This is a genomic window from Sorangium sp. So ce327 (genome assembly GCF_051530205.1).
Taxonomy (GTDB): Bacteria; Myxococcota_A; Polyangia; order Polyangiales; family Polyangiaceae; genus Sorangium; species Sorangium cellulosum_B.
In genome coordinates this window covers 2,132,161-2,362,846 of record NZ_CP150330.1, presented here as the reverse complement: position 1 = coordinate 2,362,846, position 230,686 = coordinate 2,132,161, and the positions used below count along the sequence as shown (strand labels likewise).

General features: G+C 70.4%; 169 protein-coding genes and 5 pseudogenes (2 of these 174 running past the window's edge). 87 read left to right on the top strand and 87 right to left on the bottom strand.

Annotation, left to right across the window (positions count from 1 at the left end):
* On the top strand, window positions 1-147 hold the 3' end of the coding sequence (locus WME95_RS08895; protein WP_437907989.1) for a spondin domain-containing protein. It extends 1,266 nt beyond the left edge of the window; only the last 147 of its 1,413 coding nucleotides appear in the window; its start codon lies beyond the left edge, outside the window; its stop codon occupies window positions 145-147.
* A gap of 115 nt (window positions 148-262) precedes the next feature.
* Here the strand turns inward: WME95_RS08895 and WME95_RS08890 are convergent, their stop codons facing one another.
* The 4 genes from WME95_RS08890 to WME95_RS08875 all read right to left on the bottom strand — a co-directional run bounded on the left by WME95_RS08890 (window position 263) and on the right by WME95_RS08875 (window position 6,151).
* A complete protein-coding gene (locus WME95_RS08890; protein ID WP_437907988.1) occupies window positions 263-985 on the bottom strand; it encodes a tetratricopeptide repeat protein in 723 nt (240 codons plus the stop codon).
* Between the two features lie 14 nt (window positions 986-999).
* Window positions 1,000-3,258, bottom strand: a complete 2,259-nt coding sequence (locus tag WME95_RS08885; RefSeq protein ID WP_437907987.1) for a 5'-nucleotidase C-terminal domain-containing protein — start codon at window positions 3,256-3,258, stop codon at window positions 1,000-1,002.
* Window positions 3,259-3,580: 322 nt separating this feature from the next.
* Window positions 3,581-4,615 carry a DUF2278 family protein gene (locus tag WME95_RS08880; RefSeq protein ID WP_437907986.1) on the bottom strand — a complete coding sequence of 345 codons (1,035 nt, stop codon included), beginning with the start codon at window positions 4,613-4,615 and terminating at the stop codon, window positions 3,581-3,583.
* A 597-nt stretch (window positions 4,616-5,212) separates the two neighbouring features.
* On the bottom strand, window positions 5,213-6,151 hold the full coding sequence (locus WME95_RS08875; RefSeq protein WP_437907985.1) for a LysR family transcriptional regulator: 939 nt from the start codon (window positions 6,149-6,151) through the stop codon (window positions 5,213-5,215).
* Window positions 6,152-6,324: 173 nt separating this feature from the next.
* Here WME95_RS08875 and WME95_RS08870 point away from each other — a divergent pair, with 173 nt between their 5' ends.
* The 5 genes from WME95_RS08870 to WME95_RS08850 all read left to right on the top strand — a co-directional run bounded on the left by WME95_RS08870 (window position 6,325) and on the right by WME95_RS08850 (window position 14,927).
* Window positions 6,325-7,236, top strand: a complete 912-nt coding sequence (locus tag WME95_RS08870) for an NmrA family NAD(P)-binding protein (protein ID WP_437907984.1) — start codon at window positions 6,325-6,327, stop codon at window positions 7,234-7,236.
* 139 nt (window positions 7,237-7,375) lie between these two features.
* Window positions 7,376-7,996, top strand: coding sequence for a CHAT domain-containing protein (locus WME95_RS08865; protein WP_437907983.1), 621 nt, complete (start codon window positions 7,376-7,378; stop codon window positions 7,994-7,996).
* Window positions 7,997-8,113: 117 nt separating this feature from the next.
* Window positions 8,114-11,305 carry a pentapeptide repeat-containing protein gene (locus WME95_RS08860; protein WP_437907981.1) on the top strand — a complete coding sequence of 1,064 codons (3,192 nt, stop codon included), beginning with the start codon at window positions 8,114-8,116 and terminating at the stop codon, window positions 11,303-11,305.
* 494 nt (window positions 11,306-11,799) lie between these two features.
* Window positions 11,800-13,200 carry a hypothetical protein gene (locus tag WME95_RS08855; protein ID WP_437907980.1) on the top strand — a complete coding sequence of 467 codons (1,401 nt, stop codon included), beginning with the start codon at window positions 11,800-11,802 and terminating at the stop codon, window positions 13,198-13,200.
* On the top strand, window positions 13,197-14,927 hold the full coding sequence (locus WME95_RS08850) for a prolipoprotein diacylglyceryl transferase (protein WP_437907979.1): 1,731 nt from the start codon (window positions 13,197-13,199) through the stop codon (window positions 14,925-14,927). The genes WME95_RS08855 and WME95_RS08850 overlap by 4 nt, the downstream gene beginning before the upstream one ends.
* 62 nt (window positions 14,928-14,989) lie before the next feature.
* Here WME95_RS08850 and WME95_RS08845 read toward each other — a convergent pair whose 3' ends face one another.
* From WME95_RS08845 to WME95_RS08820, 6 genes are all read right to left on the bottom strand, one after another.
* The gene (locus tag WME95_RS08845) at window positions 14,990-15,574 is read right to left on the bottom strand and encodes an O-methyltransferase (RefSeq protein WP_437907978.1); all 585 of its coding nucleotides are present in this window, start codon (window positions 15,572-15,574) and stop codon (window positions 14,990-14,992) included.
* A 286-nt stretch (window positions 15,575-15,860) separates the two neighbouring features.
* Entirely contained in the window at window positions 15,861-19,763 is a 3,903-nt protein-coding gene (locus WME95_RS08840) for a protein kinase domain-containing protein (RefSeq protein WP_437907977.1), read from the bottom strand.
* Between the two features lie 63 nt (window positions 19,764-19,826).
* Window positions 19,827-20,525 carry an acireductone synthase gene (gene mtnC, locus WME95_RS08835; protein WP_437907976.1) on the bottom strand — a complete coding sequence of 233 codons (699 nt, stop codon included), beginning with the start codon at window positions 20,523-20,525 and terminating at the stop codon, window positions 19,827-19,829.
* 2 nt (window positions 20,526-20,527) lie between these two features.
* Window positions 20,528-21,070, bottom strand: coding sequence for a 1,2-dihydroxy-3-keto-5-methylthiopentene dioxygenase (locus WME95_RS08830; RefSeq protein WP_437550902.1), 543 nt, complete (start codon window positions 21,068-21,070; stop codon window positions 20,528-20,530).
* Window positions 21,067-21,705: a methylthioribulose 1-phosphate dehydratase gene (locus WME95_RS08825; RefSeq protein WP_437550900.1), complete on the bottom strand. Its 639-nt coding sequence runs from the start codon at window positions 21,703-21,705 to the stop codon at window positions 21,067-21,069. The genes WME95_RS08830 and WME95_RS08825 overlap by 4 nt, the downstream gene beginning before the upstream one ends.
* Window positions 21,706-21,807: 102 nt before the next feature.
* The gene (locus WME95_RS08820; RefSeq protein WP_437907975.1) at window positions 21,808-22,884 is read right to left on the bottom strand and encodes a glycosyltransferase family 2 protein; all 1,077 of its coding nucleotides are present in this window, start codon (window positions 22,882-22,884) and stop codon (window positions 21,808-21,810) included.
* 404 nt (window positions 22,885-23,288) lie between these two features.
* Here WME95_RS08820 and WME95_RS08815 point away from each other — a divergent pair, with 404 nt between their 5' ends.
* Window positions 23,289-24,917 (top strand): N-acyl-D-amino-acid deacylase family protein, encoded by a 1,629-nt coding sequence (locus WME95_RS08815; RefSeq protein WP_437907974.1) that lies wholly within the window; start codon window positions 23,289-23,291, stop codon window positions 24,915-24,917.
* 302 nt (window positions 24,918-25,219) lie between these two features.
* On the opposite strand, the gene WME95_RS08810 is transcribed toward WME95_RS08815, so the two are convergent.
* From WME95_RS08810 to WME95_RS08780, 7 genes are all read right to left on the bottom strand, one after another.
* Window positions 25,220-27,019 (bottom strand): CotH kinase family protein, encoded by a 1,800-nt coding sequence (locus tag WME95_RS08810; protein ID WP_437907973.1) that lies wholly within the window; start codon window positions 27,017-27,019, stop codon window positions 25,220-25,222.
* A 155-nt stretch (window positions 27,020-27,174) separates the two neighbouring features.
* A complete protein-coding gene (locus WME95_RS08805) occupies window positions 27,175-27,612 on the bottom strand; it encodes a hypothetical protein (RefSeq protein WP_437907972.1) in 438 nt (145 codons plus the stop codon).
* A gap of 867 nt (window positions 27,613-28,479) precedes the next feature.
* Window positions 28,480-28,932: a hypothetical protein gene (locus WME95_RS08800; protein WP_437907971.1), complete on the bottom strand. Its 453-nt coding sequence runs from the start codon at window positions 28,930-28,932 to the stop codon at window positions 28,480-28,482.
* A gap of 209 nt (window positions 28,933-29,141) precedes the next feature.
* Window positions 29,142-29,561: an outer membrane protein assembly factor BamB family protein gene (locus WME95_RS08795; RefSeq protein WP_437550867.1), complete on the bottom strand. Its 420-nt coding sequence runs from the start codon at window positions 29,559-29,561 to the stop codon at window positions 29,142-29,144.
* A 271-nt stretch (window positions 29,562-29,832) separates the two neighbouring features.
* Window positions 29,833-30,609 (bottom strand): hypothetical protein, encoded by a 777-nt coding sequence (locus WME95_RS08790; protein ID WP_437907970.1) that lies wholly within the window; start codon window positions 30,607-30,609, stop codon window positions 29,833-29,835.
* A gap of 201 nt (window positions 30,610-30,810) precedes the next feature.
* A complete protein-coding gene (locus WME95_RS08785) occupies window positions 30,811-32,073 on the bottom strand; it encodes an RCC1 domain-containing protein (protein ID WP_437907969.1) in 1,263 nt (420 codons plus the stop codon).
* 273 nt (window positions 32,074-32,346) lie between these two features.
* Entirely contained in the window at window positions 32,347-33,477 is a 1,131-nt protein-coding gene (locus WME95_RS08780; RefSeq protein ID WP_437907967.1) for a hypothetical protein, read from the bottom strand.
* 360 nt (window positions 33,478-33,837) lie between these two features.
* Here WME95_RS08780 and WME95_RS08775 point away from each other — a divergent pair, with 360 nt between their 5' ends.
* The 6 genes from WME95_RS08775 to WME95_RS08750 all read left to right on the top strand — a co-directional run bounded on the left by WME95_RS08775 (window position 33,838) and on the right by WME95_RS08750 (window position 39,818).
* The gene (locus tag WME95_RS08775) at window positions 33,838-34,071 is read left to right on the top strand and encodes a hypothetical protein (RefSeq protein ID WP_437907965.1); all 234 of its coding nucleotides are present in this window, start codon (window positions 33,838-33,840) and stop codon (window positions 34,069-34,071) included.
* A gap of 17 nt (window positions 34,072-34,088) precedes the next feature.
* Window positions 34,089-34,526, top strand: a complete 438-nt coding sequence (locus tag WME95_RS08770) for a cupin domain-containing protein (protein ID WP_437550859.1) — start codon at window positions 34,089-34,091, stop codon at window positions 34,524-34,526.
* Between the two features lie 255 nt (window positions 34,527-34,781).
* Complete coding sequence (locus WME95_RS08765) at window positions 34,782-35,921, top strand: glucose 1-dehydrogenase (protein WP_437907964.1); 1,140 nt, start codon at window positions 34,782-34,784, stop codon at window positions 35,919-35,921.
* A 47-nt stretch (window positions 35,922-35,968) separates the two neighbouring features.
* Window positions 35,969-37,744: an IlvD/Edd family dehydratase gene (locus WME95_RS08760; RefSeq protein ID WP_437907963.1), complete on the top strand. Its 1,776-nt coding sequence runs from the start codon at window positions 35,969-35,971 to the stop codon at window positions 37,742-37,744.
* A gap of 26 nt (window positions 37,745-37,770) precedes the next feature.
* Window positions 37,771-38,766, top strand: coding sequence for a C-terminal binding protein (locus tag WME95_RS08755; protein WP_437907962.1), 996 nt, complete (start codon window positions 37,771-37,773; stop codon window positions 38,764-38,766).
* Between the two features lie 191 nt (window positions 38,767-38,957).
* Window positions 38,958-39,818 (top strand): hypothetical protein, encoded by an 861-nt coding sequence (locus tag WME95_RS08750; RefSeq protein ID WP_437907961.1) that lies wholly within the window; start codon window positions 38,958-38,960, stop codon window positions 39,816-39,818.
* A gap of 37 nt (window positions 39,819-39,855) precedes the next feature.
* Here the strand turns inward: WME95_RS08750 and WME95_RS08745 are convergent, their stop codons facing one another.
* The 5 genes from WME95_RS08745 to WME95_RS08725 form a co-directional block, all read right to left on the bottom strand.
* A complete protein-coding gene (locus WME95_RS08745) occupies window positions 39,856-41,910 on the bottom strand; it encodes an amylo-alpha-1,6-glucosidase (protein WP_437907960.1) in 2,055 nt (684 codons plus the stop codon).
* Between the two features lie 23 nt (window positions 41,911-41,933).
* Window positions 41,934-42,275 carry an SCP2 sterol-binding domain-containing protein gene (locus tag WME95_RS08740; RefSeq protein ID WP_437550848.1) on the bottom strand — a complete coding sequence of 114 codons (342 nt, stop codon included), beginning with the start codon at window positions 42,273-42,275 and terminating at the stop codon, window positions 41,934-41,936.
* Window positions 42,276-42,372: 97 nt separating this feature from the next.
* Entirely contained in the window at window positions 42,373-42,966 is a 594-nt protein-coding gene (locus WME95_RS08735; protein WP_437550846.1) for an HdeD family acid-resistance protein, read from the bottom strand.
* 180 nt (window positions 42,967-43,146) lie between these two features.
* Complete coding sequence (locus WME95_RS08730; RefSeq protein ID WP_437550844.1) at window positions 43,147-43,884, bottom strand: hypothetical protein; 738 nt, start codon at window positions 43,882-43,884, stop codon at window positions 43,147-43,149.
* A gap of 300 nt (window positions 43,885-44,184) precedes the next feature.
* Window positions 44,185-45,690, bottom strand: a complete 1,506-nt coding sequence (locus WME95_RS08725; protein ID WP_437907959.1) for a trypsin-like peptidase domain-containing protein — start codon at window positions 45,688-45,690, stop codon at window positions 44,185-44,187.
* A 368-nt stretch (window positions 45,691-46,058) separates the two neighbouring features.
* Between WME95_RS08725 and WME95_RS08720 the strand changes: the two genes are divergently transcribed.
* From WME95_RS08720 to WME95_RS08705, 4 genes are all read left to right on the top strand, one after another.
* Window positions 46,059-46,640 (top strand): NADPH-dependent FMN reductase, encoded by a 582-nt coding sequence (locus tag WME95_RS08720; protein ID WP_437907958.1) that lies wholly within the window; start codon window positions 46,059-46,061, stop codon window positions 46,638-46,640.
* 250 nt (window positions 46,641-46,890) lie between these two features.
* Window positions 46,891-47,475, top strand: a complete 585-nt coding sequence (locus WME95_RS08715; protein WP_437907957.1) for a hypothetical protein — start codon at window positions 46,891-46,893, stop codon at window positions 47,473-47,475.
* Between the two features lie 654 nt (window positions 47,476-48,129).
* A complete protein-coding gene (locus tag WME95_RS08710; RefSeq protein WP_437907956.1) occupies window positions 48,130-48,348 on the top strand; it encodes a hypothetical protein in 219 nt (72 codons plus the stop codon).
* Between the two features lie 135 nt (window positions 48,349-48,483).
* A complete protein-coding gene (locus WME95_RS08705) occupies window positions 48,484-49,566 on the top strand; it encodes a poly(ethylene terephthalate) hydrolase family protein (RefSeq protein WP_437907955.1) in 1,083 nt (360 codons plus the stop codon).
* A gap of 158 nt (window positions 49,567-49,724) precedes the next feature.
* Here WME95_RS08705 and WME95_RS08700 read toward each other — a convergent pair.
* Window positions 49,725-50,700: pseudogene (locus tag WME95_RS08700) on the bottom strand (transposase).
* Between the two features lie 366 nt (window positions 50,701-51,066).
* On the opposite strand from WME95_RS08700, the gene WME95_RS08695 reads away from it, so the two are divergent.
* The 8 genes and pseudogenes from WME95_RS08695 (at window position 51,067) to WME95_RS08660 (ending at window position 59,455) form a co-directional block, all read left to right on the top strand.
* The gene (locus tag WME95_RS08695; RefSeq protein WP_437907954.1) at window positions 51,067-52,269 is read left to right on the top strand and encodes an IS110 family transposase; all 1,203 of its coding nucleotides are present in this window, start codon (window positions 51,067-51,069) and stop codon (window positions 52,267-52,269) included.
* Window positions 52,270-52,733: 464 nt separating this feature from the next.
* Window positions 52,734-53,282 (top strand): IS701 family transposase, encoded by a 549-nt coding sequence (locus tag WME95_RS08690; RefSeq protein WP_437907953.1) that lies wholly within the window; start codon window positions 52,734-52,736, stop codon window positions 53,280-53,282.
* A 139-nt stretch (window positions 53,283-53,421) separates the two neighbouring features.
* On the top strand, window positions 53,422-54,003 hold the full coding sequence (locus tag WME95_RS08685) for a hypothetical protein (protein WP_437907951.1): 582 nt from the start codon (window positions 53,422-53,424) through the stop codon (window positions 54,001-54,003).
* A gap of 173 nt (window positions 54,004-54,176) precedes the next feature.
* Window positions 54,177-55,616: an IS481 family transposase gene (locus WME95_RS08680; RefSeq protein WP_437907950.1), complete on the top strand. Its 1,440-nt coding sequence runs from the start codon at window positions 54,177-54,179 to the stop codon at window positions 55,614-55,616.
* Window positions 55,617-55,618: 2 nt separating this feature from the next.
* Window positions 55,619-56,455, top strand: a complete 837-nt coding sequence (locus WME95_RS08675; protein ID WP_437907949.1) for an ExeA family protein — start codon at window positions 55,619-55,621, stop codon at window positions 56,453-56,455.
* 14 nt (window positions 56,456-56,469) lie between these two features.
* The gene (locus WME95_RS08670; RefSeq protein WP_437277946.1) at window positions 56,470-56,751 is read left to right on the top strand and encodes a hypothetical protein; all 282 of its coding nucleotides are present in this window, start codon (window positions 56,470-56,472) and stop codon (window positions 56,749-56,751) included.
* A gap of 187 nt (window positions 56,752-56,938) precedes the next feature.
* Window positions 56,939-57,820: pseudogene (locus WME95_RS08665) on the top strand (IS701 family transposase); the annotation flags it as partial.
* Between the two features lie 213 nt (window positions 57,821-58,033).
* Entirely contained in the window at window positions 58,034-59,455 is a 1,422-nt protein-coding gene (locus WME95_RS08660) for an IS701 family transposase (protein ID WP_437907947.1), read from the top strand.
* A 160-nt stretch (window positions 59,456-59,615) separates the two neighbouring features.
* Here WME95_RS08660 and WME95_RS08655 read toward each other — a convergent pair whose 3' ends face one another.
* Both WME95_RS08655 and WME95_RS08650 read right to left on the bottom strand, forming a co-directional pair.
* Window positions 59,616-61,157, bottom strand: a complete 1,542-nt coding sequence (locus tag WME95_RS08655) for a hypothetical protein (RefSeq protein WP_437907946.1) — start codon at window positions 61,155-61,157, stop codon at window positions 59,616-59,618.
* Window positions 61,154-61,729, bottom strand: a complete 576-nt coding sequence (locus tag WME95_RS08650; protein ID WP_437907945.1) for a fused MFS/spermidine synthase — start codon at window positions 61,727-61,729, stop codon at window positions 61,154-61,156. Before WME95_RS08650 ends, WME95_RS08655 begins: the two co-directional genes overlap by 4 nt.
* A gap of 821 nt (window positions 61,730-62,550) precedes the next feature.
* On the opposite strand from WME95_RS08650, the gene WME95_RS08645 reads away from it, so the two are divergent.
* A complete protein-coding gene (locus tag WME95_RS08645) occupies window positions 62,551-63,201 on the top strand; it encodes a glutathione S-transferase family protein (protein ID WP_437907944.1) in 651 nt (216 codons plus the stop codon).
* Window positions 63,202-63,607: 406 nt separating this feature from the next.
* Here WME95_RS08645 and WME95_RS08640 read toward each other — a convergent pair whose 3' ends face one another.
* A complete protein-coding gene (locus tag WME95_RS08640) occupies window positions 63,608-64,003 on the bottom strand; it encodes a hypothetical protein (RefSeq protein WP_437907943.1) in 396 nt (131 codons plus the stop codon).
* Between the two features lie 958 nt (window positions 64,004-64,961).
* On the opposite strand from WME95_RS08640, the gene WME95_RS08635 reads away from it, so the two are divergent.
* Window positions 64,962-66,764: a carbohydrate binding domain-containing protein gene (locus tag WME95_RS08635; RefSeq protein ID WP_437907942.1), complete on the top strand. Its 1,803-nt coding sequence runs from the start codon at window positions 64,962-64,964 to the stop codon at window positions 66,762-66,764.
* 32 nt (window positions 66,765-66,796) lie between these two features.
* Here WME95_RS08635 and WME95_RS08630 read toward each other — a convergent pair whose 3' ends face one another.
* The gene (locus tag WME95_RS08630) at window positions 66,797-67,891 is read right to left on the bottom strand and encodes a protein kinase domain-containing protein (RefSeq protein WP_437907941.1); all 1,095 of its coding nucleotides are present in this window, start codon (window positions 67,889-67,891) and stop codon (window positions 66,797-66,799) included.
* A 153-nt stretch (window positions 67,892-68,044) separates the two neighbouring features.
* Between WME95_RS08630 and WME95_RS08625 the strand changes: the two genes are divergently transcribed.
* Window positions 68,045-68,251, top strand: coding sequence for a hypothetical protein (locus WME95_RS08625; protein ID WP_437907940.1), 207 nt, complete (start codon window positions 68,045-68,047; stop codon window positions 68,249-68,251).
* 27 nt (window positions 68,252-68,278) lie between these two features.
* Window positions 68,279-68,596, top strand: coding sequence for a hypothetical protein (locus WME95_RS08620; RefSeq protein ID WP_437907939.1), 318 nt, complete (start codon window positions 68,279-68,281; stop codon window positions 68,594-68,596).
* 123 nt (window positions 68,597-68,719) lie between these two features.
* On the opposite strand, the gene WME95_RS08615 is transcribed toward WME95_RS08620, so the two are convergent.
* The 4 genes from WME95_RS08615 to WME95_RS08600 all read right to left on the bottom strand — a co-directional run bounded on the left by WME95_RS08615 (window position 68,720) and on the right by WME95_RS08600 (window position 73,726).
* Window positions 68,720-70,420: a cellulase family glycosylhydrolase gene (locus WME95_RS08615; protein ID WP_437907938.1), complete on the bottom strand. Its 1,701-nt coding sequence runs from the start codon at window positions 70,418-70,420 to the stop codon at window positions 68,720-68,722.
* A 464-nt stretch (window positions 70,421-70,884) separates the two neighbouring features.
* The gene (locus tag WME95_RS08610; RefSeq protein ID WP_437907937.1) at window positions 70,885-71,415 is read right to left on the bottom strand and encodes a hypothetical protein; all 531 of its coding nucleotides are present in this window, start codon (window positions 71,413-71,415) and stop codon (window positions 70,885-70,887) included.
* Between the two features lie 8 nt (window positions 71,416-71,423).
* Window positions 71,424-71,990, bottom strand: a complete 567-nt coding sequence (locus WME95_RS08605) for a hypothetical protein (protein ID WP_437907936.1) — start codon at window positions 71,988-71,990, stop codon at window positions 71,424-71,426.
* Between the two features lie 752 nt (window positions 71,991-72,742).
* Complete coding sequence (locus tag WME95_RS08600; RefSeq protein WP_437910966.1) at window positions 72,743-73,726, bottom strand: protein kinase domain-containing protein; 984 nt, start codon at window positions 73,724-73,726, stop codon at window positions 72,743-72,745.
* 53 nt (window positions 73,727-73,779) lie between these two features.
* Here WME95_RS08600 and WME95_RS08595 point away from each other — a divergent pair, with 53 nt between their 5' ends.
* The gene (locus tag WME95_RS08595; RefSeq protein ID WP_437907935.1) at window positions 73,780-74,076 is read left to right on the top strand and encodes an amidohydrolase family protein; all 297 of its coding nucleotides are present in this window, start codon (window positions 73,780-73,782) and stop codon (window positions 74,074-74,076) included.
* A gap of 166 nt (window positions 74,077-74,242) precedes the next feature.
* Here the strand turns inward: WME95_RS08595 and WME95_RS08590 are convergent, their stop codons facing one another.
* The 5 genes from WME95_RS08590 to WME95_RS08570 all read right to left on the bottom strand — a co-directional run bounded on the left by WME95_RS08590 (window position 74,243) and on the right by WME95_RS08570 (window position 85,424).
* The gene (locus WME95_RS08590) at window positions 74,243-75,787 is read right to left on the bottom strand and encodes an AAA family ATPase (RefSeq protein WP_437907934.1); all 1,545 of its coding nucleotides are present in this window, start codon (window positions 75,785-75,787) and stop codon (window positions 74,243-74,245) included.
* A gap of 70 nt (window positions 75,788-75,857) precedes the next feature.
* Window positions 75,858-79,469, bottom strand: a complete 3,612-nt coding sequence (locus WME95_RS08585) for a hypothetical protein (protein ID WP_437907933.1) — start codon at window positions 79,467-79,469, stop codon at window positions 75,858-75,860.
* Window positions 79,466-81,094 (bottom strand): VPA1262 family N-terminal domain-containing protein, encoded by a 1,629-nt coding sequence (locus WME95_RS08580; RefSeq protein ID WP_437907932.1) that lies wholly within the window; start codon window positions 81,092-81,094, stop codon window positions 79,466-79,468. Before WME95_RS08580 ends, WME95_RS08585 begins: the two co-directional genes overlap by 4 nt.
* Window positions 81,095-81,435: 341 nt before the next feature.
* Window positions 81,436-82,947, bottom strand: a complete 1,512-nt coding sequence (locus tag WME95_RS08575) for a serine/threonine-protein kinase (protein WP_437907931.1) — start codon at window positions 82,945-82,947, stop codon at window positions 81,436-81,438.
* Window positions 82,944-85,424 carry a FecR domain-containing protein gene (locus WME95_RS08570; protein WP_437907930.1) on the bottom strand — a complete coding sequence of 827 codons (2,481 nt, stop codon included), beginning with the start codon at window positions 85,422-85,424 and terminating at the stop codon, window positions 82,944-82,946. The genes WME95_RS08575 and WME95_RS08570 overlap by 4 nt, the downstream gene beginning before the upstream one ends.
* Before the next feature lie 68 nt (window positions 85,425-85,492).
* Between WME95_RS08570 and WME95_RS08565 the strand changes: the two genes are divergently transcribed.
* From WME95_RS08565 to WME95_RS08545, 5 genes are all read left to right on the top strand, one after another.
* The gene (locus tag WME95_RS08565; protein ID WP_437907929.1) at window positions 85,493-87,298 is read left to right on the top strand and encodes an OmpA family protein; all 1,806 of its coding nucleotides are present in this window, start codon (window positions 85,493-85,495) and stop codon (window positions 87,296-87,298) included.
* A 24-nt stretch (window positions 87,299-87,322) separates the two neighbouring features.
* Window positions 87,323-89,110: an adenylate/guanylate cyclase domain-containing protein gene (locus tag WME95_RS08560; protein ID WP_437907928.1), complete on the top strand. Its 1,788-nt coding sequence runs from the start codon at window positions 87,323-87,325 to the stop codon at window positions 89,108-89,110.
* Window positions 89,111-89,870: 760 nt separating this feature from the next.
* The gene (locus tag WME95_RS08555) at window positions 89,871-91,595 is read left to right on the top strand and encodes a DUF1592 domain-containing protein (RefSeq protein ID WP_437907927.1); all 1,725 of its coding nucleotides are present in this window, start codon (window positions 89,871-89,873) and stop codon (window positions 91,593-91,595) included.
* Between the two features lie 26 nt (window positions 91,596-91,621).
* Window positions 91,622-92,986 (top strand): DUF1552 domain-containing protein, encoded by a 1,365-nt coding sequence (locus WME95_RS08550; RefSeq protein WP_437910965.1) that lies wholly within the window; start codon window positions 91,622-91,624, stop codon window positions 92,984-92,986.
* A 52-nt stretch (window positions 92,987-93,038) separates the two neighbouring features.
* Entirely contained in the window at window positions 93,039-94,829 is a 1,791-nt protein-coding gene (locus WME95_RS08545; RefSeq protein WP_437907926.1) for a glycoside hydrolase family 44 protein, read from the top strand.
* A 139-nt stretch (window positions 94,830-94,968) separates the two neighbouring features.
* On the opposite strand, the gene WME95_RS08540 is transcribed toward WME95_RS08545, so the two are convergent.
* Window positions 94,969-95,517: a hypothetical protein gene (locus WME95_RS08540; protein ID WP_437907925.1), complete on the bottom strand. Its 549-nt coding sequence runs from the start codon at window positions 95,515-95,517 to the stop codon at window positions 94,969-94,971.
* Window positions 95,518-96,208: 691 nt separating this feature from the next.
* Here WME95_RS08540 and WME95_RS08535 point away from each other — a divergent pair.
* Window positions 96,209-97,753 (top strand): S10 family serine carboxypeptidase-like protein, encoded by a 1,545-nt coding sequence (locus tag WME95_RS08535; protein WP_437907923.1) that lies wholly within the window; start codon window positions 96,209-96,211, stop codon window positions 97,751-97,753.
* 139 nt (window positions 97,754-97,892) lie between these two features.
* Here WME95_RS08535 and WME95_RS08530 read toward each other — a convergent pair whose 3' ends face one another.
* Window positions 97,893-99,434 carry an amidase gene (locus tag WME95_RS08530; protein WP_437907922.1) on the bottom strand — a complete coding sequence of 514 codons (1,542 nt, stop codon included), beginning with the start codon at window positions 99,432-99,434 and terminating at the stop codon, window positions 97,893-97,895.
* 551 nt (window positions 99,435-99,985) lie between these two features.
* Between WME95_RS08530 and WME95_RS08525 the strand changes: the two genes are divergently transcribed.
* Window positions 99,986-101,284, top strand: a complete 1,299-nt coding sequence (locus WME95_RS08525; RefSeq protein ID WP_437907921.1) for a cation:proton antiporter — start codon at window positions 99,986-99,988, stop codon at window positions 101,282-101,284.
* 63 nt (window positions 101,285-101,347) lie between these two features.
* On the opposite strand, the gene WME95_RS08520 is transcribed toward WME95_RS08525, so the two are convergent.
* Entirely contained in the window at window positions 101,348-102,625 is a 1,278-nt protein-coding gene (locus WME95_RS08520) for a serine hydrolase domain-containing protein (protein WP_437907919.1), read from the bottom strand.
* Between the two features lie 692 nt (window positions 102,626-103,317).
* Here WME95_RS08520 and WME95_RS08515 point away from each other — a divergent pair.
* The 5 genes from WME95_RS08515 to WME95_RS08495 all read left to right on the top strand — a co-directional run bounded on the left by WME95_RS08515 (window position 103,318) and on the right by WME95_RS08495 (window position 113,986).
* Window positions 103,318-109,251, top strand: coding sequence for a PAS domain-containing protein (locus tag WME95_RS08515; protein ID WP_437907918.1), 5,934 nt, complete (start codon window positions 103,318-103,320; stop codon window positions 109,249-109,251).
* A gap of 173 nt (window positions 109,252-109,424) precedes the next feature.
* Window positions 109,425-110,672 carry a hypothetical protein gene (locus WME95_RS08510; RefSeq protein WP_437907917.1) on the top strand — a complete coding sequence of 416 codons (1,248 nt, stop codon included), beginning with the start codon at window positions 109,425-109,427 and terminating at the stop codon, window positions 110,670-110,672.
* 326 nt (window positions 110,673-110,998) lie between these two features.
* Window positions 110,999-111,589, top strand: coding sequence for a GTP-binding protein (locus WME95_RS08505; protein ID WP_437907916.1), 591 nt, complete (start codon window positions 110,999-111,001; stop codon window positions 111,587-111,589).
* Window positions 111,590-111,659: 70 nt separating this feature from the next.
* Window positions 111,660-111,884 (top strand): DUF2188 domain-containing protein, encoded by a 225-nt coding sequence (locus tag WME95_RS08500; RefSeq protein ID WP_437716428.1) that lies wholly within the window; start codon window positions 111,660-111,662, stop codon window positions 111,882-111,884.
* A gap of 299 nt (window positions 111,885-112,183) precedes the next feature.
* Window positions 112,184-113,986 carry a hypothetical protein gene (locus WME95_RS08495; RefSeq protein ID WP_437907914.1) on the top strand — a complete coding sequence of 601 codons (1,803 nt, stop codon included), beginning with the start codon at window positions 112,184-112,186 and terminating at the stop codon, window positions 113,984-113,986.
* Between the two features lie 241 nt (window positions 113,987-114,227).
* On the opposite strand, the gene WME95_RS08490 is transcribed toward WME95_RS08495, so the two are convergent.
* From WME95_RS08490 to WME95_RS08455, 8 genes are all read right to left on the bottom strand, one after another.
* Window positions 114,228-115,232: a rhamnogalacturonan acetylesterase gene (locus WME95_RS08490; protein WP_437907913.1), complete on the bottom strand. Its 1,005-nt coding sequence runs from the start codon at window positions 115,230-115,232 to the stop codon at window positions 114,228-114,230.
* Between the two features lie 258 nt (window positions 115,233-115,490).
* Window positions 115,491-116,651, bottom strand: a complete 1,161-nt coding sequence (locus tag WME95_RS08485; protein ID WP_437907912.1) for a hypothetical protein — start codon at window positions 116,649-116,651, stop codon at window positions 115,491-115,493.
* The gene (locus tag WME95_RS08480; RefSeq protein ID WP_437907911.1) at window positions 116,648-117,742 is read right to left on the bottom strand and encodes a tetratricopeptide repeat protein; all 1,095 of its coding nucleotides are present in this window, start codon (window positions 117,740-117,742) and stop codon (window positions 116,648-116,650) included. The genes WME95_RS08485 and WME95_RS08480 overlap by 4 nt, the downstream gene beginning before the upstream one ends.
* Window positions 117,739-118,365, bottom strand: coding sequence for an RNA polymerase sigma factor (locus tag WME95_RS08475; protein WP_437907910.1), 627 nt, complete (start codon window positions 118,363-118,365; stop codon window positions 117,739-117,741). Before WME95_RS08475 ends, WME95_RS08480 begins: the two co-directional genes overlap by 4 nt.
* An 87-nt stretch (window positions 118,366-118,452) precedes the next feature.
* Window positions 118,453-119,700 (bottom strand): arabinan endo-1,5-alpha-L-arabinosidase, encoded by a 1,248-nt coding sequence (locus WME95_RS08470; RefSeq protein WP_437907909.1) that lies wholly within the window; start codon window positions 119,698-119,700, stop codon window positions 118,453-118,455.
* Window positions 119,701-119,937: 237 nt separating this feature from the next.
* On the bottom strand, window positions 119,938-120,852 hold the full coding sequence (locus tag WME95_RS08465) for a hypothetical protein (RefSeq protein WP_437907908.1): 915 nt from the start codon (window positions 120,850-120,852) through the stop codon (window positions 119,938-119,940).
* 70 nt (window positions 120,853-120,922) lie between these two features.
* Window positions 120,923-121,195 (bottom strand): MFS transporter, encoded by a 273-nt coding sequence (locus tag WME95_RS08460; RefSeq protein ID WP_437907907.1) that lies wholly within the window; start codon window positions 121,193-121,195, stop codon window positions 120,923-120,925.
* 87 nt (window positions 121,196-121,282) lie between these two features.
* Entirely contained in the window at window positions 121,283-121,504 is a 222-nt protein-coding gene (locus WME95_RS08455; RefSeq protein WP_437907905.1) for a hypothetical protein, read from the bottom strand.
* Between the two features lie 382 nt (window positions 121,505-121,886).
* Between WME95_RS08455 and WME95_RS08450 the strand changes: the two genes are divergently transcribed.
* From WME95_RS08450 to WME95_RS08440, 3 genes and pseudogenes are all read left to right on the top strand, one after another.
* A complete protein-coding gene (locus WME95_RS08450) occupies window positions 121,887-123,440 on the top strand; it encodes an Lcl domain-containing protein (RefSeq protein ID WP_437907904.1) in 1,554 nt (517 codons plus the stop codon).
* Window positions 123,441-124,048: 608 nt separating this feature from the next.
* On the top strand, window positions 124,049-126,097 hold the full coding sequence (locus tag WME95_RS08445; RefSeq protein ID WP_437907903.1) for a rhamnogalacturonan lyase: 2,049 nt from the start codon (window positions 124,049-124,051) through the stop codon (window positions 126,095-126,097).
* Between the two features lie 13 nt (window positions 126,098-126,110).
* Window positions 126,111-126,554, top strand: a pseudogene (locus WME95_RS08440) (PP2C family protein-serine/threonine phosphatase); the annotation flags it as partial.
* A 202-nt stretch (window positions 126,555-126,756) separates the two neighbouring features.
* On the opposite strand, the gene WME95_RS08435 reads toward WME95_RS08440, so the two are convergent.
* Both WME95_RS08435 and WME95_RS08430 read right to left on the bottom strand, forming a co-directional pair.
* Window positions 126,757-128,247 (bottom strand): MDR family MFS transporter, encoded by a 1,491-nt coding sequence (locus tag WME95_RS08435; protein ID WP_437907902.1) that lies wholly within the window; start codon window positions 128,245-128,247, stop codon window positions 126,757-126,759.
* 286 nt (window positions 128,248-128,533) lie between these two features.
* A complete protein-coding gene (locus tag WME95_RS08430) occupies window positions 128,534-129,292 on the bottom strand; it encodes a hypothetical protein (RefSeq protein WP_437907901.1) in 759 nt (252 codons plus the stop codon).
* Between the two features lie 703 nt (window positions 129,293-129,995).
* Here WME95_RS08430 and WME95_RS08425 point away from each other — a divergent pair.
* The 6 genes from WME95_RS08425 (at window position 129,996) to WME95_RS08400 (ending at window position 135,692) form a co-directional block, all read left to right on the top strand.
* Window positions 129,996-130,760, top strand: coding sequence for a TRP-like protein (locus tag WME95_RS08425; protein WP_437907900.1), 765 nt, complete (start codon window positions 129,996-129,998; stop codon window positions 130,758-130,760).
* Window positions 130,760-131,635 carry a DUF4388 domain-containing protein gene (locus WME95_RS08420; RefSeq protein ID WP_437907899.1) on the top strand — a complete coding sequence of 292 codons (876 nt, stop codon included), beginning with the start codon at window positions 130,760-130,762 and terminating at the stop codon, window positions 131,633-131,635. Before WME95_RS08425 ends, WME95_RS08420 begins: the two co-directional genes overlap by 1 nt.
* Window positions 131,632-132,435 (top strand): ParA family protein, encoded by an 804-nt coding sequence (locus WME95_RS08415; protein WP_437550767.1) that lies wholly within the window; start codon window positions 131,632-131,634, stop codon window positions 132,433-132,435. Before WME95_RS08420 ends, WME95_RS08415 begins: the two co-directional genes overlap by 4 nt.
* Window positions 132,407-132,976 (top strand): hypothetical protein, encoded by a 570-nt coding sequence (locus tag WME95_RS08410; protein WP_437907898.1) that lies wholly within the window; start codon window positions 132,407-132,409, stop codon window positions 132,974-132,976. The genes WME95_RS08415 and WME95_RS08410 overlap by 29 nt, the downstream gene beginning before the upstream one ends.
* A gap of 52 nt (window positions 132,977-133,028) precedes the next feature.
* Window positions 133,029-133,403 (top strand): hypothetical protein, encoded by a 375-nt coding sequence (locus tag WME95_RS08405; RefSeq protein ID WP_437907897.1) that lies wholly within the window; start codon window positions 133,029-133,031, stop codon window positions 133,401-133,403.
* Window positions 133,404-133,874: 471 nt separating this feature from the next.
* Window positions 133,875-135,692 (top strand): serine hydrolase domain-containing protein, encoded by a 1,818-nt coding sequence (locus tag WME95_RS08400; RefSeq protein WP_437907895.1) that lies wholly within the window; start codon window positions 133,875-133,877, stop codon window positions 135,690-135,692.
* Window positions 135,693-135,813: 121 nt separating this feature from the next.
* Here WME95_RS08400 and WME95_RS08395 read toward each other — a convergent pair whose 3' ends face one another.
* Complete coding sequence (locus WME95_RS08395) at window positions 135,814-136,338, bottom strand: helix-turn-helix domain-containing protein (RefSeq protein ID WP_437907893.1); 525 nt, start codon at window positions 136,336-136,338, stop codon at window positions 135,814-135,816.
* Between the two features lie 68 nt (window positions 136,339-136,406).
* Here WME95_RS08395 and WME95_RS08390 point away from each other — a divergent pair.
* Window positions 136,407-136,682 (top strand): annotated as a pseudogene (locus WME95_RS08390) (transposase); the annotation flags it as partial.
* A gap of 238 nt (window positions 136,683-136,920) precedes the next feature.
* Here the strand turns inward: WME95_RS08390 and WME95_RS08385 are convergent.
* The 3 genes from WME95_RS08385 to WME95_RS08375 form a co-directional block, all read right to left on the bottom strand.
* The gene (locus tag WME95_RS08385) at window positions 136,921-140,094 is read right to left on the bottom strand and encodes an SIR2 family NAD-dependent protein deacylase (protein ID WP_437907892.1); all 3,174 of its coding nucleotides are present in this window, start codon (window positions 140,092-140,094) and stop codon (window positions 136,921-136,923) included.
* 415 nt (window positions 140,095-140,509) lie between these two features.
* Window positions 140,510-140,779: a hypothetical protein gene (locus WME95_RS08380; RefSeq protein WP_437907891.1), complete on the bottom strand. Its 270-nt coding sequence runs from the start codon at window positions 140,777-140,779 to the stop codon at window positions 140,510-140,512.
* Complete coding sequence (locus WME95_RS08375) at window positions 140,761-141,966, bottom strand: phosphatidylglycerol lysyltransferase domain-containing protein (protein WP_437907890.1); 1,206 nt, start codon at window positions 141,964-141,966, stop codon at window positions 140,761-140,763. The genes WME95_RS08380 and WME95_RS08375 overlap by 19 nt, the downstream gene beginning before the upstream one ends.
* A gap of 253 nt (window positions 141,967-142,219) precedes the next feature.
* On the opposite strand from WME95_RS08375, the gene WME95_RS08370 reads away from it, so the two are divergent.
* The 3 genes from WME95_RS08370 to WME95_RS08360 all read left to right on the top strand — a co-directional run bounded on the left by WME95_RS08370 (window position 142,220) and on the right by WME95_RS08360 (window position 145,011).
* On the top strand, window positions 142,220-142,783 hold the full coding sequence (locus WME95_RS08370; protein WP_437907889.1) for a Smr/MutS family protein: 564 nt from the start codon (window positions 142,220-142,222) through the stop codon (window positions 142,781-142,783).
* A 55-nt stretch (window positions 142,784-142,838) separates the two neighbouring features.
* Window positions 142,839-144,254 (top strand): sigma 54-interacting transcriptional regulator, encoded by a 1,416-nt coding sequence (locus WME95_RS08365; protein WP_437907888.1) that lies wholly within the window; start codon window positions 142,839-142,841, stop codon window positions 144,252-144,254.
* A 118-nt stretch (window positions 144,255-144,372) separates the two neighbouring features.
* The gene (locus tag WME95_RS08360) at window positions 144,373-145,011 is read left to right on the top strand and encodes a hypothetical protein (protein WP_437550755.1); all 639 of its coding nucleotides are present in this window, start codon (window positions 144,373-144,375) and stop codon (window positions 145,009-145,011) included.
* 88 nt (window positions 145,012-145,099) lie between these two features.
* Here WME95_RS08360 and WME95_RS08355 read toward each other — a convergent pair whose 3' ends face one another.
* A complete protein-coding gene (locus tag WME95_RS08355; protein WP_437907887.1) occupies window positions 145,100-146,485 on the bottom strand; it encodes an MATE family efflux transporter in 1,386 nt (461 codons plus the stop codon).
* A gap of 399 nt (window positions 146,486-146,884) precedes the next feature.
* Here WME95_RS08355 and WME95_RS08350 point away from each other — a divergent pair, with 399 nt between their 5' ends.
* Window positions 146,885-148,360: a carboxypeptidase regulatory-like domain-containing protein gene (locus WME95_RS08350; RefSeq protein ID WP_437907886.1), complete on the top strand. Its 1,476-nt coding sequence runs from the start codon at window positions 146,885-146,887 to the stop codon at window positions 148,358-148,360.
* 463 nt (window positions 148,361-148,823) lie between these two features.
* On the opposite strand, the gene WME95_RS08345 is transcribed toward WME95_RS08350, so the two are convergent.
* Window positions 148,824-149,204, bottom strand: a complete 381-nt coding sequence (locus WME95_RS08345) for a hypothetical protein (RefSeq protein ID WP_437907885.1) — start codon at window positions 149,202-149,204, stop codon at window positions 148,824-148,826.
* Between the two features lie 31 nt (window positions 149,205-149,235).
* On the opposite strand from WME95_RS08345, the gene WME95_RS08340 reads away from it, so the two are divergent.
* On the top strand, window positions 149,236-150,090 hold the full coding sequence (locus WME95_RS08340; RefSeq protein WP_437907884.1) for a glycoside hydrolase family 5 protein: 855 nt from the start codon (window positions 149,236-149,238) through the stop codon (window positions 150,088-150,090).
* 59 nt (window positions 150,091-150,149) lie between these two features.
* Here the strand turns inward: WME95_RS08340 and WME95_RS08335 are convergent, their stop codons facing one another.
* The 9 genes from WME95_RS08335 to WME95_RS08295 form a co-directional block, all read right to left on the bottom strand.
* Window positions 150,150-150,335, bottom strand: coding sequence for a hypothetical protein (locus tag WME95_RS08335; RefSeq protein WP_437907883.1), 186 nt, complete (start codon window positions 150,333-150,335; stop codon window positions 150,150-150,152).
* Window positions 150,336-150,510: 175 nt separating this feature from the next.
* Window positions 150,511-152,184: an AMP-binding protein gene (locus tag WME95_RS08330; RefSeq protein WP_437907882.1), complete on the bottom strand. Its 1,674-nt coding sequence runs from the start codon at window positions 152,182-152,184 to the stop codon at window positions 150,511-150,513.
* Window positions 152,185-152,189: 5 nt separating this feature from the next.
* Window positions 152,190-153,134 (bottom strand): SAM-dependent methyltransferase, encoded by a 945-nt coding sequence (locus tag WME95_RS08325; protein ID WP_437550744.1) that lies wholly within the window; start codon window positions 153,132-153,134, stop codon window positions 152,190-152,192.
* Complete coding sequence (locus WME95_RS08320; protein ID WP_437907881.1) at window positions 153,131-153,457, bottom strand: acyl carrier protein; 327 nt, start codon at window positions 153,455-153,457, stop codon at window positions 153,131-153,133. Before WME95_RS08320 ends, WME95_RS08325 begins: the two co-directional genes overlap by 4 nt.
* A gap of 251 nt (window positions 153,458-153,708) precedes the next feature.
* Window positions 153,709-154,728: a hypothetical protein gene (locus WME95_RS08315; protein ID WP_437907880.1), complete on the bottom strand. Its 1,020-nt coding sequence runs from the start codon at window positions 154,726-154,728 to the stop codon at window positions 153,709-153,711.
* 50 nt (window positions 154,729-154,778) lie between these two features.
* A complete protein-coding gene (locus WME95_RS08310) occupies window positions 154,779-155,855 on the bottom strand; it encodes a polysaccharide deacetylase family protein (protein WP_437907879.1) in 1,077 nt (358 codons plus the stop codon).
* Window positions 155,848-156,696, bottom strand: coding sequence for a methyltransferase domain-containing protein (locus WME95_RS08305; protein WP_437907878.1), 849 nt, complete (start codon window positions 156,694-156,696; stop codon window positions 155,848-155,850). Before WME95_RS08305 ends, WME95_RS08310 begins: the two co-directional genes overlap by 8 nt.
* Before the next feature lie 11 nt (window positions 156,697-156,707).
* Entirely contained in the window at window positions 156,708-157,511 is an 804-nt protein-coding gene (locus WME95_RS08300; protein ID WP_437907877.1) for a class I SAM-dependent methyltransferase, read from the bottom strand.
* Between the two features lie 289 nt (window positions 157,512-157,800).
* Window positions 157,801-158,790 (bottom strand): transaldolase, encoded by a 990-nt coding sequence (locus WME95_RS08295; RefSeq protein WP_437907876.1) that lies wholly within the window; start codon window positions 158,788-158,790, stop codon window positions 157,801-157,803.
* A 113-nt stretch (window positions 158,791-158,903) separates the two neighbouring features.
* On the opposite strand from WME95_RS08295, the gene WME95_RS08290 reads away from it, so the two are divergent.
* The gene (locus tag WME95_RS08290; RefSeq protein ID WP_437907875.1) at window positions 158,904-160,853 is read left to right on the top strand and encodes a MutS family DNA mismatch repair protein; all 1,950 of its coding nucleotides are present in this window, start codon (window positions 158,904-158,906) and stop codon (window positions 160,851-160,853) included.
* Window positions 160,854-160,927: 74 nt separating this feature from the next.
* Entirely contained in the window at window positions 160,928-161,908 is a 981-nt protein-coding gene (blaOXA, locus tag WME95_RS08285; protein WP_437907874.1) for a class D beta-lactamase, read from the top strand.
* A 42-nt stretch (window positions 161,909-161,950) separates the two neighbouring features.
* Here blaOXA and WME95_RS08280 read toward each other — a convergent pair whose 3' ends face one another.
* The gene (locus tag WME95_RS08280) at window positions 161,951-162,898 is read right to left on the bottom strand and encodes an alpha/beta fold hydrolase (protein ID WP_437907873.1); all 948 of its coding nucleotides are present in this window, start codon (window positions 162,896-162,898) and stop codon (window positions 161,951-161,953) included.
* A 156-nt stretch (window positions 162,899-163,054) separates the two neighbouring features.
* Here WME95_RS08280 and WME95_RS08275 point away from each other — a divergent pair, with 156 nt between their 5' ends.
* A complete protein-coding gene (locus tag WME95_RS08275) occupies window positions 163,055-163,546 on the top strand; it encodes an LEA type 2 family protein (RefSeq protein ID WP_437550726.1) in 492 nt (163 codons plus the stop codon).
* Between the two features lie 53 nt (window positions 163,547-163,599).
* Here WME95_RS08275 and WME95_RS08270 read toward each other — a convergent pair whose 3' ends face one another.
* Window positions 163,600-164,280, bottom strand: a complete 681-nt coding sequence (locus WME95_RS08270; protein ID WP_437907872.1) for a nucleotidyl transferase AbiEii/AbiGii toxin family protein — start codon at window positions 164,278-164,280, stop codon at window positions 163,600-163,602.
* Window positions 164,273-164,470, bottom strand: coding sequence for a hypothetical protein (locus WME95_RS08265; protein ID WP_437907871.1), 198 nt, complete (start codon window positions 164,468-164,470; stop codon window positions 164,273-164,275). Before WME95_RS08265 ends, WME95_RS08270 begins: the two co-directional genes overlap by 8 nt.
* Window positions 164,471-164,742: 272 nt before the next feature.
* On the opposite strand from WME95_RS08265, the gene WME95_RS08260 reads away from it, so the two are divergent.
* The 7 genes from WME95_RS08260 to WME95_RS08230 all read left to right on the top strand — a co-directional run bounded on the left by WME95_RS08260 (window position 164,743) and on the right by WME95_RS08230 (window position 170,309).
* Entirely contained in the window at window positions 164,743-165,033 is a 291-nt protein-coding gene (locus WME95_RS08260) for a hypothetical protein (RefSeq protein ID WP_437550722.1), read from the top strand.
* A gap of 16 nt (window positions 165,034-165,049) precedes the next feature.
* Window positions 165,050-165,931 carry a galactose mutarotase gene (locus WME95_RS08255; RefSeq protein WP_437907870.1) on the top strand — a complete coding sequence of 294 codons (882 nt, stop codon included), beginning with the start codon at window positions 165,050-165,052 and terminating at the stop codon, window positions 165,929-165,931.
* Between the two features lie 149 nt (window positions 165,932-166,080).
* Entirely contained in the window at window positions 166,081-167,247 is a 1,167-nt protein-coding gene (locus WME95_RS08250) for a polysaccharide lyase (protein WP_437907868.1), read from the top strand.
* 157 nt (window positions 167,248-167,404) lie between these two features.
* Window positions 167,405-167,770: a DUF2089 domain-containing protein gene (locus tag WME95_RS08245; protein WP_437550717.1), complete on the top strand. Its 366-nt coding sequence runs from the start codon at window positions 167,405-167,407 to the stop codon at window positions 167,768-167,770.
* A complete protein-coding gene (locus WME95_RS08240; protein ID WP_437907867.1) occupies window positions 167,767-168,420 on the top strand; it encodes a YIP1 family protein in 654 nt (217 codons plus the stop codon). Before WME95_RS08245 ends, WME95_RS08240 begins: the two co-directional genes overlap by 4 nt.
* Before the next feature lie 127 nt (window positions 168,421-168,547).
* The gene (locus tag WME95_RS08235) at window positions 168,548-169,648 is read left to right on the top strand and encodes an alpha/beta hydrolase (RefSeq protein ID WP_437907866.1); all 1,101 of its coding nucleotides are present in this window, start codon (window positions 168,548-168,550) and stop codon (window positions 169,646-169,648) included.
* 133 nt (window positions 169,649-169,781) lie between these two features.
* Window positions 169,782-170,309: a hypothetical protein gene (locus tag WME95_RS08230; RefSeq protein WP_437907865.1), complete on the top strand. Its 528-nt coding sequence runs from the start codon at window positions 169,782-169,784 to the stop codon at window positions 170,307-170,309.
* A 71-nt stretch (window positions 170,310-170,380) separates the two neighbouring features.
* Here WME95_RS08230 and WME95_RS08225 read toward each other — a convergent pair whose 3' ends face one another.
* The 7 genes from WME95_RS08225 to WME95_RS08195 all read right to left on the bottom strand — a co-directional run bounded on the left by WME95_RS08225 (window position 170,381) and on the right by WME95_RS08195 (window position 182,965).
* Complete coding sequence (locus tag WME95_RS08225; protein ID WP_437907864.1) at window positions 170,381-171,391, bottom strand: P1 family peptidase; 1,011 nt, start codon at window positions 171,389-171,391, stop codon at window positions 170,381-170,383.
* Window positions 171,392-171,524: 133 nt separating this feature from the next.
* Window positions 171,525-174,086, bottom strand: a complete 2,562-nt coding sequence (locus tag WME95_RS08220; protein ID WP_437907863.1) for a M1 family metallopeptidase — start codon at window positions 174,084-174,086, stop codon at window positions 171,525-171,527.
* A gap of 155 nt (window positions 174,087-174,241) precedes the next feature.
* On the bottom strand, window positions 174,242-175,927 hold the full coding sequence (locus tag WME95_RS08215; protein ID WP_437907862.1) for a mechanosensitive ion channel family protein: 1,686 nt from the start codon (window positions 175,925-175,927) through the stop codon (window positions 174,242-174,244).
* Between the two features lie 14 nt (window positions 175,928-175,941).
* Window positions 175,942-177,342, bottom strand: a complete 1,401-nt coding sequence (locus WME95_RS08210) for a family 2B encapsulin nanocompartment shell protein (protein ID WP_437907861.1) — start codon at window positions 177,340-177,342, stop codon at window positions 175,942-175,944.
* A gap of 96 nt (window positions 177,343-177,438) precedes the next feature.
* A complete protein-coding gene (locus WME95_RS08205; RefSeq protein ID WP_437907859.1) occupies window positions 177,439-178,845 on the bottom strand; it encodes a family 2B encapsulin nanocompartment shell protein in 1,407 nt (468 codons plus the stop codon).
* A gap of 21 nt (window positions 178,846-178,866) precedes the next feature.
* A complete protein-coding gene (locus tag WME95_RS08200; protein WP_437907857.1) occupies window positions 178,867-181,182 on the bottom strand; it encodes a family 2 encapsulin nanocompartment cargo protein terpene cyclase in 2,316 nt (771 codons plus the stop codon).
* A gap of 532 nt (window positions 181,183-181,714) precedes the next feature.
* Window positions 181,715-182,965 (bottom strand): MFS transporter, encoded by a 1,251-nt coding sequence (locus WME95_RS08195; protein WP_437907856.1) that lies wholly within the window; start codon window positions 182,963-182,965, stop codon window positions 181,715-181,717.
* A 292-nt stretch (window positions 182,966-183,257) separates the two neighbouring features.
* On the opposite strand from WME95_RS08195, the gene nrfH reads away from it, so the two are divergent.
* From nrfH to WME95_RS08180, 3 genes are all read left to right on the top strand, one after another.
* Window positions 183,258-183,776, top strand: coding sequence for a cytochrome c nitrite reductase small subunit (gene nrfH / locus WME95_RS08190; RefSeq protein ID WP_437907855.1), 519 nt, complete (start codon window positions 183,258-183,260; stop codon window positions 183,774-183,776).
* Between the two features lie 30 nt (window positions 183,777-183,806).
* The gene (locus tag WME95_RS08185) at window positions 183,807-185,234 is read left to right on the top strand and encodes an ammonia-forming cytochrome c nitrite reductase subunit c552 (RefSeq protein WP_437907854.1); all 1,428 of its coding nucleotides are present in this window, start codon (window positions 183,807-183,809) and stop codon (window positions 185,232-185,234) included.
* Between the two features lie 412 nt (window positions 185,235-185,646).
* Complete coding sequence (locus tag WME95_RS08180) at window positions 185,647-186,972, top strand: M28 family metallopeptidase (protein WP_437907853.1); 1,326 nt, start codon at window positions 185,647-185,649, stop codon at window positions 186,970-186,972.
* Window positions 186,973-187,064: 92 nt separating this feature from the next.
* Here the strand turns inward: WME95_RS08180 and WME95_RS08175 are convergent, their stop codons facing one another.
* The 3 genes from WME95_RS08175 to WME95_RS08165 form a co-directional block, all read right to left on the bottom strand.
* Window positions 187,065-189,215, bottom strand: a complete 2,151-nt coding sequence (locus tag WME95_RS08175; RefSeq protein ID WP_437907852.1) for a substrate-binding domain-containing protein — start codon at window positions 189,213-189,215, stop codon at window positions 187,065-187,067.
* A gap of 349 nt (window positions 189,216-189,564) precedes the next feature.
* The gene (locus WME95_RS08170) at window positions 189,565-190,113 is read right to left on the bottom strand and encodes a hypothetical protein (RefSeq protein WP_437907851.1); all 549 of its coding nucleotides are present in this window, start codon (window positions 190,111-190,113) and stop codon (window positions 189,565-189,567) included.
* A gap of 97 nt (window positions 190,114-190,210) precedes the next feature.
* Window positions 190,211-190,912 carry a hypothetical protein gene (locus WME95_RS08165; RefSeq protein ID WP_437907850.1) on the bottom strand — a complete coding sequence of 234 codons (702 nt, stop codon included), beginning with the start codon at window positions 190,910-190,912 and terminating at the stop codon, window positions 190,211-190,213.
* A 98-nt stretch (window positions 190,913-191,010) separates the two neighbouring features.
* On the opposite strand from WME95_RS08165, the gene WME95_RS08160 reads away from it, so the two are divergent.
* Entirely contained in the window at window positions 191,011-196,005 is a 4,995-nt protein-coding gene (locus WME95_RS08160; protein ID WP_437907849.1) for a sigma 54-interacting transcriptional regulator, read from the top strand.
* Window positions 196,006-196,008: 3 nt separating this feature from the next.
* Here WME95_RS08160 and WME95_RS08155 read toward each other — a convergent pair whose 3' ends face one another.
* From WME95_RS08155 to WME95_RS08135, 5 genes and pseudogenes are all read right to left on the bottom strand, one after another.
* The gene (locus WME95_RS08155) at window positions 196,009-196,407 is read right to left on the bottom strand and encodes a hypothetical protein (protein ID WP_437907848.1); all 399 of its coding nucleotides are present in this window, start codon (window positions 196,405-196,407) and stop codon (window positions 196,009-196,011) included.
* A gap of 393 nt (window positions 196,408-196,800) precedes the next feature.
* The gene (locus WME95_RS08150) at window positions 196,801-197,004 is read right to left on the bottom strand and encodes a hypothetical protein (RefSeq protein ID WP_437907847.1); all 204 of its coding nucleotides are present in this window, start codon (window positions 197,002-197,004) and stop codon (window positions 196,801-196,803) included.
* 193 nt (window positions 197,005-197,197) lie between these two features.
* Window positions 197,198-198,172: pseudogene (locus WME95_RS08145) on the bottom strand (AAA family ATPase); the annotation flags it as partial.
* A 199-nt stretch (window positions 198,173-198,371) separates the two neighbouring features.
* Window positions 198,372-200,066, bottom strand: a complete 1,695-nt coding sequence (locus tag WME95_RS08140; protein ID WP_437907846.1) for a hypothetical protein — start codon at window positions 200,064-200,066, stop codon at window positions 198,372-198,374.
* Window positions 200,067-200,123: 57 nt separating this feature from the next.
* Complete coding sequence (locus WME95_RS08135) at window positions 200,124-201,602, bottom strand: hypothetical protein (RefSeq protein WP_437907845.1); 1,479 nt, start codon at window positions 201,600-201,602, stop codon at window positions 200,124-200,126.
* Between the two features lie 150 nt (window positions 201,603-201,752).
* Here WME95_RS08135 and WME95_RS08130 point away from each other — a divergent pair, with 150 nt between their 5' ends.
* The 8 genes from WME95_RS08130 to WME95_RS08095 all read left to right on the top strand — a co-directional run bounded on the left by WME95_RS08130 (window position 201,753) and on the right by WME95_RS08095 (window position 214,842).
* On the top strand, window positions 201,753-202,349 hold the full coding sequence (locus tag WME95_RS08130) for a hypothetical protein (RefSeq protein WP_437907844.1): 597 nt from the start codon (window positions 201,753-201,755) through the stop codon (window positions 202,347-202,349).
* Between the two features lie 315 nt (window positions 202,350-202,664).
* A complete protein-coding gene (locus WME95_RS08125; protein WP_437907843.1) occupies window positions 202,665-203,732 on the top strand; it encodes a hypothetical protein in 1,068 nt (355 codons plus the stop codon).
* 260 nt (window positions 203,733-203,992) lie between these two features.
* Entirely contained in the window at window positions 203,993-205,063 is a 1,071-nt protein-coding gene (locus WME95_RS08120; RefSeq protein WP_437907842.1) for a hypothetical protein, read from the top strand.
* Between the two features lie 314 nt (window positions 205,064-205,377).
* Window positions 205,378-207,546, top strand: a complete 2,169-nt coding sequence (locus WME95_RS08115; protein ID WP_437907841.1) for a substrate-binding domain-containing protein — start codon at window positions 205,378-205,380, stop codon at window positions 207,544-207,546.
* Between the two features lie 142 nt (window positions 207,547-207,688).
* Window positions 207,689-210,856, top strand: coding sequence for an efflux RND transporter permease subunit (locus WME95_RS08110; RefSeq protein WP_437907840.1), 3,168 nt, complete (start codon window positions 207,689-207,691; stop codon window positions 210,854-210,856).
* Complete coding sequence (locus tag WME95_RS08105; RefSeq protein ID WP_437907839.1) at window positions 210,853-212,160, top strand: efflux RND transporter periplasmic adaptor subunit; 1,308 nt, start codon at window positions 210,853-210,855, stop codon at window positions 212,158-212,160. The genes WME95_RS08110 and WME95_RS08105 overlap by 4 nt, the downstream gene beginning before the upstream one ends.
* A 589-nt stretch (window positions 212,161-212,749) precedes the next feature.
* Window positions 212,750-214,168 (top strand): serine hydrolase domain-containing protein, encoded by a 1,419-nt coding sequence (locus WME95_RS08100; protein ID WP_437907838.1) that lies wholly within the window; start codon window positions 212,750-212,752, stop codon window positions 214,166-214,168.
* A 164-nt stretch (window positions 214,169-214,332) separates the two neighbouring features.
* On the top strand, window positions 214,333-214,842 hold the full coding sequence (locus WME95_RS08095) for a hypothetical protein (RefSeq protein WP_437907837.1): 510 nt from the start codon (window positions 214,333-214,335) through the stop codon (window positions 214,840-214,842).
* A 108-nt stretch (window positions 214,843-214,950) separates the two neighbouring features.
* Here the strand turns inward: WME95_RS08095 and WME95_RS08090 are convergent, their stop codons facing one another.
* Together WME95_RS08090 and WME95_RS08085 are read right to left on the bottom strand one after the other, a co-directional pair.
* The gene (locus tag WME95_RS08090; protein WP_437907836.1) at window positions 214,951-216,990 is read right to left on the bottom strand and encodes a membrane dipeptidase; all 2,040 of its coding nucleotides are present in this window, start codon (window positions 216,988-216,990) and stop codon (window positions 214,951-214,953) included.
* 134 nt (window positions 216,991-217,124) lie between these two features.
* Window positions 217,125-218,483 carry an ATP-binding protein gene (locus WME95_RS08085; RefSeq protein WP_437907835.1) on the bottom strand — a complete coding sequence of 453 codons (1,359 nt, stop codon included), beginning with the start codon at window positions 218,481-218,483 and terminating at the stop codon, window positions 217,125-217,127.
* A gap of 24 nt (window positions 218,484-218,507) precedes the next feature.
* Here WME95_RS08085 and WME95_RS08080 point away from each other — a divergent pair, with 24 nt between their 5' ends.
* Window positions 218,508-219,053, top strand: a complete 546-nt coding sequence (locus WME95_RS08080) for a response regulator (RefSeq protein WP_437907834.1) — start codon at window positions 218,508-218,510, stop codon at window positions 219,051-219,053.
* A 371-nt stretch (window positions 219,054-219,424) separates the two neighbouring features.
* On the opposite strand, the gene WME95_RS08075 is transcribed toward WME95_RS08080, so the two are convergent.
* Window positions 219,425-220,606 (bottom strand): MFS transporter, encoded by a 1,182-nt coding sequence (locus WME95_RS08075; protein ID WP_437907833.1) that lies wholly within the window; start codon window positions 220,604-220,606, stop codon window positions 219,425-219,427.
* Window positions 220,607-221,090: 484 nt separating this feature from the next.
* Here WME95_RS08075 and WME95_RS08070 point away from each other — a divergent pair, with 484 nt between their 5' ends.
* From WME95_RS08070 to WME95_RS08060, 3 genes are all read left to right on the top strand, one after another.
* Window positions 221,091-221,474 (top strand): hypothetical protein, encoded by a 384-nt coding sequence (locus WME95_RS08070; protein WP_437907832.1) that lies wholly within the window; start codon window positions 221,091-221,093, stop codon window positions 221,472-221,474.
* A 117-nt stretch (window positions 221,475-221,591) separates the two neighbouring features.
* Complete coding sequence (otsB, locus tag WME95_RS08065; RefSeq protein ID WP_437907831.1) at window positions 221,592-222,398, top strand: trehalose-phosphatase; 807 nt, start codon at window positions 221,592-221,594, stop codon at window positions 222,396-222,398.
* 263 nt (window positions 222,399-222,661) lie between these two features.
* Entirely contained in the window at window positions 222,662-223,495 is an 834-nt protein-coding gene (locus tag WME95_RS08060; RefSeq protein WP_437907830.1) for a hypothetical protein, read from the top strand.
* Window positions 223,496-223,541: 46 nt separating this feature from the next.
* Here the strand turns inward: WME95_RS08060 and WME95_RS08055 are convergent, their stop codons facing one another.
* Window positions 223,542-224,285: an SDR family oxidoreductase gene (locus WME95_RS08055; protein WP_437907829.1), complete on the bottom strand. Its 744-nt coding sequence runs from the start codon at window positions 224,283-224,285 to the stop codon at window positions 223,542-223,544.
* Window positions 224,286-224,358: 73 nt separating this feature from the next.
* Between WME95_RS08055 and WME95_RS08050 the strand changes: the two genes are divergently transcribed.
* The 4 genes from WME95_RS08050 to WME95_RS08035 all read left to right on the top strand — a co-directional run bounded on the left by WME95_RS08050 (window position 224,359) and on the right by WME95_RS08035 (window position 229,412).
* Complete coding sequence (locus WME95_RS08050; protein ID WP_437907828.1) at window positions 224,359-225,318, top strand: cupin domain-containing protein; 960 nt, start codon at window positions 224,359-224,361, stop codon at window positions 225,316-225,318.
* A 204-nt stretch (window positions 225,319-225,522) separates the two neighbouring features.
* Window positions 225,523-226,992: a serine/threonine-protein kinase gene (locus WME95_RS08045; RefSeq protein WP_437907827.1), complete on the top strand. Its 1,470-nt coding sequence runs from the start codon at window positions 225,523-225,525 to the stop codon at window positions 226,990-226,992.
* Between the two features lie 58 nt (window positions 226,993-227,050).
* Window positions 227,051-228,070 carry a hypothetical protein gene (locus tag WME95_RS08040; RefSeq protein WP_437907826.1) on the top strand — a complete coding sequence of 340 codons (1,020 nt, stop codon included), beginning with the start codon at window positions 227,051-227,053 and terminating at the stop codon, window positions 228,068-228,070.
* A gap of 10 nt (window positions 228,071-228,080) precedes the next feature.
* A complete protein-coding gene (locus WME95_RS08035; RefSeq protein WP_437907825.1) occupies window positions 228,081-229,412 on the top strand; it encodes a hypothetical protein in 1,332 nt (443 codons plus the stop codon).
* A 94-nt stretch (window positions 229,413-229,506) separates the two neighbouring features.
* Here WME95_RS08035 and WME95_RS08030 read toward each other — a convergent pair whose 3' ends face one another.
* Window positions 229,507-230,686, bottom strand: the 3' portion of a protein-coding gene (locus WME95_RS08030; protein WP_437907824.1) for a PAS domain S-box protein. The gene runs 29 nt beyond the window's last position; only the last 1,180 of its 1,209 coding nucleotides appear in the window; its start codon lies beyond the right edge, outside the window — the gene reads right to left on this strand; its stop codon occupies window positions 229,507-229,509.

Genomic DNA, 230,686 nt, shown 5'->3' with positions numbered 1-230,686 from the left:
GGCGTGGGCCCCGACCAGGCGCCGCGCCAGGCCGGGCCGCAGATGGGCGCCGACGATCCCAGGGACCAGGTGCGCAACGTCGATGACGGCTATCTGTATCCTGCGTCGAACCAGATGCTGAAGGTGACCATCACCCCGGCGCGGTAGCGGGGGCGCGAGCGGCAGCGCTGGCCGCTGGACCACGGCCCGGGGGTGCCGGGCGGCCGCGCAGCGCGTCTCCGCCCGGCACTGCCATGGTGGCGCCTCCTCGAGGACCTGCCGCCTACGGAGGAGCCTGCCGGTGCTGGATGGCGTGCTCGGCCTCCATCGTGTACCGGCGGCTCTCGGCCTCGTCGGGCTCGAGCCCCAGCTCACCATAACGATAGGCCATCGCCAGCGCCTGGAGCGCCGCAGGGTGCTCCCGCTCGCCAGCGCTCTCGTAGAGCTCCACGGCTCTTCTGTCATTCCTCGGCACGCCGGCGCCCGCGCGGTACGCATTGGCGAGCAGGAACATCGCGTCTGGCGACCCTCCGCGCGCCGCGATCTCGAACCAGCGCACAGCCTCCGTGGGGTCGGCCGTCACGCCATCTCCGTTCTGGCTCATCACGCCGAGGAAATACGCGGCGCTCGGGTGCTGCGAGGGCGCGGCGCGCAGCAGCACGGCGCGGGCGCGCGCCGCGTCCCTGGGGACCGATGGAAGCCCCTTCAGGTAGATCCTTCCGAGCGAGACCTGCGCCTCGACGTCCCCCTGCTCGGCCGCCCGCGCGAGTGAATCCATCCCGGCGAGGACCTCCCCGGGATCCGCGAGCGTGAGCAGGCGAAAGCCGAGCGCCCGCGCCTCCATGCCGCTCGGGGGCGGCGCCCCAGCGCGCGACGGCGGCGAGGGCGCCGCGGCGACCGTGAAGCGGTCCGCCTCGGGACGATCGCCCTCGCGCAGCCCTCCAAGGGACAGGGCGGCGGCGCCGCCCAGCACGAGGGCGCCGCCGGCCAGCACAATGAGCCGCACGGCAGGCCTGACGCTCACCGGCTCAGGTCGATGGAGTAAACCGAGAGCATCTTGCCGCTGCCGTCATCCTGCGCGACGAGCGAGAGGTTGGTCAGCCCGGCGGCCTCCGCCTTCGGGAGCGCGTTCTGCGCCGAGGTGAAGGTCACAGGGCCCGCCGTCGTGACCCGGGCGAAGCGCCAGCTGCGGGCAGAGCCGTTCTGGGCACGCGTGAGGTTCTCGACCTTCTTGATGTACAGGATGAGCACGTCGCGGTTCGTGTCCGGCGCGGCGTAGATCGTCTTCGAGCCGTCGAGGCCAGGGAAGCTGCCGCCGCCGCTCGCGCGGTAGTTGTTCGTGGCCACGATGAACTCCGCGGCCAGATCCATGGGCTCGCCGTTCCACTGGAGGTCCTTGATCCGGCCGCTGGCCTTCATCCCCGTGGGCGGGAGCGGCTGCGTCACGTCGATCTCGTACGTGATCCTGCTGTCCGTGAAGATGTCGAAGTTGTATCCGGGCATCGCGCTGTTGATGAGCGGCTGCGGCTCCGTCTTGCTCGGATCGATCTGATTGAAGCGCGTCGCGGCCCTCTCCAGCCAGTCGAGGATGTCCGCGCCGGTGACCTTCACCGCCTGGACCGTGTTCGCGTACAGGTAGAGATCGGCCGCGTTGTTGATCGCGATGCTCCCCGCCGGCACGTCGGTGTAGTCGTTGCCGCCCTGAAAGCCGGACTTGAACGGCGCGCTCACCGAGAGCACGGGCAGCGACGCGTACTGCGGCAGGTTCTCCTCGATGTAGCGGGCGACGTAGTCCGCCTGGGCCTGGTTCACGATCTGGATCGCGCTGCCGTCCCCCACGTCGGCGAACATCGACGACATCGCGAAATCGCTCGTGCCGATGGGCGTCTTGACGTAGGCGACCGTCGCCTGGTGCTCGGCGTCGAGGAGCGGCGCGAAGGAAGCGTCGGCCGCGACGAGGACCTTCGTCTTGTCCGGCTGCGCGTCGCAGAGCGTCGCGAACGCGCAGGACGCCCCCGTGCGCCAGCGCTCCATCGCATCACACGCCTCGGGGAGCCCGCCCTTGCAGGTCGTGGCGATCGGCCGGGCCTCGACGACCGTCTTCGCCTCGTCGACCGTCCAGCCCTCTCCGTCGTGGGTGAGCCCCAGCTTGATGACACCGAGGTGCTGGCCCCAGAAATTCGCCATGACCGCGGGGAGGCCGGCGACCGTGCCCGCGTCCTTGTCGACCTCCGGCAGGCTGAACTGCGCCACGGCGCTGCTCGGGTTGGGGAAGATCTGGTGCGAGTGGCCCATGAGCATCGCGTCGATGCCGGGCACCTGGGCGAGGTGCCACGCCTGGTTCTCTAGGGTGGGCGTATACGGCGAGTCGTCGAGGCCGCCGTGGATGATGGCGACGACAAGCTCGGCCCCCCGGGCGCGGAGCTCGTCCACCAGCGGGGCCGCGACCTCCTTCACCCCCTTCGTGAAGACCTTGCCGTCGAGCCATTTCTTGTCCCAGCTCAGGATCGTCGGCGGCGTGACGTCGATGAAGCCGACCTTGACCGTGCTCTCGATGGCGCCGCCGCCCGGCGCCGTCGCGGTGATGGTCTTCTCGACGAGGACGGCCTTCGGAAAGAGCGTCTCGCTCGTCTTCAGGCTGAAGACGTTGGAGTTCACAAGCGGGAACCGAGGGCCCTCGCAGCCCGCCGACGCAGCGAGATCGAGCCCGTCGACGTCGAACGGGGTGTGGGTCACCTGCGACAGAAAGGCGAGGCCGAAGTTGAACTCGTGATTGCCGATCCCGCCGACGTCGAACCCCACGTGGTTCATCGCCTTGTACATGGCCAGCGTCTCACCGCACGCGATCGGCGCGACGAGCGCCTGATAGTCGGCGAGGACGGTGCCCTGGATCGTGTCGCCGTTATCGATCAGGAGCGTGTTCGCGAACTCGTCTCGCGCCTGGTTGATCAGGGTCGCGGTGCGCTCGAGGCCGATCGACGGCTCAGCGACCAGCTTGAAGTAATCGAAGCCGAGGATGTTGGTATGGAGATCGGTGGTCTCGAGCAGCGCGAGGTCGGCCGTGGCGCCGCTCGGCGTCGCGGGCGCCCCTCCCTCGCCGCCTCCTCCCTGGTCGCCTCCGCCCTCGCCGCCTCCCCCCTGGTCGCCTCCCCCCTGGTCGCCTCCTCCCTCGCCGCCTGAGCCTGCGGAGCTGGAGGAGCTTGAGGTGCTCGAGGAGGAGCTGGAGGTCGATGCGCCTGTGCCGCTCTGGTCATCGCCGCACGCGGTCAGCGCGGTCATGGCCAGAATCAGCGAGGAAATCGACGCTACCCGTCCGACTCGACCTGTCATCGTGAACACCTTTCCGAGCGCCGCTTCGGCCGACGCCTCTCCGCGCGCAACCACCCATATCGAGTCGAGGCGGCCGAGTTTTCGCACCGATGCGCGCTCGGATCAAGGGCTACGATGAGCTGCTCGGCATGTCAACCGCACCGGAGAGGCGATGCGGCGGAAGAACGCTTGAACGGCGCGCCGTCGACCTTCCGCGCGCCGTTGCGTCAATCCGATGTACGGCTGGTAACGGTCTCGTTAACGCTCGCCGCGCGCGAAGGACGGCGTGGCATCAAAACACGATCGTCCAACCCGGATTGCTCACTTGCTGCTTCGTGTAGGACACGCCGTCGACCTTCAGCCCTTCCGCGTTGAGCAGCGTGATGAGCCCGCCCTTGTTGGAGAGGACCATCGGAGCCTGGACGACGATCGTCGTCAGCCCACCGGGCTGAAGCTCTCCGGTGAGCGCCATCTTCGATTTGGCCTTGTCGGCCAGCGACCAGCCAGCGAGGTTGATCTTCTGGTTCGACGTATTCACCAGTGTAACGGTCTCCCGTTCGGGCGTACGCGTGTCGTTCACGAGGGCGGCGACGATCCGCACGATCCCGTCGGGCTGCTCCACCGTGGGGAGCCCGCCGCCTCCACCGGCCACGTCCGACGGCGGTCCGGAGACCGGGATGTCGAGCGTGTGCCCTGTCTGGTCGTCGGTGTGCCACGCCTGCGTCTGAAACTTCAGGAAGATCGCGACCCACTGGTCCCCACGCGGGAAGTGGAGGAGGAGGCCGCCGTCCTGCCAGACACCATCATCCTTCTTGAAGCGGGCGTCGTTGCCCTGGTTCATGTGGATATCGTGGATGCCGTTGCCGGGCAGGAAGCCGAAGATCTTGTCCTTCTTCCCGTTCTCGGGGCCCCAGCGCTCCCCGAAGGCGTACAGAATCGCCGTCTCGTCCGCCATCGCCCGCTGCACGTAGTGATCGAGCTTCTCGTTGAGGTCGTTGTCAGGGCCTGGGGCGGAGAATGGCAGCGGGACGAACTCCGTCCGATCCACGAGGTTCCCCCGGATGAGGTCGAGCCCGCCCCCGCCCGGCTTGCTCTCCAGCGGATGGAAGCCCGGCTTCAGCTCGTGGATATCTTGAAGCAGCGGGTGCGCAAAATGTGACTTGACGACATATTCGACCTGGGAGCCGTCCTGCGACTGCACATTCACCGCGATGCGATAGTCTATCGTGTCGTCCACGACGTGGATCTGATAGTGCGGGTTCGCTCCCGACGCGAAACGCCTATCGATCACTGTCCCCTTCAGTACGCCATAGCTCTTCAGCGGCATGTCGCCTCCCGCATCCATCGGCTGAGCACGGCCGGTGCCCGCCTGTGAGATTGCATCAAACCCCTATTTCACTCTTTCGAATGGTGATGGACCATCCGGCACGAATCGGACGCTGTCGCCATCAGGCTCCTTGTCCAGGGTCAGGAGCTGGACCTTCGAACAGCTTGGATGTCACCTTTCCCTCTTGGCGGGGTCTCGGCGGACGCCGACGGTGCGATTCTCGTGGCCTGGGCCTGCCCCCGCGATGCAAGACCCCACGCGCAACACGTGCCCTCCCCTTGGCGCCGGTGACCGGCGGGTGTTGGATGGAACGCGCGATAGCGCGCTCTTCACCATTGCAGCCGCCTTCCTTTTCGAAGTCAAGACCGAGCTGACCGTGGACTCGCAAATTTCGCCGCCCTGTCACGCAGCGGTTTGTTTGCGGAAAGCCAGCGGAAAGCCACGGAGCTGGCGCTGGAACCCCATCCTCTCTTGAGCGGCCAATGCCGAACGCCCTTTACAGGCACATCAAATTCATCATGGATTCGCTCGCGCTGCGCAAGGAGCGCTTCGAGCGGTGTGCGACCATCGGGTGGATTTTGGCCGCGACGGATCTCGCTACTCGCGGCGGCTGCGCCCACCGCGCGCCGGGTCGGTCGCCGGCAGCTCCCCGAGGAGGTGGTCGATGCAGGTCCGGACGGCGGCCGTCAGGGCGCGATGCGCGCGATAGAGGAGGCTGACGCCGCCGGCCTCGGCCTCGTAGCCCTTGAGGACGCGGACGAGGCGCTTCGCGGCCACGTCCTCTGCGCAGAACACCTCCGGAAGCATCGCGATGCCCACGCCCGCGAGCGTCGCGCGGTAGGCGGCGGAGGACTCGCTCACATAGAAGCGGGGCTCGAAGGCAATGCGTCGCCTCCGGCGCCCCTGCCCGAGCGTCCACGTGGCCATTCCGTCCGTCGCGTGCACCGCGATGCAATCGTGACGCGCGAGGTCCTCGACCCGGTGAGGAACGCCGCGCGCCTCGAGGTAACGCGGGCTCGCATACAGCAGCTTCCGCGTCGCCCGCCAGAGCTCTCGCGCCACGAAGTCGGTTGTGTCGTCCACGTGGCCCGGGACGATCGCGATGTCGAAGCCCCCGGCGAGGAGGTCGACTCGCCGCGAATCGATCTCGAGGTCGACCGACACGCGCGGCTGCTTCGCGAGATAGGTGCAGACGACGCTCGACACCGCGGCGCCGAGGGCGATCGGCGCCACGATCCGCACGCGTCCGCGCGGCTCGCTCTGGAGCTCGCGGACGTGATGCGTGCCTCTCGTGAGGTCGTCGATCGCCCGCTCGGCGTGGCTGAAGTAGGCGCGCCCGGCCTCGGTCAGGTCCAGCCGCCGGGTGGTCCGCTCGAGGAGCCGGACACCGAGCGCGGACTCGAGCCGCGCGATGCGCCGGCTCACCGTGGAGACCGGCACGCCGCGCTCGCGGGCCGCGGCCGAGAAGCTGCGCGTCCGGACGACGCGCACGAGGAGCGCGGCGTCGTTCAGGTCCAGATCGATTCGTGCGTCCACGGCAACAGTCCCTTCCCTCCAGGCACACTAATGCGCTCCGGCAGCCGGCGCTAGGCTCGGTGACGTGAAGAAGCCCATCGTCACCGGGCCACGCGGGGCACGGAGCGCCGCGCCCGCGTGATCCCTGGGATGACCGCGCAGGGTCGCTGCGCCAAACGCAGCAGGAGGTTGTCATGATCATCGTCACTGGAGCCAACGGTCAGCTCGGCCGAGCCATCATGGAGCGGCTCCTTCAGCGCGTGCCCGCCGCTCGGCTCGGCGTCAGCGTCCGCGACCCGGAGCAGGCCAGCGCGCTCGCCGAGCGCGGCGTCCGCGTGCGCCGGGGGGCCTTCGACGACGCCGCGAGCCTGCGCCACGCATTCGAGGGCGCCTCGCATGTCCTGATCGTCTCCATCAACAGCACAGGTGAGGCCGCGGTGCGCCAGCATGAAGCCGCGCTCGAAGCGGCGCGCGCGGCGGGCGCCCGGCGCGTCCTCTACACGAGCCACATGGGCTCGAACCCGGCGTCCCGCTTCGAGCCCATGCGCGACCACGCGGCCACCGAGGCCTCGCTGCAAAGGTCGGGGGGCGCGTTCACCTCGCTTCGCAACGGGTTCTATGCGGCGTCCGCGCTCATGCTCCTCGAGCGGGCGCTCAAGACGGGCGAGCTCGTCGCGCCAGAGGACGGCCCGGTCTCGTGGACAGAGCACGGCGACCTGGCCGACGCGGCGGCGATCGCGCTGACCGACGAGGCGCGCCTCGACGGGCTGACACCGCCGCTCACCGCCGCCGCGGCCCTGGACCTCGAGGGCGTCGCGGCGATCGCCTCGGAGCTCATCGGGCGCTCGATCACGCGGGTGACCGTCAGCGATCGAGCGTTCAGGGAAGACATGGTGTCTCACGGCGTCCCCGAACACCGGGCGGACCTGCTCCTCGGCATGTTCGCGGCGAGCCGAGAGCGCGAGTTCGCCGCGGTGGATCCGACCCTGGAGCGCCTGCTCGGCCGAGCGCCGATGTCCATGCGTCGCTACCTGACGGCGCGCCTGTCACCGCCCCGCTCGGCCCTGCCGGCGGGGCACCAGGTCGGGCCGGCGAGCCAAGCGTGACACGCTGACGGCTCCGGCCCGCAGCTGCAGCCCGCCGGAGTCCACCATGCTCCGGGGGACCGCGAGCTCCCCCCCGGCATCACCGAGCCCCCGAGCTGGCCGGTAGCACCCGGGCCGGCTTTGAGAATATGCTCTCTTCATGAGCCGCGCCGCCACCATCCTCTTTCTCAGCGCCAACCCGTCAGGGACAACGCGCCTCGCGCTCGATCATGAAGTCCGGGAGATCGAGCAGCGCCTCCGTGCGTCCGAGCTCCGGGGGGCGTTTCGCCTCGAGCAAGCATGGGCGACGCGGGCGAGCGATCTGCAGGAATGCCTCCTTCGCCATCGACCAACCATCGTTCACTTCAGCGGTCATGGGAACTCTTCCGGTGAGCTGCTCCTGGAGGATGAAGCGGGACGCGCGGTTCCCGTCCAGGCCAGCGCCATCGCCACGTTGTTTCGCGTGCTGCGCCGCGATATCCGCTGCGTGCTGCTCAACGCATGCTTCTCCGAGACGCAGGCGAGGGCGATCGCAGAGCACATCGAATGCGTGATCGGCATGACGATCGCCGTGGACGATCGCTCGGCCATCGCCTTTGCGGGCGCGTTCTACCAGGCGCTCGGCTACGGGGAGGACGTCAAGAGCGCCTTCGAGCTCGGATGCAATCAAATCGGCCTGACGGGGCTCGCGCAGAGCGACGTGCCCCGGCTGGTTGTGCGCGATGGGGTAAGGTCCGAGGATGTGCGGCTGGCTGCCCCACATGACCCCGGCCGTCCGTAGCGCCCGTCGCCCCCTCCGGACCCTCCGCGCGGCGGAGGGGCCATGCCTCCAGCTTGTTGAACCGCCTTGCAAGGATACGATAGAGTGGACGTGTAGCGGGCAGGGGCACCAGCAGCATTGGCCACCATCCTCTTCCTCGGCGTCGAAGCGAAGGACGAGCCAGGCCTCCGCCTGGAGGAGGAGATCCGTGAGATCAGCCGCCGCCTGAGGTCAGGTGGGCACGGGCATCGGATCCAGCTCGCGCAGGAGTGGGCCGTCCGCGCGACCGACCTCCAGGACTGCCTGCTTCGCCACCGTCCCGCCCTGGTCCATTTCAGCGGCCGCACGGACAGTGCAGGACGCCTCGTGGTCGAGGACGGGCAAGGCCACGGCGCTCCTCTGGACAACGACGCTATCGCGAACCTCTTCTCCATCCTGAGGCGCCATGTTCGTTGCGTCGTCCTCGCCGCCGGCGCCTCTGCCGACGTGGCTTACCTGATCGCGCGCCACATCGACTGCGTCGTCGGGATGAGCGCGGCGCTCGCCCGCGAAGCGACGATCGCCTTCTCGGGGGCGTTCTACCAGGCCATCGGGTTTGGTGAGAGCGTTCAGACGGCGTTCGAGCTCGGCTGCAACGAGATCGATCTGAGGGCGCTGGCTCACGCTGACGTGCCCCGCCTGATCCTCCGGGAGGGCGTGAAGCCCGAGGAGCTCCGCCTGCTCGATCCTCAGGCCGACGCCGCGCTGAGCCCGCCGCCCGCGCCGGAGCCGGCGACCGCGCTCCACCCTCTGCCGACTCCACCGCTCTTGCGGGAGCGGTTCTTCGGCAGGACCGACGAGCTCGATCGCCTTGGGAACCTCCTCGCGAAGCTCCCCGCGGGCGCTCCGACCACGGCCGCGGCGCGCGCGCCGCTCCTGGGAATTCGCGGGATCGGCGGCTCCGGCAAGACGGCGCTCGCGATGCGGTTCGTCGAGCTGCATGCCATCGCTTTCCCTGGCGGTGTCTTCTGGGGCGACGTGGGGACCAACCGCGACGCGGGGGAGCGCGCGACGGACATGGCGCCCCGCGAGGTCCTGCGCATGACGCTGGGCAAGTGGCGCGCTGAGCTCTGCGCCCGCTCGACCGAGGAAAGCGCCCTCGAGCCGCTGCTCGGGGCGCTGCGCGGGCAGATCGCGGCCAGATCCGCGACGCTCGGCCGCTGCTTGCTCGTGCTCGACAACCTCGACACCGAAGAGGTGCTGAGCCTCATCCTGGATGCCTTCCCGGCGGTGCCGATCCTCTTCACGACCCGTTCGCTCGACATTGCCGCACGCGAGGGCGCGACGTTCCTCGATCTGAGGGGGCTCGCGCGGAGCGCGAGCAAGGAACAGCTCGCCTTCACGCTCGGAGCCAACGATCCGAGGCTCGCCGGCATCGACCCGACCCTCGACTACATCGAGGATCACGCGCTCGCGATCAAGCTCCTCGCCGAGTCGATGAGGGCGCGCCCTTCGCTCACCGGGGACGAGGCGCTCCGCGTGTTGCGTTCCACGCCTCGCTCGAAGAGCAAGCGCGCGGCGACGCTCCGCCTCTCGCACATCCCGACGTCCTTGAAAGATTGCTTCCGACTCTCGATCGACCGGCTGCCACGGGGCCCGCTCCGCCCCTTCCTCATCGCCGCCGCCTCCCAGTCGCCCATCTCGTTTTCGCTGGATGCTGCCCGGTACACCTCGGGGGCGCCGAGCGCGGAGCGCGCTCTGGAGCTGGCCGAGGCGCTCTGCGCGCGCGGGCTCCTGGAGCGGGTCGACGGCGATTCGTCGCAGGACGAGACGCCGGGCCCGCGGTACCGGATGCACCGGCTGCTCCGGGACTATCTGCGCGAGGTGCACGGCCGGGAGGGGTTCGGGTGGATCCCGCCCACCTGGGAGATCGCATCGCTCGCGCCGCTGCTGATGCGCACCTCACTGTCGCTTTCAGCCGGACTCGCCAACTACGATTTTCGACAGGAACAGTATTTCCTCCTCCTCGTGCGTAACAATCGCTACCGGCGCGCGATGCTCCGACGAGAGTGGGATGGGCTCGCCGCCGGGATCTTCCGGCGGATCGCCGCTCGCTCGCAGGAGAGCGTCCGAGGCAGGCTGTCTCGGCTCTCCGATCTGCTCGACGGAGCCGACCTGCCCGGCTTGCGGCTCGAGCGGCTGATGCTCGACGAAGCCTCCCTGAACGGTGCGAGGCTCGAGGGCGCCGACCTCTCGGGCAGGGAGCTCCGGCGCTGGCCATCGGCCCGTGAGGTAGGCGCGACGCTGGGCGCGATGGTCCTGGAGATCCTCGGCGCCGCCCTCCTCATCTGGCTATCGGGGGCGACGGTGACCTACGTGCGTGGCTCCAGGGGCGGCTTCGTCGCCGGCGACCTGGTCACCATCGTCCTCGCTCTCGAGGCCGCCGTCGCGCTGGTGTTCCCGGCGAGGCGGCTCGCGAGCCTCGCCGTTCAGGGAGGCCTCCGCCTCGACGTCTGCACGGTCGACCAGCGCCGCAAGGCCGAGCGCCGCGGCACGTTCTACGCGCACGCCGCCCTGCTCCTCCTGCCTCTCGCCGGCCCGGTCGTGGCCTCCGCAGCGTTCTCCGCCTTCAAGTACGGGTGGGCCGCGAAAGCTCTGGCCATGCGCGGACTCGCGGTCGTGTCACTCGGGCTCTGCGGGTTCGCCATCGCGGGCCTGGCCTCGTTCTTCTCGACGGTCATGGCCCACATGCAAGTGAAAAGCGAATTGGTCGGCGGACTCTACAGGCGGGTCTTGCATGGCCTCTTTGTCGCGATGCTCGTGGCCATGCCGACATGCACGATGCTGACACCGGGCAGAGATTCCCAGGCTATCGGCAATGCCTGGTTGAGCGCGCTCATCGTGCTCCTCGTGGGCACACCCGCGTTCCTCTACCATGCATCGCGAGATCCTGAGATCCCACCGCGGCTCCACTCCGTGCGGACCACCTATCTGCGCCGCGGCGACCTGCGCGGCGCCAACCTGCGGCGCGCGGCGCTCTGCTGGGTGCGGCTCAACGACGCGGACCTGACGGGCGCAGACCTGACCGGCGCGGATCTGTTCCACGCAGACCTGACCGGCGCGGCGTTGACCTCTGCGAACCTCACCGGCGCGCGGCTGGAGGGGGCCCGCCTCACGAACGCCGACCTGCGCGGCGCGCGCCTGACGGGGGCGGACCTCAGTCAGGCGGACCTGGAAGGCGCATTGCTTGACGGTGCCATTCACGGCGTCACCACCCGCTGGCCCGTGGGCTACACGCCGCCGGCCGCATCCAGACCACCAGATACCTCGGTGGCGGGGTACTTTGGCTGAAGGTGGGGTCTTTTGAACCGCCAAGGGGGGCTTAGCGTTCGGTCCAGGCTTGCTCACCCCTCCGATGCCACCGACAGCCCGTAAGGCAGCTGCGCGCTCGACCACGGGACGCAGATCAGGGGTACGGCGATGCGAGCAGCATGACGCCCCGGTGGTCGGCGAGCAGCGCCTGGAAGGCGACCTGCCCCAGGTTGTCGTTGACCGCTGCGGCCACCGGCAAGGTGAGTGAACCGGCGAGCCGAGCGCGGCCGGTCGCAGCGGCGGGTCGAGCGCGGAGAGCCCCTCTTCTTGCGGGACGGACGCGATGGCGGGAACGCCGAGCACCGGCTCGCACACAAGGCTCCATCGGTCACCGCTGGATCACGGCGATCTTCGCGGGGAGATCTTTTGGTACTGTGGTCACAGGCGCCTCGCCTGCCTGATGCGCGCTCGCTCGATCGAGCAGGGCGCACCGTGTCGGGCGTCGCGCGCCTGACGGGGTTCGAGGGAGGGGCATGCGAACCAAGGCCTTCATCGAGAGAGCGAACTTCCGTGCTGTCGCGCTGCTGGCGCTCCCGGCGCTCGGCGCGTGCGGCGCGGAGACACCGCCGTACGACGACCTGCCGCTGCGCGACGCGCTGAGCGCCGCGCCGGAGGTCCTCGCCGCCTTGCCGGAAGAGGTCCTGCACGACGTGGCGGTGCGGCTGGAGGAGGCGCACGGCGAGCAGGGGGACGAGACGGCGATCGACGGCGCGGAGATCGCGAGCGTCCCCGCGCTGGTCCGCAACGCGGACGCGGCGCGGGGCGAGGTGGGAAAGGACGCGATCGTCCTCGGCGCGCTCGAGCCGTCCGAGGATGGGTTCGTGCTCCGCTCGGTCACGCCCGTCGCGGGGAGGCACGGCCCCGAGGCGCCGCTCGATCGATCCGCGCCGGCCCTCGCGGGCCCGCCGGCGTCGCCGGAGACCGCTCCGCTGGAGGACGCGGCGCTCGGCGGCCGGGCGGGCGAGATCCTGGCGGAGCTCGCGCGGCGCGCGGACGCGCAGGCCCTCGTCCGCGTCACCGGCCTGCCCGCGGGCGTCGTCGCCCAGGATCACACGGTGTACGTCAACGCCGCGTGGCTCGTCGCGCTGAGCGCCCTCTCGCCCAAGGACGCGCCCGCGCTCCCCACCCCCTCGGACGGCGCCGCGAGGCCCGCGTGGCCCCGGAGCGAGCCGCGATCCGTGCGCTTCAACCCCTATCACCTCCCCTCGTCCGTCGCGGAGTGCGCCGCCGAGGTGCGGGACGTGTGCACCTGCGCCGTGGCCGGGCAGTGCGAGCACGACCGCACCGACCCGACGTTCGCGGACGCGCAGGCAGAGTGCTCCTGGGTCAACGCCGGGGCGCTGAACGCCGAGGCGCTCTGCGTCCTCGCGCTGCTGAGCGTCGACGGGGTCAAGGAGTGCGTCCTGTCCGCGGGCAGCGGCGCGTGCGCCGCGCTGCCGATCGCGGGGCGCGACGGCGCGCTGGCGTTCGCCGGGGACGAGGGCTGCATGGCCCTGCTCGACCGCTGCCTCCAGTACGGCAGCCCGACGGTCCCGGCCGTCACCCCGAGCGCGCCCAGCGGCACGTCGGGCGGGGACGACTGCGGCAGCTGCGGCGGCGGCTGCGACAGCTGCAACGAGGACGTCGCGGGTTGCAACCAGAACTGCAGCGATTGCAACCAGAACTGCAGCGATTGCAACCAGAACTGCCGCGACTGCAACCAGAACTGCAAGGACGGCGATCCCTCCACCGGCAGCAACTCGAGCTGCAAGCTGAGCGCCGGCCGGCGCGATCCCGGAGGAGGCCGCCCGGGCGCGCCCGTGCCCCTCGGCGCCGCGTTCTGGTTGCTCCTGCCCGCGGGTTACATGCTGCTGCACATTCGGAGGCGGCCGTGAACCGGGCGGTGATGCTCTGGCTGGAGCGCCACGGCCTGCCGCCGTGGCTCGCGCCGACCTACACCGTGATGGTCGCCCTCGCGGGGCTCCTCGGGGCGGCGGCGTTCTTCTGGCTCGTGCGCAGGGATCGGGGCGACGTGGCCGTGGAGGGCCGGGCGCTCCTCTCGGGCTACGTCGCGGCGCTCCTGGGCGGCTACGTCTTTGAGGCGCTGCGCGCCGCGCCCGAGGCGCTCGCGAGGGGCTCGTGGGGTCCGATGCTCCACGCCGGCCGCGCCGCCTACGGGGGCCTCATCGCGGGCGTCGCCGTGGCCGGCCTGGTCCTCTACCGCCGCGGCGCGGCCGTGCTCCCGTTCCTCGACCGGCTCGTGCCCGGGCTCGGGCTCACCTACGCCTGCGTGCGCACCGGGTGCTTCCTCGCTGGGTGCGACTATGGCCGCGTCACCGGGGGCGCGCTGGGCGTCCGGTTCCCTGCCGGCAGCCCCGCGGCGGCGGACCACGCGGCGGCCGGCTGGGTGCCCCTCGGCGCGCCCAGCCTGCCCGTGCACCCCACGCAGCTCTACGAGGCGGCGCTCGGGGCAATGGCGAGCGCGCTCGCCGCCCTCTGGCTCGTCCGGGGGCACCGGGACGGGCGCACGTTCGGGACATGGCTCGCGCTCTACGCGGCGGGCCGGTTCTTCATCGAGCTCCTCCGCGGGGACGCCGGGCGCGGCGTGTACGGGGGGCTCAGCACCGGCCAGCTCGTCTCGCTGGCGCTCCTGCTGGGGCTCGCGGCGGCCGTCGCGCTCGCGCGCCGCGCTCGCAGCGCGCGGCGCGCCGCCGCCGTGGCGCCCGCGCTGGTGGCGCTCGCCTCCCTGAGCCTCGCCGCGGGCGAGGCCGCGGCCCAGCCATACGCGCCGCCGCCCGCGGGCGGGTATCCCGCGCCCTACCCCTACCCGCCGCCCTCGGGCGGGTATCCCGCGCCCTACCCCTACCCGCCGCCCTCGGGCGGGTACCCCGCGCCCTACCCCTACCCGCCGCCCGCGGGCGGGTACCCCGCGCCCTACCCCTACCCGCCGCCCGCGGGCGGGTACCCCGCGCCCTACCCCTACCCGCCGCCCGCGGGCGGGTATCCCACGCCCTACCCCTACCCGCCGCCCGCGGCGGGCGGATACCCCGCGGCCCTCCCTCCCTCGCCGGCGGCTGCCGCGCAGCCGCAGAGGGGCGCCCCGGATACGTCGCCGGAGCGCGCCGCGGAGCAGCCCGCGACGGGTCATCAGGCCGAGGCCAACGCGCGGCGGATGGCGCTCTCGCTCGGGATCTCCGGCTACTTCGTGCCGGGGCGCTTCGCGGTGAAGGACGGGATGTCCGTGGATCTCGACGTCCTCGCCCGCCTCCGTCTGAGCGAGGCGCGCCGCTTCGAGGTCGGCGTCGAGCTCCGGACCGTCTCGACCACCGACGTCAACCAGCTCGCGGTCGGCGTGCCGCTCCGGCTCGTGATGGGGGTCGGATCGCACGTCGAGATGTCGGTCGGGATCACGCCGGGCTACCACCGCATCTTCTTCGACTCTCCCTACTTCGAGAGCGTGGGCGCCTTCGGCGCTCGCTTCGGGTGGGGGATCCAGTTCCCGATCACCTCGCACCTGTTCCTCGGCTTCTCGCCGCTGAGCTTCCTCGTGCTCGCCTCGGACGACGTGGACGCGCTCGTGGCGTACGAGCCCGGGCTCTGGGCCGGCGCAGGATTGCTGTGACAGCCGTCGCTGGACCTGCCGGCAGCTCCTCGACCATGGGGGCGCGGCCGTTCTCTCGTTCTCTAGCCGCGACCGATCCTGGTCGCGATGATGAGCCCTGACGACCAGCAGAGCTTGGTCAGCACGAGATCCTGGCGTCGCTCGAGAGCGGCGATCAGCTCTGCCACCTTGGGAGCGTGGTCATCAGGCCAGTTGGGCTGAGGGAGCATGTCGTCGATGACGTAGAGCCCGCCGGGCTTGATCAGGCTCAGCGCCTCGTCGAGGGCGTAGTACTTGCCCGGCCATGTATCGGCAAAAACGAGCTCGAATTGCTGCCCCCGGACCGACCGCAAGAAGGCTTCGCCATCCATGTTCTTGAGCGTGAGGCGGGGGTCGCCTCCGAGGTGCTGCCGCGCCACGTCCTGGACCTTCTCGTCGTGCTCCACGGAGACGAGCGTGGAGCTGGCATTCATGCCATCGAGGATCCAGCACGTAGAAATGCCCGTGCCGGTCCCGAGCTCGAGGAAAGCGCCCGACTTGGCGGCGGCGAGCGTACGCAGCATCGAGCCCGTCTGCCTGTCACTCGCCATGGCAAACCCGATCTCCGCGGTGGTCCGCTCGATCTCCTCGAGCGCCGCAGGCGGTCTCAAATTCTCCAGCTCCTTCATGACCCGATCCCTCTTCACGCGGCCAGTCGCGCGTCACTCTACAGCACCTCGATCTGGCGGCCCCCCTGGAAAGAGCCAGCGGTGGAGGGCGTGCTGCGCGGGGGGGCGGCGGGGCAGGCCCCCACAAACCCCGAGCGCCGGCCCGCAGCGCAGCCGGTCGCCCCCCGATCTCGCCTCCCGCACAGCGGGCAATAGCCCCCCAAAAGGCGCGAGTTTGTGGGACAGCCCCGCCGCCCCCCCGCGCAGCACGCCCTCCACCGCTGGCTCCGCTGCAGCCGTCCGAGCCTTACTCCCCGAGCAACACCCGCGCGAGCGTCAGAGTCCGTGCGTTCGCGGACACGTTCTCGAGAAAGCTCCTCCGGAACGCAGGCTCCTCGATCCTGGCCGCGCGAGCGAGCAGCGCCCCACGCTCCTCTCGGACGACCGCGCGCGCCGCCTCCGCGTCGCCCTTCGCGTGCAGCGCCTCGGCGTACAGCGCAGGGATCACCTCCTGCCGCAGCAGGAAGACCGTGCCAGCCTGCCGCTGGAGCGCGAGCGCCTCGCCGGCCATCGCGCAGGCCTCCTCCGTCCGCCCTTGCCGCAGCCGGATCTCGGCGAACAACGAGAGATGCACGGCCCCGGCGAAGGGCGCCATCACCGCCGGATCCCCCGCCGCGCAGAGCTCCTCCTCCGCCTGGGCGAGATCGCCGAGGAGCAGCCGCCCCTCGGCGAGGAGCTGCCGCGGGATCACGCTCCGGCTGCGATGGCCGCGCGCGAGCATGTGCTGGAGCAGGCTGCTGGACATCTCCACCGCCTCGGTGAGCCTGCGCCGCTGGAGGAGCGAGACGATCCGGCACGTCACCGAGGTCGTGAACACGTAGTCGAGCAGGCCCTCGGTCGCGAGCACGCGATCGAGGCACTCCTCTGCGGCGGCCATGTCGCCGAGCCTCGTGTAATCGATCGCCACCAGCATCCACGCCCAGGCGACGAACAGCCCGCTGCCGAGGGACTCGGCGCGCCGCGCGGCGGCGAGGTTCGCCTGGAGCGCTCCCCACAGGTCCCGCGCCGCATGGCAGCGCCAGAAGCCGCGGGTGAGCTCGATCCAGAGGGCCGCATGGAGATCGCCCTCGACGGCCGGCGCGATGACGTGCTCGAGCCGGCGCACGATCCGCTCCGCCAGCGCCGTCCTCCCGTCCCAGAGCAGGCTGAAGACGATCCGGGTCGCGAGCTCCGGGCTCAGGACGTCGACGGGGAGCTCCTCGGCCAGGAGGCGCGGGATCAGCACCTCCACGGCCCGCCGGTCGTCGCAGAGCGCGACGCAGTACATCGCGCCGCTCAGGGCGCGCCAGGAAGCGAGGCTCCCGGGCGCGGCGAGCTCGAGCGCCTGGAGCGCGCTCGCGTGGGCGCGCGCGGCGTCGTCGGTCCAGATGAGGGCGTTCATCCGGAGCAGGTGGAGCTCGGCCAGCCGCTCGCCCTCGGCCCCGCAAGCGATCCCCTTCTCCACCCGCGCGAGCGCCGCCTGCACGTCCGCCCCGTGGAGCGCCAGGGTGGCGGCGCGCAGGTAGAACCCCCCCGCGCGCGGCCCATCCCCGCCCCGCGCGAAGTGCTCGGCCAGCACCATCGGATCCTGCTCGCCGGCCGAGAGCAGCCACTCCCCGGCGAGCCTGTGCCCGACCGCCCGGTCGCGCTCGGTGAGCATCGCGTAAGCCCCCTCCCGCAGGAGCGCGTGACGGAACGCGATCTCCTCCTGCCCCGCGAGGCGCGAGCTCGGGCGGCGCTCGAGGATCTCGCGATCGAAGAGCTCCGCCCAGGCGTCCGCGTCGCTCGCCCCCGACGCCGGGGTGCGCGCGCCGACGAGCGCGCTCACGCCGCCGATCCACGACACATCCCCGAAGACGCTCGCCGCCCGGAGCAGCCGCCGCACCTCGGGATCGAGCGCCGCGAGGCGCACCTCGACCATGCCCAGCACCGTCTCCGGCAACGCACCGCCGCGCCCCTCGGCCACGGCCCGGACGAGCTCCTCCAGGTAGAAGGCGTTTCCCGCCGCCCGATCGACGATCGCCGCCACCGTCTCCGGCGCGACCGACGCGCCCAGCGCGCCGCGCACGAGCTGCTCGGCGGCCCGCGCGGACAGCTCGCGCAGCCGGATCTGCGTGAGCCCTCGCTCGATCCAGAGCCGGGGAAAGAGCTCGTGGACCTCGGGCCTGGCGAACGCGAGCACCCCATAGGGGCGCTCGCCGAGGGCCCGCAGCGCGTGATCGAAGATTTTCACCGAAGGCGCATCTCCCCAGTGCAGATCCTCGAGGACGACGAGCATGGGCCGCGCGCTCGTCACGGCGCGCGCGTAGTCCAGGTAGGCCTCCTGGATCCGGTCGGCCATGTGCGCCGGGTCCTGCCGCGCGGCCCGCAGCAGCGGCCCGCCGTCGGCGAGAGGAACGCCGAGCAGCTCGCCGAGGAAGCAGGCCACGCGCTGCTGCTGCTCCCCCGCGAACAGCTGGCCCACGGCCCGGGCGAGCTTCTCCCGCTGCGCCTCGGGGGCCTCGCCGGCCGCGATCCCGAGCGCGCCCCGGAGCGACCCGGCGAGCATCGCGAACGCGGAGCCCGCGCCGATGGAGTCCCCGCTGCCGACGCCCAGCACGAGCTCGGGATGGCGCGGCCGCAGCGCCTGGACCAGCTCGTGACGCAGGCGCGATTTGCCCACCCCCGCGGCCGCGGTCACGAGCGCCACCGCGGCGCGCGGCTCGGTGAAGCTCTCCTCGACGAGATCGAGCAGGCTGCGCAGCTCCCGAGCGCGACCGACATAGGGGCTCGGCTTGCCCAGCAGCCTGCGCGCGCCGTCGGCGACCTCGCGCTCCGCCTCCACCCAGGAGAGCCCGTCCTGCTCCGCGACCTCGAAGCGCGCGTCGAGCAGGGCCCGCGTCACGGCGTCGACAGCGACGCGGAGGCGGCCCGGGCGGCCCCGGGCGGCCGCGTCGTCGAGCAGCAGGGCCGCCCTGTCCAGGACCTCGCCGAGCAGCGACCGTCCCGTCGACTCGCCGCGCCCCGTCACCAGCACGACGCTGGCTCCGGGGACCGACGCGCCGATCCGCAGCGCGCAGCGGGCCGCGAGCGCCGCCTGGTCGGTGGCGCTGCCCGCGCCCGCCCCCGCCGCCAGGATCGCCACGACCGCCCCGCTGGCCAGCTCCTGCACGACCGCGCCGAGGGGCGAGGTCTCGCGCCGGACGGCGGCGACCGCGCTCCGCTGCGCTCGACCGGCGGGCACGATCTCCGTCGACGCCGGCGCGCTGACGTCCGCCGGCCCGACGGCCACGACCGAGCAGAGCCACACCTCCGAGGCGGTCACGAGCTCGACGGCGGCCAGGCTGGAGCGAGCGCCGCCCGCCGTCGAGGCGCCGAGCGCGTCGAGGCAGCGCACGACGGCCGCGCCGTCGGCCGGGCGCCCCTCCGGGCGCTTGGCCAGCATCTGCGCGAGGAGCTCGTCGAGCGCCTGCGGCACCTCGGGCCGCAGCGCGCTCGCCCGCGGCGGCTCCTCCTGGAGGAGCTTGGTCAGGATGGTCATGAAGTGCCGCCCGTGAAACGCCGGACGACCCGTCAGGCACTCGAAGAGCACGCACCCGAGCGAGAAGACGTCCGCGCGCGCGTCGAGCTGCGCGCGCTCCCCGCTGGCCTGCTCGGGGGCCATGTAGCCGATGGTGCCCACGAGGGCCCCTGTCCGCGTCAGCCGCGCCGAGGCGCCCGAGAGCTGGGCAATGCCGAAGTCGAGCACCTTCACCCGGTCGGCGGCCCCGCCCGGGAGGAACAGGTTGCTCGGCTTGATGTCGCGGTGGACGATCCCGCGCGCGTGCGCCGCGCCGAGCGCGTCCGCCACCGCGCGCACGAGCGCGACGCTCTCCTCCACGTCCAGCGGTCGCCGCGACAGCCGGGCCGAGAGGCTCTCGCCGGAGAGCCACTCCATCGCCAGATAAGGCTCCCCGGTGGGCGCCACCCCGTGCGTCACGTAACGCACGACGTGCGGGTGATCGAGCGTGGCGAGCGCCCGCGCCTCGTGACCGAAGCGCGCCGCCGCCTGCGCGTCGAGATCGCCGAGCAGCTTCACGGCGACGACATCGCCGCTCGCGCGGTCCACGGTCCGGTAGACAGCGCCCATCCCGCCCGTTCCCGCGAGCTCGACCACCTCGAACCGGCCGGCGAGCAGTCTGCCGTGAAGCATGCGCGCCAAGGATGTCAGCGCGGTCACTCGCGCGCCAAGCGGAACGAGCCGCCGCCTGGCGAGCTACGGCGCGATGTCGTCGAAGCGCTCCGCGACGGCGTGGCGGCTCTCCGCGTCCCGCGCCGTCCCCGGCCGGAGCAGCTGCGCCGTGCGCATGCCGGCGGCCGCCGCCGCGTCGAGCTCGGCCACGATGTCGGACAGGAACAGCACCTCTCCCGGCTGCAGCCCGAGCGCCTCCGCGATCCGCTGGTAAGCGCCCGCCTCTCGCTTCGGCCCGGTCGTCGTATCGAAGAACGCCGTGAACAGGCCGGTGAGATCGCCGGCCGTCGTGTGCCGGAAGAGGAGCTGCTGCGCCTCGACGGACCCGGAGCTGAACACGGCGAGCGTCACCCCGAGGTCTCGCCATCTCCGCAGCGCCGGCTCCACGTCTGCGTAGATGTGGCTCCGGAGCCCCCCCGACTCGTAGGCGCTGCGCCAGATCTTGCCCTGGAGCGCCTTCAGCGTCGTCTCCTTGCGATCCTGGTCGATCCACGCGAGCAGCGCCGCCGCGAGCTCGCCGTCGCTCACCGCCCGCTCGCCCTCGCCCCGCTCGCGCGCGACCGCGCGCCGGGCGGCCTCGACCTCCGGGCTCCCGGCGTGCGCCGCGACGTACGCGGCCAGATCCCGGCGCGCCACGGAGAACAGCGTGTCGTGCACGAAGCGCACGTCGGTCGTCGTCCCCTCGATGTCGACGAGCACCGCGCGGGCAGGGAGCGGCGCCATGCTCACGCCTCGAGCCGCGGGAAGCGCGACGCGATGTCCGACCCGGTGTGCTCGGCGACCCATCCCCTCGGGTCGGAGAACCACCGGATGCAGGTGAACGAGGGCTCAGGCCCCATGTCGAACCAGTGCCGCGTCCCGGCCGGTACGCTGATGAGATCGCCCTTCTCGACGAGGAACGAGAGCACGCGCTCGCCGTGATGAATGCAGAACAGCCCTCGCCCCTCGACGAAGAAGCGCGCCTCGTCCTCGGTGTGAATGTGCTCGTCCAGGAACTTCCGCCTGAGCTCGGCGTGGTTGGGGGTGCCCGGCGACACCGACACGACATCCGCCGTCACGAACCCGCACGCCTCGGAGAGCTGCTTCACCGGCCCCGCGTACGCCTCGAGCACCCGCTCCTGCGCCGTGCCCGGCGGCAGCGGGCGCTCGGCGGACCAGCGCTCGAAGCGGATCTGCGCCTCTGCGGCGACGCGGGTGATGTCCTCGAGCGTCGTGTATTCGTCGGCCCTCGTCGGGTCGCTCTCCCGGTAAACCCGCAATCGGCTCATGATAGCCCTCCTTCCAGCAGCGCGCAGTCCAGCATGAACTCGATCGCCTCGATGTGGCGGATGGTGCTCGGGATGTCCGAGCCCCATGTGTACAGGCCGTGACCTGCGATGAGGTAGCCATACACGGGCGGATGCGCCGACATGAACGCATCGACGTCCTCCGCCAGCTTCCGGATGTCCTGCGTGTTGACGAAGACCGGGAGCAGCACCGTGGCGGAGTGCGTCGTCATCCCGGAGAGCGCCTTCGCCACCTCGTAGCCCGAGAGGGTCACGTACCCCTCCTGCGCGCACCGGCGCGACAGCACCGTCGCCGCCCGCGAGTGGGTGTGCGCGACGGCGCCGATCTCGCTGGAGTGCCGGTAAAGCTGGCAGTGCAGCGCCGTCTCGGCCGACGGGCGGGCCGGCGAGGGCCCGGTCAGGCGGCCGTCCGCATTGACGACGACGATGTCCGACACGCCGAGCGCGCCCTTGGGCCGCCCGGACGCCGTGATCGCGAGGGTGTCGTCGCCGAGCCGGGCGGAGAAATTGCCGCTCGTGGCCGGCGTCCAGCCGCGCTCATGGCAAAAGCGGGACAGCTCGATGAGCTCGGCCGCGACCGAGGAGAACGATGCAAACGACGTCCCGCGTACGCTCACGGCGCAAACATACCAAAGCGAACGCGGGCGATCAACGCGCCGCGCCGCCGCTCGCGCCGCGTCCGGGCCGCTGAACCCGGGGATCACCCGCGCTGCTCGCGCTCACGGCGCCGGAAGGCGCTCGGCCTCGCGCCGGCCGGCGCCGTCCCGCGCGCCGCGGAGCAGGCCGGCCCAGAACCCGAGCCCGTGCGCGGCGTGCACCGCGGGGAAGATGGCGCAGAGCAGGGGGAAATCGCGCGGCGAGGCGCGCCGCGCGAGCCGGAGCGACTCCGCGATCACGAGCGCGGCATAGGCGAGCGAGGCGAGCGCCAGCGCCGGGCGGACCGCCGGCGCGAGCGCCGACGCGAGCGCGAGCAGCGCTCCGGCCGTCACCATGAAGAACGGCAGCGCCGGCCGGAGCGACAGGAACCTGCGGCGGCACAGCAGCGTGCGCGCGCGCCCCTTGCCATACGCGAAATACTGCCGGAAGAGCGCGGCGAACGAGGAGCGCGGGTAGTAATAGGCGACGATCTCCCGGGACAGGTAGACCGCGCCGCCAGCCTCGATGATGCGCTGGTTCAGCTCGGCGTCCTCGTTGGTGATGGCGGCCGGGTCGTAGAGGCCGGCGATCTCGAACGCCTCGCGCCGGAAAGCCCCGTTGAACACCGACTCGACGAACCCCTCGCGCGACGGGTCCCGGTACGCCGAGCCGCCCACGCCGAGGGGGCTCGAGAGCGCGACGCAGAGCGCCCGCTGAAAGCCGTTCCGGTGGCGCGGCCGCGCCGCGCCGCCCGCGTTGAGGGCGCCGGTCCTCCGGAGCGCCGCGACCGACGCAGCCACGTAGTCGCCGGCGTAGTCGGCGTGGGCGTCCATCCGGACGATCACCTCACCTCGCGCCCGGCGAATGCCGATGTTCATCGCGGCGGCCTGGATCCGGTCGGGGTTGTGGAGGAGCGTCACCCGTGGATCCTCCGCCGCGACGCGGCCGGCGAGCTCCCGTGTCCTGTCGGTCGAGCCGCCGTCGACGACGAAGATCTCGAGGAGCTCTGGAGGATAACGCTGCTCGAGGGCGCAGCGGAGGACGTCCTCGATGTAGCGCTCCTCGTTGTAACAGGGAATGACGATGCTGCACCGCGGCCGCTCGGCGAGCGGGCGCAGAGAGAGACGCCCGCGTCGAGGCGCGCTCGCTGTTCGATCCATGGACTCCCCCGGTCCCTCGCGGGTCGAGTCGACCCGCCGCAGGACTGCGACAGCCGCGGATACAATCGCGGGGCCAGGCGATCTCGCGGGGTCGAGCGGAGCGAACTGCACTGCGAGGCGCGGCCTGGGCCCGGTCGGGGCAGATCGCTGGGCTCGGGCTGCACACCGGCGGGCTCATGCGGAGGGCGCGCGGCGCGAGCGTGAACGGGCGAGCGCCCGGGCTCATGCTGTCGGGGCAGCGGCTCGAAGGGCGCGGCCGCCGGGGCGCGAGCGCGACGGAGCCCGGATCGGCGGGCGCGCGGCCCGCGCGGAGCTCATGCTCCGCTCCACGGCGATGCCCCGGTCCGGTGGGCTTCCCACGGTTCGGCGTGGTCCGCGAACGAGCTTCTCGAGGAGGTATGCAGATGGACTTCGATCTCGTCATCTCGCGGGGAACGATCCTCGATGGCAGCGGCCAGCCTCGCTACGTGGCGGACCTCGGGATCCAGAAGGGCAAGGTCGCCGCGATCGCCGGGCCAGGCGCGCTCGCGGGAGGGCGGACGCTCGACGCCAGCGGGCTCGCCGTCGCGCCCGGCTTCATCGACATCCACTCGCACGTCGACTGGCTGCTCGCGCTGCCCGACCACGAGGACGTCCTCGCGCCGATGGTCGCCCAGGGCATCACGACCGTTGTCGCGGGCAATTGCGGTCATTCCCCTGCCCCGGTCACCGAGGCGTCGATTCCGCTGGTGGAGCACTCCGCGGAGATCCTGAAGGACGGAGCGCTCGCCTACCGGTGGCGCTCGATGGGCGAGCTGCTGGCGGCCCTCGAGGCCGGCGGGCTGCTCGTCAATGCGGCGCTCCTGGTCGGCCACGGCACGCTCCGCCAGGCGGTCATGGGCAACAGCGCCGCTCCCCCGAGCCAGGAGCAGATGGACGCGCTCTGCGCGCTCGCGCGCGCGTCGCTCCGCGAGGGCGCGTTCGGGCTCTCGGCCGGGCTGGCCTACACGCCCGGGGTCTTCGCGGGAAGGCACGAGCTCCTGACGCTGCTCCGGGCGGTGGCCGACGAAGGGGGCGTGTTCACGGTCCACGGCCGGGCCTACACGTGGATATCGCCGTTCTACAGGCCGCTGCTCCTCGGCCCGCCGCACAACCTCCGCTCCGTCCGCGAGCTGCTCGGCCTGGCCGAGGAGAGCGGCGCGAAGATCCAGCTCTCGCACCAGATCTTCATCGGCCGGCGGACGTGGCCCACGGTGCCCTGGGTGCTCCGCGCGATCGAGCGGGCCGTGGACAGAGGGGTCGACGCAGCCTTCGACGCGTTCCCCTACACGGTCGGCAACACCACGGTGAACGCCCTCTTCCCCGCCTGGGTGCTCGACGACTTCCGCGCCCGCATCGGCGACCCGGCCGTCCTCCGCCGGCTCCGGCGGGAGTTCGCGATGTTCCGGCGGCTCCTCGGGCTCTCGTATGCCGACATCCGGCTGCTCTGGGGCGGAGCGCCGGAGCTCGCGGCGCTGGAGGGGCTCGATTTCGAGGCGATCGCGGGGCGCCTCGGCGGGAGCGAGTTCGACGCCTACGTGCATGTCGCCCGCGTGAGCGACGGCAAGGCGCGCGTCCTCCTGAACACGTACTCGGGCGTCGATGCGCACGACGAGCCGCTCCGGGCCGTGCTCTCGCACCCGCTCTGCGCGTTCGAGACCGACGCGATCCTCACCCGGCGCGGCCAGCACAACCCGGCGTCATTTGGCACGTTCCCGCGGGTGCTCGGCCACTACAGCCGCGACGCCGGCCTGTTCCGGCTCGAGGAGGCCGTGCGCCGGATGACCTCGCTGCCCGCCGAGCGGATCGGGCTCCGCGACGTGGGGCGCATCTTGCCCGGGCACTGGGCGGATCTCGTCGTGTTCGATCCGGCCACGGTGGCGGACAACACGACGCCGCGGCGGGCCGACGCGCCGCCGACGGGGATCCGCGCCGTCCTGATCACCGGCGAGGTGGTGGCGCAGGACGGCGCGCTGACGAGCAAGACCCGGCAGGGGCGCCTCCTGCGCAGGTAGGCGGGGCGGCCATAGCCTTCGCTGACGCTCAGGGACGTTCGGTTCCGACCGCTTCAACAGGATCGCGCCGGAGCGCGAGATGAGCGATGGATCCATCGTTCCGCATGTCAGAAATCCCGCCAGAGAAGCCGGGCGATGACGAGCGGCCACCGCCTCGTCCACCGGGCCCCTCGCGCTCCCGCGACGCGAGACCACCACCCCCGCGGCCACAGCGCGAACAGGCTCCCGCCGAGCATCACGACCCCGAGGCCGAGCGCGACGACCAGCGCCGTCCTGCCGGGCGGAGCAGAATCGGCGTCACGTCAGAATAGACCGCCTCCGAGGACGGTCGCCTCGAAGGAGCCCGTGACCGGCGCTCCCGACTCCGTCGAGGCCTCGTCGAAGTGGATCTTGCCGTCGCCGAAAAAGCCCGTGAGCGCCGGCTCCGACTGCGTGAAATCAAGCGCGAACGCCAGGACCGATTGCCAGTCGTACGGGCCCTCTTTTCCGGCGGCGAAGACCTCCGGGTCCACGACAAACACGAGGGCGCGCACCGTCCCGTCGGGGAAGCTCCCGACGACCGTCACCTGGGCGCGGCCGCTCGTGATGGACTCGACCCCTGGCTCGGAGCCTTCATAGCCCGCCGCGGAGCCGACGGTCCGGGCCGATTGCGGGTCATCCGCAGGGAACGCGGCGTCGAACGTCCCCGTCCCCGCGGCGAAGGGATCCGGCTCGGTGAGCGACCCCCACGTCGTCGAGAACGTGCCCTTCACGGTCCCGACCGTCGTCAGGCACGCGATGGCGGGCTGCGGGAACGTCCACGCGGGGGGCGTCGGCGCGATCTCGGCGGTGATCGTGGCGCGGCGCCCGCTCACGAAGCTCCGTATCGCGTCGGTCGCCCCCCTCACGGCCGCCGCGTCCGCGCGCACGTACGGCGCCAGGAGCTCCTCCATCCGGTCGATCTCGAGGAGCAGCGCGTCCTCATTCCAGGCCGTCTCGAGGAGGTCCATCATCGCCTCGGCATAGGCAGCGCGGAGCTCCGGGGTCTGGTAGAGCCGGTTCGCGATGGCGCCCTTTGCCGAGACCGACTGCGGCCGCCCTGGCGGGCCGAGCGGGTCCTCCGCGTCGAATGACATGTCGGGGCCCCACGGCAAGAAGGACATCTTCCCGGACGCCGGGTCGAAATACACGAAGTGGTTGTTCGTGTTGCCCGCGTAGCCGTCCCACGCGCCGAGCAGCGACTCGGTGGCCCAGTACCGCCGGAAGGTCTCGATATCCAGGACCGCGCCGAGCGTCGCGTCGAGCTCGGCGTCGCTGGCCAGGAGCGCGGCGGAGACCGCGTCGAGCTCGCTCAGGTCGGGGTCGTCCTCGTTGGTCTTCTTTTCGTACGTGGCGGTCCATCCGTCGCGGAAGTCGCTGACCTGGCCCTCGTAGAGGTCGCCGCTCGCGTCCGTGAAATGGCGCTCGAGAAGGCGCTTCCCGACCGGCTCCACGTGCGCGTAGATGCCGAGGTCCTGCCCGTTGACGGTCACGTGGGCGAAGTTGCAGCGCGAGGCGGGCAGGCCGGCGTCGCGGAAGACCTTGAACGCGAGGCACGTCTTGATCAGCGAGGGATCCTGACGGGCGTTGTTGAGGGTCATCCCTTCGAGGCCGGCGTACTCGCGCCCGTCCACGTATTCGTCGAAGCTCACCTTGAGCGACGGCTTCGACAGGCTGGCGGAACCGAGGAAGCCCTTCTTGCGGACGGACGACATCTCGAGCGTGGTGCCGTCGACGGTGACGGTCGCGGGGAACTGGGTGTAAGGGCTCCTCTTGGGGCCCTCCATGCAGCCCTCGCCAAACACCTCCGAGACGTCGCGGGACTGGCGGCGGAGCGTCTCCCAGTCCTCGGGCGCCAGGGTGATTCCCACCTCGATGACGTGGTCGGGATCGAACATGGCGTCGCTCGGGTCGGGATCGGGTGTGTCGGGGCCGCCGCCGTCGCCGGACGGGCCGCCGCCGCCGGAGGGGCCGCCGCCGTCGCCGGGGGGGCCACCGCCGGAGGAGGCGTCGGGGGTTTCGCCGGGCGTCTGCGGCGGGTCGGAGCCGCACGCGGACGCGCCGAGGGCCAGCGCCAACGCCATCACCGAGAGCATGCTGCGTGCACGAACGAGCGTGTTTGTGTGTTTCCGTACCATGAGACGAGTGTCTAGCACGTCCGGCCGCCTCCGCGGGGCCGCCTGACACGCTATCTTGCGCCAGCCCAACGGGGCGCCCTCCGCCGCGGCATCGCCCGCGGTCACCTGCTTCGCATAAGACGCACGAAACGTCTCCACAAATTGCCACCGCGGCCATCAGGTGGTGGTGAGTCGTGTGGCGATCCGTGCCGTTCCTGGGAGCGGCGCCGGACCGCGGCCTCGACGACATCCGGGAGCCTGTAATGATGCGCTTCGATGTAGTGGAGCACCATGTTCGGCAGGACGAAGCGTACGGCTTGGTCTTCGACGAAGAACTCGCCCTTGTCATGGTTCTCGCCGCAGATCTCACAGGTATGCAACCCCCGGTAGTCATCGGGGAGTTGATTGACGTTCCACAAGAACCGAAGCGTGGCGACGATGGTGGGGTCGGTGTCCCCCGGGTGCGTGACCGCGCCGCCGAGCCAGCCCACCGAGCGGTACTGGTACCCGTCGTTGCCGTGCGTGTTGTAAGTCCACTCTGAAAGATCAGGGATGTGCATCGGGTTCACTCTTCAGGGATGACCTTCACAGGACGCCGGGTACATGACGGCAAGTTCGGAGTGACAGCTGCTGGGCGAGGTGGTCCCCCAAGCCCTGGCTCGACGCTCGACCTCCGCTGACTGATCGGTCCCAATTTGGCAAAACACTGCGCAGCAGGTCTGTGAGCGGACTGGAGCACGGTGGGCGGAGCCGCGTGAGCAGCTCTCCCGCGTACTGCTGCGCGAGGTACCCATTGGCAGGCGGCGCAACGAATGCTCGGAGCAGGACGTACGAGCGGTCATCGGGAGGAAGGTCGGCGACCAGCCGCTCGAGATGCCGGAGCTCCTGCGGGTTCATTCTCGGCCAGCGATCAGGTGCGCGATACAACCGAGCAAGCAACCCGGCCCTCTTGTCCGCTGCGCTCGTAGGCTCCTGGTAGGTTCGTTCGTGGTCGCGCCGGCCCACAGTTTACCCCTCCCGCATCCTTCGAAAGCCTCAATGGGAAGGAGGCGGTCGCGCTCCTCTGCTCGCCCAGTCTTCTTTCATCTGGTTAACTATCCGTCGATTGGTCAACCGAAGCCGCCGGACCAGGTCTGTCTAGCCCGTCGCCTTTTGTGACCTCCCCCCACGGAGAATCTCACGAATCGGCTCTGCGCCGCAAGGCCCAAATGCTGTCCAGCGCCATAGCGTAGATCCATCGAACACCGGCGGTGCTGGCGGCGGGCCGAGCAGCCGACCCATCGCCTCGTGAATGACCCGGGCCGCCACCTCATCTCCGAGGGAGACGGCGCGGCTCAGGGCATCGCCGGTCCCACCGTAGGCGAGAGGTCAGCCATGTCGCTTGCGGCTCCGAGCGGCATACGGGCCTTATGGCCCTCCGCCGGCCGTCAGTAGATGACGGAAATGTAGTTGATGTAGTGGCTCCACGCGGCCGGGACGAGCGGGCCGGCGGTGAGCAGCGCGGCAGCGAGCGCCACGGCGTCGAGGCGCACGAGCTCGGCGCGCGCCTCGGCCATCAGCTCGTCCCGCTCGCCGTGGACGACCTCGACCGCGCCGAGCTGCACCGCGCTGCGGTAGGTCGCGGGACGGGCCGCAGCGCCGGAGACGACGAGCACCCGTCCGGCGGGGGAGTCGTCGTCGGGCGGGAGGCGCATGCCCGGGAGCGGCTCATCGAACGTGATGCAGCCGCTCTCGTCGAGGGTGCCCGCCAGGGCGCCGGCGAGCGGCGGGAAGCGATCCCGCGCGCGCCGGCGGCGTCGCTGGACGAAGCACGCGAAGAGCAGGCCCGCGGCGCCGACAGCGAACCAGCTGATCGGAGGGCCGGAGATGGGGAGGACCATACGAGGCGGGGAGGAAGAAACAATGAATTTCTTTCTCTTGCCGTCTCTCGCTCCCCGCCTCCCCGTCTCCCTGTGAAATTCCTGCTTTTTCTCGTGGTTTCAACCCGTTTGTCGCCCTAGTGCCGCCGCGGCTCGGCGCGGCGGTGCAGGCGCGCGTGCACGCGTACCAGATCGACTGGGAGGCGCGGGCGGCGTAGCGCCGGGGGGCGTCAGTCCTTGTCGTCCGGCTGCGCCACATTGTCCGGCACGCCCAGGGCGACCGGGCCCATCCCCTTGCTCTTGAACTGGTTGTGCCAGAGGCTCTTGCCGGTGAGCGAGAAACACTCCACCTCGCCCTGCTTGGCGACGAAGAGCCGGTCTCCCTCCAGGAGGAGCGTGGCGCGGCCCTGCGTGGCGGCCTTCACCTCCCAGAGCAGCTCGCCCGTCGGGTAATGCAGACAGGCGACGCTGCTGAAGCTCGCCGCGTAGATCGCCGCAGGCGTGATCAGGAGCGCTGTGGAAGAGAAACCGACCCCGGCCTGCTTGTACTCCCAGAGCACGCGCCCGGTGGCCGGGTCGACGCCGAAGATCTGATCCTGGAACGCCGCCACCAGCACCGGCGCCGCCGCGATTGTTCGGTATTCGCTCATACGTCCCCTCGCTTCCTGATTGCGTCCAGCGAGCTATCAGCGGGGGGGCGGCGCGGCAAGCTGCGAGCACGTGCGGGGTCGCGAGCCGCGCGCACGGCGAAGATGGGAGCTCGCATGGGCTCCTGGCGGAAAGGTGATGCGGGGAGTGAGCTCATCTCAAGCGGCTCCTCGCTAGCGCCGTTGCCCGTGGGGGACACGTGGCACGTGCGCGTCCCGAGCCGCATCGGCGATGCCGTGAGCCTTCCGGACGCCGAGCCGCAGACCCCCCGCGTCAGACCCCCGTCGCCAGCACGGTGACGGGGGTGGTCGGGAAGACGCGCTTGCGAGCGCCATCGAAGCGCACGCGGACGACGTTGCCCGGCGAGAGCTTCCGGAGAGACTCCTCGCCGGCGAGGAGGGTCTCCTGGTCGACGAAGGCCGGACTGCCGTCGTCGGGGACGACCTCGAAGACGACCACGACGAGGAAGCCATTTTGCTTCACGAACTCCCGCACCACCGAGCAACGGAGGACGCGCCCGCGGCCGAGGGAACCGAACGATGCGACCAGGGTGGAGGCGAGGTGCCGCAGGAACCGCGCGAGCTGTAGAATCGCGAAGAGGCCCCCCGCCGCGACGAGCGCCAGGTACGCCGGCGACTCGACGGCCTGTGTTGCGGCCCAGGCGGCGATCCCGGCGCCCCCGAAGACGAAGACCGCGTGGAGGAAGAAGCCGAAGCCGTTGATCGGCAAGTGACGGACGAGCGTCCAGTAGGCCGAGAGCAACACGCTCTCCACGGCCCGCTCGGCTTCGTCTCTGGACACGGACGCTGCCCGCACATAGTGGGCAATGGCCTCGTCGCGCTTGCCGTCGACGAGCAGCTGCTTGACGCGCTCGATGTCGTCCTTCGAGACGCTCTGCGCCCTGATTTGCGCGAGGGCGCCGCCGGTGGCGGGCCGCTCGACGAAGAGACTCGTGTTGCAGAAGATGCAGATGACGTTGCGCAGCCCCGGCTCGACGGAGAGCGGCGCGCCGCAGTTGGGGCAAGAGGTCATCGAGAGCAGCAGGCTCATGGGCGGGGAAGCCTACCTCAGACCTCGCCTGGGCTCGAGCGTGGCGCGAACCATCGTGACCCTCAACACGGCGCGGCTCGGGGTGCCGGCGAGCGATGACGGCCGCGACCAGGTACGCCGGGCGCTGCTCCGAGGCGAGGCGCGCGCTCGTGCTCCACTGCGACGACGGTGTCCGGACGACCCCGTACGAGAGCGCCGAGGCTACAGCCCGAACACGTAGACATCTCTGTTGTTCGTGGGCCAGCAGGCGATCTCGCCGCTCGCGAGGGCGGCGCAGGCTTCCTTGTAGCCGGCAGTGACGTGAACGGCCTCCGGGATGTCGATCGCCTCCAGCGTCATCCTCGCGGAGAACCGCCAGCAGACGACCCTGCCGCCCTGCCGGAGCGCGCAGTACCGGGAGTACCCGGCGCTCACCTGGATCGCATCGTCGAGCCCGGGCACCTCGACCGGCTCGGCGTGCGAGGAGGAGCCATCGCTGCCCCAGCAGACGACCTTGCCCGTCGCGAGGCGGGCGCAGTCGTTGGACCAGCCGGCCGCGATCTCGACGGCGCCCTCGACGCCCTCGACGCGCACGGCCGTGTCCGTCGTCTCACCGGTGGTGAGCCGTCCCCAGCACACCACATCTCCGGTGCCCCGCAGCGCGCAAGTGTGCGTGTGGCTCGCCCCAACCTGCACCGCGTCGTCGACACCGGTGACCGTGACCGGGACCGGCGCCTCCATTCGCCCGGCGCCCTCGACGCCGAGCAACGGCGAGAAGGGGTCGCCCCAGCAGAGGACGTTGCCGGAGCCGAGGACGCCGCAGGCAACCTCGTAACCCACGGAGAGCTGGACGACCCCCTCGAGCTCTGGAAGCACGACGGGCACCTCGCTGATCTCCTCTTCGGGAATGCTGCGCAGCAAGAGCGGCCCGTTGATGTCCGAACCCTGGCAGGAGACGCGCCCGTCAGCGTGGAGGAAGCACATGTGCATGGGATGGTTAGACGCAGCGACGACGTCGCCGAGGCCCGGACGCTCGACCGGGCCGGCCAGGCGCTCCTGCCGGAAAACGCCGCGCCACCAGCAGAAGACCTTTCCGGAGGCGGTGATGGCGCAGTTCGGAGCGCCCTCCGCGATGCGCACGGCGCACTCTGCGGCAGCGCAGGAGGGAGCCGGCGCCGGGCCGGTCGATGTGCTTGTCGAGCCGGTCGAGGGAGCATCCTCGCCACCGGCGCCGGCGCCGCCGGTCCCCGTGACGGCAGCACCGCCGCCGCTCCCCGCGACGGCAGCACCGCCGCCGCTCCCCGTGACGGCAGCACCGCCGCCGCTCCCCGTGACGGCAGCACCGCCGCCGGTCCCCGTGACGGCAGCACCGCCGCCGCTGCCCCCTGAGGTGCCGTGCGGGGCGATCTCGACGTAGCCGCAGGCGGCAAGGGCGGCGGGGAGAGCAACGACATAAAGGAAAGGAGCGACAAGGGAGCGGGGCATGAGGTCCTCCGTTCGGCGGGCGCTTTCGCCGTACGGAGGAACTATGGGAGCGGGCGGCGGGGGCGCTCCTTAAACAGATCTTAAAGCGATGCCGGTCAGCCAGCTCGGGCGACGCGGTGGCGGCGCAGGACGGCGCGCTGACGAGCAAGACCCGGCAGGGACGCCTCCTGCGCAGGTAGACGGCGCGGCGGTGCCCTTCGCTCACCAGGCGCGTCGAGCGAACGCCCGCGCCGTTGCGCAGCCCCGCGCGCGACGGCGCGCCACGCCCCGTCGTCAGGGGCACGTCGCCGAGTCGTCGTTGTTGCTCACATACGCTTCTGGAACGCCGGTCCGCTCACGGAGCTCCTCCGCTTCACAGGTGGGGAGCTTCGGGTTCGTCGTGATCTCGAGACCGTAGTGGATCCGCTCGAGCGAAGAGAGTCCATCGATGCTGGTGAGCTCCGGGTTGTTTGAAATGGTGAGGTTTTGCTCGATCGCCCGGAGCGCAGAGAGTCCATCGATGGAAGTGAGCACGGCGTTGCTCGCGATGGTGAGATCTTGGTAGACAGTCTCGAGCGCCGAGAGCCCCCCGAGGCTCTCGAGCTTCGCGTTGCCGACGACGAGCAGGTTGGCGAGCTGACTCACGCCGTCGAGGCCCTGCAAGTTCCTGAGAGCCGGGTTGGACTTGAGCGCCACTGCGCCCGTGCCGGTCAGGTTGCGCAGCCCGGCGAGGCTCGCCAGGACCGGGTTGTTCTCGATCTGGATGCCATGGCGCACCGTCGTCAGACTCTCGAGTCCGCCCAGGTCAGCGAGGCGGAGGTTCGAATGGATGTTCAATGAGCCATCCACGACCTTCAGGCCATGAAGCCCCGTCATGCTCGCGAGCGTATCGTTGTTCACGATCGTCAACCCCGCCGCGACGGACTCGAGCCGCTCGAGCCCCTCGAGCGTGGGCAGGTTACGCGTGTACCGGATGGTGATCGTGCCCGTGACGTGCCGCAGACAGCCAAGGCGGTGCAGCCGGTTCACCCCTTCGCTGAGCGTCAGGTCTCCCTGGACCTCCGAGATGAGCGGCAAATCGTCGATATCGACCTGGTGCTTCACGTCGAGCGAGCTCGAGATGGGCCGCGCCGTGGCGCAGTCCAGCTCCGCGGGTGCCCCCGCGCTCCCGCCGGTTCCCTCCGGAACCCCGCCGCTCGTGCTGCTCGCGCCCATGCTGCCCGAGCTCGCGGACGCGCCGCCATCGCTCGACCCAGCCGATCCGAAGAGGCCACCCGTGCCGGAGCCGTTGCCCGTGGCTCCGCCCGCGCCACTTCCTCCAACACCTCCTCCTGACGCCGTGTCCCCGGCCTCCCCGGAGCCGTCGACCTCGGAGGAGCTTCCCCCTTCCCTGTCGCCCGCGGCGCCCGGATCGTCAAGGAGCACCCTACCGCAAGCCAATGGGCCTCCTGCTGCGACGAGCCCTGCCGCCGCAATCGGCGCCCAGCACCAAACCCGCCTGCTTCGCACCGGCATGACCGAACCTCCGCCACCCAGTATATGCTCAGGCGATGCCCTGGGGTGAGGGGTGGCGCCCGGCGAAGCCGCGCGGATCGAGCCCACACCGTCACGCGCGCCGAAGGTTGCGCCACCATTGATGTAAATGTGCCATGAGCCCGAAGCGCCGGAGCACCGGACCCCCGCGGTGCATTCATGGCTCGGGCGCGCGACGAGCCCGTCATGAATCGACGGCATCGTTCTCCGGTGCCTGGCGGCGCAGGTGAAGCTCTTTCACATGCGCGGCGCGTGCTCACGCGCCGATCGTTCCCCGACACGCGGCTCCTCGGCGACGGCACGCCGCGTGCTCGCGACGAGGTGATGCGCTGGGCAGCGTTCCTCAACGCCGGTAGGCACAGGGCCTTCAAGCCGATCTTCACGCCGCGTCGGTTCCTCGCTGCCCTCAAGCTTCTCCGCTTCAGCGAACGCATGCGCGCCGACCCGGCCGCGCAGAAGGCGCTCGCGCTCGACGCGTCTCCCTGACCGACCACGAGGATCCCATGCTCCAGAATCTCCGTTGCGCCTCTCGCACTTCGCGGTTCGTGAAGAGCGCCGCCACCTTGGCGATCGTCGCGGTGAGCCTGCTCGCCCGCCCCGCTGTCGCCGCGCCCGAGCCGGTCGTCACGACGCTCCTGACGAAGGAGCTCGCGAACATCCCCGGAAAGGAGGTGATGATGCTCCTCGTCGACTACCCCCCCGGCGGCGCCGATCCGGTGCACCGTCACGACGCCCACGGCTTCATCTATGTCCTCGAGGGCTCGATCGTGATGGGCGTGAAAGGCGGCAAGGAGGTGACGCTCACCCCTGGCCAGACCTTCTACGAGGGGCCCAACGACATCCACACCGTCGGCCGGAACGCGAGCACCAAGAAGCCCGCGAAGTTCCTGGTCGTGCTCGTGAAGAACCGGGGCGTGGCCCCGTTGCTGCCCGTCCACTGATGCATCTCGTGGAGAGCCGGCAGCAAGCGGCCAGTCGAGTCAGGTCCAATCCGGTCAAACGCGATCCCACGGGATAGCTCACCGCCCCCGCGCCCGCCGGGACGCGGCCGCCCCCTTCAGAGCCGTGGGTCACCGGCGAGTGCTCGCCACGGGCTTGCCGCATCCGGACGAACGACCCATGGGACCCGGCGCCGGCGTGCCCTGCCTGGCACGCACGACGACGAGCGAGCAGGTGCTCGCAGGAAGAGGGGACGCGTGAAGTCGGTCGCTGCCTTGATGGCCGAGAGGGTGGTGTGTCTCGTCGAGGAGGAAGACCGACCGGAGGCTCGGCGGCTGGCGAACGGGCACGCGCTGCTCCGCACCCTCGCGGTCGGGCTGTGCGGGACCGACCGAGAGATTGCCTCGTTCACGTACGGGTCCGCCCCGGCAGGGACGGACCGGCTCGTGCTGGGACACGAGGCGCTCGCCGAGGTCATGCAGACGGGTGAGGGCATGGTTCGCCTTCGTCCCGGAGATCTCGTGGTGCCGACCGTGCGTCGGCCCTGTGCCAGAATCGAGTGCCCGGCCTGCCGCGTCGGGCACCAGGACTTCTGCGCGACGGGCGAGTTCATCGAGCGCGGTATCTCCGGGGCGGGCGGCTTCATGACCGAGCTCTTCGTCGAGGAGGAGCGCTACCTCGTCCCCGTCCCTCCGGGGGTCGGCGAGCTCGGCGTCCTCGTCGAGCCGCTGAGCGTCGTGGCCAAAGCGTTCGCCCAGCTCGACGCCGCCCTGACGCGCCTGCCCTGGGAGAACGACGCACCGCGGGGCCTGGTCCTCGGCGCCGGACCGATCGGCGTGCTCACGGCGATGGGGCTGGTCGCGAACGGTTATCGGGCGGTCGTGTATTCGAGGGAGCCGACGGACGGCGCTCAGGCGCTCTTCGTGCGCAGCATCGGCGCCGACTACGTATCGAGCGAGTCCACCGACGTCGCGGGGCTGGTGAGGCGCCACGGGCGGTTCGACGTGATCATCGAAGCGGTCGGCGTGCCGGCGTTCGCGTTCAAGACCCTCCCCGCGCTGGCGGCGAACGGCGCGTTCATCCTCACCGGCATCCCTGCGCCGGGGCCCGCGATCGACTTCGACGCATCCGGTCTGATGCGCGATCTCGTCCTCCAGAACCAGCTGATGTTCGGGACCGTGAACGCCGGCCGCAAGTCCTACGAGGCAGCCGTCCGGATGCTCGAGCAGTTCCTGATCCTGTTTCCCGACGCCGCGCGCCGGGTGATCGCGCGGCGGATCCCGCTCGACGAGGCGCCGGCCTTGCTGCGCGCAGGGGGTGGTGGAGCGAAGACCGTGATCCACATCGCAGAGGCCGCAATGGCGACGCGCGATGAAGGGCTTCGCGCTGCTGGGTAGGCCGTGGCGCCCCCTCGTCCAGGAACCGGGAACCGGGAAGGAGAGCGATGAACCAGAAGCGAAAGCTGAGGAGCCAGGCGTGGTGGGACGACGCGACCAATCCGGAGATGACGGCGCTGTACCTCGAGCGCTACCTGAACTTCGGGCTGACCCGTGAAGAGCTCCAGTCCGGCCGCCCCGTCATCGGGATCGCCCAGACGGGGAGCGACCTCGTGCCATGCAATCGCCATCATCTGAGCCTCGCCGTCCGGGTCAAGGAGGGCGTGCGTGACGCCGGCGGGATCCCGCTGGAATTCCCTGCGCACCCCCTCCAGGAGACAGGCAAGAGGCCCACCGCAGCCCTCGACCGGAACCTCGCGTACCTCGGGTTGGTCGAGGTGCTCCACGGATACCCGCTCGACGGCGTCGTCCTCACGACGGGCTGCGACAAGACAACGCCGTCCTGCCTGATGGCGGCGGCGACTGTCGACCTGCCCGCGATCGTGCTCTCGGGCGGGCCGATGTTGAACGGATATTACCGCGGAAGGCTCGCCGGCTCGGGGCTCGTGATCTGGGAGGCGCGCCGGCTCCTCGCGGCCGGCAGCATCGATTACGCGGAGTTCATGGACATGGTCGCCGCGGCGGCGCCCAGCGTCGGACACTGCAACACGATGGGAACGGCCCTGTCGATGAACGTCCTCGCCGAGGCCGTCGGGATGTCGCTGCCCGGATGCGCGGCGATCCCGGCGCCCTACCGGGAGCGGGCGCAGATGGCCTACGCGACCGGGCGCCGGATCGTGGAGATGGTGCACGAGGACCTGACGCCGAGCGCGATCATGACCAAGGCCGCGTTCGAGAACGCGATCGCCGTCGCTTCGGCGATCGGCGCGTCGACCAACTGCCCCATCCACATGAACGCCATCGCGCGCCACGTCGGGGTCGACTTGACGAACGACGATTGGCAGAGGGTCGGGCAAGACGTCCACTTGCTCGTCGACTGCCAGCCCGCCGGGCGCTTCCTGGGAGAGGACTTCTATCGCGCGGGGGGAGCGCCCGCCGTCATGAACGAGCTGCTCCGCGCAGGCCGCCTCCACGGGGATGCGCTCACGGTGTCGGGACGAACCCTGGGTGAGAACGTGGCGAGCGCCGCCGTCGCCGACCGCGACGTGATCCGGTCGTACGAAGATCCTCTGCTCCGCGCCGCCGGCCTGCTCGTCATGAGCGGGAACCTCTTCGACTCGGCCGTCATGAAGAGCAGCGTCATCGGAGAGATCTTCCGCGACCGCTACCTGTCGGACCCCGCGAATCCCGATGTCTTCGTGGCGCGGGCCATCGTCTTCGAGGGGCCGGAGGACTACCACGCTCGCATCAACGATCCGTCGCTCGGGATCGACGAGCGCTGCATCCTCGTCATGCGCAACGCGGGGCCCATCGCCTATCCGGGCTCCGCGGAGGTCGTGAACATGGATCCGCCCGACGCGCTGGTTCGAGAGGGGATATCCCTGCCGACGCTCGGCGATGGCCGCCAGAGCGGCACCTCGGACAGCCCCTCGATCCTGAACGCGTCGCCCGAGTCCGCGGTGGGCGGCGGCCTCGCGCTGATCCGGACGGGGGATCGCATCCAGGTCGATCTGCGCCGGCGTCGCGTGGACGTGTTGCTCTCCGACGACGAGATCGAGCAGCGCCGCAGGTCCCTGAAGCTGCCGGAGCTCGAGAACCAGACGCCATGGCAGGAGATCTACCGGAACGCGGTCGGTCCCCTGTCCACGGGCGCGTGCTTCGAGCCGGCCGTTCGGTACCAGCACCTCGTTCAGCTTCGCGGGCTGCCTCGCCACTCACACTGAACGGCACGGGAACGGAGGTAGGGACCATGAGCATGGAACGGACGGGGAAGGTCGTCGTGCTGGACTACGATTTCGGCGACGTCGACATCGAGCGCTCTCTCGTGGAGCCGGCCGGCTTCGAGCTGGTCGCCGCGCAGTGCAAGACCGAAGAGGACGTCGTGGCCGTCGCGCGCGACGCCGTCGGCGTGCTCACGCAGTACGCCGAGGTCAAGGGGCGAGCCATCTCGGGGCTCCGGCGCTGCCAGGTGATCGCTCGGTACGGCACCGGGGTCGACACCGTCGACGTCGCGGCGGCGACCGGCCGTGGCATCCGCGTCACCAACGCGCCGAACGACTGGTGCGCCGACGAGGTCGCCGACCACGCCGTGGCGCTCTTGCTCACGCTCGCCCGCAAGCTGCCCGCATACGATCGCGCCACGCGCGGCGGATCCTGGTCCTGGCAGGATGGCCGGCCGATCCACCGGATGCGGGGCGCGACCCTGGGGCTCCTGTCGTTCGGCGCGATCGCCCGAAACGTCGCCGCGAGGATGGCGAGCTTCGGTGTGCGCGTCACGGCGCACGACCCCTTTCTCGACGCGGACGAGATCCGCGCCGCCGGCGCTGCCCCCGTGTCCTTCGACGAGCTCCTGGAGCGCTCCGACTACCTCGTCATCCAGGCGCCGCTGACCCAGGGGACCCATGGTCTCTTCGGGGAACGCGAGCTCCGGCGCATGAAGCCGACAGCGATCCTCGTCAACACCGCCCGTGGCCCGATCATCGACGACGGCGCTCTGTACCGGGCGCTCGAGGAGGGATGGATCGCGGGGGCCGGGCTCGACGACCTCGCCGAGGAGCCGGCGAAGCGCCGGGACTGGAGGCCGACGAGCCCGCTCTTCTCGCTCGAGAACGTCGTCATCTCGCCTCACGCGGCCTACTATTCGGAAGAGTCGATCGAGTTCGTCCGACGATTCGCGGCGAGCGAGGTCGTTCGGGTCCTGTCCGGACAGGAGCCGATGTCGCCCGTGAACCTCATGGCCGCTTGATCGCAACGTCCTGGTCTTCGTCGGATGCTCTGAGCGGGACATGCGAGCGGATCGCCGATGTGCCCGCGATGCAAGACTGGCGTGGGGCGCGCCTCATGAGGGCGACGAGCGAGGCCCGAGCGTTCGGCGCATCACGAGAGGCCGCGTTTCCGCTGCTGCAAGGCAACTCGCAAGGGTGTACGGTGGAACCCATGAGCCTACACTGGGGAAACCTCGCCCTCGCCGCCATCCTCGCCTCTTGTTCCGCGACGCCTCCGGCACCCGCACCGCCGCCCCCGAGCGCTGCCGCGACCGAGGTCCCACCGCCGGCACCCACCGCCTCGGCGTCCGCTTCTGCGGCTGCGGCTGCGAAGCCGCCGCCCGACACCCGCGTTCGCGATGCGTGCGCGAAGCTTTGCGAACGTGTAAATACCTCCTGCGCGGAAGGGCGCGGAGAGGCATGCCTCGCGCAGTGTGCGAGCTACGAGGTCAAGTCGGCGGGTTGCGAGGCGGTGACCGCGGCAGCTTTCACCTGCCAGCTGAATGCCCCGGAAGGCTTCTGCCACAGCGTCGTCGCGCCGAGGTGCGCCGACGCGTTCGCCGGCATGATGCGCTGCCACCGCGGCGAAGCTCCGGTGCAGGAGAGCGCCCCGAAGGCGCAGGAGCTCCCGGCCGGCTGGGAGCGCGTCTCCGACACGACGTGGGGATTGGCATTTCCCCTGCCCAAGGGAGCGGCGCTCGATAGCGCGGCGAAGTCTCGCACGTGGCGAGCAACCGCTGAGGGTGCGTCGTACGAGGTGATCGAGTTGCCGATGCCAGCCGGGAAGCTCGACGACAGGGCCTTCATCAAGCTCGTGATCGCCCACGTCGGCGCTGCCTGCCAGCGACAGATGAAGTTGGGGGGCCGCGTTGACGACGCAACGCACACGTTCATTCGATTCGAAACCGGGTGCACTGGCAAAGAGCGGCTGTACGGCAAGATCTACGTCGACCAGAAGCACGCGATCTCGATGCTGGTGCGGGGCGAGCAGAACAGCGAACGGCGCGAGGTGTTCCTCGAAAGCGTGCAATGAGTCATCGCCCGATCGCCCCCGCCGTCGCCATGGCGATTCACGCCGCCCGGAGCCCCGACTCCGGGCGCGCTCGACCGAAGGCGTCGCACCTGCCCCAGCGCCCGGGGATGTCGAGCAGCCGGACCTCCCCGAGCTCGGCAGGGACCGCCGGGTCGACGAACAGGCGATTGCCCATCGGCTCCAGCCCGAGCACCACGCGCAGAAAGAGCAAGGGAGCCGCGGTGGCCCAGGCCTGGGGGCTGCACGCGGTCGGATACTCGACAGGGAAGCTGGTGAGCTCTCGTGGATACCCGGCGAACGCCTCCGGCAAGCGGTAGTGGAAGAAGGGCGCCGCGGCCAGGTTGCCCGTCGCGACGCGCCCGGCCTCCACGCTGAAGCCGTAACGCCGGAGCCCGAGCGCGATCAGCGAGTTCTCGTGCGGCCAGACCGTGCCCACGTGATACCCGATGGGGTTGTACCCGCCCTCGTCGTCGGCCATGGTGCGCACCCCCCAGCCGCTGAACAGATGCGGTCCGAGGAGGTGCTCCACCACGCGTTCCGCCTTGGATGTCTCGACGATACCGCTCCAGAGCAGATGGCCGATGTTCGAGGTCAACGAGTCGACCCGGCGCTTCTGGCCATCCAGCGCGAGCGCGAAGAACCCGCGATCCTCGAGCCAGAAGTCCTGATTGAACCGACGCTTCAGCTCGGCCGCGTCTCGCTCCAGGCGCGCCGCCAGCTCGGGGTCCCGCCAGAACTCGCGCGCGAGCCGGGCGCCGCGCACCTTCGCGTCGTAGACGTAGCCCTGGATCTCGCAGCACGCGAGGGGCCGCCGCGCGAGCGATCCGTCATGAAAGACGATGGAGTCCCACGAGTCTTTCCAGCACTGGTTCTCCAGGCCGGTCTCTGGGTTGCGCGTGTCGTACTCGACATACCCGTCCCCGTCGCGGTCGCCCCACTCATCGATCCATCGAAGCGCGGCGCGCGCTGTGTGCTCCATCGACAGCACGAGCTCCGCGTCGCCGGTCCAGCGCTCGTACTCGTCCAGCAGGATCAGGAAGAGCGGCGTCGCGTCGGCAGAGCCGAAGTAGGGGGAGTGCGGCCGCTCCTCGAAGGCGGTCAGCTCGCCCCAGCGCACCTCGTGGAGGATCTTTCCCGGCTCCTCGTCGCGGAAGTCGTCCCGGCGGCTGCCCTGGCGGCGCGCGAGATAGCGGAGCGTGGAGCGCGAGAGCTCGGGGACGAACGGCAAGGCTTGCAGGCTCGTGATGATGCTGTCGCGGCCGAAGGCGGCCATGAACCACGGTAGACCGGCGGCCGGAATGGCGGCGTCCGGCATCAGCTTGGAGAAGAAGCGCAGCGCAGCCAGGTCGACGAGGCTCCGCTCGTACGTCCGCGCGAGCGTCTCGTTCGAGGTGAGGAGCCGCGGCGCGTGGTCGATCCAGCTCTCGAGGCTGATGCCGATGTTCGGGCGCGCGTGGCTCTCGCCGTGGGCGTACTTCACCCGGGTGTGCCGCTCCTCGAGGCCGTCGATCGCCGCCACGACGTCGAGGCACGTGCTCCAGCGGCCGTGCGGCGCGATGCTCGCCCGGAACGTCAAGCCGCTCGGATCGATCTGCGCGGGCTGCGAGGCGGAGATCCACGTCTCGCGCACGAAGCGCTCGCGTCGATAGCCGAGGACGAGCCGATTGTCCTCGATGCGGTGATAGCGCTCCCCTTTCTTCGGGAGCATGTCCTTGACCTCGAACAGGTCGGCGAAATCGGCGCCGGCCTGGATGCGGACCTCGAGCTCGACGGGGAGCTTGCCGTGGTTCATGAGCAGGAGATCCTCGTGGAAGCCGTCGCCCGCGAACCGGCTCCGGACGATCGAGAGCGTAGATTCGACGTACATCGCGGCGGGCCTCGGGACGAGGAAGAACTGGGCCTGGAAGTACTGCACGTCGTCGGTGGACAGCGCGGCCGGGACGACGCCGTCGATCGTCAGGATCCACTCGGAGAGAAAGCGCGTATCGAGGTGAAAGAGGCCGAGCGGCCGGCTGACGGAGTGCTCGATGTTGCCGCGCAGATCGCTGACGACGAACGTGCCGCCGTCCAGAATGCTCACTTGCCGTTCCATGGGCCCCCTCCGAGTACGGTGGCTCAGCGCGTCGCTTCCGGAGCCTGTTGATCTCCCGGGGAGAAGACGCTCTGAAACATCTGGGCGACGCCCAGGTCTCCTCGCACGCCGACGCGGCCCTGCATGATCGCCGTGATCAGGTTCTGTTCACCGCGAAAGATCCGCATGAAATCGTCGAGCGAGCACGAGAGCTGGCAGTCCTCGCTCGCGCCTTCGGGCGCGATTCCGAAGGACCCGTCGGCGATCTCCACGACGACGCGCTCGTCGTCGCTGAGCTGCACGGCGCACACCTTCCGTGTTCCTCGCAGTCGGGCGTCGTAGCGTCCTGCCGCGAGATCCTGGATGAGCTTTCTTGCTTGCGACATGAAGTGTGTCCGGTTTGCCAACCTGGCCTTCGCGCTCGCCGCGCTCTCGACCCCGAGCAAGGCGTGTGCCCTTCTGCACGGCGCGGAGATCGCCTCTTCACGGTCGCGTGTGGAGCACGCGAGCGCCGCCCAGCGCGATCAGGACCATCGACATACCGCCGGTCAGGAGGCTGATTCCGACGAGCAAGCCGAGCACCCTCACGGCCGTTGTGACGCCGCCCGTGAGGATCAGCATCCCGAGCCCAAACGCCAGGATGCCGTCGAACACGAGCCATCCCGAGCCCCGCAGCCCGCGGTGCTGATAGGCGCGGATGAGCTTGAGCGCGCCCTCGGAGACGAAGTACGCCGCGGCGATCACCATCAGCGCGACCTTGCCGGTCATCGGGGCGACCACAAGGAGGAGCCCGAACGCCACCTGCACAAGGGCGCTCACGAGCTCCCAGCCGGAGCCGGCCCAGCCGCGGCTCTGGATGGCGTGACAGCCCTCGGCCACGCCGGCGAGCACGATCAACCAGCCGAGGGCGATGGCGGTGACCCGGGAGGCGACGAAGGGCATGACGAACGCGAGCACCCCGAGCACCATCGAGGCCACGCCGAGCGCGAGGAACCAACCGCGGTTCTCCCGCACGGTGTGAAAGTCGACCTGCGCAAAGCGAAGCGACCTCGGGGACTCTCCGAGCGGAGCAACCATGGGAGACCTCTCTACTTCGTGGAGCACGCGTGTCCCGTCGATCACCCGCCGCGCGAGGGCGAGGTGGCCGGGACCGCGTCGGCTTCGAGCATCGTCCGTGCCAGTACGCCGGCGGGAACATTGTGCCTGGCGCTCGCCGGAGGCGTCACGGCCGAGGACGGCCCAAAGCACACCGCCTGATCAGCGGGCGGCGGCCTTCGCGGCCCTGGTGCTCGGACTGGCCGCCTGCCGGACCGCGCGCCGCTGGAGCTTCGAGCCCTGCTTTGCGCGATTGGCGCTCTTGCGCGTCGACTTGCGCGACGGGCGGTCCTTCGCCGAGTCTTCGAGCGTCGCCGTGGCCTTCCGTGTCCTCCGCATCGTGTTGCGCCGCGCCGTCGAGCCGCCGCCCGCCTTCCGGTCGGTCGCGCTCCGCCCCGGAGCGGCCGTGTCGACGGGAACGTCACGCCGCGACTTCTCGGGCCGCTCCAGCGCGCGCTCGAGGTTCTCCTTGCCGCGCCCCACGCGCCGCCCGATGAAGCTGCCCTCGGGCGATGGATGACCGGGCCGCGCCGGAGCCGCCGCGCTGCGCTTCGCCGCTCGCGCCGTGGGCTTCGGGCTGCGCGCCGCCGCGCGTGATGCGGCGCGCGGCGCGCGCTCGAGGGCGCTCTGCACGGCCCGCACGATCCCCGGGACGGCTCTGTCGATCGTCTCGCGCGGCTCGTGACCTCGCATCTGGTAGACGACGCTCGGGTGCCCGCTCAGGACGACCTTCACGTCACACGCGACGTCGACGCCGCCGCGCGGCCCGTTCACGTCCGTGAAGCGCACCGTGAGCCGCTCGATGTCGGGCGCGAACCGCCCGAGCTTCGCCCCGAGGGTCTGGCGCACGTGCGCCCTCGTCGCCTCGTCGACGCCGACGCCGAAGGTCCGCACCGCCAACGGCGTCCGCTCCGTCGGTGTGCGCCCGGCGCGCGCCCGGACCGGTCGTGGCACGGTGGAAGGGAACTGCGGACGTCGCCCGGTGGATGGTCGCCCCATGCGCGCAACATCGAGACCGGCCCCCCGTCGTCAAGCGCCGCGGCCACCGGCGAGGACGTGTTCCTCTTCCCTCCTCCGCACCTCGGCCGGCTGCCCATCCTCGCCGCCCGGTCACCCGCGCGTCCGCCGCTGGCGCCGGAGTCCCTCGGCCAGGAGCTCGCGCTCGCAGAGCTCGAACGCCGCGACCCTTGGCCGAGGCGGTCAGTTGGCGGGCGGGATGAAGAGGCCCGGGCAGGGCTCGTCGCCGAAGACCCTGGAGCCGAGCCGGTACATCGTGATCTTCGGGTTCGGCGCCCAGTTCCAGCTGCCCCCGGCGTGGGAGTAATCGTTCGACTGGTTGAACGGCTGCCAGCTCGACGCGTGGAACGCGATGTTGAACCGGTCGGTGGAGGACGAGGCATTGACCGAGAGGAACGGCAAGCGCACGTCGAGGTAATGCGTCGCGCCCGCGCAGCCGCCCCCGGGCACCTCGTGGAAGCTCATCTCGAGCTCGCTCGAACAACCCCAGCACGTCGCCTCGAGCGAGCCGGGCGGCTCCTGGCTGAAGTAGTACCGCACGGTCGAGCCCGCGAGGTACACGCTCTCGCTCCCCGTGTTGCGCACCTGGATCCCGGGCGTCACCCAGCTCGGCTGCGGCGCGTGGGAGTCGTACAGCACCTCGAGCTGGCAGTCCGCCGGGCACGACGTGGTGCTCTCGCCGCTGCTGCAGATGCCGTCGCCGCAGGAGCAGTCGCTCGCGCACGACGCCGGGCTCTCCAGCGGGCCGCAGGCGCCGTCCCCGCACGAGCACAGGTCGGAGACCGTGCGCTCGCACATGGCCTGGATGGCCCGGAAGGCATAGGTCACGTCCTCGCCGCGGCACGCGTCGTCGGCGCAGGTGAACGGACGCACGCAGTCGCCGTCCTGCACGAAGTCGCGCTCGCCGCGCACCAGGATGCCCACGAGCTCCTTCGTGTTCAGGTCGAACACCCCGGACCCGGAGTTGCCCACGAACGTGTCCAGGTTGCCGACGAAGAAGTCGAGGCTCGGCGCGTTGCTCCGGATCGCGGCCCCGTCGGCCAGCTTGAGCGGCAACCCGCGGGGGAAGCCGTGCACGACGAGCGGCGTGCCGATGGCCAGGGGATCGCTCGACACGCGCACCGCGGCGGGCGTCCGCCCCACGACCGGCCGATCGAGCCGCACGACCGTGTAGTCCGCGCCCCGCCGGTCCTGGTAATAGCTGACGAAATCCACGCAGCTGTAGACGTCATCGCTCGTGATCTGGCCGAGCTGGCCGGACGGCGTCATCGCATAATCGAAGACGAAGCGGCTATTATTGCAGTTGTTGATGCAGTGCGCGGCCGTGAGCACCAGGTCGTCGTCGATCAGCGTCCCGCTGCAGTCGGCGAGCGCCGGCTGGGACGCGAAGCGCTCGTCGAGGCACACGCCGTCGCGCCCCGCCCACGTGGGCCCGGCGATCTGGATGTCGTTCGGGTCCGAGTCGTCGACGGCCGACGCGGGGACGAGCGCCACGGTGAAGTCGAGCGCCCGCGCGGCCCAGGCGGGATCCGCGTACGTGAAGGGATCCTCGCGGTCATCCTGGCCATAGATGACCTCGGAGCGGGCCTCGCCGGCGGCCTCCTCCCCGGCGGGCGCGGGCGCCGCGCACCCCGCGGCGGCCCCCACGGACAACAAGCCAGCAGCAATGATGAAGTGGTTCGCTCTCATGACAAGCTCCCAAGTGTTCGAGGCAGAGCGAGGATCACCGGGCGGTCCCGATGACGACGTGTCGATGCCTGGCCGGCGTCGAGCAAGGATCTGACGCCCGACAGGCGAGGACCCCCGAGTGGCACGCTCTTCCCGTTCTCAGCGAGGGGGATCTACTTCCTCGCGAGGCGCGCACCAATTCATATGCGCCATGGACCTCATGCACACGCTGCATCGAGCCGGCGCGGCCCGGGGCGCGAGCGCCCGCGGGGGCGCGCCCCTGACGACGGATTGACCATTGTCCAATGGATTGGCGCCGCCTCCAGCAGGCGGACATCCCGGGCTTACCCTCGTCGCATCGGGAGAACGTCCTCCTGGGGAGCGCCACAATGAAGGTAGCCATCTTGACCGGCAGCGTGAGGAGCGGGAGACAGTCGCACAAGATCGCCCATCACCTGGAGCGGGAGCTCCGGGAGCGGGGCGCCGAGGCCGATCGGATCGATCTGGCGGAGACGCCGTTGCCGATCCTGGATGACCGGTCGGGTCGCCCCCCGCAGCTCCAGGCGACGGTTCAGGGGCTGAGCGCGCGCCTCCGCGGGGCGGACGCGCTCGTGTTCGTGACGCCGGAATACCACGGGAGCTTCTCGGGCGTGCTGAAGAACGCCCTCGATTATTTCTGGGAGGAGTTCAACAAGAAGCCGATCGGCGTGGTCGCGGTCTCCGCGGGGAAGCTCGGGGGCATCAACGCCTCGACGCAGCTCCAGCACGTGATCCTGAGCCTCGGAGCATTCCCCCTGCCCCTCAAGCTGCTCGTCCCGGAGGTCCAGAGCGTCTTCGACGAGTCGCTCCAGCTCAGGAGCGAGCAGGTCGCGAAGGCGGCCGACAGGTTCCTCGACGAGTACCTGTGGTTCGCTCAGGCCATCGTCCAGGCGAAGCAGGCCGGCGAGATCTCCCGGCCCCTGGTCGCATGAGATCGTCCTCCTACATCGACCTCCACGTCCAGGCCGACGACAGGAGCGCGAACGCGCGTGCGGGCAAGCGGGCGAGCGACATGGGAAACTGACGGCCTGATGCGTCCAAGCCTGAGGCTCACGAACATCGCGTGGCTCGCCGTCGAGGCAGCCAGGGCTCCGGCTCTCGGGAGCAGGGCGTCTTGCGGTGTCGCGCGATGTTCGATATCGTCGGTCGTCGGCGGAAAGAGCGCCTCAACCACCATCGGATATGGCTCAATACCTTTCTCCACATCCCGGGCTCGAGGGCTCCGGGAGCGCCTTCGCGTCGGTCGCCGCAGCTCTCGGGGCGCACGGAGACATCGGGAAGAAGGTGCTCTCGACGCTGGGCGTGTCTGAGCTGGTCGCGGGCGAGTGGTACCCTCTTCAGATGCTCCTCGACCTGCTGAAGGGCGTGGCCCGGGCGACCGGGGACCATACGCTGCTCGCCATCGGGAAGGCGCTCGTGGATCACGCCGTGTGGCCGGTCATGCCGCCGACCCTGGTGGACGCCCTCCTGATGATCGACGTGGCATACCACATGAATCACAGGCTTGACGGAGAGGTGATGTTCGATCCGGCGACCGGCGTCATGCGGGAGGGGATCGGCCACTATCGCTGTCATCCGGAGAAGCACCAGATCATCATGGTCTGCGATACGCCTTATCCCTCGGAGCTCGATCGTGGGGTCCTGCTCGGCACGGCGCGGCGAGCGGCGTCGCGCGGGGTCAGGCCGCGCGTCGATGTCGTGCTCGACGAGTCCCGCCCGTCGCGGAAACGCGGCGCCGACTCCTGCACCTACCGCGTCACATGGTGAACCTGGGATGTTGATCATCGGCGGGCAGCGCACCTCGACCCTTCGCTGATCATCGAGGCCCGCACGAGCAGCGTGCGTCTCCTTCGTGGCTCCGCGCGCAGCGGGCAGCAGAGCCTCCGCCTCGTCGCGTCGCCTCGTTGGCCGGGCGCGGTCGACCTCGAGACCTCCGGCGGGCAGGAACTCCAAGCGCCTTTGCGGATGTCAAGAAATTTTAGCCTCTCCCGCCTCCGGGTCGGTCGAGTGGACATGATCTGCCCTGTGAATCTCGCCCGTGTAATAATCCAATAGAATTAACATGTCAGCTGACTTGCTGTGAGCGAAATCACCACCGTGAGCTACCGTCGAGATGTCCCCGCGCGCCAGCTGCGCCGCACGCCCTCCGAACGCGGCGCTCCGAACGAGCCCTGACCCGGCGCGGCGCCTCGAGGGAGGCCCGCCCGCCTCGTCCTCCCTCGGCATCGAGCACAGCCGCGGCCGGTCGATTGGAATTGACATCGGGAATGTGAACGTTCACTTTCCTCCTTGAGGGGCATCCTTTTGCTTCGACGATCGACGGCGTGCCGCCTGGGTCCGTGGGCGCCTGAAGACCCGTGTACACGTGCCCCGTCAGCACCGCGGGAGGATCGCAAGGTCAGATAAACATCGAATTGTTCCATGACACCGGCCGATGGCGTGCACGACCTTTGCCTGCGGTTCGCGGGGAACCGGTCCCATCGGCTGTTCAACCTGGACCATTTCGACTTCAAGCTGGGTATTCTGCCGTCGGCTCAGGCAGCCCTGCGCTCGCCCCGCGTCGTGATTGCATCTCGCAACCTCGCCCGGCCGGCGCCGGGCCGGGCGCTGCCGCATCCGGGCTGCGATAAAGATTTATAGCGTGGGTCGAGTCGAGGGCGACGCCTGGGGGGGACACCAGGCTACCAGCGACTCGAACCGCGCAGAGACGCGAATGGAGTCCATTTCTTCGATCGCTCGAGGGAATACGGTGTTGTTATGAAAAATAGATCGAGTTTGGCTTTCACCTTGGCCGCGCTGGGCATGATCGTCGGCGCTTGCGGCGGCTCGAATGACGACGGCGACGTTGGGGGGAGCGGCGGAGCCCCTGCGGGCGCTGGAGGGAGCGTGAGCGGCTCGGGCGGCGCGCAGGCGAGCACCACCGGAGGGCCTCTGCCTTCGGGCTCGAGTAGCTCGCAGAGCACGGCCGGAGGGTCTGACGCCTCCGGCTCGGCCACGAGCGGAGGAGCGCCTGCCGGCGGCGGCGGGGAGACGTCTGGCGGGAACGGAGGCTCGGGCGGCGACGGCGGCGGCGGCGGCCAGGTCAATCGGCCCGAAGTGGTGCTGGCGGGTGACAATGTGAACGCTAACGGACCGCTCGAGACGACGGTTCAGGACCTCTCGTTCAGCGGCGGTGGCCACATTCTCGTCAGGCCGACGACGCTCACCACCGAGCCCAACAAGAAGCACCCGGTGGCCATTTGGGGTCCGGGCGGAGGTACCCCTCCTCGCGACTACCTACAGCTGCTGACGCGCATGGCCTCGCACGGCTTCGTCCTCGTCGGTATTCGAGAGTCGACGGGCAACGCCGTGCTCATGTCGGCGGCGATCGATTGGCTGGAGGCTCAGGACGCCGATCAGAACAGCCCCATGTACGGCCGCTTGATCCTCGACCGCGTTGGTGTGTTCGGGCACTCGATGGGCGGGCTGTCGTCGGAAGCGGCTGCTCAAACCGATAAGCGCGTCTCCACCGCGTTGCTCAACAACAGCGGCTCCTTCGAGCACAACGCCCTCGTCAATCTCAAGATCCCTGTCGGCATCATCTACGGTGAAACGGGTCAAGAGGCGCCCAACGCCGAGGGTGACTTCAACAACGCCGGCAACAAGGGGCCAGTCTGGCTCGGCAAGATGAAGGGCGGTGGGCACGGCTCGGGGCCTTGGGACGGCGCCGGAGCGAACGTTGCTTGGATGCGTTGGCACCTCGGCGGGGAGAACTCCCGCAAGGACGCGTTCCTCAAAGACGGTGGCGACTACAACAACAAGGGCGTGTGGCAGACTCAGTCCAAGAATTGGAACGAGTGGAAGAACTGGAACGAGTGACAGGCGGTACACCGAGCAGACCTTCGTGCTCGGCAGCATCACGTTTCAGGACGGGCTCGTGACATGAGCCCGGCTGGCTGCGTCTGGCGCGCCCTGTTCTTCGAGGATGTCGCAACCTAGGACGACAAACATGTTGAAGATCGTCTAGTTTCGATAGGTTATGCCGCCTCCTGGATGAGCCGCTGGGCGGCCTCGAGATTCTGGATGGCGGCTGCGCGCCGGAGGTCGAACAGGTTTCTCCTGGCGCCGATGTAGCGCGCGCTGTGTCCTTTCCGCGCCGCGATATGGGCGAGCGTATGCTCCACAGCCGTGCGCTGCCGGAGCACGGCGCGTCCTGGCCCGGTCTGCTGCAGCTTCCGGAACTTGCGCTGCAGCGCCTCGTCCTCGGCGATGGACACGGTTCGGCCTCGTCCCGACGCGGCTTGAGACCTGCCGCTCCAGGATCTGAATCGCCGCCGCCTTCTGTTTCGGGTCGCTCCAGTCCAGGTCGAGCCCGGCCTTGATGCTGGGAGCCAGAAGCAGCGGGATGCCCGCCTTGCGGCAGATCTCCTCGGGCGGACGCTCCGTGATCTTCGACACGACCCGGACGATGCTGCGTGCAGCGTGGCCGAGCAGGTTGATCGTGTCCTCAACCCGCCCGGCCCCCGCTAAAGGGCGGCTATCGATGGCCACGCGCAGCGCCTTGGACACCGCACGCCTCTCGCCCTCCGTCATCGCGCCGGACCGAACAAGCGCCACGGTCCGCTCCAGCAGCATCCGGTCCATCTCGTGCGCGACCATCCGCTCTCGGAACGCCTGCAGCGCGCCCTGCGAGAACGGCGGCGTCACCGCGCCCAGGCAGCCGAGCACCATCTGCCAGCGCAGGTCCACGACACACAACTCCACCGCCTCGGCATCCGATGCGCCGACGTAGCCTTGGAGCAGCGTGACCATGCACATCAGCGCCGGTGGATGCGGCGCCTCGCCTGCCCCCGTCGTCCGGTACATGCCCTCCAGCTGCTCCTGGAACGTCTCATCGAACAGCTCGTGCCGGTGCAGCCTGAGAAAGCCGAACAGTGCTCTCACGCGCGTCAGCCGCTTCATCAGCGCCTGCTCTTGCCGCGACAGCTCCACCGGCGGCAACCATCGTTCCATCCGTGCACCTCCGGACGCGGACGAGATCATGGCCCGACGAAACCGTCGAGCCTTGCATCGAAGCGACCGGAATTATCGCAAAATCAACCTGATAGATGGGATGAGGCAGCCCAAGCGGCGCCTGGACCCACGATGCCGACCGCACCGACCCGAGCTTCTGCTCGACGCGTTCGCGCGGCGGGGCCTGCGAAGACGCCCCGCAGCACCGTGGAGGTCGGCCCATCGGCAGCAAAACGAGCTGGAGCGCGCAGGAAAGAGCCGCTCGGAGCAGCAAGCAACGTGGCCGACCTCTCGCCTGCAGGGTTGCCTGCGGGCACCCCCACGCGTTCGAAGACGCAGTCGACGGGGGCCCAGGAGAGGTCAGCCATGCGAAGTGTAGCGCTGGATCTGGGGGTCAACGAGATTTCGTTCTGCGAGGTGGCGGGCGGAGCCGTGGTGCTACGACGCACGGTCCGCTCGCTCGATTCGCTCCACGATATTCTCGGTCCGTCGTCCTCGCCGGCCCGGGTGGCGCTCGAGGCGTGCCGCGAGGCCTGGGTGGTTCACGACAAGCTCCGCGACTGGGGCCACGACGTCTTGGTCGTCGACACCACGCGAGCACGTCAGCTCGGCGTTGGCCAGCACGGCCGCAAGAATGACCGCCTCGATGCCGAGGCGCTGGCGCGCGCCGTCGAGCGCGGGGGCATTCCGCTCGCTCACGTGCTTTCGCCTCACCGGCGGGCCATTCGCCACCAGCTGGCCGTCCGACGCGCCCTGGTCGAGACGCGGGCCCAGTATGTCACCACCGTGCGCGGCCTGCTGCGCGCCTGCGGACACAAGCTTGGGACCTGCACCACCGAGGGCTTCCTCGCGCGGCTGAGCGAGGCCGCCTTGCCGGCCGAGACCCGTCAGCTGGTCGGGCCCTTGGTGACCGCGCTGGAGGTACTCACCCCCCAGATCGCGCTGGTCGATGCCGCGCTCGAGCAGCTGTGCGCCCACGAGCCAGTGATCGCGCGGCTGACCACGGCGCCCGGCGTGGGGCTGGTCGTCGCCGCGGCGTTCGTCTCGGTGGTGGACGAAGCCAAGCGCTTTCGCCATGCCCACCAGCTCGCATCCTACCTGGGTCTGGTTCCCTTGGAGGACACCTCCGGCGGGCGCGACAAGCGGCGGCTGGGCTCGATCACCAAGCAAGGCAACGCGTACCTGCGCACGCTGCTGACGCAGGCCGCGCACACGATCCTGCGGCATAAGAACAAGAGCGGCGACGAGCCGCTGCGTCGATGGGCAGATGCCATTGCCGAACGCCGAGGTCGACACATCGCGGTCGTGGCGCTGGCGCGGCGGCTTTCGGGGGTGCTGTGGGCCATGTGGCGCGACGGCACGCTCTACGACGCGCAGAGCGCAGCGGCTGCCTCGGCCAAGGGCCTGCGCCTGCAGGCGCAGTCGGTCGAGCAGCAGGCACAGGCCATGAAGCGAGCCACGGTCAAAGCGCGCCGCCGGCAGCTGTCGATCGACGAGGGACTCGACGCCGCCGCGGCAGCGGCTCCATCGAGGCCGACCTCAACCTCAAGGAGGGCCTCGATGAACTGACTTCCCCCACACGGGGGACATGCGCCACGAGCGCGCCACGCCAGGAGCGTGAACGAGGGCTACGTGGATGAGCGCGGGAGGACCGAGGGCGCTCCGCCTCTGGGTCGAACACGCCGTCTGATAGATTGCGCCTCCACGATCCCGTTTCGGACCCCAGCGTGCATCCAGGCCACCAAGGCGACTGCCGGCCTGAGAATGCGGATCGTCGATTGAGCCACAGCTCGCTCCTGCGGACGCGACGCGACGCTCCAGCCCAACCGCAACGACGCCCGCCAAGGCGAAGGGAGACGTCCATGCCGAAACGACCTGCACTGACGACACCGAGTGCTACCGCTGCCGAGCCGAAGCCGGCCAGCCGCGGAAAGAGAGCGCTAAAGCCCTTGACCTCAGGGCTGCCTCATCGTCGGTCCTCTAGTACTACAGCCGCACCTCGACATCGATCAGGTTGGACCCAGGATCCGCCCATGGATCCGGGGGCGAGCGAGCTGCCAGCCGCGTTGGCGTGGGACGCGATGGCAGCAGATTTTGAGGCATTTCACGCGCGATTCGCGGCGCTGTTCGCGCGCAGCGAGCCACGCGAGCAGGCGATCAAGTACGTGCGCTCGCTGATGGGGCCGGCGGCGCGGCGGAACGGTTGGCAGTTGGCCGAGGCCATCGGGGACCGCACGCCCGATCGCGTGCAGCGGCTGCTGTACAGTGCGGACTGGAACGCGGATGCGGCGCGCGATCTCCTGCTGGACTTCACGATCGAGCAGTTCGGCGATCCGCAAGGCATCGGCGTACTGGATGAAACGGGCTTCCTCAAGAAAGGCACGAAATCTGTCGGTGTGCAGCGGCAATACAGCGGGACGGCAGGCAAGATCGAGAACTGCCAGATCGGTGTGTTCCTCAGCTACACCAGCCCACGTGGACATGTGATTCTGGATCGTCGTCTTTACTTGCCAGAAGCGTGGTGCAGCGATCCGGCGCGGAGGCAGGACGCTCACGTTGCGAAGGATGTCGCGTTCCAGTGAGCAGCGCCAAGAAGATGGCGGCCTCCGAGCGCCATCCTGAGCGCGTTTTTTGAGGGGCGACAAACGAAGCCCCCTCAGAAAACTTGGTCGAAGTCCTCCGAGGGGGCTCGCCTCCGAGTTGCCAGAAACGGAGGAGCCCATGTTCGACCAATTCACGCTCAAGGGCGAGTTCTTCGCGACGTTGGAGGCCCTGGACCGGGCGATCGCGCGACAGGTGGCGGCGAGCCGGTGCCCGGCGTGCGGGGGCCCGCTGCACGTGGGCAACTTCGCCCGCAAGCCGCGGGGCGCGCTCATCGCGCCGGAGGGCGAGGCGTTCCTCGTCCGCTTCAGCCTCTGCTGCGGCCGCGAGGGGTGCCGGAGGCGCGCTACGCCCCCGTCGCTTCGATTCCTCGGCCGGCGTGTGTACCTCGGCGTCGTTGTGATCGTGGCGAGCCTTGTCGCACAGGCGCTCGGCGCCGCCGGCGCGCAGGCGACCGGCGTCCCGCGGAGGACGACGCGCCGATGGCTCGCTTGGTGGCGTGGCCCTTTCCTCGCGAAGGAGGTACTGCTCGCGATCCGCGTCCGGCTCGTCGGCGTCGATGTAGGCGGGATCCCAAGGTCAATCATCGAGCGGCTCCCCGGCACGGCCGACGAGCAGATGCGCACGATGCTCCACCTGCTCGCGCCGCTCACGACGGGCTCGGTCCTCGATGGATCACGTTTTTTGAGGGACATCGCATGACCACGGCGCCACGCAGAAGATGTCATTCGGCGTGGATTCTGCGGTGAGATAGGGTTTCCCCGCCCGGTAGGTCCGTTCGCCGACCGCGCAGGAGACCTCATGAGCCACGAGCACCGGACGCGCACGCGCCCGCCAAGGGCCCGTCTGCGCCTTTCGATCCGGAGGAGGAATCGATGAGCCACGACGACGAGGCGCCCATGCGCTTGCGCTGGGCGCGGATGCGCTTCTCCATCATCAGCCACTTGCTCGCCTCTCCGCCGGAGCCCGGCGAGCTCGCGAGTCGGATCGCCGAGCTCGCCGCGAAGTCCTGGCGACACCCGACCAAGGGCTCGGTGATCCGGCTCTCGCCCAAGACCATCGAGCGCATGTACTACGCGGCACGCAGCGCGGATGACCCGATCAGCGTGCTCGCGCGCAAGGTCCCGAAGCACGCCGGCTCGCAGCCGAGAATCACGACGGCGGTCGCGTCCGCGATCGAGCGTCAGTATCGCGATCACCCGCGCTGGACCTGGCAGCTCCACCACGACAACCTCGTCGCGCTCGCAAAGACAACCCCCGCGCTCGACCCGGTGCCCAGCTATACGACAGTGCGCCGTTTCATGAAGGCCCACGGCATGTATCGCATCCAGAGGAGGCGCCAAGGCAGGGCGGTCGAATCGGAGATCGTGCCGCGCGAGACGCGCTCGTACGAGCTGGCCTATGTCAACGCGCTCTGGCACTACGACTTCCACGAGGGGAAGCGAAAGGTCATCACGGCCAGCGGGGAGCTGAAGACACCCTATCTCTTCGGCCTGCTCGACGACTGCTCGCGAGTGTGCTGCCACGCGCAGTGGTACCTCGACTGCGAGAGCACCGAGAACCTCGTGCACGGCTTCAGCCAGGGGATCCAGAAGCGGGGGCTGCCGCGCGGCGCCTACAGCGATCGTGGAGGTGCCATGAAGGCCGCCGAGATGCGGGAGGGGCTCGAGCGGCTCGGCATCGCGCAATATCTCACACTGCCAAATAGCCCGCATCAGAACGGCAAGCAAGAGCACTTCTGGACGCTCGTCGAAGGGCGGCTCATGCCGATGCTCGAGGGCGAACCGAGCCTCACGCTCGACTTGCTCAACACCGCGACCCAGGCGTGGGTCGAGCAGGAGTATCACCGTACCGTCCACAGCGAGCTCAAAAAGACTCCGCTCGATCGCTACCTCGAAGGCCCAGACGTGAGCCGCCCGAGTCCAGACTCCGAGGCGCTGCGCCGGGCCTTCCGCATGGAGATCTCGCGCCACCAGCGCCGGAGCGACGGGACGGTCACGATCGAGGGCGTGCGCTTCGAGGTCCCCTCGGCCTACCGAGTGCTCGAACGTCCCCGGATTCGTGTCGCGCGCTGGGATCTCTCCAGCGCAGAGCTCGTCGACCCGCGCTCGGGCGCGCACCTCGCCACGCTCTTTCCGCTCGACAAGGAGCGGAACGCGGACCGGGCGCGTCGCGCGCTCACCGAGATCACCGCGCCGCTGGCTCCGTCGAGGAAGCCCCCCGGAATCGCGCCGCTCCTGCGCCAGCTGATGGCCGAATACGCGGCCACGGGCCTGCCGCCCGCCTACCTGCCCAAGAACACGGAGGACGATTGACCATGATGAGTCGACTCCTGTCTCTCTACAGTTTGAAGTACATTCCCTTCCGCGCCGATGTGCCCGCGGAGGCCCTCTACGTCTCGCCGCCCGTCGACGCCTTCCTTCGTCGCGTCGAGCTCGGTTTGGCCCACGGCGGCTTCGCCATGCTCACCGGCGATCCCGGAACAGGCAAGAGCATCGCGTTACGCCTGCTCGCTGCGCGGCTCGGCGCCCTGACCGACGTGGTGGTCGGCACCATCGAGCATCCTCAGAGCAGGGCCGGCGACTTCTACCGCGAGCTCGGTGATCTCTTCGGGGTCCCGCTCTCGTCCAGCAACCGCTGGGCAGGCTTCAAGGCGCTTCGCTCGCGCTGGGCCGAGCACTTCGCCACGACACTTCGGCGACCCGTGCTGATCCTCGATGAGGCGCAGGAGGCGAGCACGCCCGTGCTCAACGAGCTGCGCATCCTCTCCAGCAAGGACTTCGATTCGAGGCAACTGCTCTGCGTGGTCTTCGCCGGTGACTCCCGTCTCCCCGAGCGTCTCCGCACTGCCGAGCTCTTGCCGCTCGGCTCGCGCATCCGCCGCCGACTCGTCCTCGACTACGCCTCTCGCGACGAGCTGCTCGCGTGTCTCGACCACGTGCTCGCCGCCGCCGGCAACCCCTCCTTGATGACCGCGGAGCTCAAGGCCACGCTCGCCGACCACTCCGCCGGAAACTACCGCGTGCTCATGAACCTCGCCGACGAGCTTCTCGCCGCCGCCGCCGAGCGCGAGCTGCCGCGGCTCGACGAGAAGCTCTTTCTCGAGATCTTCGGCGCGGCCCCGAAGCCCAAGTCCGCGAACCGCAAACGGTGAACCAGGAGGCGCCCATGCCACGCACCGCCAACGTCACGCTGCCGATCCCCGAGCCCCTCGCGCTGCTCGACGCCACGTTGCTTTTTCTCATCCAGGTCCTGCTCGCGCAGCACCCCGATCTACTCGCGCCCCCCGAGGAGCCCGCGCCCCGCACTCCGGGCCTGCGCGCGGCCCGCCGCATCTTCGAGGCCGTCCGCGAGCTCCACGCCGCGCTCGACGGCTACCGCGCCTTCCTCCCCGCGGATCACTCGCGGGCGCTCGGCGACGAGCGGCCCGGCGACGACATCCCGTTTTGAGACGCCCTCGCCCGCGCTCGGCTCATCACGCCGCGTCCCTCGATCTTCGCGCTCAAAGGCCCTCAAACTTCGTGCTCGTGACCATCCCGGCGTTGCGGCCCGGCCATGCCCAAGGCCGTGACGGCCATGACGCCGCGCGTCCCTCAATCTTCGTGCTCGGCACCCCCTCAAACTTCGCGAGCACGCTCACCAGACCAAGCCGCAGCTGGCGATGCAGATGCTGCATGGCGCCTGGCAGCGTGGTGTACCGATGGCGTGGGTCACTGGCGATGAAGTCTACGGGGACGACCCCGTGCTTCGCGACGGCATCGCCGCGCAGGGCCATCGGTATGTTCTCGCGGTCCTCTCGAGCACGCCGGTATGGCCCCAGCGACCCGCGGTCGCGGAACCCCCGACCGAACGCGAACACCGTCGTGGTCCGCTCCGCACGCGCACTCGTCTTGCTCCGGGCGCGCCGCACGCCTCCACCGTGGCAAAAGTGGCGGCGCAGTGGTCGCCGAAGCAATGGCATCGCCTTGCGGTCCATCAAGGCGAGAAGGGACCGATCGAGTACGACTGGGCCGGCGCACGCGTCGTCGACAGCCGCCGGCGCTTGCCGGCCGACGATGTCTGGCTCCTGGCTCGCCGCTCTATCTCGAAGCCGTCGGAAGTGGCCTACTACCTGTCTAACGCCGGAGCCGACACATCGCTGGTAACGCTCGCGCACGTGGCTTCCACGCGCTACACGATCGAGCAGTGCTTCGAGGAGGCGAAGGATGACGTCGGCCTCGACCATTACGAGGTCCGCTCGTGGCCGAGCTGGCATCGGTACATCACGTTGGGAATGATGGCCCTGGCGTGGTTGGCTTTTGTGCGCGCGAAGCTTCCCGCGGAGGGCACCTTCCCGTACGCCCCGGCGATGAACCCCGACCTCGTGCCCAAAGCAGCGCGCCCGGGGCCGGGGAAGAACGCCGAGCGCATGCAGCGGACGGCGCTTGACACGTCGGGGAAAAAAAGCCCGCGGCGCCCGAAGAAAGCGACGGTCCGCCGACGCTGGCGCCCTGGAGCATTCCCGAAGTCCGCCGCCTGATGGAGCTGGTGCTTCCGCTGCCCGCCCATTCGCCCGAGTTCCGCTGGGCATGGTCGAGGTGGCGACGCCGAAAGCGCGCGCAGGCTCGCGCCTGTTGCTACCGGCGCCGCCGCGACCGGCCGCTCGCCCGCGCCCAGGCTCCCTAACCGCGGCTGTAGTACTAGTACTACAGCCGCACCTCGACATCGATCAGGTTGGACCCAGGATCCGCCCATGGATCCGGGGGCGAGCGAGCTGCCAGCCGCGTTGGCGTGGGACGCGATGGCAGCAGATTTTGAGGCATTTCACGCGCGATTCGCGGCGCTGTTCGCGCGCAGCGAGCCACGCGAGCAGGCGATCAAGTACGTGCGCTCGCTGATGGGGCCGGCGGCGCGGCGGAACGGTTGGCAGTTGGCCGAGGCCATCGGGGACCGCACGCCCGATCGCGTGCAGCGGCTGCTGTACAGTGCGGACTGGAACGCGGATGCGGCGCGCGATCTCCTGCTGGACTTCACGATCGAGCAGTTCGGCGATCCGCAAGGCATCGGCGTACTGGATGAAACGGGCTTCCTCAAGAAAGGCACGAAATCTGTCGGTGTGCAGCGGCAATACAGCGGGACGGCAGGCAAGATCGAGAACTGCCAGATCGGTGTGTTCCTCAGCTACACCAGCCCACGTGGACATGTGATTCTGGATCGTCGTCTTTACTTGCCAGAAGCGTGGTGCAGCGATCCGGCGCGGAGGCAGGACGCTCACGTTGCGAAGGATGTCGCGTTCCAGACCAAGCCGCAGCTGGCGATGCAGATGCTGCATGGCGCCTGGCAGCGTGGTGTACCGATGGCGTGGGTCACTGGCGATGAAGTCTACGGGGACGACCCCGTGCTTCGCGACGGCATCGCCGCGCAGGGCCATCGGTATGTTCTCGCGGTCCTCTCGAGCACGCCGGTATGGCCCCAGCGACCCGCGGTCGCGGAACCCCCGACCGAACGCGAACACCGTCGTGGTCCGCTCCGCACGCGCACTCGTCTTGCTCCGGGCGCGCCGCACGCCTCCACCGTGGCAAAAGTGGCGGCGCAGTGGTCGCCGAAGCAATGGCATCGCCTTGCGGTCCATCAAGGCGAGAAGGGACCGATCGAGTACGACTGGGCCGGCGCACGCGTCGTCGACAGCCGCCGGCGCTTGCCGGCCGACGATGTCTGGCTCCTGGCTCGCCGCTCTATCTCGAAGCCGTCGGAAGTGGCCTACTACCTGTCTAACGCCGGAGCCGACACATCGCTGGTAACGCTCGCGCACGTGGCTTCCACGCGCTACACGATCGAGCAGTGCTTCGAGGAGGCGAAGGATGACGTCGGCCTCGACCATTACGAGGTCCGCTCGTGGCCGAGCTGGCATCGGTACATCACGTTGGGAATGATGGCCCTGGCGTGGTTGGCTTTTGTGCGCGCGAAGCTTCCCGCGGAGGGCACCTTCCCGTACGCCCCGGCGATGAACCCCGACCTCGTGCCCAAAGCAGCGCGCCCGGGGCCGGGGAAGAACGCCGAGCGCATGCAGCGGACGGCGCTTGACACGTCGGGGAAAAAAAGCCCGCGGCGCCCGAAGAAAGCGACGGTCCGCCGACGCTGGCGCCCTGGAGCATTCCCGAAGTCCGCCGCCTGATGGAGCTGGTGCTTCCGCTGCCCGCCCATTCGCCCGAGTTCCGCTGGGCATGGTCGAGGTGGCGACGCCGAAAGCGCGCGCAGGCTCGCGCCTGTTGCTACCGGCGCCGCCGCGACCGGCCGCTCGCCCGCGCCCAGGCTCCCTAACCGCGGCTGTAGTACTAGGGGTACGTGCCGAACGCCCACCATTCGGTCGCCATGTTGTCGTCGGTGATGATCGGGTCGTCCTGCGTCCGCAGCAGGATCGACTCCCGGTCTTCCCAGGTGGGCCCGCCGCGCCAGTCCTGTTCTTTCAGCAGATCGAGCTGCGCGGCGCCGATGCCGGCGGGCAGCACGGGACGGCCGTCGATACGCCAGGCGTCGAGCTTCCTCTCGAAGCGTGCGCGGTCGATGGCAATCGGACCGTCGCTCACGATCAGCATGTTCTGGTAGCGGAGGGCGTGGGGGAATACGGTCGCCCCGGTCTTCTGAGCCGCGGTGGACATCGTGGTGTTGTAGTAGAGCGCACCACCCAGCTTCAGGTGCCGGCGGCACAGATCCATCATCTCTCGGGAGAGCAACATCGAGGCATACGAGCGCCAGTACACGATCGTGTTCTCGACGATGACGTCGAAGCGCCGCGAGGTCCGCCCCAGGTAGCGCCGGCCATCGTCGATGAGGAGCTCCACCTTGGGGTTGTCCAGCGCGCTCGCGACGACGGGCGCGCGCCGCGCCGCCTCGACGAACCCGGGGTTGATCTCGACCACGGTGAGGTGCTCGACGTCGGGGTCGTTCGCCAGCACCTGAAGCCAGGAGCCGGACCCGAGGCCGATCATGAGGATGTCGCGCGGCCGGGGATGGAACGCGGACACCAGATAGGCCCGCAGCACCCGGTTCTCGTCCTTTTCGGGCAGCGGGCTGACGTTGGTGATGCCCTCGTAGGATCCGCCGCCGTACACCGCGCCCGACCGGGAGACCGTGACGATACCTTCGCGACGCTCGATGACGTGGGCGAAGCGACCGTGTTCGCGGTGTTCCTCCCCGTAAAGGAGCTTCTCGTAGAGGTCGCCGTAGAGCGTTGGCGCCGACCCCACGAAGGACGCGATGGCGGCGGCCAGGATGGCGCCGCTGAACGCGCGCGAGCGCGCCGTCGTCGACGCGGAGAGCATGAGCATCACGCCGATCGCGGCGCCAGCGATCGCGAGGGCCACGTTCAGCTCGCGCAGAGTCAAGACATCCAGCAGCACGAGGCCGGTGACCAGGCTGCCCAGGGTCGAGCCCACGATGTTGCCGACATAGACGTAGGAAAGCCGCGCGCCGGCCAGCTCGTCCGCGGGGATCCCGAAGTGGCACAGGAGCGGGAACCCCGCGCCGAGGCAGGCGCTGGCGAGCGCGAAGACAGGCAGCGTCGAGGCCGGCTCCACACCGCGGCCGACGAGGTGCGCGACGGCGGGGGCCACGAGGAAGGCCGCGAGCGCCCCGGCGAAGATCACCCCGCCCACCCGGTAGAGCTGTCCGGAGCGCTGCGCCGCCGCGCTCCGGCAGTAGCGACCGGCGAGGAGCGATCCGCCGGCCAGACCGGCGAGGTAGGCCGCGAGCAGAAAGCCGAAGGCGTCCGGAGCGCCTTCGGTCGTGAAGCCGTAGACCCGGACCCAGAGGACCTCGTGCGAGAGCGCGAGATAACCGCCGAGCGTGGCGACGAGGACGGCAACGAGGAGCCTCATGGCTCGCCGCGACGCCCCCGGCGCAGAACCATCACGAGCACACCGAGAAATACGTTGAGCGCCGCGGCGACCTCCGCTGTGGCCCGGAGGCCCAGCCCGCCCAGCAGGTAGCGCGCCGCCAGAAAGGCACCGAACGCAGCGCCCAGCGTGTTGGTGAAGTACAGGTTACCTAGCGAGCGACCGACGTTGCCCGATCGCGACGTGGCGTGCGCGACCAGGAGGGGAAGTGTGGCTCCCATCAGCATGACCGGGAGCGCCACGAGCAGGAAGGCCGCCCCACCCGTCGCGACATGGCCCATGCCGTGCGTGACCTCTGCGATGAGGGCGAAGAGGTGAAGGCTGAGGGCGCCGTAGAGGCCTATCCCGAGCTCGGAGAGCGCAAACAGCGTCACCGCAGCTTGCGGGTACCGGCGCGAAAGCGCCCCACCCGCGAGGCTCCCGAGGCCGAGACCGAGCATGAACGCGGTGACGACGATCGTGACCGACAGGATGTCGACGCCATGGATCGCGTAGAGCGCGCGCTGCCAGACGACCTGATACACCAGCGCTGCCGAGCCCGAGAGGAAGAACACCGGGAAGAGCCAGGGCTCCATGGCTCGTGCCTTCGGCTGCTCACCGGCCGGCGGGGCGAGCTTGGTCGAGAGGGTCTGCGAAGGCATGCTTGCGGCCCCCGGGGCGAATCCGGGGGATCAGGTGGCCATGATGCCCTCACAGATCGGCCTGGCAAGCGCATTCTTCGGTTACCTGACCGCAAAATGCGGCGGCGGCCTGGTGCGCGCGATCGGGTTCGTCGCGCGGCGCCGCCTCCTCTCGCGGCGCAGCGCGCGCGGATTCCTCTGCGCGCGCCCCGCGCGCCGTCAAAACCCCGATCGAACACACCACGACGCACCACCACGTTGCGATCCGCCGATTCATCGCGTTGCTCGCTCCTCTCGTCGCGAGCGCGAGGCACGATCGCCTGCGCGCGCGAGCCCTCACCTGTGCGAACCCAATAGCAAACGACGTGCCAGGCGCTGAAGCTCGCGCTCACGCCCCTCTGTGCCAACGTCCGGTGAGACAGGCGTTTGCCGGACTGCGCCTGAGCAGCAGCGGCGGCGAGGTCCCGGCGCAGCTCCGCAAACGCCTATTCGTTCTCCCAAGATGCCTCGTGGGACATGAAGCAGAAGGGGATGCGAGCTGTGCGAGGGTAGCCGGCGCAAAGCCATTCCGACCTGTCAAGAATTTTCTGCCAATCTGCCAACGACCGGGCAGTTGACACAACGTACAAAAAGTACGATCCACTGATCCGCCTATAGAAACCAACAGATCCAACGAGTTCACTCGGCCGTGCAATACTGCTCACACCACGTTGAGGGTGACTCCCAGCCGACCGAACCAGGAAAGGCTTGCTGCGATGAGCGAACTGATCATCTGGACCTACGACTGGGTGCCTGAAGGCCCCCGTGGTTTTGTGCGTGATCTGAGGCTGAGGTGGGCGTGTGAGGAAGCCGACCTCATCTACGTGGTCAAAACGATCCCGTTCGATGGTCGCGAGACCAATCATCTCGCGCGCCAGCCGTTTGGCCAAGCTCCGTTCCTGAACGACGGAGAGCTGGAGATATTCGAAAGCGGCGCGGGGCTGCTGCATCTGGCCCGGAAAAGCGACAAGCTGATGCCGCCTGATCCGGCCGGAGAGGCGGAAACATTGCAATGGACGATCGCCGCGCTCAACTCGATCGAGATGGTCACCGTACCGTGGTGGTTCCTGAAAATATGCGGCGATGAGGACAATCAACTCGCCGGATGGATGGGCAAGCGCCTCGACCAGCTCGAAAAGGTACTGAGCGAGCGAGAGTGGCTCGCGGCCGGCCGCTTCACCGTCGCAGACCTGCTGATGGCGGATGTGCTACGGGTCCCGAAGGTTCGCGCTTTCGGCGATCGGCCGGCGACCGAGGCCTATGTAACCCGTGTGACGGATCGTCCCTCATTCAAGAAAGCCCAGGCCGACCAGATTCGTCTTTTCGAAGCGGCCGACGAGAAGAGAACAGAAAAAGGGGCAACCTGACGAGCGGCTTGGCCTCTGCCCTTCACGCACCGCGCTCGAGCCGTTCGCGCCCGATCGTGTGAACGAGCTGCCCCCCCGGGTCGCCGCGTCTCCGAGCCTGCTCTCCGTGTTCACGGAGACCAAGCCCCGCGCCGACGAGCGCCGGCTCGACGGCACCCCGATCCTGGAGACCGCCATCGCGCCGATCCACATCGAGCCCGGCGGTCTCGCGCTGAATGCACGTCATCACCGCTCGCAGGGCGTCCATCGCTTCATCATCGGCCTCGTGAGGAGTGAAGCAGTAGAAAGCGGCGCGGCGAGGGCGACTGGCGCCCCCGGCGCACCGCCCGCGCGATCTTGCGAGACAGCGCGTCCGACGCGACCGGATAACGCGCCACGTCCGCGGCGCCCGCCGCCACGAGCGCGTTCATCCGGTCCGGGGAGAGCCCGGACGGCCGTCCGGCCAGGCCTGCGCCCGCTCCGCCCGGTCGCCGTGCGGCGCGTCCGCCTTGCGCGCGGGCAGCCGCCGCGCCTCCGCCTCCCGCGACATCGCCTCGTCGAGCCGCGACCGCGCGGCCGCGGCGCTCTCCGGCCGCTTCTCGGGCAGCTTCGCCAGGAGATCCAGCCGGAGCCGCTCCAGGAGCGGCGGGACCGGCGGAGCCCCGGGCAACCGGCGCAGCGGCGGCGGGATCGAGAACATGTGCATCGCCATGAGCACCACCGCAGGGAGACCGACGAACGGCGGCCCTCCCTGCAACAGCGCCGTGAGGATGCAGCTGCACGCGTACAGATAGGTGCTCGGCCCACCGCGAGCGAGCGGCACTGCTCCGGGCTCGTGTACTCCGGCGTGCCCGCGACCATGTCCTTCGATCTCTCCGTCGAACCGCGCTGGGAGGCGGGCAAGCGGCGCTCGGCCGACGCGTCGCCGCTCCCACGCCAGGCGAGTTCGCCTCGATCGGTGCATGCCTTCGTTCATCGCGCCGCGCGGGCCGTGAACGCGAGTTGACAAATGTCCAATCGAGGCGCTCGCAGCACCCCCGACGAGCCTGTCACACGCTCGGCGCAAACGGGCATCTCTTTACAACTCTTCACAATTGAACTCAAAATTCAGACGATGAATTTTTGTTCGCCAGAGCTTGACGGCCGCGCTCGCATCGAACACTTTTCCGCCTGCATTGAGGCTGGCGCGGCTTGGATCGGTCGCCACCGGCCTCGGGGCGCGGCTCGATCTGGGCCGCGTCTGGCGGGAGGTTTGCTTAGGAGGCTGGAGCGACCCGTCGAGCTGCGAAGCGCTCTAGAGCGATTCTCAGCTGAGCCTGGTACGAGCGTCGCAGAGCGGCGGTCACCCGCACAGGAGACGGGTCCAGATCGGCGTTTTCGGCGCGGAAGCGCACTCCAGTGCGCTGAGCACCGAAAACGTCGAGATGGGCCCGTATCCGAAGCGGGTGACCGCCGCTCTAGAAGCGCCGGCCGCTCAGCGGCGGAGGCCGAGGCTCCGCCCGCGGGGTGAGTGCGCGTGGTGGCCGGCGTGAAGCGAGGGCGCGCGGGGCTCGAGGGCCCGGCGGCGTGGTCTTTCCGTCATCAGCACGAGAGGGACGTGCGCTCGGGAGGGTTCGGCTTGCAGGATCGGGCTTGTTTATTCTCATCCCCGTCGGTGCGACGCGGCGATTGACGGATGTAGTGATGGATAGGATCGACGCAGCTCGGAGCCGCGATGCACGCTTCCCGCGTGCGCGAGCCCTGAGCCGGCGCTTCCTCGTTTCAAAGGAGAAGGTTGGCTCATGATGTTGGTTTCCAAGAAGATTAAGTTTAGAAGCCTCGCTGGCGTGCTCGCTGGTTGTGTCGGTCTGGTCGCCGCTCAGGCGTCGGCAGGCGTGGTCGTGGGTAAGCCTACCCCGCACGGCAACACTGCGTACCCCGAAGCCGGGACAACCATGGCACGGGCAGGGACCTTCACCCTGGTCGGCGCGCTTCAAGAGCACGTGAAGATCAGCGGCGAGGCAGAGCCCACGTTCCCCAGCACGATGCAGGGCGCCGTCTACTTGATGAACGGGACGAGCACCACGCCCGAGCGCGTTTACCAGTTCCCGGGGGTCGCCCAGTTCAACCTCCAGGCCGGCAGCCAGCTCGCGATCTCGAATCGCTTCCTTGCATTCGCGACGCGAGGCACGAATTCCGACTCTCCGCAAGCAAACTCCGTGTTCATCGCCCGGAACAACAACGGCTCATGGGCGGAGTGCCCCCTGGTCAGCGGTCAGCGAAACTGCAACGGCGCGGTACGCGAGAACGGACAAAACATCAGCCGCGCGCTCACCCGCATCCCGCTCACGTACCCCGCGAACGTCAGCTTCAAAGACATCGCGCTCGCCCTGTCCGACGACTACCTCGTGATCGGCTACAAGCGACAGAGCGTGCTCGAGATATACCGCTACAACACCTCGAACGACACGTGGGTCCTTGAGCTTTCGCTCGACGAGCCGGACGAGCGCTTCACCGGCGCTGCGGTCGCGATCGACGGCGACTTGGTCGCGGTCGGATCGCCGTGGTCTGAGGGTGGCACCGCCGGGGCCGAGCTCGGCTCGGTCCGCATCTTCCGCAGGAATGCCAGCGACAGCACCTGGAGCTCGGTGGCCATCACGAGCGGCTATTTCTCGACCGGCGCCTTCGGGCGAAGTCTCGCCATGGCTTCCGGAAACCTGGCTGTCACGTCCGGCGTGACATTTCCCGTCAACGGCGTTACGCCGCAGCAGCACCTCTCGTTTTACCGGGTGGCGGCCGACGGTGCGATCTCTGCGCGCCAATCTCTGGAGACTGCCTACCCTCACGTGCACTTGGCGCTTCACGGCGACACGTTGGCCAGTACGGTCAGCGGTGGAGACGAGGGCCTTTCGCTCTACAAGCGCGCTGCCGCGTCGGGGCAGTGGGCCTACGAAACCGGTCTGATTCGCGACTTCTACAAAAGCGTCAACAGCTCCGGCGTCGGGTACGGCGGCATCGACCCCATCGGCCTCGTAGGTGATGACCTGGTGCTCGGCTGGCGCGCCTTTTCGGGCCTGCTGGGCGGCGTGGTCCACGAGAAGGCCAGCCTAATCGACGCTTGCCGAGATCCTCTCAACCTCGTCAATAATTGTTCTTTCGATAATGTGACCAACACCGCGCTCGCGGGAACCCAGAGCAGCAGCGGCTGGCAGGTCCTCAACTGGAACGGCGCCTCGGCATGGGCGGACTTCACCGGACGCCAGATGCGCATCAACGTGCAGCAGCCCGGCTCCGACATGTGGCACATCCAGGCTCGCACCACGGTCAACTTGCCGCAGGCGGGACGCTACCTGCTGACATTCCGCGCCAAGGCGGACGACGTGCGCACTTTCGTGGTGAACCTGGGGCGCAACGGCAACGGCGACAACAACTGGGCGAGCTACGGTCGCGTGACCGCGGCGGCGGGCCCCGAATGGGTCATCTACTCGTTCGAGCTCCCGAACGTCCCGCAGGATTCCGGAGCGTTCCTCGACTTCAACCTCGGTAACGCTGGGACCGCGGCCGTCACCGTGGATAGCGTGAAGCTCGTTCGTCTGACGCAGTAAACACGTCGCGCAAGTCGCAGAAGAGGGGCTAGCTAGCGCCCCCGGCGCACGACCCGCGCGATCTTGCGAGACAGCGCGTCCGGCGCGACCGGATAACGCGCCACGTCCGCGGCGCCCGCCGCGACGAGCGCGTTCATCCGGTCCGAGGAGAGCCCGGACGCGCACACGACGGCGCGCACGCCGGGCGCCGCGCGGCCGAGCGCCTCCAGCAGCGCGCACGCGCCTTCCACGTCGGCGCCGGCGTCGATCACCGCCACGCCCAGCCCCGCATCGACCAGCGCGGCGGCGTCCGGCACCTCGGCGAGGTGGATGCCCTGCGCGTCGAGCCCGATCTCGCACGCCTCGCTGAGCCCCTGCCCCGCCGGCGCGAGCCGGAGCAGCGCGACGTACAGATCGGTGCTCGGGCCCACCGCGAGCGAGCGGCACTGCTCCGGGCTCATGTACTCCGGCGTGCCCGCGACCATGTCCTGCGAGGTGAGCGTCGGCCCGGCGTCGAGCGGGTCGTCGAGGTGCGCCAGGCCGAAGTCGACGACCTTGGCGACCCGCTCCCCGTCCTGCTCGGCGAGCAGCACGTTCTCCGGCTTGAGGTCGCGGTGGACGATGCCGCTCGCGTGCGCGGCGCCCACGCCGTCGAGGATGTCCGCGAACAGGGCCGCGACCTCCGCGAGCGGCAGCAGCTCGCGCGACGCCCGGAGCAGCGCGCCGAGCGACTGGAGAAACACATGAAGACGAATCTGAAGATCGAGTCGCTCCGTCGTGGTCCCCGGTCGGTCCTCGCGCTGTTCCTCGTGGCGGCCGCGCCGGCGTGCGCCGCCGCGCCGGTGGAGGAGCCCATGGCGGAGGAGCCCGCGGACGAGAGCGTTGATGCGAGCGAGGAAGCGCTCCGCTCGGGCGACGCCGCGGGCTGGGCTTTCTACAACGGATCCGGGCTCGTCCCGGTGCGATCGTTCAACTCGTCCGGGGGGCGCGATCCGCGTCGCGAGCTCCGGCGTCGGGGTGTACACGGCCACGTTCGACGGCCTGAGCGGGAGCGGCGGCAACGTCCAGGTGAACGCGGCGGGTGGAGACGGCCAGCGGTGCAAGGTGGCGTCGTGGGGGACCGCGGGGGCGGCGCTCCAGGTCAACATCCGTTGCCACACGGCGGCTGGCCAGGCGGCGAACTCACCCTTCGTCGTCTCGTATGCTCGCTTCGCGGGGAGCACCGCGGTCTCGAGCGCCGGAGCTCATGTGTGGGTGGACCGGCCCAGCACTGATGTGTTCACCCCCTCGCCGACGTATCAGTGGGGCGCGCCGTCGACGGTCAACCGGACCCGCACGGCCCCTACATCGTCAGTTTCGCCGGCCAGGCCTCGGACGGCGGCTCCATGCTCGTGACGGCGTACGGGACCGGGGCCGAGTACTGCAAGACGGCGGGCTGGCAGCGGGTGGGGACGGACACGGACGTCGAGGTGCGCTGCTTCGGCCCGGGCGGCGCGCCGGCGGACTAGCGCTTCTCGCTCAGGTACATCCGCGACATGCGTGACGCGTCGACCGAGAGCGGCGGCTTCGTGTGGGCGCACAACCCGACGGCGACGAGCTACACGCCCTCGCTCACGTTCCAGCGCCACCGCATCACGTCCGAGTGCAACGACATCACGGAGACCCTCACCGCGCAGCGGCTCTCGGCGGGGCGCTACCTGATCAAGTACCCCGAGATGGGCAGCGGCACGGCGGTCCCGAGCGGCGCGGCCCTGGCCACCGCATACGGCACGGGCCCCGAATACTGCAACGTGACCGGCTGGAGCACTCCCGCCTCGACCCGTTCGATGACGCGAGCGCCTTCGGTCGGGTAGGTCATGAACCAGGACCTGCCTTCGATCGTCGCTGCGATCGTGCTCGCCGGCGTGGGTCCGGGATGACCCCGACGCGTTTCGCTGAGCGCTGGCGGTCCGTGATCGTCGGCGCCCGATCGCCGGTCAATCCCTGATGCGAATGGCATCTGCGATGATGTAGCCAGGAGCGTTGGTCCACCTGGAGATCAGGACCTTGTTCCATCCCGCGGAGAAGCACCTCCGCCCGACCTCGACCCAGGTGTCGCTGTTGATCTGCTGGTTCGCGTACATGGTGTCGCCCACCTTATGACCTGACGCGTTGAGCGCGACATAGGGCACCGCGCTCGAGCGGCTGTAGTTGCCGTTCCACCAGCCGTCGATGGCCTTGCAGGCGGCGCTCGGCAGGTGGAACCTGAACTCGAAGGCATCGCTCTCGCCCGTCGCGCCGCCGTTGGCCGTGGAGACCTGGTAGCCGGTGCCCCAGTGCTGCGGGGAGTAGGTCGACGGGGTCCAGACCGAGCCCGGCGCGCTCACCTGGGTTCGGTTCGTATCGTTGTTCACGTAGTAGTTGTCCACGATCAGCGGCGCGCTGGGGTCCACCTGCCCGGCCCAGCGCCCCCACAGGCCCATGTAGGGGCGGATCTTGTTCTGCTCGCACGGTCCGTAGAGCCCGTGGCCGCTGCCCCAGTCGTTGCCGCCGACGGCGGGGCAGCTGTACTGCATCTGGAAGACCATGATGGCGTCGACCTGGAACGCCGCCGCTCCCGCGTAGTGCTTTGTATAGTACGCCCTGACCCGATCGAAGGTGTTCGGACCGGACATGCCGAACTCCCCGATGATCACGGGTTTGTTCCATCGCTCGTTGGCGCGCCGGAGATCGTCCTTCTCGCTGTGCATGTCCTCGGCGTTATCGTCGTCATTCTCCTCGACCGGCGTGCCGTCGTCGTACTCGTGAACCGTGACGTAATCGATGTTTGGATCGCCGTAGAGGCTGTCCTTCTGCTGATCGGTCGTCAGGCCAGCCCAGTGCGTGCTGATGAGCCCGGTCGCGACGAGGTGGTTCGGGTCCGTCGCCTTGATGAGGGCCGCCATCTCCTTGTAGAACGCGAGCTCGCGGTCGACGAGCCAGCCGTTGCTCGTGTCCGACACGTTGACTTCATTGACGATCTCCCACGCGAACACGCCAGCGTGATCCTTGAACGACGCCACGATGTTCCAGACGAAGTCCTTGTAGCCGCCGCTGCGCGCGTAGGCCCAGTCGATCCAGGAGTCGTTGAGCGCCTTCAAGGTCAACCCCGGGAGCCGCACCTCGCGGGTGTAGAACGGCTCGTCGCCGTAGACCGCCGAGAGGCCATCTCGACCCTCCCACCGATGGACCTTCTCCAGGAAATTCCCCCCGAGGGTCAGCGTGGCCCGGATGTCGTGCGCCAGCGCCAGGTCGAGGACGGCCCTCAGCCTGCTCTTGATCTCCACCGGATCCCAGTTGCTCCCGGCCATCGCGGTGTTGGGCACGCTGAAACGGACGTGCTTGATGCCTGCCTTCTTCAGCTCGCCCAGGGTGAACACGACCTGGTCCCGCGGCTGGTAGAGGAGGGCGGCGTTCACTCCCACGTGCTTGAAGGGCCTGCCCCGCAGGTAGAAGTCGCCGCCGCGCCGTCCCACGATCTCGCCAGAGCCGTCGCCGGGCACCGCCTTGGCCGCATCGCATTCCTCGCACGCGAGCGGCTGCTCCGCCGAGCCTGCCGGCTCCTCGGCCCCGTCGACGCTCTCCGGCATGTCTGCGCACCCGCTCGATCCGCCGATCCCAGCGACGCAGAGCGCCGCCGCGAACAATCCTCTTCTCATGCTCCGACCTTCCTCGACGTTCATCAGCCTCTTCTCCGCAGGGATGTTGTCTGGGAGTAACGACGACAGTCATCGCCGTGCCCGGCGGGCGCTTGTGCAATCGTGGCGCCATGTCGAGACCGGCGCGGCCATTCGGTGTGCTGGACAACGAAACGATTCGCTCGCCCCATGTTAGGCGGCCGAATTGCGCGCGCATCTCGCGCTTACGTGCCCGCCCGGTGCCCCGAGGGCTGCGGCCCCGCCCTTCCGGGCGAGCCGGCGGCGAGAGGCCCGCGTCGAGCAATTCTTGCTGACTCGGCAGCGCTTGCCTACCGGAGCAACGCAGAACCTGCTCGGTCATTCATCCAGCTCCTCGTCCATCGAGTTCGTCGACGCGTGAAGTCCCACCGGAGTCCCTCACCCCCGACCAGAAGAGCGATCTGATCGCTTCTGAGCGGGGCTCGGGGGGCAGTAGGCGCTCCCGCTCAGGAGCCGGTCTTGGCCGGCTTGGCGGAGACGAAGAAGGCTCCGAGCGCGGCGCCGACGAGGCCGTGAAGCGCGCTCAGATAGATGTTCGCCGTCTTGAGCATGGAAGGGTCGTAGACCGAGGCGATCGCCATCGCGTTGATGATGATCATGTAAAACGCCGAGAACGCGAGGCTGATCTGATAGACGAAGCGCGAGGCATAGCGCTCCTTCGGCCTCTCGTCGTCGCTGTACACCGCGCCCGCGGCCATGGCGCCGACGATGAGCGTCAACGTCGGCAAGATGCTCGCGAGGAGCCAGCCCCAGGCGTCTTGTGCCGAGCTCGCAAGGGGATCGTGGGGCGAGACGGTCCGGATGATCGTCAGGATGAACGCAGGCAGGGCCAGCGCGAGCCAGAGGATGGCGAGCCGCCGCTGGCAGTCACCGAGGAGGAGCGCTGTCTTCGGCGGGCTCTCCACCCGCTCTTCGCGGTCGGGCGTCTCGGCCGGCGGGGTCGCTGTCATTGCAGGGGTCGGGGATGCTGTGCTCATGGCGTACCTTACCTCTGGGAAACTGTGGTCAAATCCTTGAGCAGGCCGCCTTGCTCGAGGTGCTGGTCGGCCTCGACTCGGCTCTCGCTGCTTCTCACGGCGCGGAGCGGATCGGTCTTGTTGTGGCGCACGAACTCATAGACGAGCGCCGTGCACCGGTGGTGCTCGGTATACTTCCCTGTGTTCAGCGAGTCGGGGCGGTAGCCCGGGTCCCCAACGTGCCACCCCGAAACGTCTGTCTCTGTCGGAGGCTTTGTCGGCGCCGAGAGCTCATCGGTCACGACGAAAGCGAAGAATCGATAATGGCCGAGCTTCCCGATGAAGAGGTACTTCAGCCAGCTGCCGAAGGACTCTCGCAGCCTCGGAGGGGTGTGCCCGCTCAGCCAGCGCTGATTGCCGGGCAGCGGAGTCGAGGACCCGTCAAGCTGCTCGATATGCGTGGTTATCACGAAGCCGTTCGGCGCGTCGTGCCACCATAGCCTGTTGGTGTATCCGTGCAACTGGAGCGCGCGCGCGAGGTGGTCGCTGATGTCCTTGAGGGGGGAGGTCCCCTTGCTGAAGGGCCCTTCTCCCATCGCGAAATAGCGTAGTTGGATGTCGGCTCCGGAGGTGGCCAGAAGGATGGTGTGAACGACCTACCGCTCTTTGCCGGCGGCGGTGCCCCGGGCGATTTCATGAAATCATCCTTCATGAAATCATCTCTGGGCGGCCTGGGCGTTGAGGCCGCAGTCTCTGCGGGCCTCGAGGTCTCTGCAGGCGCGCTGGTCGGAGCCAACGCCGCGGTCGTTCGTTCGACGACGCCGCGCGGACGTAGGGGCGGTAGACAGGCGAAGGAGTGGCCCGCCCCTGTCGGCCAACCTCTCTGCTCCGCCATGCATGGCGAATGCCGACGGCGTCGCCCTCTACTTCACCCGGCGATCAAGGGCTCGCTCTGCCGGCAGCGGCGCCGTGACGTCTCGCGGCCGCGCCCCCGTTCGGTGCAATACCCGCAGACCCACGCAAGCCGTGCTCGACTGGGACACCGCTGTCGCTCGTCGGCCTTCGGCCGCGCATGCCCGTGGACGGGGCCGGACGCTCGCGATCCGGCGTCGCCGCGATCGTGCCGCCGGAGCTCCTATCACGGACCGCCCCATCGGATCGCGCCCGGATCGGCCAAGCGGATCGCGGGCAAGCCTCGCGCGGACCCCGCGAGGAGGGGGCGCGGTGCTCGCTCAGGTCAAGGGTCCGCTCCGCGGAGATCCTAGCGAATTCGAGGCCTTGATGTGAGCTGCGCGCCGCGCGGTGGCAGGGCAGGGACGGGATTCAAGCGGGATTTCTGACCCGCGGACTAGCGCCCCCGGCGCACCACCCGCGCGATCTTGCGAGACAGCGCGTCCGGCGCGACCGGATAACGCGCCACGTCCGCGGCGCCCGCCGCGACGAGCGCGTTCATCCGGTCCGAGGAGAGCCCGGACGCACACACGACGGCGCGCACGCCGGGCGCCGCGCGGCCGAGCGCCTCCAGCAGCGCGCACGCGCCTTCCACGTCGGCGCCGGCGTCGATCACCGCCACGCCCAGCCCCGCATCGACCAGCGCGGCGGCGTCCGGCACCTCGGCGAGGTGGATGCCCTGCGCGTCGAGCCCGATCTCGCACGCCTCGCTGAGCCCCTGCCCCGCCGGCGCGAGCCGGAGCAGCGCGACGGTGCGCTCCGGCACGGGCGCGAGCTCCGCCGTCTCGCCGTCCGGCCAGGCCTGCGCCCGCTCCGCCCGGTCGCCGCGCGGCGCGTCCGCCTTGCGCGCGGGCAGCCGCCGCGCCTCGGCCTCCCGCGACATCGCCTCGTCGAGCCGGGAACGCGCCGCCGCGGCGCTCTCCGGGCGCTTCTCCGGCAGCTTCGCCAGCAGATCCAGCCGGAGCCGCTCCAGGAGCGGCGGGACCGGCGGAGCCCCCGGCGGCCGGCGCAGCGGCGGCGGGATCGAGAACATGTGCATCGCCATCAGCTCCACCGCAGGGAGGCCGACGAACGGCGGCGTTCCCTGCAACAGCGCCGTCAGGATGCAGCCGCACGCGTACAGATCGGTGCTCGGGCCCACCGCGAGCGAGCGGCACTGCTCCGGGCTCATGTACTCCGGCGTGCCCGCGACCATGTCCTGCGAGGTGAGCGTCGGCCCGGCGTCGAGCGGGTCGTCGAGGTGCGCCAGGCCGAAGTCGACGACCTTGGCGACCCGCTCCCCGTCCTGCTCGGCGAGCAGCACGTTCTCCGGCTTGAGGTCGCGGTGGACGATGCCGCTCGCGTGCGCGGCGCCCACGCCTTCGAGGATGTCCGCGAACAGGGCCGCGACCTCCGCGAAAGCCGCCGTCCTCGTCGCCGCTGCGGTCGAGCACCTTGACCACGTTCCGGTGCAAAAGACACCTGGCGTCGTTCGGCACGTTCCCGCGGGTACTCGACCATTACAGCCGCGATCTTGGCCTGTTCCGGCTGGAGGAAGCCGTGCGCCGAATGACCTCGCTGCCCGCCGAGCGGATCAGGTTCCGCGACGCGGGCCGCATCGTGCCCGGGTACTGGACGGATTTCGTCGCCTTCGATCCGGCCACGGTGGCGGACAGCACGACGCCGCGACGAGCCTACGCGCCGCCGTCGCGGATCCGCGCCGTCCCGATCACCGGCGAGGTGGTGGCGTAGGACGGCGCGCTGACGAGCATATGCTGCTGGACGACATCGCTGTCTCCAGTGCCGCTGCCGCCGCCTCCTGGGACTGTTCCGCGGTGGCGAACCGCTACCATCCGTCGGAACGAAATTGCGGGATGAACCGTCGGCGGGAGCAGCGTTCACGCTATGCGAGGCGCGATCACGATCGTCGCTTCGCGAGGCGCAGGAGGAAATGATCGACCTCCTCGACCGAGCACCCGCTCGTGCGGGCGATGAAGTGGCCAGCGACGGCAGCGGGAGGATCCTTCCGCTCGTACCTCGGGGCTTTGCCCTCGAGGCAATCGGACTTGTACGTGTCAGGCCAGTCCGGAGCCTGGATATCCCCGACCATCACCGTGGCGAGCGCCTCGACGCCATCGCTCCAGTAACTCACGACCTGAGCATGGATATCCTCGTATTTGTGCCCCCATAATTTCACCTCGATCACCACCCACCGTTCTCCGAAGCTCGTGTGCCGCGCCTTGATGTCCGTGCGCCCTGCCGCAGACTGCGCCTCCCGCTCCACCTTCCAGCCGCGCGGTTCGAGCCCGAGGACCAGGCTCGCCGAAAACACTGCTTCGGGGACGATCTGCTTCTTTCCTTTCTCCTCGCTCCGGAAGAAGTCAGGTGACATGCGGTGGATGCTCGTGAGTACCTCGCTGAGGTCGGCGACGAGCTGCTCGCGAAGGGAGCCTTTGCTGTCCCTCGGATCCTGGACGTCAAGGGTCAAGATGCTCGGGATGATGTCCACCTGGATGTTCGGCTGCCGGAACGCACCGTCGGAACACCGTATCAGTCCCGTCGATCGCAGCATGTCGAAGACCCACTGCTCCCTGATTCTCTGCTTGCCGCTGGCTCCTCTGACGAGCTCGCGCAGCTGCTTCTGGGTCATCCGACCGCCGGAACCCAGGAACTCTCGCCATACACGCACGGGAGCATCCGAGATTTCCTGATCGAAGATCGGATCGCGGACGGAGTCGAGGAACTTGGTGTGCTTATTCCTAAACTGCTCGAAGATCCTCGTCACATCGTGGGGCGATGGCTCTTCGACGGTCCACAGATGCTGAAAACCGAACGTTGCGAGCGCGACGTGCCCTCCGCTCGCGAGCCGGAGCGTCTCGAGCACCTCCGCCGAGAGCGGCGCGCCGCCCTGCCCGAAGGGCTGCGCGAGCCGCTCCAGACCGTCGATGTCGAAAGGCTCCAGTATCTCCGGCGTCAGCCGCGAGAAGAACGACGAGCCGAGCAGCGTGTCGAGCGCCACGAGGCCGATCCCCCCCGCAGCGAAGACGACGATACGCCCCCCTGAGTTTTTGCGGATGTCCTCGAGCTCGTTGAAGAAGGGGCGACCCCATCGAGCATAGCCATCGAGCTCGTCGTACAGCAACACCAGGTGCTCCAGGTCAACAGGAGCCTTGTCGAGGTATGCGTCGAAGAGATCGCGCAGTTTGTTCCGCTTGGAGTAATCCTTCAGTATACCAATGAAATCATCCAGCGCGCCACGCGCCTTGCTCCTGTCCACCAGCTGATCCGCGATGGCCTGGACGGCCGCATCGATGGTCGGCACGGGCCCGGGTGCCTCGAACATGAACACATCGGTCTCGGGCTTCTTGATCTCGCTCTCCAGCTGACGCAGGAAGACGCTCTTCCCCATGCCGCGACAGCCAACGAGGTACCCGCTCTCCCCCCGCAGGATCCTTTCACTCACCTGAGTGAGCAGCGCTTGCCGCTGTACCTGGTGCTTTGGACTGTGACCATCCCATTTGTACGGGTTCTTGTCAGACCTCACCTGAGGCGCTCCTGCTAGGGCTGCGGTTTTCGTGGATAGAGGGTGCGAACCACTCGCGGAACACGCCGGGCACCCACGGCGCGCCGGGATCTCCCGCCACGATGCCGAAGCGCCTGAGCATGAGGAGCGACCGCGACCGCGCGCCGCCGTGCCGCTCCACGATCGCGCCGGCCTGCGTCGCGAAAGCCTGCGACAGGGCCTCGAGCAGCGCGAGCGACTCCGGATAGCGCGCCTCGAGCAGCGCATGAACCTCCGTGCAGAGGGTATGGACCGCGGGGCGCACCAGGAAGATCTGCGCGGCGTCCTCGTGGACGGGATCGGTCGGCACCGGGCGTGGGCGGGTCGGCGGCGCCTGCGCCAGTTCGAAGAGCGCAGCGCCGTACTGGCGCACGAGGAGCGGATGGCCACCCGTCCATCGCCATGAGGTCTCCAGTGTCGCCGGGCCCACGTCGAGGCCCGTGCGCTTGCCCAAGCGCACGAGCAGTTCCTGCGCCTCTTCCTCCCGGAGCGACCCGAGGAACATGTGCTTTGCCCACCCTGCGAGCGGGTTCGTGAATCCGCCGAGCAACGGTGCATCGAGGAAGCTCGGATCCCGCCCGATCAGCGCGAGGGAGACCCGCCGGGTGGCCTGCGCCTCCGCCCTCAGGAGCGCGAGGAGCCGCTCGACGCCGGCCATGCCCGGCTCGCCGCTGTACCCTTCGAAGAGCAGGTCGTACTCGTCGAGGATGAAACATAGGGGCAGCCCGGTGCGCTCCAGCGCGAGCTTCAGCAGACCGCGCATCCTGTCGATCGGGTCGAGCGCTGCCCGCAGCGACAGATCGGTCCAGCCGTCGTTGCCCGCGACGCTTTGCGCGTGCAGCAGCTGGATCCCGGTGAAGGCGTCCTGGGGGGGCGGCACAGCGCCTTCCGTGACGCCTGCCAGCGCGAGCCTGTCCTCGAGCACCGCAATCAGCCGCTCGACCAGCATGGGCAGCCCCCTGCCGGCCACGCTCTGCACATCCAGCGAGACCACGAGCGCCTCGGACTCGGCCTCGGGCAGCGGCACGCTGAGCGACTCGAACATGCCGCGCCGGGCACCGATGGGGTCGAGCCGCTCCGCGACAGCGCGGAGCAGCGAGCTCTTGCCGACCTTGCGCAGGCCGACAACCCCCACCGCCTCGCCGTGCAGCAGCTGAGCGGCGAGACGATCGATCTCCACGCGCCTGCCCACGAGGGCGCTACCGCGCACGGGGTCGCGGTAGTCGAAGAGATCGAAGGCGGGCAGGTGGTCGCGCAACATCTCGGCGAGAGGTGCGAAACGGCTGCCGTCCGGCGGCCAGGGGATACGCTGTCCCCAGGGGCCAGCCAGCATGGGGAGCCTCCTGGGGAGATCTGGCTGATCGTTGGCGACCACGATCAGGTCCGGATCGATGTGGGCGGCACCCTGGGGCTCCTGCAGCGCTACGCGAAGAGCGCGCCCGCGGACCTGGCCATGCACGACGAGAATTCGGACCTCGGGAGAGAGCCCGAACCGCTCGTGGAGCGCGGAGGGCAGCGAGGCCTGGAGGAGCCAGGATGCTCCTGCGGCGTCGAGGGGGCCGAGGCGTACGATCGAGCAGCCGTCCGCGTCGAGGCGACGGAGGAACTCAGCTCCCCAGGGAATGCTGCGCGCGAGGTCGCCGCGACGGCGCGCCCGCTCGGTTTGCGGCGGTGCCTCGGCAGCCTCTTCCTCAAGCGCGAGTCTCAGAGCGCGGGCGAGCTCTTCCAGCGAGTCCGGGAACTCTCGGTCCTGGCGATCGACCGCCCGGCGTCCCGAGCGGACCTTCGCGAGCATCGCCCACTGATGCGCGTCCCGTAGCGCCCGCTCAAGGTCGGCCCCCACCTCGCGCAGTAATGGGACGAGGCGATCGACGGGTACCCCATTCTTCCAAAGGAACCACCCCGCGGCGGAGAGCATCCGGGCGTCGCTGGCGATCGCCGGAACCGCGCGCCGGAGCGCATCCTCGAGGTCCTCATCGAAAAGAGCGGTCATGAACGCGAAGCAGAGGGGGACCAGCTCTTGCTTCTTCTCCTCGAAATCATGCGCCGACGTGAGCCAGAGCCGCCGGGCAACCTCGTACAGGTCCCAGAAAAATGCTTGGGCCGGCGTGCCATCCCGACCGGACTCTTTCTCGCGGACGCGCCAGTTCGCCGCCGCGTACAGGCCAATGCGGAGGAGAAGGACGCTGCCAAGGTCGTCGTCCAGGTCCTCGTATCGATAGCCGAAGAGAGAACGACGGCGCTGGGACTCGAGCTTGATGTAGGTCGCGCGAAAGAGCGCAGACGGATCGGGCATCCGAGAGAGCAGGAAGCCGAAGCGCTGCGGCACGTCGATCATCGACGAGCCGTGCTGAACCAGCGAGAGCCCTGGATCTCTCCCCACCAGCAGCTCCTCGAACCACCACCAGAATGCATCGAGCTCTTCTTGTAAGCGGGGATCGTGGCCCAGCATGACAGCGGCGCCGAGGAGCAGGGGCAGCCCCTCGCCGCTCAGCGTCCGCGCGCCTTCCCCCTCGGACGCTCCCACCTGGCGGGAACTCGCCCGGAGCCGTCGCCTTGCCTGGTTCCGCGCGTGATCCTGCTCCGCTATGGCAACGGCGGCCGTCCACGCCCCGCGCACATCGCCAACGCCGAGACCGGCGGAGGCGAGGGATTGAGCGAGGATGCGGAACGCCTGCTGCTCGGCCATCCAGGCATCCCTCTGGCGAGGCTCCTGGCGAAGAAGCTCCTTGCGAGCGAGATCGCTCAGCAGGCCAAGAGCGATGGGCCGGCCGTCGGCTCGGGCGAGGAGAACGCCGAACGCCTTGTGCATCCACTCCGGGAGCTCCTGGTTCTCGAGCGCACTCAGCTCCCCCTCTGTCTCCTTGCGCTCTCCACCTGGAGCTCGCCCCCGGGATTCTACGGCCTGGTGTAGCGCCCGGGCATGCGCGACGATCTCCTGGGCCACAAGCAGGGCGACCACGCTGCGAGGCTCGACCCAGTGGCCTTGCGCGTCGAAGACGCACGGGGCGACGCGAAGCAGCTCCTCGAGGCGGTCTCGGTCCTCTTGAAGGTGCGTGTAGAAAAAGAACGCCATCCTCATCGCGCCCGGCCATGGAAGGAGATCGACGGCCTCGCACCATGCAGCTGGATCGACGAAGAGCAGCAGGCTCAGGGGATAGAATGGGATATCCTCGCGATAGGATACATGATCCTTGTATCGAGGACCCCAGACCGCGAATGGATCTGTCTCCTCCTTCCATGTGCGCGCCTGAGCGCTGATAACCTCGGCGTCGAACTCCGGCGAGAGGAGCAGCACCTCTGGATCCACCGAGGCCCTCCTGACCTCGGCGAGCAGGACGTCGACCCACGCGCGCCGTCGCTCCTCGTCACCTCGCACGAGCGCGGCGAAGCTGTCGTAGAACGCATCCCACCGCTCCGCGCGGGCGTGGGTGAGCGCTTCGTGCGCGCGGTCGAGCGACTCCGCGCTGGGCAGCCCTAGCGCGATCTCACGCGCGAGCGCCCGAGCCTCTTCTAGCTCCTCCGGACGAGGAGGTCGCTCGTACCCCGAGCCGCGCGACGCGGCGAAGCGAGGATCCCTCATATCCCCTCTCGCCTCTCGACCTGATCCGTTCGGCCTTGCGCCCACAGGCGTAGGTCCATTGCATCGTCCCAGGCTCTGAGCAGGCGCTCGATGACCGGTGCCGGATCCGGCATTGCGATCATCATGGTGCCGCGGGCGCCGAACGTGTGGAGCGGGGAGCCGAGGAGCCATGCTCGACCATCGACAACCAGGAACTGATCGTGGATGGAGGGCGGATCGCCCGTCATCACGCGAATGTCGATGGGGCTCATGCGCTCCTGGGAGGTGAGCCGCTCGACCTCTGCGAGCAGAGCCGCTCCTAGATCGACGCCGGGCCTTGCTTGCGGGTGCGATTGCCGCAGGATCTCCGCCGAGCTCAGGATGCGGATCGGAACATCCTCTTGAGCGACTGCGAGGGCGAACGTGAACAGCTCGTCGGGTCCAAAATGAGGATCGACGATCAACACCTCACGCCGAGCTCCATGGATGAGCGCCCTCAGGGCGTCGGCTGCCTCTTCTTGCTGCCCGGAAAACCACCGCTGATCCTGCGCGCTGGCCTGCCCGCGCTTCCTCCTCGCGTGGTGCGCCTCGCTCACGCGTGCGCGCGCCGAAGGAGCGTTCGCCCTCTGGTTCCCGATGGTGGTGATCTCGGGCTTTCCCATGCGGTTCACTTCGTAGGATGCGCCGGGAGCTTTCCCTCTCACGCTCATCTGCCGGGTGACCAGTCCCATGCTGATCTGGAAGCTCTTGATGAAGCGGCCTTCGTGGTAGGACGCCGCGAGCACCCCTCGCTTCGGATCGAGCACGTCTTCCCGCGTCCCCTGCACCTCCCGCTCGAAGTCGAGGCGCAGCAGCGGGCTCTTCACGACCACGTGCCGCACGTCCAGCGGCCCCCAGGGCTCCTTCTCGGTGTACGTGAGCTCCAGCCCCTCCACGGATTTCCCTGCCCGCGGCTGGAACCGCACCAGCACCGACTCCCGCGGGGGCGTCCTCGGCAACAGGCGCGTTCCCAGCGAGCGGTACACCGGGTTCGGCGCCACGAGGTGCACCGAGCCCCAGTACTCCGGATAATCCTCCAGGGAGAAGTGCAGCCGCTCCGACAGCCACCGCACCATGTCCATCCGCTCACGCTCGCCCGGCCAGAGCTTCTCCGTCGCGAAGTCGGCGAGCGGGACCAGGTGGTGGACCCGCGGGTGCTCGTGCCATGCCGGGCAGAACGGCACGGTGTCGCTCTCTCCCGACACGCACACCAGCGTGGGCCACGGGGGCTCCTCCCCGAGGTCGGCCAGCACGACCCTGATCGCCGACGCATCCGACGCGTCCGGGAGCTCGCCCACGTCGTTTGGCAGCACGGCCACCCCACGCCGACAGTCCAGGTGCCACGCCAGCGCTCGCCGCGCCGGCACGACCACGCGGCACACAGAGACCCGGTGCGCGCTACCCTCTCCAGGCTGCCGCTGCTGCTCACCGTCATCCAGCGGGGGCGGCACCTCGATTGGAAGGAGTTCGACCAGCGCGAAGAGCAGCGTTCGCTCGTTCGTCTCTGCGTTCCGATCCCAGGCGAGGTGCAGCACGGCCCGCTCGTAGTCCTCATCGAGGGTGGCGAGCGGATCTGCGGGGCGCGGCGCCTCCTCCTGGATCAGCATGGCGCTCGATCTTGCCCCATGCACGGCCCCTCCGGCAACCGGGGTCGTGGGCAGCGCGTCGGGCCGCTGCCCCTTGAGCGCCGTCTCCCGCGGCCAGCAGCTGCCGAGGATGGCTCCCGGCGCGACCACGTTCGAGGTGACGCATCGAGCCCCTCGGCTCGCGCCTCGCGTTGCCACCCGCGGTGATGCTCCGCTGCGAACATTTCACTCAGTGCCTCGCTGGAACATATCGATAACCAACGTGCCAACATCGTCCGGAGGAATGCCGCCGTCGACAATGAGGGAATGATGGCGGCCCGGCACCACCGGCGGGAAACCCAGGCGGGACTTCCACCCGCGGACTAGCGCCCCCGGCGCACCACCCGCGCGATCTTGCGAGACAGCGCGTCCGGCGCGACCGGATAACGCGCCACGTCCGCGGCGCCCGCCGCGACGAGCGCGTTCATCCGGTCCGAGGAGAGCCCGGACGCGCACACGACGGCGCGCACGCCGGGCGTCGAGCGGCCGAGCGCCTCCAGCAGCGCGCACGCGCCTTCCACGTCGGCGCCGGCGTCGATCACCGCCACGCCCAGCCCCGCATCGACCAGCGCGGCGGCGTCCGGCACCTCGGCGAGGTGGATGCCCTGCGCGTCGAGCCCGATCTCGCACGCCTCGCTGAGCCCCTGCCCCGCCGGCGCGAGCCGGAGCAGCGCGACGGTGCGCTCCGGCACGGGCGCGAGCTCCGCCGTCTCGCCGTCCGGCCAGGCCTGCGCCCGCTCCGCCCGGTCGCCGCGCGGCGCGTCCGCCTTGCGCGCGGGCAGCCGCCGCGCCTCGGCCTCCCGCGACATCGCCTCGTCGAGCCGGGAACGCGCCGCCGCGGCGCTCTCCGGGCGCTTCTCCGGCAGCTTCGCCAGCAGATCCAGCCGGAGCCGCTCCAGGAGCGGCGGGACCGGCGGAGCCCCCGGCGGCCGGCGCAGCGGCGGCGGGATCGAGAACATGTGCATCGCCATCAGCTCCACCGCAGGGAGGCCGACGAACGGCGGCGTTCCCTGCAACAGCGCCGTCAGGATGCAGCCGCACGCGTACAGATCGGTGCTCGGGCCCACCGCGAGCGAGCGGCACTGCTCCGGGCTCATGTACTCCGGCGTGCCCGCGACCATGTCCTGCGAGGTGAGCGTCGGCCCGGCGTCGAGCGGGTCGTCGAGGTGCGCCAGGCCGAAGTCGACGACCTTGGCGACCCGCTCCCCGTCCTGCTCGGCGAGCAGCACGTTCTCCGGCTTGAGGTCGCGGTGGACGATGCCGCTCGCGTGCGCGGCGCCCACGCCTTCGAGGATGTCCGCGAACAGGGCCGCGACCTCCGCGAGCGGCAGCAGCTCGCGCGACGCCCGGAGCAGCGCGCCGAGCGACTGCCCCTTGAGCAGCTCCATCACGAGGTAGATCGAGCCGTCGCCGTCGTCCTCGTCGCCCCCGAGGTCGAGCACCTTGACCACGTTCCGGTGCACGAGCCGCGACGCGGCGCGCGCCTCGCGGAAGAACCTCCGCCGGCTCTCCGGGAGCATCGCGACGTGCGGGTGCATCGTCTTCACCGCGACCGGAACGCCGAGGAGCACGTGCTCCGCCTCGTAGACCTCCCCCATCCCGCCCGCGCCGAGCAGCCGCACGAGGTTGTACTTCCCGCCGAGGACCCGCCCGGCGCGCGCCCGCTGCGCCGCGCCCGCGCCGGGCTCCTCCGAGGGGAGCGTCTCCGCGGCCGGGAAGCGGTCGGCGCGCGGTCGAGGCGCCGGCGCCCGCCCGTCCGCCGCCCGCTGGCCCTTCAGCACGGTGCGGTCGGGGTCCCCGTCCGGCGGCGGGCGCTCGCCGTCGCCCGCGCTCACGGCGACGCCTCGCGGAAGCCCACCGCGATCTGCGCCGTCACCGGGCCCTCGCCCTCGTCGCGCCACGGGCTCACCCGCACCGACAGCGCCCCAAAGAGCGCGCCGCCCGCCTCCACGCCCGCCGACAGCCCGCCGAGCACGTCGTCCGCCCTGACCTCCCGGTCGACGAGGTGCAGATCCAGCGCGCCGTGCAGCCGCAGCCACGGCGCCGGATCCGCCGTCGCCCCCGCCAGCAGGAAGCCCTGCACGGCCGGCGTGGCCGGCTCGCCGCCCGCCGCCGCGCCCTCCCCCCCCGCCGCGCCGCCGCCCGCGCCGACGGCCGCGCCGTCGCCCGAGGCGCGGATGCGGGCCCCGACATCGGCCACCCAGGTGAACCGGCCCGCGGCGCCGCCGAGCGCGATCCCGGGCTCGATGCGGAGCGGCGGGCTCCCGTCGGCCATGGGCACGCCCAGGCGGAGCGTGGGGCCGAGCTCGAGCTCCGAGCGCCCGAGGCGCAGGACGCGCGCGCGCGCGCCGAACCAGCCGGTGCTGCCCGCGCCCGCGCCATCCCCCTCGCCGGCCGGGTTCGAGCGGAGCGCGACGTCGAGGCCCAGCGGGCCGATCGCGCCGCTCGCGCGCACCTGCCCCGCGGCGACCCAGCCGCCCCCGGAGCGCGCCGCGGCCGCGCCGACGGCGGCGACCGAGGGCGGCGTCGGCGCGAGCCAGAGCCCGTCGGCCACCCCGGACATCGGGAGGAGCGGGAGGTACGCGCCCAGCACGGGCGCGGCCGGGGGCGCGGGCGGAGGCGCGGCGCGCGGCGCCTCGGGCGCGGCGGGCAGCTCGGCGTCGCTCGTCCCGATCACGCCGCCGCGGCCGTCGGCGACGTCGAGCCGGACGCGCAGCGGCTCGCCGGGGCGCAGCGCCTCCCGGGGCAGCGGGATCCGCGCCGTCAGGGCGCCGCCGCGATCGCCGCCGGCGAGCGCGGCGGAGCGCACCCCCCCCGGCAGGTGGGCGAAGAGCCGCGGCGCCACCCGCCGCGCGACGTCGACCCCGGCGAGCCCCTCCAGCTCGACCCGGGCCTCGATCACCGTCCCGCCCGTCCCGCCCGTCCCGCCCGTCCCGCCCGGCGCCGGCGTCACCTCGCGCGCGGCCGAGACCACCGCGCCCACCTTCGTGTACCGGACCGGGAGCGACGTCGCCGCGCCGGGAACCGCGCTGCCCCGCTCGCGCAGCCGGAGCGCGCGCGGGGCGCGCTGGAGCAGATCGATGCGCTCGGGGACGGGGCCGAACGGGCCGTCGTCGAGCGAGAGCTCGAGCGCGGGAGACGGCGTGAGCTCGATGATCCCGTACGGGTTCGCGGTGATCTCCTGCGCCGCCGGGACGACGCCCCCGGCGGCCCGCGCGGCGACGAGGTGGAACCTGCGCACCGCGCCCACCCCCAGGTACTCCTCGCGATCGACGACCCGGACCCGGAGGAAATAGGCGCCCGCCGGCATCTTCTCCCCGCGGAACGACAGGACGTCCGGCTTCACCTCCTCGCGGGCGATGAGCTCGTTGAACTCCGGGTCGCGCGCGATCTCGACGCGGTAGCCGCCCGCGGCCGGCGCCGGCTTCCACGACGCCGACAGGACGCCGAGCCCCTCCGGGGCGAGCGCGATCTGCGCGGCGTCCGCGGTCGTCCATTCGACCGGCGCCGGCAGCGGGCGCGGGCGCGCGGGCGGCGCTCTGCCCACGAACCGGGTGCCGTGGTCCTTCGGGACCACGACGGAGAGGCCGCCCGACGTGACGCCCGCCTTGCCGTCGAACACCGCGACCGTCGTCCGCTCCCCGCGCCGCTGCACCACCGTGTCCCGCGACGACGCGCTCACGCGGCCGCCCCCGCTCGCGGCGACCTCGACCGACTGGCCCCGCAGCGCGGCGAGCGCCGCCTTCACCTCGCCGTCCGCGAGCTCGACGGCCGCGGGCGGCGTCTTCGATACCCGCGCTCGGCTCGCCGTGCCGTAGATGACGACGAGCGTATTCGGCGCGAGGAGCACCCGAGTCCGATCCACAAACTCGATATCTGCCCTCCCCTCATCCAGCGTGTTGACGCTCGAGTTCGTGAGCAGGGGCATCCCCTGAGCCGCGGGCGACCAGGCGCCGCCGGCCGGGCGCGCGCGCACGTCCGGGTGCATCGACCGGAGCTTCGCGTCGGGGATCGACGTCACCTCGGCCGGGAGGACCAGCGTGAGCCCCTCGGCGAGCGTCGTGCCCGGGCCGCACGCGACGCGGTTGTACCGCTGGATCAGCGCTGCATGCTTGGACGAGCCGTAGAGGACCGCCGCGATGTCGTCGCAGGTCTCTCCCGCCTGCACGCCCCATTGAATGACCGCCTCCGGATATCCGGGCGTCGGCTCTCTGGCGCTCGCCGAGCCGACGTATCCAGCGTGGATCGCAGCGTGGGTGGCGCAGCCGAGGAGCACCGAGATAGCGACGGACTGGCCATTTGACGGTGCCACGGCAGCGGCACGCTACCGGATCGAGATCGGCGTTGCAAGGGACCAGGCAATAGGATACGAGCAGACCGATGGCGTATTGGTCGGCGCGCGTCATCGCGCCCCTCCTGGCCTCCCCGCTGCTCTTCGCGGCGGCCACGGTTTCCATGCCGGCCGCAGCGCAGGAGGCCACAGCGCTCGACAGGCTCGCTCCCGCGCCCGCGGGCGACGGGCTATCCACTGTCCCTTCTGCCGGCGTATCGGGGGAGCTCCGGCCCGCGGTCGGACTTCTGTTCTCCTATTCTCATCAACCCCTCAGCCTGCGCGGGACTGCGCCTGCCGGGTCGGTAACGTGGGTGGGCCGGCAGGCGATCCTCCACGCGCTCGCGAGCGTCGAGCTCCTGCGCCGGATCAAGCTCGATCTCGACGCGCCGCTCGTGCTGGACCAGGGCGGCGCGTCCGGCGCGCTCGGGACCATCCGCGTCACGGCGCCCGCCGGCGGCGCCACGCTCGGCGATCTCCAGGCGGGCGGGAGGGTGACGCTCCTGCCCCAGGAGGGCCTCCGGCCGGCGGCGGCGCTCGGGCTCTCCGTCTGGCTGCCGACGGGAGACGAGGCGGCGTTCGCCGGCGCGGGCGCCGTGCGCTACGCGCCGCGGGTGATCGTCGGGGCCGAGCACCCGGGCTTCCGCTGGTCGGCCTCGGCGGGGGGCCGGTTCCAGAGGGCCTCTGCGGACAGCCTGACGGGCAGCGAGGTCCTCTTCACGGCGGGCGCGGGCGTCCGCAAAGGCCCGCTGCAGCTCGGGTCGGAGCTCTCCGTCTGGGCCGCCGCCGGCGAGGGGTCGGCGCTCGAGGTCCCCGGCCGCGCGGGCGGCGAGCTCCTGCTCACCGCCCGCTGGTCGCTCGGCCCCCTCACGCTCGACGCGGGCGCGGGCCCTGGCTTCGGGCGGCTGCCCGGCACGCCGAAGGCGCGCTTCTTCGCGGGGATAGGCATCGCCGCGGACGTCGTTCCGTCGGCGCCCCCTGCCGCCGCCCCCTCGGCCGTCGCCGGCGCGCCCGCCGGGACGAAGGGCGCTCGCGGCGCGACGCCGGCCGCGCCTCCGGCCGCCGACTTCGACGGGGATTCGGTCCCCGACGCGGAGGACGCCTGCCCCCGGGTCATCGGCGAGGCGCGCCCGCCCGCCGCGGCGGCGGGCGCCCGACCGGCGTTCCGCCGCGGTTGCCCGCCGGATCGGGACGACGACGGGATCTACGATGTCGACGATCGCTGCCCGGACGTGCCGGGGGTCAGCAGCGCGGCCGCCGACGCGGGACCGGGCGGCGCGGGGTCCGGGGTCACGGCCGAGGCCGCCGCAAACGCCGGGTCCCAGCCTGCGTCGAAGCACGGGTGCCCCGCGGACACGGACGGCGACGGCATCCCCAACGCCGCGGACGCCTGCCCCTACGAGCGCGGCAAGCCGAGCGAGGATCGCGCGACGCACGGCTGCCCGTTCGCTGTGCGCATCGAGGGCTCGCAGATCGTGATCCTCCAGCAGGTCCAGTTCCGGACGGGCCGGGCCGAGATCGAGCCGGAGAGCTTCGAGCTGCTCTCCGAGGTCGCGGCCGTCCTCGAGGAGCACCCCGAGATCGCCCGGGTCGCGGTCGACGGCCACACGGACAACCAGGGCGCCGCCCAGGCGAACCTGAGCCTCTCGCAGCGCCGCGCGCTCGCCGTCGTCGCGTGGCTGACCGCGCACGGCATCGACGCCCGCCGCCTCGAAGCGCGCGGCTTCGGCGCGCGCCGCCCCCTCGCCGACAACCGCACCCGGGACGGCCGGGCCAAGAACCGCAGGGTGGAGTTCCAGATCCGCAAGCGCACCGACGAGGGCGCGGCCGGCTGGAAGGACGGCCCTCTTGAGTGACGCATCGCCCGCGGAGGCCTCCACGTGAGGGAATTCTCGCTCAAGACGAAGGCGATCGCGCTCTTCACGGCGATGGGCCTCGTCCCGGTCGCCGTCGCCGTGACGCTCCTCATCGACGTGAACCGGCGCGCCGTGCGGACCTCCGAGGAGAGACTGCAGACGGCGATCCTCTCCGAGGTGGCCTCGGCCTCGATCCAGCTCGTCCGCGACGTCGAGAGCGATGCCGTCGCGGCGGCGGCCATCTTCGGCCACGCCGCGGGCGGCGCCATCCGGGACGAGGACGCTGTCGCGTCGGTGCGCGCCCTCGTCGCGACGCGCGGGCTCGTCGACGCGGTGCGGCTCGAGGTGCCCGACGCGGGGATCAGCACCGTGATCCGCAAGGCGTCGTCCGACGCCGACGTCCCCGCCGCGCCGGCAGCGCTGCGAAAGCTCGCGGACGAGCGCGGCGTCGGCTTCGGCGTGATCGGGCCGGCCCGCGGCCTCCTCGTCGCCCGCGTGCGGCCCGCCGGCGACGCGGGCGCCGGGGCCGCGGCGCCGCCTCCTCCGGGCGGCCCGGCAGGCTACGTGGTCGCCGAGGTGCCGCTCGACATGCTCGGGCTCAACCTCGAGTTGATCGCCGGGCGCCGCCTCGGGAGCCGCGCGGTGCGCCTGCTCATCGCGGGCCACGACCGCCAGGCGATCGCGGCGCTCGGGGTGCCGGGCGTCGCGCCGGGCAGCGACGTCTCGTCCTTGCCGATCTGGCGCAACCTCCCCTCGGGCGCGGGGTTGAACGACAGGATCGGCGTGCTCGCCCCGCACGACGAGGGCGGCCAGCGGATGATCGGCGCCATCGAGACGGTGCCCGACCTCGGCTGGGCGGTCGCGATCTGGCGCCCCGAGCCGGAGGCCTTCGCCGCGCTCGACGAGATGCGGCGCCGCGGCGTCGCCGTCGCCGCGGGCGCGCTCGTCCTCGCGCTCGCCCTCGCGCTCGTCACCGCCCGCCACGTGACGCGCCCCATCCTCCACCTCGTCGCGCAGGCGCGGCTCATCGGCGCCCGGCGCTGGCGCGAGATCGCGCTCGGCGACGCGCTCCGGGGGCGGCGCGACGAGATCGGCGAGCTCACGACCTCCCTCGGCCGCATGGCCCAGGACCTCGAGCAGGGCGAGGCGGACATCGCCCGGGAGGCGAAGCTCCGCGGCGATCTCGGCCGGTTCATGGACAAGGCGGTCGTCGACGCGATCGTGCGGGGCGAGCACCCGCTCGCCCTGGGCGGCAAGCGGGCGGCCGTGTCGGTGCTCTTCGCCGACGTCGTCGGCTTCACCCCGCTCGCCGAGTCGCGCGACGCCGAGCGGATGGTCGCCCTCCTCAACGAGCTCTTCTCGATGCTCACCGAGATCGTGTTCCGGCACGGGGGCACGGTCGACAAGTTCATCGGCGATTGCGTCATGGCCGTCTGGGGCGCCCCGATCGCGCAGGAGGATCACGCGCGGCGCGCGCTCGCGGCCGCGGAGGACATGATGCGCTTCCTCGAGACGGCGAACGAGGAGTGGCGCGAGCGGTACGACGTCGAGGTCCGCCTCGGCGTGGGCGTGAACTCCGGAGAGGCCATCGTCGGCAACATCGGCTCCGACAAGCGGATGGAGTACACGGTGATAGGCGACGTGGTGAACGTGGCCTCACGGCTCGAGGCGATCGCGGCGCCGAACCAGGTGCTTGTCTCCGCGGCGACGAGGGACCTCGCCGGCGACGCCTTCCCGCTGCGCGCGCTGGGCGAGCGCAACCTCACGGGGCGAAAGACGACCACGGCCGTGTACGCGCTCGATCCGGACTGAAGCGCGCACAGCGCGCCCGCGCGCGCGCCCGTCAACGCGCGGTGGGGAGTTCCCCCGGCCTGCCGAAGGAACGGCCCCGCCAGGGCGCCCCAGGACACCGAGATTTCTGTCGGTGTCTCATGACGTCTTGGCGGCTCAAGAAGCCCCGCCTTCGGCCAAAGTACCCATCCATCGGTGTTCTCCAAGCTCGTTCGGCCGCGCGAAGGGCCCTGAACGCGCTTGGTCAACGCCGATGCCCCCTCGGTCGAGCGCGCCGGCGGAGGGGATATTGCTCCTCCGGGCACCCGAACGACGTGCACATCCCATTCAGGTCAGAGCAAAAAGATACCGTTTCGCCAATTTGTGAACGATCACAACCCCGGCGCAGGCGCACCTCGCGCGATCGCGGCGGCCGGCGCCCGCCTCTTGACGCAGCGATCCGGAGGAGCTCGCCAGCCCTGCCCTCCCCTCGCCTCACGGAGTTGCGCGGGCCGGTCGATTGGCGTTGACCTCGGCCATGTGATCGTTCACATTTGGGTCAAGGGGTATCCTTTTGCTTCGCGCATGAGCGGGTCGCCCTGTGCGCCGCCCCTTCGTCATCCAATCGAGTCCTTGTCGATTCCAGAGCTCCGTTCGCCCGACCGCCGCGAGAGCGATGGCCGAGCGATGGTGCTTGGTGTTCTTACCGAGGGTGAGCCACCGGAGGGCACCACGGACCGTCGTCGATTCGACGGGGGTCGATAAATCCTCGGTACGGTCCGTCGCATCATCGGAGAGCAAGATGAAGAAGCCGTCCTGGCACGAGCTCCGTTTCTCAAGAGAAGTCGCCTGCGTTTGCGCGCTCGCCTTCGCGGCCGCGTGCACTGGCGCGCTGGGTGACAACACGACGGAGGGCGCCGGGTCGTCCTCTGTCGGCGGCGACGGAACACCGACGGACTCGGATGTCGGCGGCGACGGCTCACCGACGGGCTCGGACCCGCCGCAGTTCCAACCCGCGACAGGGATGCTGCGCCGTTTGACGAGAACGCAATTTCGCAACGCCGTGCGCGACGTCTTCGGCGTGGACGTCAATCTCAATGACCTCGACGCCGACAGCTGGAACGGGAACTTTGCGGTCATCGGCGCCGCGACCGTCGTGACCTCGGAGCGAGGCGTCGAGCAGTACCATGCGGCCATCGAGGGCGCCGTCGACGCGGTGTTCGCGGATCCCGCGAGGCGAGACCAGTTCATCGGCTGCGCGCCCAGCGGCGCGGAGAACGACGCGTGCGTGCGCGGCTTCATCGAGGCGCTGGGGCTCCGTGCGTGGCGCCGCCCGCTCGAGGCCGCCGAGGTCGACCGGCTCGCGGCCGTCGCCGCGAACGCCGCGACCCAGCTCGAGAGCGCCGTCGAGGGGGCCCGCTGGGCGACAGTGGCCCTCTTCACGTCTCCGAACTTCCTGTATCGCCCGGAGCTCGGCGCTCCGAGCGCCGACGGCTCGCTTCGCTTGACGGGCTACGAGATGGCGTCCCGGCTCGCGTTCTTGCTGTGGAACAGCCTGCCAGACCAGGAGCTGCTCGACCAGGCCGCGAGCGGGGGGCTCGCAACGGTGGAGGGGCTCCGCGCCGCGGCGACGCGGCTGCTCGAGGCGCCTGCCGGGCGCGAGGCGGTCGGCGCCTTCGCCGAGGAGTACATGCGGCTCGATCGGATCGGCACGCAGGCAAAAGACACGGGGCTCTTTCCGGAGTACAGCCCCGCGCTGCGAGCGGCGATGGTCCGCGACATGCGGGGCACCTGGGAGGTGCTCGCGTTCGACGATCAAGCGAGCGCGCTCGACCTGTTCTCGACAACGAAGGTCGTCGTCAACACCGAGCTCGCCCAGCTCTACGGTCTCGACACGGCCGGCCTCGGCTCGAGCGCCTTCGAGGTCCGCTCGTTGCCCGCGGACGGCCCGCGCGTCGGGATCCTCAGCAAAGCGGGCTTCCTCTCGCAGTTCGCGAACCAGAAGGAGGGCTCTCCCACGTTGCGCGGCAAGTTCATGCGTGACGCGCTCATGTGCACGCCCATCCCGCCGCCCCCCGGCGACGTCGCCCTCGAGCTCCCGGAGCCGCCCGCGGACAAGCCCCTCACGAAGCGTCAGCGGCTCGAGATCCACCGGACCGAGCCCGCCTGCGCCGGCTGCCACTCGTACATGGACCCGCTGGGCCTGCCGCTCGAGACGTTCGACGCGATCGGCCGCTTCCGCACGACCGACCACGGCCTGCCGATCGACCCGAGCGGCGAGTTCGACGGGGTGCCTGTCGCCGACGCGCGCGCGCTCGGCGTGACCCTCAGCTCGGACGCGTCGGTCGCGGAGTGCCTCGTCCGCAAGTACTACACGTATGCAGCGGGTCACGAGGAGAGAGACGTGGACGAGCGCGTGCTGAACGCGCTGACCGCCTCGTTCGAAGGGTCGGGGTACAGGCTGCGCGAGCTGGTCCTCGACGTCGTGACCAACGACGCTTTCTCGTCCGTCGCCCCCCAACCCTGATCGCAGGTACCCCCATGACGAACAAAGTGTTGAACCGACGAACTGTTCTCCGGGGCATGCTGGCGACGGGCGCCGCCGTCACCATCCCGCTCCCCTTGCTGGAGATCATGCTGAACGAGAGCGGCACGGCGCACGCTCAGACGAAGACGCCGGTGTCGCCGCTCTACGTCACGTGGTTCTTCGGGAACGGCACGCTGCCCGGTCGCTGGAAGCCGACGCGCACGGGCTCCGGTCAGGCCTGGGAGCTCAGCCCGGAGCTCCAGCCGCTCGCGGACCTCAAGTCGTACCTCACGGTGATCAGCGGCCTCGAGAACAAGCTCGTGGTCTCCGGCGTCGAGCACCCCTCGGGGTCGGCGGGAGCCACGACGGGCGCGCCGCTCAGCGGGAACGCCGTGCGGGCCGCGTCCATCGACCAGGTCGTCGCGGGCGCCATCTCCGAGGGGGCGCCGTACCGTTCCCTCGAGGTGGGGGTGACGCCGGCGACGCCGAACGGCCCTCAGGACTCGCTGCACACGGTCTCGCACAGGGGGCCAAACGCGCGCAACAACGCGGAGTTCGATCCGAAGGCCGTGTTCAACCGATTGTTCATGGGCGGCTTGCCCGAGCCGAGCGACGACGGCGCGGAGCAGGCCGCGAAGCTCGCGAACGTCCGGAAGAGCGTGCTCGACTCCGTCCTGCAGGACGGCGCGAGCCTGAAGCAGCGGCTCGGGGCGGCCGACAGGCATCGTATCGAGGAGCACCTCGAGTCGATCCGGGCCATCGAGCAGCGCCTCGAGACCACGTCGTCCGGCGGCGGCACGACGTCAGCGTGCAAGAGCCCGACGGCCCCCACCACCGGCAAGGATGGGCAGAGCGAGGCGCCCCCTGCGGTGAACACCGCCATGGTCGAGCTCTCGGCGCTCGCGCTCGCCTGCGAGAGGACCCGCGTGCTCTCGTTCATGTTCTCGCTGCCCGCCGCGCACGTCTATTATCGGCACCTCGCGCAGGACATGAACGACGACTTCCACGACACCATCTGCCACGGGGATGCCGGAGATCAATCGAGTCAGCCTCGCGTCGACAAGGGCGTGATGTACACGATGCGCTGCCTGAACGAGTTCTTGACGAAGCTCAAGAACACGCCGCACGGCAGCTCGAACCTGCTCGACAGCTCGCTCGTGTACGTCACGTCCGACACCGCCTGGGGTAAGATACACACGAGGACGGAATGGCCGGTGCTCTTCGCCGGGAAAGCCGGAGGGCGGCTGCGCGGCGACGAGCACCACAACTTCCCCGGCGACAACCTGAGCAAGGCGCTCCTGACGGTCGCTCAGGTCATGGGCTTGAACGTGACGGAGTTCGGCGCCGACGCGGGGCGGGTCACGTCGCCGCTCGCGGGCATCCAGGTCTGAGCGCGCCAGCACGCGCCGCGATCCCGCGGAGGGATGGAATACCATGCACCGCATGCTTTCTCGACATGCTCCCGTCTTGCACGCCACGCTGATCCTGCTCGCATCTGCCGCCTTCCTCGCCTGCGGCGACGACGCCGACACCTCCTCTGCTGGCAGCGGCGGCGCCGGCGCTTCGGGCGGCGGCACCGGCACGGCCAGCGGCGGCACCAGCACGGCCAGCGGCGGCGCCGGCGCTTCGGGCGGCGGCACCGGCACGGCCAGCAGCGGTCAGGGCGGGTCCGGCGGCCATCCTCCCGCGGACCTCGTCGAGCCCGGCGATCCCGGGCCGGGTGATGTCACCTTCACCGTGCGCGCCGATCGGGATGTGCGCCCCATCAGCCGGCTCATCTATGGCGCCAACTGGGCCGAAGACCTGGACGGCGAGCAGCGCGGCACCACCGTCGTGCGCATGGGCGGCAACCGCATGACCGCGTACAACTGGGAGAACAACGCCTCCAACGCCGGCTCGGACTACATGTACCAGAACGACGGGTACCTCGCCGGGAACAGCCCGAGCGGCGATGTCCCGGGGGCGGCGGTGCGCATGCACGCCGAGGGCGCGCTGGCGCACGGCGCCGCCTTCATCGCGACCATCCCCATCTGCGGGTATGTCGCGGCGGACAAGGACGGCGGCGGCGACGTCAACCAGACCCGGAATTACCTCGAGACCCGCTTTCACCCGACGATCGCGCGCAAGGGCGCTCCCTTCTCCTCGTCGCCCGATCTCGGCGACAACGCCGTGTACCAGGACGAGTTCGTCGCCTGGATGAAGCAGGCCTTCCCCGACGCCTTCGAAGGCGACGTCGCGAGCGTCCTGTTCTCGCTCGACAACGAGCCCGACCTCTGGAACCACACCCACGAGCGCATCCACCCGGAGCCGGTGCGCTACGCCGAGCTCGTCGACAAGAACATCGAGTTCGCTTCCGCGATCAAGGACGTCGCGCCCAACGCGCTCGTCACCGGCTTCGTCTCCTACGGGTATTCGGGCTATGTCAGCCTCCAGGACGCGCCCGACGCGGACGGCAACTTCATCGAGCACTGGCTCGACGCCATGAAGGCCGCCGAGATGAGCGAGGGGCGCCGCCTGGTCGACGTGCTCGACCTGCACTGGTACACGGAGATCTACGCGAACGGCGAGCGCCTCACGAGCTCCGACGCCTCCCCCGCGTCGGTCGAGGCCCGCGTCCAGGCGCCGCGCTCGCTCTGGGACCCGACCTTCGTCGAGGACAGCTGGATCGCGAACGACGTCGTGCGCGGCCCGATCAAGCTCATCCCCTGGCTCCAGGGCCTCATCGACGCCCATTACCCGGGCACCGCCCTCGGCATCACCGAGTACAATTACGGCGGCGGCAACCACATCTCCGGCGCGATCGCGCAGGCCGACGCCCTCGGCGTCTTCGGCCGCGAGGGCGTGTTCCTCGCGACGATCTGGGATCCCGGGGAAGAGGTCTCGATGCTCCGGGCCGGCGTGCGCGCCTTCACCAGCTACGACGGGCAGGGCGCGCGCTTCGGCGATACGTCCGTCCGCGCCGAGACGAGCGATGTCGCCAAGGCCACCGTGTACGCGAGCATCGACGAGGCCGATCCGAGCCGCATGGTCCTCGTCGCCATCAACAAGACAGCGGCCCCGCTCACGGCCGCGGTGACCCTCGCCGCCCACGAGAGCTACACGGCCATCGACGCGTGGCAACTCACGTCCACCAAGGCCGATCTCGTGCGTGCCGACCCGATCGCGCCGCGCGCCACGAACGCCTTCACCTACGCGATGCCGGCCCACAGCGTGTCGGTGCTGGTCCCCCGATAGCCGCGTCCCCCTCGTCCGGAGCGTCGTCGAGACATGCTCCGTCGAGACATGCGGAGACTCGACACGGTTTTGACAAGCCGGATCTCCGCGCGAAGGGCCTGAGCGAGCGAGCCGGGGTGGCGGGCGCTGGGCCCGGCGCTCAGCGGTACGGGCAGTCGAAGTTCCAGCGAAGATTGATGCCGTACTCGCGCGGACAGTAGACCACGTGGGTCTGCGCGTCGTTGCTGAGGCCGAAAGGCTCGTTCAGATCGACCGGGGTGCCCTGCGTTCGGCCGGTGATACGCCACTGGTACACGGCGTCCGCCGACCAGACGAGGTTGATCCCGTAGTCGCGCTCGCGGTATTTGATGTACTTCTCCGCGCTCGGGTTCGTGACGAAGAGCGCCACCGGCTCGCCGTACCGCACGGTTCCGCCAGCCTGGGGGATGAACCGCACGTTGCCCAGGTTCGAGCCGCTTCGCCACCCGAGGTTGATCCCGTACCTGCGCTCGCTGTACACGACGTACTGCTCCACGAACGTATTCTTGAGGCCGACGTACGAGCTGCCGGTGATGGTGCAGGGCACGCCCCGCGTGCAGGCCGGTCCCTCTCCCCGCCATTCCACGTCGGGCGCGGAGATGGCGAGTTCCGCTTCCTCGACGCGCTCTTCATCCTGTGTTGAACCCTCGGGCTCATCCGCTGAATTCACGGCGCACCCCGTCATCAGGAGGGTCGCGAAAGCCAGTCCGAACGCGACGCATCGCAGGCCAAAGGACTTGTTTTCAAGCTGATTCGATTTCATGTGAGCTCCTCAGGTTTCCGGGAATTGCCGCCGCAAAGCGGCCTCGACGGAGGAGCGCCGGCGCGTGAGCCGCATGCAGGTCCGATCGCTCCAGCGCGACCTGCACCGCCTCACACCGCGCCTGCGTCACCTGTCGTCGGTGTCGGTGTCGGCGGCGAGCGACGGCAAGCGAGATGCCATGCGAGGAGGCCGTTGCCGAGGCGAGGCGGATGCGTGACGCGGAAGATGACTGCCCGCATTGTCTGGTCATCCGAGCGCCGCCCCACGGCGAGACCGGCGCGTTCATCCGCGGGACCGGCGAGCCACGCTGCGTCGCGGACACATCAGCGAGCTCCCGGCGCGCCGGCAACGCCGCCGTCGAGCGGCGCTCGAGCGGGTCGCTCGTGCACATCACGCTCGAGGACGCCGGCGTCGGGCTCGACCCCGGAATCGACTTGATTGCATCGCTCGGGCTGGCGGTGGAGGTTCGAGAAGCCTCGCAACAGGGAGAAATTCGCGAGATTCAGACGACCGCCCACGGCGCACCGCGCGATGGTGTGCCCCGCGCACGTCGAGCGTTTTGTTTGATGGGAACGCCGCGCAGCGCCCACCCACCGGCATGGCATCTCTTCGCGCTGGGCTCGGCGGCGTCACCATGGCGGGCACGCTGCTTGTCGTGGGCTGTGGCGGATCCGGCAGCGATCCGGGCGGCAACGGCGGCTCCGGAGGCAACGGTAGTCAAGGCGCCTCCACAGGCAACGGCGGCTCCGGGGGCGACGGCCCCGTGGCCGTGCTCTCCGCTGAAGCCGGCTTCATCGAGGTCCCGGGCTCGCCAACGCTCGGCCTGAACTGGCCCGCGCGCATGTTCTACTCGTTCCAGCCCGCGCAGGAGCGCCCCGACAAGGCCCCCCTCCTCCTGTTCTTCAACGGCGGCCCTGGCGCCGCGACCACCAGCGTCCTTTTGCCCTATGGGACCGCGCCGTACACGCTGGATCCAGAGGCGCCCGCCGACGCCGCCCCGATCGCGAACGCCGCATCCTTCACGCGCTTCGCGAACCTGCTCTATGTCGACCCCCGCAGCGCAGGCTTCTCCTACGAGCTCGCGACCGTGGACCCGGCGTCGGACTGCTACCGCGACGTCCCCCTGTACTTCGCCGACGCCGCCGACTTCGTGTACGTGCTGCTCGAGTTCCTCGAGGCGCACGAGCCGCTGCGCGACAACCCGGTGGTGATCGCCGGCGAGAGCTACGGCGGCACGCGCGCGACGATGATGCTCCACATGATGCAGAATTACGCCCGCGACTCGGACAGCCTCGAGCTGATGGACAGGCCGCCCTCCTGGCTGAAGGACAAGATGCAGGCGCACCTCGACGCTGCGTTCCCGGCGCGCGCCGGGGCCCCTCGGGAGCCAGCGCAGGTCGCCGAGCAGTTCGGCTGGCAGCTCCTGATTCAGCCCAGCCTCTACGGAGCAGAGCAGAGGATGTACGAGGCACCGATGGTGAGGCAAGACCCGGATTTTGCCGAGTACTTCGCCGACCCGGACGCGTGGGACGGGTACGATGTCCGCCGCACGTCCGAGGAAGGAGCGCTCATCAAGGAGCACGCCTATCACGCGATGCGTACCCCCGAGCACCTCGAGACCTTGCTGGGCGTGGACCTGACCGAGGTCGCCGGGCTCGCGCCGCCGGGGCGGGAGCCCTCGTTCCGCTACTTCGAGAGAGACGATCCTGCGGAGATCGCGGCGAGCGAGAGCAGCCTCCGCGCCGAGCTCGGCGAGCTCGACGACACCGACGCGTACTGGCTGCCCTCCACGCGGCCGTGCGGGAGCTTCGCCGGCGATTACGGCACCCTCAGCGCGTTCACGAGCCTCCTGGAGCGCACCGCGACGTTCATCACCAACGCCCGCTACGACGCGGTCGTTTACACCGAGGCCTTGCCGGTATTCCTGAGCGAGCACTCGGCCTTCACCGTCGACGTCGACAGGTCGGTGCCCGCGGGCGCCGCGCGCCCCGGCGTCGTTCGCCTCACGAACGACACGACCGAGACGTCCTTCCGCTTCCCGGCCTACGAGTCGGGGCACAAGGTCTCCGTCGACGCCCCGCGCGAGCTCGCCGAGGACGTCGAGGCGTGGCTCGCCGAGACCGGCGCGACCGCCGCAAGATGACGGCACGGCTGCCGCGAGGCGGATCGCTGCGCGAAGAAGCGTGGTGCGATGAAACGTCACGGCGCGCGCCGTACACGCGGGTTGGGCTGGGCCCGCAGACGGCTCCCGGCCCGCCACGGCAGCGTGGACCGCGCTCCCGTCAGATCGCCGGCGCTCGGTAGCCGCCGAGCTCCCGCTCGATGTGGCCGGCCAGGGCGAGGACGACATCCTCGCGGAAGGGACGGCCGATGATCTGGACGCCGACCGGCGTTCCTCGCGACGAGGTGCCCGCGCGCACGACGACCGCCGGCCACCCTGTCATGTTGTAAGCGAACGAGTAGCTGAATCCTGCGTAGACCCCGTGCTCGACCCACGCATCGTGGGGCAGCGCCTCGAGGACACAGGGCGGGCAGACGATGGCGTCGACATCCTTCATGAAGCCGAGCATCCGCCCCCGCCAGGCGTCCAGCCGCTCGACCGCCGCGGTCAGCTCACCGCTCGACAGCGGCTCGCTCGCGAGCGCGGCGTCCACCTCGGCGCCGGGGTCCGCGGTCCCGGCCAGGTCCAGGAGCCGCTTCAGCCAGGCGCCGCCGTCCGCCCGGAAGATATCTGCGTCGATCGTGAGCACGTCGCTCAGCGCATCGGGCTTCTTCGACTCGACGCGCGCGCCGCCCGCTTCCAGCGCGGCCGCCGCGTCCACCACCGCCTGGCGCACCGCCGCGTCCGGCGCCGCGATTCCGTTGTCGGTGTGCATCGCGATCCGCAGCTCCCTGAGCTGCACGTGCTTCGGGTCGCCGAGCGGCGCCGGGATCAGCGCCGCGTCGCGCCAGTCAGGCCCCGCCAGGACGCTGAAGAGCAGCCATAGATCGTCGACCGAGCGGGCCATCGGCCCGAGCACGGTGAACGATTGGAGCAGCCCCTCCGCCGGGACGATATGGCCCGTCCGCGAGATGCGGCCGGAGGTCGGCTTGAGCCCGGCGATCCCGCAAAAATGCGACGGCACGCGGATGCTCCCGCCGGTGTCGCTCCCCACGTCGAACGCCGAGCCGCCCGCGGCCACGATGGCGCCCGCCCCCCCGCTGGAGCCGCCCGGTGACAGGTCGAGGCCATACGGATTGCTGGTGCGCCCGTAAACTGCGTTGTTCGTCTCGTAAGACCACGTCATCTCGGGCGTATTGCTCTTGCCCAGCAGGATCGCCCCCGCTTCCCTGAGGCGCCGGACCACGGTGGCGTCCTCCACCGGAACGAAATTGGTTCGCCCGCTCGTCCCGCCGGTCGTCACGACGCCCGCGGTATCGATGGAGTCCTTGATCGTCATCGGCACGCCGTGCAGCGGCCCGAGGTGCTTGCCTCTCGCAAGGGCCTTGTCCGCCGCCCGCGCCTCGGCTCTCGCCTCGTCGGCGCGGAGCTTCACGACGGCGTTCAGCCGCGGATTGATCTTCGCGATGCGCGCCAGGTGCGCCTCCACGACCTCGAGCGACGACACCCGCTTTTGGCGGATGAGATCCGCCAGCTGCCCCCCGGTCGCCCGTGTGAGCTCCGACCGCGCCTCCGCTGCAGGCGCATCGATCGGCGTCATCCCATCGCATCCGCCCGACAGGGCCGCCACCCCCCCGGCGAACGCCCGCAAGAAGAAGCGGCGCGAGATCTCCCCTGGTTGCGCGGCAGCGCCCGGGTCATTGACGTTTGCTGATTCGCTCATGCTCTCCTCCCCACGGGAGCGTCGTGAGCCGGTGTCGCACGGCTCGCGAGACGCACACCGCGATTCTTCAGGTTTAAATGATGCCTTTACAGGAGCGAGCCATTGCACAGCAGGATACCGGCAATAGTGAAGGGGCCGCCGTCGCCCCACGGCCCATGCCCATTTACGGCGCTCACCGCGCGCGGTTGCGCCGCCGACCACAGATTCGACCGGAAGCGCGAGCGGCGCCAGAGGCACCGACGAGGCGCACGTCGCATCACCAGGCCAGAGGCGAAGCTGCCGCAGACACACGCACATCTCGCCGCTCGGTAGGACGGTGTGCAGCGTCCACGGGAGGTCCACTCACGTCGTCAGACGTCCGGAAAGCGCGAGGAGCAGGTTGTCGCGCCCCCGGCCTTCGGGCAGCACGGCGCAGGCCCCGCAGTCGAGGCTTGACATTTTGAGTCGGCTTGGATTTGCTTCCCTCGGGGAAACTTTGACGTGCAACTTTTTATCCGGACGTCTCCTCGCCTCGCTCGAGCCGGCGCGCGTCCGTCTGTAAGCCTGGGAGCATGGATCTATTCCAAGTCTCGGCAGCGCTGCTCTCGCTCGCTGCGATCTTCAGCTTCTTCAACCACCGGCTCCTCAAGCTGCCGACCACGATCGGGTTGATGCTGATCGCGATGACGGCGTCCCTCGTCATGGTGGCCATCGGAGAGCTGTTTCCGGAGGTCGAGGCCGAGGCGAAGGAGCACCTCCATGGCATCGACTTCAACAAGACGTTGATGCAGGGGATGCTCGGCTTTCTGCTATTTGCCGCCGCGTTGCACGTCAACCTGGCGGATCTGAAGAAGCAGCGGGTCGTCATCGGCGTCCTGGCCACCGGGGGTGTGCTCATGTCCACCGTGCTGGTGGGCGGCATGACCTACGCCCTGATGACGCTGATGGGCGTGCACATCCGGCCTGTCTACTGCTTGCTCTTCGGCGCGCTCATCTCCCCCACCGATCCCATCGCGGTGCTCGGGGTCCTCAAGCACGTGGGGGCGCCCAAGGAGCTCGAGATGAAGATAGCCGGAGAGTCGCTCTTCAACGACGGCGTGGCGGTTGTGGCGTTCATCGGGCTCCTGGAGATCGCGTCGGGGACGTCGGGCCTCGATCTGCAGCGGCTCTCGCTGCTGTTCGTCCAGGAGGCGATCGGCGGCGTGCTGTACGGCCTCGCGCTCGGCTTCGTGACGCTCGCCATGCTCCGGCAGGTCGACGACTACAAGGTCGAGGTCTTGCTCTCGCTGGCGACCGCGGCGGGCGGCTATGCCCTGGCGTACGCGATCCATGTCTCCGGCCCCATCGCCATGGTGGTGGCCGGGCTCTTCATCGGGAACGAGGCGCGCGCCGGCGCCATGAGCGAGAAGACCCGCGAGCACCTGGACGACTTCTGGGAGCTGATGGACGAGATCCTGAACGCGGTGCTGTTCGTCTTGATCGGCCTCGAGCTCTTGATCGTCGCCTTCGACGCCCAGTCGCTGCTCGCAGGGCTCCTCGCGTTTCCGGTCGTGCTGCTCGCGCGGTTCATCGCGGTCGCGCTGCCGGTGAGCCTCATGAAGAGGCGCAGGGTCTTCACCCCGGGGGCGATCCGCATCCTCACCTGGGGCGGCCTGCGCGGCGGCGTCTCGGTGGCCCTCGCGCTCTCCATCCCCGGAAAGCTCGCGGACGGCACGCTCGTTCCGGAGCGCGAGATGGTGCTGACCATCACCTATGTCGTTGTGGTCGTCTCCATCGTGGTGCAGGGCCTGACCATCGGCCCCTTGCTGCGCCGGACGCTCGCCGCCGCCGCCGTCGAGCCGGAGGAGCCGCTCCCCGTGGAAGCCGCCTGAACGACCTGGAGAAGCGGCGTTCGCCCGAGATCCTCGCCTGTCGAGGCGCCGCTCGCCCGCCGCTCAGCGGTGCACGGCGTTGATGATGCCGTCGAAGAACTCGGTGCAACCGACGTTGTCGAGCATGCGGTTCCAGCCGAGCTCGTCGAACGGCTGCGGCAGCCCGTGGTTGGTCAGGAGGACGCCGATGATCTCGAGATCCGGATCGACCCACATGAACGTGCCGGCGCCGCCCGCCTTGCCGAAGGCGCGCGGCGACAGGCGCATGCCGCCGTTCGAGAAGCGCCGCGTCCGCATCTCCCACCCGAGGCCCTTCGGGGCGAGGAGCAGGTTGTTGATGGGCGAGGTGTCGGTCTCCGCCTCCGTCACGTAAGGCGTGTTGTTCTTCTTCATCTGCCGGACCAGATCGGGCCGCAGGACCTCGGCGCCGCCATAGGCGCCGCCGTTCAAGATCATCTGGCAGAAGACGGCGACATCGAGCGCGGTGGTGAACACGCCGTCACAGCCGGCGATGCCGCCCAGCGCGAAGTCCTGCTCGTCCTGCACCTGGCCCCGCACAAGGCAGCCCCGGCGGGCGGAGTACCCCGTGGCCGCGACGCGCTCGACGAGCTCCGGGGGCGGGTTGTACATCGTGTCGCTCATGCCGAGAGGACGCCAGATGCACTCTCTCGCGATGGCGTCGAGATCTTCCCCCGCGGCGGCCTCGATCATGCGGCCGAGGAGGCGGTAGGTGAGATCGCTGTACAGCGCCGATCTGCCCGTCGCGTATTCGAGCGGCGTCTCGGCCATGATGCACCAGGCCGTCTCGACGTCCTCATCCAAGCACTGGTTGTCCAGCGGGAGACCGGACGAGTAACGGAGCATGTCGTAGACGGTGACGGCGCCCTTTCCGTTGGCGGCGAAGTCCGGCAGGTACCTGGCGACCGGCGCGTCCAGCCGAATCACGCGCTCCTGCACGAGCGCGAGGGCCGCCGCCGCCGTCGAGAGCACCTTGCTCATCGACTGGACGTCGAAGATCGTGTCGAGCGTCACCGGCTCGTCGGCGCCGGCGACCTTGCTGCCGAAGGCCCGGTGACCCACGATGACCCCGCGCCGCGCGACGAGCGCCGTGGCGCCGGGAAACAGGGCGTCGTTCACGCGGCGCTGGATCCGCGCGAAGACGTCCTCCAGCCGCTCCGAGCTCATGCTCACGTCCTCGGGCCGCCCCGTCGTGAGCGTCGTCGAGCATGCGCCTCTCCATGGGTCCGAACCGAGCGCGGGCGCCGCGGCGGCCACCGAGGCGACCTGGGTCATCCCTTGCAAGAACATCCTGCGGTTGACCGCTCGTCGTTGTTCGATCATGGCTCTTCCCAACCTTGCTTTCATCAAGAACGAATCCTTCCACGGCGCTTGCCCCCCCGGAGGGCCGGAGGCGCATTCAGCGTGGGCGTCTGGCGTGAAGGTTCGCAATATGTACGCCAGCGTGACCTGCCGTCTCCCCTTCGAGCTGCACCGCCAAAATGAGCTGCTACCTGGCCGCTGGTTTCAGCCGAGAGGTCCGGCGCGTCCCCTTCAATGGAGTTGGCACGACTGGAATGGAAGCGCAATCGATTGCGGGATGACGCAAGCAGATGACATCCTGGACGACCGCGGACGACCGCGGACGAATGAACGCGCTGCTCCCGAGTTCCCGAGTTCCCGAGTTCCCGAGGGGCCACGGGCCCTCGTGGCCTGACGTCTCCCCCGCTGCCTCTCCCGTCGTCTCTCCCCCCATCACTCGCGCTCTCGCGCGCCAGCGGACGATACCGTGAGGGTCCCGCTCAAGGCCGAGCTCGGCGGACGGCATCCGACGGCGCTGCGATCGACGCGGCTCGCCCTGATCGGCCGTCACGCTGCAGCCGGCGCGTCGAGCCGATCATCGGACGCCTGGACCGCCGCGGCGAAGGCCGCTCACCGCTGGTATCGATCCTGCCTGTCGATCGACAGCGCAGCGCAGGCGCTTTCGAGCGCAGCCGCGCCCTGGAGAGGTGTGTAACGCCCAGCACGCCAGAGCCATGCAGACAGCGACCGAATACCTCGCGGAGGCCGTGCTGGACGAAGGACCAGATTTCGCGCTCTACCGGGCGCGCGAGCCGGCGGGGCGGAGCGTCCTCGTCAAGGCCCTGAAGGTCGCTCACCCCTCGACGGCCGAGTACGAGGCGCTGCGGCGCGAGCTGGAGGCGACCCGGCTGGTCGGCTGCGACGTGGCCATGGAGGCGGCGCGGATCTGCACGTTCCATGGCCAGCCCGCGCTCGTGCTCCACGACGACGGAGCGACGCCGCTCGCCCGCCTCATGGGCACCCCCATGGATCTCGGCCGGTTCCTGGGGCTCTCCATCGGCATCGCCGGGGCGCTGGCGACGATCCACGGGCGGCAGATCGTCCACCTCGGCCTCACCCCGCACCGCGTGATGCTCCTGCCGGGCGACGACATCAAGCTGACCGGGTTCAGCCCCTGGTCGCTCTCGCCGGGCCGGTGTAGCCCCCGATCGGCCCGTCCGTCCCCCTGCACCTGGCCGTACCTGTCGCTCGAGCAGGGCGGGCGCCTCGGCGTCGCGATCGATCACCGGTCGGACCTCTACTCCCTCGGGGTGATCCTGTTCGAGCTCCTCACCGGACGGCTGCCGTTCTCCGCGAACGATCTGCTGGGATGGCTCTACTGCCACGCCGCGGTCGTCCCCCCGTCGCCGCTCGTGTCCGTGCCCGGGCTGCCCTCGACCGTCGGCGAGCTCGTCCTGAAGCTGCTCGCGAAGCTCCCCGAGGACAGGTACCAGAGCGCCGCCGGCCTCCAGCACGATCTCGTCCGGTGCCGGGAGGCGCTCCGGACAGATGGGCGGATCGCGCCGTTCCAGCCGGGCCTCGCCGACGTGCCGCCGCCTCTCCGGCTGGCCCCCGGGCTCTACGGCCGCGCCGGCGAGGTCGCGCGGCTGGAGAGCGCGGCGGCGCGCGTCGGGCGCGATGGCCGGACGGAGCTCGTCCTGATCTCGGGCCCGCCGGGCGTGGGCAAGACGCGCCTGGTCCATCACCTGGGCGAGTCCGTCCGCGCGCCCGCGGCGCGCTTCACCGGCAGCAGGTGCGAGGCGGCCCCGCGCCATGCCCCGTGCGAGGCGCTCCTCGCGGCGCTGGACGGCGCGCTCGTCCAGGCCCTCGAAGAGGGCGAGGCGCCGCACGCGGAGCTGCAGCGCGGCCTCGCGGCGACGCTGGGCGCGAACGCGCCGCTGCTGGCCGGCATGCTCCCGGCGCTCGCCCGGATCCTCGGCCAGCGGAGCCCGCCGCCCGAGATCCCGCCCCCCGAGGCCGAGGCGCGGTTCCAGCTGGCGCTCAGCCAGCTCCTCGGCGCGCTCGCGCGGCCGGGGAAGCCGCTCATCGTCTTCCTCGACGACCTCCAGTGGACAGACGCCGAGACGCTGAAGGTCGTCGAGCGCTGGGCGACCGACCCCGGCGTCCGCGACACGCTGATCCTCGGCGCGTACCGGAGCAACGAGGTCCCCGACGCCCACGCGGTGCGCCGGATGATCCGCCGGCTCCGCGAGCAGGGCGTCGCCGTGACCGAGATCGCGATCGCCCCCCTGTCCGCCGACGCCGTGACCTCGTGGGTGGCCGACTCGCTGCGCGCCCCCCGGGAGGAGGTCGCCCCGCTCGCGGCGAGCCTCCACGAGAAGACAGGGGGAAATCCGCTGTTCATCGCGCAGCTCGCGGGCACGCTGCACCAGGAAGGGCTGATCCGCTTCTCGACCACCGCCCGAGCGTTCCGGTGGGATCTCGAGAAGATCCGGGCCAAGAGGTGCTCGGACGACGTCGCCGAGATCATCGCCGCGAACCTCCGCAGCCTCGACGCGGGCACGCAGGACGCTTTGCGGCGGTTCGCCGTGTTCGGCGACGCCGCGGATCTGACGACCCTGGCGCTCCTCCTCGGCTGCCCGGAAGACGCCGTCATCGAGCGCCTGCAGGCGGCCTTCGCGCTGCGGCTCATCGTCCGGATCGACCGCGAGATCCGCTTCCTGCACGACCGCATCCATCAGGTCGCGTACGAGCTCACCCCCGCCGAGCAGCGGCCCGAGGCGCACCTCGCCGCCGCGCGCGCCCTGCTCGACGGCCTCCCGCCCGAGCGCATCGAGGCCCAGCTCTTCGAGATCGTGCGCCAGATCACCCGCGCCGCGCCGCGGATCACGTCCCCGGAGGAGCGGACGCGGGCCGCCGAGCTCAACCTGCGCGCGGGCCGGAAGGCCCAGGCCGCGACCCACCACGCCGCGGCCATCGGCTTCTTCCTGCTGGGCGCGGAGCTGCTCGCGGGCGCGCGCCGCCTCCCCGCGCGCGCCGGGCTCGCGTTCGAGCTCGACTTCGCGCTGGCCCAGTGCCGGTTCGCGACCGGCGAGCTCGCGGCCGCGGAGCGCCTCTGCGCGTCGCTGTGCGAGCGCGCCCCCGGGCGGTGCGTGGCCGCGACCGTGTACGCCCTGCTCGCCGAGATCCAGGTCGCGCAAGGCGCGATGGACGCCGCCGTCGAGAGCTGCGTCGCGGGCTTCGGCAACTGCGGGCTCCCCCTGCCGCGCCACCCGGAGGCCGCCGCGGTGGACGCCGCCGTCGCGGCGGTCCTGGGTCGCCTCGAGGGCGGCGCCCTCGCCATCGCCGCCCTCGCGGACCTGCCGCCCATGACCGACCCGCGCGCCCGGGCCGTCTGCGATCTCGCCGCCACGCTGTACCAGCCCGCTTACCACGCGAGCTGGGACGTCATGGCGGCCGCCGCCAGCGCCGCGGTGGAGCTCTCGCTGACGCACGGGAACACGAGCAGCTCCGCGGCCGCCTACGCGACCTTCGGGCTCGTCCTTGCCGAGCGGCGCGGGCGCCCCGCGGACGCGTTCGCCTTCGGCGAGGCGGGCTATCGGCTCGCCCAGCGCGAGGAGCACTCGCCCTACAGGCCCAGGGCGAGCTTCACGTTCATCGCCTTGCTCGGGTACCTGAAGATGCCTGTCCGACGCTGTCTGGAGCTCGCGCGGCGCGAGCTGGACGCGGCGCTCTCCGCCGGCAACTACCCCTTCTCGTGCTACTTCGGCCACCAGGTCATCGCGTTTCAGCTGTTCGTCGGCGACTCCCTCGACGACGTCGCCGAGGAGGCTTCGCGCCGCCTCGCGCTCGCCGAGCGCACCTGCGGGCCGGTGGACCAGGACATCTTCCGCGATCAGCTGCGGCTGCTCGCGCGGCTGCGCGACCCATCCGCGCCCGGCCGCCCTCCGGAGCGCTCCGCGGAGGAGCTCGCGCGGAGGGCGCCGATCAGGGCCTTCTATGGCCATCTCCTCGACCTGCAGGCGCGCGTGCTCCTCGGCGATCTGGGCGAGGCCGCCGGAGCGGCGGAGCGCGCGGGCGCCTTGCTGCACGCCGCGCCCCGCTTCCTCGGGGCCGCCCAGCATCACTTCTACGCCGCGCTCGCGCGCTCCGCCGGCCACGCCCGCGCGCCCCCGCCGGGCTGCCTCGAGGCCGTGCGCGCGCACCTCGCCCACCTGGCGGCGCTGGCGGACGCGTCCCCGGAGAACTTCGCACACCAGGCGGCCCTGGTCTCGGCCGAGCTCGCGCGCCTCTCGGGCGATGAGCTCGCCGCGGAGCGCGCGTACGAGCAGGCCCTCAAGGGCGCCCGCGCGGGCGGGTTCGTCGAGGTCGAGGGGCTCGCCAGCGAGCTCTGCGCGCGCTTCTACGAGCAGCGCGGGCTCGACACGGCGGCGAGCGCCTACCTCGCGCGCGCCCGCGACAGCTACGAGGCCTGGGGCGCGCGGGCGAAGGTCGGCGCCCTGCTCCAGCAGCACCCCGAGCTCGCGCGGCGGCCCGCGTCCGGGGGTGGCGACGTCAAATACCTGGATATGCTCGGCATTCTGAAGGCCTCGCAGGAGATCTCGAGCGCGCTGGTCCTGCCCCAGCTGCACGCCCGGCTCCTGCTCGTGGCCATGGAGCACGTGGGCGCGCAGCGCGGCTGCCTGCTCCTCTCGTCGCCGGAGGGCCTCGTCCTGGCGGAGGCGAGCGGCGACGGAGAGCGCGTCTTCGGCCCCACCGGCCACCTCGCGGCGCCGTCGCAGGTGCCCCTGTCGCTCTGCACGGCCGTCGTCCGCAGCCGCAAGCCCATCGCGATCGCCGACGCAGCCGCGCCCCACCGGTTCGCCATGGATCCGTATTTCGGCGAGGCGTCGTGCCGCCGCCGCTCGGCCCTCGGGGTGCCCATCGTGCGCCAGGACGAGGCGGTGGGCCTGCTCTATCTGGAGAACAACCTGGTCCCGGGCGCCTTCTCCACGGCGGAGCTGGGCGTCCTCGATGTCCTCGCGTCGCAGGCGGCCATCTCGCTCGAGAACGCGCGCCTCTACGGCGAGCTCCAGCAGGAGAACGCGCAGCGCCGGCGCGCGGAGGCGTCCCTGCACGACAGCAGCTCGCTCCTGCAGGGCATCCTCGACAACACGCCCGCCGTCGTGTTCGTCAAGGCCCCGGACGGGCGATACCTGCTCATCAACCGCCGTTACGAGGACGTCGTTCACGTGACCCGCGAGGACATCCTCGGCAAGACCGACCACGAGCTGTTCCCGACCGAGATCGCCGACGCGGTGCGCGCCAACGATCTCGCCGCGCTGCGGGAGGACCACCCCATCGAGAGGGACGAGTACGTCGCGGCCCCCGACGGCATCCACACGTTCCTCTCCCTCAAGTTCCCGCTGCGCCATCCGGACGGGACGTCGTACGCGGTGTGCGGGATCGCGACGGACGTCACCGAGCGCAAGCGCGCCGAGGAGATGCTGCGCCACTCGCACGCGCTGCTCGAGGCCACGCTCGACTCGACGGCGGACGGCATCCTGGTCGTCGACGACGCGGGCCGCCCCGTGCGGCACAACCGCAGGTTCAGGGAGATGTGGGGGATCCCCGAGCAGGTGCTCCTCTCGCACGACGACCGCCTGGCGCTCTGCCTCGATCAGCTCGCGGACTCCGAGCAGCTCCTCCAGCAAGCGAGGAGGACGAGGAGCGTCGACGACCCCCGCGAGGCGAGCGGCGTCGACACCCTGATGTTCGACGACGGCAGGGTCGTCGAGCGCTACTCCCAGCCTCAGCGCGTGAGCGGGCGCATCGTCGGGCGGGTCTGGAGCTTCCGCGACGTGACCACGCGCGTGCAGGCCGAGCAGCAGCGGGACCGCCTGCTCGCGGACGAGCAGCGGGCGCGCGCCCGCGCGGAGGAGGCCGTCCGCGCGCGGGACGAGTTCCTCTCCGTCGCCTCGCACGAGCTCCGGACCCCGCTGACCAGCCTGCAGCTCGCCGTCCATTCGATGGAGAAGAAGCTCTCGCGCGGCGCGGAGGGCATCGAGCGGGCGCGCGCGTCGGTCGATCTCTCGCTGCGGCAGATCAAGCGCCTCGTCGCCCTCGTCGACATGCTCCTCGACGTCTCCCGCATCCACGCGGGGCGCCTGGAGCTCGACCCGATCGAGATCGATCTCCGCGCGATCGTGGGAGAGGTCACGACGTACCTGGACGACCAGCTCGCGCGGGCGGGCTGCGCGCTCGACGTGCGCGCCGCCGGGCCGGTCGTCGGCCGCTGGGACGCGCAGCGCATCGAGCAGGTCGTGACCAACCTGCTGAGCAACGCGATCAAGTTCGGCGGGGGCAAGCCGCTAGAGCTCACCATCGCGTCGGACGGAGAGACCGCCCGGCTCTCGGTCACCGATCATGGCATCGGCATCCCCGCCGACGTCCGAGAGCAGGTCTTCGAGCGGTATCGCCGGGGCGTCTCGTCGCGCCATTACGGCGGGCTCGGGCTGGGCCTCTACATCACGCGCACCATCGTCGAGGCGCACGGAGGGCGGGTGAGCGTCGCGAGCGAGATCGGCGAGGGCTCTACCTTCTCCGTCGAGCTGCCGCTCTCGCGCGACGTCGACCCGCCCGCGAGCGCCCGGGAGCCGCGGCGGCGGCGGCGGCAGCGGATCGAGTAGCGACGAGCGCGTTGACAGCGAGCGCGCCGGCGCTACCCTGGGCATACCGGTCAGGAACAGGATCCGTCATTCCACCGACCGACGAGTCATGACGGGCCGCGCTCGCGCCTGGCGACGATGGACCTGAGAGAGTCCCTGATCCCACATGGGGTCTCGGGTGATGAGGTCGCGCCATGCGAAAGGCGGAGATTGAGGCCCTGGTGCGCGCGCACCGGGGCCGTGCCCGTCCCGTCGCGTTCTTTCATGTGCTCCGTCAGCCGTCGCTGGAGCCAGACGATCATGCCTTCCTGTCCGAGCACATCGACGAGCTCGGGACATCCGATCTCCTGCGCTGGCGGGCGCGCTGCGAGAGCGGCTTCAGCGGGCCGGTGATCCGGCAGCTCGCGCGGCTCGCGATCCAGGATCCAGCGCACTTCCAGCACGAGGTGCTGGGCGTGCCGCGCCTCGTGCTCGACGAGGAGGAGTGGATCGAGCTCTCGGATCTCGTGCGCGGCAAGGTCCCGGCGGGGATCTACGAGCGCGTGCTCGAGCGTTGCCGGCGCGAGCCTGTCCAGTGGCCCTCGGAGTACGTCCTCGCGCCCAAGGTCCACAAGGGGCTGCCGCCGCTGCTCGACGGGGACGAGCTCGACGGCCTGAACGGGGAGCGCCCCGCGCTGCGCGATCTGCCGGTCCCGAAGATCCTCGCGGCGAGGCGGGCCGGGGCGCTGTCGCTCGACGACGACGCGCTGGCCGCGCTGGCGATGGAGCGCGCGCGCGGCTCGGACGAGGACTGGAGCGTCGATATCCTCCATTTTCCCCCGGCGCTCCGGGACGCGATCCTCGAGAAGGCGCGCCGGACGCCGCGGGGCGCGGAGCGGGCGAACCTGCTCGGCTGGCTCGAGGCACACGGCGTGGCGCGGGCCGCGCTGATGGACATCGCGCTCGGCGCGATCCGGGCGGGGGACGACGCCTATGCCGTGCTCTCCTGGCTCGCGCGCCAGCTGACGACGCGGGCGGCGTGGGACAAACACGGCCTGGAGACGCTCTCCACGCTGATGTCGGCGCGCGCCTTCTCGGAGATAGGCGAGCTCGTGACCATCGCGTGGAGCGAGGCCAGCCACGGCGGCAAGGAGGTCTCCCGCGGCTTCCTGGAGGCGATCCAGGTCGCCTTCGCGCTGGTGCTGCTCGGGATGGCGCGGGAGGCGCTCGCGGCGGGCCGCGAGGCGGGCGCGACGGCGGCGCTGTCGGCGCTCGCGTGCCTCGACCCGCCGTCGCGGGTGAGCCGCGCTGTGCACGAGCTCCGGCGGGTCCCGGGCGCGAGCCCGGACGTGGTGGAGCTCATCGCCGTGAACGAGCGGCTGGTGAAGCACAGCGACGCGCGCGACGCCTCCCTGGAGGGCTTCGTGGCGGCCCTCCACGCGATCGCCGACGCGTCTTCGTGACCGCCGCCGGCCGCGCGTGACGTAGCGCCGGGGAGCAAGCAGCGCCGCGCGCCGTGCTGGGCGCGCAGCTCGCGGCGCGCGGGGCGCCCCCGGCGCGACGCAGGACGCCGGGACGCGTGGGGGGAGCGGCCAGCGCCTCGCCTCCCGGCGCGGGATCGACCACGGACGCCGCTTCCAGCGCGGGCACCGGTGGCCACCTTCGTTTCCATTGCGCTGGACGACCGCAGCCATCGCTTCCAATGCGACGGCCTCCGGCCGATTTCAACTTCAATGCGGGGACCGGCCTTGCCTCCCCCCTCGAACGTCGACTCTGGAGGAGCACGCCGATGGCGTTCATCAACTATGCGAGCCGGGAGATCTACTGCAAGATCGTCTATTACGGACCAGGCCTCTGCGGCAAGACGACGAACCTTCAATACGTGTACGACCGGACGGTGCCGGCCGCCAAGGGGCGGCTCATCTCGCTCAAGACCGAGAGCGATCGCACGCTGTTCTTCGACTTCCTTCCGCTCGATCTCGGGGGCCTGTCGGGCTTCCGGACGCGCCTTCAGCTCTACACGGTGCCGGGCCAGATCTTCTACAGGGCGAGCCGGAAGCTCATCCTGAAAGGGCTGGATGGCGTCGTGTTCGTGGCGGACTCCCAGCGCGCCCGGGTCGACGCGAACGTCGAGTCGATGGCCGATCTGTGGGACAACCTCGCCGAGGAGGGCCGCTCGCCCGGGCGGCTGCCGTTCGTCGTCCAGTACAACAAGCGGGATCTCGAGGGGATCGCCGACATCGCGGAGCTCCGGGAGCTCCTCAATCCGGGCGGAGCGCCCGAGTTCGAGGCCGCCGCGGCGAGCGGGCGCGGCGTGTTCGATACCCTGAGGGCGATCTCGAAGCTCGCGCTCAAGGAGGTGCAGCGCCGCCAGCGTTAGGGCCTCCGCGGGCGCCGATCGGTTGCGGCTGGCGCGCGCCGGGCTCACCCTGCCGGAGGGAGGACACGCCATGACACAGAGACTCGCCTACCACGTCATGCCGGACCCCGACGGCTGGGGCTGGGTGGTCGCGGCCGAGGGATACGTCACCCGCTCGCTCCCGTACGGCACGGTGCAGGAAGCGATCGAGTCCACGGAGGACCTCGTCCGCCAGCACCCGGGGAGCACGCTCGTCGTCGACGAGCAGCCGCCGCGGCTCACGCCGATCGAGATAGAGCACCGGCTCGCGGCGTGACCGCGGCCAGACAGGTCGCCTCATCCAGGCGATGAACCGGGCCGTCGCGCTGCTCGCCGCCGCGGGGCTGCACCCGAGCCCGATCCCTTGAGCGAGCTCTGCCCAGCTTGAGCAAGCCCTCGCGCAACGCGCCGGCGGACGCCCGCAGGCCGCGCAGCGCGGGCCTCGATCTCCCGCCCTTTTCCCCGGTGCACCGCCCCCCGAGGGGCCGGGCACATCGATTGCGATGAGCCCGGCACGCTCGCCCGAACGCCCCGACCCGGGGACGGCTCGGGCAGGGCCAACTCGAGGGAACGACCATGAACAGGGTAGAGACGAAGTCGCTTTTTCTTGGTATCGCCGCCGTGCTGGCCGGGTGCAGGGCCGACGCGATCGAGGAGCCCGCGGGCCCGGAGATCGCCGAGGCGCAAGAGGCGCTGTACGGAGACCTGAACACGAGCTCGTGCACGCTCGCGCAGCGCGACGTGCTCGTGGAGGCCCACCAGGCCGGCCGGCAGATCGCGATGACCAAGGAGTTCGACGCCTGCCTGCGGTACCGGATGATGGAGTGGTACAAGCCCTGTTACCAGGGCAGCGACGACCCGTTCGCGAACGAGCCGAGGAGCACCCAGCACACCAAGGTCCGCAACGTCATGCGCAGCGGCAACATGGCCGACGTGACCGCCACGTGCGCCGACCTGACCGACGCCCTCGGCCACGCGCAGTACGACGGGTACGGCGACTCCCATGAGCGGATGGAGATCGACAGGGGTTACCTCGACGGCGTCGCCGCCGCCGGGATGAGCGACTTCGAGCGCGCCGGCGTCGCGGGCGTCATCTGGCACGAGGCGATGCACCAGCAGGACTATCGCCATGACAGCTGCGGTTATCCTGAAGGCGAGTACGACCAAGGGCTCCACAGCGTCCCCCACATGGCCAATCGCTGCATGCTCTCGGCCGGCATCCTCGGCCGGGCGATCGTCTTCACGGAGGACAGCCGCGCCCAGGAGCTCGGGATCGGCCGCCATCGAGCGAGCTTCGGTCACCTCGGCGGCGTGGGCGACAACAGCATCACGCGCGTGCGCCTGCCGCCCGCGAGCCGGATGCGCTACTGCATCGACGAGGGCGTGAGCGGGACAGGCGGGAGCTGCGCGACGATCGAGAACCCGACCATCGAGTACGGGGTCGCGCACAACGTGCCTGCCGCCTACAGGAACGCGATCTCGTTCGTCGAGATCGAGCCGATGGTGCTGCTCTTCAGCCAGCAGGATTACCGGGGCAGCGTGTCGGCCTTCGGCTACGGGGAGCACCGCGCCAGCGCCGGGAGTTTTTCCGGGGTCGGCAACGACCAGACGCGCTCCCTCTACGTCCCGCCGGGCGCGCGCGTGCGCGTGTGCACGGACGAGGGCGGGACGAGCGGGCACGGCGTCGGGACCTGCCGGTTCTACGATGAGCCGACGCCCACGACCGTGCTCGCGGGCACCTCGTACGCGGAGGTCGTGCGCGTGGTGACGGCCTTCACCGAGAAGGACCTCTATGGCACCCGCGTGAGCTTCGGGGCCGGCCGCTGGGCCGGCGCGGCGCTCAACGCGATCGGCGACAACCGGATCGTGTCGCTCGTCGTGCCTCCGACCCTCACGGCGCGCGTATGCAGCGACGCCGGCAGCGGCAACACCGGCACGGGCGCGTGCCAGAGCCACACGCGCACCACGTTCGACCTCGGGGCCGGCCTGGCGAGCGCGGTGTCGTTCCTGGAGGTCACCCCTCCCCTGCTGGGCACATCGACGCTCAGCGTGGTCCGCGCTGCGGGCAGCGGCGCGGGCCGCGTGGTGAGCACGCCGCTGAACCTCGATTGCACCTCGAGCTGCTCTGCCGCGTTCCCGACGCGCAGCGAGGTGATGCTCCTGGCCTCGTCGACGGGGCACGACGTCGTGTTCACCGGGTGCGACAGCGTCCTGGGCAACGGCTGCTTCGTGACGATGTCGGCGGCGAAGACCGTGACCGTGAACTTCGTACGGAACAACTCGGATGCGTGTTACGACTCGTGCATGGATCTGTGCCACGAGGACGGCCGGCTCACGCCGAGCCAGTGCGCGCAGTCGTGCAACGCCGAATGCCTGTAGCCTCGCTGGCGAGGTAGGTTTCGCGGATACCGCCTGCACCAGGCCCCCGCGGAACGATCACCACTTTTATCAAAAGAAGAGATTGAACAGGGAGGCGGGGAGACGGGGAGGTTCATGGGATTTTATTCCCCGTCTCCCCGTCTCCCCGTCTCCCCGTCTCCCCGCCTCCCTGTGAATATTTCCGAGATTGGAGAGGATGCTTCAGGTCGATGCCGCGAGCTCGACAGGCGCGCCGGTCCCGTCACTTCCGGTACTGCGCGAGCGTCAGGCCGGCGTCCTCGGTGCCGTCGGCCACCAGGCCCGCCATGACCCGGGCGCCGGTCTCGTTGAAATGGGTGCCGTCGACCGACTTGTCCGCCCGGACGAGGAAGAAGTCCTCGCCCGCCGCCACGCACCCGATCGAGTTCAGGTGAGCGAGCGTCTTCGCGTTGAGATCGATGACGGCCACGTCCAGCTCGTCTCCGAGCTCGCGCATCGCCTGCGAATGGGCGGCCAGGCCGTTGCCGAATTCGTGGCTGTCCCCGGAGCACGATCGCCGCGGGGGCGGGGTGACCAGCACCGGCGTCGCGGCGCGCGCCTGCGCGCCCGTGATGTACTGCTCGAGGTACGATTTGAAGTCCGTCGCGGGGTCCAGGTAATAGGGAATGGTCTTGCCGTCGAGCTCGTACGTCGCGGTCTTGTTGCTGTCGTTCGTGCCGAACTGCACGAGGAAGTAGTCTCCGCTCTGGATGTCCTCGAGGACGTCGTCGAGGCGGCCCTCGTCGATGTACCGGCGCGCGGTCCGGCCGCCGATGGCCCGGTTGTCGACGCGCACCCGCTCGTCGAAGAACTCCCCCAGCATCTGGCCCCAGCCCGCCTGGTGAAGGGCGCTGTTCACGTAGGTCTGAACGGTCGAGTCGCCGGCGATGTACACCGTGACGTCGGGCAGCTCGGCGCTCCCGCCGCCGCCTTCCGAGCCGCCTGAAGCGCTCGTCGTCCCTCCGGCCGCGCCGCCGCCGCCACCCTCTCCCGCGCCGCCCACACCCGTGGCGCTGGAGCCGGAAGCGCTGCTCGCACCGCCCGCACCGCTGCTGGCGCTCGTGCTTGCGCTGGTGCTGGTGCTGCTACCGCCGCCACCGCCGCCGCCTGTGGTCTGCGTGGCGGGGTGATCGTCGGGGTCTCCCGAGCTGCAACCCCCCGACGCGAAGCCGATGCCGGCGACGAAAGAATGAAGCACGACGGTCATGAAGATAGGCCGAATTCGCATGACGAGCTCCTGCAGGAAAACAGTGCACGGCGAGCACGCGTCGGGTGCGTGCCCGGAGGGACGTACGTGGCCAGCGGGGGTGAAGAGCGCGCGAAGCGATGACAAAGCGCCGCGCTGTCCTCCCCACGTGCGCCGAGGCGGCTGCGATCAATCACGCGTCGTTCGATTTTCTCGCGGGCGCCCGGGCCGTCGCGTCAAAGCGCAAATTTTCATGAGAACGACCGTTCCTCGGCTCGACGCCAGGCCAACGGGGCGCCGTCAGAGCTCGACGCCGAGCAGCACGCCAGGCCGGAAACGGTACCGCGTAAAGACGGTCTCGGTCCCCTGCTCGAGCGCGAGATCGTAGCGGACGCGCGCGGGATCGAGCTCGACGAAGAGCTCCGTGAACAGCCGGACATCGCGGCTCAGCGGCAGCTTGGCGACGGCGCCGGCCACGAGCACGAGCGCGTTCGAGGCGCTCGCCCCGGCGGGGACGAACGACGGCGCCCCAGCGCTGCCTGGCCGCGGCGCCGCCTCGACATGATCGAGGCCCGCGCCGAGCCGCGCGCCGAGCTCCAGCAGCGCCGCGCCGGGCGTGAGGGCGTAGAGCCAGGAGGCGTCCGCGCGGAGCGCTATCGTGCGGAGATCGAGGCCGATGCGCGGCTCCTCGAAGCGGCGCTCGAACTGGTACTGGATGCGCGCGTCGAGGGCGAGCCGCTGCCGCCCCGAGCTCGCGCCGAGCGCGACGCGAACGCCAGGGCCGTGCGTCCAGCCGATCTCCGCCGAGTGCACCGTGACGCCGTAGAACGCCCCGAGCTCCAGCGCGCCGCGCAGCGCCGGCGCCGCCTGGCCCGGCGCGTTGCCCGGCGGCGCTGCCCGGCCCGGCGGGTTGCCCGCCGGCGCCGCCTGGCCCGGCGGGTTGCCCGGCGGCGCCGCCTGGCGGAGGACGAGCGCGCGCGCCTGTTCCCGATCGAGCGACGCGCGCGCGCCCCCGCGCAGCGACCGCAGCGAGAGCTCCACGACCTGGGCCACGGACTCGCGATCGAGCTCGTCGAAGCCGCCCGAGAGCTCGATCGAGCGCACCAGGAAGCGATCGGCCACGGGATCGGTGAAGTAGAGCGCGGCGCGGCGCGGGTCGCTCACGTCGATCCAGCAGGAGAGGGCCACGCCGGAGGAGGCCCGCGCAGCGAAGAGCGCCGCCGCGTCGAACGTCGGCGCGACCCGGAACCGGAGCGCGAACGCGGAGAGCGCCTGGGATTCGAGCGCCGCCCGGATCGCGCCGAGGTTCGGCGCGGGGCCCGTCAGCACGATCTCCACCACCGGCGCGCCGGGCGACGCGGGCGCCGCCGAAGGCCCCTCCTCCATGGCCGTGGCGCGCGCCGCGGAGAGCGCGATCGCCGCGGCGAACCCGAGCCAGATCGGCGCTCGCTCCGTGATCACCCTCCGAGCTCGGCGAGGCGGCGGCGGGCGTGCTCGACGTACGGCGAGCCCGGGTGCTCCCGGAGCAGGCGCCGCCAGGTCTGCGCCTCGTCGCCGGCGCGCCCGAGCGCCCGCAGGGCGCGCCCGCGGCCATAGAGCGCCTCGACCGCGAGCGGGCGCGACCCGGCGACGCCGAGGTACCGATCGAACTGCGCGAGCGCCGCGGCAGGCGAGCCGTTGTGGAGGAGCAGGCCGCCAAGCGACACGAGGGAGAGCGTGGCCTCGGGCGACGACGCGAACCCCTTCTGGAGCGCACGGTAGAGCTCGATGGCGCGCCGGGAGCGGCCGGCGCGCCGCGCGTCGTTGGCCTCCCGGAACAGCTGCTCCGCCGTCGAGGCGGTCGGAGAAGCGCCCGGCGAGGACGCCGCCGCGCTCGGCCCGCGCTCGGCCTCGCGCGGCCTCGGGGCGGCCGGCGCGAGCTCCGGCGGCGCCGTTTCGGTGGGCGCCGGCGCGGCCTCGCCCTCGGACGGAGCGGCCGCGGAGGACGCGGCAGCGCGCGCACGGGACACCGCCGCGCGCAGCGAGGGCTCGACCAGGCGGGCGCCCGGCCCCATCTCCGCTGCCGGGCGCGGCTGGACGAGCGCCGAGGTCGCGAGCGACACCCCGGCGACGAGGACGGCCGCCGCGGCGCAGAGCCAGGCGCTCCGCGTCCGTCCGGCCCAGCGCCGCCCCGCGAGGAGGCTCCGCGGTCGAGCGCCGTCGTCTCCGCGCCGGACGTCGTTGTCGGGCCGCACGGGCGCGCTCGCGAGCCGCACCGGCGCGCCTTCGCGCCGCTGCCGCGCGAGCGCTCCTGCGCGCCGCCGCCGCGCCGGCGCTCCCTCGCACGGCAGGTCGATCACGGCCCCGCCGATCGCGGCGTTCGCGATGCGCGCGAGGAGCTCTGCGTCCCCGGGCTCCGCCGCGCCCGCGGCGTCGAAGTCCAGCGCGAGCACCCAGCTGATCCGGCACGACGCGCAGGTGCCGAGGTGGGCGTCGAGGGCGAGCCGGTCCGGCTCGGTCGCGACGCCGCGGCGCACCCGCGTGAGGAGCTCGCTCCGACAGTCGGCGGTCATGTCTCCCTCCCCAGGAAGAGCTCGGCCAGCTTCGCGTTGTTGGCGAGCGCGCGCCGCAGCGCCTCCTTGCCGAGCCGGAGCCGACTCCAGACCGTGTTCGGAGAGACGCGGGCCAGCGCCGCGATCTCGTCGACCGTGTAGCCAAGCACGAAATGGAGGGCCAGCGCCTCCGCGGTCGCCTCGGGCATCCTGTCGAGCACCTCTAGCACCATCTTACGCCGCCGGCTCGAGACCGCCTCGGCGAACGGCGACGCGCCGCTCTCGTCCGGGGCCACGTCGATCGGCGCGCCCGGCTCGTCGAAGCGCGCGCGCACGCTGAGGCGCCGGCGCGCGCCCAGCGCGGTCATCACGGCGATCCGGTTGGCGAAGTGGAGCACGGTGCACTCCGCGCGAAAGGACGGCAGCGCCTGGAGCAGCGCGAGCACGGCTTCCTGGGTCACGTCCTCGACGTCGGGGTGATGCGGGCCGAGCACCTTCCGGACGCTCCGCAACATGGCGCCGCCGAGCTCGGTGATGAGCGTGCGGATCGCCGCCGGATCGCGCGCGGCGGCGGCGCGCGCGAGGCCGAGCAGCTCGTCGGCCCGCGGAGGCGCTCCCTCCGGCGGCGCGTGGAGGTCAGTCACGGGCTTTCGCATTCTGGCGACGATGGTGGAGTCCATGAGTGCCGATCATCAGGGCGCGCAGCGCGGAGCCCGGCGGAGGTGGCGCGACTAGGGCCCTCCGGAGCGCGGCCAGCCGTCGGTGTCCCACGCCAGATCGGAGATCCGCAGCGTGGGGGCGCCGTTCGATTGCGCGTCGTAGGCGTGATAGATGTTGTAAGAGCGATCGCCGGAGAACAGCACGGCATTGTGCCCGGGCCCTCGCCAGCGGGAGCCTCCTTCCACGAGGATGCTGCCGCCGCCGGACATCATCGGTGTCCCCTTCTTGTCGACGTACGGGCCTGTGATGCTCGTCGAACGACCGACGGCGATCTTGTACGTGCTGTCCGTCCCACGGCAGCAGGCGTCGAACGAGACGAACAGGTAATAGAAGCCGCAGCGCCGGACGATGAAGGGCGCCTCGAGCGCCCCGCGCGCGTCGGGGCGGGCGGCGAGGGCGTGGAGCTCCTTGTCGGCCCGCTCCCCCGACGGGGCGAGTTTCACCATCTTGATACCGCCCCAGAAGCTCCCGAACACGAGCCACGGCGTCCCCTCCTCATCCATCGCGACGTTGGGATCGATCGCGTTCCAGTCGTCCCGCGCCCCGCCGTCGTTGGAGCAGATGGCGGCGCCGCGGTCCGTCCAGGGACCTGCCGAGTCGAGCGATGCCTTCGTCGCGTGCCCGATGCACGACCGGTTGCTGCCGAACGTGGAGGCGGAGTAGTAGAGATGGTAGGTGTCGCCGAAGCGCGAGATATCGGGCGCCCACAGGTCGCTCACGCCCGGGACCTTCTCTTCCAGCCAGGCGGGCTTCGCGTCGAACACCCGACCTGCGGCCTGCCACGTGGTGAGGTTCGACGAGCTCTTCATCGGGAGCCTGTCCCCCGTCTGGAACAGGTAGTAGCGGTCGCCCGCCTGGATGATGGCCGGGTCGTGGGTCCCCAGGTTCCCGGACAGGGGCAGCGCCTCTGGCGGGCTCGCCGGGTCGTAGAGGGCATCGGCGCACCTGTCCGCGGCCCCTCCCGCGCCGCCGCCGCTGCCGCCGGCGCCGCCGCTGCCGCCGGCGCCGCCGCTGCCTCCGGCGTCGCCGCTGCCACCCGCGCCGCCGCTCCCGCCGGCGCCCCCCACCCCGGCCGTCGCGCTCGGATGGCCTCCCGCGCCGCTGCTCGCCGTGGTGGCGGAAGCGGTGGTCGTGCCGCCCGCGCCGGTGGCGCCGCTGTCCTGGCCGCCTGAGCCGGAGCCCTGCGCCGAGGGCTCCGTGCTGCAGCCCGCGAGCGTTGCGACGACGCCGATCAGGAGGCTCGACGTGGGCGAGGACACCTGTCGTCGCCGTGACCGGCAAAGCGTGAGACGCATCTTGAACTCCTGAGGCTCCATGGGCGGATCATCCGTCGAGGTGCTGGCCATGGGGTCGGCTCGATGTCCTCCGGGACGAGTCGCCCCGCTCTCCCACGTGGGCCGGAGCGCCCACGAACAATCATGGGTTGCTCGAGCTTCTCGTGGGGCGCCAAAAACCGTCTTCGCAGAAATTTTGCACCGAGACGGCGATGCCGCGAATCATCGTGCGACGCGCCGAGCTTCGTAGATGTCGGCCACCCCGCTCCGCGTCGACGCGAAGAACAGGACGGCCCCGTCGGGCGAGAGGTGTGGATCGGTGTCGCGCTCTTCGGGAAGGTTCAGCGGCTCACCGAGCGACTCCGCCTCTTCGAAGGCCGCGTCGGTCGACGGCCGTCGCGCCCAGAACAGGTCTCCTCCGCCCTCGCGGCTCGATCGGAACAGGATCTGCTTGCCGTCGTCGAACAGGAACGGGCCGCCCTCGTCGCCTGGGCCGTCCAGCCCGGCGAGCGGGACGAGCGCGCTCCAGTCGTCCTCCGGGCGTTCGCGCGACGCGATCGCGAGGTACGTCTCCGCGTCCGCGGGCGTGACGCCGGTCACGACGTGGAGCCCTGGGGGATCGACGTGAGCGCCCATCACCGTGGCGCCCTCGACGGCGAGGGCGTCCACGTGCGCTGGCGTTCCCCACGGGTCGTCCCGGCTGGCGCGCTCGGCCAGCCAGGTGCCCTCCGGCTCGCGCCTGCTGTAGAACCAGATCCGGAGCCCATCCCCGGAGACGCAGGGGGTATCCTCGATGCTCTCGGCCAGGTTGATGTTCTCCACGGCGTGCGGCGGCTCCCAGGGCGAGCCCACCCCTGCCCGCCGCGACGTCCAGATGTCCCGGTTCCCCTCGCGATCGGACATGAAATAGATCTCGAGCAGATCGTCCGTGAGGGTCGGGTCCTCTTCCCTTTCGCTGCTGTTGAGCTCCGTCATCGCCGCCGGCGCCTCGAACCTCGGCCGCTCCGGCACGCCCCCTCCCCCGCCCTGCCCTGGCGCGAACACGCCGATGACGAAGCGCTGGTCCTCGCACCCCGCCCCGCCGAGCGCGAGCCAGAGCCCCCACGCCACCGTGATCTCCCGGGACCGCCACCTCATCTACCCCCGTTCATACGCGCCCATGCCCGCTGGATCGAGCCCCCGTCCCTGCCGACGAGGGCGGGGCGCCTCACCCGACGCCGGCCTCGCTCGGCGGCGCGAGGTGCTGAAGGATCGACGGATCGAGGCCGCGCGCCCCCTCCGCCCTCAGGAGCCGGCTCGCGGCGCCGCTGGCGATCGAGCCGATCAGGAAGACGGCGACGCCGAAGAGCAGGATCGGGTTGCGACCGTAGATGTCCGATAGCTTGCCGCAGATGGGCACCAGCACCGACGAGGTGAGCAGGTAGGCGATGGTGACCCAGGCGTACTGGTGCGAAGCGGAAGACGCGGCCGATCCCGGCATGGGCGCGCACGACATCGGCCCCCTGGGTCGTCCAGGAGATCAGCCCCGAGCAGCGCGTCGAGGAGGATCGTGATGCTCGACGGGGCGTCAGCGCGCGGGCTCGTCGAGCAGTGCGCGGACGCGCCCCTCGACCGCCGCAAACTCGGGGGTATCGTCGGCAAGACAGAGATTGGCATAGTCGAGGCGAACGAGGTACCTACGGGTCGCGGACGCCAACACGCTCGGCGACGACAGCCAGCGGGGCAGCCCGACGCCATCCGATCGATGCGCGCCGGCTGCTCCGCCTCCTTGTGCAAGCGCGTGAAGCATGGCCCACCTCGAACGGCGCCCGAGCAGCGCCGGTGTGTCCATCCCTCCTCAGCCGCGTGCATCAGGCGACCTCGCCCCTCCTGGCCGCCGGTGCATGTAAATCTTCATCGTTTCTCAGCGCAAAAGTACCTTCCTGAGCGATCGGCTGGTGAAGCCCCCAAAAAAGACAAAGGACCCGTGATTGATCCTGGGCGCCTCGGCTCACCTGGACCACGAGAGGAAGGAGCTGAGGTGACCGTGTGGTCCGCGCGTCGTATCGTGTCTCTGGTGAACCGCGCGGTGGAGTGCTGGTCGAGCCGGAGCGCAGCGAGCCTGCACTGTCGGACGACCTTCAACGAGCAGCTCGGCCTCGGATCGACTTGAATCATTGAATGGTGAAACCATGAACTTCAAGCACGCTTACGCTTCCGGTGCATTGCTGTCGATCGGCCTCGTCGGCTGCGTCGCGACGGACGACGGCTCCGCGGACGCGCACGCCATGGACGTGGACTCGCGGAACGACGCGCTCAGCGCCGTCAGGGTCGAGGCCGAGGCGCAGTCGTGGTCAATCTCCGCCGGAGACAGGATCGAGACCAACTCGGGCAACGTGAAGCTCCGTGCCAGCCAGAGCGGCGACTTCTTCAAGTTCTCGAAGCCGGTCGAGGCCGGCACGTACAGGCTCGTCCTCCGCTACGCCAAGCGGAACGTATACGGCAAGTACGACGTCAACGTGGCCGGCGCGACGGTGGGGAGCCTCGACGCCTACAGCTCGTCCACGGGCGACAGCTGGACGACGGCGACGCTCGGGGAGAAGGCGCTCTCCGGCAGTGTCGAATTCTCGTTCCAGGTCACGGGCAAGAACTCCTCCGCGCGGGGCTATGACCTGAAGGTCGATTACATCGAGCTCGTGCCCGTGGAGAGCGGCGGCGACTCGGGCGGCGGCGGGACGGGGGCCGCGGGCGGAGGCGGGCCAGGGGACGGCGGAGCGCCGGGAGCGAGCGGCGGCGCCGGCGGCGCGGGCGGAGCGACCGACACCTGCGGCAGGGCCGCCACGTGCGGCTCGCACAAGTGGGCGTGCTGGCCGATGCCGAATCCGGCGGGCAGCGGCCTGCCCAACCCCGCGAGCTACACCGATCTCGGCGGCGGCGTGGTGCACGACGACGTCACGTGCCTCGACTGGCAGCAGAGCCCTCCCGCGGACGTGTACACGTGGGACCAGGCGATCAGCTACTGCGACTCTCTGACGCTCGGCGGGTTCTCCGACTGGCGTCTGCCCACGCGCATCGAGATGACCTCGCTCGTGGACTTCACCCGGAGCCCGGCCATCGACAGGACCGCGTTCCCGGGAGCCCGGGGGGGCTTCCACAAGACGTCGTCCGATTGGATCCTCACGATCCGGCAGGCCGGCGCCGGGCGCGATCGCGACTTCGCCTGGGCCTTCAACGTCAGCGACGGGATCGTCAGCAACGCCTACTCCAAGGCGACTGCGGCGAGCCTGCGCTGCGTGCGGGGCAACGGCGCGGGGGAGGCGCCGAGCAGCCCGGCCGTGGCGCCGCCCGACCAGTACACCGTCGTGTCCCAAGGAGAGGTGAGAGACAACTACACAGGGCTCGTCTGGCAGCAGGGGTATTCACCGACCACGATGACGTGGGAGGAGGCGAAGAGCTATTGTGCGACGCTCGATCTGAACGACCACGCCTGGCGCTTGCCGAGCATCCGGGAGCTGGCGACCCTCGTCGACGAGGCGCTGGTCGCGCCCTCGATCCACCGGACGATGTTCCCCGACACGCAGTACGGCGCCCGGAGCAACGACTGGTACTGGGGCTCCCACGCGGCCGCGCGGAACGCGTCGGCGGCGTGGGCGCTCAACTTCGACGACGGCTTCACCGGGTTCAACGCCGGCGCCAGCGGCAAGTGGAACTACTTCACGGCAGCCTGGGCGAGGTGCGTGCGCTGAAGTTCGCTCGGCGGGGCGACCGGTGACTCAGCCATGGCGCTGGCGCGGCGATCGGAGGAATCCGAGCGACGCCGCGAGATGCCGCTGTGCGGACGAAAGAACGTTGTTGGGCTGCCATCGCCCCCGCGCCGGCCCAGGGGATCAGCGCCTGCCTGCCCATCGCCCAGCTCTGGCGGGGCTCACGACCGACGCCAGCTGGGCCAAGTACGAGGGCAACCACGCCGATACGTGCAGAGGCTCTGCTGGTAGCTCGCCTCCGGCTACGAGCCTTCCTTAGCACGGCAGCCGTGCTCGCCTCGTCTCCTAGACTGTTCCGCTCGACCAGAAAATTCCACCCCCGCGGCTCCTCCGGGATGCGCGAAAAAAAATGCGAGTGGGCACCTCAGAGTCGTGACCGAAAGCCAGCACCTCGTCCCACATACCCATCGAGTTCTGGAAACGGTGATCTCGGACGTTCCTTCGCGGCGGCTCAGCGGCCCCGCGATCGCGGAGTGATCCGTGACCAGCTCACGCACCCCACGCTCCGGCAGCGTCGGCGTCGGCTTTTGGCTTTTCCTCGATTGGCTTGAAAGGCGAGTACTACAATGAGAGACATTACCTATGGGACCATGGCCCTGGTCGTAGTGGGAGCCCTGAGTGCGTGCAGCGGGCCCGAATCGGGCGATGACGGCTCGGGTGGCGGTCAGAGTGCAGGCGGCGCGTCCGGCCAGACTTCCAGCGGCGCGTCCGGCCAGACTTCCAGCGGCGCGTCCGGCCAGACTTCCAGCAGCGCGTCCGGCCAGACTTCCAGCAGCGCGTCCGGCCAGACTTCCAGCAGCGCGTCGGGCGGAGGAGCAACCGGCGCGGGTGGCACCGACAGTCCAGGCGAGTCAATCTGCGGCGTGACACCGGCCGCCGCGACTGGCCACGTCAAGCTGGAGGACCTGTGCCGCGGCGTGGTGGCCGTGCGCTCGGGCGAGGGCAACTTCATCAGCTGGCGGTTGATGGGCTACGAGGATCCCGGGATCGGGTTCAACGTCTACCGCGACGGCACCAAGGTGAACGACGCTCCCATCACCGACTCGACCAACTACCTCGACTCGGGGGCGCCCGGAGGCGCGAAGTACACCGTCCGCGCCGTGATCGATGGCGTCGAGCAGGGCGACTCGGCCAACACGCGCGACGGGGACGCAGGCACCCCCACGTGGCAGCAGAACTATCTGACCATCCCGCTCAAAACGCCCGACAATTACGAAGCCGGAGACGCCTCTCCCGGCGATCTCGACGGCGACGGCGACTACGAGCTCGTGGTCAAGGAGCAGGACACCCCGCGCGATCCGTCGCAAGACGGCCGCACCGGCCAGCCAAAATTCGCGGCCTACGACACCGACGGCACCTTCTTGTGGCGCATCGACCTGGGCATCAACATCCGCGAGAGCGAGCACACCACGCCCTTCGTCGTGTACGATCTGGACGGCGATGGTCGCGCTGAGATCGCCATCAAGACCGCTCCTGGCACGCGCGATGGGAAGGGAGCGTTCCTGCACACCGGTCCCGCCGCCGACGATGACGACTCGCGAGACTATCGCAACGGGGCGGGCAAGATCTTGAGCGGGCCGGAATATCTCACGATCTTCAGCGGCGTCGACGGCTCGGAGCTCGCGACCATCGGGTACCACGCCCCCATCACGAGCGGCAGCTTCGGCGACAACAACGGCAACCGCTCGGATCGCTACAACGCCACGCTGGCGTTCCTCGACGACTCCGGCCAGCCGAGCGTCGTCATGCAGCGGGGCTACTACGCCCGAACGACGTTCGGAGCGTACAACTACCGCGACGGCAAGCTGAGCCTGATGTGGAGCTTCGATTCGTCCGCGAACGGCAACGGTGCCTACGCCAGCAAGGGCACTCACAGCGTCATGGCAGCGGATACGGACGGCGACTTGAGGCAGGAGATCATCCCTGGTGGCGCGACGATCGGCCCCGACGGCAAGGGCAAGTGCGCCGTCAATTTCGGCGCGCACGGCGACGCGCTCCACATCACCGACCTGGTCCCCTCACGCCCCGGGCTCGAGGTGTTCCAGCCGACCGAACAGAACGGCGTGCCCTCTTACTTCCTCCGAGATGCGGAGACCTGCGAGATCCTGTGGCGCGGCCCGAACAGCGACGGCGAGGGGCCGGGCCGCGGCGCTGCCGACGACATCTCCCCCGATAACCCGGGAGGTGAGGCCTGGACCAACACCGCCGGCCTGTTCAATGCGGAGAGCGGTCGCAACATCGGCTCCCGTCCTCGCCAGGTGAACTTCCTGATCTGGTGGGACGGCGACGAGAGCCGCGAGCTACTCGACGGCAACACCGTCACGAACTTCGACGGCGAAGGTCGGGGCTTCACCGCGAACGGCTGCACCTCGATCAACGGCACCAAATCGGTGCCGACGCTCAGCGCGGATCTGTTCGGCGACTGGCGCGAGGAGGTCGTGTTCCTGTGCGGCAACAGCCTGCGCATCTACACCACCGATCAGATCACGAAACGCCGCATCTACACGCTGATGCACGATCCGCAGTACCGTGCCAACGTGTCGGCGCAAAACGCGACCTACAACCAGCCGCCGCACACCAGCTTCCACATCGGCGACGGCATGAGGGAGCCCCCCAGACCCAACATCACGGTGCGGTGATGTCGGGGTGACCTACAAGAACGTCCGCGGTCGCCTGACGCGGGACGAACACGCGACGCTGCTGCTCTTGCGGTACGAGCGGAGCGGCCGTGTGACGTTCGCGGGAGCGCACGACGACATCATCGTTTGCTCGGCGCGCACGCGGCGCTGCATGTGCATCCCGAGCACCGGGGTCTGGGTCGGCGTGTTCCCCGCGATCGACGCGATGACCCGGGATTCCGAGCTCTTCCTGGAGGACGGGGACGTCCTCGTGCTCTACAGCGACGGGGTGACGGAGGCCCGCAACGTCCACCAGGAGCAGTTCGGGCTGGAGCGGCTCTGCGCCGCGATCGAGGCCGCCCAGTCCGCGCCCGTCGAGGTGATCCGCGACCGGATCCTCGGCGAGGTCGAGAGCTGGTGCTCGAGCCCCGATGACGACATCACCGCCGTCGTGGCGAGATACCGCGCGCCCCGGTAGCCGCGCCCGCGGGGACGATGGCGTCGTGATCCTCGCAATGCTGCTTGTTCACGGCCGCGGCCGCAGGGATCTGGAGGAAGAACAAGTACTTCGGCGCTTCCCCGGTGCCGCCCGAGCACCCGCGGATCCATGCGTGGAGGTCCCATCGAAAGGACCCGACATGCCATCATCGCGCTCTACTTGTCGACGCAGGCGGGTCGCCTCACCCGACGCCGGCCCCGCTCGGCGGCGCGACGGCCGCGTCTCCCCCATCGGCCTGGAGCGGCACACGGGGGAACCACAGCGCCGCGATGAAGCCGGTGACGCCCATGGCCGCGATGATCCAGAACACCGTGGTCAGGCCGGCCGTGAGCGCCTCCCCGAGGTGCTGGAGGATCGACGGATCGAGGCCGCGCGCCCCCTCCGCCGTCAGGAGCCGGCTCGCGGCGTCCGCGGGGATCGACGGGTCCTTCGCGAGCTGGGCCGTCAGCACGCCGCCCATGATGCCCACCGCCACAACGCCGCCGAGCAGCCGGGAGAACATCGTGCTCGCGGTGGCGATCCCCCGCTGATCCCACGCGACGCTGCTCTGCACCGCGATGAGCAGCGCGACGTTGGACAGCCCCATGCCCACGCCGAAGACCAGCGTCGTCGCGCGGAGCATCAGCGGCGTGTCGTGCGCCCCGCCGAGCGCGAGCGCGAGCCCCGCCGTCGCCGTGACGCCGAGGCCGATCCAGATGAGCGGGCGGAACCCGACCCGGGGGATGAGCCGCCCGCCGATGGCGCTCGCGACCGGCCAGCCGATGAGCATCGGCGCGATGGCGCTGCCGGCGTCCGTCGGGGTGCCGCGGAGCACGCCCTGCACGAAGAGCGGCACGAACGTGATCGTGCCCATCATCGCGCCGCCGAGGATCGCGCCGGCCACGTTGGAGATGAGCATCACCGGGCGCCGGAAGAGCGGCAGCGGGATCATCGGCTCGGGGGCCCGGCGCTCGACCGCGAAGAACGCGGCGAACAGCGCCGCCGACGCGACCGCCGCGAGCAGCGTCGTCTCCCCGCCGAGCCTCCCCGTGGCGAGCAGCAGCGCGACCACGCCGGCGGACAGGAGCGCCGCGCCGAGGAAATCGAGCGCGTGAGGCCGCCTGTCGATGCGCTCGTGGAACGAGGTCGCCACGAGCGCGACGGACGCAACGCCGAACGGGATGTTGATGTAGAAGACCCAGCGCCACGAGAAGTAGTGCACGATGAGCCCGCCCACCATCGGGCCGATGATGCCGAACAGCCCCCAGGCGGCCCCGAAGACGCCCTGGATCCGCGCGCGCTCCTTGAGATCGAAGATGTCGCCCGAGATGGTCATCGCCATCGGCTGCATCGCCCCGGCGCCGGCCCCCTGGAGGGCGCGGAAGGCGATGAGCTGCGGCATCGTTTGCGCCAGGCCGCTCGCGATCGAGCCGAGCAGGAAGACGGCGATGCCGAAGAGCATGATCGGCTTGCGGCCGTAGATGTCCGACAGCTTGCCGCAGATGGGCACCAGCACCGACGAGGTGAGCAGGTAGGCGGTGGTGACCCAGGCGTACTGGTGAATCCCGCCGAGATCGCCGATCACCGTGGGCATGGCGGTGGCGACGACGGTCGATTCGAGGGCGGCCATGGCGAGGGCCAGGATGAGCCCGGCGACGGTGAGGGAGCGGTGGGTCTTGCGTTCTGGAGCCATGCGGGTGGTGGATGTGGTGTGGACGAGCCGGCGCGGCAAGCGGGACGCCGCGCCGCGCGTCATCACCGTCGGGAAGACCGGTAAGGGCGGAGACAGTCGTCTGCGTCGCCATGGTCGAGCGCGAGACGAGAACAGGTGGGCATGCCGCCGCTCGCGCGGTCGGCGACCGCTGTCGGGGCAAGACGTGCGTCAGCGTCTCGTGCAGAGAGCTCGTCGCATGACGAGCGCCGGGGGGTGGGTCCCGTAAAGGGGGCGGCGCGCCCCGACAGGCTTCAACCGCGCTGATTCACGCGGCGAGCACCGACGACCGGGTCATCACCTGGCTCACGCCGTCCGTCTCGGGGTCGGCCACGGGGGCGCTCACGGGGTGCGCGAGGGCATAGCGCAAGAGCTCGTGTGTCCACGGCTCGAATATCGTGAACACCTCGTCCGCGAGCGCGATGTACCGCGCGCGCGTCTCGGCGTCGAGCGGGATGCGCGCGAGCTCGGCGTGGTCGGCGTTCACCGCGTGGCCCGACTCGCGCTCGAAATGGAACGAGCCGCAGTAGCGCAGCTGCGTGCCAAGGCGCTTCTCCAGGGCCTCCGCCAGGGGAAGCATCGCCCCGAAGAGCACGTTGCCGGTCTCTTCGATCGCCTCGATGATGACGAGCCGCTCGAGGCCCGTCGTGCCCTTGATGAGCGCGGTGAGCCGCGCGGTGAGGATCCGATTCTGTATCGTCTCCTCACCCCAGAGGAAGTTCAGCAGGTCCGTGCTCCGGCCCTCGACGTCGTGGCCGAGCTTGGACAGATCCTCCAGGTACCACGGCCAGTGATGGTCGTCCTCGCGCGTGTGGGCGTTGACCATCTCTTGATAATTGTCCGCGGCGTGCTCCTCCCGTAATACGAATTTGTTCAGATCACCGAAGCTCAGGATGAAGTACGCCATGCATGGATAGAACGCGAGCCGCTCGCTCGGATCGAGCAGTTCGTTACGCATGTGCTCGAACAGGGGTAGACGAGCGTATGCCTGCTTCTTCTCGAAGATGTGCCGCAAGACCTGCCGCATGAGCGATCTCCTTTTCGGCTGTGGGTGTCAGTTGGTTGAACAATCCCTCTGTTTGCGTGAACCAAGCGCCGTGAGTGCCTGAGGCCTCAAGACAAGATCACGGCGCACCGAGCATGGACGTTGCTGCTGGACCTCACCTCGGTTGAAATCCTGCGCCCCCTCGCGCTGCATCCCGAGCGCGATTACTGGAATTTTCCACGAACCACCTCAGACGTTTCTGCAACGCTGTGGGGTGCGTCCAGCCGGTGCATCCACTGTAGCGCACGCCCGGTGTAATTTGCACCCACAATCTTGGGGTCACCATTCAAATTTGAAACGGCGGCCGGTGGGCGAACCGGCGCTGGGGTGCGATACGGCTTGCGACGTTCGCGATTGGCTGACGATTGATCCTGCGGGACGCCCGAGACTACGTGGCGACTCAATGGCCCGAATGTGGAAGCGGGCCGCGGGCATTGCCCCGTCCCATGTCTCCCCCGCCTTTCCATGGGGCGCATGTCGCGGCTCCCCGTGTTCTGGTGGGATGCTGGTTGGTCCCACACGCGCGTACCTGAACGATGACGAGCCGGTCACGATGGCGCGCCGGTATCGACGGCGCGGACCGAGGACGGCCGCCGCGAAGGTTCAGCCAAACAGCTTGAATGCCGGCGGTCGAGGCATGTAACTTGCCGGCTGTGCCGTGAAAGACCAACTCGACTCAGCTCTGATGGTGGAACCCGAGAGCCGCGCGGTCCCGAAGAGCGCGCCCATGCGGGCGGAGATCGTGCGGCTGGTCCGTGAGAAGCGCTACGAGGAGGCGCTGGCGGTGCTGTACCGGGCGCGCGCGGAGTCGCCCGGCGATCGGGAGCTGCAGGCGAGCATCGAGCGGATCAAAGAGTTCCTCGCCGGCGCCTACGCCAAGCGGCTCGGCGGCCTCGATCAGGTGGCGGGGCCCATCCCGGTGTCGGCGGGTCGCTCGCCCGACGCGCTCTTGGTGGCGCGGTACATCGACGGCTCCTCGACGTTCGACGACATCATTCAAATGTGCCCGCTCGGGCGGCTCCGCACGCTGCAGGTGCTGGTCGGCCTCTACACGGGGAGGGACGTGGCGTCGCCGTTCAGCGACCGGCCGTCGGTCTCCTTCCGGCCGCCGCTGGACACGCTGCCGTCCGAGCCCGGCGCCGATCCGGGGCCGCCGACCATGCCGGAGCGCGGTCTGGAGCGGCGATCGCCGGAAGCTCCCCCCGCGAGCGCGCCATCTCCCCCCGCGAGCGCGCCAGCTCCCCCCGCAAGCGCGCCGTTCACGCCACGGGTGTACGAGACCGAGGAGGATCGGCTCTACCGCGAGGCGTTCGCCCGCGGCACCGCCGCGTTCGTGCAGCGCCGCTACGACGCTGCGGTCGAGGCGTTCGAGGCGTGCGCGCGCATGCGCCCGAACGATACGGCGTCGTCGGTCATGCTGCGCCGAGTGCGGCGCGACACCGGAGGCTGATGGCCATCGTCGTGGTCGCTGTTCCCGATCTGCGCGAGCGCATGCGGTGCATCCGCGTCATCGCCGGGCAGGCGCCGGTGAGCGCCCTCGGCGCCGCGACCTGGGAGGAGCTCGATCAAGCCCTCGACGGCGTGCAGAGCGCGGAGCTGATCATCTATGCGCCGTCGCTCCCGGGTGGGCCGGAGGACGCCGTCGCGCAGCTCCTCCGCCGCACGGCGCGGCTGGTGCTCGCCGTCAACGATGGCGTGGAGGTCCCGGGAGCGGCGGGCACCACGCGGGTGACGTGGCCCATCGCCGAGGAGACGCTCATCCTCATGGCGCACGCCGCGGGCGCCCAGTCGGCGCCGATCGGGATGAACTTCGTGCCCGTCGACTTCTTGCAGATGATCTGCATGTCCGGCGAGTCGCACGTCCTCGTGGTCAGCGACGCGAGCGCCGACGTGGGTCTGATCGAGGTGCGGCGCGGCCAGGTATGGACGGCGTTCGACGGCCTCGGCGTGGGCGAGGAGGCGTTCGCGCGGCTCATCCGCCCCGAGATGCGGGTGCGCGTCACCCCGGCCGTCGGCTCGACGAAGGAGCGCACCATCTTCAAGGATCTGGCGGAGCTGGTGCTCGACTCGCTGCGCCGGATCGACGAGGGCAGCGTGGAGGCGCCGCCGCCGATCTCGTCGAGGCGGATCGAGATCGCGCTCATCTCGCCGGAGCAGCGCGCGGCCCGCATCAAGCAGCTCAACGCCGACGCGCGGCGCCTCTTGATGGAACGCAGCTACAGCGAGGCGGCCTGCGTCCTCATCGACCTCTCGGCGCTCGACCCCGCATCCAGCCTCGTGCGCGCTAACCTGGAACAGCTACGCAAGCTCGGATACCCAAGATGACCCGATCCATCGCATTCGCCAGCCTCAAGGGCGGAGTCGGAAAGACCACCGTGGCGCTCAACTGCGCCTTCGCCTTCGCGCGCCGAGGCGCGCGGACCCTGCTCGTCGACACGGATCTGCAGGGCGCCATCGGCATGTCGCTCGACGGCGTCAGCGACCGGCCCGGCCTGGCCGCGAACCTCGCGCGAGGCGGCCCCCCGCTCGAGGGTCTGGTGAAGACCCGGCTCCCGGAGCTCTGCCTCTTGCCCATGGGCCCCGTCGACGCGCTCGACGAGGATCGCTTCGCCATCAACGCGCGCGAGGCCAACATCGTGGGGCGCATCCTGGAGCACAGCCAGCGCGACTTCGACCTCGTCCTCTTCGACACGCCGGCGGGGCTCGGCGGGATGTCGCGCATCGCGCTGGAAGAGGTGGACAGCGTCATCGCCGTCGCGCAGTGCGAGCCGCTCGCGCTGCGGGCCATGCCCCGGCTGCTCGAGCTCCTGGCGCGGCTCCGCGACATCGGCTCCGCCTGCTCCCTGCTCGGCGTGGTCGGCACCATGAGCTCGTTCCGCGATCCGGTGCTCCTGGCCTCGCTGGAGGAGCTGTGGTCCCTCTACCGCGATCAGGTCTTCGACACCGCGGTCCCGCGCGACAGCACGTTCCTCCAGGCGAGCCGCGCAGGCGTGCCGCTCGGCCTGCTCAGCCGCCGCCCTCCGGCGGTCTCCGCGGTGTTCGACAAGCTGGTGGCCGAGATCGAGGAGCGCCTGGGCTCCAACGCAGGAGGCGAGGATGACGGTCCGATCCGTCTCGTGGACTGACGCGCAGCGGGTGACCTCGCTGCTCGAGCGGGTGAGCGTGCCGCGGTCGCGAGAGTCCGCGACGCTCGTGACCGCTATGGGGGCAGCGCGCGCCGGCGCGCCGGGGAAGGCGGCGCCCGTGCCGGCGAAGGCCGCGCCCAAGGAGGTGAAGCAGGTGAAGGAGGTGCCGCGCCTCGTTCAGACCTCCGACAACCCGGCCGATCGGCTCGACGTGCTCGTCGCCTGGACGCTCGATCACCACCCGTGCGTGGGCGCCTTCGTGGCCGACGACAACGGCCTCACGCTGGCGGCGCACGGCATCTCCGAGGCGCACGTGTCCCTCGTGGGGCCGCTGCTCTCGGCGCTGGTCGGCGTCCGCTCCATCCCCGGCATCGACGCCACGGCGGGCGCGCTCTGGCTGGGCGCGCAGATGATGTCCTGGGTCGAGGCGCGCACGGCGCGCGGCGGCTTCTGCCTCGGCACCGTGGGCGACGAGGCTCTCTCCACGCGGTCGTTCGAGCAGCTGAAAGAGGCGCTCGCGACGACATTGCGCGGGCTGTAGTACATCCGGGTTTTCAATGCGGGCGCGCGCGCCCAGGAGCGACGGAAGCACGATGATCGACACCAAAGTCCTCGAGGCCGCAGTCCATGATCTCCGCAACATCCTCCGCGACGGGCTGCTGGCCACCGACATCTGGGAGCGCTCGGCGGGCCTGTCGCTCGCCGGCTTCAACCAGCAGCCGGTGGCGGTGGCCCTCTTCACGCGCATCACCGAGGAGCTGGACAGCTCGCTGCGCGACTCGAACTTCCCTCCGCTGGGGCGATATTACCTGCTCGACATGGCGGGCAACCACACCGTGGTGGTGCTCAACCACGGGACGCTGCTCCAGGGCATGCTGGTGGACAACAAGCGGGCGAACCTGGGGATCCTCATCTCCGTGGCCATCCCGCGCATGATCGAGACCATCGCGCACGCGAGCGGGCGCTGAGCTGCTCGGCACCCCTCACCCGCCTCGGCGCCGCGGCCTGGAAGAGCGACGCTGGTTCAACAACGTATTCAAAGGGACCTCCTTCACGCCACAGCGTGCGGCATCGCCCGCCGCGCCGTGGACGTGGTGTGGATGAGCTGACGCGGCAAGCGTGATGCCGCGCTGAGCCGCGCGCGCCGCTCGCCGCCAGAGCCCCCCACGCGGTGGTGCGGCGGCGTTGCGGTGTCATGACCGCGTGACAGCCGGCCGTCATGGCCGCGTGACAGCGCCCCTCGGAGCCCCGCGATCCCGGCCTTGAGCGGAGTGGCCTCTCGGTTGCAAACGCCCCGAGGAGCCCCGAGGAGCCCCGAGGAGCCCCGAGGAGCCCCGAGGAGCCCCGAGGAGCCCCGAGGAGCCGCGCTGTCGCGCGCGCTCCGGCAGGAGCGCCGCTGAAGCGCATCCTCCGCCCTGCCCAGAACGAAGGAAGAACCCATGAAGCTCAATCGATGGATCGCAGCGTGCTTTGGCGTCGCCCCCTCGCTCGTGGGGTGCGCAGACCCCCAGCCGGAGATCGAGCAAACGGCCTCCGAGGAGCGCGTCCAGGCGTCCTCGGACCGCCTCGATTTCATCGCCGCGACCCCGCCGCCTCTCGTGAACGCGGCGCACGACGACCTCGCCTGGAAGCTCGATGACTACACGGGCTACCCGGCCCCGGGCGCGCTCACGCCGGGCATGATCGCCGCGGTCGTCAAGGGCAAGCACATCGTCGCGCTCGGGGCGGCCGGCTTCGCGAAGCTCCCGGAGCAGACCCCGATGACCGAAGACATGATCTTCAACATCGGCTCCAACACCAAGAGCATGACCGCCACGCTGCTCTCGATCCTCATCGAAGAGAGCCCCGCCCTCGACTGGGACACCACGCTCGCCGAGGCGCTCCCCTGGGCCACCGAGCCGGGCAAGGAGTACATCAAGCCCGCCGCGCGCAAGAGCGTGACGCTGCGGCAGCTCGTCGCGCACCGCTCTGGCATCGCCTGCAGCTACGAGGTGGGCGACACCACGGTCGACAACCAGCTGTACAGCCACCCCGATTACAGCGCCGGCTGGAAGAGCAAGACGCACCAGCAGGTGCTGAAGGAGTACGTGAGGGGGCCTTCCATCCCCGTCGGCGGGAACGCCACGGGGCTCCTCGCCGACTGCAGCGACACCATCGGGGTGTACCGCTACGAAAACGCGAACTTCACCATCGCGCAGGCGGTCATCGACCAGTGGGCCGGCATGGCGTTCATCGACTACGCCAGAGAGAAGCTCATCGACGCGCACGGCTTCGGGGCCACCTACCAGACCTCCCAGGCGTTCTTCCTCGCGCAGAGCGGCTCGATCAACGGCACCGCGGCGCAGAGGGCCTACTGGAATCCGTATTTCTTCAACCCCACGCACCCCTATCTGGCCGCCGGGAAGTTCGTCTGGGGCCACAACGAGGCGGGGACGCCCCACTCGGTGCTCGATCCGGACGTGGACCCCTGGGCCGTCGCGCCCGGCTCGGGCGGGTTCGCCTTCAACATCCTCGACTGGGCCCGCTACGCCATCGCCCACATGCGCGACACCTCGCCTGCCTTCACGAGCGTCCACGCGCTGGACTTCTCGAGCTACAACTACGGATGGAGCTCAGGCCCCCGCTGGACGAGCGGCGGCATCCAGTATACCGGCCTGTGCCACTCAGGCTCGATCACGGGCATGCGGTCCAAGATCTGCGTCTACCCCGAGCTCGACATCGCCTATCTCTCGTTCGCGAACGGCGGCCCGGACGCGGGGACGGCCAACGAGAACGTCGTCACCTGGATGGCGAGCCAGCCCGCCTACGCGCGGACCACGGGCGGGTGCAAGGACGACCCGGACCTCGTCACGGGGGTGCAGCGCTTCTGGGACGACGAGATGTTCGGCTGCGCCGGCAGCGTGACCTACCCCGACCGCGCGGACCTGTGCAAGACCGGCTATCACGTGTGCAGCGCCGCGGAGTTCGTCGAGAAGAACGGCTACGGCTCCACGAACGCCGAGGCGCCGAAGCACCACTACTGGACCGACGACAACCTCAAGTACACCGGCGTGGGCTCGGGGAGCTGCTCCGCGGCGCCGACCGGCATGAGCTGCGGCGCCACTACCCCCATGCGCGTGTGCTCCCCCGACGGCGTCGACCCCGAGGGGAACAAGTGCAACTGGGTCAACTGCGGCCACGGCGACAGCACCAAGAACCGCTACTTCGGCGGCTGCGCGGGCAACACCACGGCCGGCGCGCTCTGCTGCAAGAATTGACCGGCCACGGGGCCTGTCGCCGCTCCTCCAGCGCGGCGGGCATCCGCGCGGATCCGTCTTGTTTTACACACGCGCCGGCAAGGGGGGTAGAAACGATGCTAGTCGGGTAGTCCGGGGTCGGCTACCCCCGGGCGACCCGGATCCGCTCTGCCCTCGCCTCTACGCCGCCGACATCGTGCTCCACCACCTCGATCGGCTCGACGACGCTCTCGCTCGCTACCACGCGGTCCTCGACGGCGATGACCGCCTCCCCCTCCGCATCGACTGAACCTGGATTTCGCGCCCACGGGGCACGAACGGGCCGACAGCGATGCGCGAGCGGCGTTTCGCCGACGAATGCGACGTCAATTACAAGAGCCGCTCTGGGGGCTCTTGGCAACGCCCCCTCGTCTGCGCGCTCACCGTCAGCCACCCATCGGTCGGCAGTCATCTTGTGGACACCGAGCTCCGTGGCGATCTCGGTCGGCGTCGCCCCCGAGCGGGAGCGCGCCTTGGCGTACGCCTCGGCTCGCTCCCGCAGCTCGCTCGGGTACTTCCCACGGCTCTTCTGCTCTCGATACCTCGACAGCTCTGCACGCAGCTGCACCAGCTCCCTGCTCCCTGGCATAGCTCGCTCCTCTTCGCTCGGCGAGCGCACGGCCCTCATCTGGCGTCGCGTAGCGTGCAACCGAATCTGGCCAGGGGGAAAACGCGGTCTGCGGAGCGGCTACATCCCAATGCACCCAAGCCGCGTCGGGACGAGGCCGAACCGTGTCCATCGCCGAGGACGAAGCGCTGCAGCGCAAGTTCCGGAAGCTGCAGCAGACCGGGCCAGGACGCGCCGTGCTCCGGCAGCGCACGGCTGTGGAGCATGCGCTCGCCCACATCGCGGCGCGGAAAGGACACAGGGCGCGCTACATCGGCGCCAGGAGAAACCTGTTCGACCTCCGGCGCGCAGCCGCCATCCAGAATCTCGAGGCCGCCCAGCGGCTCATCCAGGAGGCGGCATAACACGACTGCGGGAAGTCGGAGGGGGAAGCGAACCGCCATGACGCCAAGGGCGCCAAGAAACCAGGGAAATGGGAGGGGGGAATGCCGGGACGGCACTTCCTCTTCTCCCCTTGGCGACCTTGGCGCCATGGCGGCTTTTCTGCCGATCCGGGGCAACTTCCCGCAGTAGTGATAACCTATCGGAACTAGACGATCTTCAAGATGTTTGTCGTCCTAGCAACAACCCACAACTGCACACTCAGTCAAACGCATCAAGAATCCTCTTGAGATGAGACACATTACCGTGGTCGTAAAGATGCCCCTCACTGTCCCGACGATCGTAAATGCGCCAAAGCTCCTCAATGTGCTCTCGAAACAACGCCTCATCCCCCGCATCCTTACCAAGCTTGAGAAGCAGCAGATGAGAACCGATCAGATTCGACTGCGACGTCGGATTCGGAAATTTGTTAACCTCAATACCAGCCAGTTTCAACCCCTCCAAGTAACTTAACCGCGCATCATCCTCACGCCCAAGCCCGGCCGCCACATTTCCAAGCCCCCAACAGATTTCAACCAACATATCCAGGCGCATTTCGTCGAGTGAACCAGCGTCGCCGACTGGCCCAAGCATCTCCCGGCCCCTCTCGTAGTGCGACGCTGCGCTCCCAAAATCGCCCAACCGCTCCGTGGCATTACCAAGCCGAACGTAAGCAGATGCTATAGAATCATTATCCGACCGCGTGCGATTCGACTCCCGTATCTGAAGAACCGTATTTAACCCCGCAGCAAACTCCATGCGCGCCAGCTCATAATCTTGACGCGCATACGCTCTGTTGCCACGAAACATGTGCAATATCGCCCTGAACCGCCATGCGGCCGGGTCGCCCGCTGACTCTGACCGAAGCGCCCCATTCAAATCTGATGTATTTTTCAGTATGCGCTCGACCATGGCGTCGTTTGCTGGGTATGGCCGCAACCCAGCAACCAACATATCAGCCCAATTTTCAACCGTTTCTACGGTATCAGAAAGCCGTTGCTCCGCCAGTGTCCGCTGAGCAATCGACTCGTTTCGTTGTTTCATGGCAAATGCAGCCGCGATGGTGGCCACGGCCGCGCCTACAATTGCACCCGTGAGCATCGACCGATCCATCAGGCGCCGACGTCGTTCCTGCGCGACGGCCGATTTCAGAAAATCCTGGGCACGCGCATCAGCGTCAACTGCCCCCTTGAAATACGCAAGCTGACCACCGCTAGGGAGCCCGTCTGGGGGTGAACCTGCTGATATCCACCGATTTGCCGCAGCCTCGAGATCATCCCTGCTCTCTAGCGCCTTGCGGTGCTCCTCGATCCATTTCTTCAGTGTCTCCCATCGCCGAATCAAGGCTTCATGAACCAGATCGACGGCATCCTCGGCCTCCGGCGCGTCCGTCCCACTCACCACCACTAGACGCACAGGCACTTCCGCTTCCTCTGGCTGGCTTGAGACTCGCCCGCCGGATAGCCTCGCGAGCACACGTTCGGCCAGTTCGTCCCCGCCCGCGGCAATAAGCACGTTTTTGCGAGTTACCGTCTGCCGGGTGTCTTCTGCGCCACGTTCGCTCTTCACCAGCCGAAGCAATATTTTTCGCGCCCGCTCTCGTCCTTCTTTACCAAGTCCATCCAAGACCGCATCCGCGCTGCTTGTCAGTGCGCCCGCGAGCCCGCCAAGCTCGTCATACGTCGCGTGCAGCAGGAGCTTGCCTCGCCGCTTGGCCCAAACTGCCTGGAGGACGTGCGCGACCAGAGGCAAATTGCCCTCGGTTTTCGACGCATCGTCAAGGATTCGCTCCACGAGCCCTGATTCCCACTCTAGACCTGAGAGTCTTGCCGGCTTCTCGATGGCCACGCGTAGCCCGGGCCGCTGCATCGTCTTGAGGTGATAGCGGGCTGCGCTGGCGTTAAGAATCGACTCCATCCCTGGAAGGTCTCGAAAACGTCCCATGAAATCGCTACGAATCGTAGTAACGAGATAGAGTGCCCCGTCAGTATCCTGGATAGCCATAGCGAGCAATGAATCGAACTGCGCGCGGGGCTCAGGCGGAGCAATTGTGAACGCCTCTTCAAGCTGATCCACGACGAGCAAGATTCCTTGGCCCTTCGGCAGATTCTCACGAACGAAGTTGGAAAGGGCAGTCCCCGAGCCACGAAAATCATTAACGAGCCGGTCAAGCGACCAGACGTCAAGCGGCAGGTGATCCCGCAGCGCATTGTAGACGGCGTGGGCTAGCGACGACACCGGATCCTGCCCCGGCCGACAAACCGCAACCCGCCAGGTTCCCGGCGCGTTCGCGATCCAGCCCTTCTCCACAATCGCAGGGACGAGACCCGCTCTCGCTAGCGAGGATTTTCCGGCCCCGGTGGGCCCCTCAATCTGAAGCCAGCGTCGGTAACCGTCGAGTGTGTCGCCGAGCTTTTGCGTAGCTTCGGAGATCTCGTAATCACGGCCTAGAAAGAACCGAGCGTGGTCCTGATCGAAGAACCTGAGGCCCGGAAATGGACACGGCGCGTCCTCTGCATCGTGGCTGGGTTCTGCGTGCTCGTCTGTGTGGCCAGCGGTACCCGAGAGTTCCCAGAGGATTCTCACCAGCTCACGGTGTTCGCCGTCCGCGTTGTTGTAGGCAATCAGGCGAACACCGGCATTTTCTAACATCGTGCGGCGATAGGGCCGCACTTCGTCGGCGGGCACTATCGCAAAATGCCTTGACGGCTGCTCGCTCACAATCGCATGGATGCGGTTGAGGATCGCATCGAATTCGTCGTCATCGAGCTGATATCCCACGAAGACCAGCGTCGTCGCATTGAAGAGGGCCGCCAACGCCTGCCTGAGTCGCTCGTCGGCGTGCATGGCGCGCTCGTACTCCTCTCGGGTCAAAACCCATGTTGAACGCTCCACGAGCGTTCCATGGACTTTGATAATGATGCGCCGCCGCCGGGCAAGATCCGGCGTGGCGCGGGCGACTGCTGGCCAAGCGCCTAGAAAGGCTTGCTCGAGAAGGCAGTCGAGATTCGTGGTTAGCGCAGCGCGAAGACGGGGACGGAGTGCGCCGATGGCGTGGGCCAGCGGTGGGAGCCGGTCGATATGCTGCTCATCGAAAGCTCGCTCAATTGCGAGCCCGAACTCAGCAGGACCAAGGCACACCTTAGCTGCTGACAGCGCATCGACGAGCTCACATTTTCGAGCAAGTTCGGAGATTTCGGCAAGCGCGGCCTCCTCCACGCCGCGACATCGAGCGCGCTCAACGAGATCGGCAATCAGTCGCTTTCGGGACGGTAGCCCCGCAGCGATCGACATCCCTGCGCCGACAAATAGGACAACGTCTCCCCTAACATAGATCTCGCGCAGTTCATCGAGCGCCGGATCTTTGCCGGCTCGGCTTAATTCCGCTGGTGCCATACCCAGCGATCCATTTAAGCGACGCTGGCTGACGAAGGCAAGCTTCAGCTATTCTCGAACTGATTTTTGTGCGAAATCGCGCATTTGAGCACGTCCCGGTCGCCATGCCCCCCTGTTGGCGCTCCCGATAGCTGTGAGCGCTGCATGAAGCGCCGTTGCTCCCGGGCCGCCGCGTCCGGCGCATGAGGGCACGCATGACGAGGACAACGGCGACAGAAGCCCAATAGGCGGAGCGAGTTCGGGCGTGGCGGGAGAGCGACGAGCGTGCGGATTGGGCGGCTGTATGTCTACGAGAGCTTGCAGCGCCTCACGCACCCCTGCCATCATTTCATCCTGAGCTTCGCGTTTCTTCCCGAAGTGCCCTTCCTCTGGGATGATCTGGAATGAGTAGATGTCGACGCCGGATCGCTCCGGTTCACCGCCGCTCTTCACCCTCGGCGAACGAAACGCCCGCCTGGCTCGGCGCCGCGGCTCCTCTCGCCAGCTCCTCCCGACGCGCCGCCCGGACGAGCCGCTCCGGCCTGTGCATCCGTGCGCTCCACAACAGCACTGCAGCGACCGCCGGCGCCGCGACCGCCACCCCCACGACCGCGAGTTCGAACGCCCCCCGCGCCCGCGGCAGGTTGAACAACAACGCTTGCGCCAGCGTCAACGCCGCGTCGTAGGTCACCAGCGCAGCCAGCACCAGCGAGAGCGTCTGTCCGTGCCGCCGCTCAGCCGCAGCATGGCCGGCGCGAGGCACACGTCGAACACCACCCACCCCCATTTCACGGCGGGTGACGGGGACCAGCGCGCCGCGGGCGCGAGCGCGAGCAGCGCGGTCCACGGGATGATCAGCCAGCCGAGCACCTCGAACACCACGGCCGGCCCGCGCAGCAGCGTCGCGAGCCCGAAGCGCAGGAGCCCCCCGCGCGCGAACGCCGCGAGCGTGTCATAGATGGCCACGAGCCCGCGGCCGCCGGGCGGGTACACCAAGTAGATCGGGACCCAGCCGTCGGGCCGCAGCTTCGCCTTGAACGCATAAAGACCCTGGAAGTCGTAGAGGCGAGCCCCGAGCCGCTGCGCCGCGCGCAGCCCACGCCGCACAGGCCCGGCGAGCGGCGCGAGGCCGAGCGTGACATAGAGGCACTCCTCCTCCGCCGCGGCGGTGCGCATCGCCTGATCCACGAGCAGCTCCGTGGTGCCGTTCGGCGCGGACGGGTCGCGCAGCAGGTCCTCCAGGAAGAGGCCGCACCGCGCGTACACCGGCACCGCCGCGAGGAAGCCGACCACGGCGCGCCCGGCCTCCGCCACGACGTAGCGCCGCTCGCGGGCGAACGAGAACGGCTCGAGCTGCACGAGAAAGCCCATGGGCGCCATCGGCCGCGAGGAGGCCCAGCGCGCCATGAGACGCTCCACCTCACGCCGCAGCGGGCTCCCGGCGTCCTCGAGCTCGCCGGGGCTCACCGCGCGCGCGACCACGCCCTTCGCGCGCGCGCGCCGGAGCTGCTCGCGCAGCCTCCGGCTCGACCGGAGGACATCGCCCCAGCGCGATGGATCCCACACCGGCTGCTCCCCGATGAGCATCGAGCTCCACGGGACCCGCTCGGAGAACCGCGCCTCCGCGCCGAAGAGGCACGCCCGCCGCCCCGCCGTCGCGGCCGCCTCCACGAACGCCTGCGCGACCTCGGCCAACCGCTCGGCCGCCGCGATCGGCGCGCCGGCGGCAACCCACGCGCCGCCGGTGTCGACATAGGCCACGCAGGCGTCGTCGTCATGGAACCAATACCGAAAGTCGGACTCCAGCGTCTGGAACGAGGTCGCGTTCCACCCATGGCGTTTGAGCAACGCGAGGACGCGCTTGCGGTCGGAGCGTGGGTTCAGCGGCGGCACGGGCCGGCGCAGCATAGCGCAGGGGCGCTCCGGTGCGCGCAGAGCGGTTCGAGGCAGCCGGACACGATGGCTTCCGCGGAGCGACGTGCTCTTGCAAGACGGGAGCGTCGCCGCGATGACCAGCGCCGCCTTCGGCCACGTATCGAGCGGGCAGCGGCGTTCCCGCGTGAGACGATGGCAGCCCGGTGCGTGCGAGTCAATCCGAGCCAGCCAGCGTCCCGCCGCCGCACTCTCACACTTTGCACATGCGGCTTTGGGGCTTGCGTTCCTCACGGCGGGCTTTTCCATCAACGGCTGCTCGGACGACGCAACACCCGACCACAGATGCCATAAGAGCGCCGGCGCGCTGAACGGGGCCGCGCGCGGTGGCGGGCGCCGCCGGCTCGGCTACACCGCGCGGATGCTCCGCCGGCTCCGCGAATGGCTCGACCGCGCGCTCTCGCCCCGCGCGCCCGCGCCCCCCGATCTCGCGGGGCTCGACGCGCCCGGGGCCGGGCCCCCCGACGGAGCGCCCGAGCCGCCCGGCGGCGACGACGTCGTGGTCATGCCGATCGAGGACGCGATCGATCTGCACACGTTCGCCCCGCGCGACGTCGCCTCCGTGGTCGAGGAGTACCTGCACGAGGCGCAGCTGCGCGGGTTCCGCGAGGTGCGCGTCATCCACGGCCGCGGCAAGGGCGTGCAGCGCCGCGTCGTCCGGGCCGTCCTCTCGCGCCACCCGGCCGTGGACGGCTTCCGCGACGCCCCGGCCTCCCGCGGCGGGTGGGGGGCCACCGTCGTGTGGCTCAAGCCGGCGGGCGGCGATCTCTCGCCCTGAGCCGCCGGCAGGGCCGCCTCTGGACGAGCACAGGCCCACGCGTAAGATGGCGCGCATGCCGCGCCCCCCCGCCACGCCCGACGACCCCGGCCCGCCGAGCCTCGCGGCCTCCACGGAGCCCCGCATGGCGAAGGGCGAGGTGCTCGCGGTGCCCCGGATCGAGCTGTGCGTCGAGCGCGAGGCGGGCAAGCCCGCGAGCCGGGTCATGGTGCTCGACGGCGATTTCATCCGCATCGGCTCCCACCCGAGCAACGACCTGGTGCTCGCCGACCGCGCCGTCTCCCGCTTCCACTGCATCCTCGAGCGCGTGAAGTCCACGTTCCGGCTGACGGACGTCGGCTCGCTCAACGGGACGACCATCGCCGGCGTCCGCGTGCGGGACGCCGACGCCATCCTGCCGGAGTGCCGCATCGAGCTCGGCGAGTCGGTCGTGCGCATCCGCGACGCCGACGCCGTCGCCGAGACCGAGCTCGCGCGCGCGGTCAGCTTCGGGGCGCTCCAGGGCGTGTCGGTCCCCATGCGGCGCCTCTTCCCCGTCCTCGATCGCGTGGCGAAGAGCGCGCCCGACGTGCTGATCGAGGGCGAGAACGGCACGGGCAAGGAGGTCATCGCCACCGAGCTCGTCCAGCGCGGCGCCCGCGCCGACAAGCCGCTCGTCATCGTCGACTGCGGTGCCATCTCGCCGAGCCTCATCGAGAGCGAGCTGTTCGGCCACGTGCGCGGCTCCTTCACGGGCGCCACGCGCGACCGCGCCGGCGCCTTCGAGGAGGCCGACGGCGGCACCGTCTTCCTCGACGAGATCGGCGAGCTGCCGCTGGAGATGCAGCCGAAGCTCCTCCGCGCCCTCGCCTCGCGCGAGGTGCGCAGGCTCGGCGAGAGCCGGGTGCGCAAGGTCGATATCCGGGTGATCGCCGCCACGAACCGGCGCCTGGAGCGCGAGGTGAACAGCGGCAGGTTCCGCGAGGACCTCTATTACCGCCTCTCGGTGCTCACCGTGCGCGTCCCGCCGCTGCGGGAGCGCAAGGAGGACATCGGCCTCCTCGTCCACTGCTTCCTGAACGAGCTCGGCGCCGTCGACAAGGTGCACCTCTTCTCCCCCGAGGTCATCGAGGACATGAAGCGTTACGACTGGCCCGGCAACGTGCGAGAGCTGAGGAACTACGTCGAGCGCCGCGTCGTGCTCGGCGAGGGCGCCGCCATGGGGGCGGCGCCGCCCGAGCGCAGCCCCGCGCCGCCGGGCGCCGCGCCGCCGGGCGCCGCGCCCGAGGAGCCCGCCGCGAACATCGAGATGCCCTTCAAGGAGGCGAAGGACGCGATCATCGACCAGTTCGAGCGGCGCTACCTCGCCGCCCTGCTGGCGTGGTCGAACGGCAACGTGAGCCGCGCCGCGCGCAAAGCAGGGCTCGACCGGATGTACCTCCACCGCCTCCTCCAGCGCCACGGGCTGCGCCGCGCCGCCGCCCTCGACTGAGCGAGCCGGGCATGCCGGGTCACATCGGGGCCAGCCCGAAGCCGCCACCCTGCGATAGAAAAGGGCGCAGCGGTGCTGCACATGTCACAGTCGCGTCGCAATGGCGCGATCCGTCCGTGTGCGCAACCTCGCAAAATCTCTGAATATTTCAGAAACCGATCTGCTCCTCTGGCTCGCGGAGCATGCGCCAGCGACGGAGCTCCGCCACCCCGCGGACTTCCTCCCGGCGGAGCTCGCGGGCCGGGCGCAGCAGGCGCTCGGTCGCTCCCCGCCGTCGGCGCCGGCGGAGGAGCGGGTCGAGCGCCGCTGCGCCGAGTGCGCGAAGCTGCCGCCGAAGGCCGGGCTCCGCGTGGTCGAGGTCGGCGCCGATGCCGTCTGCGACCTGTGCGGCAGCTCGGCGAACAAGCGGGCAGCGCTCGCGATGATCGGCGCGTTCCACGCGCGCGGGCTGCGGAGGCTGCTCGTGGTCGGCGGCGGGCCAGGCACGTCCGAGGACCTGCGGCAGCTGCTCGCGGGCGAGGTCGAGATCCGCATCGTGGACGGAGAGGGTCACCGCAATGCGGCGAAGGCCGACGCCGATCTCCGCTGGGCGGACGTGGTCGCGGTCTGGAGCTCGACGATCCTCTCCCACAAGGTGTCGAAGCTCTACACCGATCAGCGCGCCAGCTTCCGCGAGAAGCTCGTGACCGTCCCGCGGCGCGGCGTGGCCGCGCTGTGCATGGCCGTCACCGAGAAGGTGGGCGCGCCCGCGGGATGAGCGGCGCCCGGCCTCCCCGGCCGGCTTCCGCCGGGCGGCGCCTCACCCTTGCTCGGGGCGGTTGTTCGGCGAGCGCAAGCGCGAGCGCTCACGCGGGGCGGCTGCTCAGCCGCACCCGGCGGAAGGTGCGCCGCGCGTGGGGCACCCAGCCCTGGAAATGCCAGCGCGCGGCCATGACCAGCCCGCGGACCCACTCGTCGGCGGCGTAGGCGACCCAGACGCCGGCGAGCCCCCAGCCGAGGTGGACGCCGAGCAGCCAGGACAGCCCGACGGCCACGGCGAACATCGAGAAGACGCCGAACCCGACAGGGAAGCGGGCGTCGCCGGTGGCGCGGAGCCCGTTGATGACGACCAGGTTGAGCGTGCGGCCCGGCTCGACGAGGAGGGTCAGCCAGAGCAGCCGGGAACCGGTGGCGATCACCTCGGGATCGCGCGAGAAGAGGCCGAGCAGGTGGGGGCCGAGCAGCGCGGTGGCGACCACCAGGCTCACGCACACACAGAACCCGATCGCCAGGCCGCTGCGCACCAGGCGATCGGCGCCCTGAAGATCGCCGGCGCCGATGTGGTGTCCGACGACGATCTCGGTCCCGAAGCCGATCGCCATGCCGAACAGCAGCAGGAAGTGCATGATCTGCATCGTGTACGTATGGGTGGTGAGCGCCGTCTGCCCCATGTTGGCGACCATCGCGAGGATGATCATGAAGCTGATGCGATAGACCACGTTCTCGCCCGCCCCCGGCAGGCCGATGTGCAGCATCTCGCGGAGGCGGTCGGGGCGAATGCGCCAGAAATCCTCGAACGTCGGGCGGATGCCGAGGCGCGAGATCCACAGCTGCCGGTGCATCCAGAACGAGAGAGCGCGCCCGACCACCGCGGCGACCGCGAGCCCCATCATGCCGAGCCCCGGAGCCCCGGCGACACCGAACATGAGCGGCAGGCTGAGCGCGAGCTGCACGACGTACATGACGACGATGAGGCGCAGCGTGTCGCGGGTGTAGGTGTGCGCGCGCAGCACCGAGCCCATCGAGAAATTCACCGCGTCGAACGCCAGCATCACGCCGACGGCGATCAGATAAGGCTCCGCGATCGGGAACAGGGAAGGCGGCAGGCGCATCAGCTCGAGCAGCGGCCTCGCGCCGATCGCGATGACGACGAAGCTGAAGACGCCGAGCCAGAGATTGGCCGCGAGCGACGCCCGCGCGACATGCTCCGCCCCGGCGCGGTCCCGCGCGCCGAGATACTGGGTGACCACCACGCTCGCGCCGACGCTGACGAAGCGAAAGGTGATCATGAAGGTCAACATGATCTGGTTGGACAGCCCGTACGCGGCGGCGGCCTCGTCCGACAGGCGGCTGACCAGCCATACGCCGAACACGCCGACGAGCATGTGCAGCAGGTTCTCGCTGAAGATGGGCCAGGTGATCTCCAGCAAACGAGGGCGAGGGAGAGCGGGTGCAGGTAGGACCGATTGCAAAGCGCCGCATCCTACTCTGCCGAGGGGCACCTCGCCATGACGGAACACGGCCGCGCAGGCGCGGTCTCGCGGTCTCGCGGTCTCGCGGTCTCGGGCGCGGGGCGCGGTGGTACGCGGAACGAAGGTTGGCGCCGCTGTCGCCTATCTCCTCACGGTCCGCTCGATCGCACGGAAACCTAGCGAGGCAGAGCGAAACCGAGCGAAACCGAGCGAATGACACCGACTGCCCCGCGCCGCCCCCGGCGGCGCAGACGGAGAGGAAAGCTTCCGTCAACACACGCAAGAGCGTGTTCTGGCTCGCATCCTTGCAGGGTTGTCCCTTCCCGTATCCCCGCGGTTCGATTACTCTGGGAATGGGCGGAGCAGGGCACACTCGCCTCTCTGCGCCTGGAGGATCAAATGGGGATAGTGCACGGCAGCGCCCGATGGCTCCTGGCCGCGGCGGCCATGGCGCCGGCTGTCGCTGGCGGATGCTCCTGCGGCGATTCCGGCGGGACGATCGGCGCCACGTCCGGCGGCGGAGCCGACCAGAGCGCGGGGGGTGGCGGCTCCGGGGGAATCCCCTTCCTGGCGGGGAGCGGCGGGTCGGGGGTCACGAGCGGCGGGTGCGAAGGGCTCGAGTGCCAGCAGATCGCCTGTCCAGGCGGCGGCACGACCACCGTGAGCGGCACCGTGTACGAGCCCGCGGGCAAACTCCCGCTGTACAACGTCACGGTGTACGTCCCGAACAGGGAGCTTGAGCCCATCACCGACGGGGCGAGCTGCGATCGGTGCAATGTGACGCTCTCCGGCGATCCGATCGCGACCGCGCTGACGGACACGAACGGGCGCTTCGTGCTGGAGAACGTGCCCGTCGGGGTGGATATCCCGCTGGTCGTCCAGCTCGGCAAATGGCGGCGCCAGATCACGCTGCCGAAGGTCGAGGGGTGCGTCGACAACCCGACCGTGGACACGACGGTCCGCCTGCCGCGCAGCAGGGCAGAGGGCCACCTCCCGAAGATCGCGCTGACGACCGGCGGCTCGGACGTGCTGGAGTGCCTGCTGTACAAGATGGGAATCGACGCGTCGGAGTTCACGCCGGAGGCGGGCGACGGGCGGGTGAACCTGTTCGCCGGGCGCGCCATCGAGGGCGACAGCGCGACGAGCAGGTATCGAGACGGCCTGAACGACGGCGCCCCCTTCTCCCTCGCGCGGGAGTTCTGGGGCTCTCTCGACGACCTGCGTCGGTACGACATGGTGATCCTGTCGTGCGAAGGCTCCGAGTTCAGGGACGACAAGCCGGAGGCCGCGCTGCGAGCGATGTTCGACTACGCCTCCGCGGGAGGCCGCGTGTTCGCGTCGCACTGGCACAACACCTGGATCCGGCTCGGGCCGGAGCGGTTCCCGGAGACGGCGGAATGGGACGAGGAGAGCGATCCCGACGACGGGCTCCCCGTGCTCGTCGACACCACGTTCCCGAAGGGCCTGGCGCTCCGGGACTGGCTCGCCAACGTGGGCGCGTCGACCGTGCCCGGGCAGATCGAGATCGACGATCCGCAGCACTGGGTCGACTCGGTGAACGAGGAGATCGCGACGCGGTGGCTCTACAACGAGGCCAACACCGATTTCGACGCGCCCGCGGGGGTCAAATACTTCACGTTCAACACGCCCATCGGCGCGCCGGAAGAAGAGCAGTGCGGCAGGTTCGTGTACACGGACATCCACGTTGCGGCGAGCGACGTCGCCGGGGCGCCGTTCCCGAGCGGCTGTGAAGACCGCAACGGGGCGATGCATGAGCTGACCGCCCAGGAGAAGGCGCTGCTCTTCATGCTGTTCGACCTGTCCGCCTGCATCGCGCCGGACGACCAGCCGCCGCCAGTGCCGGTGCCGACGTGACGAGCGCCTCGACGGCGCGGCGAGACGAACCGGGCGCGGCGCTCGACGCTTGACATCCCGGGGGCGCTCGCTCGCAATTTCCTGAGCGATATTGATGCCCTGGGCATGGATAGGCGGTTGCCCAGGGTGGTCACCCGACCACCAAGGGGAGCACTGTAGCCTGCGTGGACCGGCGCGGGACAGCCCTCGCGCCCAGACCAGAGACGCAGCGCAGCAGGGTCCGCATCACGGGCTCCGCCAACTGGCATATTTTTTGCGAATTTTCTGTTGACTGCGTTGCCTGCACACCACAGCTCCCTCAGATCGGCGCCCGTGAAGGCTTCGCCTCACGGTCTCGCTGGAGACCACCGGCCGCAGCTGTCACCTGCGCGCACCAACACTGTATTTTGCCATACAAACAGCGTGGATTTTATCCCTTGATCAGAGGCACGCAGAGGGCTTGCCATGGCGCTGAACTGCCCTTTTAATGCCGCGCCATCCGGATACTTCTCTTGGAGGACATGATGAAAACTGTTTTGCTTCGCGGTGTGCTTGGCAGGTCGAAGTGGTCATTCGGCCTTGCGGTGGTTGCGCTGCAAGCCACCGTGCTGATCGGCTGCGGTGACGCGGGGACGGAGGACGGCGCGGGCGGCGCGGGCGGCGCGGGCGGCTCGGGCGGCGGCGGGGCGCCCTCCGCGAGCGCGACGACCTCGAGCGCCTCGACGACCTCCGCGACGACCTCGAGCGCCTCGACGACCTCCGCGAGCGCGACGACCTCGAGCGCCTCGACGAGCTCCGCGAGCGCGACGACATCGGCCTCGTCCACGACGAGCGCGAGCACCGGGGGGATCCCCACGGACGGCACGCCGGTCGAGCGTCATGGCCGGCTGCGGGTCATGAACGGCAACATCGTCGGCGAGCACGGGTCCCCGGTCCAGCTCAAAGGCATGAGCCTGTTCTGGAGCCAGTGGAGCAACTACTACAACGGCAATGTCGTCAATTCGCTCGCGGACAACTGGGAGTCGACCGTCGTCCGCGCCGCCATGGGCATCGAGGGCGAAGACGGGTACCTCCAGGACGCGGGCGCCCAGAAGGCCAAGGCGAAGACCATCGCCGACGCGGCGATCGCGAAGGGCATCTACGTCATCCTCGACTGGCACGATCACAACGCGCACCAGCACCTGGACCTGGCGAAGAACTACTTCCGCGAGGTGGCGCAGGCCTACAAGAACACGCCCAACGTCATCTTCGAGGTGTTCAACGAGCCCCTCAACACGAACACCTGGCCCGCGGTGAAGTCCTACGCCGAGGCGGTGATCTCCGAGATCCGCGGCCAGGGCGCGAACAACCTGGTCATCGTCGGCTCGCCGAACTGGTCGCAGGACGTCGACATCGCCGCGGACAATCCCCTCAGCGATCAGAACGTGGCGTACACCCTCCACTTCTATGCCAACACGCACAAGGCGTCGCTGCGCGACAAGGCCCAGAAGGCCATCAACAAGAAGCTGGCGCTCTTCGTGACCGAGTGGGGGACCTGCTCCGCCGACGGCAACGGCCAGCTCAACCTCGGCGAGTCGCAGACCTGGCTCGACTTCCTGGACGCGCACAACATCAGCTGGGCCAACTGGTCGCTTGGCGACAAGGCCGAGGCGTGCTCCGCGCTCAGGCCCAACGCAAACCAGATGGGCAACTGGAACGACAACGACCTCACCGAGTCGGGCAGGTGGGTGAAGGGGAAGATCGCAGAGTGATCCCCGCGCGGGTCACCGGCCGCTCGCGCCGGTGACCCGGCCCCGACCGAGGGCGCCGCTCACCCGTTCGCTCGTTTGCTCTCCACGGACAGGGGCCGCCCGGCACAGAAGGGGCATTGGTCGTCCGAGCACCAGTCGTCATCCTCGAGGCCGAGCGCCCGGAGCTGCTCCAGCTCCCACGCGCGCGCCTCGGGCGAAAGCGGGGAGGGACAGGTGGACTCGTGGTCTCGCAGGCTGCTCAACATGGACGGTCCCGTTCGGTTGTGCTCCGGAGAGCGATTCCGGGATCTATCGCGCACCGCCCTGCAGCGCCCGCGAAATCGGCCGTTCCCCGCCGCGTCCTCCTACATCCGAACGTTTACGTTCACGTTCACACTCACGTTGGTGACGGATGATGGGGAGAAGGGGCCGGAGCGCTCTTCAGCGGAGCGCACCCGCGCGCAGCCGCTCGGCGACCTCCCGGCGTCGCAGCTTGCCGCTCGTCGTCTTGGGCAGCTCGCCCGGCGGAACCAGGACAACCTGGTCCACCGTGACGCCGTTCGCCCGCAGCGCCTCCCGCACGCGCTCCACGAGGCCGGCTTGCTCGGACGCCTCGGCGCGCGTCTCGGCCACCACGTAGACCGACTCGGTCTGGCGCTCCTCGACGAACAGCCCGACCGCGACGACGCACCCGGCCCGGATCCCGTCGACCCGGGAGGCGATCTCCTCGATCACGGCGGGGATCATCGTGTGACCACCCTTGATGATCACCTCCTTCTTCCGGCCGGTGACGAACAGCGTCCCGCGGTCGATGAACCCGAGATCGCCCGTGCGCAGCCACCCGCCCACGAGCGCCTCGGCGGTCGCCTCGGGCTCGTTGAAATAGCCCTCCATCACCGTCTCCGAGCGCACCTCGATCTCCCCCACCGTGCGCTCCGGGACGGGGCTGCGCTGGGCGTCCACGATCCGGATCTCCGTGTGCGGGATCGGCCTGCCGACGCCGGTGAGCTCCAGCGAGAGGGGGCCAGGCGCGGCCTCCTCGACGCGGCCCTCGCGCTCCAAGAGGCCGCGATCCACCGTGAGGGCGCGCGGCTCGGCGTAGAGGTCGGGGAAGGTCACGGCGACCGTCGCTTCGGCCAGCCCGTAAACAGGGAAGAACGCCTCGACGCGGAAGCCGCAGGGCGCGAACGCCTCGGCGAAGCGGCGGAGCAAGGCGGGGGAGATCGGCTCGGCGCCGATCATCGCGCACCGCCACGCGCCGAGATCGAGGCCCGCCTCGGCGGCGCGGCGGGCGAGGCCGATGCAGATGGCATAGGCGCTCGGCGGCCCGAGCGAGATGACGCCCCGGATGCTCGACATCTCCGCGAGCCACGAGAACGGCCGCGTCCGGAACTCGAGCGGCGAGAGCATGTGAACGGGGAAATCGTTGAAGAGCGGGAAGAGCAGCCCGCCGACGAGGCCCATGTCATGGTGGAGAGGCAGCCACGAGACACCCCCCGCGCCCTCGCCGCGCACCGGGAGCCGCTGGCTCATCGCGTCGAGGTGCAGCATCAGCCGCTCGTGCGGGATCACCACGCCGCGCGGGTGCCCGGTGCTGCCGCTCGTGAGCTGGATGAGCGCGGGCCCGGGCGCGCGCTCCGGATCGGGCAGCGAACCCGCGAGGGGCGCGTCGAGCAGCGGCTCGGCGGCGAGCTGGAGGAGGCCGTCCGCCCCCTCTTCACCCTGCGCGAAGCCGAGCAGCGCGGACGAGACGACGAGCGCGCGCGCGCCGACGCGGTCGGCCGTCCGCCGGAGCTCGCCGAGGAACGCCGCCACGTCCGTGAGCCGGTAGGGCACCCCGACCTGGATCGGCACCGCGCCGAGCACCCAGACGCCGAAGAGGCACGGCACCGCCACCTCCACGTCCGTCACGAGCAGGAGCACGCGATCACCCGGGCGCACCCCCGCCGCGAGCAGGCCCGACGCCGCCGCGCACGCGCGGCGCCAGTACTCCGCCCACGACCACCCGACGAACTCGCCCTGCTGCTTGTGATAGAACCCGAATCGATCCGGCGTCGCCTCGGCCCGCGCCCTGAGCAGGCCCGCGACCGTCCGCGCAGAGAGTCCTCGGCTCACGGCGCTCACGGCGCGCGCCCCGGCTCGGGCGAGGGCGCGACGCCGAGGCGCTCGCGGCCGCCGCCCTTCGTCGCCACGATCATGTACTCGAGCGCGGTGCGGCGCGCGAAGGAGAGCCGGCCCACGGTCATGTACGTCTGGAGCAGCCGCGAGAAGCCGGGCGCGCGGGCGTCGATCCGGGCGCGGTTCGCGCGCACGTTGTCGATCCACCGGGCGACCGTGTGCACGTACGAGCTCGTGAGATCCTCGACGCGCCGGACATCGAGGCCGGCCTGCTCGATCATCCCGAGCTCCTCGGCCAGCGAGATCAGGCGGCAATAGCCGAGCGCCTCGACGAAGATGTACTGCGTCGCAGAGCTCTCCCGGTCCCCGCGGGCGCGCGCCGGGAAATAGCAGTCGGAGATGAGCAGCCTGCCGCCCGGGCGCAGCGCGGCGGCGATCTTCTGGTGGATCCGCTCGCGGTTGTGCATGTGCACGATGCTGCCCACGAAGAGCACGGCGTCGAGCGACTCGGGCGCGAGGTCGATGTCCTCGATATGAGCGAGGTCGATGCGGACCCGCGAGGCGACGCCCGCCCGGTCGGCGCGGCGGAGCGCCTCCTGCCGCTGCTTGTCGCTCAGCGTGACGCCCTGGAAGCTCCCGCCGGTGCGCTCGGCGAGATAGATGAGGTTCGAGCCCCAGCCGCACCCCACGTCGAGGACGCGCTCTCCGGGGTGGATGTCGAGCTCGCGGCGGACCCAGTCGTACTTCCGCTCTTGCGCCGTCTCGAGGCTCTCGGCGGGATCGAGGAAGATGCCCGTCGCGTAGGCCAGGCGGCTGTCGAGGACCATGGAGAATATCTCCGGGTCGTTCTGGTAATGCGCGGCGACCTCCCGCCGCTCGTGCTCCCGCTGCTCCTCGGGCGTCCGGACGGCGGCCTCGCGCTCGGCACGCGTGCGCGGGGCGGTCAAGGCGCCCCTCCCCGGCCGCCCCGCGCCGCGAGCTGCGCCTCGACGAAGGCGATGACGTCGCCGACCGTGCTGATCTGCGCCTGATCGGGCGCCGCGAAATCGGGCGCCACGATCTGGAATCGCTCCTCGAGCGCGACGTTGACCTCGATGAGCGCCAGTGAATCCACGCCGAGGCCGCTCTCGAGCGACAGGTCGGGAGTCACGGCGTCGACGCTCATCCCACATCGCTCTGCAATGATGGTACGGACCTCTCTGGCGATCTCCGGATCTCCACCGCCCGCCACCTGCGGCTGCTTCCGAAGCGCCGCCTCGCTCTTGTTCATCGCGCTCTCCAGTCCAGGGTTCGGCGCGCGCGACCATCAGCACGCCGGCGCGATAGATGCTCATGCCAGCGCCGGTCACGGCCGTAGCGCGACGTACCATGATCGCCAGTCGTCGTCCATGGCCGGACGAGCCCGCTCGGCCGCGAGGTCAGCGCGTCGCGGGCGCGCTCGCGTGCTGCGCGCCGGAACCTGCGCGCGACAGACGCGCGAGGCCCTGCCGCGGCGCCTCGCCGCGGCCCGGCGCGAGCGGCTCAATCGCCGAAATCGCCGTCGAACCCGCCGCCGTCATCGACCCCGCCGCCGTCATCGACCCCGCCGCCGTCATCACCCCACGGATCGCCGTCATCCGCCCCGTCCCCCTCGTCGCCCGCCGAGAGGTCGTCGCCGCCGCGATCCGCGCCGCTCAAGAGGTCAGGATTCTCGGCGGCCTCCTGCGCTGTGCCGAGCATCGTGCCCGCCGGGTTCACGAAGAGGACGTGTGGCGGCGTGAGCATGTGCATGAACGAGGAGATGAGCATCACGTCCAGCATCATCCCCAGCGGGCTGGGTGGGTAATAGACGACGAACGGGTCATAGCCGGGGTGCGTGGGGCTCACGGGAGGCCGCTCGGCGCCCGCGCCGTCGCCCGCTGGCGCGTGCACGACGCGCGCGTCGGCGTGGTGATGCTCCACGCGCGCCTCCGGCATCGTGGCCTTGAGGGCGCCCTCGACCCGCCCGACGAAGGACTCGAACTGCAGCCGCGCCGCCTCGAACAGCGCCGGATCCTTCGCCAGGGGCTCGACGCGGCGGCGGTAGTCCTCCGCGGACTCGCCGGCTCGCGGCTCGAGATCCCGCAGGCGCCCGCCGATGGAGACGAGCCCCGCCGGCTCGTCGTCGGCGTGCTCGGTGCGCGCCCGCGTCTCGATGACCAGGTGCAGCCCCGCCTCCTCGTGCTCGGCGGCGAACCTGAGCTCGCTGAACCCGCGCCCGAACACGGCGGAATGCTCGGACAGCGCGAGCACGAGGTCGGGAAGATCGTCCGGCTTCCCGTCCGTGTCCTGGAAGATGACCGTGTCGTCGATCACGAGCGAGAGGGCGTTCGTGACCCCGAGCTGGACGAGCGCCCCCCGCACCTGATCGACCACGGCGGTGGCCTCGAGCTCGACGCGCACGCGATCGGTGTCGAGATCCACCGTGGCGCCGAAGCTGCGCTTCAGCTTCTCCCAGACGGTGGGGTTGCGCTGGATGATGCTGCCCTTGAGCGAAACGTGGATCTGTCCGATGAGCCGCATACGCGCTACTTAGCACCGCGCAGGAGCCCGGCCGCCCCTGGCCGCCCCGGTCAGCCGAACGTGAACCGCTGCGCCACGCGCTTGTACGCCTGCTCGACGACGCGGCGGGCGTGGTGGATCGCGTTGGAGTGGGGGAACTGCAGCGAGGGCGGCGCGCCCTCATCGACGCCGCGCGCCCCGTGCGTGGAACCGTGCGTGGAAGACGCCGCGTCCGAGAGCCGGCGCGCGAGGGCGCCCACGGTGTCGACCTCGAAGTCCTTCGAGTTCTCGTCGAGGAAGCGGCAGAGCCCGCGGAGCCGCTCGACGTTGAGCCGGTTCGGGAAGCCGCGGCGCGCCTCCGCCGAGTCGAGGAAATAGAACTCGAACGAGTGGGTCACCAGCGTGACCTCCTTCACCCCGAGGGCGCGGTAGCGGAGGAGACAGTGCTTGATCTCGTCGAGGGTCACCGCCGTGATCTGAAGGTGCCTGAAGCGCTTCGTGGGCTCGATGAAGTTCGTGACCGGCAGCTCGTACACCCCCGGCTCGGGCGTCTCGAAGAGGCCGAGCCGCGCGCCCGGATACTGCATCTTGCAGTTCTTGCTGAAGTAGCAGGGGTTGTAGTTGCTGCTCAGCACGAGCCCCGCCCGCTTCATCGCCCGCCAGGTGTCGTTGTTCGCGCCGAAGTTGCCGGCGCGGTAGCCGAGCAGCTCGCTCGCCGGGACGCCCGCGCGCACGAGCAGGTCGCGCCCCTCGAGGAGGAGCCGCGTCTGCTCCTCGACCGGGTAGTCGGCGATGTCGTCGGAGACGCGGGGCTCGCCCCGGGTGTGCCAGTCCGCGCGCCGCTGCACGGGGTGCACGTGCAGCTGCACGTCGTGGCCGCGGCTGTGGAGCGCCTGGCACACGCTCGTCAGCCCGTCCATCCCGAAGCTGTACGAGCCGATGGCCTCGACGAAGAACGTCCCGCGCTGGCCGTACGCCTCGAGCTCGCGCATGATGAGCTCGATGCCGAGGGGATCGCGCTGGTTGACGAAGCGGCCCCAGATCCGGAGGTCGTAGCCCATCGCGGGAGACTTGGCATCGCCCAGGATGCGCTCCTCGGCGCACTCCACGTCCACGGTGATGTATACCCGCGTCCTCCCGTCAGACATCGCCAGCTCCTCCCTCACCGCGCTTCTGAAGAACCATCGTGATCGTCGGGGACACGCAGCCCACGTGCATCCCGAGCGGGCCGAGCAGCCGGTTCGCCGCCGACAGGGCCATGAGCCGCGGCCCGGACAGCCCCATCTTGGCCTTCAGGTCGACGATCAGCCGGCCGCGATCCTGCTGCGATATGTCGACATAATCGCCGAACCCGCGCCGGAGCTGCCAGGGAAATACGCTGTAGATCGACCTGCCCGGGAACAGCGGGCGCAGCAGCCGAGGCACGTAGTTCATCAGGATACGGCGGCTGTGGCACTCGACCGGCCAGAGGCGGTTGCTCGTGCCCAGGATGACGATGAACCCCCACGGCCCGAGCACCCGATCGATCTCGCGCTGGACGGCCGGCAGGCGCTCAGGCGGGACGTACTCGAGCACGCTGTTGCAGGAGACGAGCTCGAACTCCCTGTCGGCGAACGGCATCGCGGTCGTGTCGGGGACGTGATGAACGCGGATCCGGTCCGACAGCCCGTGGCGCTCGACGTTCAGCTGCGCCAGCTCGACGTACATGGGGTCGACGTCGAGCGCGGTCACCTCGGCGCCCAGGGTCGCGAGCACGATCGACGTCCCGCCGAAGTGGCAGCCGAACTCGAGCACCTTCTTGCCGCGGACCGACGTGAAGAGGTCGTCGTAGGCGTGGCGGCTGCGGCGCCACTCCAGCGTGGCATACCCCCCGACCCACGGATCGTCGGGATCCCAGCCGTGGCGCCGCGCGCTCTCGCGGAAGCGGTGATCGGCGTCTGCGTCGCGGACAGCCGGCGGGGTGGCGACGTTCTGGCTCGGTTCGCTCATCGGGGAGAGGATCAAGCGTCGGCTGTCCCTGCGGGCAGCAGGGGCGCCCGGTAGATGGCGAACAGGAAGGGCGAGAACCAGGGGTTCGTCTCGCCGGGGACCACCCGGCGCGCGATCGCCTTGAGGGGCGGGACGACCTTCCAGACGACACGCCGCGCCACGAGCGGCGCCTCGTCGTCCAGCCAGAAATCGAAATGGCCGCCCGTGTAGCGGGCCTGGACGATCTCGGCGCCGTTGCGGCGGGCGGCGGCCTCCAGGAACGGCAGGTTCATGATGCGGGTGTTGTGGCCCTTCAGGTTCTTGCGATCGAACAGCCAGTGGAGCGCCTTCTGCCCGCCGGCGAAGTTCGGCATGCCCACGACCACGGTGCCCCCCGGCTTCACCAGCTCGAAGTGCCGATCCATCACCGCCCCGGCGTCATCGAAGTGCTCGATGAACCCGAAGGAAGCGACGATATCGAACTTCTGCTGGGGCTTCCAGCTGAAGAAATCCCCCTTCTCGATCTTGCCGACCTTGATGCCGCGCTTCCGGATCTCCTGCTCGACGACCTCCGGGTCGCAGGCGTAATCCAGGCCATACGCCGTGAACCCCAGGCGCCCACAGAAGTCGACAAGGATGCGGCCTGGTGCGCAGCCGATCTCGAAGAACGACAACCCCTCCCCGCGCGGCAGGAACGGAGCGACGTCGTCGTAGATCTCGCAGCCGCCACCAAGATCGTCGGTGCCGACGTAGCCCTTCCAGTGGTTCTCCCAGTACTCCTGTGACGTGAGCTTCAACGTCGCCTCCTCGATGCCATCGCGAAAAGGGCGGCTCATGAGGAGCCTCCCGGAGAACCGCAGTCGACCACGCGCGGCGCGGGCGATCGAATGCTGTCCGAAATTCGTCCAGTTTTGACGAATCCTAGAGGACGGGGAGGCTCACATGCAAGCCGGCCCTCCGCCTTCTTCCCGCGCCTCCGTTCCTCAACGCAGGCGCACGCAGGCGCGCGCTGGGGCACCTACGCGGCGCGGGGTCGCCGCATAGGTGCCCCAGCGCGCGCGGCGCCCGGGCCCGCTCCCCGGAGCTCCGCCGCGCGCCGCGATCGCGCGTCGCGCGTCGTCAGCGCTAGGAGGCGGCCCCCTGCTCGAGGCGCTCGCGGAGCAGGACCTCGAGCGAGGCGAGCGCCTTCGCGAAGCCGTCGATGCCCTCGCTCAGCTTGTCGCTCGCCATCCGGTCGGCGGCGTGCATCGCGCGGAACGCCGCCTCATCCATCGGGATCTTCGCGATCTGCAGGGCGCGCGCCGCGTCGGGGTCGAGCCTCCTCGGCAGGTCGCCGCGCGCGGAGGCGAGCTCCGAGAGCAGCTTCGGCGAGATCGTCAGGAGGTCGCAGCCGGCGAGCTCCTTGATCTCGTCGATGTTGCGGAAGCTCGCGCCCATCACCTCGGTCTTGTAGCCGTGCTTCTTGTAGTAGTTGTAGATCTTCGTGACCGAGACGACGCCGGGGTCCTCGGCCGGCGCGTAGCTCGTGCGGCCGGTGTCCTTCAGGTACCAGTCGAGGATGCGCCCGACGAACGGCGAGATGAGCGTCACGCCCGCCTCGGCGCACGCGATCGCCTGGTGCAGCCCGAAGAGCAGCGTGAGGTTGCAGTGGATGCCCTCCTTCTCGAGGACCTCCGCCGCGCGGATGCCCTCCCACGTCGAGGCGATCTTGATGAGGACGCGCTTGCGCGAGACGCCGGCCTCCTCGTAGAGGCGCACGATGCTCCGGCCCTTCTCGATGGTCGCCTGGGTGTCGAAGGAGAGGCGCGCGTCGACCTCGGTCGAGACGCGGCCGGGGATGATCTTCAGGATGCGCAGGCCGAAGTCGACGGCGAGCCGCTCGAACGCGAGGCCCACGACGTCGTCCGGCCCCTTGCCCCGGCCCGCCTCCTTCTGGCCCCAGGCGAGCGCGCCGCTCACGATGTCGGCGTACTCGGGCATCTGGGCCGCCGCCGTGATGAGCGACGGGTTCGTCGTCGCGTCCTGGGGGCGGAATTTCTCGATCGAGTTGATGTCGCCGGTGTCCGCGACGACGACGGTGTACGCCTTGAGGCGCTCCAGCAGGTTCTGGTCCATGGGCGGCATTGTACGAGCAGCCAGCCAGGACGCTTCAAAGCTTTCGTGTCCTTCGTGGGAGGACCCCCCTCCGGCTGGATGCACGGCCGGCGGTGGCCTATGGAGAGGGCCCCGTGGAGCCGCCCCCCAACGCCGTCGCGCAGCGCGTCCTGTCCGCCTACGAAGATCGCCTCTCGGTCCTGCGCGCCGAGGCCGGCGCGCTCGATCGCCGCTCGAAGACCTTCTCGCTGCTACGCGGGGTCTCGTTCCTGGCGGCGGCCGTGGCCGGGGGGTACGCGCTCTTCGGCGACGTGCCGCGGTGGGTCACGTACGCCGCCGGGGCGGTCACCGCGGTGTTCCTCGGGCTGCTCGTCGCGCACGCGCGCCTCGTCACCCGGATGACGGAGCTCGAGCAGCGCATCGGCCTCTACGTGCGCGGCAAGCGGCGGGTCGCCGGCGATTTCGCCGATTTCCCGGAGCGTGGCGATCGGTTCGCCGCGCCGGACCACGATTACGCGGGCGATCTCGACGTGTTCGGGCAGGCGTCGCTGTTCCAGCTGCTCAACCTGGCGCAGACGGGCGAGGGCGAGGCCACGCTCGCGGCCTTCCTCGCGGAGCCCGCCCCGGCGCCCGCCGTGGCGGCGCGGCAGGAGGCGGTGCGCGAGCTCGCCGGCCTCGGGGCGTTCCGGGAAGATCTCGCGGTGGTGGGCATGCAGGCGGGGGCGCGCGGGCGCGAGGCCGGCCCGCTCATCGCGTGGGCCGAGGCGCCGCCGGCGCTGCTCGGCCCGGAGGCCCGCGCGGGCGGCCTGCCGGTGAGCGCGCTCCTGACCGCGGCGAAGGTGCTCGTGCCGCTGACGCTGGCGCTGCTCGCGGCGCCGCGGCTCATCCCCGCGGAGCAGCTCGGGCTGCTCCGCCACGCCTACCTCCTGCCGCTGGCCGCCCAGATCCTCGTGCTGGTCCTGCTGCGGCCCGCGGTCGAGCCGATCGTCGCCGCGGCCTCGTCGCGCGAGGCGCCGTTCGCCCGGTACCGGCCGATCCTCGCCCGCGTCGAGGAGCAGGCGTTCTCGTCGGCGCTGCTCGGCGAGCTCAAGGCCGAGCTCGCGGGGCCCTCGGGCGTGCTCGCCTCACGGGAGATGACGGCGCTCGAGAGCCGGGTCGGCTACTCGGACCTGCGCCACAGCGGGCTCGTCCACATCGTCGCCAACCTCTTCCTGCTCTGGGACGTGTGGTGCGCGCTCGCGCTGGAGCGGTGGAAGCTGCGCGCGGGCCGGCACGTGAAGGCGTGGATGCGGACGCTCGGGCACATGGAGGCGCTCGCGAGCCTCGCGACGTTCGCGCACGAGAACCCCGACTACGCGTACCCCGACGTGAAGGACGGCGAGCCGCGCTTCACGGCGTCGGGGCTCGGCCACCCGCTCCTCCCGCGCGTTCGGCGGGTGACGAACGACGTCTCGCTGGAGGGCGCGGGCGCCGCGCTGCTCGTGACGGGGTCCAACATGTCGGGCAAGAGCACGCTGCTGCGCGCCGTCGGGGTGAACGCCGCCCTCGCCCTCGCGGGCGCGCCGGTCTGCGCGTCGTCGCTGGCGCTCTCGCCGGTCCGCGTGCGGACGAGCATGCGGATCAAGGACTCGCTCGAGCACGGCGTCTCGCACTTCTACGCCGAGCTGACCCGCCTGAAGCGCGTCGTCGACGGCGCGAACGGCGGCGAGCGGGTGCTGTTCCTGCTCGACGAGATCCTCCACGGCACGAACGCGCGGGAGCGCCAGATCGGGGCGAGGGCGGTCGTGCGGCACCTCGTCGCGCGGGGGGCCATCGGCGCGGTGTCGTCCCACGACATGGGGCTCTCCGTGCTGGAGCAGGAGACCGCGGGGCGGGTGCGCAACATGCACTTCGAGGAGCTCGTGGTCGAGGACAGGATGACCTTCGACTACAAGCTGAAGCCCGGCGTGGTGACGAGCGCGAACGCGCTGCGGCTCATGAAGATCGTCGGGATCGACGTCGACTTCGCGGAGGGCGAGCGGACGGCGCCGGCGGCGACCGCGGCAGCGATGGCAGCGACGACCGCGGAGGCGGCGCGGGAATGAGCGGCGGCGACGGCGGTGACGACCGCGGCGATGGCGCGGGAATGCGCGCGGCCCCCGGCCGCGTTGAGGGCGCCATGCTTTCTCCGCTCCCCGGGTACCTCTCGCGCCGCGCCCTCGCCTCGGCGCGTCCCCTGCTCTCCGGCGCGCTCCTCGCGATCGTCACGACAGCGAGCGCCTGCGCCACGGCGCCGCCGCCGCCTTCAGCTCCCCCGGCGGTGAGCGGCGGGGCGGCCCCGCCGGCCGCGAGCGCGCCGGCCGCGAGCGCGCCGGCCGCGAGCGCGCCGGCCGCGAGCGCGCCGGCCGCGGCGCGGACCGAGATCGACGAGGGCGGGGCGGCGCTCCTCCGCGCGGAGGGCGTGGACGGCGCGTTCGTCCTGTTCGACGCCGCGCGGGGCGTCACCCGCGTCGTGAACCCCGACCGCGCGGCGTCGCGGTACGTGCCCGCCTCGACCTTCAAGATCCCGAACACGATCATCGGCCTGGAGACCGGGGTCATCCCGGACGAGCGCTTCACGCTGCGGTGGGACGGGGTGCAGCGCCGCGTGCCCGACTGGAACCGCGATCACGATCTCGCGTCGGCGATGAAGCACTCGGTGGTCTGGTTCTACCAGGAGGTCGCGCGCCGGATCGGGCCCGAGCGCATGCAGGCGCACCTCGACGCGCTCGGCTACGGCAACCGCGACATCTCGGGGGGCATCGACCAGTTCTGGCTGACCGGGGGGCTCCGCATCTCCCCGCACGAGCAGATCGATTTCCTGCGGCGGCTCCACGCCGGCGCGCTGCCCTGCTCCGCGCGGAGCGTGGACATCGTGAAGCGGCTCCTCGTGCTGGAGCAGACGCCGGCCTACACGCTGCGCGGCAAGACCGGGATGGAGATGGACGAGCGATCGAGCACCGGCTGGCTGGTCGGCTACGTCGAGCGCGGGGCAGACACCTACTTCTTCGCGACCGTGCTCCTCGGCGCAGGCAGCGACGGCGAGCGCATCATGCCGCTGCGCCGCACCCTGACCCGCGCCCTGCTCAAGCGGCACGGCGCGCTGCCCGAGGACGCCTGACGCCGGCGCCTCTCCCGGCGCCTACGCCGCCGGCGCCGCCCCCTACGCCGCCGGCGCCGCGCTCGATGGCGACGGCGCCGCGCTCGAGGGCGACGGCGCCGCGCTCGAGGGCGACGGCGCCGCGCCCGGCGACGCCGTCGAGCGCGCCGCCCACGCGAACGCGGCGATCCGCTCGGCGAAGCGGCGCGGGTCGTCGACCTGCGGGCAGTGCCCGATGCCCTCGGGCTCCTCGATCTCCGCGTGCGGAGGGAGGTGTCGCCGGTAGTACTCGAGGTTGGCGCTCGGCATCAGGCGGTCCGAGCGGCCCCAGATCAGCAGGATCGGCATCGAGAGCGCGGCCAGCTGCTCGGGCGTGAACGCGTGGTCGCACCGGGCCGAGCGCCTGAAGGAGAGGATGGTCTCGCGCGAGAACGTCCGCACGACGTCGCCGGCGATCAGCGGGGTGAACCACGGGACGCGGTGGTAGAGGCGCGCGAAGAACGCGTGGGCGTCGGCCCGCGACCGCAGGTTGAACACGGCGAGCAGCTCGGCGAGCTCGGCCTGCTGCATGCCGGCGCCGGCCGGCGACGCGAGCACCAGCGCGCGCACGCGGTCCGGCGAGCTCAGCGCGTAGCTCACCGCGACCGCGCCGCCGAGGGAGTTTCCGACGACGATCGCCGGCTCGTCGAGCTCGCGGTCGAGCAGCTCGTGCATGGCGGTGGCGAGGCACTCCGGCGTGAACGCCGACGCCGGCGCCGCGCTCCACCCGTGCCCCGGCGACTCCGCGGCGATGACGCGGCGGGCGCGCCCCCGGAGTCGCTGCAACACCGGCGCGTACGGGAGCGCCGAGGAGCCGATGCCGTGGAGCAGGACCACCGTCGGGAGCGGGCCCGTGCCCGGAGCATCGTAGAGGTGCAGCCGGCAGACCGACGTGTCGACCCAGCGGCTCTGCACCCCGGACCTGTTCAGCGCCTTCTTGGCGAGGCGTTCGGCGAGCGGGAGGATGCCCATGTGCCCGGCATAGCAGATCGAAAGGGTTCCTGCGGGGGCGGAAGCGCTGGCGCGCGCGGGGGCCGTCGAGCGATCGATCGGCGCGCCGCGGACGAGGCCCGGTGGCGCGCCCGATTTCCGTTGAGCTCCATGGAGATCCGCGCCACATCTCCCGCCGTGCGATCGCCTCTCCTCGCCGCCGCCGTCGCCCTTGTCGCGTGCTCGCGCCCCGAGCCGCCGACGCTCAAGCCCGAGCTCGCGACGGTGACCGCCGTCACCGTTCAGGGCATCGATCTGCGGGTCCAGATCCAGGCGTACAACCCGAACAGCATCGATCTCTCGACGCGCTCGATGAAGGCGAGCGTGCTGCTCGACGGCAAGTACGACGTCGGCACGGTCACCGCGCTCACGCCGCTCGAGCTACCCGCGAAGAAGTGGACCCGGATCGAGGCGCCGATCTCGGTGAAGTGGCAGGACCTCACGAGCATCGCGGCGCTGGCGGCGCAGAGCCGCGGTATCCCGTACCAGGTGAGCGGCACCGTCGCGATCGGCGGAGAGACGCTCAACGTGGATGTGCCGTTCCGCCTGGCGGGGACGATCACGCACGAGCAGCTCGTCACGGCGATCGGCAACTCGCTCCCGGGCCTGCCCCTCCCCGGCCTGCGCTGAGGAGGGCTGCCGCGAGCGATAAGCGCGCGAGCCGCCTCGGCCGCTCGCGCGTGTCATCGTTCCCGTTCGACCCTCGCCTCGACCACGGCCCTCGCCTCGGGCGTCACGCACAGCGCCTCGAGCGCTCGCGCACGCCACGCAGGCTGATCGCACAACCGCCGCAGCGCGCGGCGCCACGCGTCCTCGACCGAAGGCCCGTAGGCCTCGCGCGCCTTATCCCAGGCGGCCTGCGGCAGCCCGCCGAGCACATGCTCGAGCAAGATGAGATCGATGACATCGCGTGCCAGTGCGGCATCGTCGAGAAAACGGTCTTCGTTGGCGAGGAGCTTCTCGGCGACGAGATCTTCGTCGGCGAGGCGTGCCACCGGCAGCGCCGGGTCCTCGACCCCAGCAAGCTCGATCCTGCCTTCGCTGACGATCTCGAGCTTGAGCGGCGCGCCGCCCACGTCGAGCACGACCCGAATACCGTAGCGATCGGCGCGCAGCTCGCGTCGGACCGCCATGTCGGCGACGAAGAGCCCGCGAACGCCGGCCTCGTAGACGCGTTGCCGCAGCTGTCTGTACCCCTCGCGGGAGGCACAGAGGAAATCGACGTCACGCGAGATGCGGAATTCGTCGCAGCGGAGCGATATCGCCGTCCCGCCCGCAAACCAGCACTCGGACTGCCTTAGCAAGGCTGCATCCAGCGACGTGAGCAGGTCGAGGATCCGCCGGTGCTCGTCGCGCTCAGCCATTGAATACGCCTCGGCCGTACCGCGCGACGAGATCGTCGAAGAAGCGCCGCTCGCGCTCGCTCATCGAGGCGCGATCGACCCATTGTCGGTTCGCCTCGTACAGCGCGAGCGCCTCCTCCTCCGTGATTGCGTGATCCTCCCTGTTCCAGAGGAGCAACCGGAGCTGCTCCAGCTCCTCGCCGACGATCATGGCCCAAGGATAGCGGAAGCCGCGGTCGGTGCACTCCTCACAGGGGGCGCGCTCGCGGCGCTGCCACGCAGGCGCGCGCAGCGCAGCGTCAGGCGGCGCGCCGTCCTGGCAAAGGCCCAGCGCGCCCTGTCGTCGCCAGCGTTGTCTCGAGCCCGCAAAGCTTGCAGAATCGCGGCGGAGGAGACGTCCGTGCCCGTCCACGAGGAGCCCCCCGATCGCGCGCGCCCGCGGTCATCGACGCGCTCGCCTCCGGCGCCGGAGGGCGCAGCCCCATGTCCGGCGGCCTGATCTTCCACGACGGCGGCGGCGGGGCCGTCGCGCGCTGCACGCGCTGCGGCGCCGAGGCGGCGGGGCCGTGCGCGCGCTGCGGCGCGCCCGTGTGCGGCGACTGCTGCGTGCTCACCGAGGGCGGCGCGCGCGTCTGGGCGATCTGCCTCGCGTGCGAGGATCGCGGCGGCCGCTCCCTCCGCCGCGGCTGGGCGACCGTCCTCGGGTGGATCGCGCTGCCCATCGCGGCGCTCGCGCTGGTCGTCGGGCTGCTCGCGTGGCTGCAAAGCAACTGAAGAGACCGGAGGAGTCATGTTCAGCGTGAAGGAAGTCGAAGGCGCGATTCCCACCATCGAGCTCGCCGACAGCGACGCCGCGAGCCGCGCGGTGCTGGCCCCGGACCGCGGCGGCATCCTGACCGAGCTGACCGTCGGCGGCCGCGCGCTGCTCTACCTCGATCGCGGCACGTTCGACGATCGCGCCGCCAACGTGCGCGGCGGCAACCCGGTGCTCTTCCCCTCGCCCGGCAAGCTCGCCGGCGACGCCTGGTCCGCCGCCGGCGCGGCGGGCCAGATGCGCCAGCACGGCTTCGCCCGCACCCTGCCGTGGTCGCTCGACGACCATGGCACCCTCGAGTCGGGCGGCGCGTACGCGCGCCTCGTCCTCCGATCGAGCGAGGCGACGCGCGCGCAGTACCCCTGGGATTTCCGCGCCGAGTTCACCTACACGCTGCGCGGCAGGGCGCTCCGCATCGATCTGCGCATCACGAACGAGACCGGCGACGGCGCGCCGCCGATGCCGTTCGGCGCCGGGTTTCACCCCTACTTCGCCGTCTCCCAGGCGGACAAGGCCCGCGCCTCGATCGAGACGCGGGCGACGCGCGCGTTCGACAACACGACGAAGCGGGAAGCCCCGTTCTCCGGCTTCGACCTGACCCGGCCCGAGGTCGACCTCCACCTGCTCGACCACGGCTCCACCGAGAGCGCGCTCTCGATCGAGGGCGACCCGGGGGTGCGCATCGCCGTCCGCGGCTCGCCCGAGTTCACCCACTGGGTCGTGTGGACCTTGCACGGCAAGGACTTCGTCTGCCTCGAGCCCTGGACCTGCCCCGGCGACGCCCTCAACACGGGAGAGCGCCTCATCCACCTCCGGGCGCGCGAGACTCGGGCGCTCTGGATCGAGCTCTCCGCCTGAAGCGATGACGGCCGCGCGCGCGACGCGCTGGAGGGCGCGCGCGCGACGGGCTGGAGGGCGCGCTGGAGAGCCCGAGGAGCCGCGCCGCGTCGGCGGCGACGCGCGGCTTCTCGGTTGACTGCCGGCCGGAAAACGCGTCGAATCCCGCCATGACTTCTACCGATCTCCTTACCGCACATCGATCCCTGCTCGCCCCCTCCCGAGCGCTCCTCGCGCGGCGACCTGGCCGCGCGCTCTCCACCCTGGCCGCAGCCGCGCTGGCGACGACGCTCACCGCGGGCGCCTCCGCGGCGCCGGTCTGGACCGGAGACTTCGAGACGGGCAATCTGAACCAGTGGAACACGACCCTGAACGGCGAGCACATCTCCGTGGTGACGTCGCCTGTCCTCCAGGGCACGAGGGCCGGGAAGGTCCAGCTCACCAACGACGCGAGGTGGTCGAACGGCATCAAGCGCGCCGAGCTGAACCACAAGCCGGCCGCCGGGCGCACGGCCGAGGGCGCCCAGACCTACTTCGCCTGGAGCTTCTATCTCCCCGAGGCGCTCGCGGCGGACCCGCCGACGCAGATCGGATACTGGGAGTCCGAAAATAGCTACAATCAGATGATGTCGTTCGAGGTCGTCGGACAGCGCATCAGCTTCGCCACCCGCAAGCCCGACAACAAGGTGCACTGGGAGGCGAACGGCGCGGTGACGCCCGGCGTGTGGCACCGCATCGCGCTGCACATCCGCTGGTCGACGAACCCGAACCAGGGCTCCGTCGACGTGTGGTTCGACGGCAAGCAGGTCGTCACCGGCGGGAAGGCGCAGACGCTCGCCGACAACAACGCGCACTTCACGCAGATCGGCCTGCTGCGCAACCCGTCCGAGTTCACGGACAGCCCCGTCATCGTCCTCGATGACGCCGTGGAGGGGGACACCCTCGAGGACGTCCGCCCCGCGCTGCCCTCCTCCGGGGAAGGCGGCGCCGGCGGCGCGGGCGGCTCCGGCGGTGAAGGCGGCGCCGGCGGCGCGGACGGCTCCGGCGGGAGCGGGGGCACCGGGACCGCCGGCGGCGGCGCCGCAGGCGGCAGCGACGGCGCGGGCGGCGATGTGGCGCCCGGCCCCAGCGCTTCGAGCTCCTCCTCCGCCGCTTCCGGCGCCGGCTCCACCGGCGCGGGGACCGGCGGCACGGACGAGGTGGAGACGGCCGAGGGCGACGACGGCGGCTGCAGCTGCCGCGCCGCCGGCTCGCCCGCGGCCCCCGCGCCCATGGCCCTTGCCGGCCTCGGCCTCATCGCGGCGCTCGCGTCCGCGCGACGTCGCGAGCGGCGCTGAGCCGTCGCGAGCGGCGCGAGCCGCAGCGCCCCGGGCGGGCCGAAGCCGCGCCGAACGCATGACGAGGGCGGCTCTTAAACAAAATTGATTTTCGGATCAATTTTCATCATCTCGACATTGACAATATTGACCTCGGTGAGGATAATCCACTCATCCCGTGGCAAGATTTGTCGTCCGATGCCCTAGCTGTGATGGGGAGCTGCGCGCGACGCGGCTCGGCTGCCAGAGCTGCGGAACCCACCTGGACGGTCAGTTCGAGATCCCCGCGCTGCTCCAGCTGTCGCCGGACGATCTCGCCTTCGTGACCGCGTTCGTGCGCTCTTCAGGCAGCCTGAAGGCGATGGCTCAGGTCCTTCAGATCAGCTACCCGACGGTGCGAAATCGCCTCGACGAGATCATCGGCCGGCTCGACGCGCTGGAGCAGGGCGTCGCGCGGCGCCGGCACGAGATCCTGGATGCGCTCGAGAAGGGGAGGCTCTCCGCGAAGGAGGCCGAGGAGGCTCTGCGCAAGGTGGGATTATGATGATGACCACGCCCGACGAGAGAGTGCGCGCGCTCGTGCGCGACAACGTCATCAAGCCGGCGGAAGGCGAGCGGCTGCTGGCGACGATGTCGCCGAAGCCTCCCCGGCGCGGATGGCGGCTCGCGCTGAATCCATTCGAGCGCTTCGGCGGGGGAGCCGCCGCAGCGGCAGGCCTCGTCGTGGCGGCGCTGAGCGTCGCGATCACGAGGCTCGGCGTTCGCTTCGACGGATTCCTCGACCTGCACACGGCGCCTCTCGTCATCTCGTACGGGACGGCGCTCCTCGAGCAGATCGTCGTGTGGCCGTTGCCCGCCCTGCTCTTCTGGACGTATGCGCGGCTCCTGCGGCGCCGCGTGCGGATCATCGATTTTCTCGGCGTGTTCGGGCTGTCGCGCGCGCCGCTCGTGCCCGCGGCGATCGCGCTCGGCCTGCTCGCCCCGCGGCTGCCGGCGGGCGTGCCCACGTTCACGCTCGAGCTGACCGCCTTCGCCGTCCTCGCGGCGGTGTGCCTCGTGTGGTCCTTGACGCTCCTCGTCCAGGGCTTCAAGAACGCCTCCGGCCTGCGCGGCGCGCCGCTGATCGCAGGGGTCATCGGCCTCGTGCTCCTGTCGGAGATCCTCTCGAAGGTCGCGCTCGCGCACCTCGGCTGAGCCATCGATCTCCCCGGCGCGCCGCCCCGCTCGCGCGGCGCGCGCTGCGGTGCTCGCGTGACCGCGAGGGCGCACCGGTGCGCCCCGGGCGGCCCTGCACCTCTCTCTCATCCTCGGAGGGCTCGTCATGTCATTGCGATCGGTTCTCGTGGTCCCGGCGCGCCGCGCCGCGCTCGCCGTCTCGTGTGCCGCCGCGCTCGCGTCGTCGCCCCTCTGCGCGGGCTGCGGCGCCGGAGAGCGCGCGTCGACTGGCGGGAGCGGCGCGCTCCCTGGCGACACGGACGTGCCTGACACGGAGACGCCGACAACGCCGGACGCGCCGGGGTGTCCGGCGGCGGTCAGCGCCAGGACCACGGTCGAGAACGCGCGAGGCACGCTGGTTGGCACGCTGGTGGTGCCGGCCGGGTGCGGGCCGTTCCCTGCAGTCGTGATCATCCCCGGCTCGGGGCCGACCGACCGGGACGGCAATCAGGTCGCCGCGGGCATCGAGCCGGACACGTACAGGCTCCTCGCGGAGGGGCTCCGGGACAGGGGCATCGCGTCGATTCGCTACGACAAGGCCGGCATCGGCGCGAGCGCCTCCGCGGCTCCCGGGACGGAGCAGGAGCTGCTCTTCGAGATGGGCGCCGACGACGCCGGCCTGTGGGTGAAGAAGCTCCGGGCGGACGGGCGCTTCGCGACGATCACGGTGGTGGGGCACAGCGAGGGCTCGCTGCTCGGTATGCTGGTCGCCCGGGAGACCGAGATCGACGGGTTCGTCTCGATCGCCGGCGCGGGCCGGCCCATCGGCGATGTCCTGCGCGATCAGCTCGAAGGCCTCCCGGACGAGGATCGCGAGAGGGCAAACGCGATCCTCGACCAGCTCGAGGCCGGGGAGCTCGTCACGGACATCCCGCAAAGTCAGGTGTTCATGAGCCTGTTTCGGCCGAGCGTGCAGCCGTTCGTCATCTCCTGGATGAAGCACGACCCCGCGGTGGAGCTCGCGGCCGTGACGGCGCCGATCCTCCTCCTGCAAGGGACGACCGATCTCCAGACCAAGGTCGAGGACGCGGAGCGGCTCGCCGGCGCGCGGCCGGACGCGACGCTCGTCATCGTCGAGGGAATGAGCCACACGCTCAAGGAGGCGACGCTGTCGAACGCGTCGCAGGCCGACGCCTACACCGATCCGGGCCTGCCTGTCGTGCCGCGCGTGTTCGAGGCGATCGAGGCGCTGATCCGGGAGGAATGACGCAGCCCCGGAGGCAGCGCTAAAGCACCGAACTCACGAATCGTGTCGGGGCGCTCTCGCCCCTCGGCGGCGCGCGCGGCCGCAGCGCCTCCTCGGTCCTCCCGCCGCCGAGGCGTGGTAGAAGGCGACGATCATGAGCAGGCTCTCCGAACGTGCGTTTGCCGAGATGGTCGAGGCGGGGTGTCCCGCGTGCGGGGGACAGAAGCTCAACCTGCGCTCGTATGTCGACGGGCTCGTGCCGCTCATGGAGGGCGAGCCCGTCGGGCCGATCAAGTGGGTCTACAAGGGCGAGATGTTCGTCGACGGGCTGTACGAGATCACGTGCGGCGCGTGCCAGCACCTCGTGTTCACGGACGACCGCTGCCCGCGGTGCCACGCCGAAGGCGGCCTCGCGCGCGGGCTCACGACGACCAACGCGTACGCGGTGCCGGAGCGGTGCTCGCGGTGCGAGCACATCGAGGTGCGTTACATCGCGTTCGTGCCAATGCGCGTGAAATACGAGGGGAAGCGCGCGGACAGGGCACAGACGAGCGTCGAGCTGCACGACCCCGGCTTCCACGGCTATCGCGTCGACTGCAAGGACTGCGGCAAGATCGCCGAGCGCGCGGACGCGTGCCCGATCTGCGAGAGCCCGGCGCCGATCCGGGCGCGCTTCAGCTGATCGTCAGGCGTGGCTCGCGATGAAGCTCGCGGTCGCCTCGGGCGATGAGAGGATCGCCCACGGCGACAGCTTCATCCCAGGTCCCCCGCCGCCGGCAGGTACGCAGCGCCGAGCGTCACGCCCTGCGCCGCGCGGATGGCGCGCACAACGGCCAGCGTGCAGACCTCGGCCGCCATGACGCACAGAGTCATCATGCCGAGCGTCGCGCCGGACGCGCCCGTGCCCAGCGCGAAGAGGGCATCTCCGTCGGAGAGCGTGTGCAGCGGGTTGATGGCGCGCGCCAGGCCGTCGTGCCCCACGGTGGCGAGGCGGCAGGCCTGGCTCTTGGTGAGCACGGCGTCGGTGGCGATCACGCCGATGGTCGTGTTGCTGCCCGCGAGCATGGGCCTGGGCGTGTCGCCCCGCAGCAGCGCGCGCCGCGTGTCCAGAAGGCGCGTGCCGCGCTCCGTGCGCGCGCCGGCGAGCACCTGGCCCGTCTCCGGGTCGACGACGTCGCCCAGCGCGTTGCAGGCGACGATGGCGCCCACGGTCACGCCGCCGACGGTGACGGAGGCGCCGCCGATGCCGCCCTTCATCGCGCGGTGAAAGCCGAAGATCTTGCCGACCACGGCGCCGGCCCCGGCCCCCACGTTGCCTTCGGCGGGCGGCGTGTTCGACGCGGCCTCGCAGGCGGCGTAGCCGGCGGCGGCGTCGGGGCGGATACGCTGGTCGCCCAGCGCCAGGTCGAACAGCACGGCGCCGGGCACGATGGGCACCCGGGCGGGGCCGACGGTCATGCCCACGCCGCGCTCGTCCAGCCAGCGCATCACGCCGCCGGCCGCGTCCAGGCCCCAGGCGCTGCCGCCGGCCAGCAGGACGCCGTGGACGCGCTCGACCACGTTGGACGGCGAGAGCACGTCGGTCTCGCGCGTGCCCGGCGCGGCGCCGCGCACGTCCGCGCCGGCGACGGCGCCCTCGCGCGCCAGCACCACCGTGCAGCCCGTGGGGCGGCGGCTGTCGGTGAAATGGCCGACCTCGATGCCGGCGACGTCGGTGATCGCGCCGGGGCGCGGGGAGGTGGACGCGGGAGCGCCGGGAGGCATACGCTCATTGTCCATGGCCCCGAGGAGCCGCGCCATGCGGCCGCGGCCGTCGCGGAGCGCACGGCCGCGCGGCGCCGGCGGGCCCCGGCGCCTGCGGGTGACGTGTCGGATGGGTCGAGGCGCGGCGTCGTCCTCAGCAGCTGGACGGGTCCGCGAGCATCGCGACGGCCTCGGCAGAGAGCTCCACGCCGTCGAGGCCCCCGACAAACTCGCTCCACGCCGCGGCGTCGCCCTGGGTCAGCTCGCGGGCGACGCACACCGCAAAACCGTCGAGCGGCGTCGTCGACGCCGCGCGCAGCTGCTGGCTCAGGGCGGCCAGGGCCTCCGCGTTCTCCGTCGCGGTGGGCGCCTTCGTGCGACTCAGCCCGTCGAGCGCCTGGAACAGGGGATCAACCACCTCCGAGGACGCGACGATCTCGGCGAAGAAGGCGCGGAGGGCCGGGACGTGCTCCGGCTGAGCGCGATCGATGTCGAGGCGGATCCTCGTCATGGCGAGCGAGCGCGCGCGCAGCGAGCTGGACTGCCTGGCGACGTTCCCCCACGCCGATACCACCGTCTCGAGCGGCAGCTCGAAGTTGTACAGGAACAGCAGCTGCGCGTCGGAGAGGTCGCCGGCCGGTGGCCCCGCCGCGAGCGCCGACCACTCGTCCGCGTAGAGCGCCAGCGCGTCGACGACCTCGCCGCACGCCCCGTACTCCAGCCACGGCGTGAACTCGGCCCAGCGCGCGAAGGGCGGCCCCGCGAGCAGCGGCGCGAGCGCGCTCGACCACGCCGCGCGCAGCGCTGGATCCAGCGCCGGATCCGCGGCCCTGGCGCACGCCGCCGCGACCGCCATGCCCTTGGCGTCCTCGGCGTCGAGACCGTCGAGGAAGGCCGCGAACGCGCCCGGGGCCAGGGTCTCCGGCAAGCCGACATGGAGCGCGGCCGTCTGGTGGACGCCGCCGGCCTCGAGGAAGTTCGCGACCTGCGAGGGGCTCGTGGGAAGGCGAAACGAGGAGAAGCGCGCCGCGTGGCCCTCCGGATCCAGGTCGGAGTCGACAAGGTAGAACCAGGGGATGTGGCGGTCGAGCGGGTCGAAGATCAGCAGCTCGCCCTCCCGCTGCGGGGCGACGTCCGCGGCCTGATCGAGCTCGAGCACCTGCGAGCGCGTCGCGCCGTCGTCCGCGATCCAGAGGAGCTCGAGCGGCGCGACGAGCGCGCCGTCCGGATCGCGCAGCGTCACGAGCACGCCGCCGCTGGGCGACCGCCCGACATGGAGGTACGGGAGCGCGCTGGCCCGGAGCGCCCGCCGCGCGCGGGCGGTCGCGTCGGGGCCGAGGTGCCGCGCGAAGGCGCCGAGGAACTCGTCCGTACCGACGGCGCCGAAGCGGTGGTCGTTGAGGACGTCGCGCAGCGTGCCCCAGAAAGGCTCCTCCCCGATGAGGCTCCGGATCTGGGTGAGCAGCCACGCGGCGCGGCCGTAAGGTCCGCTCGTGTACTTCTCGTCGGGGCCGCGGTCCGGATCCACGATGAGGGAGTCCACGACGGCCGCGAAGGAGTCGCCGTTCAGCGTCCCCTCACCGCTCTCATCCAGGTAGAGGCGCGCGCCCTCCTCTGCGAGCAACGTCGCCATGCCCTCCTTGATCCACAGATCGTCCCAGGTCTTGACGGTCACGAGATCTCCAAACCACTGGTGGCCGAGCTCGTGGATCGTGAGCCTCAGGTCGCCGGAGCTGGTCGGAGCGGTGCTCCGGGACTCCCCCTGGAAGGTGATGCCTAGGTTCTCGAGGCCGCCGCCATACTCCGGTACGAGCACCAGCGCGTACTTCTCGAAGGGATACGGCACGAGCAGCTCCTCGAAGAGGCCGATCGAGCGGACCACCTCGTCGAGCAGACGGTCGTAATCGCCCGGGACGCCGCGCCGGTGCCAGACAGAGACGGGGAGGCTCCCCTTCATCGTGCCCTCGACCTCGAAGTCGCCGATCGCGAAGGCCATGAGGTAGATGGGCACCGTGTAGTCCGTCGCGTACTTCATGCGGCGGCCGGACGCGCCCTGCTCGTCGGAGACGAGCGTGCCGTTCGCGATCATCGTCTCCTGTGCGCCCATCCCGAGGTCGATGGAGAAGACGGCGCGGTCCTCGGGCGTGTTGTGGCACGGCATCCAGAGCGCGGCGTCGAGCGGCTCCGAGAGCGTGTAGACAGCGCGCGACGCGGCAGGGTCCCCCCGGCGGGCGGGGATCGCGTGGAGCGCGCCGCTCTCGGCGGCCTCGTAGTCGATCTCCAGCGTGATCGCCTGGTCCGCCGCCATGCCAGGCACGCGCGAGACGTCGACGCGGAGCGCCCGGAGCTCGGCGTCGACGGCAAAAGGCAGGTCCGCGCCCCCGGCCAGCCGGACCGCCTTGACCTCGGCGACCGCGCTGTCGAGGCGCAGCGAGCGCAGGCCGTCGTCGCCTGGCAGGAGCGTCATCGCGACCGTCGCGACAAGCCGCCCTCGGCTCCAGTCGAACTCTCCCGTCACCTCGTAGCGCTGGACGTCGATCGGCGCGCCCGGCGGCGGCTCGGGCTCGGACGGAGGCTCGGGCGAAAGCTCCGTGTCGTCGGGCGGCGATTGCCCTGGAGCGGTGGGATCGGCGCCCGAGCACGCGGCCACGGACGACGCCAGGATGACGGCAACGAGCCACGTTCCCGGGCGGACAAGAGATCTGGCAAGGTCCATTCGAGCTCCTCGATGGACGAAGGGACGCTCTCGACCTCCGTTGATTGGCTCCTCTTCCCGCCGGTTTCGTGCTCCTGGCACGGAGGGACCCGATCGAGGACACGGCGCAGCTCACGCTGTCGGCGCCTGAGCACGGGCGCGAGACGGACCGCTCGTCAGTCGTCGTTCGTGGGCGAGAAAGGCGTGACGGGCGCGGATTCCTCGATCTCTCGCCTGGGCGGGTTCTTGACGGAGAGCTGGCTGTCGATGAGGACGGCTCGACGCGGGCGCGGCGCGCTGACCTGCGCTTTGCAAAGCTCCTCGACGACGCGGCCGCGCAGCGCATCGTTCACTTCCTTGTTCTTGCCGGGTGGCACGCGCGCGCTGATCCGCAGGACGATCGAACCCTCGTTGAGCTCCTCCACGCCGACCTCCACCTGCCCCGGAGCGCCCGTCTGCAGCTCGACCTCCTTTTCGGCGACCCTCGCGAGGAGCTCACGCACCCGCTGCACGTCCTCCTCGTAAGGCACGTGCACGTCGACCACCGCGTTCACGTAGGATCGCGAATGGTTCGCGACCTTGCGCACCTCGCCATTCGGGATCGAATGGAGCACGCCGATGTCGTCGCGGATCTTCGTGATACGAACGCCGATCTCCTCCACGCGCCCCTGGATGCCGCCGATCTCCACGAGATCCCCGACGAGGAGCAGGTTCTCGAAGAGGATGAAGAAGCCGGCCACGATGTCCCCCACGAACGTCTGCGCGCCGAAGCCGATGGCCACGCCGATGACGCCGGCGCCGGCGAGCAGCGGCGTGGGATCGATGGAAGCCTCGCGCAGACCCATCACGAGAGCCGAGAAGTAAATCGCGTACCGCACGAAGCCCATGGCCACGGGGACCAGGGTCCTTCGTTGCTGGAGCGTCTGGGGGTTCTCCTCAGCCACCTTCCCGAGGAAAAGGTCGTTGATGAGGAGCACGCAGAGCTCGACGAGGACCCGGCTCGCATAGATTATCGCGATGATCCGGAGCCCGACCCGCCCCGCCTGCGAGAGCCACGTGTCGGGCGTGAGCGCGTCGGCGACCCACGTCGCCGCCGTGATGTACACGCAATAATCGACGACGCGCTTCGTGATCCCGAGCAGGTGCGACAGGTTCCCGAGGTACCTGAGCGGGCTCTCGAGACGGGCGAGCCTCGTGGAGTTGTCGAAGAGGACGTCGAGGAGGAGGTATCCGATCCCCGTCGCGAGGCGGCTCACGTAAAACGCGCCCAGCGTGTAGCTGGCGAGCAATACGGCGCGCTGGGTCCCCGGCGCGAGCGCGAGCTTCTCGGTGAGGAGGACCGCGGCGGCGCCGAGGACGACCACGCGGAGCGCCTTGCGCAGGCGGTTCGTGACCTCTGCGACCGGCACGCGCCGCTTCTCCAGCCAGTCCGAGCGCGCGACCGCCTTTCCCAGCGCGTCGGCGAGCCCCCGGGCGAGCGCGTCGACGAAGAGCGCGCCGACGGCGATCCCGAGCGCGGTGAGCAACCGCATCCTGGCGATCGCGGGATCATCTCCGGCGAGCCCGACGAGCGCGCTCTTCACCACGTCGAGGGCGCGAATTCCGCGAACCATGGCGAACGCCGCGCCGCCCATGAGCACGACCCCGACGAGCGCGACCCAGACGAGCGCGCGGCGACGGACGCGACGCCGGAACGACTTGCGCTCGTCGGCCGTGACGTGCTCCAGCGTCGGCGAGCGCAAGACGAAGGCGTAGCCCCGATGGATCAGCCTGACCACGAGCTCCGAGAGGAGCAGGAGCACCACGATCGCGATGCACAGCGCGACGAGGTTGTGGAGGAGCAGGTCGAGATGCAGCGTCATCGAGGCCGCCGAGGCTACCGCCCGATCTGGACGTTCTCAAGGACGCCGAGAGCGTCCGGCACCAGCACCGCGGCGGAGTAATAGGTGCTCACGAGGTACGAGGTAATGGCCTTCCCGTCGGTCTCCATCCTGCGGGCCGAGACGCCGGGCTCGATCTCCTCGGGGAGGCCCGTGCGGTGGAGGCCGATGACGCCCTGATGCTCCTGCCCCGTGCGCATGACGAGAATGGAGCTCGTCTTGTCCTCGTTGATCGGGATCTTGTCGCAAGGCAGGATCGGGACGCCGCGCCACGCCGCGACCTGCGTGCCGGAGAGCTCGACGGTGGTCGGGTAGATGCCCCGGCGACTGCACTCCCGGTGGAAGGCGGCGATCGTGCGTGGGTGCGCCAGGAAAAACTGCGACTTGCGGCGCCGGCAGAGGATCTCGTCCATGTCGTCGGGCGTCGGGGGGCCGCTCCGGGGATGGAGGCGCTGCTTCAGGTCGGCGTTGTGCAGGAGGCCGAAGTCACGGTTGTTGATGAGCTCGTACTCCTGCCGCTCGCGCAGGGCCTGGACGGTCAGGCGGAGCTGCTCCTGGAGCTGATCCATCGGATCATTGAAGAGATCCGAGACGCGCGTGTGGAGCCGGAGGACCGTCTGCGCGACGCTGAGCTCGTATTCACGCGGCGCGGTCTCATAATCGACGAACGTCCTCGGGAGCGCGCGCTCGCCCTTGTGACCGGCGGCGAGGGCGATCGCCGCCTGTCCGAGCTTGTCCTGCGGCTTCTTCAGCCGCTCCTTGAGCGACTCGACGTGCGCGTGCAGCGCAGGGGATCGCGAGATCAGCTCCTCGAAGGCGCGCTGCGGGAGCTCGAGCACGATGCACGGCGTGACGGCCCTGACCGAATAGGTCCACACGTCGTTCGATTCGATGACGGACTGATCCCCGAAATGGTCCCCATCCGCGAGGACGTCGAGGATCGTGTCGGCGCCGTACCTGCCTGCGCCGAGCTTCTGGGCCTTTCCGTGCGCGAGCAGGAAGATCGTCTCCGCTGGCCTTCCGCGCTCGGCGATCAGCGCGCCGGGCTTGACCTCTCGCTGGACGAACCGGCTCGCCAGGGTGTCGAGCACGGCGTCGTCCGAGAAGCCTTGCAAGAGCGGCAATTCGCAGAGCTCTTGCGGGATCACCTGCACCTTCGCCCCGACGTTGCCGAAGCTGAGCCGCCCGTCGCCGACGGCATAACTCAGGCGGCGGTTCACGCGATACGTGCCGCCCGTGACCTCGATCCAGGGCAAGACCCGCAGGAGCCACCGGGACGTGATCCCCTGCATCTGCGGATGCGACTTGGTCGTCGTCGCGAGCCTTCGCGCCCCCAGCGTCCCGAGGCTCGAGCGCTCACCATCGTTCCCGATCCCAGGGATTTCGGCGTTTGCCATGATGTACCTTTCCTTCTGCGGGCTTCGGAGAGCAGAGCGCTCCGCGTATCCCCGGCGTTTGCACGGGGCACACGCGGAGCGCCTACCGCTCGGGGCTCATTCGTGGGCGCGTCCGATCTCGACGCTCTCCAGGACGCCGAGCGCGTCGGGGACCAGCACGGCCGTCGAGTAATAGAGGCTGACGAGGTACGACATGATGGCCTTGTCGTTGATCCCCATGAAGCGCACGTTGAGGCTCGGCTCGACCTCGTCCGGAATGCCGGCGTGGTGCAGGCCGATGACGCCCTGGTTCTTCTCGCCCGCGCGCACGAGCAGGATCGAGGTCGTCCGCGTCTCCGAGACCGGGATCTTGTTGCACGGAAAGATCGGTACGCCGCGCCACGCCGGAACGCGGTGGCCGTTCACCTCGATGCTCTGCGGATAGACGCCGACGCGGCTGCACTCCTGGCCGAACGCCGCGATGGCGCGCGGGGGCGCGAGGAAGAACGACGGCTCCCTCCAGACCGTGGCGAGGAGCTCGTCCATGTCGTCCGGCGTCGGGGGCCCGCTGTGGGTGTGGATGCGCTGCTTCAGGTCGGCGTTGTGCAGGAGGCCGAACTCGCGGTTGTTGATGAGCTCGTGCTCCTGGGTCTCCTTCAGGGCCTCGATGGTCAGGCGCAGCTGCTGCTCCGTCTGGTTCATCGGCTCGTTGAACAGGTCCGCGACGCGCGTGTGGATGTGGAGCACGGTCTGCGCCACGCTGAGCTCGTACTCGCGGGGCGAGGTCTCGTAATCGACGAACGTGCCGGGAAGGACGGGCTCGCCGGAGTGGCCCGCCGCGATCTCGATCGCCGCCTCGCCCGTGTTGTCCTGCTTCTTCGCGGCGAGCGCCTTGAAGTTGTCGAGGTGCTTCTTCAGCGATGGGTGCTGGGCGACGAGCTCCTCGAAGGCGTTCTGCTGGAGCGTCAGCACCGTGACCGTCGTGACGGCCTTGGCCGTGAACGTCCAGTAATCCTGCGCCTCGAGGAGCGCCTGGTAGCTGTAATGGTCGCCGTCCGCGAGGACCGCGAGCACCGTCTCATCGCCGTACTTGCCCGCGCCGATCTTGTTGACCTTGCCGTGCGCGATGAGGCAGATGTGATCGGCCTCCTTGCCGCGCTCGGTGATGACGTCGCCGGGCTTGTATTCACGCTGCACGAAGCGGTTCGCCAGCGCGGTGAGGACCTCGACGTCCTCGTAGCCGCGGAGGAGCGGCAGCTCGCAGAGCTCCTGCGGGATGACCTGGATCTTCGCGCCGGTGTTCGTGAACGTCACCCGCCCGTCGCCCACCGCATAGCTCAGCCGGCGGTTCACGCGGTACACGCCGTTGACGTGCACCCACGGCAGGAGCTTGACCAGCCACCGCGACGAGATGCCCTGCATCTGCGGCGCCGACTTGGTCGTCGTCGCGAGCTGCCTCGCGGCCGCCGTCGCGAGGCTGGTCTGGTGCTGATCGATCGAACCCAGATTCCCTGTGATAGACATGAGTCCCTCTTTCCCGGACGGCTAGGGCCGCCCCTGCTTCACCGGCACGGACCGCGCCGTACCCATTGAAAGATCCGCCTTCGCAGCAGGAGCCCCGACGCCGGCTCTTCCGGCGCCGAAGAAGCTGCTGATACGCGCCGCAGAGGCGCCAAACCCACGCGCGCCATCGATCGCCCGTTCGATCGGCTGGCGCTCGAGCTCCGCGTCCACGTACCGGCTCGTCACGACGTGCCAGTGGAGGACGCCAGCCATGTACAATCGTTGCTTCTCGACGTATCCGAGCACGGCCTCGCGGGCCGCCTTGTCGAGCTCGAACTCGTCGAGGATGCGGGGCAGCTCGGTCGCGACGATGTGCTCGAACTCCAGCACGCGCGCCGTGAGCAGGTCATTGACGACCTCCTTGGCCCGCTGCGCGTCGCATTCGAGGAACCGCTCGGCGACCAGCACGAAATTGCTGAGCTCGCCCTCGAACTCGATCTCCTTGCGGTACGAATAGAGATCGTTGATCCACCCGCCCACGTCGGCCGTTGTGTTGTCGAGCCCTCGCATCGTCCGCGTGCGGAAGATCGGGGCCGGGACCACATCACCCAGCGTGAGCTTGGACAGGCTCATCGTGAGATCGGCGCCGAACGTCTTGCGGCGCATCTCGACGTAATCGACCGGATCCGGGATCCGGTTCTGGGTCTGGTTCAGGAGCTCCCAGAGCCAGCTCCCGGTCATGGTCTCGACGCTGCGGCGGAGCGATTGCCGCGAATTCATCGACATGGGGGAGGCCGTACGGATCCAGAGATCGAGCAGGCCGCTCTCCACCGGGTTCTCGGGCACCGGGGCGCCCGCGCAGTCGAGGGGCATGAACATCGAGAGCCGGGCGTTGAACCGCTTCGCGCCCGCCATGTCCCGCGTCGCGCCGAACACGAGGGGGAAATAATCGTCGCCGTACGTCCCCCACGTCAGCCAGGCCGAGCTCAGGTCGAGCTCGTGCGGGGACGCGTCCGGGTGAATGCCCGCGGCGCAGATGGGGAAATCGAAGCCGATGAACCTGCGCTCGTCCCAGATCCCGGACCCGAAGACGCCCGGCACCACGTCGAGCATCGCGAACTTCCGGGCCCACTCGAGTGTGTTCCGGCGCGCCGCGGCCAGATGCGGGCTCAAGCGGAGCTTGAACGGCATGTGAATCTTCGGGAGCGGCATCCTGCCCACAGGCTGGAACGGGGCGTGGGTGAGGGTCTTGATCCGCTGCAAACCGAGGGCGGCGGGCGTGAGCCTGATCCGGAACGCCGAGGTGCCGAGCCCCGTCGGCGTCCCGGGGAAATCGAGGACGTCCGCGGATTTGTCCGCGTTCTCGTTCATGTAGCGGCTCGACCGCATGTGCCATTCGTGGCCGCCGGACTGCCAATCCTGCAGCCCCTTCACGTACCTGGCGACGTCGAGGGCTTGCGCCGGCGTCAGCCCGTACTCGGCGCAGAGCGCCGGCACCTCGACGAGCGCCGTGTTCTCGAATTGCTGGAGCCGCGACGTCAGGATCTCGTTCGTGAGATCGGCCGCCTTTTGCGTGGGGACGCCGAGGAAACGCTCGAGGACGAGCACGCAGTTGGCGTTCTCCCCTTCGACCTCGACCTCCCGCTGGTACGAGAACAGGTCATTGCGCAGGTGGACGCCGTCCGAGAACGTGTCGCGCAGGACCTCGAGGGGGCGCGTCGCGGCGACGGCGGCCGGGACCTCGGCGCCCACGGCGATCTCGACGAGGCCCGCGGACCAGGGCGCACCGCCGACCTTGCGGCGCATCTCGATGTATTCGACCGGGTTCGCGACGCGGTTCTCCTGGATATTGGCGAGCTCCCACATGCATTCGAGCATCAGGTTCTTCGTCGCCTCGAGGAAGCGCTCGCGCCAGTGCACCGAGGTGAGCGGGACGGTCCGCGCCCAGAGGTCCGCGAGCGCGCGCTCGACAACGTTCGTCGGCCCCGGCGGCGTCCCCGTGGGCACGACGGGCATGAAGAGCGGCAGGCGGTCGAGGTACGCCTTGGCGCCGCGCATGTCCTTGGTGCGCTTGTAAATCTCGAGGAAATGGTCGTCGAAGAAGAACACCCAGACATACCAATCCGTGATCAGATTGAGCTCGGGCGCGGGCGCGTCGGGGTGGGTGTACGCGCAGAGCAGCGCGTAGTCGTGCGCGTCGAGGTCGCGCTCGGTCCAGATGGGTTTTTCCTTCGGGTTCTCCTCCAGGATACCCATCTCGTAGGACCAGGCCTTGGTATGCGCGCGCGCGCCTTCGAGGTGCGGATTGAGGCGCGCCGGATGCGGCATGTAGAAGTCGGGCAGCGTGAAAGGTTGCATATTCGCTGACTTCTCGCGCGCGACGTCGGTATGGGCGACGCGGGCGACCTGAATGTCTTGGCGGTCCGCATTCCGGACGCACCTCGGCCGCTCGCACGCAGACGTACGACGACGCGTTGGTAGGGATCGTCCCCACAGACCGATCGGGATCGTTCGGACGGGGCGGATCTAGTTCAGCCCAGCGCTCTCACCAAATTAACTGGTGACGAACTCCAGACCGCAGGAACTCCACAGCTGCTGCTTGGTGCGGAACCGCGCGGGCGCCGCGGCGACCGCTTGAGCTCCGCGGGCGGGCTCCGTCATGACACGATCACCCGCCGAGCCGGCCCGCAGCCGGTGAGCCCGCGACAGCAAGCACGTTTCAGTCAGCCCGCTCGTTTGCCCTGACCGCCCGGTGGTGTGGTACCTGCCCCGCACTGCCAGAATGCCGGAACCGCCAGGGCGCCACGAGACGCCAGGATCTTTGTGTTCTTCTTGGCGTCTCGTGTCGTCTCGGCGATCCTTGGCCGGATTTCTGACACATGAAATTAGGCTATACCCGCGCCGTCTCCTCGAGCTCCTTGCCGCGCGTCTCCGGCAGGAGCCACAGGATGAGCGCGAGCGCGACCAGCGGGAAGAGCGCCGTCGCGGACACCGCAGGTCCCCAGCCGATCTCCTCCGCGGCGAAGCCGACGGCGATCGGAGAGAGCATGTAGCCGATCCGGCCGAGCAGGTTGTTCGACCAGGCGATCGCGTCGCTCCGGAGGTGCGTGGGGAAGAGCTCGGTCATGTAGGCGTTCAGCACGGGGAGCACCCCGCTCGCGCCGAAGATGGCGAAGACCAGCGCGGCCGTGAGCGCGCCCCGCGAGCCCAGCGAGTAAGCGCCGAGCACGCCGGCCGCCGCCAGCGCATAGATGATCACCGCGCCCTTGCGGCGGCCCACCACGTCGAGCAGCTTGCCCGAGGCGAAGATGAGCGGCATCGAGACGAGCGCGGCGAACGTGATGCTGCCGCCCACCTCGCCGTCGCTGAGCCCGCGCTCCCGGAGCGCGAACGTCTTCCAGAACGTCACCGCGTTCTGGGTGCAAACGTACGTGAGCCCCCAGATCAAGGCGAGCTGCAGCATCCGCTTGCGGTGCGGCGTGCGCAGGATGCGCGTGAACGGCGGCGTCCCCTCCCCCTTTCGCTCGGCCGCCACCTGCTCGAACCGCGCCGTCTCGCGCAGGCCGCGCCGCGCGACCGCGATGAGCACGAGCGGGATGCCGCCGACGAGGTACACGCTGCGCCACCCGTAAGGCGTCGCGAGGAGCAGCGGAACGACGCCCGCGCACACGATGGATCCCAGGCTCGAGAACGCCTGGATGACGCCGATCACCATCCCGCGCCGATCGCTCGGGTACTCCTCGGCCGCGTACACCATGCTGACCGCCCACTCCCCGAGGAGGAAGATGCGCGCGAGGAGCTGCAAGACGGCAAAGACATAGACGTTCGGCGCGAACGCCGTCAGCACGGAGAAGATCGTGTACCCCGCGATGGTGACCGAGAGCACCCGCCGCCGGCCCCACTGGTCGGCCTTGCGCACGAGGAGATACGCGATCATCGTGCCCGAGTTGATGACCCCGACGAGGAGCCCCTCGTGGCGGGGCAAGAGGCCCATCTGCGCGCCGAAGTTGGGCAATATCTGCGTGAGCGCCAGGAAGTCGTAGCCCTCGAAGAACGAGGCCACGCTCAGGAACCAGAACAGCCGCCGCTGGTACGGCGTGAACGGCGTCTTCTGGTGGAACCCGTGCTCGTCGAGGGTCACGTGACGTCTCCTGGCCAGCTCCCTAGCGCAGACGGGCGGCGGCGGGAACAGCGGCCGCAGGGAGCGCCCGCCAGCGCGGAATCTGCGCCGCTGCGCACGCCTTGCGGCCGCGTGCGCCGGCCCGCCGCGGCGTCCCGCGGTCGCCCTTCGCGCCGAGTCGGCTCGTCCCGCCGCCGGGCCGTCGATCGCCGCTCCGGCCGAGACGCAGCGGCACCTGCCTTGCAAAGCGGCGGGTCGATGATCGAGAATCGATGAACCGGTCCGGCGATAGATGACCCACGAGCAAGATCCCATGACGGAAGGGCAACGGCGAGATGAACCGCCGGAGCCGCCGGCGCGCGAGCGAGCGCGCGGCGGGCGTGGCTCCACAGGAGCCTTGCTCCTCGCGCTCTGCGCCGCGCTCGGCGTGGCCGCCGGGCTCGGCGGGTACACCTTCGTTTATGCGAAGGGCGCCTCGTACCTGGGGAGCGATCCGTCGGCGTGCGCCAACTGCCACATCATGAACGAGCAGTTCGCCGGGTGGCAGCGCTCCAGCCACCGGGCGGTGGCAGGGTGCAACGACTGTCACGCGCCGCACACGTTCCTGGGGAAATATGCCACGAAGGCGTCGAACGGGTTCTGGCACTCCTTCGCCTTCACCTCGGGCCGCTTCCCGGACCCGATCCGGATCAAGCCCAGCAATTTACGCATCACGGAGGAGACCTGTCGCGGGTGTCACGGCGACGTCGTGGATGCGATCGACAGCGAGCACCACGGCGCCGCGGGGCTCTCGTGCGTGCGCTGCCATGAATCGGTGGGCCACCTGCACTGAGGGGCGCCCGCTGCACGAGGGATGGAATCGATGACGGAGCCGAAGGACGAAGGATCCACGCAGAAGAGCGAGCGCACCGGCAAGCCGCCGGCGCGCTGGCGCTACCTGCCGCTCGCGGCGCTCGCCGCGGCGGCGGCGACCGCCGGGATCGCCGCGCTGCTCGTGAACATCTTCGAGCACAAGCAGGAGGCGAAGAGCCCGTTCTATCGGGTCGTCGAGCTTGACGACACGATGGACGACCCGGCCGTCTGGGGGAAGAACTTCCCCCTCCAGTACGACGGCTACCGGCGCACGGTCGACCAGAAGCGCACGCGCTTCGGCGGGAGCGAGGCGGTGCCGCGCACGCCGACGGACGCCGATCCGCGCAGCGTGGTCGCGCAATCGAAGCTCGAGGAGGACGGTCGGCTGAAGACGATGTGGGCCGGCTACGCCTTCGCGCGCGACTTCCGGGAGGAGCGCGGGCACGCCCACATGCTCGAGGACCAGGTGTACACCGAGCGGCAGATCGCGGCGAAGCAGCCGGGCACATGCATTCACTGCCATGCGTCCGTGTACGTGCCGTACAAGAAGCTCGGCGGCGGCGACCTGATGCGCGGGTGGGAGGCGATGAACCAGATGCCCTTCCCCGAGGCGCGCAAGCTGGTGACGCACCCGGTCTCGTGCATCGATTGCCACGACCCGGAGTCGATGCAGCTCCGGGTGACGCGGCCCGGGTTCATCGAGGGGATCCGCGCGCTCAAGGCGTCGACGGGTGAGGCCAATTACGACGTCAACACGATGGCCACGCGCCAGGAGATGCGCTCGTACGTCTGCGGCCAGTGCCACGTGGAGTATTACTTCAAGGGCCCGGAGAAGCGGCTCGTGTACCCGTGGGCGAAGGGCCTCAAGATCGACGAGATCTACGCCTATTACGAGGAGAGCGGCCACTCGGACTGGACGCACGCGGAGTCGGGCGCGAAGGTGCTGAAGGCGCAGCACCCGGAGTTCGAGATGTGGAATCAGGGCATCCACGCGCGCTCCGGCGTGGCCTGCGCCGACTGCCACATGCCCTACCAGCGGGTCGGCGCGACGAAGATCAGCGATCACCACGTGCAGAGCCCGCTCCTCAACGTGAACCGCGCGTGCCAGACGTGCCACAAGTGGCCCGAGGACGAGCTCCGGCAGCGCGTGGAGACGATCCAGTCGCGCCATTTCGAGGCGCGCAACCGGGCGATGGACGCCGTGACCGCGCTCATCAGCGACATCCGCCGGGCGAAGGAGGCCGGGATGGCCGAAGAGGCGCTCGCGGGGCCGCGCGCGGCGCAGCGGAAATGTCAGTTCTTCGTCGACTTCGCCGAGGCGGAGAACTCGTCCGGCTTCCACGCGCCGCAGGAGGCGATGCGCATCCTCGCGTCCGCCATCGATACGTGCCGGCGAGGGCAGCTCGCGCTGCGAGACGGAACCCCGCCCGAACCGTGACCGAACCAACGTTCACGTCAACGTAAACGTGGTCGTGGTCGTTCGCGGCCTATCGTTGACGACCACGACCACGACCACGTAAACGACCACGTTCACGTCCACGTCAACGTTCGGATGTGGGAGAACGCGGCGCGAAGGTTGGTTAGCGCCTACCGCTCCTCGACTGCCATGCTCCTGGTCCAGGCCACCTGGAGAGCCGGACGGCGGGCCGCGCGGCTGCGCGAACAGGCCGAGCGGCCTCGTCATCACTCACGGACTGACGAGCTGGACCATGACTCCAGAGCTCCGGTGGAGCGCTCATGTGTCCCTCATTGCATTTGACGCGATTCGATCCAAAGCTCGACTCATCGCGAGATAGTGCTTGGATAATTCGTTTGAGATCCGTACGGTGTCGCCGAAAGGGGAAGACGCCATGACAACCTGCCGCAATCGTTCGAGCGCCGTCGCCGCGCTGGGTGCCGCCTTTGCGCTCGTCTCGACGTCGTGCGCGTCCGGAGATCCGGGCGCGCCGGCGGCCGGAGAAATCCACGTTTCGCACGTGGGCAAGGATACGGTCAGCACGTTCCTGAACCGGCTCGCGACGGAGACTGGCCAGGTCGTCGTGACCCGCGCCAGCGTCGATGACGCCTGGCAGAGCGTCACTCTGAGAGAAGAGCGCGGGGCCTCGCTCTACCTCGTGGAGGGGCCGCTGCCCAGCGCGGCGCTCCCGGGCGAGCGCGCGCGCGTCGGCGGGATCGCCGCCGTCGCCGTCCCGACGGGCCGCGACCCCCATGACTGGCTCGGCTCGCACCGCCTTCACGCGGAGCCGCTGGGGGAGCAGGATGTGGCCCTGTCGCGCGCTCCGGGAGCACAGAGGACCCGCGCTCCGGCCGGGACCCGCGCGCGGCGCGACGGCGCCGCCGCCGAGCTCGCCGAGCTCCACATCGACGCCGCGTTCCTCGAGGCGCGGCTCAAGGAGCTCTCCGGCGCCGCGCCCGTGACCGTCGGCGGCCGCTCGGCGGTCATCCGCGAGCGCGGCTCCGAGGACGGACGCGCGCTCGCCCGCGCCTGGATGCGCCAGCAATTCGAGGCGATCGGGTTCACCGTCGAGGAGCACGCTTATCAAAGCGGCTGGAGCCAGGGCGTCAACCTGACGGCGGACAGGCCCGGCGCCGATCCGTCGCGCGTCCTCATCCTCTCGGCGCACTACGACACCATGAGCAACGCGGGCGCCGACGACGACGGCTCAGGCATCGTGTCGTCGCTCGCCATCGCCCACGCGCTGAAGGACGCGAAGCTGAGCATCGGGCTCCGCGTCGTCGCCTTCGATCAAGAGGAGGACGGCCTCCTCGGCTCACGGGCCTACGCGAGCAAGCTCTACCGGAACGGGCAGATGGATCAGGTGGTCGGCGTCCTGGATCTGGAGATGACAGGCTACGACTCCAACGACGACGGGCACTATCACGTCATCCACTGCAACGAGAACACGTCGTCCGATCTGGCCGCGCTGGTCGAGGAGGCCGCGTCGCACGGCGAGCTCGGCCTGACCCGCGTGGACGCCTGCACGAACCGCAGCGATCACGCGGCGTTCTGGCGCTACGGGACGCCGGCCGTGGCCATATCGCAGGACTTCTTCGGCGACGACGGCAACCCCTGTTACCACCAGCGCTGCGACCGGGTCGATCAGCTCAACTGGGACTACATGCGGCGGCTGACCGAGGCCGCCGGGCGCGCGGCGGTGAAGCTCCTGATGGAGTGATTCGAGCGATCGCGCCATCAAGCAATCGAACGGGCGAGGCCGCAGCGTGCGAGGAGCGTGCGAGGAGCGTCCCAGGATCGCGCGAGGCGGCGCTACTCTGCCCGCCTCGCCTTCGTCTTCTTTTTCTTTTCTGGTCTGGTCAGCTCGCTGATGGCGGCCGCCAGCGACTGGAAGATGGATATGCCGTGCAGCTCGATCCCGAGGCCGACCATGCCCTGCGCCATCGTGGGCCCGACGCCGACGAGGCTCACGCGCGCGCCGAGCAGCCGGGTCGCCTGCGCCGTCTGCACCAGCGCCGCCGCGATCGCCTCGTCGACGAACGGCACGCCGGTCACGTCGAGCAGCACCCACCGGGCCCCCTCCCGCGCGACGCCCGAGAGCGCGGCCTCGATGATCTGCTGCGCCCTCGCGGCGTCGATCGCGCCTATCAGCGAGATGAGCAGCACCCCGGGCAGCAGCGGGATGACGGGACAGCCGAGCTCCCGCACCGTGCTCGCCAGCGCGCGCTCGCGCTCGTAGGCGGCGGCCAGCATGTCGCGCTCCGCCTGCAGCGCGACCGCCATCTCGTGCTGCTCGAACGCGGCGATCAGGAGCGACACCCACATGGACAGCGGGTGGAGGTTGTCCGCGAAGCTCTCCGTGTGCAGCCCTCCCATCACCAGGGTCCCCCAGTCGCGCTGCTGGCTCACGATGGGGACAATCACGAGAAAACCGCTCGGCTCGTCCGGCAGCGCGGCCGCGCGCAGGGCGGGCGGCGGAAAGAGGCCGGCCGGATACCGGCGCCCCACGAGCGCGGCCACGTCCGGATCGCAGGTGTGCACGCTCTCGATGACGGCCTCCGGCCCGTCCGCGCCCGGATCGTCCGCCCAGCGCGCGACGCACGCGACGCGCACGGTGGTGTGCGCCAGCCACGCCAGGCGCTCGTCGGTCCATACCTGCTTCGAGGTAAGGAGCCTGCTCATGCTCACGTTGGCGCGAACCAGCCGCTCGAGGCTCTTCACGCTGTACCGCTCCGCCGCCACGAGGGCCCGCTGCTGCGAGAGGCGCACGCGGTCGAGGAACCTCTCCAGCCGGCGCGCGGCGTCCGGATCCGAAGCGCCGGCGAGCTGCCGCGCGGCGGTCGCCTCGATATGCCTCACCACCGCGAGGAGGACGTCGATCCTGCTGTTGCGCGCGACCGCCGCGCCGAAGGCGCGATCGAGCGTCTCCACGTCCGGCAGCTCCGCCCCGGTGAGCGCCGCGCCGAGACCCCGCACGATCACCTCGGCCTCGGGCCAGGCGAGGGGCGCCTCGGCGGGCTGCGAGCACGTCGGCCCCTCGATCAAGCCGCTCAGCTGCCGGGGCAGCTCGCGCTCCCAGTCGCGGAGCGGCGCGTCGAGCTCCGGCGCGAGCGGCGCGGCCTCCCACGCAGCGCTGCCGCACGAGCGCCGCACCACGAGCTCGGCGGGGACGCGGGTCACGAGCTGCGGAGGAGGGCGGCCGTCGAGGAGATCGATGAGGCGCTCGACAGCCGTGCTCCCGAGGAGCACCGGGTCCTGCCGTATCGTGGTGAGCGGCGGCTGGCAGTGCTGGGCGGCGCTGATGTCGTCGAACCCCACCACGGCGATGTCCTCGGGCACGCGGTATCCACGCGCCCGAAACGCGTTGATGGCGCCTATCGCCATCTCGTCGTTGCCTGCCACGAGCGCGGTGCAGAACTTGCCGTCGCGCTCGATGAGCGCCCGCACGCGCTGCTCGGTGTACAGGATGTTGCACTCCTGGAACTCGGAGAGCAGGTTGAGGCCGGTCTCGAGGCCGCGCGCGCGCAGCGCCTCATCGAACGCGGCGGCCCGCTCGATGAAGTCGTCCGACGTCGCCTTGCCGATGTAGGCGATACGGCGATGACCGAGGCGGGCGAGGTGGTCGACGAGCTGGTGAATCGTACCGTGGTTCTCCGCCCGAACGACCGGGCAGCGCGAGCCGAGCGCGGGCGCGCAGAAGATCACGCCAGGCTTCCCATCGGAGAGCAGCTCCTCCAGGCCGTCGATGGTGTACATCGTTATCCAGCCGGCCACGTGGTGAAGCGCCATCCCGCGCGCGAGGACGTCCCGAGGCGTCGCGCGGATCAGGAGGAGCTCGTAGCCGCGCGCGCGCGCGGCGCGGTGCATGCCGGCGAAGGCCGCGGCGTTGAAGGAGTTGTCCAGGAAGACCGCCGCGACGCCGATCACCTTCGACGTGCGCTGTTCGACAGGCCCACTCTTCATCCCGGTCGCGTCCTCCCCCCACGTCGCACAGGCGAGCCTATCACCGTCCTCGACGAAACAACTGGAGAACTTCCGAGCAACCGGCTGGACATCGATCCGGAGCGCGCTTCGGGTGCGCGCATGTAATCAATTCTACACGGCCGCGCCGCAGAGATCGCTTCTACAGCGGCTTCCGCGCGGCGCGGGCCGAGCGGGCCAGCCGTGAATCGATGTTGTGGGGAGCCCTACGCAGGAGGCGAGAGGCGAGGGCGGAGATGGGGGGCGCTTCAGGGCGCGGCGGGCTCGCCCTGCGGAGCGCGCCGGCCGGCCGGGCGAGCGCGTCGGCCAGGGCGGGTAGCCGCGGGCGCGGTCACTTGCCTTGAGCGCGCCCGACGGGGAGCGCCGGGCCGACGCAGCCGCAGCCGCACGCGTCGGAGAATTGCTCCTCTCCCGGCGCGCAGATGAAGTCGACGAGGTGGCAGTACTCCGGATCGTGAGAGACGTAGCGGACGTCCGGATCCGCGGCGTCAGGGCAGGTCTCCGGCGCGGGGCCGACGCAGCCACAGCCGCACTCGCCGCCGAAGAGCTTCTCTGGCGGTGAGCAATCGAAGTCGATGAGGGCGCACTCGTTCGGATCGTGAGAGACGTAACGGACGCCTGGATCACCCGGGTCCGGGCACGCGGGGGGAGGCGCCTCGTCGATGCAGCCGCAGCCGCACCCTGGTTGGGTCATCAGCCGCTGTCCCTCCGCGCAGACGAAGTCGATGAGCGCGCACTCGTCGGGATCTTGAGAGACGTAGTGGACGCCAGGATCGCTCGGATCCGGGCACGCCCCGCCCCCGCCGCCCGTGGGAGGTTTACAGCCGAACAGCCCTACGATCGAAGAGGCCGCAAGAAGCAACAAGGCACAGGTTCGCATGGTGATCTCCGTATCTTTCTCGTGTGGGTTGGGAGCTGCGAGCTCCCCCTCGAGGCCCGTCTCGAGCCTCCCGGAGGAGCGGAGAGCTGGAATCGACTCAGGGATCGCCGGGCACGAAGAGCGTCACCGCCCGCCGGAAGACCTCCGGTGAAGACACCTCGATCAGCGCCACTTCCTCGCGCGCGGCGGCGCCGGTCGGCCGGTACACAACGCGGAGCTCTCCGGCGCTCCCCGCCTCGAGGACCACGGGGGCCGCCGTTCCCTCGAGGCTGTACTCGGGCGCCGGGGCGCGCAGCGCGATCCTGTCGATCGCGAGCGGCGCGCCGCAGGCGTGCGCGAGCGCGACGGCGCCGCTGGACGTCGCGCCGGCGGCCGCCTCGGGCAGCGCGAGCTCCCGCTCGACCTCGAAGCAGTCCGCGAGCGGGCGAGGCGACGGCTCGAGGGCGCCGACCCCGGCGATGAGGTCCACCGGCTCGGAGCGCAGCGCGCCGCGCCGCGCCTGGAGGCGCAGCTCGTTCCCGCGGAGGCCGCCGATGTCGAGCGCGAAGCTGCCGTCGCCCGCGACCGGCGCGACGACCGGGGGCGCGGTCCCATCGAGGTTCACCGCCCAGACAACGTCGGCGTCGGTCACGCTCCCGGGCGCGCCGGTGAGCTTTAGCGGGGCGGCGTCGCACTCGTCGCACACCGCGCCGACGACGTCGCCGGCGAGCGCCGGCGGCCGCTCGAAGGGCGGCTCCGGGATGGGGTTCACCCCGCACCCGGCGGCGCAAGCGACGAGAAGGACCGCAAGCCAGCGCATCACGCCGCCCCTCTGTTCAAGAGTCGCGCCAATACGATCCGCTGCTTTCCGCGGAGATCGTGGGCCCCTTTTGTACCATTCTGTACCATATTGTACCGATGGTACACCACGGCATTGCGCCAGGGGCCGTGGTCGATGGCCGTTACGAGGTGGTGCGCGCGCTCGGGCGCGGCGGGCTCGCCTCGGTCTACGAGGCGCGCGACCGGCTCTTCGATCGCGACGTCGCGATGAAGTCGCTGAGCTTCGGCTCCGCGGGCGCGCTCGAGGCGTTCCGGCGGGAGTTCTCGCTGCTCTCGGCCTGCGCTCACCCGCGCCTCCCGCGCGCGTACGACTTCGCCCGGACGACGTCCGGCGGCGCGCCGGGCCAGCCGCTCACGTACGCCACGACGGAGCTCATCCGCGGCCGGACGCTGGCCGAGCACGCGCGGGGGCGCGCCTTCCGCGCTGCCCTGCCCGTCCTGCTCGACGCGCTCGACGCGCTCGGGTGGCTCCACGGCGCCGGCATCGTCCACGGCGACTTCAAGCCCGAGAACGTCCTCGTGAGGGACGACGGCGCGGGCGTGCTCATCGACCTCAGCGCGGCGCGGAGGATGCGCGCGGACGCGGGGGACCTCTCGGGGACGGCGCGGTTCTTCGCGCCGGAGCTCCTCCGGGGGGCCCCGCCGAGCGCGCGCTCGGATCTCTTCGCGGTGGGGCGGACGCTCGAGGCCCTGTTCCCGCTCCTCTCCGGGGCGCCGAGCGCCGCCGTTCGCCGCCTCGCCGAGCGGCTCACCGCCGAGGATCCGGCGAGCCGCCCCTCCGGGGTCGAGGAGGTCCTCGAGGCCCTCTCCGCCGGTGGCCTGCCGCGGCGCGCGCCCGCCGTCGTGAGCGAGCCGGGCGAGATCGTCGGCCGGGAGCGCGAGGTCGAGGCGTTCGGCGCGGCGCTCGAGGCGCTGCTCCGCGGCGAGCGCGGGCCGCGCGCCGTGATCGTCACGGGCGAGGAAGGCGCGGGCAAATCGCGGCTGTTCCGCGAGCTCAAGTGGCGCGCCCAGCTGAGCGCGCAGGTCGTCGAGGGCGCGCCCCGCGGCGACGATCCGCTGCGCGCGCTGCTGGTCCGGGCGCTCGGCGGCGCGGCGCTCCCGGCCGGCGTCGACGCGCTGCTCGGGGCCCGCGGCGAGCTCGCGGGGGCGCGCGGGCGCGAGGGCGAGGCGGGGCGCGCCCCGCGGGATCCGCGCGATCTGCGGGATTCGCGCGATGTGCGGGATCCGTACGGATCGCCCGCGCCGCACCGGCCGCGCGTGCTCGCGATCGACGACGCCCACAGGCTGGGCGCGCACGACCGGGCGCTGCTCGAGGCGCTCGTGCGATCGACCGGACCGACGGACGCCGTCCTCTGGCTGATCGCCTCCGCGGAGCCGCTCGACGTGGGCGGCGGCGCGGTCGTCGAGCTCCCGCTGGGCCCGCTCGGCGAGGACGCGGTCCGGGTCTGGACCGCGCCCCTCGCCACGGCGGCGCGCACGTCGGACCTCCTGCGCGCGAGCGGGGGCCGGCCGCGCGCGCTCAAGGAGCTCTGCGCCGCGCTGGCGCAGCGCCGCCTGAGCGAGGCGGAGCTCGACAGGTTCGTGCACACGACGGGCACCCCGGAGCTCTGGCGACGGCGCGTGGCGGCGCTCGACCGCGGCGAGGCGCGCGCCCTCGCGGCGCTCGCGGTCGCGGACCCGCTCGAGCCCGAGGCCGCCGCCGCGCTCGGCGTGGGGCGCGCGGCGCTCGACGCGCTCGAGGCCGCGGGGCTCGCGCGGCTCGACGGCGAGGGGTTCCGCCTCGGTCAGCCCGGGCAAGCCAGGGCGATCCTGCCCTGGCTCGACGCGGGCGTCGTGCGCGAGATCGCGGCCGCGGTGGCGGCCCACCTCGCCGGCGCCGACGAGGCGGCCCTCGCCCCGGCGCTCCGCAGCCAGCGCGCGGCGGACCGGGCGAGGGCGCTCGTGCTCGCGGGCGACCACGAGGCGGCGCGGCGGGCGCTCGCCGCGTCCGGGCCGATGCTCGAGTGGGCGCCGCGCGCCTGGGTGCGCGCGGCGGACGCCGCCTGCGAGGTCCTGCCGGCGCCGCGGACGCTCGTGGCCGCGGCGTCCGCGATCGAGGCGGCCGGCGACCCGCGGCGTGCGCTCGCGCTGCTAGCGCGGGCGAGGCGCGCGCGGCCGCCCGCCGACGTCGGCGCGGAGCTCTCGTACCGGGCGGCGCGCTGCTACGAGAAGCTCGGCAAGGTCGAGCGGGCGCTCTGGCAGCTCGGGCGCGCGCGGGCCCTCTCGCCCGGGCCCTGGGGCGGGCGGCTCGCGAGCCTCTCGGCGCGCTGCCTGCTGCGCCTCGGCCGCTACGACGAGGCCCGGCGCGAGGCGGAGGGGGCGCTCGCGGCGCTCGGATCACGCGAGGTCGACGGCGCGCCCGCGAGCCGCGAGGCGCGCGAGGTCGGCGGCGCGCCCGCGAGCGGCGAGGCGCGCGAGGCCGCCGCGGAGCTGGCCGAGACGCTGGGCCTCGCGCTCGGGTACCTGAGCGACCAGGCCGGGGCGCTCCAGAGCCTGGCGCGCGCCGTCGCGCTGCGGCCGGCGTCGGGCTCGCCCCGCGCCCGCGCCCGCACGCTCAGCTACCACGCGCTCCACGCCTACCGCGCCGGCGACGCGGCCCTGGCGGCGCGCGGGTTCCAGGAGGCGCTCGACCTGGCGGAGGCCGAGGGCCTCGGCGACCTGCTCGCGACGGCCGCGCTCAACCTGGGGACGGCGAGGCACCAGCTCGGCGACTGGGGCGCGGCGCTGCGCTGCTACGAGCGCGGGCTCCGGGCGGCGATCGCCTTCGCCAAGGAGCGGACCGAGGCGACGCTGCGCTTCAACCTCGCCAAGATCCACGCGGACGTCGGCCTGCTCGATCGCGCCGAGCTCGCCGTCGCGCGGATGCGAGCGCCCGAGGGCCCGAGGGCCCCCGAGGAGATCGCCGTGGCGGCGCTCGGGCTCGCCGCGGAGCTCGCCGCCGCGCGCGGGGCGCTCGGCGAGGCGGCGCGGCTGCTCGAGGAGGCCCGCGCCGGCCACGCGGCGCGCGGATCGAAGCGCGAGGCGTGCGAGGCGGTGATCCACGCCGCGGAGGTCGCGCTCGCGGCGCGGGACAGGGCCGCGGCGGGCGCGCGGCTGGCCGAGGCCGCGGCGCTGCTCCGGGAGGCCGACGCGGCGGACCTCGCGCTGCGCCACGCGACCGCGGGCGCGGAGCTCGCGCTGGCCCGCGGCGACACGGGCGCGGCCCTCGCCGAGGTGCAGCGGGGCGCGGGCCTCGTGGCGAGGGTCTCGCAGCTCGAGCTCCACGCGAAGCACGAGGAGGTGTCCGCCGCGGTGCTCCGCCTCCGGTCGGCGACGGCGCTGGCGGAGCGGCACCGCACGGCCGCGCTCGAGTGCTGGGAGCGCATCGGGAGCACGCTCCCCGCCGAGCTCGCCGAGGTCTTCTGGCGGCACCCCCGGCGGGCCGCGCTCCGCGGCGGGCCCGCGCCGCCGGGGGCCCGCATGGAGCTCGTGCTGAAGCTGCTCGAGGTGAACCGGCGCCTGAGCTCGACGCTCGACGCGGAGGAGGTGCTCCGCCTCGCCATGGACGCGGCCATCGAGCTGACCGGCGCGGAGCGGGGCTTCGTGATCCTCGCGTCGCCATCGCCGGAACCGGGAGGCCACGCGAAGGGCAGGCTCGAGGTCGCTGTCGCGCGGAACCTCGATCGCGAGCGCGTCGGCAAGAGCCAGCTCAAGTTCAGCCACGGGATCGCGAAGCGGGTTGTCGAGCGCGGGGAGGCGGTGCTCACGGTCGACGCGCTGGCCGACGAGCGGTTCCACGGGAACGCGTCCGTGCACGGGCTGCGGCTCCGGTCGATCGTGTGCGTGCCGATCCGCGCGCACGGGGCGGTGCTCGGCGCTGTGTACCTCGACAACCGGTTCCAGCGCGGCAAGTTCGCGGAGGGCGACGCGGATCTGCTCGGCGCGTTCGCGGACCAGATCGCGGTCGCGCTGCACAACGGCAGGCTGATGGCCGAGCTCCGGGACCGCACGCGGGCCCTGGAGGAGGAGCAGCGGCGCGTCGCGGAGCTCATGCGCTCGCAGGCCGACGAGATCGAGCGGCTCTCGCACGAGCTCGAGCGGACCCGGGCGGACGCGCGCCGCGACTTCCCGGAGATCGCGGGGAGGAGCGCGCCGATGCGCGCGGTGCTCGCGCTCTGCGAGCGCGTCGCGGAGAGCGACGTGACCGTGACGGTGACCGGCGAGAGCGGCACGGGCAAGGAGCTCGTCGCGCGCGCGATCCACGCGGGCGGGCCCCGTCGGGACGGGCCGTTCGTGGCGGTCAACTGCGCCGCGCTGCCGGAGGCGCTGCTCGAGTCGGAGCTCTTCGGCCACGTGAAGGGCGCGTTCACCGGCGCGGTCCGCGATCACGGCGGGTTGTTCGTCTCGGCGCGGGGCGGGACGCTGTTCCTCGACGAGCTCGGGGAGGTGCCGCTCGGCGTGCAGGCGAAGCTGCTCCGCGCGCTCCAGGAGCGCTCGGTCCGCCCGGTGGGGTCGGACCGGAGCGTCTCGGTGGCCGACGTGCGGGTCGTCTGCGCGACGAACCGGGATCTGCGGGAGGAGGTCGCCCGGGGGCGCTTTCGCGAGGATCTCTACTACCGGGTCAGCGTCATCGAGATCCGCCTGCCGCCGCTGCGGGACCGGCCGGACGACATCCCGGCGATCGCGCAGGCGATCGTCGAGAAGCTCGCGGCGCGCCAGGGCCGCCCGGCGTTCCGGCTGTCCCGGGGCGCGCTCCGGCGGCTCTCGTCGTACGGCTGGCCCGGCAACGTGAGGCAGCTGGAGAACGTGCTCTCGCGCGCGTGCGTGCTCTCGCCGGGCCCGGAGATCGGCGCGGCCGACATCCAGCTGCCGGCGGCGGCTCCCGCGCCGCGGGGCCGGTCGCGCGCCGAGCACCAGGGCGCCGAGGAGGAGCGGATCCGCGCCGCGCTCGAGCTCTCCCGGTGGAACGTGAGCGAGGTGTCGAGGAGCCTCGGGATCCCGAGGATGACGCTCTACCGGAAGCTCGCGCGCTATGGGCTCTTGCGGAAGGAGTGAGGCTCAGCGCGCAAGCCGGGAGGCGTCGCCGCGAGGTGAGGGCGCGCGGAGCGCGGATCGACTCATGGCCGCGTACTCGGCGTCGTCCGCGACGCTGCGATCGAGCCACGCGCGGGCCCGCGCTCGCTCTGCGGGATCGATATCCGGCTGGCCCGCGATCACCTGCATGGCCCGCATGATCGCGAGGTGCTCGCGCCTGCGCTCGAGGAGAGGTTGCCGCTGATTGAGCTGCAGCACCTCGTCGATCGTGGCTTCGGCGCGCGGATCCCCCTCGATGGCATAGGCGTACTCGTCGCGAAAGCCAATGATCCCGCTCGGGATCCTCCTGCGCGGGATGAACGAGGAGCGGCGCCTCCGCGGCCAGCTTGGCGCGCGTTGAGCGGGCGCGCTTCCGGGGATCACGCAACGGGAACAGGTTCCTCTTGTGCTTCTCGTTGCAGAGCACGCACGAGAAGAGGAGATTCTCCCACGCGTACGCCAGCCAGTAGTATCCCGGGCGCTCGATGGGCGCCGTCCGCGCCTGCTGCACCGCGGCCTTGGGCCGATAGTGCTCCACGTCCCCGTGAGCGACGTGCTTCACCTTCGACTCGCAGTAGCAGCACTTGCCGTGGTGAGCCGTCTCCAGCGCCGTCTTCACGGCGGGGTGGGCATAGACGGCGACCTCGAAGTCGAGCGTCGCCGCGCCGCGCTGGATCGACGCGCGGGCGCCGCGGTACGAAGCGCAGACGGCCGCGCGCGCCGCGGGCGCCTTGTCTCGCAGCTTCCTGGGCGCCTGCTCCGGCTTCTTGACCCGGATCATCTGGAGGCGCCGCCACCGGCCTTCTTCAGCGAACGCGCCGCCTGCTGGATGATGTCCATGGCCTCCATCTGCTCGGGCGTCTCGCCGGTCGGCAGCTCGCCGATCTCTCGCTCGACGCGCTCGAGCGCGCGTCGATCCGCCGTCGAGAGGCGGGGCTTGGTCAGGATCTCCCGGCGTTCGGCGAGGAGCGCGTCGAGCACGGGCGCCCGCGCTCGGCAGCCCAAACAGGTCGCTCGTCAGGATCTGATCGACCCGCCAGTTCCGGACCGCCGCGCCGCTGTTGTCGATGACCACGTGGTCGCCCTCACGGCGCAGGACGACGATGTTGGCGTTCACGAGCGGGCTGTGCGCGGTGACGATGAACTGGACGTTGGGGAAGCGCTCCGAGAGATAGCTGAGCAGCTTCCGCTGCCAGGCTGGATGCAGGTGCAGATCGATCTCGTCGACGAGGACCACCGCCGGTTCCGCGAGGGGGTTCTCGCTGTCGGGGTAACGCTCGTAGAGGCGGCTGGCGAAGTCGACCATCCACGCGAGCAAGGTCTTGTAGCCGAGGCTCAGGCCCTGGAGGGGCACCCGGCCATAGGGCGCATCGAGCAGGATACCGGGGCGGGGGCGTGCAGGGTTATCATCCAGATCGGCGAGGATCTGGATGTCCTCGACCTCGGGCAGCAGCTCGATGAGCATCGACCGGACCGCGTCCCGCCGGGCGCGAGCCTGCGCCTGGTGCGGTGAGGGCTTGTTCGCGGCGTAGTCGGCCTGGAGGAGCCATTCCTCGGCGTTGCGCAGGGGAACGTGTTCGTCGAAGAGGGTGGCGATGGGATGGTCGCCACGGGGATCCGTCAAGGCGCTCGCGCCCATGCGACGCGAGGCTCCGTAGGCAACACAGAACAGATCGGCCAACTCGACCCGCTTGGCGATATTGCCACGACCTCGGAAACGTTCGACCTTGGCATGCAGTGTCTCCGCGTGGAACTTGGCTTCAGGTGCAGAGATCAAGCCGCCGAACGAAATACGGCTCTCGAGGATTGCAGTTCGTGCCGAGGTGCGTAGCAGTTCTTCATTGTTGATGAGAAACTTCGATGGCGATATGATGTGACAGATAACGTACTCCGGCTCTGCAGCCAACACCGGCCGGCTGGCGACGAGCGCCTTCAGCAGCGTCGTCTTTCCTACCCCGTTGTTCCCCAGGATCACGGTCCACTGCCGCGGCTTTCCCTCGCCGTTCGACAGGTCGAGCGTCTGCGCCGGCCCGAAGCAGCGCACGTTCTCCAGCGTGAGCGACAAGAAGTAGACGCCACGGGCGCCCTTGCTCGGCCCCAGCTTCCGCGCGACCCGGCGCTTGGCCCCGCCCGCCGCTGCCTTCCTCATCGTCATCTCGCCTCCCTATCGCCCATCAACCCGGCCAGGGCAAGCCCGGCCGGCAACGGCATGCCGGGGGAGCCAGGGGGAGTCCTCGTGGCTCTGCCTGCGCGCGCCAGCAGCCCCTCCCCCCGGCCGGCGCCGGTACACCCTGGTCGCTGGGTCGTCGAACTGTCGGGGTCACGGTGCAGGCGGGCACGAACAGCGCCTAATCCCAGATGCGCACGACCATGAGCCCCAGGTTCGACCGCTTCCCCGCGGCCACGATGCGGCCGTCGCGCTGGACGGTGACGGCGTAGAGGTAGTTCTGGTCCGGATGGTCGTCGAGCACTACGGCGCCCGAGGCGCCGAACCCGGCGTCCCTGGAGCCGTCCGGCAGGAGCCGCAGGATCGAGGCCGTGATGCCCGAGTTCACGGTGCCGCCCGCGACCGCGCCGAGGATCTTGCCGTCGGCCTGGAGGGCGACGCCGTAGCCCCGCACATAGGGCTTCTCTTCACCGCTCGCGTTCACCATGCCAGTCTCGCCGAACGTCGTGTCCGCCGAGCCATCCTCGTTGAAGCGCGCGAAGGCATAGTGGTTCACGCCGTCGAGCGCGTATCCCACGAGGACCGGCTTACCGTCGCTTCCGAGGGCGAGGTCGGAATCGTTGTACGGCGTCTGCGAGAGGTAGGCGATGCCGCCCGATCCGAAGCCGGGATCGAGAACCCCGTCGCGATCGAGCCGCGCCGCGAGGAAGGTAGTGCCCCCGCCCCGCTTGGTCCCTCCGGCGACGATCTGATCGTCCTCCCCGAGCGCGACGGAGTCCAGCGGCCGCTCGGCCATCGAAACGAGGCCCGAGCCGCCGAAGTCGCGATCGAAGTCGCCCGTCGAGGAGAACCGCGCGACGATGCCGCGGCTGCCGGGGCCGACACCGACGGCGATGATCGCGCCATCGCTCTGGACGGCGACGTCGAAGCCCTCCGAGTCACTGATCGTGGCCGGATCGAGCTTCGCGACCCCGCTGGCGCCAAAGGCCTGATCGATCCCGCCATTCCCGTGGAACCGGACGACCGCGAGTTGGTGATCGCGCGTCCCCACGGCCACGATGCGCCCGTCCGGCTGCAGGGCCAGCGACTCGACCGTCCCCTTCTGGCCGACGACGAGGCCGCCTGTGCCGAACTCCGGATCGAGCACGCCGCTCGGCAGGAAGCGCGCGAGCGCCCAGGTGTCCCCATCGACCCCCGCGACGAGGATCCTGTCGTCTTCCTGGACGACGATGGCGCGCGCCTCGTGGGACGTGCCGCTGATGGCGATGCCCTCGCCGTCGAACGACGCATCCAGCGTCCCCGGCGGATCGGCGACGAGGAGCGAGATCGGCAGTTCCCGATCCTCCAGCCCGGGCGCGCTGGCCACGAGCGAGGGCGCGGCGCCGCCGACCGCCGCGAGCGGCTCCGCGGTCACCGTGAGCACGCCGGTGGCCTCGCCATCCGAGACCACGATCGGGCTCGCCGTGACGCCGCTCGGCAGGCCCGACAGCGAGAGCGCGACGTCGCCCACGAAGTCGTCCGAGCGGGTGACGGCGACGGTGAGCGACGTCGAGTCGCCGCGCACCACGCGCGCCGCCGCCGGGTCGAGCGCGATCGAGAAGCCGGCCTGCGGCGCCCCGCCGCCGCTGCCGTGCGCGGACAGGTCGCCGCCTCCGCCGCCGCCTGCGCCCGACGCGGCGGCGCCACCGGCGCCGGCGCCGCCGTCACCGCCGGCCCCGTCGCGCGAGACGTCGTGAATGCCGAGGATGCCCTGGCAGCCGAGCGCGAGACAGGCCGCGGCCGCACCGGCGAGGAAGGCCCCGCGCGCGAGCCGGACGCCGCGGGCTGGCCGGGGTAGCGCGCTCCTCTGTGCGAGCGGCGCGAGCGGGAGGATCATGCCGGCAGGCTACCACGTCGGCTCCCCGCCGGACCCAGCGCCACGACGGCGCCGGGATCACGCGCTCGGAGACAAGGCGCTCTCGACCTCCTGCGCGAGCTCATCCCACCCGGGGTACCCAAACCGGTACGGCTCGACAGAAAGGCCCTTCAGAAACCGGAGGACCGATCGCGCAATTACGTCCACCTCGTGGCGCGGCGCCATCGGGTGAGAGCGCCATGCACGGAACCGCTCGACCACCTCCCGAGGCGCGAAGGGAAGACACAGCGAGCTCGGGCTCGGCTCGGGATCCGGATAGGACGTCAGCACCTCGATCTCCTGCCGCAGGAGGTCGAGCGCCCCGCGAGGATCGGCCTCTTGCAGGAGGCGCGCGTACTCCCGGTACGGCGTGTGGTGCGACGGGCTCAGCCGCAGGGCCTTCTCGTAGTAGAACCGCGCCCGATCCGGATTGCCCAGCCGATCGCGGTACAGGTTCCCGAGCCTGCCGTACGCCTCGACCGTCCCCGGATAGAACCGCTTCACGTCGTAGTAATCCGGGTGGGAAGCGTACGAGTTCCTCGGGGAGAAATCGGGCTCGAGCTCGGCGAAGCGCGCGTAATGCTCTGCGGCCTGCTCATGAGCGCCCCGGCGCTCGTGGAGCTCTCCCAGGTAGAAATGATTGACCGTGTAGAGGCGCGGGTCGTGGTAGGCCCGCGACACGTTGTCCAGAGTTCGCTCCTTCAGGGGCGCGCGCGGCATGACCTGAGCCGCTCCGCCCCGCCCCCTCGTCATAAGCGTCTCCGCCAGGTGGAAGGAGCGGAGGAGATGGCGCTCCGCCTGGTTCGATTCGTGATAATGCCACAGGAACTGGCTGCTGATGATGTAGGCCCCCAGCGGGTGGATGCTGTCCTCGTCCATGAACGGATCCGCGTGCTCATAGGGGGACTCGGACTGGAACGAAGGCGCGATCTCGTCCCACCAGCGCTCGAGCTGGCGAAGCGACGCGAGCGCGCGCTCCAGCGACATGTTCAGGCTCCGCTCGGAGTACCAATGGTAGATATCGTACGGCATGCGCAGGAAGTCGACGGCCTGCTTGAGCGACGCGAGCTCCTCGCTGGACAGCGCCCGCCGCCTGGTCACGTCGTACTCGACGCGAGCGAGCCCCGGGTGCGCCCACCGGATCTGCTCCTCTTCCTCCTCCCGGAGCTCCGTCTGCAGAAGGTCGATCACGGTATCGATGTTCTCCCGGTTCGGCTCGTCGTCCTCGGCCTCGCGGGCGGCCTGCAGGACGGGGATGAACCGGGCCCAGCAAGCCCTGGTGTCGTAGACGCACCAGGCCGCATGGAACCTGACCAGCGGAGACGGAGACCGCAGCGCGCGCTCGTAGAGCGACGCGATCCGGTCGTCGAGCGCGGCTTCACTGCGCGACGCCTCCGCGAGGAACACGAGCGGTTCCGCCGTGCGGGCCAGCTCGCGGTCAGCCAGGTCGATCAGCTCATCGCGGGTGTACTGCGAGAGCGCCTCCCTGCCGAGCCGCGTGACCGCATCCTGAGCCATGAACCAGGGATTCAATCACAATGGACACGGCAGACACAGGCGCTTCCTTGGTCCGCCATGCCCGGGCGTCCGCCACTCCCGGACGGTCCGCCGCGCCACGAGCGCCGGGTATACCTGTACATCCGTTCAATGATCTGCTAGCCGATCGGCATGCGCCCCCGCAAGGCCGCCGCCGCCCTCGTCGTCGAAGAGCTGCCGCCCGCCGAGGAACCCATCGACGCGATCCCGCCCGACGACACCGCGGCGGACGAGCCGAGCTCCGCCGTCCGGGAGCCGCTCTCGCTCGGTCTCATCTGCATCGACTGCGGCAGCAGCGGCGGCGGTCACGACGGCTGCGCGCACCGCGAGCGCGCCCGCTTCCACGCGCCGCCGCGGGCAGCGCTCGAGCTCGTCGCACGCCTGCGCCGGGCCGCCGCCGAGCACCGCGCCGCCGCCCGCGCCCTCCGCGCCCTGGTCACCGCCGAGCACGCGCGCGGTCGCGCCGAGATCGAGCGGGCGGATCCGGTCGAACCCCAGCAGCCCGAGGCGGAGCCAGAACCCCCCTCGCCGCCCCGACTCGAGATCGCGGCGCCGGAGCCGCCCGCGCCGCCCGCCGTCTGCCCGCGCTGCGCCGAGCAGACCGAGGGCGAGCCGACGGAGTCCGGGGCGCCGCCGCGCCGGCCAAAGCGCAAGGGGCGGGTGGCCCTCGAGCAGCAGGCGTTTCTCTTTTCGAGCGATTCCGAGCAACACCCACCACACGGGACCTGAGCCGCGACCAGGGCGCTGCCGAAGGAATCGGCAACCCGGGATCGGCGTTAGGCTGCGCCGATGTCCCCGAGCCCATCCCGAGCTCCTCGCTTGCGTGCCGGAGGCAGCGTTCTGGCCGCCGCGCTGCTCTGGCAACTCGCCTGCACGGGAGGAGCTCCAACCGGAACGCTGCCCGTGACCGGAGCGCGCCGGTCGCCCGCGCCGCCTCGGCAGGAAGACTCGACACCACCGCGCCCGCTGCCCGCGGAGCGCCAGGGGACGCCAGCGCCGCGGCCGGAGCCAGCCCCGACCGAAGCGCCGCTTCCACCCGATGTCGTGGCCACGATGCAGGCGCTCGCCGCGCTCGACACCAGCGCGGACGGCATCGGGCTGAGCGCGCCCCCCGCGGGAGCTCCCGCGCTGCTCCGCGCCTTGAAGGCCGAGCTCCGAGGCGTCGTCGGGCGCGCGCTCGACGCGGCCGAGGGCGCGCCGGCCGCCGCACGCACGCGCGCGATGGCGGAGCTCGGGCGGCTCGGCGTCCGCCCCGCCGGCGAGGAACGGCGGTGGGGCAGCCTGCTCGACCTCCGCGTCGAGCAGCCCGCGGCGCACCCCGAGCTCCGCGTCGCGCTCCTCACGCTCGCGGTCCCGTGCGGCGAGGACACGTCTCTCTACGTCTTCGAGCAGGGCCAGGCGGGCTTTCGCCTCGCGCTCGCTCACGAGAACGATCCGTCGGAGTGGACGTCGGAGGGAAACCGGCTGTCTTATGGCTTCCTTGCGGGCCGACCGAAGGGGCGCTGGGCGCTGGCGATCTCGAGCGCCGAGTCGTCCTGTGTCTCGCTCTGGAGGACGCTGACCACGAGGGTGCTGCTGGAGGGAACAGACCCGCTGCACCCGCGCGCGGCCTTCGCGAACAGCCTCCGATTCCACATGCCGGCCGGCTACACCCTCGCGGTGTCCGCCGGGGGCTTCACGCTGCGCTGGACAGGCGACCCGACCTTCCTTCCATGGTACCCGCGCTGGGACGCCCTCGCCGCGCGCTACACGGTGGAAGGCGACAGCGTGCGTCGAGCGCCGCCCCTCGCCCCTGACGCGGAGTCGTTCGTGTACGCCTGGCTCGGGCTCGAGTGGGCAGAGGCCGAGCGCTGGCTCTGCCCAGCGGCATCGCCGTCCGCGGGCGAGCGCTGGCACCGGGAGCTGCGCGCAGCGCTGCCAGGGCTCGCGTCGACACCGCAGCTCGGCGCGTGCGGGAGCCCCGACGGGGAGGATCCCACGACGTGCGAGGACGTGGCGCTGTGGCTGACGCGCCCGGGCCTCGCCCGGTCGACCGCGACGACCCACGTCCTCCTGGCGAAGCAGGGCGCGGACCGCTGCGTCGAGCGCGTATTCTCGAGGGTGAAGCCATGAGAGGTCCGGGCAGCGGCTCGGTCGAAGGCAGGAGGCTCGCGGCGGCGATCGCGCGGCCGGCGTGGCGGCGCCTGCGCGGACTGGCCCTCTCTTGCGCGGCGTGCCTGTCGCTCGCGCTCACGGCATGCGCGGCGCCCGCGCCCGAGGCGAGAGGACCTCTCGTACCTCGGCCGGCAGCGCGGCCCGTGACGCACGGCGCTTCCATAGCCCTCCCAGCAGCCCTCCCAACAACCCCCCCGGCGGACGACGCCACGGACCTCGTGAGAGCGGCGCTCGCCCCGTTCTTCTCCGCCCCGAGATCGGGCGCGGCCGACGATCAGGACACGTGGCTGACGCCGCGGGTGAGCGTGGAGAAGCTGCCGGCGGAGTGCTGGGAGCTTTCGCCGGAGCAGGACGCAGACGGGCTGGCGATGGTCGCGCTGCACCGGCGCGAGCGCGGCCCCGTCCAGTGCGCTCCGTTCAGCGCGCGCCTCGCGCCGTTCGCCACGTTCGCCGTCGACAGGCGCGCTGGCACCGTGCGCTGGTGGGACGAGGCGGCGCCCCGGCCGATGCGCGAGTTCTTCGCCGCGCGCGAGGAGTCCCTGAGAGCAGCCGTCTCGGCGCTGGAGAAGCGCTTCATCGACGACGCCATCGCCTGGGGAGGCACGACCGCGCTGCACGTCGAGGACGAGACGGCAACGCACCTCCACGTGTCCGTGCTCTCGTCCGACGGCCGCAAGCGGCTCGCGCGCTTCCGCGTCGACAGGCGTACGCGCGAGCTCTCGTGGGACGACAACGGCGAGCTCCGCGGCTACGGGGCGTTCAAGGCGAGCTGGTACCGGGACCATCCCCCGGCGGTCACCGCGCTCGGCCAGCTGCTCGAATGGAAGTGGTCCGGCGTCGATTCGCTCGCGCTGGAGGCATCCCGCGGCCACGTCTTCGATCTCGTCGCCCGGGCCGGCGAGACGTGCTCCCCGGCCAGCGGCATCTGCGCCACGGAGCGATTCCGCGTCGATATGCGGCGCGGCGCGGCGATGTGGCACGACGGCAAGGCCTACGTGCCCATCGAGCGATTTCTTCAGGACCTGGAGCAGAAGGGGCAAAGGGCCGTCCTCCTGGCCAGGGCCTGGGCGCTGAAGCAACGAGGGCCCGCCGGCGCCTCCTGCATCGCCTTCCGGCCCGAGAGCGTCGACAGGGCGAGCGCGCACGTCCGGATGCACCTCGCCCCGCCGTGCAACACCTCCCCGATGCTGATGACGCTCGCGTGGTACTTCGTGGACCTGCGCACAGGCAAAGTGTGCTCGTCCGAGGACGACACGTGCGGTTCGGAGTCCGGGCAGGGCAGACCATGACATGGGCCGGCGGGCGCGGGCCCCATGAGGCCGCCCGCCGCGGCGCCCTTCGGCGCGCGACAATCGGAGCTGACAAGCATCGCCGTCCATCCGATACTCGCGCCGCTTGCCGCACAGCACGGCCATCAGCAGGCGACCGGGAGCCGGACGTGAGGACGCGGGGACGCGGGAGCGCGAGACGACGAGCGCCCGCTCCCGCCGCGAGCGCGCCGCAGAGCGGCATGGCCACACGGGTGTCGCGTGCTACCAGTCTCCGTTTGTGATCGCGTCACGACGGAACGCGGGCGCTGAGGACCACCGAGGATGCTGCCACCATGTCGCTCGATAGAGCCATCGGCATCATGTGCCCCGACATCTGGGGCAGCTATGTTTGCGAGCTTCTCGGCGGTATCCAGTCGGCCGCCGCGCGCGCCGGATACCGGGTGATCGCCATCAGGGCGTCCCCGCGAGACGTCCACAGGCTGCGGCTCGCGCGAGACCAGATCGACGGGTGGATCGCGCTCATCGACGCGGCGGAACTCGAGCCCTTCCTCGACGACGGCCGGCCCGTCGTGACCCTCAGCGCGCGCGCAAACGAGGACGCGCGCTGTCCCTACGTCCTGCCCGACAACCACGGTGGCGCCCTCTCGGCCGTACGCCACCTGCTCGACCACGGCCACGAGCGGATCGTCTTCGCGGGCCACATGGCGCACGAGGACATCCGGCAGCGCTTCCAGGCCTACCGGGACGCGCTCGAGGAGCGCGGCATCTCGTTCGACCCCGACCTCGTCTTCGATCTCCCGAACAACGAGCGGGCGAGCGGCCGGCTCGCCGTGCGGCGCCTGCTGGAAGAGGGCGTCACCTGCACCGCGATGTTCCTGTCGGCCGACAAGGAGGCGCTCGGGGTCCTCGACGCGTTCGCCGAGGCAGGCATCCGCGTCCCCGAGGACATCGCGCTCGTCGGGTTCGACGACATCGAGGCGGCCCGGTACGCCTCGCCGCCGCTGACGACGGTCCGCCAGCGGTTCGACCGGCTCGGCGGGACGGCCGCCGAGCTGCTCATCGACCTCCTCGCCGGACGGGAGCTCCCCTGCGCGGGGCACATCGCGCCGACGACCCTGGTCCTGCGCCGCTCCTGCGGCTGCTCACCCGCCCCGGCGCAGCGCGACGCGCCCCCGTCGTCCCGCAGCGCCGCGGCGCCGGCCAGCGCGCCCGCGTCGGCCCGCAGCGCCGGGGCGCCGGCCGGCGCGCTCGCGCGGGAGCTCGCCGCGCTCGCGAGCGCCTCGACGGCCCTCGATCCGAGCGCGCCGCCGGAAGAGGCCTGGCCCGGGGCGACGGAGGTGGTCCTCGGGCTCGAGGCGGCCGTCTGGGGCAGGCCCGGCCCCGCCGCCGCCGCGCTGGAGAGGGCCTGGCGAGAGGCCGCGGAGCAGATGCCCGACATCGACCAGCTCCTCGAGATGGTCGACCGGCTGGAGCGGGCCGGCCAGAAGATGCTCCGCGGCGCGGGGGACGCCGCCGCCGAGCGGCGCGTGGCGACGTACATCCGGGGGGCCCGGCGCGCCATGATGGAGGGCCGGGTCGCGATCGAGGCGGCCCGCGCCGACTACCTGAACGGCCTGCTCGACATCAACCTCGTCATCCGGGAGACGCTCCTGGAGGACGCGGGCGGCGGCGGGAGCAAGCTGAGCTGGCTCTCCGCCGTGCAGATGAGCTGGGGCTGCCTCGCCGTGTGGGAGGCGCCCGGGGACACGGGTCCCCTGCTGCGGGTCGTCGAGAGCTGCTCCCCCGGAGCGGCGGCCGCCACGCCGGAAGCGGGCGCGCGCGTCGCGGCCGAGGCGTTCCCGCGCGGCGACTGGCTGCCTGCCGCCGCCCGGCGCGACGACCACGTCCTCCGGCTCATCCCGCTCCGCAGCGAGGGCGCGGATCGCGGCATCCTCGCCGTCTGCGCCCCGGTGAGCAGCCCGCTCGGGCTGGATCACCGGGACATGGAGATGTGGGTGGCGATGCTCACCGCGGCGTTCGAGCGCGCGTCGCTGATCGAGTCGCTGATCGAGCAGGAGCAGCAGGCGCGCGCCGCCTACGAGCGCGAGCGCGCCCTCGCGGAGGACGTGCGCCGGCTCGGGTGCCCGGTCATCCCGCTCGAGCAGGGCGTGCTGCTCGTGCCGCTCGTCGGCGCCATCGATCTGGAGCGCGCGCGCCACGTGCTCGAGGTGGTGCTCGCGGAGCTTGGCCGCCAGGAAGCCGAGGTGCTGCTGATGGATATCACCGGCGTGCCCTTCGCCGACATGCAGGTCGCGGCGTCGCTGATGAAGACGACCCGCGCCGCCCTCCTGCTCGGCGCCGAGGTCATCGTCGTGGGGATGCGGCCGCAGGTCGCGCAGGGGTTCATCCGCCTCGGCATCGACCTCCAGGGGATGACGCTCCACCAGACCCTCGGCAGCGCGCTCTCGGCGCTGCGCCGCAGGCGGCAGCCGCTCGACGCGTTGCCGGGCCCCCGGGCCTGAGCCCCCGGCGCGCGCCGCGCCCCGGTATGGTGTGAGACGAAAGAATAGATTGGACTAACGTCTAGGGCACCCTAAATGCGGAGCCTGCCCTCAGGCGCCACCCCCGGGCCGGGGCGCTCCGGAGGGGGACGGGAAGTGGCCCATGTGGCTCGTCCGGATCGCGCTTCAACGCACGTACACGTTCATCGTGATGTCGATGCTGATCGTCATCCTGGGCGTGTTCACCGTCGCCCGGATGCCGACGGACATCTTCCCGGACATCGACATCCCGGTCCTGTCCGTAATTTTCAACTACGGCGGCCTCCCCCCCGAGGAGATGGAGAAGCGCATCGTCAACAACTACGAGCGCTTCCTCACAACCACCGTCAACGACATCGATCATATCGAGAGCCAGTCGCTCACCGGCATCTCGATCATCAAGATCTTCCTTCAGCCCGGCGCCAGCATCGAGGCCGCGACGGCGCAGGTCACGGCGATCTCGCAGACCGCGATCCGCCAGATGCCGCCCGGGATCAGCCCGCCGCTCATCATCCGTTACAGCGCCTCGAACGTGCCGATCCTCCAGGCCGCGCTGGAGAGCGAGTCGCTGAGCGAGCAGCAGCTCTTCGACTACGCGGTCAACTTCATCCGCGCCGACATCGCCACGATCCGGGGCACGCAGATCCCGTTCCCTTACGGCGGCAAGCAGCGCCAGATCATGGTCGACATCGACCCGCAGCGCCTCTTCGCCTGGGGGCTGTCGCCGCGCGACGTGAACGCGGCGCTCGGGCTGCAGAACGTCACCCTGCCCTCCGGCACGGCGAAGATGGGGGAGAACGAGTACCCCGTCATCATGAACAGCAGCCCCGCGGCCTTCGAGGAGCTCGGGAAGCTGCCGCTCAGGACGGTGAACGGCAGGACCATCACCCTCCGCGACGTCGCGAGCGTGCGCGACGGGAGCGCGCCGCAGACGAACATGGTGCACGTGGAGGGCAAGCGCAGCGTGCTCCTGAGCATCCTCAAGAACGGGAGCGCGAGCACGCTCGACGTCGCCGCGCGCATCCACGCGATGCTGCCGGCCACGCTGGAGAAGCTCCCGAAGGAGCTCAAGGTCTCGCTGCTCTTCGATCAGTCGGTGTTCGTCCGCGCCGCGGTCTCCGGGGTCGTGCACGAGGCGCTGATCGCCGCGGGGCTCACGGCGCTCATGATCGTGCTGTTCCTCGGGAGCTGGCGCAGCACGCTCATCGTCGTCCTCAGCATCCCGCTCTCGATCCTCGTCTCGATCATCGCCCTCAACGCCCTCGGCCACACGCTCAACGTGATGACGCTCGGCGGGATGGCGCTCGCGGTCGGCATCCTCGTCGACGACGCGACCGTGGCCATCGAGAACATCCACAGGAACCTCGGGCAGCGGAAGCCGTTCCTCCGCGCCATCGTCGACGGGGCGCAGGAGATCGCCGTCCCGGCGCTCGTCTCCACGCTCTGCATCTGCATCGTCTTCGTGCCGGTCGCGTTCATCACCGGCGCCGCGCGGTCGCTCTTCGTGCCGATGGCCCTGGCGGTCGTCTTCGCCATGCTCACGTCGTATTTCCTGTCGCGGACGCTCGTCCCGACGCTCGTGCGCCTCCTGCTCGAGCGCGAGGCGGCGGAGCACGCGCACGGCCACGCCGCTCCAAAGGGCCTCTTCGGGCGCGTCTTCGCCGCGTTCAACCGCGCCTTCGACCGGCTGCGGGCGGCGTACGGCGGGTGGCTCGCCTGGGCGCTCGCCCACCGCGCCCTGTTCGTCGGGGCGTTCCTTGCGCTCGTCGCCGCCTCGGTCGCGCTGATCCCGCTCCTCGGCCGCGACTTCTTCCCGACCGTCGACGCGGGGCTCATCAAGCTCCACGTGCGCGGCCCGCCGGGCACCCGCCTCGAGGAGAGCGAGCGGCGCTTCGCCCGCATCCAGGAGACCATCCGCGGGGCGCTCCCGCCGGGCGAGATCCGCACGATGCTCGACAGCATCGGCATCCCGGCGAGCGGCATCAACCTGTCGCTCAGCGAGGGCGCGCAGATCTCGTCGGCCGACGGGCAGATCTTCATCGCGCTCGCGGAGCACCACAGGCCCACCGCGGACCACGTCCGGACGCTGCGCGCGAGGCTCAACGCGGCGTACCCCGACACGACGTTCTTCTTCCTCGCCCCCGACATCTCGACGCAGGTGCTGAACTTCGGCCTCGCGGCGCCCATCAACGTCCAGGTGGTCGGCCCGATCGGCAAGGAGGACGAGACCTACGCCGTCGCGCTGAAGATCGCCGATCGCATGGAGAAGATCCCCGGCGCCGTCGACGTCCACCTCGCGCAGGTGCCGGCGAGGCCGCAGCTCCGCATCGACGTCGATCGCACCATGGCCGACCAGCTGGGGCTCAGCCAGCGCGACGTCGCGAGCGACGTGCTCGTCTCGCTCTCGTCGAGCGGGCAGACGTCGCCGACCTACTGGCTGGACAAGCGCGGCGTGCAGTACCTCGTCGCCGTGCAGACGCCCCAGTACGCGATGGGGTCGATCGACGACGTGAACGCCACGCCGCTGTCGACAGGCGACGGCCGCCCCCAGCTCCTGTCCAACGTCGCGTCGATGTCGCGCGCGACCGGGCCGGCGAACATCACCCATTACAACGTCGCGAGGACGTTCGACGTCCAGGCGAACGTCGACGGCACCGACCTCGGCTCGGTCGCGGGCGCCGTCGCGCGTGTCGTGGACGAGCTCAGGCCCGAGCTGCCGCGCGGGACGAAGGTGACCCTCAAGGGGCAGGCCGAGAGCATGGACACCTCGTTCACGGGGCTCGGCTACGGGCTCCTCTTCGCGGTCGTGCTCGTCTACCTGCTGATGGTCGTGAACTTCCAGTCGTGGCTCGACCCGCTCATCATCCTGATGGCGCTGCCGGGCGCGGTGGCGGGCATCGCGTGGGTGCTGTTCGTGACGCACACGACGCTGAGCGTGCCCGCGCTCATGGGCTCGATCATGTGCGTCGGCGTCGCCACGGCGAACAGCATCCTCGTCGTGACGTTCGCGAACGACCAGCGCAAGCTGGGCCGCGACGCGGGCACCGCGGCCCTCGCCGCGGGCATGACGCGCCTCAGGCCGGTGCTCATGACGGCGCTCGCGATGATCTTCGGCATGCTGCCCATGTCGCTCGGCCTGGGCGAGGGCGGCGAGCAGAACGCCCCGCTGGGGCGTGCGGTCATCGGCGGTCTCCTCGTGGCGACGCTGAGCACGCTCTTCTTCGTGCCCGTGATGTACAGCCTCCTCCGGAACAAGGCCCCGGCCAGAGACCTGCTCGCAGAGGACCTATGAGCTCCCCCGCCCGCCGCTCCGCTGCCCCCCCGACCACCGCTCCCCCGCCTCAGGGCAGCCCTGCCGACGACCTCGGGTTCGATCTGCCGCCGCCCGCCGTGCTGACGAGGACGCGCGGCCTCGCCCTCGGCGTGGGCCTCGTCGTCGTGCTCGGGGCGGCGTTCGCCGCGGCCTACCTGCCCCGCCGCAGCGCCCGCGCCGCGCTCGAGCAGGGCGCGCGGGCCGCCGAGGGCGCGGCCCCGCGCGTGGGGGTCGTCGCGCCGCAGCCGGTGTCGAGCGACAGGGCGCTCGTCCTGCCCGGGAGCATCCAGCCCCTCGCGGAGACGGTCGTCTACCCGCGCGTGAGCGGCTACGTGCGGAGGTGGACCGCGGACATCGGCGACAAGGTCGAGGAGGGGCAGATCCTCGCCGAGATCGACACGCCCGAGCTCGATCAGGAGCTCGCGCAGGCCCGCGCGCAGCTCGTGCAGGCGAGCGCCGGCCTCGTGCAGGCCGAGGCCAACCGCGACCTGTCGAGGTCGAGCGTGAAGCGCTACGAGCAGCTCGTCCCCGCGGGCGTGGCGCCGCAGGAGGAGCTCGAGCAACGGCAGGGGCAGGCGCACGTCGCCGAGGCGAGCGTCACCGTGGCGCGCGCGGCGATCACCGCGCAGCAGGCGAACGTCCAGCGCATCCTGGATCAGAAGAAGTTCGCGAAGGTCGCAGCGCCGTTCGCGGGGACGGTCACCTCGCGCACGACCGAGCGCGGGGCGCTGGTCACGGCGGGCAACGGGACGCCGCTCTTCACCGTCGCGGCGACCGACCCCGTGCGCGTCTTCGTGGGCGTCCCGCAGGACGTGGCGCCCAGCGTGCGGGTCGACGCGCCGGCGAAGGTCACGGTGCGCGAGTTCGCGGGGCAGCCGTTCCAGGGCACGATCGCGCGCACGGCCGGCGCGCTCGACGCGGCGACCCGGACGATGAACACGGAGGTGCGGGTGCCGAACCCCGACGGCCGCCTCCTCACGGGCATGTACGCGGAGGTCGCGCTGACCTTGCCCACGCCGCACCGCGTGCTCGAGATCCCGGCGACGGCGCTCTACAACGACGCCAGGGGGCTCCGCGTCGCCGTCATCGACCCCGGGAGCAGGATCCGCTTCGCGCCGATCGTCGTCGAGCGCGACACGGGCGCGACGATCCAGGTGTCGACCGGGCTCGACGGGAGCGAGCGGGTCGTGAAGCTCGCGAGCGCGGAGCTGACCGAGGGGATGGCGGTCGAGATCCTCCCTGAAGGGCCGCCGCCCCCGCCTCCGGGCGGACCGAACCGTTGAAGTAAGCCTCGATCGCGTCGAGCTCCTGCGCAAGCAGCGCCCTGGAGAACGCCGGGGGGTGGGAGACTTACCCCACCTTGCCGGAATGATGGAGTCGTTAAGACGCCATAAGACGCCAAGATTCGGATGTCACGCCGTGACAATGTCACGATGTCACGCCGTGACAACGTCACGATGTCACGCTCCGCGAGCGTGCCTTCGTGCGGCGCAGCGGCGCGCCGAGCCTCTCCCCTCCCCCTCGCGAGCGGCGCGGCGCCAGGCGGGGGCGGCGCCCGGCGCGGCGCACCCGGGGGCGTCATGAGCCTCGCAAGCGGCTGATATAAAAGGAATTTTCGCGGACTGCAGGCGGCGCCACGGCCGCTCCCGAGGGGCGCCCCGCCGTCGTCGCGGCGACCACGGCGCGCGCGCCGCGCGGCGTGCGCTGCTCGCCGGAGCGCCGTGCGGCCCGCTGGCACGAAGGGTGGATAAGCCCCTGACGGGGCGCGGGCGAAGAGGCGCTCCGAGACCTCAGTCGATGATCCCGACGGCCCTTCGCCCCGCCCCGCGCCGCGCGGAGGCCGCAACACCATTCAAGGAAGGAATCGCGAACATGAGAGCCAGTAGCTTGATCTTCTGTGGAGCCGCGGCCGCCGCCCTCGTCGGCATGGCGCCGTCGGCTCACGCCCAGGACACGTACCCTCTGTCGGGGATAAGCTACTCCCTCCGCCCGGACACGCCGGCATCGGCGGGTCTGTCCAGCGCCCTCCTCGACCAGGCGGTCAACGAGCTGGAGGACGCGGTCGACGACGGGGATATCAACGGCGCGGTCCTCCTGGTCGCCCGCCGGGGCCGGATCGTGCTCCACACCGCCGTGGGGACGAGAGACGGGCTGAACGAGGACGATCCGGGCATGCCATCGGTGCCGATGCCGCTCGATGGGATCTTCGATCTCCAGTCCATGACGAAGCCGTTCACCGTCTTCCTCGCGATGAGGATGCAAGAGTCCGGGAATTTCCCGGGCTTCAACATCAACAACACGGTCGCGACGTATTTCTCGGAGTTCGCCGTCTCCTCGGTCAACGACAAGAGCTCTGTCACGGTCAGGGATCTGATGAGCTATGTATCGGGGGAGGACGTCGACTACTTCGACGAAAGCAACCCGAACGGCCTCTTCGACGACGCCGACCCCTGGCACTCGATGCTCGAGGCGCCGCTGGCCCACCCGCGGGGAACGAAGGTCGTCTACAGCGATCTCGGCTTTCGGATCCTGGGCCACGTGCTGGAGACGGTCGGCGGCGACTCGCTCCAGAACCTGATGCAGACGTACATCTTCACCCCGCTGAACATGACGGACACCAGCTATCAGCCGTGGATCAACATGCCGGAGAAGGAGGCCCGCTTCGTCGGCACGGCGTGGTCCGAGGCGCGCCAGCGTTATCTCCGGGGCGAGGTGCAGGACGAGACCGACTACTTCCTCGAAGGGGACGGCCCGGATCCGGCCGAGCACCTCACCGGGTGCGACGGCCTGTTCTCGACCGCGAGCGATCTGGCGAAGTTCGCCCAGATGATGTTGAACCGGGGCAAGCACGTCTACAGCTGCAACCACTGGCCTATCAACCTCTGCGTAAACACCATGCTCCCTGCCCAGGCCGTGCTCGACATGACCACGAACCAGACGGGCTCGCTCCATCTCAACAGGTCGGCTTGGACGTACTCCGAGAACCTGCTCTACTCGCGCAAGGGGTACGGCTGGGAGATGTGGGACGCTGGCATGTGGCCCGGCGGGGAGTCGGTATCGACCGTCGCCTACAGCAAGACAGGCGCCGCAGGGACGCTCATGGTGCTCGATCCTGAGCCGAGCCGCGGGATGTTCGCGATCCTGCTCACGAACCACGGGCTGCCGAAGTTCGACCATTTCACCATCGACCCGGACACGGGCAAGATCTCCTGGGAGGACTTCGACTGGATGCTCAACGACATCCGGGCCAACGAGGTCATGACCAAGGTCCACGGGTCCCTCACCTGGTGACCCGGCCCGCGGAGACGACGCGGGTGGGGCAAGAACGTTTGCCCTTATCGCGTCTCTGACCGTGCGGTACCACCTCCGTATCAGGTCACGGTCGTCGTACGAGCTCCGCAAGGCAACCACCCCGCCGGAGCGACGGACACCGAAAGCATGAATGGAGGCGGAACATGACACACGACATCAAGAGCGCACAAGGCACACTCCCCGAAGGCCAGGACGACTGCACCGCGGCCCGACCCGAAGATGACCGGCGAGCTCGGTCGGGCGGGAAGGGCCGGAGGGTTCTCGCGAAGCTCGGCGGGATGATCGCCGTCCTCGCCTCCATGGCGCTCGCGGGCTGCATCGCGCAGGAGGGCGACGAGGCCCTGAGCGACGAGGACCTGAGCGAGGAGACCGTGGAAGAGGCGGAGCAGGCGCTCCAGATCGGCCTCACGTCGGTGACCTGCAACAGCGGCTGGCCCGGTACGCGGGGCTGCTTCAAGAAGATCACGAGCGCGACGAACATCGTCGCCGGCACGATCACCGTGCAGGTCGATGGCCACAACGGCGCTGTCGGGTTCAGCGCGTCCCAGACCGGGCCCAAGACCATCGAGTTCTCCGCGAGCATCCGCGAGGGCGACGCGTTCAACCCGGGGGCGAACACGACCAAGTTTCTCGTGGCGTGGATGCGCCAGTAGCGGCGGGACCACGGCCCGACCCAGGTCGGCAGCGCTGCACGGCTTTGCCGCGCAGGGCCAACCCGGGTCGGGTCCCCCGGGTCGCCCAACCCGGGACGGACGTGCGGATCAGGGGACGGAGCGGCCGACCGTCTCGGCCTTCGCCCACATCTGCGCGAAGCCTTCGGCTCCGCCGTAGAGCCGGTCGATGAGCTGCTCTCCGCCCGGAAGCGCCTCGACGTGCTTGAGGAAATCCGGGAAGAGCCCGATGTGAACGACCCCCTCCTCGTTGTAATCCCACGAGCGGCTCCCCATCCGGGCCCTGGGGAAGCTGGAGTAATCGACGCACGCCTCGGCGGCCGGATCGACGCACCGGTACACGATCTCCATGGCCTGCGTACAGAACGCGCGCGTCGCGGCCTGGACACCTGCGCGGCTGTATTCGTCGGGAGTCGGCGCCTTGTAAGAGCAGGACGTCCTGTCATTGCAGGCGCGGCCGACGAGGCCCGTCAGGTTTCCGCTGGTCTGGATGTCGAGGCAGCCGATGCGCGCGGAGCGCACGTCGATCTCGGCCCCTGGGCACCGGAGCTGCGCCGGCGGGTGGTTCCAGGCGTCGCCTGGCACCGTCACCACCTGGTCCCGGGGCGCCTGGCACTCGGGAGAGCGCGGCATAACGACCATCCCGTTGATGTCCGAGCCGAGGGTGATCTGGAGCGCCTTGCCGCCTGACGTGATCGCCGCCACGGCGGCCGCGTTCCGCAGGAAGGTCCGCGCGTCGGAGTCGCCGAAGCCGACGCCCGCGAGCCCGCCGCGCGCGGCGAGCTCCGTGTACTGGGCGCTGGTCCGGCCGTTCTCGTTGCCGCTCGATCCGCGGAGCCCGTTGTGCCCAGAGACGAGCGGATACGCGCCGCCGGGCGTCGTCCGGGTGAATGCGAGCACGTCGCTCACCATCCGCTGCGACATGTGATCGATGTCGATGACCATCCCGAGCCTCATCATCTCGTTGAGGGCGACGCGGCCCATGGGCAGGAGCCCCAGCCGGTTCTTGTGGCCTTCCCCCGGCTGGCAGCTCGGGAGCGGGATGTGACCGCCGGCGTCGCCGAGCTTCATCAGCTTGAAGAGGTCGTTCCCCGACTGGATCTGCTTCGTGATGCCCTCTCCGCGGGAGCACTCGAGGTCCCACCATTTCCCCGTCTGGAAGCGGTTGGCGCGCGCCACCTCGTCCTCGTAAGCGGCGGTGCCGCCGAAGAGGTTGTCGGTGAGGTGGACCGGGAACACGTAGCGCACGCCGAGGACGTGGAGGCGCTTGATCTCGGCGCGGATCTGGGCCTCCGTGGGCGACGCTCTGTTCCACACGAAGTTGCCGATGTCGTCCAGCTCGACACCGACGATCACCGCGAGCTTGTTCTTCTCCACGATGCGCCGGAGATCGGCGGATGAACGCGCGATCTCCATCCACGTATCGTGCTTGCCGACGAAGCGGACGAGCTCTTCGATCTGGAGATTGCCCGACGCCCTGTCGTCGATGGGCGGGTTTGCCTCGACGCCGTGGGCGAGCGTGCGGCTGTTCACGGCCAGCGCGACCATCACCCGGAGGCCACCGTCCTTCGCGCGGCGGATCCAGTCGACCCACATCTGCTGGTGCAAGATATCGTTGTGCGCCGGGAAGTGCGCGAACGTCGGATACCCCACGGGGCGCTCGACCTCGAACGAGCGGATGCCGTGGGATTTCGCCATTTCCCCGAGCACGATCTGGCGGACGTGATTGCCGCACTTGTTCGTGAGAAAGTCGTGACCCCGGTGGGTGCTGTAGCTGGTCCCCAGCGCCTCCGCGATGCTGGCGGCGCGCCGCGCCGACGCATTGCACGTGGCGCCTGACACGCCTTGACCGCTGGGGTCGTAGATGGTCCCCGGCGCCATGAGCACGTCGACGTCGGGAGCGCCGTGGAGCACGTGCCCGCCGAAGCCGAGGTGCGCCATCGGGTGGGTGTGGAGATCGACGAACCCGCGCAGCGGCCGGCCGGGAGCGTTGAGCGCCGAATCGAAGATCGGCGAGCGCCGCGCCTGCGCGCTCACGGGGCCGGACGCCGCGAACGTCACCGCGGCCGCGGCGATCGCAATCCAGGTCGGAGCCAACGCAGGACCTGTCATTGGGCTGGTTTTCTTCATGCCGGGTCATCCTTCCGAGGTGTGCGAGCGAGGGAGCCCATGCGAGTCCCCACTTCGGAGGCGTACCGCGCGGCCAGCGGCGCGATGAGGGCAAATCTTCTTGCCGCCCTGTCCGCGCGCCGCGCGCTCCGCCGTCACACCGGCGCTTCGAGCAGCTCGATGGTGACCTTGGCGCCGCCTTCCGGGAGGTTGGCGCGCAGGACGAGCCCACCGCTCGATTCCACCATGCCGGCCACGAAGCCGAGCCCCTGTCCGGACCCGCCCGGCTTCGGGCTCGGCGTGTCGTGGAACCCGGGGCCGTCGTCCTTCACCTCGATGGCCACCCGCCCGCCGCCCAGCGGGCGCGCGTCCAGCGTCACGCTGGACGCCCCGCGCTCGCCCGTCCCCTCACACGCGTTGACGAGGACGTTGAGGAGCACGCGCTCCAGCACGTCGTGCCCCCCCGCGAACAGGACCGCTGTGCGCTCCGCGCGATCCGTGACGTCGACCTTCACCGCCTGGTAGCGCCGCCGGACGACCCGGAGCGCGCCGCGGGTCGCCTCGCCGATCTCGGCGGGGGCCGTCGCGCGCAGCGCGTCGAGCTCGCGCATCGTCCGATCGCGGATGTGCCCCATGGTCGACGCGACGTCCTCGATGCTCTCGCGGAGCTGCTCCAGCTTTCGCAACATGCGCTCGGCGCTCGCGGACTCGACCCGAAGGAGCTCGCGCCGGAGGAGATCGGTGTCGATGAGGGCGGCCGAGAGCGATGTCTTCACGTCGTGGTGCTCGTGCAGCATGACGCTCAGATTCCGCTGAGCGCGCTCGGCGCGCAGCGTGGAGCGGGCCCCGAGCTCGACGACGCGCACCGTGCGCATCGTGGCGAGGAGCGCCGCGCTGGCCGCCGTCAGGAGCAGGAGGAAGAAGAGCGACGCCGGCGCCCAGAAGTCGCCGTGGTGGCCGCCGTTCAGCGCGCGGTCGAGCGCGATGAGCACGAGCGCGGAGAGCGCGTTCGCCGCCGTCGCGAGGAGCACCGCCCGGCGGACGAGCCGGAACGCGCTCACGGACACCGTGATGAGGAGCCCGGCCATATCGGGCAGGTGCAAGATTCCCGGGTAGCCGTCCCAGGGCCAGAGCACGTTCGGCAGCAGCGCCAGAAAACACAGGAGCGCGTCGAGGCCGACCGAGACGAGGATCAGGTGAGGAGGGGCATCGGTCTTCCGGCTCCGCCACCACACGTACAGCGAGGCGGCAACCGCGCCGAGGAGCAGCGGAACCTCGATGAGCGAGCGCGCGTGAGAGCCTGACGGCGTCAAACCGCCGACGGCGAGGAACCGCGCGAGGAGGGCCGCGCAGAAGACGCTCCGCGCGATCGAGGCGGTGCGCTCACCCCGCAGCGCCTCGCGCGTGATGAGGGCGTCGAGCTGCGCGCCATTTGACAGGGCCGACAGGGCCGACACGGCCGACACCGCCGGGAGGCTGGCCAGCTCCGCCCTCTTGAGACTATGCGCCCCCATGAACCGGGGGCATTCTACCATACGATGTTACGCTGGCTGGTCGTGGAGGATGACGCGAGGCTCAGGCGCGCGCTGCACGAGGCGCTCGAGGCGCGCGGCGCCGAGGTCGTCGCGTGCGCGTCGGTGGCCGAGGCGCACCGCGCGCTCGCAGACGGGGTATTTCAAGGGATCATCGCCGACGTGATGCTCCCGGACGGGAACGCCGTCGACGTCGTGGAGCGGGCGATGACCTGCGCTGTCGCGCCGACGATCGTGGCCATCAGCGGCTCGGCGAGCCCGGCCGTCTCGTTCCGGCTCGCCCAGATAGGGGTGCGCTCGTTCCTGGAGAAGCCGCTGCGCCTCGAGGAGCTGGAGCGCACGATCGACGACGCGCTGGCCCGGCCGCCCGATCTCCGGCCTCAGGTGCGCGCGGCGGTGGGGCGGGCGTCGATCCAGGACGTCGAGGAGCAGGTGCGCACCGTCATGGTCGACGAGGCGCTCGCGCGCGCCGGGGGAAACCGCCGGAAGGCGGCAAAGCTCCTGAACGTCTCGCGCCAGCTGCTCCAGCACATCCTCCGGCGGCGATCGTAGGAGCGGCCAGCGCCATGACGCGCGGGCCGTGAACCACGGCAAATTCCTCCTCCACCGCAAGCGGCGGCGAGCGGGACGCGCCGCGGCCGGCGCCGTCACTGCCCCTGTGTCGCCGCGAACGGGTTGAGCACGTTCGTGGGTACCCGAGATCCTCCGCCAGCTCGGGCACCGAGACCATGCCCGAGAACCCCTGATAGCGCAGCTCCTGCACCTCGTAGTCGCCGGCGGCGCCGTCGCCGCTGCCGTGGTCTCCCTTCGAGCAGGCCGCGAGCGCGAGCGCGGCGCAGAGGGCCGCCGCGAGCCTGCGGCGCGTCGTGGCGATCGAAGATGGCTTGTCGAGCTCTCGCATGGTGGTCGTCTCTCCTCGGCCGTTACTCTGCGGCGGCGGGCTCGGCGGGCGCGGGGCTCGCCGCCGCCGCGAGGGACGTCCTGCGCGCCACGGCGAGGAGCACGCCGAAGAACACGGACAGGAGCAGGAACATCGTCTGGAGCCCCAGGCTCCGGCCCAGGAGGCCGCCCACGGCGCTGCCGAACAGGCCGCCGGACGGCCCCACGAGCGCCTGCAAGCCGGCCACCTTGCCCCGCCCCGCCCGCGCGCCGATCCGGGCGATGCGGGTGAGGTTCGCGATCTGGAGGATGCCGAGCCCGAGGCCGAGCAGCAGGCCGCCGGCCCGCAGCGGCAGGAGATCGCGCGAGAGGCCGAGCAGGAGGAGCGCGCTCGGGACGAGGACCAGGCTCGCGAGGTAGACGCGCTCGTGCCCCACCCGGCCCACGAGGCCCCCCAGCGCGAACAGCGCGAAGATGAACGTCACGCCCTGCCAGGCCAGGAGCCCCGACGCCTCGGCCGCCGTCAGGTGGGCGACGGTGACGCCGATGGGGATGATGAAGAACATGAAGAACGAGTTGATCGACTGGGCCGCAAACTCGATCAGGCACACGCTGCGCAGCTCGACGTCCTGCGCGAGCAGGGCGAGGTCGGCGCGGACGCCGGAGAGGCGGAGCGATCGAGGGTGCGCGGACCGCGCCGTGTAAGGGCCGAAGACGATCGGCGACATGAGCACGGTGATCAGGAACGAGAGCCCGATGAGCCGGTACGTGCCCGAGAAGCCGAGCGCCTTCGTGAGGCTGGCCGCGAGCATGGGGCCGAGCAGGAACATGCCGACCATATGGGTGCCGCGGTACCAGCCGGCCTTGCCCTCGCCCACCGTCTCGAGCTGCTGCATGAACACGGTGCTCAGCGAGACGAAGCGCATCGGCATGAAGAAGCTGATCGCCGTCGTGAAGGCCAGCAGGAACACCGGAGACGGGACCGCCGGCAAGGCCATGTAGAGCGACCCGGCCACGAGGCTCCCGAGCACGAACAGGCGCGAGGGCCCGAGGTGATCCACGAGGAGCCCTATGGGGATGCTCATCAGGAGCACACCGACGCTCTGCGATCCAGAGATCAGCCCGAGCAGCGCCTCGTTCGCCCCGAGCTCCAGCGCATACAGCGTCGTGCTCACCTTGGCCACCCCGACGCTGAGGCCCATGACCGAGGACAGCGCCGCGAACACCAGCAGGAAGCGGTTCTTGTCGATGAAGGAGCGCAGTTGGACCTCGGCGCACGGCGCGGATCAAGCCTGTTGATCCGCGCCGGCGAACACCGGCGGTCAGCAACCCCCATGCCGCGCCGGAGCGGGCCGGAACGCGGGGCCGAGAGCCTCCTCGCTGCTGCCGTGGCAGCAGCGGGTGGTGATCCGGTGCCCCGGCGCGAGCAGGCGCGCGCTCGATCGACCGCGCAACGTTGGACCGCCACGGCGGCGCGACGCGATCAACCGACCGAGCGAGCAAGCGACCATGCGACCATGCGACCAGGCGCGCGCGCCGCCGGTAGCAGCTTTTGCGCAGAGCCGCCCGCGCTTTGTTGTTGCCCTCGTCATTTCGAGGGTGGTACTGGTGCACGGCATGAAATTCTCTGCGATTCATGCATTGATCGCCGCGTGTATGCTCTGTTCCACGGCCGCGTGCTCGTGGCAGCCGTATGGCGAGGTCCGCGTCGTGAGACGGACGAAGGTCGGGGGCGAGCTCGCGATCCTGGGCGATCGCGAGGTGGCCATGCAGAAGGCGAGCCAGACGATGGCCACGACCTGCGGCGGACCCGAGAGCTACGAGATCGTCGAAGAGGGCGAGACCGTGATCGGGGAAGAGTCCGTGGCGGAGTCCAGCGAGCGCCGCGAGAAGGATTTCTTCGGGCCGAAGAAGCGGAAGCAGGAGAGCACGCAGACGGTGCAGAAGACCGAGTGGCGCGTGAAGTACGAGTGCAAGCCGGACGAGCCGGCGGCCGCCGCGGAGGGGGCGCCCGCGGGCGACGCCGCGCCCGCGGAGGCCACCGAGGGCAAGACCGAGGGGCGCCGCGTTCACGAGGTGATCATCCGGTTCTGACGCGCGCGGCGGCGACCTGTCCGTCGTGAAGCAGCAAAGCCGGCCACCGGGTCGCTCCCGGTCGCGCCGGCTTTGCCATCGTGCTCCTGGCCTGCCCAGTGGTAGATCTGGTGCAGCATGGACGTTCTTGAATTGGTCGAACGCGCGGCGGCCGCGCCGTCATTGCTGCTCGCGACGGACTTCGACGGGACCATCTCCGAGATCACCGCGGTCTCGGGCGGGGCGGTGGCGGCGCCGGGCGCCCTCGGGGCGCTCGGGGCGCTCTCGCGGGCGCCGGGCACGACCGTGGCGATCGTCACGGGGAGGACGATCCAGGACGTCGCGGCGCGCACCGCGGCGATCGGCGCGGCGTGGCGCGTGGGCGAGCACGGGGCGGAGATCTCGACGCCGGCCGGGGAGCTCGTGTACCGGGCGGAGTCGCCGACCGAGGCGCTCGACGCGCTGGAGCGCGAGGCGGACGCGGCGGTGCGGCGGGTCCCTTCGCTGTGGGTCGAGCGCAAGCGCTGCTCGATCGCGCTCCATTGGCGGCTCGTCCCGGCGGAGGCCCGGCCGGCGGTGTTCGACGCGCTCGGGGCGTGGGCGGACGCGGCGGCGCGGCGGGGGTTCGTGGTCATGCGGGGGCGCAGCATCCACGAGGCCCGGGACGCCGCGCACGACAAGGGCCGCGCCCTGGCGTTCCTGCTGGCGCGGCTGCCGCCGGGGACGCTGGTGGTCTATGCGGGCGACGACACGACCGACGAGCCGGCGATCGCCCATGCCCGGGCGATCGGCGGCGTGGGCGTCTACATCGCCTCGTCCGAGCGGCCGGACCCCGCGGTCGAGCCCGACCTGACGCTCGATGGCCCCGCGGCCTGGATAGCGTTCCTCGCGGCGCTCGCGGCGAGGCGCGGCGGCGAGATCGGCGAGGCGCCGCGCCTCGTCTGAGGGGCGTACTCAAGTTCTCCGTTCTTGCACGTCGGAGAGAAGATCAGGAGAAGCGGTGTTGCGCGCGCCGCGCGCGGAGCACGGGTGTACGGCGGGCAGATGCGGTTGGGTGGTGAGCCGGACGGCGGTGACGCGCCTCGAACGGAGCGCGAGCCCACCTGTGAGCTCCGCCGCCGGCAAACCGCGCGCGCCGTTCGTCCATGGCCGCTCGAAAGAAGAAGTCTGATGTGCGGGTGAGCTGGACCGACAGTAGAGTTCGGCGCATGTGGACATTTCACATCTCAGCACGTCCGCTCCGCCGCACGGGCCGCGTGCAGGCGACATCGGTGCCGCTGTGCCTCGTCGTCGCGCTGGCGGGCTGTTCGCCCAAGGCCCGCAGCTTCCAGGGCTCCGGCGGCGCAGGCGCCGGCAGCGGCGGGGATCAGGGGGTCGGGGCTGGTGACCCCGGCGCCGGCTGGGACGGAGAGGCCCCTGCGTGCGCGGCCGAGACGCAGGCGACCGACTGCGACGATGAGAATCCATGCACCGCGGACGCGTGCACCAGCGGCGCGTGCGTCAACGTCCCGCTCGACGGCGTGCCGGCCCTGCCGTCCGGGCAGATCGCGGGCGACTGCCAGATCCTCACCTGCGCTGCGGGGCAGCCGTATCCTGCGCCGGACGACGCCGACGCCGAAGACGACGGCGACCCATGCACGAGCGACGGGTGCAAGCGCGGGGTCGCCACGCACGTCGTGGCTGCAGGCTCGCCGTGCGGCCAGGGCCGCGTCTGCGACATAGCGGGCGCGTGCAGGGGCGCGAACGGCCAGGCGTGCGGCGGGCCGAGGGATTGCGCGAGCGGGAAATGCGTCGACGGCGTCTGCTGCGACACCGCTTGTGACGAGACCTGCATGGCCTGCAACGTCGAGCGGTCGGTGGGCACGTGCTCGCCCCTCGGGCCCGGAGTCGAGGACGATCCGGACTGCGTGCTGGACGACAAGGTCTGCAATGGCGCGGGCGCTTGCAAGCTGGCGCCCGGCCGGCGGTGTCATCGACACGAGAGCTGCGCGAGCGGCGTCTGCCGCGGGAGCGGCCGCTGCGGCGAGTTCCCGGAGGAATGAATCACCATCATTCTCATCGATCGCCCCCCCGATACCGCGCTGTCGCTCATCTGGCCGCAGCCAGCGCCACCGCGTCGGGACCGGCCGGGAAACGGAGCTGCCCCGACGCGTCGTTCGCCGCGCGCCACACCCCTTCGGCCACGTCGGACTCGCTCGTCACCAGCGCCGGCTGCCCGAAGGAGGCGAAGATGCGCTGCGCGAGAGGCGCGTAGGCGTCGGGGATCAGGCCTTCCATGCGGGGTCCCCCGTTGCTCGTGAAGCGCGTCGTCGGGCCGTAGCCCGGCTCGACGAGCTTCACGCGCACGCCGAAGTCCTCGAGCTCGAACGCGAGCGACGCGGTGAACCCTTCGATGGCCATCTTGCTCGCGGTGTACACGGCGACCAGCGGCATCGGCGCGAGCGTCGCGCTCGACGTCACGTTCACCACCACGCCCGATCGCCGCGCGCGGAGCTGGGGCAGCACGGCCTGCGTCATCGCCATCACGCCAAACGTGTTGGTCTCGAACACCTCGCGCACCGTGGTCATCGGCGTGGCCTCGAAGGCGCCCAGGAGCCCGATGCCGGCGTTGTTGACGAGAACGTCGATGGGCCCGCTCGCCTCGAGCGCAGCCGCGATGCTCTCGGGCTTCGTCACGTCGAGCGCGATCACGCGCATCCGGTCCGACCGAGGCAGCACGTCCTCTCGAGGCGTTCTCATGGTGGCGACGACGTTCCAGCCCTGCGCGTGGAAGTGGCGCGCGGTTTCGAGTCCATATCCCGAGGAGCAACCGGTGATGAGCACAGTGTTCATGAAGGGAAGATAGCGACGGCGCGCTGGACTATCTACCATTGGTAGTCCACGTTTCGTTTGCTAGAGTCCAGACATGAACGACCCTCTCTCGGAGGTCATCGCGCTGCTCCAGCCGCGCGCCGTGTTCTCGAAGCGCATCAGCGGCGCCGGTCGCTGGGGGGTACGCTACGCGGACTTCGGCCAGCCGAGCTTCTGCGCCGTGCTGGAGGGCAGCTGTCGTCTCGCCGTCGACGGCGAGCGCGCCCTGACGCTCGAGGCGGGCGACTTCGTGCTCCTGCCGGCGACGCCGGGGTTCACCCTGTCGGGCTTCGAGCCGGTGAGGCCAGAGCGCGTCGACCCGAAGGTGACGCCCGCGCCGACGGGCGAGGTCCGCCACGGCACGCGCGGTGGACGCCCGGACGTGCGGCTGCTCGGCGGCTACTTCCTCTTCGACTCGCCCGACGCGGCGCTGCTCGTGTCGCTGCTGCCAGCGGTGCTGCACGTGCGCGGCGTCGAGCGCCTCTCGGTGCTCGTACGGCTCGTGGGCGACGAATCCAACGAGCAGCGATCGGGGCGCGACCTCGTGCTCACGCGGCTCGTTGAGGTGCTGCTCATCGAAGCGCTGCGGTCGACCTCGGCTGGAGACGCGCCACCGGGGCTCCTGCGCGGGCTGGCCGATCCGCGGCTCGCGCCGGCGATACGGCAGATGCACGCCCAGCTCGCGCGCTCGTGGACGGTCGCCCAGCTCGCCAGGACCGCGGCCCTCTCCCGCTCGGCGTTCTTCGAGCGGTTCACCCGCACCGTGGGCCTGCCGCCCATGGAATACCTGCTCGCCTGGCGCATGGCCGTCGCGAGGGATCTGCTCCGCCGCCACGATCTCGGGATCGCCGACGTGGCCGAGCGCGTCGGCTACGGCTCGGCGAGCACCTTCAGCACCGCGTTCAGCCGTCACGTGGGCCAGCCCCCGGGTCGCTACGCACATGAGGCCGTTTCGCGCCCCGAGGTGGCAAGCTCCGGTCCGCAGAAGGGCTCAAGCCTTACGTCGCAACGCTGAACCACCGCGAGGCCCTGATGACAGGCAGCGCGCGCGACCTGCTCAGCGGGTGAGTTTACTACGACGCAAAGGAGACTACCAAGCTGCTGTGGGAACCCTGGCCTCGAAGACCAGTACCGCACCTGATCGTCGGGCGGCGGAACGCGCGCGAGCCCATCAAGCGACGCTTGACCTCCCGGAGCCGCTGAGACCACATGGGAAGCCATGATCAACGCCCCGGTCCGGCCCGGCGACGTCTTGGCGGGCAAGTACCGCGTGGAGCGTCTGCTCGGCACGGGGGCGGTGGGGATCGTCGTCGCGGCGCTCCACGTCGAGCTCGACCAGCGCGTCGCCGTGAAGTTCATGCGCTCGGCCCACCACGTCACCGCCGACGTGCGCGCGCGCTTCTTGCGCGAGGCGCGCGCGGCGGTGCGGCTGCGCAGCCAGCACGTCGCCCGCGTGTTCGACGTCGGCACCCTCGAAAGCGGCGCGCCATACATCGTCATGGAATTCCTCGAGGGGCGTGATCTCGCCGCGTTGCTCAGGGAGAGCGGGTCGCTCTCTCTCGACGACGCCGTGGAGTACGTTCTCCAGACGTGTGAAGCCGTCGGCGAGGCCCACGCCGTCGGGATCGTTCACCGCGATCTGAAGCCGGCGAACCTCTTCGTCACCCAGGACGTCAGCGGCGCGGCGTGCATCAAGGTCCTCGACTTCGGGATCTCGAAGATCAGCGGCGTGGAGCTCGCCCTCACCGAAGACGACCAGCAGCTCGGCACCCCCTACTACATGTCGCCGGAGCAGATGAGCTCGCCGAAGGATGTCGACGCGCGCAGCGACCTCTGGGCGCTCGGCGTCCTCTTGTATGAGCTCATCGCCGGGCAGACGCCGTTTCACGCGGAGACCTTGGCGGAGTTCTACGGGCGCATGCTCGCGGCGAAGCCCACGCCGCTCCACCAGCGCCGGAGCGGCGTGCCGCCGGCGCTCGACGCGGTGATCCAGCGGTGTTTGATGCACGATCGCGAGCAGCGCTGGAGCGACGTGGCAGCGTTCGCCGGCGCCCTTGCGCCTCACGCGCCCCTGCGAGCGCGGGGTTATCCGGAGCGGGTCTCTCGGGTGCTCAACATGCGGCGGTCGTCTCTGTCGGGAGCCACGGACGCGCCGGGGCCGCGCCGCGCGGACGCCTCCCCGCCGTCGCCCAGCGCCGGGGCGGAACGGTCGCTCGAACCGCGCCCGCGGGATTCCGTGGCGAAGACAGCGCTCACCACGTCCTGGCCCAGCGGCGCCCTACCGCCCTTCGGGGCGCTGCTGTCGAAGCCGCGCTATTGGGCTCCCCTTCTCCTCGGCGGTGCGTTCGTCGCGGGCGCTGCGCTGGCGGTGATCGCCTCGGAGGGGCAGGACGGGGCGCGATCCCCGGCGCCGACAGAGCCGCCGGCGGCCGCGTTCGGCGCGCCGAACGCGGCCCCCTCCGCGCCCGTTGAACCCGAGGCTCCCTCCTCCGCGCCCGCCTCTCACGACGCGAGCGCGAAAGCGCAGCCGGAGCCCACCTCGCCGTCGCCGGCGCCGGCGACGGCGCCGGCAACTACGGCCACGCTGAAGCCGAAGACGACAAAGCCCCCCTTGCGGGCGAAGCCCCCGGCCAAGGCCGCTCCCACCCCGAGGCATGAGCCGACGTTCTCGTACGACGAGCGGCGCTAACTTTGGGACAACGGCGACCGGTGTCGATATAGTGGGATCGGTGCGTGGCCCAGGACCGATGCGTGTCAGGCGCAGTGTCATCGCCGCGAGCGCGCTGATCCTATCGTTATCGCTCGCGCCGCGCGCCCTCGCGGACCCGACCGCCGAGGACCGGGCGGCCGCCGATGTGCTCTTCCGCGAGGGACGCGCGCTCGTCAAGCAGGGCAGCCACGCCCTGGGGTGCTCGAAGCTCGTCGCAAGCCAGAAGCTGGATCCAATGGCCGGGACGCTGCTCGCCCTGGCGGATTGCTACGAGCTCAACGGGGAGACGGCGAGCGCCTGGGCGACCTTCAACGACGCCGAGGCAATGGCGCGCAGAGCGGGCGATCGGCCGCGCTCGAAGGAAGCGGGGCGGCGGGCGAGCCTCCTCGAGCCGCGGCTCTCGAGGCTCGTCATCGAGGTGGCGCCGGAGGCCCGGGTCGAGGGGCTCGAGGTGCGGCGCAACGCGAAGCCGCTCGATGCGGCGATGTTCGGCTCGGCGATCCCGGTCGATCCGGGCGAGCATACGATTGAGGTGGTGGCGCCTGGCAAGAAGGCATGGAGCACGGAGGTGGTCGTCGAGCCGAAGCCAGGGAAGAGAACGGTACACGTCCCTCTGCTCGAAGACGCGCCCGCGCCACGGCGGGAAGCGCGCGTGCCTGCGGCCGCGAGCGCCGCGCCCGCGGCGAGCTCGTGGAGCGCGCAGCGGACCGTCGGGCTCGTGCTGGGCGGGGTGAGCCTGGCCGGGATCGCGGTAGGCGCGGTGTTCGGTGTCGAGACGCTCTCGAAGATGAGCGAAGCGCGCAACCAGCACGGGTGTACCAACGACGACCCTCCCCGTTGTGGCGCCGGGGGGGTCAAGCTCCATCAGGACGCCAACACGACCGCCAACATCTCCAACGTGGCGTTCGCGGCGGGAGGCGCGGCGCTCATCACAGGCCTGGTCGTGTTCCTGACCGCGCCGTCGAGCGAGGCCGCGCCGTCGACGGCGCTGGAGGTGCGCCTGGGGCCTCCGGCCGAGCTGGGAACAGCGGGGCTGTCGTTGCGAGGTAGCTTTTGAGATGCGCCAGATGCGACCATGGGGGCTCGTCGTCGCCGGGGGCGCATTGCTCGTCGCCGGCTGCCAGATCATCGCGGGCGTGCGCACCGACGCGGAGCTGAGCCAAGGAGGCGACGGCGGCGGAGCGTGCAGCGTCTCTCTCGGGTGTCCGAGCGGCGTCTGTCAGGACGGCGTCTGCAAGCCGGCCGAGGCGAAGTGCGCGCTCGACCTCGAGCCGTTCGACATCCTCACGTCCGAAGACCTCGGCGGCCACGAGGTCGACACCTCCTCGCTCGTGCTGGCAAGCGGACCCGATGGCGTATTTGCCTCGATCATCGACAAGACTGCCAGCCGGCTCGTGATCGGGACGGTGCACGAGATCGGGGAGCCAGCCGGATCGAAGGCGGAGTTCCCGTTCACCGACGGCGCGGCTTTCGTCACCGGCCGCGAATCCGGAGGGCGGGTGATCCTTCAAGGCAGGGTGGGGTACGAGATCGGGCAGCTCGTCTTCCCCACGACCGCCGACGGCGTCTCGCCCGAGGGGACGTTCCAGCGGTTTCCCGCGCTCGCACCGGAGTGCTCGAGCCCCAGCGTGGCGACGTCGATGGCGTTCGTCGCGGCGGGCGATAACACCCTTTACGCCGCGACCTGCGCGGCGCCGGGCGGCTCGACGCGAGCGCTCGTCGTCGGTGGATCGGCCGAGCCTGCGCCGACCCTGGTGGCCCAGGGCGCACGTACCGATGCCTCGCTCAACGTTCGCTACTACACCGTCACGAACGGCCAGCACCTCCTGTTGTTGGATGACAGCGCGACCGGCGAGGCGTTCTTCAGAACGGGCGCCTCTCGCGCCGATCTCGGCGTGGCGCACCAGATCCAGTTCAGCCCATCTCCTGACGAGGTGGAGTCCTTCTTCGGGGCGTTCCCGCTGCCCGACGGCGATGGCGTCACGCTCTTGATGGTGCACCTCGTCCCTCCGCCGAGGCTCACGCTCTCGGCGGAGGTGGGCGTCGTAAGGGACTTCCTGTCGCTCGGACAGGTTCCCCCGCCCGGCTTCACCCCTGTCTTCAAGCTCCAGAATGTGAACCAGTACAACCCCCCGGGCCCCGTCGCGAGCGACGGCGAGAACGTGTATCTGACGTTGGTGCCGCCGCCTGGAAAGAGCGTGAGCCTGGGCTGGTTCACGCGAACAGGTGAGAACGTGCTCCCCAACCAGCTCATCTTCTCCCTCCCGGACGGCAGCAGCGCGCAGATCCTCGGCTCGACCGTCGCGCAGCTCGGCGTCAAGCTGCTCGTCGCCTGGATCGAGCAGCGCGACGGCGCCTACTCCGTGCGCGGCCAGCGGCTCATCTGCACGCTGCAATGACGCGCCGACCGGCGCGGCCAGCTCGAGCGACCCGTTGTTCGGCAGGCGCCCACGCAGCGGAGCGAAGCGCCTGGTGGCGCGGGGCGCCGTGCTGTCACGTTCGCTTCAGCGCGTACGCGATGCCGCCCCGCAGCGTCCCCGCCGTGACAAGGCCCCGGAGGTCGACGTCGAGCTCGATGAGCGTCCGCGCGATCGCCGGCTGGATGCCGGTGAGCACCACCTGCGCGCCGAGCAGCCCCACGGCGCGCGCGGCGTGCACGAGCATCTCGGCCACCTGGACGTCCACCGCCTTGACCCCGGTGATATCGATGATCGCGATGCGGGCCGCGTGCCTCTCCACCCCCTGCAGCAGCGTCTCGATGATCCGGCTCGCCCGCGCGCCGTCGAAGAAGCCGATGAGCGGCATCACGAGCACCCCCTCGGCGATCGGCAACAGCGGCGTAACGAGCTCACGTATCGTGTCCTGCTGCGCCGCGATCAGCTCGTCCCGCGCAGCCTCCCGCTCGCGCTCCGCCGCCTTGACCCGCGTGATGTCGACAGAGATACCGGCGACCGCGCCCTCCGGGATGCCCTCACCCCAGACAGGGAACTTGATCGAGTAGAACGTCTTCTCGCCTCGGGCGTCAGGGACGGGATCCTCGGCCTCGAGCGGGACGCCGTTCCTCCGCACCAGGTCATCGACGTCTTTGTAAATAGACGCAACTTCCGATGGAAAGAAGTCGCTGTCGGTCTTTCCAAGCATGGTGCCCGGGGTCGCCCCGACGAGCTCCTCCACCGAGCGGCTCACCAGGAGAAAGGCGCCTTCCCGATCCTTTGCAACCATGAGGACCGGCGCGTGATCACAGAACGTCGCGAGCAGCGACTCGCTCCTGTGGAGGCGCTGCTCGCGGCGCTTTCGCTCTGTCACGTCCTCGGCCGACAGGAAGATCTCGCGCGCGGCGCCATCCTCGCTTCGCGCGAAGACCTCCGCGCGCACCGCGAAGATGCGCTCGTCTCCCTCTCGGCCTCGCGCCCGGAGCTCGCCCTCGATCACCTCGCCGTCCCGCGCCCCCCTCAGCCGCTCCGCGCTCGCGGCGAGGCCGGCCATGTCGTCCGGGTGGATCCGATCCGAGAGCGCCTCGACGCCGCGTGTCGAGAGCTCTTCGCCCGTACAGCCGAGCGAGCGGGCGAGGGCGGCGTTATGGGCGATGAGCCGGCGCTCGTCGAGGCCCACGACACACAGGATCGTCGGCGCCGCGTCGAGCATCCTCCGGACTCGCGCGCTGAGCGCGTCC

Coding starts and splice junctions, on each gene's coding strand:
- WME95_RS08405 (WP_437907897.1), top strand. CDS start 133,029: ATGATCGACACCAAAGTCCTCGAGGCCGCAGTCCATGATCTCCGCAAC.
- WME95_RS08615 (WP_437907938.1), bottom strand. CDS start 70,420: ATGAGAAGAGGATTGTTCGCGGCGGCGCTCTGCGTCGCTGGGATCGGC.
- WME95_RS08110 (WP_437907840.1), top strand. CDS start 207,689: ATGTGGCTCGTCCGGATCGCGCTTCAACGCACGTACACGTTCATCGTG.
- WME95_RS08460 (WP_437907907.1), bottom strand. CDS start 121,195: ATGCCGGGATCGGCCGCGTCTTCCGCTTCGCACCAGTACGCCTGGGTC.
- WME95_RS08830 (WP_437550902.1), bottom strand. CDS start 21,070: ATGAGCCGATTGCGGGTTTACCGGGAGAGCGACCCGACGAGGGCCGAC.
- WME95_RS08080 (WP_437907834.1), top strand. CDS start 218,508: ATGTTACGCTGGCTGGTCGTGGAGGATGACGCGAGGCTCAGGCGCGCG.
- WME95_RS08495 (WP_437907914.1), top strand. CDS start 112,184: ATGAACAGGGTAGAGACGAAGTCGCTTTTTCTTGGTATCGCCGCCGTG.
- mtnC (WP_437907976.1), bottom strand. CDS start 20,525: ATGGCGCCGCTCCCTGCCCGCGCGGTGCTCGTCGACATCGAGGGGACG.
- WME95_RS08200 (WP_437907857.1), bottom strand. CDS start 181,182: ATGCAACCTTTCACGCTGCCCGACTTCTACATGCCGCATCCGGCGCGC.
- WME95_RS08050 (WP_437907828.1), top strand. CDS start 224,359: ATGAACGACCCTCTCTCGGAGGTCATCGCGCTGCTCCAGCCGCGCGCC.
- otsB (WP_437907831.1), top strand. CDS start 221,592: ATGGACGTTCTTGAATTGGTCGAACGCGCGGCGGCCGCGCCGTCATTG.
- WME95_RS08240 (WP_437907867.1), top strand. CDS start 167,767: ATGATGATGACCACGCCCGACGAGAGAGTGCGCGCGCTCGTGCGCGAC.
- WME95_RS08785 (WP_437907969.1), bottom strand. CDS start 32,073: ATGCCCCGCTCCCTTGTCGCTCCTTTCCTTTATGTCGTTGCTCTCCCC.
- WME95_RS08320 (WP_437907881.1), bottom strand. CDS start 153,457: ATGAACAAGAGCGAGGCGGCGCTTCGGAAGCAGCCGCAGGTGGCGGGC.
- WME95_RS08270 (WP_437907872.1), bottom strand. CDS start 164,280: ATGGCTGAGCGCGACGAGCACCGGCGGATCCTCGACCTGCTCACGTCG.
- WME95_RS08520 (WP_437907919.1), bottom strand. CDS start 102,625: ATGATCGAACAACGACGAGCGGTCAACCGCAGGATGTTCTTGCAAGGG.
- WME95_RS08210 (WP_437907861.1), bottom strand. CDS start 177,342: ATGGCAAACGCCGAAATCCCTGGGATCGGGAACGATGGTGAGCGCTCG.
- WME95_RS08710 (WP_437907956.1), top strand. CDS start 48,130: ATGACACCGGCCGATGGCGTGCACGACCTTTGCCTGCGGTTCGCGGGG.
- WME95_RS08085 (WP_437907835.1), bottom strand. CDS start 218,483: ATGGGGGCGCATAGTCTCAAGAGGGCGGAGCTGGCCAGCCTCCCGGCG.
- WME95_RS08040 (WP_437907826.1), top strand. CDS start 227,051: ATGCGTGTCAGGCGCAGTGTCATCGCCGCGAGCGCGCTGATCCTATCG.
- WME95_RS08450 (WP_437907904.1), top strand. CDS start 121,887: ATGAACTTCAAGCACGCTTACGCTTCCGGTGCATTGCTGTCGATCGGC.
- WME95_RS08315 (WP_437907880.1), bottom strand. CDS start 154,728: ATGCGGCTCATCGGACAGATCCACGTTTCGCTCAAGGGCAGCATCATC.
- WME95_RS08170 (WP_437907851.1), bottom strand. CDS start 190,113: ATGCGAACCTGTGCCTTGTTGCTTCTTGCGGCCTCTTCGATCGTAGGG.
- WME95_RS08820 (WP_437907975.1), bottom strand. CDS start 22,884: ATGGATCGAACAGCGAGCGCGCCTCGACGCGGGCGTCTCTCTCTGCGC.
- WME95_RS08465 (WP_437907908.1), bottom strand. CDS start 120,852: ATGAGGTGGCGGTCCCGGGAGATCACGGTGGCGTGGGGGCTCTGGCTC.
- WME95_RS08340 (WP_437907884.1), top strand. CDS start 149,236: ATGAACGGCAACATCGTCGGCGAGCACGGGTCCCCGGTCCAGCTCAAA.
- WME95_RS08695 (WP_437907954.1), top strand. CDS start 51,067: ATGCGAAGTGTAGCGCTGGATCTGGGGGTCAACGAGATTTCGTTCTGC.
- WME95_RS08605 (WP_437907936.1), bottom strand. CDS start 71,990: ATGGGAGAAGGGCCCTTCAGCAAGGGGACCTCCCCCCTCAAGGACATC.
- WME95_RS08725 (WP_437907959.1), bottom strand. CDS start 45,690: ATGAGAGCGAACCACTTCATCATTGCTGCTGGCTTGTTGTCCGTGGGG.
- WME95_RS08810 (WP_437907973.1), bottom strand. CDS start 27,019: ATGGCGTTGGCGCTGGCCCTCGGCGCGTCCGCGTGCGGCTCCGACCCG.
- WME95_RS08130 (WP_437907844.1), top strand. CDS start 201,753: ATGCGCCCCCGCAAGGCCGCCGCCGCCCTCGTCGTCGAAGAGCTGCCG.
- WME95_RS08260 (WP_437550722.1), top strand. CDS start 164,743: ATGTCCGGCGGCCTGATCTTCCACGACGGCGGCGGCGGGGCCGTCGCG.
- WME95_RS08555 (WP_437907927.1), top strand. CDS start 89,871: ATGAAGAAGCCGTCCTGGCACGAGCTCCGTTTCTCAAGAGAAGTCGCC.
- WME95_RS08295 (WP_437907876.1), bottom strand. CDS start 158,790: ATGGACCAGAACCTGCTGGAGCGCCTCAAGGCGTACACCGTCGTCGTC.
- WME95_RS08735 (WP_437550846.1), bottom strand. CDS start 42,966: ATGGTTGCTCCGCTCGGAGAGTCCCCGAGGTCGCTTCGCTTTGCGCAG.
- WME95_RS08685 (WP_437907951.1), top strand. CDS start 53,422: ATGTTCGACCAATTCACGCTCAAGGGCGAGTTCTTCGCGACGTTGGAG.
- WME95_RS08255 (WP_437907870.1), top strand. CDS start 165,050: ATGTTCAGCGTGAAGGAAGTCGAAGGCGCGATTCCCACCATCGAGCTC.
- WME95_RS08305 (WP_437907878.1), bottom strand. CDS start 156,696: ATGAGCGAACCGAGCCAGAACGTCGCCACCCCGCCGGCTGTCCGCGAC.
- WME95_RS08580 (WP_437907932.1), bottom strand. CDS start 81,094: ATGCTGATCCAGGAGGAGGCGCCGCGCCCCGCAGATCCGCTCGCCACC.
- blaOXA (WP_437907874.1), top strand. CDS start 160,928: ATGCTTTCTCCGCTCCCCGGGTACCTCTCGCGCCGCGCCCTCGCCTCG.
- WME95_RS08510 (WP_437907917.1), top strand. CDS start 109,425: ATGCGAAAGGCGGAGATTGAGGCCCTGGTGCGCGCGCACCGGGGCCGT.
- WME95_RS08350 (WP_437907886.1), top strand. CDS start 146,885: ATGGGGATAGTGCACGGCAGCGCCCGATGGCTCCTGGCCGCGGCGGCC.
- WME95_RS08535 (WP_437907923.1), top strand. CDS start 96,209: ATGGCATCTCTTCGCGCTGGGCTCGGCGGCGTCACCATGGCGGGCACG.
- WME95_RS08055 (WP_437907829.1), bottom strand. CDS start 224,285: ATGAACACTGTGCTCATCACCGGTTGCTCCTCGGGATATGGACTCGAA.
- WME95_RS08455 (WP_437907905.1), bottom strand. CDS start 121,504: ATGCTTCACGCGCTTGCACAAGGAGGCGGAGCAGCCGGCGCGCATCGA.
- WME95_RS08395 (WP_437907893.1), bottom strand. CDS start 136,338: ATGAGGGCCGTGCGCTCGCCGAGCGAAGAGGAGCGAGCTATGCCAGGG.
- WME95_RS08045 (WP_437907827.1), top strand. CDS start 225,523: ATGATCAACGCCCCGGTCCGGCCCGGCGACGTCTTGGCGGGCAAGTAC.
- WME95_RS08630 (WP_437907941.1), bottom strand. CDS start 67,891: ATGTTGACCTGGAGCGCCGCCCCCGCGGTCCCCCACGACGCCACCTTG.
- WME95_RS08225 (WP_437907864.1), bottom strand. CDS start 171,391: ATGCCTCCCGGCGCTCCCGCGTCCACCTCCCCGCGCCCCGGCGCGATC.
- WME95_RS08505 (WP_437907916.1), top strand. CDS start 110,999: ATGGCGTTCATCAACTATGCGAGCCGGGAGATCTACTGCAAGATCGTC.
- WME95_RS08160 (WP_437907849.1), top strand. CDS start 191,011: ATGGTACACCACGGCATTGCGCCAGGGGCCGTGGTCGATGGCCGTTAC.
- WME95_RS08840 (WP_437907977.1), bottom strand. CDS start 19,763: ATGCTTCACGGCAGACTGCTCGCCGGCCGGTTCGAGGTGGTCGAGCTC.
- WME95_RS08430 (WP_437907901.1), bottom strand. CDS start 129,292: ATGCGGCAGGTCTTGCGGCACATCTTCGAGAAGAAGCAGGCATACGCT.
- WME95_RS08715 (WP_437907957.1), top strand. CDS start 46,891: ATGGCTCAATACCTTTCTCCACATCCCGGGCTCGAGGGCTCCGGGAGC.
- WME95_RS08815 (WP_437907974.1), top strand. CDS start 23,289: ATGGACTTCGATCTCGTCATCTCGCGGGGAACGATCCTCGATGGCAGC.
- WME95_RS08205 (WP_437907859.1), bottom strand. CDS start 178,845: ATGTCTATCACAGGGAATCTGGGTTCGATCGATCAGCACCAGACCAGC.
- WME95_RS08420 (WP_437907899.1), top strand. CDS start 130,760: ATGGCCATCGTCGTGGTCGCTGTTCCCGATCTGCGCGAGCGCATGCGG.
- WME95_RS08300 (WP_437907877.1), bottom strand. CDS start 157,511: ATGAGCCGCCCTTTTCGCGATGGCATCGAGGAGGCGACGTTGAAGCTC.
- WME95_RS08565 (WP_437907929.1), top strand. CDS start 85,493: ATGGCGTATTGGTCGGCGCGCGTCATCGCGCCCCTCCTGGCCTCCCCG.
- WME95_RS08135 (WP_437907845.1), bottom strand. CDS start 201,602: ATGGCTCAGGATGCGGTCACGCGGCTCGGCAGGGAGGCGCTCTCGCAG.
- WME95_RS08180 (WP_437907853.1), top strand. CDS start 185,647: ATGACAACCTGCCGCAATCGTTCGAGCGCCGTCGCCGCGCTGGGTGCC.
- WME95_RS08645 (WP_437907944.1), top strand. CDS start 62,551: ATGAGCGAACTGATCATCTGGACCTACGACTGGGTGCCTGAAGGCCCC.
- WME95_RS08095 (WP_437907837.1), top strand. CDS start 214,333: ATGACACACGACATCAAGAGCGCACAAGGCACACTCCCCGAAGGCCAG.
- WME95_RS08545 (WP_437907926.1), top strand. CDS start 93,039: ATGCTTTCTCGACATGCTCCCGTCTTGCACGCCACGCTGATCCTGCTC.
- WME95_RS08670 (WP_437277946.1), top strand. CDS start 56,470: ATGCCACGCACCGCCAACGTCACGCTGCCGATCCCCGAGCCCCTCGCG.
- WME95_RS08115 (WP_437907841.1), top strand. CDS start 205,378: ATGTCGCTCGATAGAGCCATCGGCATCATGTGCCCCGACATCTGGGGC.
- WME95_RS08870 (WP_437907984.1), top strand. CDS start 6,325: ATGATCATCGTCACTGGAGCCAACGGTCAGCTCGGCCGAGCCATCATG.
- nrfH (WP_437907855.1), top strand. CDS start 183,258: ATGACGGAAGGGCAACGGCGAGATGAACCGCCGGAGCCGCCGGCGCGC.
- WME95_RS08515 (WP_437907918.1), top strand. CDS start 103,318: ATGCAGACAGCGACCGAATACCTCGCGGAGGCCGTGCTGGACGAAGGA.
- WME95_RS08250 (WP_437907868.1), top strand. CDS start 166,081: ATGACTTCTACCGATCTCCTTACCGCACATCGATCCCTGCTCGCCCCC.
- WME95_RS08660 (WP_437907947.1), top strand. CDS start 58,034: ATGGATCCGGGGGCGAGCGAGCTGCCAGCCGCGTTGGCGTGGGACGCG.
- WME95_RS08105 (WP_437907839.1), top strand. CDS start 210,853: ATGAGCTCCCCCGCCCGCCGCTCCGCTGCCCCCCCGACCACCGCTCCC.
- WME95_RS08805 (WP_437907972.1), bottom strand. CDS start 27,612: ATGCACATCCCTGATCTTTCAGAGTGGACTTACAACACGCACGGCAAC.
- WME95_RS08740 (WP_437550848.1), bottom strand. CDS start 42,275: ATGTCGCAAGCAAGAAAGCTCATCCAGGATCTCGCGGCAGGACGCTAC.
- WME95_RS08760 (WP_437907963.1), top strand. CDS start 35,969: ATGAACCAGAAGCGAAAGCTGAGGAGCCAGGCGTGGTGGGACGACGCG.
- WME95_RS08880 (WP_437907986.1), bottom strand. CDS start 4,615: ATGCCGCTGAAGAGCTATGGCGTACTGAAGGGGACAGTGATCGATAGG.
- WME95_RS08500 (WP_437716428.1), top strand. CDS start 111,660: ATGACACAGAGACTCGCCTACCACGTCATGCCGGACCCCGACGGCTGG.
- WME95_RS08490 (WP_437907913.1), bottom strand. CDS start 115,232: ATGCGAATTCGGCCTATCTTCATGACCGTCGTGCTTCATTCTTTCGTC.
- WME95_RS08185 (WP_437907854.1), top strand. CDS start 183,807: ATGACGGAGCCGAAGGACGAAGGATCCACGCAGAAGAGCGAGCGCACC.
- WME95_RS08865 (WP_437907983.1), top strand. CDS start 7,376: ATGAGCCGCGCCGCCACCATCCTCTTTCTCAGCGCCAACCCGTCAGGG.
- WME95_RS08435 (WP_437907902.1), bottom strand. CDS start 128,247: ATGGCTCCAGAACGCAAGACCCACCGCTCCCTCACCGTCGCCGGGCTC.
- WME95_RS08745 (WP_437907960.1), bottom strand. CDS start 41,910: ATGGAACGGCAAGTGAGCATTCTGGACGGCGGCACGTTCGTCGTCAGC.
- WME95_RS08620 (WP_437907939.1), top strand. CDS start 68,279: ATGCGTGACGCGTCGACCGAGAGCGGCGGCTTCGTGTGGGCGCACAAC.
- WME95_RS08280 (WP_437907873.1), bottom strand. CDS start 162,898: ATGGGCATCCTCCCGCTCGCCGAACGCCTCGCCAAGAAGGCGCTGAAC.
- WME95_RS08770 (WP_437550859.1), top strand. CDS start 34,089: ATGCTCCAGAATCTCCGTTGCGCCTCTCGCACTTCGCGGTTCGTGAAG.
- WME95_RS08885 (WP_437907987.1), bottom strand. CDS start 3,258: ATGACCGCGCTGACCGCGTGCGGCGATGACCAGAGCGGCACAGGCGCA.
- WME95_RS08795 (WP_437550867.1), bottom strand. CDS start 29,561: ATGAGCGAATACCGAACAATCGCGGCGGCGCCGGTGCTGGTGGCGGCG.
- WME95_RS08675 (WP_437907949.1), top strand. CDS start 55,619: ATGATGAGTCGACTCCTGTCTCTCTACAGTTTGAAGTACATTCCCTTC.
- WME95_RS08845 (WP_437907978.1), bottom strand. CDS start 15,574: ATGAAGGAGCTGGAGAATTTGAGACCGCCTGCGGCGCTCGAGGAGATC.
- WME95_RS08365 (WP_437907888.1), top strand. CDS start 142,839: ATGCCGCGCCCCCCCGCCACGCCCGACGACCCCGGCCCGCCGAGCCTC.
- WME95_RS08060 (WP_437907830.1), top strand. CDS start 222,662: ATGTGGACATTTCACATCTCAGCACGTCCGCTCCGCCGCACGGGCCGC.
- WME95_RS08690 (WP_437907953.1), top strand. CDS start 52,734: ATGGATCCGGGGGCGAGCGAGCTGCCAGCCGCGTTGGCGTGGGACGCG.
- WME95_RS08400 (WP_437907895.1), top strand. CDS start 133,875: ATGAAGCTCAATCGATGGATCGCAGCGTGCTTTGGCGTCGCCCCCTCG.
- WME95_RS08525 (WP_437907921.1), top strand. CDS start 99,986: ATGGATCTATTCCAAGTCTCGGCAGCGCTGCTCTCGCTCGCTGCGATC.
- WME95_RS08755 (WP_437907962.1), top strand. CDS start 37,771: ATGAGCATGGAACGGACGGGGAAGGTCGTCGTGCTGGACTACGATTTC.
- WME95_RS08310 (WP_437907879.1), bottom strand. CDS start 155,855: ATGTCTGACGGGAGGACGCGGGTATACATCACCGTGGACGTGGAGTGC.
- WME95_RS08790 (WP_437907970.1), bottom strand. CDS start 30,609: ATGAGCCTGCTGCTCTCGATGACCTCTTGCCCCAACTGCGGCGCGCCG.
- WME95_RS08140 (WP_437907846.1), bottom strand. CDS start 200,066: ATGATCCTCCCGCTCGCGCCGCTCGCACAGAGGAGCGCGCTACCCCGG.
- WME95_RS08385 (WP_437907892.1), bottom strand. CDS start 140,094: ATGGCACCAGCGGAATTAAGCCGAGCCGGCAAAGATCCGGCGCTCGAT.
- WME95_RS08855 (WP_437907980.1), top strand. CDS start 11,800: ATGCGAACCAAGGCCTTCATCGAGAGAGCGAACTTCCGTGCTGTCGCG.
- WME95_RS08100 (WP_437907838.1), top strand. CDS start 212,750: ATGAGAGCCAGTAGCTTGATCTTCTGTGGAGCCGCGGCCGCCGCCCTC.
- WME95_RS08410 (WP_437907898.1), top strand. CDS start 132,407: ATGACGGTCCGATCCGTCTCGTGGACTGACGCGCAGCGGGTGACCTCG.
- WME95_RS08415 (WP_437550767.1), top strand. CDS start 131,632: ATGACCCGATCCATCGCATTCGCCAGCCTCAAGGGCGGAGTCGGAAAG.
- WME95_RS08235 (WP_437907866.1), top strand. CDS start 168,548: ATGTCATTGCGATCGGTTCTCGTGGTCCCGGCGCGCCGCGCCGCGCTC.
- WME95_RS08220 (WP_437907863.1), bottom strand. CDS start 174,086: ATGGACCTTGCCAGATCTCTTGTCCGCCCGGGAACGTGGCTCGTTGCC.
- WME95_RS08230 (WP_437907865.1), top strand. CDS start 169,782: ATGAGCAGGCTCTCCGAACGTGCGTTTGCCGAGATGGTCGAGGCGGGG.
- WME95_RS08175 (WP_437907852.1), bottom strand. CDS start 189,215: ATGAAGAGTGGGCCTGTCGAACAGCGCACGTCGAAGGTGATCGGCGTC.
- WME95_RS08655 (WP_437907946.1), bottom strand. CDS start 61,157: ATGAGGCTCCTCGTTGCCGTCCTCGTCGCCACGCTCGGCGGTTATCTC.
- WME95_RS08215 (WP_437907862.1), bottom strand. CDS start 175,927: ATGACGCTGCATCTCGACCTGCTCCTCCACAACCTCGTCGCGCTGTGC.
- WME95_RS08720 (WP_437907958.1), top strand. CDS start 46,059: ATGAAGGTAGCCATCTTGACCGGCAGCGTGAGGAGCGGGAGACAGTCG.
- WME95_RS08800 (WP_437907971.1), bottom strand. CDS start 28,932: ATGGTCCTCCCCATCTCCGGCCCTCCGATCAGCTGGTTCGCTGTCGGC.
- WME95_RS08445 (WP_437907903.1), top strand. CDS start 124,049: ATGGCCCTGGTCGTAGTGGGAGCCCTGAGTGCGTGCAGCGGGCCCGAA.
- WME95_RS08335 (WP_437907883.1), bottom strand. CDS start 150,335: ATGTTGAGCAGCCTGCGAGACCACGAGTCCACCTGTCCCTCCCCGCTT.
- WME95_RS08585 (WP_437907933.1), bottom strand. CDS start 79,469: ATGAGGGATCCTCGCTTCGCCGCGTCGCGCGGCTCGGGGTACGAGCGA.
- WME95_RS08530 (WP_437907922.1), bottom strand. CDS start 99,434: ATGAGCGAATCAGCAAACGTCAATGACCCGGGCGCTGCCGCGCAACCA.
- WME95_RS08425 (WP_437907900.1), top strand. CDS start 129,996: ATGGTGGAACCCGAGAGCCGCGCGGTCCCGAAGAGCGCGCCCATGCGG.
- WME95_RS08265 (WP_437907871.1), bottom strand. CDS start 164,470: ATGATCGTCGGCGAGGAGCTGGAGCAGCTCCGGTTGCTCCTCTGGAAC.
- WME95_RS08635 (WP_437907942.1), top strand. CDS start 64,962: ATGATGTTGGTTTCCAAGAAGATTAAGTTTAGAAGCCTCGCTGGCGTG.
- WME95_RS08680 (WP_437907950.1), top strand. CDS start 54,177: ATGAGCCACGACGACGAGGCGCCCATGCGCTTGCGCTGGGCGCGGATG.
- WME95_RS08165 (WP_437907850.1), bottom strand. CDS start 190,912: ATGCGCTGGCTTGCGGTCCTTCTCGTCGCTTGCGCCGCCGGGTGCGGG.
- WME95_RS08750 (WP_437907961.1), top strand. CDS start 38,958: ATGAGCCTACACTGGGGAAACCTCGCCCTCGCCGCCATCCTCGCCTCT.
- WME95_RS08480 (WP_437907911.1), bottom strand. CDS start 117,742: ATGACCGCCGACTGTCGGAGCGAGCTCCTCACGCGGGTGCGCCGCGGC.
- WME95_RS08090 (WP_437907836.1), bottom strand. CDS start 216,990: ATGAAGAAAACCAGCCCAATGACAGGTCCTGCGTTGGCTCCGACCTGG.
- WME95_RS08035 (WP_437907825.1), top strand. CDS start 228,081: ATGCGACCATGGGGGCTCGTCGTCGCCGGGGGCGCATTGCTCGTCGCC.
- WME95_RS08610 (WP_437907937.1), bottom strand. CDS start 71,415: ATGAGCACAGCATCCCCGACCCCTGCAATGACAGCGACCCCGCCGGCC.